Origin of the sequence: Leptospira semungkisensis, assembly GCF_004770055.1 — a bacterium.
Taxonomy (GTDB): Bacteria; Spirochaetota; Leptospiria; order Leptospirales; family Leptospiraceae; genus Leptospira_B; species Leptospira_B semungkisensis.
This window is the reverse complement of sequence record NZ_RQEP01000005.1, coordinates 687,418-918,103: the sequence shown is the minus strand read 5'-3', so window position 1 is coordinate 918,103 and position 230,686 is coordinate 687,418. Positions and strand designations below refer to the sequence as shown.

The 230,686-nt window shown below is 41.9% G+C and carries 198 protein-coding genes, 2 tRNA genes and 1 pseudogene (2 of these 201 running past the window's edge); 95 read left to right on the top strand and 106 right to left on the bottom strand.

Annotation, left to right across the window (positions count from 1 at the left end):
* The 4 genes from EHO59_RS04365 to EHO59_RS04350 form a co-directional block, all read left to right on the top strand.
* On the top strand, positions 1 to 866 hold the 3' portion of the coding sequence (locus EHO59_RS04365; RefSeq protein WP_135585102.1) for an RNA polymerase sigma factor. It extends 40 nt beyond the left edge of the window; 866 of the gene's 906 nt are visible here — the last part of the coding sequence; the start codon falls outside the window, past its left edge; the stop codon is at positions 864 to 866.
* A gap of 39 nt (positions 867 to 905) precedes the next feature.
* Positions 906 to 1,649, top strand: a complete 744-nt coding sequence (locus EHO59_RS04360) for a hypothetical protein (protein ID WP_135585100.1) — start codon at positions 906 to 908, stop codon at positions 1,647 to 1,649.
* 77 nt (positions 1,650 to 1,726) lie between these two features.
* Positions 1,727 to 3,565, top strand: a complete 1,839-nt coding sequence (locus EHO59_RS04355) for a CHAT domain-containing protein (RefSeq protein WP_135585098.1) — start codon at positions 1,727 to 1,729, stop codon at positions 3,563 to 3,565.
* Entirely contained in the window at positions 3,566 to 4,282 is a 717-nt protein-coding gene (locus EHO59_RS04350; RefSeq protein ID WP_135585096.1) for a hypothetical protein, read from the top strand.
* Positions 4,283 to 4,351: 69 nt separating this feature from the next.
* Here the strand turns inward: EHO59_RS04350 and EHO59_RS04345 are convergent, their stop codons facing one another.
* The 11 genes from EHO59_RS04345 to EHO59_RS18165 all read right to left on the bottom strand — a co-directional run bounded on the left by EHO59_RS04345 (position 4,352) and on the right by EHO59_RS18165 (position 15,407).
* A complete protein-coding gene (locus EHO59_RS04345) occupies positions 4,352 to 4,627 on the bottom strand; it encodes a phasin-related domain-containing protein (protein ID WP_135585094.1) in 276 nt (91 codons plus the stop codon).
* A gap of 135 nt (positions 4,628 to 4,762) precedes the next feature.
* Complete coding sequence (gene pckA, locus EHO59_RS04340) at positions 4,763 to 6,361, bottom strand: phosphoenolpyruvate carboxykinase (ATP) (protein ID WP_135585092.1); 1,599 nt, start codon at positions 6,359 to 6,361, stop codon at positions 4,763 to 4,765.
* A 135-nt stretch (positions 6,362 to 6,496) separates the two neighbouring features.
* On the bottom strand, positions 6,497 to 7,744 hold the full coding sequence (locus EHO59_RS04335) for a PIN/TRAM domain-containing protein (RefSeq protein WP_135585089.1): 1,248 nt from the start codon (positions 7,742 to 7,744) through the stop codon (positions 6,497 to 6,499).
* Positions 7,745 to 7,784: 40 nt separating this feature from the next.
* Positions 7,785 to 8,348 carry a CarD family transcriptional regulator gene (locus tag EHO59_RS04330; protein WP_008593510.1) on the bottom strand — a complete coding sequence of 188 codons (564 nt, stop codon included), beginning with the start codon at positions 8,346 to 8,348 and terminating at the stop codon, positions 7,785 to 7,787.
* Between the two features lie 110 nt (positions 8,349 to 8,458).
* A complete protein-coding gene (locus EHO59_RS04325; protein ID WP_135585087.1) occupies positions 8,459 to 9,130 on the bottom strand; it encodes a hypothetical protein in 672 nt (223 codons plus the stop codon).
* Positions 9,131 to 9,283: 153 nt separating this feature from the next.
* Positions 9,284 to 10,762 (bottom strand): cbb3-type cytochrome c oxidase subunit I, encoded by a 1,479-nt coding sequence (locus EHO59_RS04320; protein WP_135585085.1) that lies wholly within the window; start codon positions 10,760 to 10,762, stop codon positions 9,284 to 9,286.
* A gap of 197 nt (positions 10,763 to 10,959) precedes the next feature.
* The gene (locus tag EHO59_RS04315) at positions 10,960 to 11,742 is read right to left on the bottom strand and encodes a cytochrome c oxidase subunit 3 family protein (RefSeq protein ID WP_135585084.1); all 783 of its coding nucleotides are present in this window, start codon (positions 11,740 to 11,742) and stop codon (positions 10,960 to 10,962) included.
* The gene (gene ctaD / locus EHO59_RS04310) at positions 11,729 to 13,312 is read right to left on the bottom strand and encodes a cytochrome c oxidase subunit I (RefSeq protein WP_135585082.1); all 1,584 of its coding nucleotides are present in this window, start codon (positions 13,310 to 13,312) and stop codon (positions 11,729 to 11,731) included. The genes EHO59_RS04315 and ctaD overlap by 14 nt, the downstream gene beginning before the upstream one ends.
* Positions 13,313 to 13,324: 12 nt before the next feature.
* Entirely contained in the window at positions 13,325 to 14,350 is a 1,026-nt protein-coding gene (gene coxB / locus EHO59_RS04305) for a cytochrome c oxidase subunit II (protein ID WP_210413022.1), read from the bottom strand.
* A 26-nt stretch (positions 14,351 to 14,376) separates the two neighbouring features.
* Positions 14,377 to 15,222, bottom strand: coding sequence for an SCO family protein (locus EHO59_RS04300; protein ID WP_135585080.1), 846 nt, complete (start codon positions 15,220 to 15,222; stop codon positions 14,377 to 14,379).
* A gap of 23 nt (positions 15,223 to 15,245) precedes the next feature.
* On the bottom strand, positions 15,246 to 15,407 hold the full coding sequence (locus EHO59_RS18165) for a hypothetical protein (protein ID WP_167882060.1): 162 nt from the start codon (positions 15,405 to 15,407) through the stop codon (positions 15,246 to 15,248).
* A 258-nt stretch (positions 15,408 to 15,665) separates the two neighbouring features.
* On the opposite strand from EHO59_RS18165, the gene EHO59_RS04295 reads away from it, so the two are divergent.
* Entirely contained in the window at positions 15,666 to 16,604 is a 939-nt protein-coding gene (locus EHO59_RS04295) for a COX15/CtaA family protein (protein ID WP_135585078.1), read from the top strand.
* A gap of 1 nt (position 16,605) precedes the next feature.
* Positions 16,606 to 17,475 (top strand): heme o synthase, encoded by an 870-nt coding sequence (cyoE, locus tag EHO59_RS04290; protein ID WP_135585076.1) that lies wholly within the window; start codon positions 16,606 to 16,608, stop codon positions 17,473 to 17,475.
* Here cyoE and EHO59_RS04285 read toward each other — a convergent pair.
* From EHO59_RS04285 to amt, 3 genes are all read right to left on the bottom strand, one after another.
* On the bottom strand, positions 17,472 to 18,587 hold the full coding sequence (locus tag EHO59_RS04285; protein ID WP_246052651.1) for an RlpA-like double-psi beta-barrel domain-containing protein: 1,116 nt from the start codon (positions 18,585 to 18,587) through the stop codon (positions 17,472 to 17,474). The two genes, cyoE and EHO59_RS04285, sit on opposite strands and share 4 nt — an antisense overlap.
* Before the next feature lie 52 nt (positions 18,588 to 18,639).
* A complete protein-coding gene (locus EHO59_RS18230; RefSeq protein ID WP_210413021.1) occupies positions 18,640 to 18,915 on the bottom strand; it encodes a hypothetical protein in 276 nt (91 codons plus the stop codon).
* Positions 18,916 to 19,064: 149 nt separating this feature from the next.
* On the bottom strand, positions 19,065 to 21,164 hold the full coding sequence (amt, locus tag EHO59_RS04275) for an ammonium transporter (protein WP_135585072.1): 2,100 nt from the start codon (positions 21,162 to 21,164) through the stop codon (positions 19,065 to 19,067).
* A gap of 457 nt (positions 21,165 to 21,621) precedes the next feature.
* Between amt and EHO59_RS04270 the strand changes: the two genes are divergently transcribed.
* The 6 genes from EHO59_RS04270 to EHO59_RS04245 all read left to right on the top strand — a co-directional run bounded on the left by EHO59_RS04270 (position 21,622) and on the right by EHO59_RS04245 (position 28,933).
* The gene (locus EHO59_RS04270; protein WP_135585070.1) at positions 21,622 to 22,932 is read left to right on the top strand and encodes a 3-hydroxyacyl-CoA dehydrogenase family protein; all 1,311 of its coding nucleotides are present in this window, start codon (positions 21,622 to 21,624) and stop codon (positions 22,930 to 22,932) included.
* A gap of 18 nt (positions 22,933 to 22,950) precedes the next feature.
* Positions 22,951 to 24,216 carry an acetyl-CoA acetyltransferase gene (locus EHO59_RS04265; protein WP_135585068.1) on the top strand — a complete coding sequence of 422 codons (1,266 nt, stop codon included), beginning with the start codon at positions 22,951 to 22,953 and terminating at the stop codon, positions 24,214 to 24,216.
* A gap of 118 nt (positions 24,217 to 24,334) precedes the next feature.
* On the top strand, positions 24,335 to 24,769 hold the full coding sequence (locus EHO59_RS04260) for a hypothetical protein (RefSeq protein WP_167882059.1): 435 nt from the start codon (positions 24,335 to 24,337) through the stop codon (positions 24,767 to 24,769).
* 115 nt (positions 24,770 to 24,884) lie between these two features.
* Positions 24,885 to 25,391 (top strand): TlpA family protein disulfide reductase, encoded by a 507-nt coding sequence (locus EHO59_RS04255; protein ID WP_135585066.1) that lies wholly within the window; start codon positions 24,885 to 24,887, stop codon positions 25,389 to 25,391.
* A 3-nt stretch (positions 25,392 to 25,394) separates the two neighbouring features.
* The gene (locus tag EHO59_RS04250) at positions 25,395 to 26,651 is read left to right on the top strand and encodes a hypothetical protein (protein ID WP_135585064.1); all 1,257 of its coding nucleotides are present in this window, start codon (positions 25,395 to 25,397) and stop codon (positions 26,649 to 26,651) included.
* On the top strand, positions 26,648 to 28,933 hold the full coding sequence (locus tag EHO59_RS04245) for an ankyrin repeat domain-containing protein (RefSeq protein WP_135585062.1): 2,286 nt from the start codon (positions 26,648 to 26,650) through the stop codon (positions 28,931 to 28,933). The genes EHO59_RS04250 and EHO59_RS04245 overlap by 4 nt, the downstream gene beginning before the upstream one ends.
* Here EHO59_RS04245 and EHO59_RS04240 read toward each other — a convergent pair.
* Positions 28,912 to 29,721 (bottom strand): helix-turn-helix domain-containing protein, encoded by an 810-nt coding sequence (locus tag EHO59_RS04240; protein ID WP_135585060.1) that lies wholly within the window; start codon positions 29,719 to 29,721, stop codon positions 28,912 to 28,914. The genes EHO59_RS04245 and EHO59_RS04240 overlap by 22 nt on opposite strands.
* A 129-nt stretch (positions 29,722 to 29,850) precedes the next feature.
* Here EHO59_RS04240 and EHO59_RS04235 point away from each other — a divergent pair, with 129 nt between their 5' ends.
* Positions 29,851 to 30,306 (top strand): SRPBCC domain-containing protein, encoded by a 456-nt coding sequence (locus EHO59_RS04235; RefSeq protein WP_246052649.1) that lies wholly within the window; start codon positions 29,851 to 29,853, stop codon positions 30,304 to 30,306.
* A 40-nt stretch (positions 30,307 to 30,346) separates the two neighbouring features.
* Here the strand turns inward: EHO59_RS04235 and EHO59_RS04230 are convergent, their stop codons facing one another.
* The 9 genes from EHO59_RS04230 to EHO59_RS04190 form a co-directional block, all read right to left on the bottom strand.
* Entirely contained in the window at positions 30,347 to 30,820 is a 474-nt protein-coding gene (locus EHO59_RS04230; RefSeq protein WP_135585058.1) for a hypothetical protein, read from the bottom strand.
* A 185-nt stretch (positions 30,821 to 31,005) separates the two neighbouring features.
* Positions 31,006 to 31,425, bottom strand: a complete 420-nt coding sequence (locus tag EHO59_RS04225; RefSeq protein WP_135585056.1) for an acyl-CoA thioesterase — start codon at positions 31,423 to 31,425, stop codon at positions 31,006 to 31,008.
* A gap of 1 nt (position 31,426) precedes the next feature.
* Entirely contained in the window at positions 31,427 to 32,452 is a 1,026-nt protein-coding gene (gene pheS, locus EHO59_RS04220; RefSeq protein ID WP_135585054.1) for a phenylalanine--tRNA ligase subunit alpha, read from the bottom strand.
* Positions 32,449 to 33,849, bottom strand: coding sequence for a UDP-N-acetylmuramate--L-alanine ligase (locus EHO59_RS04215; protein WP_135585052.1), 1,401 nt, complete (start codon positions 33,847 to 33,849; stop codon positions 32,449 to 32,451). Before EHO59_RS04215 ends, pheS begins: the two co-directional genes overlap by 4 nt.
* On the bottom strand, positions 33,846 to 34,475 hold the full coding sequence (locus tag EHO59_RS04210) for a hypothetical protein (RefSeq protein ID WP_135585050.1): 630 nt from the start codon (positions 34,473 to 34,475) through the stop codon (positions 33,846 to 33,848). Before EHO59_RS04210 ends, EHO59_RS04215 begins: the two co-directional genes overlap by 4 nt.
* Positions 34,472 to 35,587: a DUF4340 domain-containing protein gene (locus EHO59_RS04205; RefSeq protein ID WP_135585048.1), complete on the bottom strand. Its 1,116-nt coding sequence runs from the start codon at positions 35,585 to 35,587 to the stop codon at positions 34,472 to 34,474. The genes EHO59_RS04210 and EHO59_RS04205 overlap by 4 nt, the downstream gene beginning before the upstream one ends.
* The gene (locus EHO59_RS04200) at positions 35,577 to 37,511 is read right to left on the bottom strand and encodes a motility-associated ABC transporter substrate-binding family protein (RefSeq protein ID WP_135585046.1); all 1,935 of its coding nucleotides are present in this window, start codon (positions 37,509 to 37,511) and stop codon (positions 35,577 to 35,579) included. The genes EHO59_RS04205 and EHO59_RS04200 overlap by 11 nt, the downstream gene beginning before the upstream one ends.
* Positions 37,508 to 38,236, bottom strand: coding sequence for an ABC transporter permease (locus EHO59_RS04195; protein WP_135585044.1), 729 nt, complete (start codon positions 38,234 to 38,236; stop codon positions 37,508 to 37,510). The genes EHO59_RS04200 and EHO59_RS04195 overlap by 4 nt, the downstream gene beginning before the upstream one ends.
* A gap of 4 nt (positions 38,237 to 38,240) precedes the next feature.
* Positions 38,241 to 39,173 carry an ABC transporter ATP-binding protein gene (locus EHO59_RS04190; protein ID WP_135585042.1) on the bottom strand — a complete coding sequence of 311 codons (933 nt, stop codon included), beginning with the start codon at positions 39,171 to 39,173 and terminating at the stop codon, positions 38,241 to 38,243.
* Between the two features lie 278 nt (positions 39,174 to 39,451).
* On the opposite strand from EHO59_RS04190, the gene EHO59_RS04185 reads away from it, so the two are divergent.
* From EHO59_RS04185 to EHO59_RS18160, 6 genes are all read left to right on the top strand, one after another.
* Positions 39,452 to 40,609 carry an ACP S-malonyltransferase gene (locus EHO59_RS04185; protein WP_135585040.1) on the top strand — a complete coding sequence of 386 codons (1,158 nt, stop codon included), beginning with the start codon at positions 39,452 to 39,454 and terminating at the stop codon, positions 40,607 to 40,609.
* A 49-nt stretch (positions 40,610 to 40,658) separates the two neighbouring features.
* Positions 40,659 to 42,236, top strand: a complete 1,578-nt coding sequence (locus tag EHO59_RS04180) for a DUF2779 domain-containing protein (RefSeq protein WP_135585038.1) — start codon at positions 40,659 to 40,661, stop codon at positions 42,234 to 42,236.
* 91 nt (positions 42,237 to 42,327) lie between these two features.
* On the top strand, positions 42,328 to 43,539 hold the full coding sequence (locus EHO59_RS04175) for an argininosuccinate synthase (protein ID WP_135585036.1): 1,212 nt from the start codon (positions 42,328 to 42,330) through the stop codon (positions 43,537 to 43,539).
* Positions 43,536 to 44,024, top strand: a complete 489-nt coding sequence (gene coaD, locus EHO59_RS04170) for a pantetheine-phosphate adenylyltransferase (RefSeq protein ID WP_135585034.1) — start codon at positions 43,536 to 43,538, stop codon at positions 44,022 to 44,024. Before EHO59_RS04175 ends, coaD begins: the two co-directional genes overlap by 4 nt.
* A 9-nt stretch (positions 44,025 to 44,033) precedes the next feature.
* Complete coding sequence (locus tag EHO59_RS04165; protein WP_108929128.1) at positions 44,034 to 44,447, top strand: nucleoside-diphosphate kinase; 414 nt, start codon at positions 44,034 to 44,036, stop codon at positions 44,445 to 44,447.
* Between the two features lie 268 nt (positions 44,448 to 44,715).
* A complete protein-coding gene (locus tag EHO59_RS18160) occupies positions 44,716 to 44,889 on the top strand; it encodes a hypothetical protein (RefSeq protein WP_167882058.1) in 174 nt (57 codons plus the stop codon).
* 12 nt (positions 44,890 to 44,901) lie between these two features.
* On the opposite strand, the gene EHO59_RS04160 is transcribed toward EHO59_RS18160, so the two are convergent.
* Entirely contained in the window at positions 44,902 to 48,414 is a 3,513-nt protein-coding gene (locus EHO59_RS04160) for a nitrate reductase (protein ID WP_135585032.1), read from the bottom strand.
* Positions 48,415 to 48,779: 365 nt separating this feature from the next.
* On the opposite strand from EHO59_RS04160, the gene EHO59_RS04155 reads away from it, so the two are divergent.
* The 7 genes and pseudogenes from EHO59_RS04155 to EHO59_RS04125 all read left to right on the top strand — a co-directional run bounded on the left by EHO59_RS04155 (position 48,780) and on the right by EHO59_RS04125 (position 57,400).
* Positions 48,780 to 49,994 (top strand): MFS transporter, encoded by a 1,215-nt coding sequence (locus tag EHO59_RS04155; protein WP_135585030.1) that lies wholly within the window; start codon positions 48,780 to 48,782, stop codon positions 49,992 to 49,994.
* A 35-nt stretch (positions 49,995 to 50,029) separates the two neighbouring features.
* On the top strand, positions 50,030 to 52,540 hold the full coding sequence (gene nirB, locus EHO59_RS04150; RefSeq protein WP_135585028.1) for a nitrite reductase large subunit NirB: 2,511 nt from the start codon (positions 50,030 to 50,032) through the stop codon (positions 52,538 to 52,540).
* A gap of 9 nt (positions 52,541 to 52,549) precedes the next feature.
* A complete protein-coding gene (gene nirD, locus EHO59_RS04145) occupies positions 52,550 to 52,903 on the top strand; it encodes a nitrite reductase small subunit NirD (RefSeq protein WP_135585026.1) in 354 nt (117 codons plus the stop codon).
* An 11-nt stretch (positions 52,904 to 52,914) separates the two neighbouring features.
* Positions 52,915 to 53,700: a uroporphyrinogen-III C-methyltransferase gene (gene cobA, locus EHO59_RS04140; protein WP_135585024.1), complete on the top strand. Its 786-nt coding sequence runs from the start codon at positions 52,915 to 52,917 to the stop codon at positions 53,698 to 53,700.
* Positions 53,701 to 53,765: 65 nt separating this feature from the next.
* A pseudogene (gene moaCB, locus EHO59_RS04135) lies at positions 53,766 to 54,683 on the top strand (bifunctional molybdenum cofactor biosynthesis protein MoaC/MoaB); the annotation flags it as partial.
* Positions 54,680 to 55,876, top strand: a complete 1,197-nt coding sequence (locus EHO59_RS04130; RefSeq protein WP_135585020.1) for a molybdopterin molybdotransferase MoeA — start codon at positions 54,680 to 54,682, stop codon at positions 55,874 to 55,876. The pseudogene moaCB and the gene EHO59_RS04130, both read left to right, overlap by 4 nt.
* A gap of 57 nt (positions 55,877 to 55,933) precedes the next feature.
* Positions 55,934 to 57,400: an NADP-dependent isocitrate dehydrogenase gene (locus tag EHO59_RS04125; RefSeq protein ID WP_135585018.1), complete on the top strand. Its 1,467-nt coding sequence runs from the start codon at positions 55,934 to 55,936 to the stop codon at positions 57,398 to 57,400.
* Between the two features lies 1 nt (position 57,401).
* Here the strand turns inward: EHO59_RS04125 and EHO59_RS04120 are convergent, their stop codons facing one another.
* From EHO59_RS04120 to EHO59_RS04110, 3 genes are all read right to left on the bottom strand, one after another.
* Positions 57,402 to 57,815: a response regulator gene (locus EHO59_RS04120; protein WP_135585016.1), complete on the bottom strand. Its 414-nt coding sequence runs from the start codon at positions 57,813 to 57,815 to the stop codon at positions 57,402 to 57,404.
* The gene (locus EHO59_RS04115; protein ID WP_135585014.1) at positions 57,799 to 59,712 is read right to left on the bottom strand and encodes a PAS domain-containing sensor histidine kinase; all 1,914 of its coding nucleotides are present in this window, start codon (positions 59,710 to 59,712) and stop codon (positions 57,799 to 57,801) included. Before EHO59_RS04115 ends, EHO59_RS04120 begins: the two co-directional genes overlap by 17 nt.
* Before the next feature lie 375 nt (positions 59,713 to 60,087).
* Entirely contained in the window at positions 60,088 to 60,321 is a 234-nt protein-coding gene (locus EHO59_RS04110; RefSeq protein ID WP_135585012.1) for a ferredoxin, read from the bottom strand.
* A 104-nt stretch (positions 60,322 to 60,425) separates the two neighbouring features.
* Here EHO59_RS04110 and EHO59_RS04105 point away from each other — a divergent pair, with 104 nt between their 5' ends.
* From EHO59_RS04105 to EHO59_RS04085, 5 genes are all read left to right on the top strand, one after another.
* Positions 60,426 to 61,007, top strand: coding sequence for a hypothetical protein (locus EHO59_RS04105; RefSeq protein ID WP_135585011.1), 582 nt, complete (start codon positions 60,426 to 60,428; stop codon positions 61,005 to 61,007).
* Positions 60,997 to 62,550, top strand: coding sequence for an FAD-dependent oxidoreductase (locus EHO59_RS04100; RefSeq protein WP_135585009.1), 1,554 nt, complete (start codon positions 60,997 to 60,999; stop codon positions 62,548 to 62,550). The genes EHO59_RS04105 and EHO59_RS04100 overlap by 11 nt, the downstream gene beginning before the upstream one ends.
* A 78-nt stretch (positions 62,551 to 62,628) precedes the next feature.
* Positions 62,629 to 62,718 (top strand) — tRNA-Ser (locus EHO59_RS04095).
* Between the two features lie 22 nt (positions 62,719 to 62,740).
* Complete coding sequence (locus tag EHO59_RS04090) at positions 62,741 to 62,971, top strand: DUF2905 domain-containing protein (RefSeq protein WP_135585008.1); 231 nt, start codon at positions 62,741 to 62,743, stop codon at positions 62,969 to 62,971.
* Between the two features lie 9 nt (positions 62,972 to 62,980).
* Positions 62,981 to 64,174, top strand: a complete 1,194-nt coding sequence (locus tag EHO59_RS04085; RefSeq protein ID WP_135585006.1) for a pyridoxal phosphate-dependent aminotransferase — start codon at positions 62,981 to 62,983, stop codon at positions 64,172 to 64,174.
* Positions 64,175 to 64,269: 95 nt separating this feature from the next.
* On the opposite strand, the gene EHO59_RS04080 is transcribed toward EHO59_RS04085, so the two are convergent.
* On the bottom strand, positions 64,270 to 65,820 hold the full coding sequence (locus tag EHO59_RS04080; protein ID WP_246052717.1) for a 7TM diverse intracellular signaling domain-containing protein: 1,551 nt from the start codon (positions 65,818 to 65,820) through the stop codon (positions 64,270 to 64,272).
* A gap of 471 nt (positions 65,821 to 66,291) precedes the next feature.
* Here EHO59_RS04080 and EHO59_RS04075 point away from each other — a divergent pair, with 471 nt between their 5' ends.
* From EHO59_RS04075 to EHO59_RS04065, 3 genes are all read left to right on the top strand, one after another.
* Positions 66,292 to 67,110 carry an RNA polymerase sigma factor gene (locus tag EHO59_RS04075; protein ID WP_135585002.1) on the top strand — a complete coding sequence of 273 codons (819 nt, stop codon included), beginning with the start codon at positions 66,292 to 66,294 and terminating at the stop codon, positions 67,108 to 67,110.
* Positions 67,111 to 67,227: 117 nt separating this feature from the next.
* Complete coding sequence (locus EHO59_RS18255) at positions 67,228 to 67,410, top strand: Bor family protein (RefSeq protein ID WP_246052646.1); 183 nt, start codon at positions 67,228 to 67,230, stop codon at positions 67,408 to 67,410.
* Positions 67,398 to 67,706: a hypothetical protein gene (locus tag EHO59_RS04065; RefSeq protein ID WP_135584998.1), complete on the top strand. Its 309-nt coding sequence runs from the start codon at positions 67,398 to 67,400 to the stop codon at positions 67,704 to 67,706. The genes EHO59_RS18255 and EHO59_RS04065 overlap by 13 nt, the downstream gene beginning before the upstream one ends.
* Here the strand turns inward: EHO59_RS04065 and EHO59_RS04060 are convergent.
* The 9 genes from EHO59_RS04060 to EHO59_RS04020 form a co-directional block, all read right to left on the bottom strand.
* Positions 67,690 to 68,676: a M14 family zinc carboxypeptidase gene (locus EHO59_RS04060; protein WP_135584996.1), complete on the bottom strand. Its 987-nt coding sequence runs from the start codon at positions 68,674 to 68,676 to the stop codon at positions 67,690 to 67,692. The genes EHO59_RS04065 and EHO59_RS04060 overlap by 17 nt on opposite strands.
* 95 nt (positions 68,677 to 68,771) lie before the next feature.
* A complete protein-coding gene (locus EHO59_RS04055; RefSeq protein WP_135584990.1) occupies positions 68,772 to 69,233 on the bottom strand; it encodes an LA_2478/LA_2722/LA_4182 family protein in 462 nt (153 codons plus the stop codon).
* Between the two features lies 1 nt (position 69,234).
* Positions 69,235 to 69,963, bottom strand: a complete 729-nt coding sequence (locus EHO59_RS04050; RefSeq protein WP_135584988.1) for a flagellar motor protein MotB — start codon at positions 69,961 to 69,963, stop codon at positions 69,235 to 69,237.
* On the bottom strand, positions 69,960 to 70,622 hold the full coding sequence (locus EHO59_RS04045; protein WP_135584986.1) for an FFLEELY motif protein: 663 nt from the start codon (positions 70,620 to 70,622) through the stop codon (positions 69,960 to 69,962). The genes EHO59_RS04050 and EHO59_RS04045 overlap by 4 nt, the downstream gene beginning before the upstream one ends.
* A gap of 14 nt (positions 70,623 to 70,636) precedes the next feature.
* On the bottom strand, positions 70,637 to 71,779 hold the full coding sequence (locus tag EHO59_RS04040; protein WP_135584984.1) for an LIC13341 family surface-exposed protein: 1,143 nt from the start codon (positions 71,777 to 71,779) through the stop codon (positions 70,637 to 70,639).
* A gap of 54 nt (positions 71,780 to 71,833) precedes the next feature.
* Positions 71,834 to 72,676 carry a DUF455 family protein gene (locus EHO59_RS04035; RefSeq protein WP_135584982.1) on the bottom strand — a complete coding sequence of 281 codons (843 nt, stop codon included), beginning with the start codon at positions 72,674 to 72,676 and terminating at the stop codon, positions 71,834 to 71,836.
* A 12-nt stretch (positions 72,677 to 72,688) separates the two neighbouring features.
* Positions 72,689 to 73,276, bottom strand: coding sequence for an ATP-binding protein (locus EHO59_RS04030; RefSeq protein ID WP_210413020.1), 588 nt, complete (start codon positions 73,274 to 73,276; stop codon positions 72,689 to 72,691).
* A 75-nt stretch (positions 73,277 to 73,351) separates the two neighbouring features.
* Positions 73,352 to 74,911, bottom strand: coding sequence for a glutamate--tRNA ligase (gene gltX / locus EHO59_RS04025; protein ID WP_135584978.1), 1,560 nt, complete (start codon positions 74,909 to 74,911; stop codon positions 73,352 to 73,354).
* Positions 74,898 to 75,800 (bottom strand): LIC_13346 family putative lipoprotein, encoded by a 903-nt coding sequence (locus tag EHO59_RS04020; protein ID WP_246052645.1) that lies wholly within the window; start codon positions 75,798 to 75,800, stop codon positions 74,898 to 74,900. Before EHO59_RS04020 ends, gltX begins: the two co-directional genes overlap by 14 nt.
* Before the next feature lie 276 nt (positions 75,801 to 76,076).
* Here EHO59_RS04020 and EHO59_RS04015 point away from each other — a divergent pair, with 276 nt between their 5' ends.
* Complete coding sequence (locus EHO59_RS04015) at positions 76,077 to 77,462, top strand: DNA gyrase subunit A (RefSeq protein WP_135584974.1); 1,386 nt, start codon at positions 76,077 to 76,079, stop codon at positions 77,460 to 77,462.
* Positions 77,459 to 79,603: a toprim domain-containing protein gene (locus EHO59_RS04010; protein WP_135584972.1), complete on the top strand. Its 2,145-nt coding sequence runs from the start codon at positions 77,459 to 77,461 to the stop codon at positions 79,601 to 79,603. The genes EHO59_RS04015 and EHO59_RS04010 overlap by 4 nt, the downstream gene beginning before the upstream one ends.
* 55 nt (positions 79,604 to 79,658) lie before the next feature.
* Here EHO59_RS04010 and EHO59_RS04005 read toward each other — a convergent pair whose 3' ends face one another.
* Positions 79,659 to 80,999 carry a flavin monoamine oxidase family protein gene (locus EHO59_RS04005; protein ID WP_135584970.1) on the bottom strand — a complete coding sequence of 447 codons (1,341 nt, stop codon included), beginning with the start codon at positions 80,997 to 80,999 and terminating at the stop codon, positions 79,659 to 79,661.
* Positions 81,000 to 81,480: 481 nt separating this feature from the next.
* On the opposite strand from EHO59_RS04005, the gene EHO59_RS04000 reads away from it, so the two are divergent.
* The 6 genes from EHO59_RS04000 to EHO59_RS03975 all read left to right on the top strand — a co-directional run bounded on the left by EHO59_RS04000 (position 81,481) and on the right by EHO59_RS03975 (position 86,710).
* Positions 81,481 to 82,062 (top strand): LIC13354 family exoprotein, encoded by a 582-nt coding sequence (locus EHO59_RS04000; protein WP_210413019.1) that lies wholly within the window; start codon positions 81,481 to 81,483, stop codon positions 82,060 to 82,062.
* Positions 82,063 to 82,089: 27 nt separating this feature from the next.
* On the top strand, positions 82,090 to 82,956 hold the full coding sequence (locus EHO59_RS03995; protein WP_135584968.1) for an LIC_13355 family lipoprotein: 867 nt from the start codon (positions 82,090 to 82,092) through the stop codon (positions 82,954 to 82,956).
* Between the two features lie 27 nt (positions 82,957 to 82,983).
* Positions 82,984 to 84,027 (top strand): nicotinate-nucleotide--dimethylbenzimidazole phosphoribosyltransferase, encoded by a 1,044-nt coding sequence (gene cobT / locus EHO59_RS03990; RefSeq protein WP_135584966.1) that lies wholly within the window; start codon positions 82,984 to 82,986, stop codon positions 84,025 to 84,027.
* Between the two features lie 55 nt (positions 84,028 to 84,082).
* Positions 84,083 to 84,895 carry an adenosylcobinamide-GDP ribazoletransferase gene (locus tag EHO59_RS03985; protein WP_135584964.1) on the top strand — a complete coding sequence of 271 codons (813 nt, stop codon included), beginning with the start codon at positions 84,083 to 84,085 and terminating at the stop codon, positions 84,893 to 84,895.
* Complete coding sequence (locus EHO59_RS03980; RefSeq protein ID WP_135584962.1) at positions 84,880 to 85,527, top strand: histidine phosphatase family protein; 648 nt, start codon at positions 84,880 to 84,882, stop codon at positions 85,525 to 85,527. The genes EHO59_RS03985 and EHO59_RS03980 overlap by 16 nt, the downstream gene beginning before the upstream one ends.
* An 88-nt stretch (positions 85,528 to 85,615) precedes the next feature.
* Positions 85,616 to 86,710 (top strand): vWA domain-containing protein, encoded by a 1,095-nt coding sequence (locus tag EHO59_RS03975; protein WP_135584960.1) that lies wholly within the window; start codon positions 85,616 to 85,618, stop codon positions 86,708 to 86,710.
* Between the two features lie 27 nt (positions 86,711 to 86,737).
* Here EHO59_RS03975 and EHO59_RS03970 read toward each other — a convergent pair whose 3' ends face one another.
* The 7 genes from EHO59_RS03970 to EHO59_RS03940 form a co-directional block, all read right to left on the bottom strand.
* On the bottom strand, positions 86,738 to 88,393 hold the full coding sequence (locus EHO59_RS03970) for a mucoidy inhibitor MuiA family protein (RefSeq protein ID WP_135584958.1): 1,656 nt from the start codon (positions 88,391 to 88,393) through the stop codon (positions 86,738 to 86,740).
* A 9-nt stretch (positions 88,394 to 88,402) separates the two neighbouring features.
* Complete coding sequence (locus tag EHO59_RS03965) at positions 88,403 to 90,508, bottom strand: DUF4139 domain-containing protein (RefSeq protein ID WP_135584956.1); 2,106 nt, start codon at positions 90,506 to 90,508, stop codon at positions 88,403 to 88,405.
* Positions 90,509 to 90,623: 115 nt separating this feature from the next.
* Positions 90,624 to 91,916 (bottom strand): sterol desaturase family protein, encoded by a 1,293-nt coding sequence (locus EHO59_RS03960; protein WP_135584954.1) that lies wholly within the window; start codon positions 91,914 to 91,916, stop codon positions 90,624 to 90,626.
* Between the two features lie 133 nt (positions 91,917 to 92,049).
* Entirely contained in the window at positions 92,050 to 93,600 is a 1,551-nt protein-coding gene (locus tag EHO59_RS03955; RefSeq protein WP_135584952.1) for an OmpP1/FadL family transporter, read from the bottom strand.
* 274 nt (positions 93,601 to 93,874) lie between these two features.
* Entirely contained in the window at positions 93,875 to 95,803 is a 1,929-nt protein-coding gene (locus EHO59_RS03950; RefSeq protein ID WP_135584950.1) for a chloride channel protein, read from the bottom strand.
* A gap of 8 nt (positions 95,804 to 95,811) precedes the next feature.
* Positions 95,812 to 96,606, bottom strand: coding sequence for a hypothetical protein (locus tag EHO59_RS03945; protein ID WP_135584947.1), 795 nt, complete (start codon positions 96,604 to 96,606; stop codon positions 95,812 to 95,814).
* Positions 96,606 to 97,469 carry a CPBP family intramembrane glutamic endopeptidase gene (locus EHO59_RS03940; protein WP_135584945.1) on the bottom strand — a complete coding sequence of 288 codons (864 nt, stop codon included), beginning with the start codon at positions 97,467 to 97,469 and terminating at the stop codon, positions 96,606 to 96,608. The genes EHO59_RS03945 and EHO59_RS03940 overlap by 1 nt, the downstream gene beginning before the upstream one ends.
* Positions 97,470 to 97,547: 78 nt before the next feature.
* Here EHO59_RS03940 and EHO59_RS03935 point away from each other — a divergent pair, with 78 nt between their 5' ends.
* Positions 97,548 to 98,477 (top strand): M23 family metallopeptidase, encoded by a 930-nt coding sequence (locus EHO59_RS03935; RefSeq protein WP_135584943.1) that lies wholly within the window; start codon positions 97,548 to 97,550, stop codon positions 98,475 to 98,477.
* Positions 98,477 to 99,577 carry an SMP-30/gluconolactonase/LRE family protein gene (locus EHO59_RS03930; protein WP_135584942.1) on the top strand — a complete coding sequence of 367 codons (1,101 nt, stop codon included), beginning with the start codon at positions 98,477 to 98,479 and terminating at the stop codon, positions 99,575 to 99,577. Before EHO59_RS03935 ends, EHO59_RS03930 begins: the two co-directional genes overlap by 1 nt.
* 44 nt (positions 99,578 to 99,621) lie before the next feature.
* Here EHO59_RS03930 and EHO59_RS03925 read toward each other — a convergent pair whose 3' ends face one another.
* From EHO59_RS03925 to EHO59_RS03900, 6 genes are read right to left on the bottom strand one after another with little or no spacing between them, the layout of a single operon-like run.
* On the bottom strand, positions 99,622 to 101,304 hold the full coding sequence (locus EHO59_RS03925) for an NADPH-dependent assimilatory sulfite reductase hemoprotein subunit (RefSeq protein WP_135584940.1): 1,683 nt from the start codon (positions 101,302 to 101,304) through the stop codon (positions 99,622 to 99,624).
* A 28-nt stretch (positions 101,305 to 101,332) separates the two neighbouring features.
* The gene (locus tag EHO59_RS03920) at positions 101,333 to 101,932 is read right to left on the bottom strand and encodes a precorrin-2 dehydrogenase/sirohydrochlorin ferrochelatase family protein (protein ID WP_135584938.1); all 600 of its coding nucleotides are present in this window, start codon (positions 101,930 to 101,932) and stop codon (positions 101,333 to 101,335) included.
* Positions 101,929 to 102,705, bottom strand: coding sequence for a uroporphyrinogen-III C-methyltransferase (cobA, locus tag EHO59_RS03915; protein ID WP_135584936.1), 777 nt, complete (start codon positions 102,703 to 102,705; stop codon positions 101,929 to 101,931). Before cobA (EHO59_RS03915) ends, EHO59_RS03920 begins: the two co-directional genes overlap by 4 nt.
* Before the next feature lie 11 nt (positions 102,706 to 102,716).
* A complete protein-coding gene (locus tag EHO59_RS03910) occupies positions 102,717 to 103,958 on the bottom strand; it encodes a sulfate adenylyltransferase subunit 1 (RefSeq protein ID WP_135584934.1) in 1,242 nt (413 codons plus the stop codon).
* Positions 103,958 to 104,866: a sulfate adenylyltransferase subunit CysD gene (gene cysD / locus EHO59_RS03905; protein ID WP_135584932.1), complete on the bottom strand. Its 909-nt coding sequence runs from the start codon at positions 104,864 to 104,866 to the stop codon at positions 103,958 to 103,960. Before cysD ends, EHO59_RS03910 begins: the two co-directional genes overlap by 1 nt.
* Positions 104,863 to 105,594, bottom strand: a complete 732-nt coding sequence (locus EHO59_RS03900; RefSeq protein WP_135584930.1) for a phosphoadenylyl-sulfate reductase — start codon at positions 105,592 to 105,594, stop codon at positions 104,863 to 104,865. The genes cysD and EHO59_RS03900 overlap by 4 nt, the downstream gene beginning before the upstream one ends.
* 517 nt (positions 105,595 to 106,111) lie before the next feature.
* Here EHO59_RS03900 and EHO59_RS03895 point away from each other — a divergent pair.
* Complete coding sequence (locus EHO59_RS03895) at positions 106,112 to 108,079, top strand: sulfatase (protein ID WP_135584928.1); 1,968 nt, start codon at positions 106,112 to 106,114, stop codon at positions 108,077 to 108,079.
* 24 nt (positions 108,080 to 108,103) lie between these two features.
* On the opposite strand, the gene EHO59_RS03890 is transcribed toward EHO59_RS03895, so the two are convergent.
* Entirely contained in the window at positions 108,104 to 109,105 is a 1,002-nt protein-coding gene (locus EHO59_RS03890) for a lysophospholipid acyltransferase family protein (RefSeq protein ID WP_135584926.1), read from the bottom strand.
* 172 nt (positions 109,106 to 109,277) lie between these two features.
* On the opposite strand from EHO59_RS03890, the gene EHO59_RS03885 reads away from it, so the two are divergent.
* From EHO59_RS03885 to EHO59_RS03860, 6 genes are all read left to right on the top strand, one after another.
* Complete coding sequence (locus tag EHO59_RS03885; protein WP_135584924.1) at positions 109,278 to 110,426, top strand: lipocalin-like domain-containing protein; 1,149 nt, start codon at positions 109,278 to 109,280, stop codon at positions 110,424 to 110,426.
* Between the two features lie 111 nt (positions 110,427 to 110,537).
* Positions 110,538 to 111,551, top strand: coding sequence for an ABC transporter permease subunit (locus tag EHO59_RS03880; protein WP_135584922.1), 1,014 nt, complete (start codon positions 110,538 to 110,540; stop codon positions 111,549 to 111,551).
* Positions 111,548 to 112,585, top strand: coding sequence for an ABC transporter permease subunit (locus EHO59_RS03875; protein WP_135584920.1), 1,038 nt, complete (start codon positions 111,548 to 111,550; stop codon positions 112,583 to 112,585). Before EHO59_RS03880 ends, EHO59_RS03875 begins: the two co-directional genes overlap by 4 nt.
* Positions 112,582 to 113,574, top strand: coding sequence for an ABC transporter ATP-binding protein (locus tag EHO59_RS03870; RefSeq protein ID WP_135584918.1), 993 nt, complete (start codon positions 112,582 to 112,584; stop codon positions 113,572 to 113,574). The genes EHO59_RS03875 and EHO59_RS03870 overlap by 4 nt, the downstream gene beginning before the upstream one ends.
* Positions 113,571 to 114,533, top strand: coding sequence for an ABC transporter ATP-binding protein (locus EHO59_RS03865; RefSeq protein ID WP_135584916.1), 963 nt, complete (start codon positions 113,571 to 113,573; stop codon positions 114,531 to 114,533). The genes EHO59_RS03870 and EHO59_RS03865 overlap by 4 nt, the downstream gene beginning before the upstream one ends.
* Before the next feature lie 3 nt (positions 114,534 to 114,536).
* Complete coding sequence (locus EHO59_RS03860; protein WP_135584914.1) at positions 114,537 to 116,600, top strand: AsmA family protein; 2,064 nt, start codon at positions 114,537 to 114,539, stop codon at positions 116,598 to 116,600.
* Here the strand turns inward: EHO59_RS03860 and EHO59_RS03855 are convergent, their stop codons facing one another.
* The 3 genes from EHO59_RS03855 to EHO59_RS03845 all read right to left on the bottom strand — a co-directional run bounded on the left by EHO59_RS03855 (position 116,601) and on the right by EHO59_RS03845 (position 120,876).
* Positions 116,601 to 118,571: an LTA synthase family protein gene (locus EHO59_RS03855; RefSeq protein ID WP_135584912.1), complete on the bottom strand. Its 1,971-nt coding sequence runs from the start codon at positions 118,569 to 118,571 to the stop codon at positions 116,601 to 116,603.
* A gap of 155 nt (positions 118,572 to 118,726) precedes the next feature.
* Positions 118,727 to 120,646: a MutS-related protein gene (locus EHO59_RS03850; protein ID WP_135584910.1), complete on the bottom strand. Its 1,920-nt coding sequence runs from the start codon at positions 120,644 to 120,646 to the stop codon at positions 118,727 to 118,729.
* Complete coding sequence (locus tag EHO59_RS03845; protein WP_135584908.1) at positions 120,643 to 120,876, bottom strand: hypothetical protein; 234 nt, start codon at positions 120,874 to 120,876, stop codon at positions 120,643 to 120,645. The genes EHO59_RS03850 and EHO59_RS03845 overlap by 4 nt, the downstream gene beginning before the upstream one ends.
* Before the next feature lie 164 nt (positions 120,877 to 121,040).
* Between EHO59_RS03845 and EHO59_RS03840 the strand changes: the two genes are divergently transcribed.
* Positions 121,041 to 121,247, top strand: coding sequence for a hypothetical protein (locus EHO59_RS03840; protein ID WP_135584906.1), 207 nt, complete (start codon positions 121,041 to 121,043; stop codon positions 121,245 to 121,247).
* A gap of 274 nt (positions 121,248 to 121,521) precedes the next feature.
* Here EHO59_RS03840 and EHO59_RS03835 read toward each other — a convergent pair whose 3' ends face one another.
* The 6 genes from EHO59_RS03835 to EHO59_RS03810 form a co-directional block, all read right to left on the bottom strand.
* On the bottom strand, positions 121,522 to 123,144 hold the full coding sequence (locus EHO59_RS03835) for a caspase family protein (RefSeq protein WP_135584904.1): 1,623 nt from the start codon (positions 123,142 to 123,144) through the stop codon (positions 121,522 to 121,524).
* Between the two features lie 312 nt (positions 123,145 to 123,456).
* A complete protein-coding gene (gene ilvC, locus EHO59_RS03830; RefSeq protein WP_135584902.1) occupies positions 123,457 to 124,458 on the bottom strand; it encodes a ketol-acid reductoisomerase in 1,002 nt (333 codons plus the stop codon).
* Positions 124,459 to 124,661: 203 nt separating this feature from the next.
* A complete protein-coding gene (locus EHO59_RS03825; RefSeq protein WP_135584900.1) occupies positions 124,662 to 127,433 on the bottom strand; it encodes a PP2C family protein-serine/threonine phosphatase in 2,772 nt (923 codons plus the stop codon).
* Positions 127,434 to 127,515: 82 nt separating this feature from the next.
* Positions 127,516 to 129,084: a methyl-accepting chemotaxis protein gene (locus EHO59_RS03820; RefSeq protein ID WP_135584898.1), complete on the bottom strand. Its 1,569-nt coding sequence runs from the start codon at positions 129,082 to 129,084 to the stop codon at positions 127,516 to 127,518.
* Positions 129,085 to 129,226: 142 nt separating this feature from the next.
* Positions 129,227 to 132,388, bottom strand: coding sequence for a SpoIIE family protein phosphatase (locus EHO59_RS03815; protein ID WP_135584896.1), 3,162 nt, complete (start codon positions 132,386 to 132,388; stop codon positions 129,227 to 129,229).
* A gap of 137 nt (positions 132,389 to 132,525) precedes the next feature.
* Positions 132,526 to 133,983, bottom strand: coding sequence for an NAD-dependent succinate-semialdehyde dehydrogenase (locus EHO59_RS03810; protein ID WP_135584894.1), 1,458 nt, complete (start codon positions 133,981 to 133,983; stop codon positions 132,526 to 132,528).
* 242 nt (positions 133,984 to 134,225) lie between these two features.
* On the opposite strand from EHO59_RS03810, the gene EHO59_RS03805 reads away from it, so the two are divergent.
* Positions 134,226 to 135,530: a hypothetical protein gene (locus EHO59_RS03805; RefSeq protein WP_135586473.1), complete on the top strand. Its 1,305-nt coding sequence runs from the start codon at positions 134,226 to 134,228 to the stop codon at positions 135,528 to 135,530.
* 7 nt (positions 135,531 to 135,537) lie between these two features.
* Here EHO59_RS03805 and EHO59_RS03800 read toward each other — a convergent pair whose 3' ends face one another.
* Together EHO59_RS03800 and EHO59_RS03795 are read right to left on the bottom strand one after the other, a co-directional pair.
* Positions 135,538 to 136,473, bottom strand: coding sequence for a CPBP family intramembrane glutamic endopeptidase (locus EHO59_RS03800; RefSeq protein ID WP_135584891.1), 936 nt, complete (start codon positions 136,471 to 136,473; stop codon positions 135,538 to 135,540).
* An 80-nt stretch (positions 136,474 to 136,553) separates the two neighbouring features.
* Positions 136,554 to 138,272, bottom strand: a complete 1,719-nt coding sequence (locus EHO59_RS03795) for a GMC family oxidoreductase (protein ID WP_135584889.1) — start codon at positions 138,270 to 138,272, stop codon at positions 136,554 to 136,556.
* Positions 138,273 to 138,390: 118 nt separating this feature from the next.
* Here EHO59_RS03795 and EHO59_RS03790 point away from each other — a divergent pair, with 118 nt between their 5' ends.
* On the top strand, positions 138,391 to 139,833 hold the full coding sequence (locus EHO59_RS03790; RefSeq protein ID WP_135584887.1) for a flavin-containing monooxygenase: 1,443 nt from the start codon (positions 138,391 to 138,393) through the stop codon (positions 139,831 to 139,833).
* Positions 139,814 to 140,845, top strand: coding sequence for an alpha/beta hydrolase (locus tag EHO59_RS03785; protein ID WP_135584886.1), 1,032 nt, complete (start codon positions 139,814 to 139,816; stop codon positions 140,843 to 140,845). Before EHO59_RS03790 ends, EHO59_RS03785 begins: the two co-directional genes overlap by 20 nt.
* Position 140,846: 1 nt before the next feature.
* Here EHO59_RS03785 and EHO59_RS03780 read toward each other — a convergent pair whose 3' ends face one another.
* Complete coding sequence (locus EHO59_RS03780) at positions 140,847 to 141,203, bottom strand: hypothetical protein (protein WP_135584884.1); 357 nt, start codon at positions 141,201 to 141,203, stop codon at positions 140,847 to 140,849.
* Positions 141,204 to 141,504: 301 nt separating this feature from the next.
* Between EHO59_RS03780 and lsa26 the strand changes: the two genes are divergently transcribed.
* The 5 genes from lsa26 to EHO59_RS03755 all read left to right on the top strand — a co-directional run bounded on the left by lsa26 (position 141,505) and on the right by EHO59_RS03755 (position 145,049).
* Positions 141,505 to 142,290 carry a surface adhesion protein Lsa26 gene (lsa26, locus tag EHO59_RS03775; RefSeq protein WP_135584882.1) on the top strand — a complete coding sequence of 262 codons (786 nt, stop codon included), beginning with the start codon at positions 141,505 to 141,507 and terminating at the stop codon, positions 142,288 to 142,290.
* A gap of 75 nt (positions 142,291 to 142,365) precedes the next feature.
* On the top strand, positions 142,366 to 142,791 hold the full coding sequence (locus tag EHO59_RS03770) for a MarR family winged helix-turn-helix transcriptional regulator (RefSeq protein WP_135584880.1): 426 nt from the start codon (positions 142,366 to 142,368) through the stop codon (positions 142,789 to 142,791).
* A 69-nt stretch (positions 142,792 to 142,860) separates the two neighbouring features.
* The gene (locus tag EHO59_RS03765) at positions 142,861 to 143,610 is read left to right on the top strand and encodes a glucose 1-dehydrogenase (protein WP_135584878.1); all 750 of its coding nucleotides are present in this window, start codon (positions 142,861 to 142,863) and stop codon (positions 143,608 to 143,610) included.
* A gap of 124 nt (positions 143,611 to 143,734) precedes the next feature.
* On the top strand, positions 143,735 to 144,295 hold the full coding sequence (locus EHO59_RS03760; RefSeq protein WP_135584876.1) for a DNA-3-methyladenine glycosylase I: 561 nt from the start codon (positions 143,735 to 143,737) through the stop codon (positions 144,293 to 144,295).
* A 151-nt stretch (positions 144,296 to 144,446) separates the two neighbouring features.
* Positions 144,447 to 145,049, top strand: coding sequence for a hypothetical protein (locus EHO59_RS03755; protein ID WP_135584875.1), 603 nt, complete (start codon positions 144,447 to 144,449; stop codon positions 145,047 to 145,049).
* Between the two features lie 13 nt (positions 145,050 to 145,062).
* Here EHO59_RS03755 and EHO59_RS03750 read toward each other — a convergent pair whose 3' ends face one another.
* The gene (locus EHO59_RS03750; RefSeq protein ID WP_135584873.1) at positions 145,063 to 145,665 is read right to left on the bottom strand and encodes a TetR/AcrR family transcriptional regulator; all 603 of its coding nucleotides are present in this window, start codon (positions 145,663 to 145,665) and stop codon (positions 145,063 to 145,065) included.
* A gap of 115 nt (positions 145,666 to 145,780) precedes the next feature.
* Between EHO59_RS03750 and EHO59_RS03745 the strand changes: the two genes are divergently transcribed.
* Both EHO59_RS03745 and EHO59_RS03740 read left to right on the top strand, forming a co-directional pair.
* Positions 145,781 to 146,596 (top strand): acyl-CoA thioesterase, encoded by an 816-nt coding sequence (locus EHO59_RS03745; protein WP_246052640.1) that lies wholly within the window; start codon positions 145,781 to 145,783, stop codon positions 146,594 to 146,596.
* Positions 146,597 to 146,645: 49 nt separating this feature from the next.
* Positions 146,646 to 147,329, top strand: coding sequence for a YwaF family protein (locus EHO59_RS03740; protein WP_135584869.1), 684 nt, complete (start codon positions 146,646 to 146,648; stop codon positions 147,327 to 147,329).
* Here EHO59_RS03740 and rsx read toward each other — a convergent pair.
* The 3 genes from rsx to EHO59_RS03725 all read right to left on the bottom strand — a co-directional run bounded on the left by rsx (position 147,326) and on the right by EHO59_RS03725 (position 149,753).
* Positions 147,326 to 148,666, bottom strand: coding sequence for an LIMLP_03685 family anti-sigma factor (gene rsx, locus EHO59_RS03735; protein WP_135584867.1), 1,341 nt, complete (start codon positions 148,664 to 148,666; stop codon positions 147,326 to 147,328). The genes EHO59_RS03740 and rsx overlap by 4 nt on opposite strands.
* A gap of 1 nt (position 148,667) precedes the next feature.
* On the bottom strand, positions 148,668 to 149,198 hold the full coding sequence (locus tag EHO59_RS03730; RefSeq protein WP_135584865.1) for an RNA polymerase sigma factor: 531 nt from the start codon (positions 149,196 to 149,198) through the stop codon (positions 148,668 to 148,670).
* 87 nt (positions 149,199 to 149,285) lie between these two features.
* Positions 149,286 to 149,753, bottom strand: a complete 468-nt coding sequence (locus tag EHO59_RS03725; RefSeq protein ID WP_135584863.1) for a helix-turn-helix domain-containing protein — start codon at positions 149,751 to 149,753, stop codon at positions 149,286 to 149,288.
* A 288-nt stretch (positions 149,754 to 150,041) separates the two neighbouring features.
* Between EHO59_RS03725 and EHO59_RS03720 the strand changes: the two genes are divergently transcribed.
* Complete coding sequence (locus EHO59_RS03720; RefSeq protein WP_135584861.1) at positions 150,042 to 150,329, top strand: DUF433 domain-containing protein; 288 nt, start codon at positions 150,042 to 150,044, stop codon at positions 150,327 to 150,329.
* 20 nt (positions 150,330 to 150,349) lie between these two features.
* Here EHO59_RS03720 and EHO59_RS03715 read toward each other — a convergent pair whose 3' ends face one another.
* The 6 genes from EHO59_RS03715 to EHO59_RS03690 form a co-directional block, all read right to left on the bottom strand.
* On the bottom strand, positions 150,350 to 150,877 hold the full coding sequence (locus EHO59_RS03715; protein WP_135584859.1) for a NuoI/complex I 23 kDa subunit family protein: 528 nt from the start codon (positions 150,875 to 150,877) through the stop codon (positions 150,350 to 150,352).
* Positions 150,864 to 152,318: an NADH-quinone oxidoreductase subunit G gene (locus EHO59_RS03710; protein ID WP_135584857.1), complete on the bottom strand. Its 1,455-nt coding sequence runs from the start codon at positions 152,316 to 152,318 to the stop codon at positions 150,864 to 150,866. The genes EHO59_RS03715 and EHO59_RS03710 overlap by 14 nt, the downstream gene beginning before the upstream one ends.
* Before the next feature lie 104 nt (positions 152,319 to 152,422).
* Positions 152,423 to 153,568: a chorismate synthase gene (gene aroC, locus EHO59_RS03705; RefSeq protein WP_135584855.1), complete on the bottom strand. Its 1,146-nt coding sequence runs from the start codon at positions 153,566 to 153,568 to the stop codon at positions 152,423 to 152,425.
* A gap of 73 nt (positions 153,569 to 153,641) precedes the next feature.
* A complete protein-coding gene (locus tag EHO59_RS03700; protein WP_135584853.1) occupies positions 153,642 to 155,126 on the bottom strand; it encodes an HD domain-containing phosphohydrolase in 1,485 nt (494 codons plus the stop codon).
* Between the two features lie 141 nt (positions 155,127 to 155,267).
* A complete protein-coding gene (locus tag EHO59_RS03695; protein ID WP_135584851.1) occupies positions 155,268 to 156,764 on the bottom strand; it encodes an HD-GYP domain-containing protein in 1,497 nt (498 codons plus the stop codon).
* A gap of 124 nt (positions 156,765 to 156,888) precedes the next feature.
* Complete coding sequence (locus tag EHO59_RS03690; protein WP_135584850.1) at positions 156,889 to 157,500, bottom strand: ACT domain-containing protein; 612 nt, start codon at positions 157,498 to 157,500, stop codon at positions 156,889 to 156,891.
* A gap of 277 nt (positions 157,501 to 157,777) precedes the next feature.
* Between EHO59_RS03690 and EHO59_RS03685 the strand changes: the two genes are divergently transcribed.
* The gene (locus EHO59_RS03685) at positions 157,778 to 159,652 is read left to right on the top strand and encodes an ABC transporter ATP-binding protein (protein ID WP_135584847.1); all 1,875 of its coding nucleotides are present in this window, start codon (positions 157,778 to 157,780) and stop codon (positions 159,650 to 159,652) included.
* Positions 159,653 to 159,714: 62 nt separating this feature from the next.
* Complete coding sequence (locus EHO59_RS03680) at positions 159,715 to 160,110, top strand: SET domain-containing protein (RefSeq protein WP_135584845.1); 396 nt, start codon at positions 159,715 to 159,717, stop codon at positions 160,108 to 160,110.
* Here EHO59_RS03680 and EHO59_RS03675 read toward each other — a convergent pair.
* Positions 160,107 to 162,152 (bottom strand): sigma-54-dependent Fis family transcriptional regulator, encoded by a 2,046-nt coding sequence (locus EHO59_RS03675; RefSeq protein ID WP_135584843.1) that lies wholly within the window; start codon positions 162,150 to 162,152, stop codon positions 160,107 to 160,109. The genes EHO59_RS03680 and EHO59_RS03675 overlap by 4 nt on opposite strands.
* A 339-nt stretch (positions 162,153 to 162,491) precedes the next feature.
* On the opposite strand from EHO59_RS03675, the gene EHO59_RS03670 reads away from it, so the two are divergent.
* From EHO59_RS03670 to yihA, 4 genes are read left to right on the top strand one after another with little or no spacing between them, the layout of a single operon-like run.
* On the top strand, positions 162,492 to 164,420 hold the full coding sequence (locus EHO59_RS03670) for a GAF domain-containing SpoIIE family protein phosphatase (RefSeq protein ID WP_135584841.1): 1,929 nt from the start codon (positions 162,492 to 162,494) through the stop codon (positions 164,418 to 164,420).
* Positions 164,417 to 164,734 carry a PP-loop family protein gene (locus EHO59_RS18335; protein ID WP_135584839.1) on the top strand — a complete coding sequence of 106 codons (318 nt, stop codon included), beginning with the start codon at positions 164,417 to 164,419 and terminating at the stop codon, positions 164,732 to 164,734. Before EHO59_RS03670 ends, EHO59_RS18335 begins: the two co-directional genes overlap by 4 nt.
* 14 nt (positions 164,735 to 164,748) lie before the next feature.
* On the top strand, positions 164,749 to 165,672 hold the full coding sequence (tilS, locus tag EHO59_RS18330; RefSeq protein ID WP_281275710.1) for a tRNA lysidine(34) synthetase TilS: 924 nt from the start codon (positions 164,749 to 164,751) through the stop codon (positions 165,670 to 165,672).
* Positions 165,673 to 165,684: 12 nt separating this feature from the next.
* On the top strand, positions 165,685 to 166,359 hold the full coding sequence (yihA, locus tag EHO59_RS03655; RefSeq protein ID WP_135584835.1) for a ribosome biogenesis GTP-binding protein YihA/YsxC: 675 nt from the start codon (positions 165,685 to 165,687) through the stop codon (positions 166,357 to 166,359).
* Here yihA and EHO59_RS03650 read toward each other — a convergent pair.
* The 3 genes from EHO59_RS03650 to EHO59_RS03640 form a co-directional block, all read right to left on the bottom strand.
* Positions 166,356 to 167,051 (bottom strand): hypothetical protein, encoded by a 696-nt coding sequence (locus EHO59_RS03650; protein WP_135584833.1) that lies wholly within the window; start codon positions 167,049 to 167,051, stop codon positions 166,356 to 166,358. The two genes, yihA and EHO59_RS03650, sit on opposite strands and share 4 nt — an antisense overlap.
* A 77-nt stretch (positions 167,052 to 167,128) precedes the next feature.
* Positions 167,129 to 167,491, bottom strand: a complete 363-nt coding sequence (locus EHO59_RS03645) for a PilZ domain-containing protein (protein ID WP_135584831.1) — start codon at positions 167,489 to 167,491, stop codon at positions 167,129 to 167,131.
* 130 nt (positions 167,492 to 167,621) lie between these two features.
* Complete coding sequence (locus tag EHO59_RS03640) at positions 167,622 to 168,560, bottom strand: MBL fold metallo-hydrolase (RefSeq protein WP_135584829.1); 939 nt, start codon at positions 168,558 to 168,560, stop codon at positions 167,622 to 167,624.
* Positions 168,561 to 168,611: 51 nt separating this feature from the next.
* Here EHO59_RS03640 and trmB point away from each other — a divergent pair, with 51 nt between their 5' ends.
* Entirely contained in the window at positions 168,612 to 169,259 is a 648-nt protein-coding gene (trmB, locus tag EHO59_RS03635; RefSeq protein WP_135584827.1) for a tRNA (guanine(46)-N(7))-methyltransferase TrmB, read from the top strand.
* Between the two features lie 11 nt (positions 169,260 to 169,270).
* On the opposite strand, the gene EHO59_RS03630 is transcribed toward trmB, so the two are convergent.
* The 5 genes from EHO59_RS03630 to rsgA all read right to left on the bottom strand — a co-directional run bounded on the left by EHO59_RS03630 (position 169,271) and on the right by rsgA (position 178,098).
* Positions 169,271 to 172,843, bottom strand: coding sequence for a tetratricopeptide repeat protein (locus EHO59_RS03630; RefSeq protein ID WP_135584825.1), 3,573 nt, complete (start codon positions 172,841 to 172,843; stop codon positions 169,271 to 169,273).
* Entirely contained in the window at positions 172,843 to 174,462 is a 1,620-nt protein-coding gene (locus EHO59_RS03625) for an LIC10124 family lipoprotein (RefSeq protein WP_246052638.1), read from the bottom strand. Before EHO59_RS03625 ends, EHO59_RS03630 begins: the two co-directional genes overlap by 1 nt.
* Positions 174,463 to 174,690: 228 nt before the next feature.
* A complete protein-coding gene (locus EHO59_RS03620; RefSeq protein ID WP_135584823.1) occupies positions 174,691 to 175,620 on the bottom strand; it encodes a FecR family protein in 930 nt (309 codons plus the stop codon).
* Positions 175,621 to 175,823: 203 nt separating this feature from the next.
* Entirely contained in the window at positions 175,824 to 177,146 is a 1,323-nt protein-coding gene (locus tag EHO59_RS03615; protein ID WP_135584821.1) for a hypothetical protein, read from the bottom strand.
* Positions 177,130 to 178,098, bottom strand: a complete 969-nt coding sequence (gene rsgA, locus EHO59_RS03610) for a ribosome small subunit-dependent GTPase A (RefSeq protein WP_135584819.1) — start codon at positions 178,096 to 178,098, stop codon at positions 177,130 to 177,132. Before rsgA ends, EHO59_RS03615 begins: the two co-directional genes overlap by 17 nt.
* 27 nt (positions 178,099 to 178,125) lie before the next feature.
* Between rsgA and EHO59_RS03605 the strand changes: the two genes are divergently transcribed.
* From EHO59_RS03605 to thiD, 3 genes are read left to right on the top strand one after another with little or no spacing between them, the layout of a single operon-like run.
* A complete protein-coding gene (locus tag EHO59_RS03605; RefSeq protein ID WP_135584817.1) occupies positions 178,126 to 179,955 on the top strand; it encodes a sensor histidine kinase in 1,830 nt (609 codons plus the stop codon).
* Positions 179,952 to 180,302: an MGMT family protein gene (locus EHO59_RS03600; protein WP_135584815.1), complete on the top strand. Its 351-nt coding sequence runs from the start codon at positions 179,952 to 179,954 to the stop codon at positions 180,300 to 180,302. Before EHO59_RS03605 ends, EHO59_RS03600 begins: the two co-directional genes overlap by 4 nt.
* A gap of 14 nt (positions 180,303 to 180,316) precedes the next feature.
* Positions 180,317 to 181,117, top strand: coding sequence for a bifunctional hydroxymethylpyrimidine kinase/phosphomethylpyrimidine kinase (gene thiD / locus EHO59_RS03595; RefSeq protein ID WP_135584813.1), 801 nt, complete (start codon positions 180,317 to 180,319; stop codon positions 181,115 to 181,117).
* On the opposite strand, the gene EHO59_RS03590 is transcribed toward thiD, so the two are convergent.
* From EHO59_RS03590 to hisB, 6 genes are all read right to left on the bottom strand, one after another.
* Positions 181,118 to 182,938, bottom strand: a complete 1,821-nt coding sequence (locus tag EHO59_RS03590) for a DUF885 domain-containing protein (RefSeq protein ID WP_135584811.1) — start codon at positions 182,936 to 182,938, stop codon at positions 181,118 to 181,120.
* 18 nt (positions 182,939 to 182,956) lie between these two features.
* The gene (locus EHO59_RS03585; RefSeq protein WP_135584809.1) at positions 182,957 to 183,499 is read right to left on the bottom strand and encodes a hypothetical protein; all 543 of its coding nucleotides are present in this window, start codon (positions 183,497 to 183,499) and stop codon (positions 182,957 to 182,959) included.
* 9 nt (positions 183,500 to 183,508) lie between these two features.
* Positions 183,509 to 184,726: a vitamin K epoxide reductase/DsbA family protein gene (locus EHO59_RS03580; RefSeq protein WP_135584807.1), complete on the bottom strand. Its 1,218-nt coding sequence runs from the start codon at positions 184,724 to 184,726 to the stop codon at positions 183,509 to 183,511.
* A gap of 94 nt (positions 184,727 to 184,820) precedes the next feature.
* Positions 184,821 to 185,555, bottom strand: a complete 735-nt coding sequence (gene hisA, locus EHO59_RS03575; protein ID WP_135584804.1) for a 1-(5-phosphoribosyl)-5-[(5-phosphoribosylamino)methylideneamino]imidazole-4-carboxamide isomerase — start codon at positions 185,553 to 185,555, stop codon at positions 184,821 to 184,823.
* Positions 185,552 to 186,184: an imidazole glycerol phosphate synthase subunit HisH gene (gene hisH, locus EHO59_RS03570; protein ID WP_135584802.1), complete on the bottom strand. Its 633-nt coding sequence runs from the start codon at positions 186,182 to 186,184 to the stop codon at positions 185,552 to 185,554. The genes hisA and hisH overlap by 4 nt, the downstream gene beginning before the upstream one ends.
* Complete coding sequence (gene hisB, locus EHO59_RS03565) at positions 186,181 to 186,762, bottom strand: imidazoleglycerol-phosphate dehydratase HisB (RefSeq protein ID WP_135584800.1); 582 nt, start codon at positions 186,760 to 186,762, stop codon at positions 186,181 to 186,183. The genes hisH and hisB overlap by 4 nt, the downstream gene beginning before the upstream one ends.
* A gap of 115 nt (positions 186,763 to 186,877) precedes the next feature.
* On the opposite strand from hisB, the gene EHO59_RS03560 reads away from it, so the two are divergent.
* Positions 186,878 to 186,959, top strand: a tRNA-Leu gene (locus tag EHO59_RS03560).
* A 50-nt stretch (positions 186,960 to 187,009) separates the two neighbouring features.
* On the opposite strand, the gene EHO59_RS03555 is transcribed toward EHO59_RS03560, so the two are convergent.
* The 3 genes from EHO59_RS03555 to EHO59_RS03540 form a co-directional block, all read right to left on the bottom strand.
* Entirely contained in the window at positions 187,010 to 190,153 is a 3,144-nt protein-coding gene (locus EHO59_RS03555; protein WP_135584798.1) for an efflux RND transporter permease subunit, read from the bottom strand.
* Positions 190,137 to 191,585, bottom strand: a complete 1,449-nt coding sequence (locus EHO59_RS03550) for a TolC family protein (RefSeq protein ID WP_246052636.1) — start codon at positions 191,583 to 191,585, stop codon at positions 190,137 to 190,139. The genes EHO59_RS03555 and EHO59_RS03550 overlap by 17 nt, the downstream gene beginning before the upstream one ends.
* A gap of 372 nt (positions 191,586 to 191,957) precedes the next feature.
* Complete coding sequence (locus EHO59_RS03540) at positions 191,958 to 192,224, bottom strand: metal-sensitive transcriptional regulator (RefSeq protein ID WP_135584794.1); 267 nt, start codon at positions 192,222 to 192,224, stop codon at positions 191,958 to 191,960.
* 59 nt (positions 192,225 to 192,283) lie between these two features.
* Between EHO59_RS03540 and EHO59_RS03535 the strand changes: the two genes are divergently transcribed.
* The 3 genes from EHO59_RS03535 to EHO59_RS03525 all read left to right on the top strand — a co-directional run bounded on the left by EHO59_RS03535 (position 192,284) and on the right by EHO59_RS03525 (position 196,030).
* On the top strand, positions 192,284 to 193,027 hold the full coding sequence (locus tag EHO59_RS03535) for a hypothetical protein (protein WP_246052634.1): 744 nt from the start codon (positions 192,284 to 192,286) through the stop codon (positions 193,025 to 193,027).
* Between the two features lie 161 nt (positions 193,028 to 193,188).
* A complete protein-coding gene (locus EHO59_RS03530) occupies positions 193,189 to 194,802 on the top strand; it encodes a long-chain fatty acid--CoA ligase (RefSeq protein ID WP_135584792.1) in 1,614 nt (537 codons plus the stop codon).
* A gap of 31 nt (positions 194,803 to 194,833) precedes the next feature.
* Positions 194,834 to 196,030 carry a multidrug effflux MFS transporter gene (locus tag EHO59_RS03525; RefSeq protein WP_135584790.1) on the top strand — a complete coding sequence of 399 codons (1,197 nt, stop codon included), beginning with the start codon at positions 194,834 to 194,836 and terminating at the stop codon, positions 196,028 to 196,030.
* A 354-nt stretch (positions 196,031 to 196,384) separates the two neighbouring features.
* Here EHO59_RS03525 and lpxD read toward each other — a convergent pair whose 3' ends face one another.
* Positions 196,385 to 197,437 (bottom strand): UDP-3-O-(3-hydroxymyristoyl)glucosamine N-acyltransferase, encoded by a 1,053-nt coding sequence (gene lpxD, locus EHO59_RS03520; protein ID WP_135584789.1) that lies wholly within the window; start codon positions 197,435 to 197,437, stop codon positions 196,385 to 196,387.
* A gap of 220 nt (positions 197,438 to 197,657) precedes the next feature.
* Here lpxD and EHO59_RS03515 point away from each other — a divergent pair, with 220 nt between their 5' ends.
* Entirely contained in the window at positions 197,658 to 198,590 is a 933-nt protein-coding gene (locus tag EHO59_RS03515; RefSeq protein ID WP_135584787.1) for a ferredoxin reductase domain-containing protein, read from the top strand.
* A gap of 122 nt (positions 198,591 to 198,712) precedes the next feature.
* Positions 198,713 to 198,925 (top strand): transcriptional coactivator p15/PC4 family protein, encoded by a 213-nt coding sequence (locus EHO59_RS03510; protein ID WP_135586465.1) that lies wholly within the window; start codon positions 198,713 to 198,715, stop codon positions 198,923 to 198,925.
* Here the strand turns inward: EHO59_RS03510 and EHO59_RS03505 are convergent.
* Positions 198,922 to 200,523, bottom strand: coding sequence for an anti-sigma factor antagonist (locus EHO59_RS03505; RefSeq protein WP_135584785.1), 1,602 nt, complete (start codon positions 200,521 to 200,523; stop codon positions 198,922 to 198,924). The two genes, EHO59_RS03510 and EHO59_RS03505, sit on opposite strands and share 4 nt — an antisense overlap.
* 61 nt (positions 200,524 to 200,584) lie before the next feature.
* Here EHO59_RS03505 and EHO59_RS03500 point away from each other — a divergent pair, with 61 nt between their 5' ends.
* The 4 genes from EHO59_RS03500 to recR are packed head-to-tail and all read left to right on the top strand — an operon-like array spanning position 200,585 to position 203,495.
* Positions 200,585 to 201,043 (top strand): deaminase, encoded by a 459-nt coding sequence (locus EHO59_RS03500; RefSeq protein ID WP_135584783.1) that lies wholly within the window; start codon positions 200,585 to 200,587, stop codon positions 201,041 to 201,043.
* A 60-nt stretch (positions 201,044 to 201,103) separates the two neighbouring features.
* Positions 201,104 to 202,552 (top strand): DNA polymerase III subunit gamma/tau, encoded by a 1,449-nt coding sequence (dnaX, locus tag EHO59_RS03495; RefSeq protein WP_135584781.1) that lies wholly within the window; start codon positions 201,104 to 201,106, stop codon positions 202,550 to 202,552.
* A gap of 9 nt (positions 202,553 to 202,561) precedes the next feature.
* On the top strand, positions 202,562 to 202,909 hold the full coding sequence (locus EHO59_RS03490; protein ID WP_135584779.1) for a YbaB/EbfC family nucleoid-associated protein: 348 nt from the start codon (positions 202,562 to 202,564) through the stop codon (positions 202,907 to 202,909).
* Positions 202,902 to 203,495, top strand: coding sequence for a recombination mediator RecR (recR, locus tag EHO59_RS03485; protein WP_135584777.1), 594 nt, complete (start codon positions 202,902 to 202,904; stop codon positions 203,493 to 203,495). The genes EHO59_RS03490 and recR overlap by 8 nt, the downstream gene beginning before the upstream one ends.
* Here the strand turns inward: recR and EHO59_RS03480 are convergent.
* The 5 genes from EHO59_RS03480 to EHO59_RS03460 are packed head-to-tail and all read right to left on the bottom strand — an operon-like array spanning position 203,492 to position 209,381.
* Positions 203,492 to 205,039, bottom strand: a complete 1,548-nt coding sequence (locus EHO59_RS03480; RefSeq protein WP_167882074.1) for a hypothetical protein — start codon at positions 205,037 to 205,039, stop codon at positions 203,492 to 203,494. The genes recR and EHO59_RS03480 overlap by 4 nt on opposite strands.
* A gap of 27 nt (positions 205,040 to 205,066) precedes the next feature.
* On the bottom strand, positions 205,067 to 205,924 hold the full coding sequence (locus tag EHO59_RS03475; RefSeq protein ID WP_135584774.1) for a substrate-binding periplasmic protein: 858 nt from the start codon (positions 205,922 to 205,924) through the stop codon (positions 205,067 to 205,069).
* 47 nt (positions 205,925 to 205,971) lie between these two features.
* Positions 205,972 to 207,276 (bottom strand): OmpA family protein, encoded by a 1,305-nt coding sequence (locus EHO59_RS03470; protein ID WP_135584772.1) that lies wholly within the window; start codon positions 207,274 to 207,276, stop codon positions 205,972 to 205,974.
* A 52-nt stretch (positions 207,277 to 207,328) separates the two neighbouring features.
* Entirely contained in the window at positions 207,329 to 208,582 is a 1,254-nt protein-coding gene (gene serS, locus EHO59_RS03465) for a serine--tRNA ligase (RefSeq protein WP_135584770.1), read from the bottom strand.
* Entirely contained in the window at positions 208,575 to 209,381 is an 807-nt protein-coding gene (locus EHO59_RS03460) for a TatD family hydrolase (RefSeq protein ID WP_135584768.1), read from the bottom strand. The genes serS and EHO59_RS03460 overlap by 8 nt, the downstream gene beginning before the upstream one ends.
* Before the next feature lie 192 nt (positions 209,382 to 209,573).
* Between EHO59_RS03460 and EHO59_RS03455 the strand changes: the two genes are divergently transcribed.
* From EHO59_RS03455 to EHO59_RS03445, 3 genes are read left to right on the top strand one after another with little or no spacing between them, the layout of a single operon-like run.
* Positions 209,574 to 210,557, top strand: coding sequence for a M23 family metallopeptidase (locus tag EHO59_RS03455; RefSeq protein WP_135584766.1), 984 nt, complete (start codon positions 209,574 to 209,576; stop codon positions 210,555 to 210,557).
* Positions 210,557 to 210,904 (top strand): bactofilin family protein, encoded by a 348-nt coding sequence (locus EHO59_RS03450; protein WP_135584764.1) that lies wholly within the window; start codon positions 210,557 to 210,559, stop codon positions 210,902 to 210,904. Before EHO59_RS03455 ends, EHO59_RS03450 begins: the two co-directional genes overlap by 1 nt.
* On the top strand, positions 210,901 to 211,401 hold the full coding sequence (locus tag EHO59_RS03445; protein ID WP_135584762.1) for a YaaR family protein: 501 nt from the start codon (positions 210,901 to 210,903) through the stop codon (positions 211,399 to 211,401). Before EHO59_RS03450 ends, EHO59_RS03445 begins: the two co-directional genes overlap by 4 nt.
* Here the strand turns inward: EHO59_RS03445 and EHO59_RS03440 are convergent.
* From EHO59_RS03440 to EHO59_RS03420, 5 genes are all read right to left on the bottom strand, one after another.
* Positions 211,398 to 211,823: an acyl-CoA thioesterase gene (locus EHO59_RS03440; protein ID WP_135584760.1), complete on the bottom strand. Its 426-nt coding sequence runs from the start codon at positions 211,821 to 211,823 to the stop codon at positions 211,398 to 211,400. The genes EHO59_RS03445 and EHO59_RS03440 overlap by 4 nt on opposite strands.
* A 68-nt stretch (positions 211,824 to 211,891) precedes the next feature.
* Positions 211,892 to 212,767, bottom strand: a complete 876-nt coding sequence (locus EHO59_RS03435) for a ParB/RepB/Spo0J family partition protein (RefSeq protein ID WP_135584758.1) — start codon at positions 212,765 to 212,767, stop codon at positions 211,892 to 211,894.
* 3 nt (positions 212,768 to 212,770) lie between these two features.
* Positions 212,771 to 213,532 (bottom strand): ParA family protein, encoded by a 762-nt coding sequence (locus EHO59_RS03430; RefSeq protein ID WP_135584756.1) that lies wholly within the window; start codon positions 213,530 to 213,532, stop codon positions 212,771 to 212,773.
* Positions 213,507 to 214,298 carry an RsmG family class I SAM-dependent methyltransferase gene (locus EHO59_RS03425; RefSeq protein WP_135584754.1) on the bottom strand — a complete coding sequence of 264 codons (792 nt, stop codon included), beginning with the start codon at positions 214,296 to 214,298 and terminating at the stop codon, positions 213,507 to 213,509. Before EHO59_RS03425 ends, EHO59_RS03430 begins: the two co-directional genes overlap by 26 nt.
* Position 214,299: 1 nt before the next feature.
* Positions 214,300 to 215,760, bottom strand: coding sequence for a M20/M25/M40 family metallo-hydrolase (locus tag EHO59_RS03420; protein WP_135584752.1), 1,461 nt, complete (start codon positions 215,758 to 215,760; stop codon positions 214,300 to 214,302).
* A 434-nt stretch (positions 215,761 to 216,194) separates the two neighbouring features.
* Between EHO59_RS03420 and EHO59_RS03415 the strand changes: the two genes are divergently transcribed.
* Positions 216,195 to 216,854 carry a hypothetical protein gene (locus EHO59_RS03415; protein WP_246052633.1) on the top strand — a complete coding sequence of 220 codons (660 nt, stop codon included), beginning with the start codon at positions 216,195 to 216,197 and terminating at the stop codon, positions 216,852 to 216,854.
* Positions 216,855 to 217,645: 791 nt separating this feature from the next.
* Here the strand turns inward: EHO59_RS03415 and mnmG are convergent.
* On the bottom strand, positions 217,646 to 219,532 hold the full coding sequence (mnmG, locus tag EHO59_RS03410) for a tRNA uridine-5-carboxymethylaminomethyl(34) synthesis enzyme MnmG (protein WP_135584748.1): 1,887 nt from the start codon (positions 219,530 to 219,532) through the stop codon (positions 217,646 to 217,648).
* A 112-nt stretch (positions 219,533 to 219,644) separates the two neighbouring features.
* Here mnmG and EHO59_RS03405 point away from each other — a divergent pair, with 112 nt between their 5' ends.
* The 8 genes from EHO59_RS03405 to gyrA form a co-directional block, all read left to right on the top strand.
* On the top strand, positions 219,645 to 220,568 hold the full coding sequence (locus EHO59_RS03405; RefSeq protein ID WP_135584746.1) for a branched-chain amino acid transaminase: 924 nt from the start codon (positions 219,645 to 219,647) through the stop codon (positions 220,566 to 220,568).
* Positions 220,569 to 220,586: 18 nt separating this feature from the next.
* Positions 220,587 to 221,534, top strand: a complete 948-nt coding sequence (locus tag EHO59_RS03400; RefSeq protein WP_135584744.1) for a hypothetical protein — start codon at positions 220,587 to 220,589, stop codon at positions 221,532 to 221,534.
* Between the two features lie 316 nt (positions 221,535 to 221,850).
* Positions 221,851 to 223,158 (top strand): chromosomal replication initiator protein DnaA, encoded by a 1,308-nt coding sequence (gene dnaA, locus EHO59_RS03395; RefSeq protein WP_135584742.1) that lies wholly within the window; start codon positions 221,851 to 221,853, stop codon positions 223,156 to 223,158.
* Positions 223,159 to 223,485: 327 nt separating this feature from the next.
* Positions 223,486 to 224,607 (top strand): DNA polymerase III subunit beta, encoded by a 1,122-nt coding sequence (gene dnaN / locus EHO59_RS03390; RefSeq protein WP_135584740.1) that lies wholly within the window; start codon positions 223,486 to 223,488, stop codon positions 224,605 to 224,607.
* 11 nt (positions 224,608 to 224,618) lie between these two features.
* Entirely contained in the window at positions 224,619 to 225,716 is a 1,098-nt protein-coding gene (gene recF / locus EHO59_RS03385) for a DNA replication/repair protein RecF (protein ID WP_135584738.1), read from the top strand.
* Positions 225,713 to 226,174 carry a DciA family protein gene (locus EHO59_RS03380; RefSeq protein ID WP_135584736.1) on the top strand — a complete coding sequence of 154 codons (462 nt, stop codon included), beginning with the start codon at positions 225,713 to 225,715 and terminating at the stop codon, positions 226,172 to 226,174. Before recF ends, EHO59_RS03380 begins: the two co-directional genes overlap by 4 nt.
* 88 nt (positions 226,175 to 226,262) lie before the next feature.
* Positions 226,263 to 228,173, top strand: a complete 1,911-nt coding sequence (gene gyrB / locus EHO59_RS03375; protein WP_135584734.1) for a DNA topoisomerase (ATP-hydrolyzing) subunit B — start codon at positions 226,263 to 226,265, stop codon at positions 228,171 to 228,173.
* 29 nt (positions 228,174 to 228,202) lie between these two features.
* Positions 228,203 to 230,686: the 5' portion of a DNA gyrase subunit A gene (gyrA, locus tag EHO59_RS03370; protein WP_135584732.1), read on the top strand. It continues 30 nt past the right edge of the window; the window shows 2,484 of its 2,514 coding nt (coding positions 1-2,484); the start codon lies at positions 228,203 to 228,205; the stop codon falls past the right edge of the window.

Genomic DNA, 230,686 nt, shown 5'->3' with positions numbered 1-230,686 from the left:
GCTGCGGGGAAGGAGACGAGGCCGCACTCAAATTATTCTTCGAGTCCTATTCCGAAGATATATACAACTTCCCGATGAAAATTTTTCATCTGAGCGAAGATGATGCCGGTGACTTCTTCTTGTACGCGTTCGAAAGATTGAAAACCGGTGCAAGGTTCTCCAGCTTTAAAGGAAAGTCCAGCTTCCGCACTTGGTTCTATTCCGTTTTACGTAATATGCTCATTGATTGGCAAAGAACCAAGAGAGAGCTCAAGATCACCAACCTCGGAAAGATCAATAAAGAAGGAAAAGAATACGCTACTATCGAAGACGAACCCGATCTAAGACCTGAGTTGGTCGAAGAAGCTCAGGAGCTCACCAAACTTTTTCACCAAGTTTTGGGAGAGATCGGAGTAGAGAAACGAGTCATTTTCAAATTATCTTATATTTACTATCTCAATCTGGACGAAGAAGAGATCCAATTCTTGGTCAGTAAAACGAATCTAGGTCTGGATGATCTCAAAAAGAAGATCCTGGAGCTAAGATCCGAACTTTCCAAAAGAGAAGAGGAGAATATTCGTATGGAAGACAAGATTACGTCTCTGTATCTGAATATTCTGGAGCTAAAGGAAAAGCAAACTGCTACAGTGAAAAAGGCTCCTATCCTCCCTCAAGAGATAGATAAAACCTCTCAGGCATTAAAAAAGAAATACGAACAGAGAAAGAAACTGCTAGAAAAGCGAAAGAAAGGCCATTTCTTAGCCCGTACTCCCTATCGTGAGGTTGCGGATCTATTGGGAATTACGGAAGGAAATGTTAGCGTTACTTTGTTGCGTCTGATCGAAAAAATACAAAAAAAACTCAAATTCTCGGAATTGTCTGAGTAGAAAGAATCGTCATAAAAGCTATTGGAGCGTCGCACTCAAATGGAATCCAACCGCGAACAAAACTCGGTGCCAGAAATAATCCAATCTCTCTTTGAGGGAAAGACGGACGTATTGTCCGGCCTGGATAAAAACACCGATCTACAGAATGAACTCATTCAAATGGAGGAAGCCCTCCAGGCGAGTTTGAAAGCTGCAGGAGAATCCTATTTCGAATCGGCAGCCCGCCAACACCAATTCCAATCTTTCCAAGAGGAGTTGGACCTCAGCAAGGCCGAACTTAATGAGGGCTGGCAGGTAAAACCGTTTCCTGAATATCTGAAAAGATATGTGGAGATAGAACTGTCCCGTAAGGCACAGGGCAAAGAATCTATCGTAGTGAAATTAGGAAAATCCGGAGCACAACTTTTCGGAAGTCTGATCGAAACCTTACAAATCAATACTCGCGTGGATTACGCGCCTGCTATGCGTTCTGCAGTAGCAAAAGCACCTTCCGCATCCGAGTTTATTGTATTCGAAGAGAAGGTAGATAAAGACTGCAAGTTCACTTACCAAGTCGTACAAGAAACTGACGAAACTGCTTACTTAAGTGTCAAAATCGAATGTCCTAGACCGGAAGATTTCCAAAGAGTAAATCTTTCTAAGGACGGAAGATTCATCCTTTCTAACCAATTCAATTCCGAAGGGATCACAAACTTCTCCGGATTGAGAGAAGGAAAGTACACAGTCGAGTTTCAGGGAAAAGACTTGTCTAAATCGATCGACCTCTTTATCCTTTTGGATTAAGGGCGAGCTAACCGGTTTCCTCTATCGGATTTTATGTCCGATCGGAGGAAAACACTTAGGCGCAGTTTTCGATTCAAATGCTGAACCTAATTATAGACAGAGTCGGTGCGGTAAACGTATTCAACGTATTGGATAGCTCAGGCAGCGGGTCCGAATCTCACCTTCAATCTACCATGGACGAGGACCTTATCCTCGAGTATATTAAGGAAATCGAAAATTTAGTTCGGGTTTCCGTCGCAATTCATCAGAAATCAGTCCAAACTCCTACTCTTGAAACGGATATTCTTCACGATCTCAAGATCTTGGGAGAAACATTCTACGATCAATTCTTTCCATCTGCGATCCAAGAGAAGCTTAGACTTACTACTGAAAAATTCCTGCACTTTAATATTGATCCTAAGTTAGGAGTGATCCCGTGGGAACTCCTGCACGACGGCACTTGCTTTCTCTCCGACAAATTCTTCATAGGGAAGACCGTACGAGGAGAATCCAATAGCGCTGCATTCAAAGAAAAAGAAAAGCTTAGAATGCTGATCATCGCAGATCCAACCGAGGATCTGGAATGGGCGCAAAAAGAGGGAGAGCAACTCTTTAGAGTATTGAGTGAAAAGGTCCCAAGCTCGCGCTTAGAAATAGAATTCATAGGCGGACGCCAGGTTACCAAATTGAAACTTCTCTCCTTGATCAAAGGAAAGAATATCATTCACTACTCAGGACATTTGTATTTCTCGGACGATCCTTTAGAAAACGGATGGCTGATCTCCGAAGGAAAGATCCTAAAAGCAAGGGAGATCAAAAACTCCGGCTTCAATACAGACATGGTTTTTTCTAACTCTTGCCAATCGAACAAGAGTACGACTCGAAACCTGAATTCTGACCTGATGAATAATTTCGCAGGATCATTTTTGATGTCAGGCATCAAAAGTTTTATTGGGACAAATTGGGAGATCGCGGATAACCAGAACACCATCGACTTCACGATCCAATTCTATACGAACTTATTTGCAGATAAGAGCATCGGCGAGTCCTTATATCTCGCAAAAGAACATGCTAGAAGAAATTATGATCCTAGCGATCTGACTTGGACGAATTATAGCCTGCATGGCCAGCCGATCATTCGAGTAGTCTCCGATCCTACCAAAGGAAAACCGGTCCATAAGATCATTAATCCTTCTTTAATATTCAAATTCTATCCTAGCGCGATCGCTTCTTCTTATTATCAATTCACTGAAAGACAGAAAGAAGAATCACTGACTTCCTTCCAATTGATGGAATATCTGATCCGTTCATTTGAAGAATTCTCCAAGATACTTGGCGGGATCTTATTTAGTGATCACCAGAACCATTCCTTAGGAAAGTACATCCCGAATAATCCGGATGATGCTTATAATATTGAAAGATGGTGGGAACTGATCTTTCAATGCCTACATGATTTCAGAAAATTAGAGATCACTCCTGTGGTCACCGATCTTGCGGAGATACTCTTCGCGAATAAGGATACCATTCAGAAAATGATCCAATGGATGGATCTTTATTCTAAAGGACAGATCCAACCTGAATCCGCGGACGGATATCTGATCACCTTTCAATATTATTTCGAAAATCTTCTTACGGAGTTGGAGGAATTAGAGAGGATCAGCATCTTCTTAGTATCTACCAATTCCAACACACACTTGTTCTTCCGAGGCTTAAAGCCTGAGTCCTCTTTGGTAGCAGCCCCAATGATCAAACAGGACTTTATAGGAGAGCAAATCGAGAAGTATCGAGGTAAGGTAATTGTATTCCATGAAGATAGGCTGCAGATCTTTCCTTTAAATTGCAGTATTGTTGAAAATCCGGAGACCAAAGATCTAGAGTTGGCCTTTTTAGGATTCTTATCCTCCAAATCGGGAAATCTGCCTCACGGCGGTATGTGAGTGGGACTTTGCCAGCCTTCCGCTAATGTTCCGTTTTCTTGCGGAGCATGTTGCGGGCTCTTCAATCTAGAACTTCCTGCAGATAAATTAAGAAACGTTTTAAAAGAAAGGACCGAAACCTTTCAGCAAACTGTAGACTTTGCAAAGCCATATACAATGGCTGAGTTCCGCAAAGTTAGAGAAGACGCAGAAAAAAATTTCGTAAAGAAGGACCCGTTAACTTATAACTGTCCTTTTCTAGGTATGCTTACGGAAGAAATTCCTTCTGATCATTCTGAAACTAAGGTGAGAAGCAGGATAGGATGCATGATCCATCCGGTGTATTCCGGAGATGCTCGCAGTCAGAATTATTCCTTTTATGGAGCTTCCATTTGCCAAGCGTACGATTGTAGAAACAAAGAAAGAAATCGTGCAGAAGAATGGGAAGAGATCTTCTCAGAATTCGCAGACGATTCTTTCTCTTATTCTGCGCTCGCTTCCGATTATAGGACGATTGATCTATTAGAAGGTTATTTGACTGAGGAAGGATTCGAACCTTCTACTTGGTTTAGCACTCACAGAGAAAAGATCTTTGAAATCTTAAGCATCAAATTTGAGAGAGGAGTTTCTCTCTGGAATACTTCTTTCGAGCTGGAGATGGAAAGTCCTCCGCCGATATCCTATAGAGAAAGATTAGCGAAATGGTTATGCCTAGGATCGGACGATCCCAGGCTTTGAAATGATTAGATTAGGAGAATGATACGCGAAAGTATGGATCCGATCCGGATCTTAAGGTTCGAATAGGGATCAGCCGGCAGAACCGTTAGAATTTTTCTTTCCGAAATCTTTTTTCACTTCTTCTACTTTGGTATTTACCTGACCAGCAAGACCTTCAACGGAGCGTAACGCGTCTTCGATATATTTACGAAGATTATTAGCGACTTCACTTTGATCCTGGGAACCTTTTGCGGAGAGTTCCTTAAATTCTTTTTCCACTTTCAAAAGAATACTATCAGCTTGTTCTCTCAGAGTCTTAGCAGCTCCGATCGCGAAATTCAATGCTTCTTTGATTTCCTTTTCCATGCGTCTGTCCTTTCTTTATATATTAATTATTTATGCGGCGCACAACACCTTGTCAAGAACTTACGATCCTATAAGGCATAAAAAAAGGAGTAAGAGGAAAACCCCCTACTCCTTTTGTATTCAAAGCGGTTTCGATTAACCTAATTGAGGTCCGAAAGCGGTGAAATCGTAGTCTTTGGAACCTTCGGCATATTTCTTGAAGTTCTCAATGAACATGCCTGCCAGTTTCTTAGAAGACTCATCGTAAGCTGCTTTATCAGCCCAAGCCTCGCGAGGATCCAAAATGGAGCTATCCACACCTTCTACAGTTTTAGGATATTCAACTTGGAAGATCGGGTGCTTGGTAAATTGAGCCTTGTCGATGTTTCCGTTCATGATCTCGTCGATGATCTTACGAGTCGCTGGAAGATTCATTCTCTTACCAGTTCCATAAGCTCCACCAACCAGTCCAGTGTTCATCAGATACGCGCGAACGTTATGCTTGCGCATCTTCTCTCCCAAGAGTTTAGCATAAACAGTTGGGTGAAGTGTCATGAACGCTGCTCCGAAACAAGCGGAGAAAGTAGCGGTAGGTTCTTTCACTCCTCTTTCAGTTCCGGCAACTTTCGCAGTATATCCGGAAAGGAAGTGATACATCGCTTGTTCGATAGACAGACGAGAAACAGGAGGAAGAACTCCGAATGCATCGTAAGTCAAGAAGATGATCACTTTAGGATGATCGCCTTTGGAAGGAACTTGGATGTTTTTGATATGGTAGATAGGATAAGAAACGCGTGTGTTTTCAGTTTTTGCTGCAGAAGAATAGTCAACGACCTTTGTCTTCTCATCATAAACCACGTTCTCAAGAAGAGCGTCTCTCTTGATTGCTTCGAAGATCTCAGGCTCGGTCTTAGGATCGAGGTTGATAACCTTAGCGTAGCAACCGCCTTCGATATTGAAGATACCGTTATCGTCCCAACCGTGCTCATCGTCTCCAATCAGTTTGCGGTTCGGGTCGGTAGAAAGAGTAGTCTTGCCTGTTCCAGAAAGTCCAAAGAAGAGAGCAGTGTCTCCGTCTTTGTTTCCGATATTTGCAGAGCAGTGCATAGAAACGATCCCTTCTAACGGTAACTTATAATTCATTACCGAGAAGATACCTTTCTTCATTTCTCCGCCGTATTCGGTTCCACCGATGATGCAAAGTTTTTTGCCAAGGTGGAAGATTACGAATACGTCCGAGTTCAGACCGTGCTCTTTGTATTTCTCGTTCTTAACGCCGCAAGCGTTGATGATTGTGAACTCAGGAAGAAGGTTCGCCAATTCATCCTTGCTAGGGCGAAGGAACATGTTAGTACAGAAATGGTGCTGCCATGCTTTCTCAGAAACGACTCTCAGACCGATCCTGGTTTCAGGGTTCGCGCCAGCGTATCCGTCAAAAACATAAAGTTTTTTACCGCTAAGGTAATTTACACATTTCTCATAAAGCTCATCGAAGACTTGCTCCGACGCTTTGAAATTGATATGAGACCACCAAATATTTTTGTTAGAAGTAGGTTCATCTACAAAATATTTGTCTTTAGGGGAACGGCCGGTGAAAATCCCGGTATCAACCATCATGGTTCCGTTGGAAGAAAGGACCGTTTCTCCGTTATTCTTCTCGTGTTCGAAAATTTCGTCGTATGAAAGGTTATGGAAGACTTCGGAGGGCTCGATTCCGAGCTCCTTCAGTCCCTTCACTTGCGTCTGGGCCTGCATTGGGCTCTCCTTATTGAGATCGTATTTCAATTTTTTTTTGCTACAAGATACCGTCAATTCGGAACCGGGTCGGACTTAGAAGCAAGTCGTAAATCCAACCCGTATTTTGTCTCTTTAGGAACAAATCTCCGAAGACTATTGTTGCTGTTGTTGGTCTTGGAAATCCTTACGATTTCCGAAATCGTCCCCTCTGTCGCTTCTATCTTGGTAGTTTCCGCGATTTTGGTTCTTATTTTGGAAATCCTTACGGTTTCCTCTATCCTCTCCGCCTCTGTCTTGGCGGTCATAGCGATTGCGATCTTCTCTATCACCACCCTTGTTGCCGCGGTTTTCTTTTTCATTACTACGGTCTCCCTTCTCGGAGCCGCCACCACCGTTTCCGTTGGCCTTAGTAAAGATCATCTTACCGGCAGCAGTTTGGATGATAGAAGTCACAGTAACCTTAACTTCTTTACCGACCAAATGTCCGCCGTTCTCGATCACTACCATGGTTCCATCTTCTAGATAGCCGATGCCTTGGTTTTCGTCCTTACCTTCTTTGATAACTTGGATGCCAAGCTCTTCGCCAGGAAGAACAACAGGTTTAAGAGCATTAGCGAGAGTATTCAGGTTCAGCACCTTCACGCCTTGGAGTTCCGCTACCTTGTTCAAATTAAAATCGTTGGTTACGATCTTACCGCCGGTGTCCCTAGCGAGTTTGATCAATTTCGCGTCCACTTCTCTCGTGTCGGAATAGTCTTTATAAGTGATCTTTACTTCGATAGAGCCTTTTCTTTGGAGCTTGTTCAACATCTCCAAACCTCTGCGGCCCCTTGCTCTCTTGATCGGATCAGAAGAATCGCTGATCAACTGGATCTCTCTCAACACGAAGTTGGGAAGAATGAGAGGACCATCGATAAAATGCGTATCAGCAATATCTAATATTCTTCCATCGATAACCACAGAAGTGTCTAGGATCTTGTCCCTAACTTCGTCTTTGTTGATAGAAGCGACGCCAAATGGATCGACTAACGAAGTAGGACCTCCACCGCCTCCGCCAAAAACAGAAAGGCCGGGATCCTTTGCGAATGACTTTCCGGCGCGTGCGCCAAAGAGTCCCAAGATCAAATACAATGCTAGGTTTAGTTCTTCAAAACGGATCACAGTTCCTAAAAACCATGCAACTCCGAAACCGATCAGGGTCCCAACGCCTACGCAGAAAATAACATCTCCACGAAGCTTAGGGAATAGTTTGCTTTCACCGAACAAAAGTACGAGAGAAATTACGAGTACAAGCCCCGCACTAGAGCCTGCAAATACTAGCTCCTGAGTTTGTTTCTGCGTTACAAAGAACGACACCGAGGAGAGTACGATGGCTGTTAAGCCTTTATAGAAATATGCCATAACTCAAATCCTTCGAATATAGATTCGAGTTTTACCGGATTTATTCTTCGTCTATATCTACTGCGGCTACGGGAACTCTTTCTCCCGGAGCAAATGTACTAGCTAAAACATCTGAAACTAGGTTTCCCGCTTCTTCTTGAGAAACACCTTTGCTTAGGGCGACTTCCATCTTTACGAGATTGTATGCACTCTCGTAGAGCTTACGCTCCATGATGGACAGTTCTTTACCGTTTGCCCTACGGAATAAATTCCTGCACACATCCGCCACTTCGAAGATCGATCCGGACTTAATTTTGTTCAGGTTATTTTGGTACCTGATCTTCCAGTCCTCTTCAGTATCGACCTCATCCTTTTTGAGCAGATTGATTACTTTCTTAATGTCCTTCTTGTCGATAATAGGTCGTATTCCAACCTGTTTAGCCTTATCGACCGGGATCATAACCTTCATCTTGCTACCCTGGATTTCCATTACGTAGCACTCTTTTTTCTTTCCCAGGATAACTTTTTTAGCGATTTCGGTGATTTCACCTACTCCGTGGATCGGATAGACGACGTAGTCACCTACGCCATGATCGTAGCCAGATTGTTTCTTTTTGCCAGCCAATTAGTATTAAGACTTCCGTTAAAACTCTGCCCAAAAATATAGCAAATTTTGGGGCAAAGTCAAGGAAAAAATGAATTTGAGTCTCTAAGCGAAGAAGATGCTAGATTTTCTTAGAACTGTTGTTTATGAACCGCGGTGCGATGGAAGATTGGATCGTTCAAAGGACGAATTAGGTCTAAAGCTTTCATTGCTTCTTCTTTTCCGTAGAAGTAGCCGACGTACAACTCTCCCTGCTTCGATCGGAAGAATCTTCCTTGGAACTCAGGTCTTGCTCTCAGCAATTTTTTTCCAATCTCCATGGCTTCCAGCGAGTCTCCTGTGGGAATGGATAGGAAATAATTTTCCTTATCGGAACGGGCTGGATATTTGAGACCGTTAGAAGGTGCCGGTGCATTTGAGTTGGAAACGGAAACATTTTCCGCAGGATCCGAATTGCTCGAAGAGGCAGAAGAGCCGGACGAAGAATTTTCTCTTTCTTCCACAGACTGCTCCACTCTCTGAGAGGATTTTCCTGCATTATAAAAGGACTGGGTCTCGTTCTGAGCGAATGCCTGCTCCTTTTGGTCCAGCCGCAAACCCACGACGACTCCTCCGGTAAAGATGGAGATCGCGCCCACTAAAACCAGAAAGATCGAACGAGAACTCGGAAAAGAGCGAATGGGAGAAGAGGCTCCTCGAACATGCTGGATGGTTTGCACGGTAGGAAAGGACTCTCCAGGACGAGAGGTTTGGCCTCTATTCCCGGTTTGTTTGAGTCTTCTCGAATAATCTATGTTTTGCATGGATGATACCAAAAGCACGGACAGTACGGTGCTCTCTTTAAATATCGGCAAGAATCGCCGTTTCTCCACGGTTTTTTAAGGGATTTTAAATTCTTGCCCGATTGAAATTTTACAAAATACGAATTCAAAAGAGATCCAGTTTGCCGGAAACGTTTAAAGATTCGTTTCAGCCTGTTTTCCAGCCAGTAGAGCTTGCATTGCACCGATTAAACTTACCAAAAGTCCAATGCCAATTAGCCAAAATCCAAAAGCAGATACTTGATCCAATTCCATAAATCGGGGCTGATAATTGTGGTTTGTACCAGGGGTTTCCAGATTCGAAATGAATTGAGAGAAGAAGTTAATATTGAACCCGGAAAAGATAAACAGCCACGAAATCTTTCCTAAAAGATCGCTGTAAATTTTGTGAGTAACCTCCTGGAAGTAATAAACAAAACTTCCCATCAAAGCCATTACAGTCCCGCCTATCACGATATAAAAGGAATGGTTTGCTACAATATATGTATCATGCAAATGAACTTCAGTTTGTATCGATATGAAGTAGTTATAAATTTCTACCAAACCTCCGATAACGCACAAGAATATGAATCCATTTGCAAATAATACAGGAGAATCGAATCGCATATTCTTTCTAAATCTTAAAACAATCCGTTGAAATAACCAGATCGCTATCACGATTCCGACGAAGATAAAAATTAAAGAAAAAAGAATATTCGTAAAATCTGATTTACCAGATCCAAATTTGTAACGAATCCAAACAAAGACGAGAGTTCCAACAATCACCGAAAAAGAATACGCAGTAGCAATGAATCCAAAAATCAACTTGCGAGAATAAGCTAGTATCAACTCGGAAATCAAACAGACTGCCGGCAAAAGCATCGAATATAAAACAAAGGGAGAAAAATTGAGTGTGAACGCATATTCTATTGGCTTTGGATCTCCCACCAATCCTGAGGCAAACATTCCTACTAACGAATTTTTATCAGAAAGAAACAAGGAAGCTATACTCACTAAAGAAAAAATTGCTATACCTTGAAAAATTACGCTGAGATAAAGCGCCCAAGCTCTCCAAGGAATTTTACTTAGTCCAACATTAGGTGCTTTTGAAATATGAAAGGTTATTATAAAGTTTAAACTATTCAAGAAGGAAGAAAAACAGAGAATAAATATCCCCGAAGCTAGGTAAATCATTCTCATATCAGTGCCGGCTTCACTGTACCGAGTATACAATGTCGAATAATAATCCGCATTTCGTGAAACGAGGGCAAAAACGATCGCGGTCAACCCGATCGCAAATAAACACCAACTCAATAAGTTTAATTTCGGAAAAATTAAGTTCTTAGCTCCAATCGCTGTTGGTAGAATAAAATTTCCAAAAATTCCTGGAATGGTCGTCGCAATCAGTATAACAATTCCATAATAGAACAATATTCTATTATAAAAACCAGCGTAGTTCTGAGCATCCGTACTTGATAATTTTAAGCGAGAGGAAAGATCATAAACTCCGACCAATACGAAGAAACTTATGATCGTAATAAAATAGAGAAATCCAATATGCTTATGATCTGAAGTTTTAAGCCAGGACAAAGTTCTTTTAAAGTACTGTAGGTAATTACCGTTTCGCTCGCTCATAAACTTCCCTCTACATGAGTCGTACGTCTCAACGAATAACGAATCGCGATGAGTTGAGATTAGTTATTCAACTAAAGTTAGGATGAATTTTTGAGCGAAAATAGAATGAAATAAGCCAAATAAAAAGAAAAAGCCGAAACAATGTTTCGGCTTTCAAACGAAGCGGAGAATTTCTCCGCTCTATGTTTCTTCTGAACTTATCCCACTAAATAGAGTAGAGGGAAGAGGTAAATCCAGATCAAGTCGACTACGTGCCAGAAAAGGCCCACGCCTTCTACCGGAGTGTAGTATTCAGGACCTACTTTATTTCGGATTACTTTCAAAAGCACCCAGAAGATCAAGAAGGCTCCTGCAAGAACGTGCAAACCGTGAATACCGGACATTACGAAATAGAATCCGAAGAACAAAGGCCAATTCTTGGTATTGTTCAAAAGAGTTAAATGCTCGTATTCGGTCTCATCGAGATGCAATTTATGCTCTCTTTCTTCTACGCTAAGCTTAGAAGCTTCTGCAAGAAGAGCGCCTACTCGAGTGACTTTCTCACCAGAAGGACTGAGTTCTTCTTCGTATGCGTATTTGCCAGGAACAGTTCCTACGTGGAATTTGTGAGTGTACTCGAAGTATTTCACAACCATGAAGATACCGGCACAAGCAATCGTTACCGCTAATGCGATGATTGCCTTGTTTCTGAGTCCTCTTTGCACATAGTTAATTCCCAACGCCATGGTAAAGGAACTAAAGAGAAGAACAACTGTGTTCAAAGCTCCCAGAGTAACGGAAAGCTGCTTACTTCCCGCATGGAAAATCTGAGGATACAATGAATGGTAGATTGAATATCCGACAAACAGTCCCCCGAACATCAGGATCTCTGTTACTAGGAATAACCAAATCCCTTGTTTAGAAGATTCGTATTGGTGCTCCGCGCTATCGAAGTGATGAGCGTGGTGGAAACCCGCACCCGCGTGATTAGCGGTACTCATATGGCCCTCCGGTCAGTACTGGGGTCTTATCAAAGTTTTCGTGTGGAGGAGGAGAAGGAATAGTCCACTCCAAAGTTTTTCCTCCGAAAGGATTCATTCCTGCTTCTTTCCCTTTCAGGAGAGCAAAGATTACTCCAAAGAATCCAACCAAGAATCCGGTTCCAATCAACCAAGATCCGAAAGTAGACATTTGGTTCAACTCGGTGAATGTAGGAAGATAATCGTAGTATCTACGAGGCATTCCCATATTTCCCAAAATAAATTGAGGGAAGAAAGTTACGTTAAATCCGGAGAAGATGAATACCCAGGAAATTCTTCCGATTGTGTCGTTATAAAGCTTACCGGTAACCTTAGGGAACCAGTAGATCAAGGCTCCCATAAGAGCCATCAAAGTTCCTCCAACCATCACGTAATGGAAGTGAGCAACCACGAAGTAAGTATCGTGGAAGTGAATGTCAATACCGGTAGAAGCCAGATACACTCCGGTCAAACCGCCGATGGTGAATAGGAACATGAACCCGATCGCAAACAACATCGGAGAATCCAAGCGAATGCTTCCCTTATACATGGTTGCAATCCAGTTGAACAACTTGATCGCAGTAGGAACACCTACAAGCATCGTGATGAAAGAGAACAGAACTCCCGCAAACTCGGATTGTCCAGACACGAACATGTGGTGTCCCCAAACCAAGAAGGAAACTCCTGCGATCGCTAAGGAAGAGTAAGCGATTGCGGTATATCCGAAGATCGTCTTACGAGAGAATGTAGCAACCAACTCGGAAACCACTCCCATCGCAGGCAAGATCATGATGTAAACCGCAGGGTGAGAATAGAACCAGAAGAAGTGCTGGAACAGAACCGGATCTCCACCCAATTGAGGATCGAAGATACCAACACCCAAAGTCTTTTCTGCAATCAAAAGAAGCAGAGTGATCGCGAGTACTGGAGTTGCGAGAACCTGTAGAATAGCAGTGGAATACAATGCCCAAACCATCAGAGGAATTCTCGTCATCGTCATTCCAGGAGCGCGAAGCTTGTGGGTAGTAACGATGAAGTTCAGACCTGTTAGAATGGAGGAGAATCCAATGATGAATACTCCCAAAACCATCGGAATCACACCCATTCCCGTCTTGATAGAAGAGTATGGAGTGTAGAAAGTCCAACCGGTATCTACGTTTTGCATGAACAGAGTAGAACCGGTGATCGCAGCTCCGATCATCAGCATGTACCAGCTCATTAAGTTCAATCTTGGGAAGGCAACGTCTTTCGCTCCGATCATGATCGGTAGAACGAAGTTTCCGAAGATTGCAGGAATCCCTGGAACGATTACCATGAACACCATAATGGCTCCATGGTAAGTCATCATTCTATTGTAAACGTCTGCAGAGAAAAGAGTTTTCCCCGGTGTAAATAATTCAGCGCGAACCAAAAGTGCAAAGACCCCTCCTAAAAAGAAGAAGCTCATGATTGCGATAAAATACATGATCCCGATACGCTTATGATCTAAAGTCGTAAGCCAGGACCAAATCCCCTTTTGGTGATTCAGGTAGTTATGTTGATCGTGGGCCATTTGTCCGTAATCCTATTTAAGGGTCTTAATGAATTCGATGATATCCTTGATCTCGTCCTCTTTGATCCTTCCTTGAAAGGAAGACATCGCAGGAGGAAATCCAGCCACGACTTTCGCGGTAGGAACAAGGATTGATTGTTTGATATAAGCATCGTCGGCAACTACGGAAGATCCGTCGGCAAAGTCTCGTTTATTGCCGTAAAGTCCCTTGAAGCTCGGACCAACAATTCTGGAACCGTCGAGAGAGTGACATCCGCTGCAACCAAGGCTTCCTTTAAACAAGGCCTCTCCTCTTTGCGCAGGACCAGCATCCGCAGCTCCGGCTTTTTTACCGATCTCGGCAGCTTGCCATGCTGTGAATTGCTCTGAATCAACCACTCGAATCGTAGCCATCATGTTAGAGTGCTTAGTTCCGCAGTACTCAGTACAGAATACAGTGAAGTCCCCTTTCTCAATCGGAGTGAAAGTGAAAGTAGTTCTTCTACCAGGAACCGCATCCATTTTGTTTCGGAATGCAGGAACATAGAAGCTATGAAGAACGTCATCGGAAGTTAAGATAAAACGGATGGTTTTGCCTACCGGAACCACTACGATCTCAGGTTTTAAGAGAGTGGATTCAGGAATGTTCGGCTCCAGTTTATCGCCTGTAGGGCTGTTTACCTCGATACCATTCGCATATTTGAAAGTCCAAGCCCACTGACGAGCTGTTACGTGAACTTCAACGTCGCCTTTTACGCCGACTTTGCGAAGATCGTGAAACACATTCCATCCCCAAGCAAAAATGACCATCATGATCACAAAAGGAATAAAAGACCAAAGAAACTCAGCTAGAGTATTGTGCGTAATGTACGCGCTTTTTTGGTCCTCAGTTTTCCTTCTATACTTGAAAATGAATATTACCATCCCCCCGATGAGAATGATAAAAGAGATAAGGCCCGAAACAAGAAGAAAGATGTAAAGATTATCCACATCTCCCGATTCTTTAGTCGCTGGAACCGGCATAAAGCTTGTCGCCGGAATAAAAGAGAACCAGTTCATCGGATCGAAATCACTCCTTCCTTTTTTTATACTGTACTAGACGAGTTTTGTTTCTTCCAAAAGAGGAATAAGAACGCTGCAAGAACGAGGACGGTGAGAAAACCGCCGACTCGCATGATATTGAACGCGTATAATGTATACCTATTTTTGGATGGATCAAATTGGAAGCAAAAAAGGGCAACACGGTCGGTCAAATCGCCGATTTTGCCATCTCCAGCCTCCACAAGAGACAAACGAAGCGTGCGCTCCTCCACAGGAATTCCTTTCAAATATCGTGAAATCTTTCCTTCGGGAGTAATGACATACGCAACGGATACGTGAACCCATTGATCGTTATAAGGATTCCATTTATAAGTGAAACCAAGACTGGATGCAAGTGTCTTGATCTCGGGATCGTTTCCTGTTAGAAAGCTCCAACCGCTTCCGTTCCCTCTACCGTAATCCTTGACATAAACCTCTTTTTTTTGTTTTGCGAGGTCCGGTTTTTCTTTCGGGTCAAAGCTTACGGCCACATAGTTGAATTCTTTACCAACTTCCCAACTTAATTCTTTAAGAGCGTTAGAAAGTTCGTTTAGATAAAGATTACAAAGAGTAGGACATCTATAATAAACTAAGGTGAGAAGAAGAGGCTTGCCTTCTTTCAGATAATCTCCGATCCGAACTTGCTTTCCTTCGTCGTCAATGAAGGTTAAATTCGTATCGATTGAGTTACCTAGCTTTTCTTCTAAGCCTACTCCTTCTAACTCGGGAGGAACAGCATGAGCTGGTAGAACTCTTTCCGAATCATAAGATAAAAGGGAGAAGAAAGGTAGGAAGAATATTAGAACCGCAGCAACTTTTTGAAACCGCTGCGGTGTATTGCGAGAGACCAAGTTCTTAGTCCTTGCGATCTTCCTTATTTCGCCGGCGCCGAAGTGTTAGAAGGAGCTACTTGGTTGTAGTCTTTCACTCCGTGATGGAATGCGCTAAGATATACAAAATAAAGAATGTTTGCGGCCAACACGACCACGAATGTCCAAAAACCTGCCTTATTGTAATGGTCGTTGTTTTGGCTCATGGGAAATGACTCCTAAATATAAGAAAAAAGCGATTCGCTTAGTTGAAAAGCGAAGATGCAACCAGTCTCGAAGACCTATACTTTTTTTGGAAGCCTTTTTGTTTTTAAGCTTTCATGAAGAATCATATTCGACATAAAATCCGTGAGAATCAGTCTCAGAGCAAACTACGGTTCAAATCACTAGTTACCAAATCTCTTGCTCCAAATGCCGCCCGTTCAAGTATGGTAACAAAGCTCGGATCTTCCGAGAGAAACAGAATGACCGCATCGAATTATTCTCATTTCGGAAAGTTTTCTCGCTTTCTTGTTATATATACAGTACTTATCTTTTTAAATCTTTTATACGGACCATTAGTAAGAGCAACTGATTCAGGTCTTGCTTGTCCTGATTGGCCTTTCTGCTTCGGAAAAGTTTTCCCGGATTTTGATTTCAAAATCTTTATGGAAGTCGGTCATAGATTTTATTCTATGTTCTTAGGTTTCATTCTGATAGGCGGGACTGTTTGGACTGCGTCTGTAAAAGAGTTACGCAAACCTTTCCTACCATATTTCATCGTTGGGATCTTATTGATCCTATCTCAAGCGACCTTAGGAGGACTTACTGTTCTTTGGTCCTTGGATCCTGCGACTGTGAATCTTCACTTGCTTAACGCGATCTTATTCTTACTCTGTATTTTTACCGCTACTTTGAAATCGATTCATTTAAGAAATGAGAATCGAACAAACGAATTCGTTTCCGGCAATTCTCTTCTGAAGAAAGAGCAGATCCCTCTTCTTGTGGGAGTTCTCTTGGTCTTCTTTCAAATCATCTTAGGAGGAAGAGTGAGTTCCAATTATGCAGGCCTTGCTTGTTTGGAATTTCCTACCTGCAACGGAGAATGGATCCCTTCCGTCCCAGAGCCTAAGATACAAATCCAAGTGCAACACAGACTCGGAGCTTATCTGGTAGCATTTTATCTTTTAATAATAAACCTTTATGGAATATTGAGAGAATTCTCTCCGAAGGCCAAAAAATACGTTCGGATCGCGATCGTTCTTCTTTTAATTCAAATCGGATTGGGAGTTGTGAACGTTTATATGAAGCTTCCGAAGCTGATTACTGCGGCCCATACTGGAATTGCTGTGCTTTTATTCTTATCTGTGTATGCAATTTGGTTGCAAAGGGCTTCCGAACTGCCCAAGGAAAAGGTAGCGTAAGATGAAAGATTTCCTTTCCGACTGGAACCAGATGATCAAGCCGAGAGTGAGTTCTCTCGTTTTAGCTACTGCAATTCCAGGAATGTATTTGGGAGCGCCTAGTTCTCCCAGCGCACTTCTTCTTTTCATGACCTTGTTCGGAACATTCTTGATGTCTTCTGCTTCCTTCATCTTCAACCAAGCTTTGGAGAAGGATAGAGACGCAAAGATGAAACGCACTGCGAATCGCCCAATCCCCGCAGGAAGGATCAGCATCACTACTGCAGTGATCGTAGGATTCTTGATGACCGGACTCGCATTTGGGATCCTGTATTATTTTGCAAATCTACTGACTGCGATCTGTGCGTTTGCAGCATTGCTCGCTTATGTTTTTCTTTATACGATCTTACTGAAACCTAGAACTCACCAGAACATCGTAATTGGCGGTGTCGCAGGCTGTGTAGGACCTTTAATCGGGTATGCCGCTGTTTGCAATGATCTTCCTTTGCCTGCTTGGATTCTGTTCTTAATGATTTTCTTATGGACTCCGGCTCACTTCTGGGCACTTGCAATTTTCTTAAAAGAAGATTACAGCGACGCAAACTTTCCTATGCTCCCGGTAGTTAAGGGTGTAAAGGAAACTGGACGCTCTATTCTATTTTATACTGTTCTCTATGTAGGTTCCGTATTCGCTTTCTATTGGGCCGAGCCTTCGATGGGTGTGCTTTATATGGCGGCTTCTGTGATTTTAAGTATCTCTATCATTTATCTTTCGATAAAGCTTTTGAGAAATCCGGAGCCTAAGTTTGCGAGAGGATTCTTCTTCTTTAGTATATTGCATCTTTTCCTGATCAATATACTGATCTTAGTGGATCACGCGATCTCTTCCTAAGGTTTGCAGCGGACTAAACTTCCGTCCTTTCTAAAGAAAATTCGCATTTCCATTCCCTTCTCCGGAGCAATTGCATGATAATCCAATTTGCATTCCGTTTCGGAAGGCGAATACGGGTTGCGGGGAAGTTTCTCTTGAGGACACCAAAATCTTTCCTTTTCGGATGTGTACATTCGCCAATCCGAAGGGTATAAGGGAAAAATCCCTGCATCCAAGAATGTATTTCTAGAAAGTTCTGCAGGCTGATAGGGACTTCCTCCGCCGTGAACTCCTACAAAGATATCCATTCGATCGTCTCGGATGTATAGAGGCGATCCGGTATCATTCAGACAAAAGTATCCGTCGTGAACCTTTCCGTCCTGCATTCGGATCCTCTTCTCTTTGATTTTAGGTATGTAGGCAAGTGCACCGATCACCTTGGACTTACTGCAAGAAGAGATCTTTGAGCGAAGCTTCTCGCATAGATCCTTAAAACTGATCGCAATCGTTCGATACGGATATACTTGGTATCCATATCCGGCTCCCCAACCCCATTCCAGATCGTAGAGCTCGTATTTTCCTTCTCCAGCAAAATGGTACTTCTTTCCATCCTTGGCGATTCCGCTTCCTTCCCAACGAACCTGCTCTAGGAATGTTGCAGAAGCTCTACCGATTTCTTTTCCAGAAGGGGAATACGCTGCGATCTCTGTTCCGGGAAACGCTTCTTCTAAAGCGAGATGATAATAGGTAGGATAATAGATTCCTAAACTTTGAGACTCTGTCTTTTCTAATCGATCTGCATCTTCTTGTTGGAGCAATTGATACAAAGATTTTGGGGAATGGTCCCGACTCGTTTGCATCGGACGAAATGAACTTTGGTATCCGAGTGCCTTTAAATTCTTACGAGGATACTGACAAATTTGCTTTGAAGTTCGTATCTTCCAGTATTCGGTGTTCTGTGGGAACTCTTCTAGAACGGCAGCTTCTCCGTGAAAGATGCGAGCGCTCTTATTCTCCGAGATCTTGCATTCGCATCCTTCTGGAGAATTTAGGCATAGGACCTTCGCGTATATAGGCGAATGGCTTTGGCTATATATGATATTGGGGAGAAGTAATAGAAGGGAGACGAGCAATATCCCGCTCCCCAAAGGGAGCGGGACCAGTTTTATCCGAGAAAAAGCAAACTTAGTCGTTGCTTTCTCCTTCGCTTGAACCACCGAATCCTCCGGAAGGAAACAGGCTTGGTGCAGGCGTAGGCTCGGGGGTTGCAACTGGAGCTGCAGGACGAGCCACCGGTTTAGAAGCAGTTTTCTTTTTAGCCGCTGCTTTCTTCTTAGGAGCGACCTTTTTCTTTGCTGCTTTCTTTTTTGGGGCTTTGACTAGCTTTTTCTTAGCTACTTTCTTTTTGGCCGCCTTTTTCTTAGGTGCGGCTTTCTTCTTTGCTTTCTTCTTAGCTACCATGGTAGATACTCCTTGTATCTGGGGGAAATCTTTCCGTTATTTCTAGAGTAAATTTCCACTCGTAAGACTTGGAGCAAAAAGAGTAAAATCTTTTTTCATTTTCTTTCATTAAACAAGTTAAAACGATTCATTATACTTAGATTAAATCGTTAACTCGCACTGAATGAGTATCCTAGATTGCCGAAGCTCTCTTCTGGAGAGCGAAGTCTATGACTGATTAAGAAGGTTTTGACTAAACCCTTACCTTTTACTTTGATTTCTCCCCTTTCAGTTAAAGCAAAATCGGATCTGATTAGATCTGCAGTCGATTCCGTTACCTGAATTTCACCTGCAACTCCATGAGATTCCATTCTACTAGCTAGATTGACCGCATCTCCCCAGATATCGTAGATGAATTTCTTAGTTCCAATCACTCCTGCGACAACTGGACCAGTGTTGATCCCTATCCTCATGCGAAGTTTCGTACCCATTCTCTTCAATCGGAACCTAGAAAGTATCTCCTTCATGTCCCAAGCCATGTGAGCAACTAACAGAGGATGCATTTGATTCGGCACTGGAAGGCCTCCTACGGCCATATATGCGTCTCCGATGGTCTTGATCTTCTCCAGTCCGTATTTTTCTGCTAATACATCGAAATGAGAGAAAACTTCGTTTAAGATACGAACCACTGATTCAGGCTTCATTGAGGCCGAGATCTTGGTAAACCCGACTATATCGGCGAAAAGGATTGATACATTCGGATGACTGTCCGCAATCAAACCTACGTTGGACTTTAATTCCTCCGCAATGCTTCCCGGAAGAATATTGAGAAGCAACTTCTCCGCTTTATCTTGCTCTATTTGTACCTTTTCATAAGCGTTAGCGATCTCAATTCTCGCCTTTTCATTCTCCGCAAGAGTGGTCCTCACTGTATCTAAGACCAAATTGTAACGTTCTGCGATCTGACCGACTTCGGTAAAAGGTTCCACGGGAACATCTACAGCAAGATCACCGGTTTTTCTTTGGTAGTCCATCGCTAAGAAGAGATCTATAAGCTCGGTAGTTGCCTTGTGCTCGGAAATATTCAGTCCCATTCTTTCCTCGTCCCCATCGACTCGGAGAGAAGAGAATTTATTCAGAAGCTGAAAGATGCACCAAGACAAACCGAATGCGAATCCTCCCACGGAAACTATGCCGATTACTTGGGTGAGTAAGAGAGAAGACCTTTCTATATTGGGATCGATTAATTTCAGATTTCCGAAGAGGCCTACTGCGATGGTTCCCCAGATACCGCCGATCAAATGGACCGGTATAGCTCCGACTGCATCGTCTATCTTAAATCTTTCTAAGAGTTTTTCGGAAGGAAGTACCATTGCACCTGCAATGCTTCCGATAATCGCGGCCTGGATCGGAGTAAAGCAGTCGGCTCCCGCGGTAATCGCAACGAGTCCTGCAAGAGAACCATTCAAAGGAGCAGTCGCTTCTGGAAATCCTTTGATCAACCAAGCAGATAGCATGGCTACCATCAAAGAAAATCCTGAAGAAATGATCGTGTTCAAGATGATGCCGGGGACTTTTTCATTAAATCCTAATGTACTTCCTCCGTTAAAGCCCATCCATCCAAACCAAAGAAGAATTCCTCCGAGCATTGCCATCGGTAAGTTGCTTCCTGTAACCGTCTTGGCTTCTCCGCCTTCTGGAAATCTTCCGATCCGAGGTCCTACTACGAGAAGAAGGGCGAGAGAAACCCAACCTCCCACACTGTGCACTAGAGTAGAACCTGCGAAATCATGAAAGCCTCTGGACGCGAGCCATCCATGCTCTTCTCCAGTTAAACTTCCTCCCCAACACCAATGTCCTGCGATCGGATAGATCACTCCGGAAATAAGAGCCGTCGCTAAAAGATACGAATGAAATTTTAATCTTTCTGCAACTGCTCCAGAGACTATAGTCGCCGAAGTTCCGCAGAACACGAGTTGGAATAAGAAGAATGTAGGAGGCCACGCCTTTCCTTCCGGAAAGACTGGCGAGAATAAAGAAGTTCCTATGATCCCGTTCCAAGATGCTCCGAACATGAGCCCGAAACCGAATGTGTAAAAGAGAAGAGTGGCGACTCCGAAATCGGCAACGTTCTTGATCGCTACGTTGATGGAATTCTTTGCTCGTGTCAGTCCTGACTCTAAGACCAGAAATCCTCCCTGCATGATCAAAACCAAGCCGGAACAAACTAAAACCCAGAGAATGTCTATTAAGCTCTTCTCTATATTCATAAAAGCGAATCCCTCCGAAAAAGATCCCAACTAATAGTTCTTCGCTTATTAATCTAAATTATCGGAAGCATTATATTCGCGTCTGAGTGGAGGCAAGCGGGAAACCTAATCCGCCTATAACAAAGAAACGTGATAAATAGCTATATCCCTAGAACGAGTTATCCTTTGCGGGGAATATTCTCCCCTTCCGTTAGTGCTTATTTAAAAGCGCCCAAGACAAAATCAGATCTCCAGAAAGCGCTGACCATGCTCTAATTAGGCGCAAACTGTGATTCAATACAGGAAAAACGAAAAATTTTTCGCAAACAGTGTTTATTTCGAACGTAACGTCCGTTCTACAAAGTCTTATAGAAAACGGCTAAAGCAGGCATTTGGGGGTCGAAAAAAGCCTTTCCCTCCCAAAGTCCTGTTTTAAACAGGGATTAACTCTAAAAAACCTATAGATGTTGGTATATTCATGAGGGAAATCAAAACCGTAACCGTCCTTGGCGCTAATGGGACTATGGGCGCCGGATCCGCAGCTATTGTGGCAGCCTTTGGAAAGGCAAAAGTTCACATGCTGGCTCGGGACGTAAATAAAGCTAAAGAAGGGATCGAGAAAGCAATTTCTTCCATCAAAACGGATACGATCCGTCCTAGATTAATTCCCGGTTCTTATGACCAAGATTTGGAAAAAGCTGTTTCTGAATCCGATTGGGTTTTCGAACTCGTCGCCGAAAGCTATGAAGTAAAAGAGCCGATCAATAAGAGGATCGCTAAGGCTCGTAAACCCGGCACAATCGTTTCCACGGTTTCTTCCGGACTTTCTATCGCTCGTCTGGCTGATGCTTTTGACGAAGACGGAAAGAAACACTATTACGGAACTCACTTCTTCAACCCTCCGTACAAAATGATCCTTTGCGAATTAGTGACTCACGCAGGGAACGATAAAAAAGTTACCAAGAAATTAGGAGAATATCTCGCTAAGACCCTTGGACGCGCAGTCGTTTATACGAACGATACTCCTGCGTTTGCCGGTAACAGAATCGGATTCCAGCTTATTAACGAGGCTGCCATCAAAGCGGAAGAATATTCCGACAAAGGTGGTATCGCGCTAATCGATGCAATCATGAGCGGTTACACCGGAAGAGCAATGGCTCCTCTGGACACTGCTGACTTCGTTGGTTTGGACGTGCACAAAGCAATCGTAGACAACCTCTATGAGATGACTAAGGACGCGGCTCATTCTACATTCAAACTTCCTGGTTATTTCCAGAAGCTGATCGATCGCGGAGACTTAGGAAGAAAATCGGGACAAGGTCTTTACAAAATGACCAAGACTCCTGAAGGAAAAAAAGAGAAGCTTTACTACGATATCAAAGGCGATCTTTTTGTTCCGGTTCCTAAATTCGATATTCCTTTCATCAAAGAAGCAAACCGCAGAATGGGTGAGGCAGATTATATCGGTGCTATGAACATAGTGAAAGAAGCAAAAGGACTCGAAGCGGATATCGCTCGTTACTTCATCGCTCGCTATGTAAGCTACTCTCTTTCTCTCGTAGGAGAAGTTGTAGAGACAAAGGAAATGACTGACCTTGCAATGGGAACAGGATTTAATTGGGCTCCAGCATCTGCATTCGTAGACTTCTTAGGCGGACCTAAGGAAGCAATCAGTCTAATCACTAAGGCTAAACTTCCGGTACCGGAAATATTGGCAAAGGCGAAAGCAGGAAAACCTTTCTATCAACTGAAAGACATCCTGGATGCTCGTTCTCTTTTTAAAGGATAACAAGGGAGGAAAGAATCAATGAAAGACGCAGTTTACGTACTCGGCGGAGAACAAACAGACTTTCAGCGTAACTGGACCAAAGAAGGAAAAACCTTCATGTCCTTATTCCGCGAAGCCGTGCAAGACGGATTAGAAAAAGTCGGTCTTACTCCTGACGAAATCAAAAAATTGAATAAGCAAAATCGTATCGGAGTATTCGTAGGAAACTTCGACGGAGAGCAATATGCTGTCCAAGGACATTTGGGTGCTTTCTTAACAGAAGTTGATCCTTGTTTCTACGGAGTTCCTGGAGCTCGTTATGAAGCAGCTTGTGCTTCCGGCTCTGTCGCTCTGGACGCTGCTCAAACCAAACTTCGTTCCAAAGACTATGATGTTGCAATCGTAGTGGGAATGGAAATCATGAAGACTGTTTCTTCTTCTGTAGGTGGTGACTTCTTAGGAACTGCAGCTTACTACGAAAAAGAAGCAAAGGGAGTTCAATTCCCTTTCCCTAAACTTTTCGGAAAACTCGCAGACGTTCTCTTAGAGCGTTACAAGTTGGATGAGAAGCGTTATATGGGAGCTCTTGCTGAAATTTCTCGTATCAATTACGCTAACGCAAAACGTAACCCGAAAGCACAGACACGTTCTTGGTTCATGAACAAAGAACATGCGAACACTCGTGGCGGAGAATTCAATATGGCAGTGGGTGGACGCCTTGCGATCACCGACTGTTCTCAGGTAACCGACGGTGCTGCTCTCGTAGTTCTCGCAAACAAAAACTACGCCGAAGAATTCGCTAAGAAGAAAGGAACTAAACTTTCCGCTTATCCTAAGATCAAAGGTTGGGGACACAGAGTGGCTCCGATCACTTTCGAAGCAAAGGTTGCTGAATCTAAAGGAGACAAATGGGTTCTCCCTTGGACTCGTCAAACTGTGAAAGATGCATACGATCGTTCCGGTCTGAACACTAAGGACATCGATGTGTTTGAAACTCATGACTGCTTCACTTCTTCCGAGTATGCTGCAATCTCTGCATTCGGTATCACTCAACCTGGTAAAGAACACGAAGCGATCGAAGATGGCGTTATCGACTTTACTGGTAAGAAACCAATCAATCCTTCCGGAGGACTGATCGGAGCGGGACACCCAGTGGGCGCTTCCGGTGTGAGAATGATGTTAGACATCTACAAACAAGTCACTGGAACTGCTGGCGACTACCAAGTAGAAGGAGCTAAAAACGGACTGATGCTCAATATCGGAGGATCAGCAACCACCAACTACGTGTTCGTAGTAGGAAAATAAGTTCTTTCTTAAAAAAAGGATGGAAAAGCCCGGCAACCCCGGGCTTTTTTATTTTAGCAAGCTCTTGTAGGAACTCCTACAAGAGATCGTTTTATAAACCGAAGTATAGGAACAACGAATGGGTTTACGCACGACAAAAGATTGGAATCAATTCTTACTCAGATTTTTTGTAGCCCTTGGAGTTTGGGAAATAGCGTCCGTTACATTAAGGACTCTTTTGTTTTCCGTTTTCTATTATGATCCTAACTTGAAAAACTTCTTCACTCCGATCTCTCAGATCGTTTGGGTCGGCCCGATCGTAGCCGATCTAATCCAAGTTTTCTTTTTGGGAATCTTAGTGACCCTTGCCAGACCCGCTCTTCCTTTCGGGCTCTTGGGTGGATTAGTTGCGGGATTCTCTTTTTCCATCGCGGCGTATGCGGCTCCGGCGTTAGCGATCTCCCAATTTACGGGAGTCTTTCCGATCAAACTACTTTGGTTATGGGTCTTTTACCAGTCCGTACTCACTTTCATCGGATCCTTTATTTTCTCTTTTTCGTCAGAAGAAGACTAAGACCCATTTTCTTCCGATTCCGGTAGCTTTCATCCTAAAATACGGAATATCGGGAGGAAATCCATTGCGGATCGGGTCCTAATCATAAGAAGTTCGATTTCATTCTTCTTTTATTATGAAGATCCTCGCGCAAATTCTGATCTATCTACTTCTAAGCGTAAGTGTCTATGCACAGAGCACGAAAGAGATCCCGAATATTCCTCTCTATACTCTGGACATGGAGAGAAAAACTCTCTATCAGGAACTAGAAACTTTGAAAGAAGGAGATCTTGTAATCATCAATTTCACGAGCTCGAACTGTCCTCCTTGCAAAGAAGAAGTCCCGAATCTATTAGATTATTCTAAAAAATGGAATTCTTCGAACTCTAAGCCTAGACTGCATCTTTGGATCGTATTTTTAGGCGACGACGCGATCTCTGCTTCCGAATTTGCAAAGAATCTAGGAGTAAGAAAGCCTGCCTTGGTTTATTATGATAGTTTCCAGACCAGTATGAGGATCTTGGATTTTCCCGGAACTCCAACTACATTCGTGCTCAAAAAGAAAGAGATCCTATTCAAAGAATTCGGTTATACGGAAGCGAATTGGTCCAAAATGATTTCCGTCATCGAGAATAGGAGATAAGTCTTGGAAATTTACTTCTACCATTCTTTATTTGCAGACCGAGAAAATATCCAAAGAGTAAAAAGCATCTTCTCATTCTCAGTTTTCTTAATGCTTTGTAGTCTTACCTTTGGAGCCTGCGTCAGTGCGGATAAAAAATCTGCTATTGACCCTGGTTACGTAGAAGTAGAAGCCGATGGTCAAAATCAAATCGACGCAGAGAGAAATGCAAAGCTTCTCATGTTGGATAAAGTACTCGGAGAATTTATAGAATCGAATTCAATTCTCTTGGATTCGGGTACAAAAGAATTTTTAATACAATCTTCAAGAGAAGGCTTCGTGAGAGATTTCAAGATCCTCAAGAAAAACGAGGCCCAAGGAAAGACGAACATTCTTGCCTCCGGTTTTGTAAATGCAAAGGCAGCAGGGAATGCTCTCGAAGAAAGATATAAGATTTTAGGAAAACCTAAAATACTGATCTTCGTAAGTGAGAAGATAGGAAACTCTGCTTTGCAGACTTCAAACACTCAGAGCGAGATCAAACTTCTTTCTCTGTTGCAGGAATTCGATCTTTCTGATGGAAATTCTAAATCTAGAAATTCATCTGCTACAAAAACGGATCCTAAGTCCAAAAACTCATCGAACGCAAAAGTAGATCCTGCATCTAAAAATCCGCCGAATTCCGAAACGGATCTATTCGAATTCGCCAAAAATCTTTCTCAAAAAGAGAATTGCGAGCTCTTGCTTTTCGGAAACTTTTCCGTTAGAGAGGGAGATCGGGTCTTGGAGGCATCTTCTCTCCGATCTATTTATGCCAGTTTTCAATACAAATTGGTAGAAGCCCAAACCTCCAGAGTTCTTGTATCGGATACTGCGTATGGCGGAAGTCCTGCAATTGATCTGCAATACGGAACAGAAAAAGCGAGAGAGCAAATCTTCTCCCAATTAGTTCCTACGTTGAAAAAGAAATTATCGGAGGAATGGAAAAGAGGACATTCTATTCGGATTGAGATAGAAAAGATCTCTTATGATCAATTTGTAGATTCGGATCTAGCTTCTAGGATCCGTTCCCTGAAAGGAGTTAATTCCGTTTTAGAAAGAGGAAAAACAGAAAACGGAAGGATTTTGGTAGAAGTTGAGGCATTGTTCGACGCGGGAAGATTGTATTCTCTCTTACGAGAGTTCCAACAAGATTTAGGGTTAGATTTTCGTAATAAAGAAATCAACGGGAACTATCTTCTTATAGAAGCAAGGCCCTTGTCCGGAAGGATAGAAAAATGAATCGCAGGAATAAGAATAAACAATCTTGGAACCTTTTGCGAATTCTTTCGAGATCTATTGCGATTTGCATTCTATTCTTTTCTCTTTCCGTTTTTGAAAGATCTCTTATTTCAAAAGAAAATTCTATACCAAAAATCTATGTGCACAATTTCAAATTAGAGTCCGGAGTACCAAAAGCTTTAGAGAATCGGTTTAGGAATGGAGTAATCAATTCTATCCTGCATAATTTCGAAGGAAAATACAATATTGCGGATGATGATTCTTTAGCGGCTCTTCTCAAACAAGCAGAGTTGAAACAAAGGCAAAATTGCAGCGATGAGATTTGTATGAAGCAGATCGCGGACGCGATAGACGCAGATGAATTGATCTCAGGAACCATATTCCCATCGGACAAAGGGTATAAAATTAATTTACGTTCTCAAAAAAGAGATTCTTTCGCGCTAACCTATACCATCAAAACTTCTTTCGATCTAGAGTTTCCTGAATATCAGATCGATTACTATTCTTCGGAGGCAGGACGTAAACTCATAGATCCAAAGTATACGATCAATTTCGCGGCTGCTTATCCGGGACCTAGCGATAAGGTGGAGTTCTCTCATTTCAAGATACAAACCGATAAAAACGGCGAGATCAATGCCTTAGATTTCAAAACGGAAGATGTAAATGCAAAAGGTCTCTTGGATGCGATACGACCCAAGCTTTCCAATGCGGACGAACTCGTTAAGGAAAAGAAATACGATCGATCCGTTTCTGAATATACTCAGATCTTAGCTGCTTTAGAAGAAAGATTATCTGAAAAATCAAAGAAGGAAATTTCAGATTACTTGAAGGCGATTCGTTCCAAGATCTCTACTTCTTATTTCTTATCTTACAAAGATTCTTTGACCGATCTGGATTCCAAGGCAACGCAAGGAGGAGAAGCCTCGGCCTTAAAGAGCCTAAATTCGGATTACAAAAAGCTAAAGCATTCTTATCTAAATAAAGCCCCGGAACCATATCGTTTAAAGGAATTCGAAAAAGCGTTAGATGATCGGATCGAGAAAATGAATTTTGCAATTTTCGGTTTGGAGGAGAAGGAAGGAGACCGCAAATACTCTGACTTCGACTTTACTGGAGCCATCCAGAGTTACAGATCTATTCGAAACGAACTCTCGAAACTGAAAAACAATCTAGACTTCACTGCTTTGAAAGCGAGAATTGAAAGAAAGATAGTTACCTCCGAGATCACCGGACGTTCTTATCTGCAAAGTAAACTCTCCGGATATTATCAAAGTTTGGAGAAGTCTTTCTTAGCAGAAGGATTAGAATCCGATCCTGAACAAAAAAGGATCTACACTGAAAAGATACGAGACGGTTTCAGAGCAGTGTTGGAGACTCTTGGTAGATCTGAGTTCGTTTCGGAGGAACAGATTAAATATTTTAATCAGTTCCGAAATAAGACCGCCTCAAAGGTGGGAGAGAATTTATTCGATCAATCTAAAGCAGACATTCTTCTCTTGGAAGCCATCGATAAAAAATCCAAGATCGAAATAGATGCCTGTATTAAACTCGGGGCAAATCCAAATACCATCGATTCCAATTCAAATAAGACTGCAGCTGAGAAATTGGCGAGCAATGATACAATTCTGATCGGTGCGGATTCTTTAAAGACACTTAGAAATTCCTTAAAGGCAAATTCAGATCTGGATCTGCAATTCTTTGAATCCATTCGCCAAAGAAATCTAGATGAGATAGTTCGCTTCGTATTGAGAGGTTCTGATCCAAATACAAAAGACTATTTGGGAAACACTCCTCTTCATAAGGCAGCAGGTTTCGGTTACTATGAGGTCTCCAGTTTTCTTTTACAAATCGGTGCTGAATTGAATTCAAAGAACGGAGATGGAGAAACTCCCCTTCACAGAGCGGTTGCTCATGGCTTCTATGAACTTGCAGGTTTGTTCTTGAGATCTGGCGCGAATCCAAATGTCACTCGTAACGATGGAATGACTCCTTTACATCTCTCCGTAAATTATCCGGAGATAATTGTGATGCTGCTTCAAAGAGGCGCTGACGTAAACATGAAGAATGACGACGGATGGACGCCTTTGCATAAGGCTGCAGAAAGCGGTGATCAGGAAGCCTTGAAACTTCTTCTTAGAGCTGGTGCCAGAGTCAATGAGAAGGACAATAACGGTTGGACCCCTATGGACTGGGCCGTTCAGAAAGATAGATACGAAAATCCTAATATAGTAAAGATCTTAAAGACTGCGGGAGCAGAATGTCAGGTCAACTGTGTGGAGTGAGCACTCTTGGAATATTCTTCAGGACTCTTGCCCACCATTCTTTTAAAGTCTTTGATGAAATGAGCCTGGTCAAAATATCCCAGGTCCATAGCAAGCCGGACCCAATCCGTATTCTCCGTAATCCTTTCTAAGATCTCATGCATACGGTATCGATTGATCACCCACTTAGGACTGACTCCCACATACTGATTGAATATCCTCTGCAGATTGCGTATCCCTTGTCCCGAGATCTCCGAAAGATCTTCGACCTTTAGAATGGAACGATCAGCAATCACTCTTTCTACAAGTTGATTGATCAGAGCTATATTTTCGTCTTTTTCCTCAGGCAGTCTTTCGTATAAAAAATCTTCTGCGGAATGAACTAGATCCGATTCAGACTCTAAACTGAAAACCTCGTCCTCGAGCGGTTTTGTAGAAACCCCGAAAACTTGCTCAATCGTGATCTCTTTGTCCGTAAAATCGGATACTGGCTTTTTATAGAATGGATAGAAGGCTCCGGGACGAAATTTGATACCGAAGACTCTGTTCTTTCCCTCAAGCGATTTTGTAAATCTACCGCTCACGACTCCGAAGATCTTAGTATTATCTTTTTCGAATACTAAATGAACTGTCGGATGAGGAAGATTCTCTTGCACCATCGGCCCTGATTCACTCATGTCCCATCGAACAGACCAATAATGCTCTACATAAAAGCTGAGAGAATCGGAAGGTGCACTTAAGGTAAGATTCCAATTTTCTCCGGCCATGGATCGAATGATCCCTCTAGGTTTTCTCAAATCGGTTTTCAAAATCGCCTTCTTGATTTGCTAAAATTACGGTACTTGTCGCGTTTTTACAATCTTTTTGTTTAGTAGATTGGTATTCTACTTCTATCAATTGCAAAGCGAATCGCATTGCATATTTCCAAGGAGACTGAAATGGAAATCAAATATGAGATCTATATAGCTGCGAAGCCTGAAGAAGTTTGGAAGATTCTAGTATCTAAAGAAGAAAGCGGTAAGATCTTTCATGGCTGCGGAATAGAATCCGATTTTAAAATAGGAAGCAAGTACGCCTACATCGGTCCTGGAATTGCAGGAGACAGAACCTCTCACGTAGAAGGAAAGATCTTGGAGATCATTCCAAACCAACTCTTATCCACAAGTATGGTGGTAGGCTCAGTATATGGAGCTCATTATGCTGATTTCGAATCCAGAACTATCTATAAACTGGAGGCCTTTGGAAAATTGACCCGCTTGATCTTGATCAATGATCAGATCAAAGAAGGCGATCCTTCTTACCAACGCTCTGCAGACGGGGGATGGGCAAGAGTGCTTTCGTCCATCAAAAGTTTAGCAGAAACAGGAAAGCCTCTAGAACTTCCGATGGATTAAGAACATTTCATTTGAACCGAGATGGAAGTTCTATGACAGGTCAATTTCCATCGAGTCTATAAAAGATTTTAAGAACTTCGTTTTCGCGAACGACATGCAATAAGAAGACAGACTGCGGATCATCCTTGAAATGATAGCGAAATTGGATGCAACCAGGTTGATCCGCAACTGTAGATAGTATATGTTGATCACAACCTTCTTTATCGTACTTCCATCCGTTTGAAACGGCTTTATTTTTAAAAATCGAAAGAATCTGTTCTGAATTTTTTTGATCTTTCAAACTTATAGAGAATGTTCCCCATTCCGAAAAAATATCTGATTCTCTTTCGTAATAAGTAATCTCTCCTTTCGCTATCTGAAAGATGAAGTTATGTTTTGGGCCGAGAATATTGTGATTCAATTCTTCGCGACTCGGAAGATGCTTTCCTTTCTCACTGCAACCTAAAGCGAGTCCGAATAGAAGTAGGAGATAAAAAATCCAATGATGTATCTTAGTTAATCTAGCTCGGATCATAGGTTTTCGTAAAGATTCCTTTCATACTAAATACAGCTCTACATGACATTCTTTGATCTAAAAAAGGATTCGTATACATTCTTCAGTATAAATCGACCACGGTAAGAAACCAAATATCGATGATTTTGATAGGGCAATGAAAAAGGTTTAGTTAAAGGCGAGATGCTTCGGCTAGCAAATTGAATTCAGGCTAAGGAAAATTCTTCGAACTTCTTTTGATCTTCTTCTAAGATCTTACGGATCCAATCAGGAATAATGACTGAAGCCTTATTGCGATGATCATAGGAAACCTGAACAGTCTTCGCTTTCGCAAATGTTTCCTTGGTTTCTACATGACGAATGATAGAAGTAAACTCCCAGGACTTGTTCCCTATTTTAGAAACACAAGTGCAGACCTCAATCGGATCCATCAACTCTACTGCTTTAATCAGATCCACTTCTATCCTTGCGAGTAAGAAAGGAACATCGTAGATATCCTTGATTGAAAATCTTTTTGAGCAATAGTCCACTCTTCCTATCTCGAGATAGGACATGTATCTTGCATTATTGACGTGAGCAAAGGGATCCAAATCGTTCCATCGAGTTTGGATCGGAGTGATTACCATATTAGAATTGCTTTAAGAACCTTAGATTTCCGGAATGAAGATAGCGGATATCGTGGATCCCGTATCGCATCATGACTAGACGATCTAGTCCGAGCCCGAAAGCGAATCCGGTCCATTCTTTCGGATCTAATCCATTCAGTTTAAAAACGTTCGGATGTACGAGTCCACAAGGCATGAGCTCTAACCAGCCGGAGTGTTTGCATACGGAGCAGCCACTTCCACCACAAACCTGGCAATTGATATCTAATTCGAATGCAGGTTCTACGAAAGGAAAGAATCCTGGACGGAGACGTGTCTTGACTTCTTTTTCAAAAACTTTGGAGAGTAAGACTTCCATGGTATAGAGCATATTTCCCGCAGAAATATCCTTACCTACTACCATTCCTTCTATCTGATAAAAGCTGGTCTCGTGAGAAGCATCCACTTCTTCATAACGAAAGACTCGACCAGGACCTATGATCTTAAAAGGAGGTTTCAGTTTTCGTAATGCTCTTACTTGAATTGCAGAAGTATGAGTCCTAAGCAGATTTCCGTCTTCTAGATAGAATGTGTCCTGCATGTCTCTTGCAGGGTGATCATCCGTAAAATTTAAGGCGCCGAAATTATTGAAATCAGTCTCTACTTCCGGACCATCCCAAACTTCGAATCCCATAGAGGTGAAAATGTCCTCTATTTCATATTGGATTTTTGTAATTGGATGAAGTGTTCCTGGTTCCGCTTCTCCCAAAGGTCTAAGCGCGTCGAACCATTCCTTCTCGGACTGCTCTCTGAAACTTTTTACTTTCAGGTCTTCTCTGGTCTTTGCTACGATATCTTCTAAATTGCGAGAAAGATCATTTGCCTTTTGGCCTACAGTCTTCTTCTCCTCGATGGAAAGAGCAGCGAGATTCTTTAGAACGGAGGTAAGCTTGCCCTTCTTGCCAAGATACTCGTTCTTGTTTTTGTCCAGATCCGCCTCATCTACGGAAGATCCGATCAAACGATTGGCTTCTTCAAAGATCTTATCTAATTCTTCCGATAGATTCATTTTCTGGACCCGACCAATTCCTTTAAGGAAGGATAAATACCGCCGAATGCCCCATTGGACATCGCTAAGATCAGGATTTTATCCTTCTCGAATTGGGGAAGGATTTTCCTAAGTTTATGTACTAGATCTTTGGGGTCTTTGCAGTAAAAAGGAAGAGTTCCTGAATGCTTGGGAAGTTTCAAGATCAGCTTTTTAACGTCCAAGCGATTGTCCTTGGAGACCTTTTTCAGATTGAAGATCTCAGTGATCATAGTCACAGCAGAGCCTTTGAATGCAAAAGAGTACTCTTTTTGAAAAACATTCCTATGAGAAGTTGCACTGCGAGGTTCGAATAAGCTGATGATCTTAAATCCAGGAAATCTTTGTTTCACTGATTTGATCGTCTCTTCGACAGCCACAGGATGATGTGCAAAGTCTTCGATCAAAATACTACGAGGAGACTCGAATAATATCTCCTGTCTTCTCTTGACTCCAGCAAAAGTCTCGAGAGCATCCAAGAGTTTTTCTTTTGCGTTCTGGATTTTTTCTTCTTTGAGAATATCCTCGCAAACTCTTAGCGCAACCTCTGCATTTCTATAGTTATGATTTCCGAAGAATCTGGGACGAAGCACTCTAGATCCGGAGAATAGATCACCCTTCTTCCAAACGAGCTTAGAGTCTTTTTTATTGAATTCGAATGCTTCTGATTTTACGAACTTGGAAGCTTCTGCGCAGATTCTTTTTAAGTTAGAAGCGCCTGACCAATAATATACTTTTCCGTTTCCTGGAACTAATCTAAGCAAACGAGAGAACATCGTCTCTATCTCGCCTATATCTTTGAAAATATCCGCATGATCAAAATCTAATGCGTTCATGATCGTGTAAGTAGGACGATAATGTAAGAACTTAGAGGCCTTATCGAAGAACGCGGTATCGTATTCGTCTCCTTCGATCACAAAGTATTTTCCATCTGTGAATTCGAATCCCGGAAATCCATCCTTGCGGATTCCTCCCACAAACAAACCTGGCCTTAATCCTACTTCCTTCAAAAGATGATGGATCATAAAGGTAGTCGTGGTTTTTCCATGAGTTCCGGTAACGACTACTACCTTCTTGCCTGCGAGAATATATTTCTCTAAAGCGGAGGACATAGACGCGTATTCCAAGCCGGAGTTTAAAACTTCTTCGACCTCAGGATTTCCTCTAGAGATCGCATTACCGATTACGATTAGATCCTTTCCTTTAACTCTCTCTGCATCGAATCCTTCGGCGTATGGAATTCCCCATTCTTTTAACTTGTCGGACATGGGAGGATAAACTCCCGCGTCGGAGCCAGAGACCTCGTGGCCCAAACTTCTCAACATAGAAGCCAAATTTCCCATGGCGATCCCGCCAATACCGACAAGATGGATTTTCAATTCAATAAGGTCCTTATAATATTATAAACAAAGGTGAACGCTAAAGAAATACTTAATAGATACGCAATGCCCACAAGAAAAAACAAAAGTGTTTCTTTAGATTCGGAACCGCTGACCCGCTTCATCCCTACAAAGCAAAGATATAAAGAGTATAAGAAAGAAACCCCGATCAATCCTAAGTTTAATGGACTAGGCAGGATCCAAAACACTGCAGATGCGGAGAATGGCAAGAAGGCAACAGTCAATACATCAGCGGGAGGATAATTTTCCCCTTTGACGCGATCGACTTTCTTGTAGAACACTCGAACCACGTCCAGTTGAGATACCACGATCAATATTAGAGGATACAATAAGAAAGAAGTAAAAACTCCTGAGAATAGAGTGAATTCAACCTCATCCGAAAATAGCCAATCCAGAATGATCTTGATTACGTTTCCGGAAATCTTAGAGATGGGAGCGAGGATCCAAAGTGCATAATGCAAACGTAATAGTTCTTTTCTTCCCAATAAGGAATCTCTTAGATAAAGATCAAAGGCTTCCTGAGGAGCCTTGAATATCTTCTCCAAAAGAGAAAGCTTGGACTTCTCAGTTTCCGTAAGAGGATTTTGCGAATTGATAAGTATCATTGCTTTTTAGGAGTCGCTTTCTTCGGATTCGTTTTTGCAGGTTTCACGATAGCCTTTGCATTTTGTATTTTTGAAACCGCATGTTGGATTTTTAAAAGGCTTTCTTCTGAAACATAGAAAGGAGGCTCTTTAAAGTTTCCATTTACTATGCGAATGACAGGATTCAGTTTCTTATCGCCGATCGTAGTAGGCATATGAAAACGATAGATGATCTCATTTCCGTCTGAAAGTAACACTTTCAGACTGGCTAAAGAGAATTCATTTTGATTGGAATTGGGAGCAAGAACAGTTCCCACGCCAAAGCCGGCCCCATTCGGTTCATCCGGAAAAAGCTCTACTTTTAGACTGGTAACGGATCTATATAATTCCTCTCCAATTCTAGGTTCGAGTAGAATGATCGTACCAGACAGCCTACGCCAAAAATTCTTTTTGTTATTCTTTTCTTCGTAAGGCGTATTATCTACTCGAACTGCCTTGCCGCCTTCGTCTATATATGAAATTTCTTTAATATATTCCTTATTCAGACTGAGCAATGCCTTTAGACGAAAATCCTCCGGCCCTTTTTGGAATCTATCAAACAAATAAGAAGATACAGTAAGTAAAACAGGAGAAGACTCCGAATCCAAAATGATCCTGGTCGAATTGGAAAAATGCTTTCTTCCGATTCTCAAAGTCCTGGAATTATTTCCTGAATAGATTATTAACTTAGGAGAACCTTCTCCTACATATAATGAATCTTTAATAGGAATTCCGGCCGTCACAGGCTCTGTACTCTTGACGCGAAAGACACTGAAATCTCGGACAGTATTTTCGGCATTGTATCCGCCTTCGAACTCTATGCTTTTTCCGGTTTCTTTATCCAGATTCGAAACTAGAAAAAACTTTCCACCTTTCTTGATTCCTTCCTTAACGGAGATAGTAAACGCGTTCTTGTGGAATTTCTCGTCCGCTTTTTCCAACCATTCTTCACTAGGTGGAAGATATTCGATCCGATCGATCGGAAATTTCCAATATTGGATCTCGGTTAAATCTTCCTTATTCTCTTCAATTAAGAAGAAGGCGATAAAGAGAAGTACTGCCGCCGCTCCGAGAAGATAAAGTTTATTTCTCATCCGATTGTCCGACCCTTCTTCTTCGTACGACATAGATGGATCCAAGTCCCGCAATCAAGCCTGGGAACAAGAACATTCCTAGGATCCAAACCGCACGCTTCTGTCCGTCAGTTAAGGATACCGTTTCAATCTCTTCCTTCTTAGGGGGAATTGCAGGTAAACTGATATCTTGGTACATCCAGGTAGCAGTAGCGCCAGCTAACTCATAATTGGCAGCATAAGGGAGATATTGATCGGTGATCCAAGAGGTTCCCGAGAAGATAACAGCTCGTCCTTCTTCCTCTGATTTTGTTTCAGGAATAGAAGGAGGCGAGTTCGGATCCTGGCTATTTACAGGAGGAAGTCCGACTTGATTTGCGGATCTCAGAATGAGCGCGATCGGAACATTCTTCTTGTCATCGTTCGCATCCTGCTTTCCATTCGAGTTCACATCTAGATAAGAATCGCCACCTGTCTCCAAAAGAATATAGGAGTCCAGATCCTTATTTTGAGGATCCTTCGGAGCCTTAGGTTCGAAATATCCTCCGTAAGGAAATACAACTCCATTATCTTTCTTTGATAAAGATTCTTCGATTGCATGTTTGCGAAATGATTTTGCGACTACCAATCCAGGTTGGGAAGGGATCTGAGAGAGAGTGGCTTTTACAAAAGCATAACCTGCACCTTCTAATAACCAATCGAAGTTCTCTCCACCTTTAGGCTCGACTGTAATGAGAAGCTTTCCCTTCTTCTTTTTAAAGAATTCTAATATGGCTAGGCGAGCCTCAGGACCGAACGGAACTGTAGGACCGGCGATCACTAAGAATTCAGCATCGTCTGGGACCTTAGGAGGCCAATTATTTTGAAAACCGAGACCATCTACCTTAAAATTCAAAAAAGATAGCCCGGCAGTTAAGCGTGTTAATTTCTCATTCGGAAGATTTTGAAAAACCTGCGAATATCTTTCCCCATTGGATTGGGTGAAATATACTTTTCTTTCCTTGGTGGTCACATTGGTGAAAGATTGGACCAATTTTCTTTCTAAGTCTTCTAACTCGGACTTATCTTTTACACTTACCTTTTGCTCAGGATAAGGTCCTTTGATACTTCCGCTCTTACGATAGCGAAGCAAAATATTTCCGTTCGAAACCTGTCCGAATTCAGCGAGCTCATCCAACTCCACGTCCGCATTGATGAATTTTACCTTAAATCCGGGATGAATGGATGCCAATTGACCAAGTAAGATCTCTAGATCGGGACGGATCCTTCTAAGAGCTAGAGCGGCAGATTTGTCGGAACTAGGAGCATTCTCTAAAGGTCTTGGATAAAATGCGACTACGTCCACTTCCCCGCCTTCAGGAATTTGCTTCAGGATCTTTTTAGCTTCTGCAGAGAAGGAATAAACTCCCTTGGAGCTTAGATCGAAGTTATGGTTTCGTATTACGGAAATATAATTTGCTACTATTAATATAAGAAGAAGGATCCCGGTTCCTAAGAAGAAGTCCCTGACTAGACTTTGTTTTCTTCCTTTCAGACTGGACTGGTTTTCGAAACTGCTTCTTTCCCATTCCCTTAAGATACCCAAGAATGCGCTTCCTAAAACGGAAAGGACCAAGAAGACTAAAAGAAATTCTCTGAGACTATCTATCCAAACAGGAGCAGTACCAGCCTTTTGTAAGGTCATGTCTTCTAAATAGATTCTTAGGAAATAGATCGCAAGAGAGAAGATCCCCAGGCCGGCAGAGATCAGAAGATTGATCTCCTTCTCTCCTTTCTTAAATCCCAAATAAGACAACGCAGCAGAAGCAAGTATCGTAGTCAGGACTGTCAAAGAGATCAGCCAACGAACTCCTGCTCCGTTAAACGAATCGTAGATCGGAAAAAAGAGTAATAGAAAGGCGATGGATGCCCAAGAAAGGATCCTATGAGTTAGTTGATTCTTCATCCTCTCCATCTCCTAGATTCCAGAACTTTTACGGTCAGATATAAAAAGAAGATCGTTCCGCTGATAAAGAACACTATGCTGTTCAATGGTAAAACGCCTTTTGAGAAGCTGATAAAATGAGAGAATATATGAAGGTGAAACAAGACCTTACGTGTAACCGCATCGAATAAGTGAGAGAAGTATCCGATCACCCAAAGAGTCAACAGAATGGAAATAGAGATGAGCATGGAGATCATCTGGTTCTTTCCTAAGCTTGATCCGAACAAACCTACTGCAAATGTAAACAAACCCAGGAGAAATACTCCGATTGTCCCTGATGCAACGATATAAAAGGGAGCCTTCCAGAAGAAGTATAGGAACACAGGAAACAGTCCATCTACAACCACTGAAACAATTGCACACACGAACGCGCCGAATAGAAACTTGCCGACGATGATCTCCAGATCGGAAATAGGAGCAGTGAACAAGAACTCCAAAGTACCTCTATTCCTTTCCTCTGTGATAGAACCCATTGCAACGATAAGCATCGCAATGAGCATAGTGCTCATAAAGGAAATAAAAGTGATTACCGTGGTCTCAGTATAATTCGTTCCAGAGTTAAAATTCAAAATAAGAACGAACAATGAATTTAAGAAGGCAGTGCCTCCCAATACCAAAGGAGCCAAGTACGTGCCGAAAAACACTCTGACTTCTTTCCAGAAGATCCATTTAATATTTCGAAACATTCGATTAAACCTTGTTCATGAATATTTGTTCTAAGGTCACATCCTGCTTACGGATGAACTCAGGCAAGATTCCGGAAGAAGAAATCCCGGAATATAATTCTTCCTTAAACTTTCTTTCGGAAGAAGTGTTTACTAAGAAGGTAGAACCAACCGCATCCTCGCTAACGAACTTAAGAGTCGCTCCGGATCTACTAGCAATCCCGTTTAGATACGTTTCCGTTTCCGATTTGGACTTTCCGGAAAGTGTAACTTCTAACCCGGAAAGATTTTCCATTTCCTTTTCCAGTTCTTGACGATCACATTGGTATACGATCCTTCCCTTATGAAGAAAGAGGAAACGATTACAGGTTTTAAAAACCTCAGGAAGGATATGGCTGGAGAGAAGGATCGTATGATGCTCCCTCAGACTTCCGATCAGATTTCGGATCTCCACGATCTGCTTCGGATCTAACCCAGAGATCGGTTCATCCATGATAATAATTTCAGGATTTCCTAATATAGCCTGAGCGATTCCCACTCTTTTTCGGAACCCGAGTGAAAGTGTCTCGATCACTTTATCCTTTACGGAGACCAGATCTGTCAGTCCGAGAACTCGATCCAATTCGGTACCCAAATCCTCTTCGGCAACTTGTTTGATCCTTGCCGCGAAGGTCAGATACTCTCCCACGGTAAGTTCCGCATAAAGAGGAGGAGTCTCCGGTAAATAACCGATCTTCTTTTTAACTTCCAAAGGATGTTCAAAGGTATTTAATCCGTTTAACTCGCATAACCCGTCAGTGGCCATCAAGTAACCGGTAAGTATTCGGATCGTTGTTGTCTTTCCGGCGCCGTTTAATCCGAGAAGTCCTACAATCTCTCCCTCTTTGAGTTCGAAATTGAGTCGATCAATTGCTAATTTCTTTCCGTAGAATTTGGAAAGGTTCCTTACTTTTATCATATTGCTTTCGTGTCCCGACAAGCCGGGGATTGGGGATATTTCTAGTTAGAAGGGTTTTGGAAAGAATAAGCTCATGCGGTCCCGAACGGGTCAATCATTTTCCCGTAAAGAAAGGGATCCTAGTATGTATCCTCTTCTCAAAGTGGGTATTCCTATAATCGAATGTAACACTCGTTCTTTATGAACGCCATTTACTGGCCAAAAGGCTAATAAAAAAGAATTGCGAGCCCAAGGCATCGGAGAAAAGCATCTTCTAACGACTTAGAACAAGGCATTGTATGACAGTGGCAAACTTTTTAAACGAAGCGAAAGCTCAGGGCAATAAACTATTTCTGCAATTCGGCGGCCAAGGATCGCCTTGGTTGAAAGAACTCTCGAAAATCTACGAATCAGAACCTTCTTTAAAAGAATTATTTGATACTGCCTTCACAGCTCTGAAAGAAGAGCTCCCTGGATTGGATAAGAACATCATTTCCCAAGGTTACGATTTCGAATCCTGGATCAAAAACCCTGAATCCGCTCCGGATGAAAATTATCTGAGCAGTGCTACGGTTTCCATCGTTGGTATCTTTCTCACGCAGACGGCAAATTACGTCTCTTTAACTCACAAAGGTTTTACTACATCCGAATTACTTGCAAACTCGATAGGCGCTTCCGGCCATAGCCAAGGAATCGTTCCTGCTGTACTGGTTTCTTTAGGAAAAGAAGGCGCAGATTTCTACAAAGAATATGCAAAATTCGTAAAATTCATCCTTTATTTAGGCTATAGAGCTCAACAACTTTACGGTATCTTCAATCCTTCCGAAGAAGTACTAAAAGGAAACGAGGAAATCGGAGACAAGCAACCGGCTCCTATGGTTGCAGTCATCGGTTATAGCGCTGCTGAACTTTCCGAAAGAGTAGAAAAGATAAACTCAGAGCTCGGACTCTCCGGAGACAAAGCGATCTATGTTTCTCTCTTCAATACTCCTGACTCCAATATCATATCCGGAAATCCGGAAGTTCTTCTTTCATTCCGTAAGAAGTTCAAAGCTGAGATGGATGAGAAGAAAGTAAAATTCGTTTATCTTAGAACCACTGCTCCTTTCCACTGCCCTGTTATGGACGGAGCGGAGAACACAGTTCCAAAAGACATGGAAAGAATCGGATTCAGCTATAAAGGTTCCGATCTGAAGATCCCTGTTTATTCTATCTTTGATGGAAGAAACTATCAGAACGAATCCGACGTTAGCCTTCCATTATTCAGAGAAGTTCTGATCAAGGCTCTGCATTGGAACAAGGCAACCGCAGCCTTCGTTAACACTCCTAAAGTAGTAGGCATAGATTTCGGACCGAGCGTAGTTTCTCAGAAACTCACTCAGGCAAACCTGGGAACTTCCGAAAATAAGATCTACAGCACTTCCAGTCCAAAAGACATCAAAGTCCTTTTGGCTTAAGTAAATTAGGCTCGGAGCAATCCGAGTTAGAAAAGAGAAAGACTCCGCTATGGATTCGGTTCAAAAATTCTTAAGAACCTCCGTCCGGCGGTTGTCTTTCCTCTTTCCGGAACATTTCCGTAGAAAACTTCTATTCGAAGTATTCGCTCCCTATCGGGAAAAAGAACTCCCCTTCTTAGGCAAGTCCGCATTCCAAACTGGACAACATTGCGAATTGCAATTATGGAAATCAGTAAAGGACCCTTCTTCCGATCCTGATTTCAGTAATCAGTATATTTCCCCTAAGCAAAAATCCTTATTGAGAGAGATTGCAAACCGACTCTATCCGGAAGCGAAGCATGCAGGTTATAAAAATTCGATTACGCGAGAAATGCTTTCTAAAGGACTTCCTGTTAGAGGAGCTTGCATTCGAACAGATTTCTTTGATGTTCGAGCCGACTTCATATTACCGAATGAAGGCGGTTGGGAAATACTGATCGTAAAGGCTTCTTCTTCTGCTAAGAGATCTCATGTTTCAGAACTTTCCTTCATTCGAATGGTCTTAGAAGAAGCAGGATTTAAGATCGTTAAGACCGGATATTTTATCATTAACTCCGGTTATTATTTCGTAGAAGGCGAAGTAGATCCGAATCGCTTGTTTCATCATAAGGATTGCAGTGTTGAAACCGAAGCCTCCTTAGGACAAACGAAAGAAAAAGCATACAGACTACTGGAAATATTAGAAAAAGAGAAACTTCCTTCCAGATCTTCCGTAAAACATTGTGATCATCCTAGAAATTGTTCCTTTCCGAATGCATGCTATGCGGACGATCCACCGGGAGATCTATTTACTCTAAGGGAAGGAAAAGAGATCACATATCAACTTTGGAACCAAGGAATTCGCAATCTCTCCGAAGCTGAGATTAATAAGGATTTCACCGGAAGGCAAAAGATCCAAATAGAAGCTGTGAGGAGTGGCAAAGAATACTTAAACTCGGAAGCGTTAAACGCTTTCCTGAATAAATTAAGATTTCCTTTATACTTTCTAGACTTCGAAACGATCAATCCTCCGGTCCCAGTATACTCAAGAACCAATCCGTTCCAACACGTTCCCTTCTTATATTCCCTACATGTTCTTCAAGAAAATCTAATAGAAGAACCGAAAGAATATCATTATTTGGATGAAAATGTAAAAGATCCTAGGCTTGGAATATTAGAATCTTTATCTTCTCAGATCCAGCCAGGCGGGACCGTCATTGCGTTTAACGATAATTTCGAAAAGAGATGTCTGAAAGAAGCCTCCGATGCATTTCCGGAGTATAAGAAATGGTATCAATCCATTGAACCAGATTTTATAGATCTAGCGAAACCCTTCTGGGACTACGATTATTATCATCCCGATCAAAAAGGAACGACCTCTTTAAAGACGGTCTTACCGGTTTTGACAGGAGCAGATTATAAGGATCTATCCATTCATGCGGGACATACTGCAAACGCTGAGTTCCTAAGAATTAAGACCGAGCCCGTAAACCCAGAAGAAAGAAGCAAGGTCGAAGCGGATCTGATTGCCTATTGTAAGATGGATACATTCGCTTTGATTTTAATCTTAAGAAAGCTTGCAGAGAAGCTAGATTGGCATCCGAAATAAGAAGATAACTAGTGAGGAATCGAATGTATGCAGGAATTCCTACCAAAATCCGGCTTGTCGGGAGGGGTCCTGCGATTTCCCTATCCTTAGAATGGCGACTCAAAAGAGCATAAAGAAAATCGTATTAGCATATTCGGGCGGATTGGATACCTCCGTAATTCTCACTTGGTTAAAAGAGACCTACGGTTGCGAAGTAGTCGCCTTTACGGCCGATGTGGGCCAAAAAGAAGAGCTTACCGGCCTGGAAGAAAAAGGCATCAAGACCGGTGCTTCTAAAGTTTATATCGAAGACCTTCGTCTTGAATTCGCCAGAGATTTTATCTACCCTGCCATCCAAGGAAATGCGATCTATGAGATGAGATACTTGCTCGGGACCTCTCTTGCCAGACCCTTGATTGCAAAAGCAATGGTAGAAGTCGGTAAGAAAGAAGGAGCCGACGCATTCGCTCATGGCGCGACCGGCAAAGGAAACGACCAAGTCCGGTTCGAGTTGGCCTTTAAATCCTTGGCTCCTGAAAAAGAGATCATCGCTCCATGGAGAACCTGGAACTTCGGAGGAAGAGCGGACCTGATCGAGTATGCCAAATCAAAAGGCATCCCTGTTCCGGTCACTGCATCCAAACCTTACTCGATGGATAGAAACCTAATGCATATCTCTTATGAGGGTGGAATTTTAGAAGATCCTTATAGAGAGCCGAACGAAGATATGTTCCTTCTTACTGTTTCTCCGGAGAAGGCTCCGGATGCTCCTGAATACCTTGAGCTGGATTTTATAGAAGGAAATTGCGTCGCAGTCAACGGAAAGAAACTGGATCCATACGAAGTTGTAGACACGTTAAACACCATAGGTGGCAAGCACGGGATCGGAAGAGTTGATATAGTGGAGAACCGTTTGGTCGGGATCAAATCCAGAGGAGTTTATGAAACTCCTGGTGGCACAATTCTTTTCCACGCTCATAGAGATCTCGAATCCATCACAATTGACAGAGATACTCAGCATCATAAGGACAAATTGTCTGCTGAGTTTGCAGAATTGATCTATAACGGACATTGGTTCTCTCCTAGAATGGCTGCGGTGCGCGCATTCATTTCAGAAACACAAAGGTACGTAACAGGAACTGTAAAAGTAAAACTATATAAAGGAAACTGCATCGTAGTAGGAAGAAAATCCCAAGTTTCCCTTTACAATCCGGAAATGGCTACCTTCGAAAAAGAAGAACTATATAACCAGAAAGACGCGGAAGGTTTCATTAATCTTTACGGGCTTCCGGCCAAAGAAGCGGCGAGGTTACGAAAAAAATGACTAGGATTGCAGTATATCCCGGGTCCTTCGATCCGTTGACAAGAGGACATTTGGACATTCTCCAAAGGTCTCTCGGACTTTTCGATAAGGTCATCATCGGAGTAGCAGTGAACTCTAATAAAGCCCTTCTCTTTTCCATCGAAGAGAGAATAGACTTTATCAGAGAAGCGACCGAGGGATGGGCCAATCTAGAAATAGATACATTCGAAGGCCTGACTGTGGACTACTGCAAAAAAAGAGGAGCAAAAAGCATTATTCGAGGATTGAGAGCCGTTACGGATTTCGACTATGAATATGCAATTTCTCTAATGAATCGCAAATTGGCGCCCGAAGTAGAGACCATCTTCTTGATGTCCTCCAACGATTATTCTTTCGTGTCTTCTACAATCGTAAAAGAGGTCGCTCGCCACGGAAGGGACGTGTCCGCGCAAGTTCCGGAACACGTAAGCAAGGCTTTATTGAACAAATTATCCAAAGGCAAATAAGGAAAACAAATGGCTAGAACATTTATCATGATCAAACCCGACGGAGTAAAAAACAAACATGTCGGTGATATTCTGCAAAGAATCGAAAAAGAAGGATTCAAGATCTTAGGACTTAGATATCTCAAACTTTCTTTAGAAGATGCAAAGCAATTCTATAAAGTGCATTCTGCTCGCCCTTTCTATAACGACCTTTGCAGCTATATGTCCTCCGGACCTATCGTTGCAGCGGCATTAGAAAGAGACAACGCTGTTCAACATTGGAGAGACGTGATCGGAGCTACCGATCCTAAAGAAGCTGCAGCAGGCACTATCCGCGCTCTATTTGCAGAAAGCAAAGAAGCAAATGCTGTACACGGCTCCGATTCCGATGACAACGCAGCACTAGAGATCAGCTTCTTCTTTAAAGGAAACGAATTGTTCTAATAGAACAAAGCCTTCCTTTTAATTAGCCCGGGGAATCCGAAAGGACCACCGGGCTTTTTATTATCATCTTATAATATGTATCACCTAACAATTGTTCTTTAAAAAGCCTTCCCGCCCATAGCAAGATAGTCCCACTTCCGATACGGAAAGCAGAGTCGGAAAAAACTACCGATACATTACAAAAAATTCTTGTACTTTTTGGAAATATCTTTCTCAATTTTCCCCACGTAGGCGAAATAAAACCCGAGTTTCGGCCGAAGCTAATAATATGAACGCAGTTACCAAAGAGCAGATTTTAAAGCACAGTCGTATCATTGGAAAATATAGAAAAGATACTTTGTTCGACGGCGCTCCGGATTGGATGGACGATGTTCTGGAAGTGATCTATTCCCAGGATGAATTCATGGCGGAAAGGCCTGATATCGATCTGGATATAGAATAAGATCGAAAGATCTTAAGTTCCTGAAAGAACCCCAGATTCTTTCAATATTTTCGAGATCTCTGGACGACAACTACCGCATCCTGTTCCCGCACCCGTGCTTGCACCGATTGCTTGGACAGTATGGACTCCGTTTTGAATCTCCTGTTCTATATTTCCTCTTCCTACTCCATTGCAAGAACAGACGAGCGCACCTATCGGAGGCTTGAGTGGAGAAGATCCCGACAAGAGCCGATCTCTTTTATCCCCTAACTCTATGCCGGAAGATATCATTCCTTTAAACTCGGCGAACTCTGATTTATCTCCTACAAGAATTGCGCCGACCAATCGATCTCCCTTCAAGATACATTTCTTATAACGGCCCCTTCTTCTATCTAAGAAAGTGATCTCTTCATAATCCGCAGTTAACTCGTCCATAGGAGTATCCGGCAACCGCAAGGACACCAACTCCAATCCAGGAATCTTTAATAAGTTCGAATGCATGGATCCTGAATAAGAACCGAATTTGTATCCATATATATGCCATGCCGCGATCTCAGCCTGCTCTTCTGTGGCAGCCACTGTTCCATACATTCCGCTGGAATGCTCGGCTACTTCTCCAATCGCATAAATGTCCGGATCACTCGATTGAAGAAAATCGTTCACAAGAATTCCCGACTTGCAATTCAAGTTTGCATCCTTTGCCAATTCAAAATTCGTAACGGTTCCCATCGCATAAACGATTCCATCAGGGTGCAGGACGGTTCCGTCCTTAAATTTCACCGTCTCCAATCTTTCTGTACCGGATACCTTAGAAATCTCCGTGTTGAATAAAACTCGAATCCCTCTCTTTTCGATCTCTTCTTTTAATATTTCTCCTGAAATAGGATCAAGCTGCTTGGACATTAATCTGTCCGTTCTTACGACCACAGTTACATCTACATTCAAAGATTTTAATGCAGCTGCCAATTCCAATCCTAGCAAACCACCGCCTACGATCAAAGCATGAGTGTTCGGCACAAAGAATCCTTTGATTCTGTCTGCGTCATTCTTGGATCTAAGACTAAAAATTCCGATCATCTGATCCGGAATATATTTTGGAATAGAAGGACGACTTCCAGTGGCAACGATCAATTTATTATAAGAATATAAATTACCTTCTACATCCTTCACTTTCTTGCCTTCCGGAAAGATTTGAGCGACGCTGGTAGAAGATTTTACATCCACGTTCCAAGAAGAGATCTCTTCTTCGCTTACACCGGACAACTGGGAGAAATCCTTTTCGCCACTGATTAGATCCGGCAATAAGATACGATTGTAAAACGGATATTCTTCCTTACATAAAACTGTAATCTCATCGTCCGGAGCGAGAGCCCTATACTTACGTAAAAAGGCAAGAGTCCCATTTCCCCCGCCGATGATCAGGATCTTTTCTTTTTGCTTCTTGTAGATAGAAACCTGAACCGCAGAAATTTTGAATCCTGGCTGCTTAGATAGAGGATCGAAACGAGAACTAGTTAAGTTATTCGCTCTTGCTTCGTCGTTTCCGTTATTTCTGCCCCAATGCATAGGGAGAAATACTGTCCCTAATCGTATCGTATCAGTGAGAGTAGCCTTAACTCGAACATTGCCTCTCTCATTTTTGATCTCTACTATATCTCCTTCTGAGATACCTCTAGACTTCGCATCTGTCGGATGGATCTCTAAATAAGGCTCTTTTTTATGCTCCTTTAATTTACGCACCTTTCCTGTTCGGGTCATCGTATGCCATTGATCACGGATCCTTCCAGTAGTTAGGATCAAAGGAAATTCAGGACTCGTCTTTTCGGATTGATCCTGTGGTTCGACTGAATGCAACTTTGCCTTTCCATTCGGACGATAAAATCTTCCGTCGGCAAATAATCTAGGAGTTCCTCCATGGCCCTTATCAGGAAAAGGCCATTGCACAGATCTTCTCTCTTTCAGAATGGAATAGTCCAAACCACCAATATCTATATTAGTGCCTCGAGTTAATCTGCAATGCTCTAGAAAGACATCTTCTTCATCCTTATAATCGAAAGAAGGAGCAAATCCCATTTTCTTTGCAAAGTCCACGATGATCCAAGTATCTGCCCTAGCTTCTTCAGGAGGATCAAAGACCTTAGGCAAATACGTTATGCGTCTATCTGAGTTCGTCATCGTACCTTGTTTTTCAGACCAACCGGCCGCCGGAAGAACGTAATGAGCAAACGGAATGGATTCATGTTTTGCAGATATATCTTGCACTACGACTAACTCTGCATTTCTAAGTCCAGCTTCTACTGTACGTGCATCAGGTAGACTGACAGTTGGATTCGTGCATACAATCCAAACTGCCTTCATCTTGCCAGTACTAAGATGTTCAAACATCTCAGTGGCGGAATATCCTGGTTTGTCTCGAACGGAATCTACTCCCCAAAAATCCGCGACTTCCTTACGATGATTTTCATCCGCCAGATTTCGATGCGCAGGCAAAAGATTGCAGAGTCCTCCGACTTCCCTTCCACCCATCGCATTTGGTTGGCCTGTTAAGGAGAAGGGACCGGAACCGGGCTTACCGATCTTGCCCGTAATTAAATTCAAATTTATTAATGCGAGATTCTTATTCACTCCTACTACGCTTTGATTCAAGCCCATGGCCCAGAGAGTTAAAAATCCTTTTGAATTCGCGATCATCCCCGCAGCTGATTCTATCTTATTGATGGGGACTCCACATGCTTCCGAATATTCTTCCATTGTAATGGAGAGAACTCTTTCCTTCAGTTCGTTGAATCCTTCTGTATGAGCCTCGATAAATGGAATATCGATCGAGTCGGTTTCGATCAATCTTCTGGCAATTGCATTGAATAAGGCAACATCAGTTCCGGGAATGATTTGAAGATGAAGATCTGCATCTTCGCAGCTCTCCGTTTTTCTTGGATCCACTACGATCAGCTTCACATTAGGATCGGAATTTTTTCGGGCCTCTATTCTTCTGAAGAGGATCGGATGACACCAAGCAGGATTTGCTCCAGCGATCAAAAAACAATCCGCGAGCTCTATATCTTCGTATGAGATAGGAACACTGTCCTCACCCAAAGACAATTTATAACCGACCACTGCGGAGCTCATGCAGAGTCTGGAGTTTGTATCTATATTATTTGTTCCTAAAAATCCTTTCGTGAGTTTATTGATTACATAATATTCTTCGGTTAGAAGTTGTCCCGAAACATAAAACCCTACCGAGTCAGGACCGTGATCACGGATCAGTTGTTGGAAACGAATCGCGATCTCGCTTAAAGCCTTGTCCCAATTTGTTCTTTCTAGTTGCCCTGTTTTAAGATTTCTTGATAAAGGAAATTGAATTCGGTCGCTTCGATCCATCACCGTATGATGGAGATTCATTCCTTTGGAACAAAGCATTCCCTTATTAGCAGGATGGTTTGGGTCCCCTTCTACTAAGAAACTCTTTTCAGTCTCCCTATGGATCAATACGCCGCAGCCGACTCCACAATAAGAGCAAGTGGTAGCAAAGCTGGTCTTTGGATTCACATAGAATCATTAGCAATTAACGTACCAGAAGAACCTATTTTTCCGAACCTTCTCAAAAGCGGAAATATATACCTAAAATGAGTACAGTGCCAAGCTGATAAAATAGTAAAATGATAAATATCATGCTTATTTATTATACAGTACGTTAAAAATCCGTATAAATTCTAGGAAAAATACTCTTCTTTTTAGAACAAACAATATCAAAAAGCGAAAAAATATAAGATAGGTATAAGCTGTCCGATCCTGTTTTGAACCCAAAGTGAAGAGCGACCTACTCATTTTAGTAATATTGTAACTGTCTTGGCACACATTTTGCTCTTCTACAGATGAGAGCAATTATCGAGCTCCGTTGGAGACTTACTTAAATGAAAAAATTTCGCGAGTTCCTTGCGGTCGGACATTTTCCGTCCCTTCTCAGTTCCTTTCTATATTTTGATTTCAGCTTTATGGTTTGGATGCTTCTTGCCGCGTTAAGCGTGTTTATCACAGAAGAATTCGGATTAGGTCCTGCTCAAAAGGGGATGCTGGTTTCCATTCCTTTACTGGGAGGAACATTGCTGAGGATCCCAATGGGACTGCTGTCGGATCGATTCGGATCTAGGATCGTTGGTTTGTGCGGAATGGCAGTGACAATGGTCACCTTAGTCTTGGGTTGGCAATTTGCGAACACCCTCCCCTTAGTCTTACTGATCGGACTTCTTTTAGGAAGCGCCGGTGCGAGTTTTGCAGTCGCACTTCCTCTTGCGAGCAGATGGTATCCTAAAGAATATCAAGGTTTAGTAATGGGTATTGCGGGAGCGGGCAATAGCGGCTCCGTATTAGCAACCTTATTCGCTCCAGATCTAGCAAGATCTTTCGGTTGGCATTTTGTATTCGCCTTAGCTCTGATCCCGATGAGCTTTGCTTTCGTTTTCTTTTTAACGTTTGCCAAAGATTGTCCGGGAACTACTTCAAAAAAACCTTTATTACAATATCTTGCACCGATTCGCTCTAGAGATGCTCTTCTGTTTTGCCTTCTCTATAGCGTAACATTCGGAGGCTTCGTAGGCCTAACAAGTTTTCTTCCAATCTTCTTCCATGATCAGTATTATGTGGATAAGGTAACTACCGGACTCTATACTTCTTATTGCATCTTTGGAGCAAGCTTAGTCAGACCGGTCGGTGGATACTTAGCGGACCAGTTCGGAGGAGTTCCCATTCTTCTCTTTGTATTTGGCGGAGTAGCTACTTGCCTACTAGCAATCTCTTGGCTGCCTGGTATAGTTTTCATTCTTCCGATCTTCATCATTCTTATGGTCTTCTTAGGAATAGGTAACGGTTCCGTATTTCAATTGGTCCCTATGAGATTCCGCAAAGAGATCGGTATCATCACAGGCTTTATCGGAGCGTTCGGTGGCTTGGGCGGGTTCCTAGTTCCGAATCTTCTTGGAGGAATGAAAGCAGTCTCCGGAAGCTTCTCCTTCGGATTCGTCGTTCTTGCTATAGTTGTAACGATTGCTGCTCTTCTTCTATTCGTCATGAATACTTTCGTATGGGAGAAGGCAGAAGATTCAAGGCTACTGGAACTTGAGTCGGCATAGCCGCATTACTGTTCACTGCATAAAGGATATATAAAATGAAACGGAAGTTAGTCGTAATTGGAAATGGTATGGTAGGCCATAGGTTCGCGGAAAAGATCGTGGAATTCGGTGGTACTGAAAAATTCGAGGTTACAATCTTAGGAGAGGAACCTCGAAGAGCTTATGATAGAGTTCATCTCTCTGAGTATTTCACAAATAGATCCGTAGATTCACTATATCTATCCGGATCCGATTGGTATAGAACGAACGGGATCCGATTGCTTCTTTCTCAACCCGCTATCTCTTTGGATACAGTTTCCAGAAAGATCGTAACTTCTGCGGGAACCGAGCTCGAATTTGATGAATTGGTATTTGCCACAGGTTCATCTCCTTTTATTCCAAGCTTCGAAGGCTTAGATAAGGAAGGTGTATTTGTCTATAGAACAATAGAAGATCTTGAGAAGATGATGAGCTATGCGAAAGGAATTTCCAAAGTAGCAGTTCTAGGAGGAGGACTCTTAGGATTAGAAGCTGCAAAGGCAGTTCTGGACATGGGAAAGGAAAGCCATGTTGTTGAATTCGCATCCAGACTCATGCCGAGACAATTGGACGAAGCTGCGTCGGCCATTCTAAAATCCAAAATAGAATCATTAGGTGTTCGGATCCATCTTCAGAAAGAAACAAAGAGAGCCTTAGGTGAGTCTTCTTTCCAAGGTTTGGAATTTGTAGATGGTTCCATTCTAGATGTAGACATGTTAGTTATCTCTGCGGGAATCCGTCCTAGAGATGAATTGGCAAAGAATTTCGGTATCGAGGTCGGGCCAAGAGGAGGAATCCAAGTAGACGACGAGCTCAGGACAAATGTGTACGGAGTCTATGCAATCGGAGAAGTTGCACTTCATAAAAATATGATATACGGATTGGTCGCACCCGGCTATGAGATGGCTGAGGTTTTGGCATACAATCTTTGCAGTCCTGGAAAATCCAAACAATACCTGGGCTCAGACCTTTCTACGAAACTCAAATTGATCGGAGTCGATGTTGCTTCTTTCGGAGACGCATTAGGACAAGAAGAACATCTTCCAATCGCTTATACAAATCCTAGAACAGGGGTTTATAAGAAGCTGGTTCTTTCTCCGGACGGCAAAAAGCTAAGAGGAGGAATTCTCGTCGGAGACGCAGACGCTTATTCCAATCTACTTACATTATATTTAAATAATGTGGATCTTCCTTCCGAGCCGGAAAGACTGATCGTAGGATCTCCTTCGGAAGAAAATTCCGCACTTGGTTCTCTTCCTGACGATGCAAAGATCTGCTCTTGCAATAATGTTTCGAAAGGAGATCTACTGAATGCAATCCGTTCAGGAGCATGTTCCGACTTAGGCGGCTTGAAAGATTGCACTAAGGCAGGAACAGGTTGCGGTGGTTGTGTTCCTCAAATGAACTCTCTCTTAAAAGAAGAATTGAGAGCACAAGGCAAGGTAGTCACCGAGCATGTTTGCGAGCACTTCAAATATTCAAGACAGGAATTATTCCAGATCGCGAAAGTAAAAGGGATCAAGACCTTCGATGAAATGGTTCGTTCTCATGGAATGGGAAATGGTTGCGAGGTTTGCAAGCCTGCAGTCGCCTCTATTCTAGCGAGTATCTATAACGAACCGATCCAAAAGCATAGAGAGATCCAAGATACGAACGATAAGTATCTCGCGAATATACAGAGAGGCGGAACATATTCCGTTGTGCCTCGTATTCCTGGAGGAGAAATCACTCCTGAGAAATTGATCGTAATCGGACAGATCGCAAAGAAGTACGAACTCTATTGTAAGATCACCGGCGGACAGAGAATCGATTTGCTGGGAGCTAAAATGGATCAGCTTCCGGACATTTGGAGAGATTTGGTAGAAGAAGGTTTCGAAAGCGGACATGCGTACGGTAAAGCGATGCGAACAGTGAAAAGTTGCGTCGGTTCCACCTGGTGCAGATACGGAGTGCAAGATAGTACTGCCTTTGCCATCCGCATAGAAGAAAGATACAGAGGGATCAGAGCTCCTCATAAACTCAAGTCCGCAGTATCCGGTTGCATCAGAGAATGCGCTGAAGCTAGAGGAAAAGACTTCGGGATCATTGCTACCGAAAAAGGTTGGAACCTTTATGTCGGAGGAAATGGAGGAGTGAATCCGAAGCACGCAGTTCTCTTAGCGGCCGATCTGGATGAAGAAACCTGTGTTAAGTACATGGATCGTTTCATTATGTTCTATGTTCGCACAGCGGATAAGCTCACTCGCACTTCTGCTTGGTTAGAGCAATTGGAAGGTGGGATCGATTATCTAAAAGATGTAATCATCAACGACAGGCTTGGGATCAACAAAGACTTAGAAGCAGAAATGGAATCTCTTGTAGGAAGCTATGTCTGTGAATGGAAAGACGTGATAGAAGATCCTGAGAAACAAAAGAAATATAAACATTTTATAAACAGCGGAGATACAGATCCTACCGTTCTATTTATAAATGAAAGAGGACAAAAACGTCCCGTCGACTGGCCAAAAAAAGAAGCAGTCGTGAACTAGGAGATAAAAATGAATTCTATAGCAAAAGAACCTGTCTGGATACCAGTGGCTCCTGTTTCCGAATTTCCGGAAGAAGGTGGGGCTTGCGCAAAAGTAAACGGAACTCAGATCGCTGTCTTTCGTTTTAGCTCTAGGAACGAATGGTTTGCATGTGATAATAAATGTCCTCACACAGGGGACATGGTCCTTTCGAGAGGAATGATAGGAGATTCCAAAGGAGAACCGAAAGTCGCTTGTCCAATGCATAAGAAATCATTCTCTCTTCGTACGGGAGAGTGTATTAGCGGAGAAGAATACTCGATAAAAACATATCCAGTCCACATTGAGGACGGAACAGTTTATATCGGAATCGAAAAACCTTAAGAGAACAACCAATGAAATCCTCTTTGGGAAAGGTTTATTTAGTAGGAGCTGGTCCGGGAAATCCGGATCTTCTTACTATACGCGCGGTAAAATTACTTCGAAAGGCAGACGTGATACTGTACGATGATCTAGTCTCAGGCGAAGTTTTGAAGTATTGCAGAAAATCCGCAATCTTAGAATACGTAGGTAAACGGATTGGACAGCATAGCTGCCAACAAGACGAAATCAACCGAAAGCTTTCAGGGTTTGCACAAGAATATTCTAATATAGTAAGACTGAAAGGCGGAGATCCTTCGATCTACGGAAGAGCGGGAGAAGAGGTGGAACATCTCGCCTCTCTCGGCATTGAATGCGAGATGGTGGCGGGAGTCACTACTGCCTCCGGTGCTGCTTCTAGTTTGGGAATTCCATTAACTCATCGGGACTATGCGAGGGAGATCCTATTCTTATCCGGTCACAAGAAAACCGGAAAGAATTCCGAGAGTTTTGAAGACCTGAATCTAGAAGGCAAAACCGCTCTCGTTTACATGGGATTGAACAGTCTGGAAGATATTCGAGAAAAGCTTCTTTCCTCCGGGAATTCTGAATCTACTCCGATCGCATTTATCGAAAATGCAACGACTCCCAAACAGAGGGTCATTCTCGCGACCTTAGGAGATTGCACGGTCAAAGCCAAGGATTTTGATATAAAAACGCCTTCTCTATTGATTTTGGGCGAAATCGTCCGCTTTTATATCGAGCTCGAAAGGATCAAGGAAGAGGGAAAGAACCTTCTTCTATCCGATCTCAAGACTTAAAATTTCTGGCGATTTTCCTCGGTATGCGATTCTCTTGATCCGATGCGGATCTTCGCAAAAGAGGAACCATGAACGATATCACAGGAAAGAAGACGACCCTTCGCACGGCTCAGGCGGAAGGATTCGTCTTCTGCAAACCGGAAACTTTAAAGAGAATCAAAGAAAATACTCTTCCTAAAGGCGACTTATTCGGCGTCGCCAAGGCAGCGGCCCTACTCGGTTCCAAAAAAACAGCCGAGCTCATTCCTCATTGCCATCCGGTTTCTATTGATGCATTCCAAGTCGAATTCGAAGTCTTAGATGACAAGAATGCGGTACGGATCCAAACAACGGCCAAGTCCATCGGAAAAACCGGCATTGAGATGGAAGCTCTCACAGGAGTCTCCGTTGCCGCATTAGTAATTTATGATTTATTGAAACCTATAGATAAAGAGCTATCCATCTCCGAGATCAAACTCTTAGAAAAGAAAGGAGGAAAAACGGACGCTCAGATCACCAAATTTGCTGCGGGTTCCAAGGCAGCGATCCTAGTCTGTTCCGATTCTACTTTTGCAGGCAAGAGAGAAGATGGATCCGGAAAAGCAATATTAGAACTTCTGAATGAACATGGGGTCGAGACCCTTCATTCAGAAATTGTTCCGGACGAACCGGAGACAATCCAGAAAAAAGTAACAGAGTGGGTCAAGGAAGGATTAGATCTGATCGTTACAACCGGAGGGACCGGTCTTGGCCCGAGAGATAATACCACAGAGGCTATCAAAGAAATCTTAGATCAGGAAATTCCTGGAATCGCAGAAGCGATGCGTTCCTTCGGACAAGATAGAACTCCATTCGCAATGCTCTCCCGTTCTCTTGCAGGGCGGATCGGCAAGACCTTGATCGTATGTGTTCCAGGTAGCACGAATGGAGCGACTGAAAGTATGCAGGCAATTCTACCCGCTATCTTTCATGCAAAAAAGATGATGAGAGGAGAAGGACATTGATCTCCTCACAAGAAGCAATCAAACTAATAGAATCTTCCGCAGCTAAGAGCGAGATCATTTCAGTTCCATTGGAACATTCTTCCGGCAAAGTATTAAGAGAGAAGATACTTGCGGACCGCGATTACCCTCCTTTCAACAGAGCAACCATGGATGGATTCGCACTTCGTTCCCAAGGATTTTCCAAAGAAAGAATCTATTCGTACGAAAGAGAATTGCATGCAGGCGAATCCTTCTCCTTGAAAGAAGGAGAAGAAGCGATCCGTATCATGACAGGAGCCCCTGTTCCGAGCGGATTCGATCTAGTGATTAAGGTAGAAGATTCTGTGGATCAGGGAATCTCCGAAGGAAAAAAGCAGGTTCGTTTCGAAACAGATAAGACTTCTTCTTTCGCAAATATAGCGATCCAAGGAGAAGATCTAAAAACCGGAGAAGAAATCCTTCTCGAAGGAACAGAGATCAATACTGCTATTTTTTCTCTTCTCGCTTCTTTAGGAAGAAGCCAGGTACAAATATCAAAACTTCCTAAAGTACGGATCATCTCTACCGGAAACGAAATCGTAGGGATCGAAGAAATCCCGAAACCTTGGCAGATCAGAGATTCCAATTCATATTCTATACGGTCCCTTCTTCAAAAATATGGAATCGTCCCTGAGTCGATCGTTAGGGTTGGCGATGATATTTCACTCTTAGAAAATGCAGTACAACAAGGTCTAGACTCCGACATACTTATTCTGTCCGGTGGAGTCTCCATGGGAAATCTAGACTTGGTTCCTAAAGTTCTACAAAGTAAAGGAGTACAAGAGATCTTTCACAAGGTTAGGATCAAACCTGGCAAACCGGTCTGGTTTGGAATGAAAGGTAAGCAAGCAGTCTTTGGTCTTCCAGGCAATCCATTTAGCGTGCAAGTTTGCTTTCGTATTTTCGTAGAATCGTATATTCGAAAATTTCTATGTCTCCCGACAGAGTCTCCCCTTCTTCTTCCATTCTTAGGAGAAAGAAAGAAGAAGAATCAGCTCACCGAATTCTTTCCCGTTCGACTAGAAAGAAAACAAACCACGGTCTTAACTGAAAACAAAACCAATGGCAGTGGAGATATTCGTGCTGGAATTTTCTCCGATGGTCTTGCGGTCCAATTTTCGGACAAAGAAAAAATCCAAGATGGAGAACTTTTAGAATTCTATCCGTGGAATTAATCCAGATTGACCCGGTCATACAGAATACTGAAATAAGACTGACGACCGGAGGAAATCATGACCGCTAAAAAGAAAATCGCAGTAGCGAAAGGGGACGGCATCGGTCCCGAAATAATGGACTCTACTCTGCGAATTCTCGAAGCTGCCGGCGCAAAAATAGAACCTGTCTTTATCGATATCGGAGAACAAGTCTATAAAAAAGGCCATAGCGCCGGAATAGAACCTTCTGCCTGGGATATATTAAGAGAAACGAAAGTATTCTTTAAGGCTCCGATCACTACTCCTCAAGGTGGAGGTTACAAGAGTTTAAACGTAACAGTGAGAACCACATTAGGTCTATTTGCCAATGTTCGCCCATGTATTTCCCTTTATCCTTATGTTGATACCAAGCATCCAAAACTCGATGTGGTAATCGTAAGAGAGAATGAAGAAGATCTTTATACCGGGATCGAGCACAAGCAAACCTCCGATACTGTTCAATGTCTCAAATTAATCTCTCGACCTGGCTCTGAAAAGATCATCCGTTATGCGTTCGAGTATGCTAAGGCGTATGGTAGAAAGAAAGTAACCGCCATGGTCAAAGACAATATCATGAAGCAGTCTGACGGATTATTTCACGAGGTATTCAAAGAGATCGCGAAAGATTATCCCGATTTAGAAGCTGCTAGTGAGATCATCGATATAGGCGCAGCTCACCTTGCGGAAAGACCTCAGACTTACGACGTGGTTGTGACCTTGAATTTATACGGAGATATCATTTCAGATATCGTCGCTCAAGTTGCAGGTTCAGTAGGAATGGCAGGCTCTGCAAATATTGGCGAAGTAGTTTCTATGTTTGAAGCCATTCATGGATCCGCTCCCGACATCGCAGGAAAGAATATGGCAAACCCAAGCGGTCTATTGAACGCAGCAGTCATGATGCTAGTTCATATTGGTCAACCTGACATAGCAGCCAAGGTCCAAAATGCTTGGCTTTTAACAATTGAAGAAGGGATCCATACAGGAGATATTTTCAAGGCGGGAGTCAGCCGGATCAAAGTAGGAACTAAGGAATTCGCAGATGCAGTCATCGGAAACCTAGGACACCTACCCGAGAAATTTAAACCTGTTTCTTTCGGAAAAGCAAAAGCCATCCACATTCCGGAATACAAAAGAGTCGCTCTGCAAAAAGAATTAGTAGGAGTAGATGTGTTCTTGGACTGGGCTCCTGGAACTCCTGACGAGCTAGGCAAAAAACTGGGCACGATCTCAGGAGATTTAAAACTAAGAATGATCACAAATCGAGGAGTGAAGGTATATCCGAACGGAGCGCCGGAAACTTTCCTTACGGATCATTGGAGATGTAGGTTTGTGAGTTCCAACACTGCAGACGGAGAAATAGGGGATAATTATGCCGGCATCCAAGCGGAGCAGGTAGCCAAATTATTATTAAGAATCGCAGAAGCAGGACTAGATAGTGTGCAGACAGAAAATCTGTACAAATTCCAAGGCAAGAGAGCCTTCTCCTTGGGTGGTGGTGAATAACTTAAATGGCTTCGTTATTTAAGATTTTCTTAAACGAATCCAGAGAGACAGGCTTAATAATATAATCCCTGACCAAAGGAATCTCTTTTGCTCTTCTTAGATCCGAATCATCTACTGAAGAACTGACCATATAAATTGCGGGCTTTTTGATAAGCGAATTCACGAAGTTTGCATATTCGTCCAAGAATTGCCAGCCATCCATGAAAGGCATATTGATATCCAAGAATATAAAATCTGGGATGATATCCGGCTCGCTCTTATGTTCCTTTAAGAAACTGATGGCACCTTCTCCATCCGGAAATACTTGCAAGCTTTCGACTGCTCCAGTCTTTTCGATCGTTCTCTTGGCGATCTCAACAAAGATTGCATCGTCATCTACGAGCAAGAGTTTTTGTTTCTTAGATAGTAAATTCATTTGCTCTCGATAAATGGATTATGAACTTAGCGCCCTTTCCGGGAATACTTTCTACATGGATTTCTCCGCCCAAGGATTCGATTTGATTTTTTGTCATAAACAAACCGACCCCTCTACCTTCAGTATCGCGGTGAAATCTCTTATGTAATTTAAATATCTGATCCCCATGTTTTTTTAAGTCAATTCCTAATCCGTTATCCTCCACTTCTAAAATATGATTTCCGTTCAGCCAATATGTCCTGAAACGGATTTTCGGGCTTTCGGTCTCGGATCTATACTTCAAAGAATTAGAAAGCATATTCAAGAATATGCTCTCCAAGTATACCGAAGGATAAATGATAGAAGGCGATTCGGAGAAATCGGCGATCACTTCTGCTCCATATTCCACGATTTGTCCGAAAAACATGGACTTAACTCTAGAAAATACGGACTCGAAAGACAATTCTTCCGAAGTGACCTTAGGACTCTGACGGATCTTGATTACTTCTACGATTTCGTTTAATGTTGTAAGTAATTGGTCTGAAGTCTTCTTCAGATAATCCATGTATTCCTGTTTTTCTACTTCGGTCTGGGACTCTTCTAAAAATTTAACTAGAGTAGAAATATTCCCTATCGGGGATCTCATATTATGAGATACGATCTGATTGAATTCCTCTAACTGAGAGATTCTTTCTTTCAAATGATTCCCAATAGATCTAAGACGAGCGTTCTTTTCTCTTAGGACGTTTTCTAGAATGCGCTTACGAGAAATATCTTGGATTTGAGAAACGATAAACATCAATTCTCCCGAGTCCTTTCTTACCGCAACCCCGGTGATGAATACCCAAACTATATGACCTTTTTTATGTACATAACGTTTTGCGAATTGAGCAGTATTTTTTTCTCCGGTGATAATTTTCTGAAAGGCACTCGCGCCAATATTGATATCTTCGTGATACGTCACATCTTGAAAGCCCTTGAACAAAAGTTCTTCGGGTTGATAACCAAGCATCTTTGCAAAGGACTGATTGACCTCTAAGAAGAAACCGCTTTTGTCCAAGAGTATGATCCCATTCCCGGAACTGTGAAACGCTTCGGAGAATTTCTTCTCACTCAATCGGATTTCTTCTTCTACAAGCTTGGAGAGAGTGATGTCTTGCATCGCTCCGTAAACTCCAACGATGCGTCCGTCCACGTACGTAGGTTTTCCTTGAGTGCGAACCCATATTACTCTTCCCGATTCAGTAAGCATTCGATGCTCCACAGAATAGGATTCACCTTGTAGATAGGCGCGCATATTTTGTTCTCTTAAACGTTCTCTATCTTCAGGATAACTGTATTTATGATAAACGGTTTCTCTATCTATGCCTAAACTCGGATCTCTTTCTAAGATCTTATAAATCTCTGTGGACCAGTAAACTGTTCCTGTTTCTACATTGGATTCCCAGGCCCCGACTTTTGCAAGTTCCGCCATGAGAGACGAAAACTTCTTTTCTTGCTGGAGATTCTCCGTTAGATGCACTTGAGAAGTTACATCTCTTGAAGCAGTATTCAGATAAATGATCTCGCCTTTTTCGTTCTCTATCGGTTGGGTAAGTGTCTGAAACCAAACATAAGTTCCATCCTTTCTCAAAAAGCGATACTGAGTTGCGATGGTCGGGCGTCCTGATTTTGCGGGCTCATGAGCTTCTAGTCTGATTCTTTCTTTATCATCCGGATGAATAAACTCGTAAGGACTACGACCAATCAGATCTTCCGGTTTAAAACCGGTAAGGTCTTCGATCGCAGGATTAACATAGAGATAGATCCCTTCTTTATCATGAAGGCAAATCAATTCACGACTCTTCTCTACGAGGGTTTTATATAAATCCGTACCTTGGCTAAGGCGAATTTCTTCTTGTTGCGGAATTTGATCCATAGGTCGCGAAATCGAATTCAAGTACTAATACATAAAATGACGAGTTAGACGAGAACATTGCGAGTATAAAAGGATGAAAAGTTGAGAATCTGCTAAAAAGACCGAAAAAATCCGAGAAACCAGAGGATCTTTGCAAAACACTTATAATTACTAGATAAAACAGTCTAGTCGATAAACCGACGTTCAATTTCGTTTAATAGAATGATGGAGAAACTGATCCGTTTAAAGCAAAACGGTCTTAAAAAGGACCAAAATATAGAAAAGATCCTATATGAAATGAATTCGGTTCAAAAAGAACCAATATTATAAAAATTTGATGGAATAGAGAATAGAAGCGATCCTTTCGGCCACAAGAGTGACCGAAAGTGAAGAGTATTATTCTCCGTCGCTGCCTATTGCTTCTACCGGACAGATTTCCATTGCCTTACGAGCGGCAATCGCCTCTTCAGGGGAGGCAGGTTGTCTATGAAAGAAAACCTTGGACTCATCGTCGGTATATTTAAGAAGGGTCGGAGCTTCTTCTAAGCAATCGTTGCAAGGAACGCAGCTATTATCGATATAATATTTTCCCGGTGCGTTTTCCGGAACCTTGTCGTTCTTATCTGCCATATTGATACCAGGGATTATCGAATAATTGGAACGTCAAGTTGGTTTTCCTAAATGAGAGGTATGTAAAGATTGACAGTGCTTAGGATCTAGACAAAAACACTGCAATGGCAAATTCAGCCCCTAGATTCTCTCGTAAAACTTTCCTGAGACTGGGAATCGCCGGATCGGGAGCCTTGGTCTTAGGAAGTTCAATTTGTATCCTAAACCGATCGGGACGGGTCCTTCCTAAGTCTCTCTTCTTCTCCGAATCTGAATTAGAAACTCTTGCTGCACTCTCCGAAGCAATCTTACCAGAAGGCCCGAATATTCCCACATACAAGGACGCAAAAGTTTTAGAAAGATTGGATGAAGAGTTCTTCTTTGTAGATCCTTTTTTGAGTGATGACTTTAAGACTTTGGTTTTGGTCATGGAGTATCTTCCCCTATTCCATTGGAAGTTCTCCCGATTCTCTAAAATGTCTTTGGAGTCGCGTAGAAAATTCCTCTCAGAACTAAACGACTCCGATTCGGATCTGATTCGTGCAGTATGGTCCAATTTGAGAATGCCTATATTTTTGATGTATTACGGGCATGAATCTACATTTAAGATGATTTCATACGACGGTCCGTTCGGAAATCCTCCAGAAAAATTAAGCGAGTCTAGAATATATTATAATAAACTAATAGGTGGCTCCGATGTCGGGTAAGATTTTCGAATGGAAAAATCTAGGAGAATCCAAGGAGATCCGCACCGAAGTGCTAGTTATCGGAACAGGCTGCGGGGGCGCTACGATTGCCTATGAGCTCGCAAAGGCAGGAAAGAAAGTCACTCTCGTAGAAGAAGGCGGTTATTATCATACAGGCACCTTCGACAATCATGAATTGAATATGGCGGGGAAGGTCTCTGCCGAACGGAATATGGGCACCACCGCCGACGGTACGATCAATATCGTTTACGGAAAAAACGTAGGAGGAGCCTCGGTCCACTATTGGGCGGACAGTTATAGAACGCCTAAAGATAGATTGGAATTATGGAAGGACAAATTCGGAGTCTTAGGACATGGTCCTGAAGACTTGGAGCCTTTCTGGAAAGAGTTAGACGAAACACTGAACGTTCATCCTGCCAAAGAAGAAAATTTCAATAGAATGAGCCAGTTAGTCCGCAAGGCTTCTAAAGAATTAGGATGGGAAGGAAGTCCTGTTCCCCAAGCCAGAAAGAATTGCCAGAAGTCTGGACATTGCATGCAAGGATGCATGTTTGGAGCGAAACAAAGTCAACTCATCACTCATATTCCGATGGCGATCGCTTTAGGTGCTGACCTATTTGCGGATACCAAAGCACTCGAATTAGAAATGCAAGGTGATAAAGTCGTAGGATTGCAAGCTGCAGTGATCGACAGACCTTCTCAAAAAGAATCCGAAGTGAGACTGAACTTTAAGGCGGACACAGTAATAGTCGCAGCCGGTGGATTCGGAAGTTCTACCTTCCTTCTTCGTAACGGATTTAAGAAGAAGTTACCCGCGCTGGGAGAATTTCTTGCGATCAATCCTTCTCCTTTCGTTCATGCATTGTACAAGGAACCGATCATACAATGGAGAAATATTCCCTCAGCATACGGAGTAGAAGAATTCAGATTAGCTCGCTTCAACGGGGGAATATACAAAGAAGGCGGATACTTGCTTATGGCAAATCAGCTCCAACCGGGAGCGATAGGCGCGCTTGTTCCCAGCTTCGGAAAAGAACATTTCGAAGTAATGAAGGAGCTCCCACGTTTAGGAGGAACCATCGGTTGGATAGATGATCCTGAGTCCGAGCTTGGAAGAATAGAAATCAAGTCCGGAGGAAAACGAGAAGTCCAATATGATTTTGGAACTCTTACCAAAGAGATCCTAAGGGATTGCATTCGTAAACAAGTGCTTTTGAATTTCAAAGCAGGCGCGGAGAAGGTAATTCTTCCCGATCTAAAACGGACCACATTAAACAAGGTCGAAGAAATCTCTGCAGTGGATTCACTTCCATTGAGTCCTGCATCCATGGCGATGGCAGCTCCTCACCCGGCAGGAGGATGCAGAATGGGACTCGATCCTAAGAATTCTGTGGTGGACTGGAAACATAAGGTCCATGGGATCTCAAATTTATTCGTAAGCGATTCGAGCGTTTTCCCCACTGCCGTTTCGGTGGATCCAAGCTATACGATTATGGCATTCTCAAAGCGAGCCGCTCAGTTCATTGCGGAGAAGAAAGCGTGATTTCAATGCAAAGCTTTTGGATCGAATCTCCTTGACCGAACAGGTCTTTCGAAAATCATCGTAATCGCAACCAGAACCGGAGAGGTGTCCGAGCGGTTTATGGTACTTGCTTGGAAAGCAAGCGTAGGGTAACACCTACCGGGGGTTCGAATCCCCCCCTCTCCGCCATGGCTTCCCCTAGGATCGCGCAATGGAACCGCTTGGTAAAACATTCCTTTGGATCGGCGCTCTCTTTCTGATACTCGGAGCATTCTTCGTTTTCGGCTCCAAAATCCCATTCATATCTTCTCTCGGAAATCTACCCGGTGATCTCAAAATAGAGAAAGAAAATTTCAGATTCTATTTCCCTTTTGCCACTTCTATTCTGATCAGCATCGTGCTTTCCTTTCTTCTTTATATCTGGAACCGTCTGGTTCATTAAGAAAATATTATGAATCAGGAAGAAGTTCCTCCTTTTAGTAAAAGATTCGAATTTCATTCCGGAGAAAATGAGCTCTACTCTCTTGTAAAAAAATACAAGGAAGCAAAAGAAGATTGGATCGATCTTACTGTTTCCAATCCTACCAAAGCTAGGATGATTTATCCTTCCGAGGCAATCCTTCATTCTCTTAGCAAACCGGGAGGAATGGAATATGATCCGGATCCGAAAGGAATTCTATCCGCAAGAGAAGCTGTCTCTTTGTACTACGAAGAGAGAGGCCTAGATTTTTCACCAGATGATCTATTCTTAACATCTTCTTCTTCGGAAGCATATTCTTATTTGATCAAATTGCTTTGCGATCCGGGAGATCAGGTATTGATCCCGAGTCCAGGTTATCCATTATTCGAATTCATCTCCATGATGGATTCTGCAGAATTCGATTCTTATGAATTGGAAGAAGGTTCCGATTGGAAGATCAACTTTGCCGATCTTGAGTCAAAGATCTCTACCAAGACAAAGATCTTATTTGTTGTTTCTCCTAATAATCCGACTGGAAACATTCTCTCTATAGATGAATTCAAAAAGCTGAAATCTTTGGCCAAAAAGAATCAATTTGCGATTGTGATCGATGAAGTATTCATAGATTATACTGAAGATTCTTCTCTGCAAAAGATAGATCCGAGTGACTCTGATATTCCCATCTTTATTGTGAATGGGATCTCTAAGATACTTGCTCTTCCTCAAATGAAACTCTCCTGGATCCATGTATCCGGCCCTTCTCGCTGGAAATCGGAATGCAAAGAAAGATTAGAGATCATTTCTGATACCTATCTTTCAGTAGGAACTCCTATCCAATTGGCTCTATCTGAATTGTTGCAATGGAGAAAAATGATCCAAGGTCAGGTCCAGAGAAGGATCCAAAGAAATCTACAAATCTTAGAGACTCATCTTAAAGATCATCATAACATCAAATTCCAAAGCCCGCAAGGAGGATGGTATTCCATCTTACAATCGGATCTATGGAACCAAGACGAAGACTTTTGTTTACAACTTCTAAAAGAAGAAAAGGTATTAATTCATTCCGGCTCTATGTTCGGCTTTAAAGAAGGATCCGGATTTATCGTGCTCAGCTTAATCGTTGAAAACGAAATATTAGAAGAAGGTTTGGATCGACTGGTCCGATTTTCACAAAAACTGAAATAATCCTTTGCTCTTACAGTCTCTCGTTTTAATCTGTTTTGCCATTTGCTTAGATCCGAACGTAACGATCCAAACATTTCGTTCTAAAAGTTTTGAAATTATATCGATTTCTGCATTACGGTTTTGTATTGTTTCGGAGTAAGTCCTGTAGACTTCTTAAATTCCACATTGAAAGAAGTCTTGGATCCAAATCCCACAATAAATGCGATATTTAGAATATTATCTTCTCCGGTATGCAGAAGACGTTTTGCCTCTTCTATCCTCTTTGAATTGATATAGGCAGCAAATCCCATCCCTAATCTAGAATTCAAAAGTTCCGAAAGTTGATGAGTACTAAGTCTGATTCGATTCGCCACAAGCTGGATCGTAATCTCCTCTTGCTGAAAGAGTTTTTCCTGATTCATCAAGGATTCCAAGGCATTCAGAGATTCGTCCACGTCCAATCCGGAGATCTTAGAGCGAACATATCTGGGTTTATTAATGAACTCGCTCAAAGCCTCTAAAAGGCTATTCTTCTCCTCAATATTCTTAGAATACTTCTGCACTATATTATAGAGAAGGATCAGCAAATCCGCAGGAAAAAAAAGAGGCACTGAATAGACAGTAAAGAAACCGTATTCTAAATACCCCATATAGTAGAAAATACTAATATATCCGAGGGTCATATACAATCCCCAAGAAACCAAAAAGAGATTGAGTTTCTTATTGCCCCTTCCCCGCAAATAGATCCCGGAAATCATGATCATAGGGATTGAGATCACATAAATGACTTCATTGATCCTAGTCAGATACGCAATCGTATCCATAGTAAATATCAAAGGAAGTGTAATCGCAAGTACTGTTGAAAATAAAAGAAGAGCTCTGTCCACCCAAGGCAAGAATGTCTTCATATCTAAAAATCTTCTGATAAAATAGAATCCGAAGGCTCCACCCAAGTTAAAGAAAAAGTAATTTATCTTTTCTGCCCAAAGCGGGCTATCTTCCCAAAATATCTCTATCGCATTTCCATAATTTACATCGTAGGATGCGCCCATGCAAAACGCATAGCCGGTGTATAACAAAAATTCCTTATATCCTGTGGCCCTATAATAAAGAAGTGCCACAAAGATCAACATTCCATACAAACATGCAGATAAAGAAAAAAGTCCTGTCTCTATCGCCAGATTGGATCGGACACCGGCCTCATCCATGATCTCGATCGGAAAAGACATGATGGATTCGGATTTCAGTCGGACCAGATATTCCTTTTCTTCTCCTGGATCCCCCTGCAATAGCAAGGTCGGATAGAGAACAGTTTTTACAGGCCAATTAGATTTAGATAATGAATCACCGACTCTTTGGATAGGTGCTATCCCATTTGGGGTATACAATTCGGCTAAATCATGAGCCTTCCAACGTAGGACGAAATAAATATTTTCCCGAATTTCAGTCCGAAACTTAATTCTGAATTTTATCCAATATGCTCTTTTAGAAAAATTGAAATTTAAGGCGTTTAAACCCAGCTTCTTCCAACCTTTGGAAGAATTAACTGAAGGCGGAAATTGATTTGTGTCTTGCTTCTCCCAAACAAATAATTCGGGCGTTATGTTTTTAATATGCTCGTTCGCTCCTAGACTGAACGAGAGTTCCTTTCCTGAAATGGAAATCATCCCGGATAAGAAAATTAGAATATATATCCAAGCCCGAACCATGCGGTTAAAAAACAATTTTTCGTAATTCCATCCGAAGCAAACAAAAAACGTTCATGTCTATAATCCCGAACGACCAACGACTTTTTTTCGTGTATGATGTATTTGTAACTAAGGGTTTCAACCTATTACTTGATTCATATCCAGTAAGAAGAATTTACGAACCTTTACGACGTCATTGAGACGTTTCACTATTCGCCTTGCCTCGGACGAGTTTATCCGCTTGTCCGAATCATTTTCAAGCCCGCGGTTCAGCGGGCTTTTTTTTATACTTCTATTATTAAGATTATTCACTTCTATTTTAGCGAATTCCCTTTGAATTTCGAGCTTGCTTTTTCTTTTTTTTCGAAGAATGTATGCCGACCTGTCACACAGACCCTTCCAAATCGATCCTATTATACGAAAGGACGAAATTAGCAAGGATCCTCAAGAATGGAAAGAGCCGTATCAATCAAAGATGAATTCACGGATACGATCCTTTTTGCTTTAGAAGGAAAGCCTAGAGCAATGGAAGATCTTCTCGAAAAGATCCAAGATTATATTTTCAATCTATCTCTTAGAATGCTCTGGGATCCTCATGAGGCAGAAGATGCTACGCAAGAGATTCTTTTGAAAATCTCAAACAAACTCGCCGGTTTCCGTTTCGAGAGTAAATTTACTACCTGGGTATATTCCATTGCAAGCCATCATCTTCTTTCGTTAAAAAGACCGAAGAACATAGTCTATCTAGGACGAATGAGAGACAGCCTGTCTTTAAAAGCTTCCTCAGAAAGAATAGAAGAACAGATCGAAGAGAAGATCTTAGAAGAAGAGATTCGCTTCGGTTGCGTTCATGCCGTTTTATTAAAATTAAATTCAGTCGATCGACTCGTATACGTTCTATCTACGGTTTACGGAATGGCTAGCGAAGAAGGCGCAGAAATCGTAGGAATTACTGCCGAAAATTTTAGACAAAAGCTTTCTCGTTCCAAAAGAAAGCTTTCCGATTTTCTCTCCAAAGAATGCGGCCTATGGATCGATCAAAAGACTGCTTGTCCATGCATCGGGATCTCGAAACATCTATTGCATCAGAACAAAGAGAACGGAAAGTTTTTTATGGAATTGAAAAATCTGAAAAGAAAAAATCCTTCTCTCGAACATACTAAGGTTTTAGAAGATCTTAAGAAATTGGACAGACTCGCTTGGATCTATCAGAGCCAAGGAGTTTACGAGGCCCCTTCTGAAATTTTGGAAAATCTAGGCTCTATTTAAATGAAATTCCTTCAGAAACTTTCAATTTTCCTAATATTTATCTCCTTTTTGTCCTGTGCGAATTTCAGATATATCGTTTCAAAATCAGATAAGCCTAGGACGAGCGAATCAATCCATGTGAGGCTGTTTACAATCTGGTACATTGTACCTGTATACAATGATCTGGACCAAAAGACGGTTTGTCCTAATGGAAGGATCCGAACCGTCAATATGCAGTTTTCGATCCTGAACGCAGCAGTCTGCGGCTCTACATTATTCTTACTCTGTCCTCATACAGTTGGTGTGGAATGTTTAGAATAAACATAAAGCCTGATCAATTCAGGATCCTGATACTTATTCTTCCGTTCTTATTTTTGCAGGACTGCAGAACATACGAGATCCGTTTAAAGGAAGGGGTCGACGAAAGCAAAGTGGAGAAATTCAAGGTCCCAAGAAAACCAAGATTTCCTTTCTTTCATGAAGAAGAGGACCTAACGTATCTTTGTGGAAAGGGAGAGTTGGTCTTCGTAAAATTCAGAGGCAACGTCCCTAGGGAAGTCTGGTGTGAAGGAATGGCTCCTTCCTTACCAAAAGAACCGATTAAATCCAATCCTTAGGTTTGGTCAGACCAAGTCTCACAAAATCCCTTAAGAACCCACGATAACGAGTAAGTATTTCGTTTTTGTTATGTTCTGCCGGACGAAAAATTCCCTTCTTCGAAAATAACTTCATAGGTTCTTCTTTAATATCCGACCAGGTACCTACCTCAAGAGTTAAGGGAAGAAATTTAGAACCCCAATCCGATTGCTCTGAATAAAGATCCTGGTAATGATCATAGAATTTATCCCAAAGATCTCCATGAGTCGTATAACTAGCACTCTGAGGACCATAAGCGAAATTGATATGACCGCAATGTTCCTTAAAATAAGAAGAGATCTTTTCGTAAACTGCAGTATCGGGACAAGGCTTATGAGTATAAGCATAAGGCCACCAGACATTGTCCACTGTTCCGAAGCCGGAATGAAGATCCAGCACCGGCAATAAAGCATCCTCTATCTTGAAGAATTTTTCAAAGATGGTCCTTGCTAAAGTACGAGACTCCGGCTCTAGTCCATGCCCTCTAAAATACGGAAGCTTATTGGAGAATTTTTGGCCTCCAAAAAACGGAAGAGGCTTCTCGGCATCGATCCCTGAGTTTCTCATCAAGTCCACGCCGCCAGGATTGGATCTGGTTTTGGCCGCAACACCACCAGGGTTCACGATAGGAATCACTACAAGGCCAAGTTTTCCTTTTTTAAGTTCAGGAAGGTAGCCTGTAGATTTCGGATTGATAATGTATTCTAAGAAATCGATCAGGATTTGGATGCCAATGGTTTCTAATCCATGGACTCCTGCTGTAATCCCAATAGGATGATCCTTCAGACCTTCCTTAGTACCGATTTCTAAACTGTAGATCGGAAAGCGAAAGCCTTCCTTTGTTCTCCGAGAAAATCCAGCCTGTTGGATCTTGACCAGCTTGCCGCCTAATTTTGCGATCCTAAGCAATCGCTTTTCATATCGGTTGAGTCGTTTGATTCCTCTGAGCAAGGGCTTGCCCTCCAAACACTTCGATTCTATTTTCCTCGGAAAGGGCAGAGCCCAAGAGTCCGGTTTCTTTGTTTGGCCGGACTTAAAATCTATGTTTATCCGTTAGAGTTTTGTAATTGGTCCAGCCATTTACAATCTTCGGATAAATTTGCGACTCCCTTTTTGATCTCAGAACATTGCGCTTCTGTTGCCGTTTTGAAACAGGAAATCGTTCTCTCCAAAGTTATTCTAGGATCTTGGGAAGGATAGGCATATACTTTCGTTTCCTTAAATCTTTCTAAACAAAAATCCTTTCTAAGTCTTTTTTCTAGAATGGCTGCAGCATCCGCATTCAACGATTTCAGATCGTCTTGAGCGCAATCCCTGATCTTTTCGCAATATCTGGAAACCCAAGCGAGCCCGCTAGAATCAGGAATCCCATCCCTATCCAGTTTCCAAATCGCTTCTGCAGCGGCTGATGGCTTCTTTTTCTTGGCGCAACCGGCACCGAAGGAAGCAACAAATGATACGAGGATAAGACTTATCAGTGCCGTTCTTTTTGTATGTACGGAGATCATTCTATTCTTCCTTTCCTCGCTTGCGTATGATGATTTCTATTCTTTCTTGAGAAGCTTTTACTTCAGGACTCGGACCTTCTTCTTGTCCGATTTTTCTAAACCCGCTATAAGCTTGGACCGAGAGTCTGTCCTTAGAGATCCCATATTTTTCTGAAAGCGTCTCCGCGATCAAACTAGCACGGTGAGCATTGTACTCCCAAATATTTCGAAAGCCTTGTCCAGCTTGCTCTGCATAAGGAACCTGCACTCTGAGAGTGATGTCCACATCCATACCTTGTGCTACTTCCGCCACTTTCTTAAAAGTAAAGTCTGTATCCTCATCAGGCTGAAATTCACCTTCTCCTAAAGAAGGCGCAAAGATCTGGATTCGTATTTCTTCGGCCTCATTGATACCGATGAATAACTTGGTCTTCTCCTTCATCTTTTTCAATGCGTAGGAGATCCTTTCCCAGAATCTATATAACTGAGTTCTAGGTTGGAGTAAGGGATCGTCTTCAATGCTGATATTGGATCCTTCGAAGAAAGATTCTCCTAGACCGAATCCTCCTCGAACTAGGTCGGCCACCTGTTTGAGTTTGTTTTGATCCACTTGCGAAATAGAATATAGAATAATAAAAAGTCCAAGAAGAAGTGTGATCATATCGGCATAGGTCAATAGCCAACGATCCCGATTTTCTTCTCCCGAGCTTTCGGATTTTTTATATCTAGAGAATCTGGTCCTTCCGTTCAAGATTCAGACTCCTTTGCAGAAGTTTCGCTGGGGAATGCAGCATTTAAATATTCCCATTCTCTCTGTTCAACTTGCTCGATAAAGGAAACAAAAATCTCAGGGGATACAGGAAGAACTGCGTTATACGCCTTTTCAACAGAATCAAATAAAAGAGAAACTCCCAATAGGGACGCCATGAATCTTGCAGGTCGAATCAGGTACGCAGCGATCGGCTTATGAGCCAACTCGTAAAAAGTCCTTAGATTATGAAGAACGATCTCAAGCTGTTTCTCTCTTTCTTCTCTATGACCGTATGCACGATATAATTCGTCGTATTCTTCTCGAGCGAGTTTGCGTCCGTCCCAATCTCTTTCGATCAAAAGCTTGGCCATCTCACCATCGAGTTGGTCAGTAAGATTATTCAATTCGATCAGAGTTTCAAGATTGGCTCTAGTCGTCTCCTTCATCATTCCTTTTACTCTTTGGTACGTATCTAAAGCCAAATGCATCCAGGCTTCTTTTCCGTCCAAATTGTAGATCGTCTCGAAGAAATACTCAACCATAGAAATCGTTTCTTCTAAATGAAAATAATCCGCATAGAATTTGCGAAATCTCTCCACTTGAGCGCGTACAACTTCTATCTTTGCTTGCTTGAGTTTATGTTCTTCGAAACTGCTCACGATGACCCGATCTATTACTTGGATTTTCCCCGACTTACGAGAGAAAGAGGATAACTGCGGAACCCTTGTTGGTCAACTTCCGTTTTTACGGAACTGAAATCTGTAGGAAGATTTACCTTGTCCCTATATGATTTAGAAGTCGACCTTACTAAGATATAAGGAAGCTCATCCGTATCGGGAGTATACTTAAATCTGACTCCGTACTTATGATTTCGAGCCCAACCTTCTTTAGTGATTTCTAATAGAGGCACGGTAGAATTAATATACTTTTGGCTAGAAGAAAAAATAGAAGATCCGGAAGAATAGGCTTTCAATCCTTCTTTGCCAGCATCAATTTCCAATTTTCCACCTTGAGGAAAAGAAAGACTGATGTACGTAGTTCCGGAGAAAGAGCCTCTGTTCTTGAACCAGATCACCACTTCTTCAGGTTTACCCTTGGTCCAAGAGTCAGGAGCCTCCACAGTCATCAGGCCGGGAGCGGCAACATTCGGAACATCAGGAACTAATTCCCATCCGTTAAAATTAAAGTTCTGAGCGTAGGTTCTATTATTCGGAAAGATCGTTAGATTCTTCTCTTCCTTATTATAAGAGAAATCAATTCGTTTGGATTTAGGAAGGAATTGGTGATCCTTTAGAACAGCAAGACCGTTCAGGATCTTTTCTCCTTTGCGCAATACATAAGGCACCGAAAAAAGTCCGATCGGCGGCTCTTCACTTAGGACTTCTAAGAACAAGCTGTTAAAGGAATCTCCAGGCAGTTCTTCCATTAGAATTCTTTTAACTACATAACCTGCTTTTTCGGATTTTTCATCCTCACCAGGTTTCCAAGAAGAAGACTTGTTATCGTAATGAAAAGGACCTATATTCAAAAGATTGAATTGTATCTTGGACTGGAGCGCCCATTCATCGTCCTTTTTCTTGAAGACAGCCAAGATTTCTTCGGTACCGTTTCGGACCAGAGCGAAAGATTCGAGAGCCGGATCCTCATCCAGATTTCCCAATTTCTTTAATACCACGTCGGGACTTTTCTCTTCAGACGGAGGAATGGTTAGAGAAATGATCTTTGAATCGGATGGGGTTTTGGAATTGCAGGCAGTTAAAATGCCTATAAATAGAACTGAAATAAATACTTTTAAGATAGATAAGGATCGGGACATATTCTTACGTAACAGCTTCTTTCTAAGAAAAGCTTATGTCCATCTATTTCCAACCTAGGACTCAGTCCTTAAGCCGAGCACCGACTGAGCAATCCTGGCATTCGTAGTACCCTCGTAATCGTCTTGGTACGAGCCCAATCGATCGGCAAACTCTATCGAAAGCCCCGCTCTAGTCCTAAGTTCAGGAAAATAAAAGAAACCCTTTGCTCTCCTAGGAGTGAACGGATGAGCCAACAGTTCTTTGTATTTTTCCCACTGGTCCTCATCGGAAACTCCTTCCGAAAATACCACCTTGGCTCCTCTCTTTACATGGCGGATCTCGTCCTTATGAACGATCTCCATGATCTCAGATCGTTGGATATCTTCGAATTTTTCAAAAGCCTTTTGATAGATCAGAGAAAAATCCAGATTTGCTCCTTCGAAGGTAAGAGCCATAATCGCATAGAATTTCTGAAGACTCTGCATGTTCGGGATCTGCTTCCAAAAAATATAATTCAAAGGGCGATCACCAAGATCCATTCCCCAAGCTCGGATCGAATCCAGATACAACCGAAGATGTTTTTGTTCTTCTAAGATCGTTTTGTACAGACTCTTTCGAACGGAAGCAGGAGCATCTTGGAATCTCAAAATTCCCCAAGCAAATAACTCCACTGCCATTAACTCATGATTCGCAAAATGATGAAGGGAAAGAACTCGATTCTCTTCTAGATTCAGATGCTCTACTCGAGGCATCTTAGACTTCTTATCCGAAAAAGAGATCTTAGTAGAACGTTCCGGCTTAATAGGAGGAATATAATTCGGCCAAATAATATCCTCAGGCATTCTTTCAGGAGAATAGAGTTTATCTTCCAGTTTCCCGGAACCGATCAGAAAGGCAGCAAATTCGTTTAGAGTCACAAGAGGAGAAGATTAGACTGGATGCTTTTTAGAATCGAAGGCGAGTTCAATGATGGATCCTCGGATACTTTTATCATTTGGGTCGGAGGAAATTCTTCCTTCCTTACAATGATACATGATCTTGACCGAGTCCATCAGAGATTGCATGATGAGTAGTCCCTTACCCAAGTTCCTATGTTGCGTAGGAGTTCCTCTCAATGGAAGAAGTTCACACTTTGCATCTTGGTAAGTCTTCACCTTCTTTAAGAAATCCTGCAATGTAGAAGGTTTGGTCTCCGTTATTTGCGCTTCAATCTTCTCCTTCTTAAGTCCGGAGCCGTAATCCACGATCCAAAGAGTAAACTTGGATCCTTTTACGACCCATCTGCAGATGATAGTCTCATCGGAGCTAGAGTTAAAGTTAGCCGAAATTGAATTAGTGAGGGCCTCGTCTGCGGCCAATTCGATTTGCTGAATGTCCTTAGAAAGAAACGTATTCTCTTCCAGCGATTGACGAAGAGCTTTTCGGAAGTCTCTTATGCTGGCCAGATCAGGGGGAAGGAACATAACGTACGAACCCGAATGTTGCCTAACCAAAAGTGAATCGGCGGTTTCCCTCATGTCTGTCGGACTGTCCCTGTACTAGTAATACAGACTGGAAGGGGGGTTTTGCAACAAAAAACCCCCAAAAAAACTTCAGGGTAGGGAAATTCCTACTTGTACTGATGTTTTCTCTATTCGTTTGAGTAGCTTTTCCTTCCCTAAGAGAGGGAAAAGGATCGGTAGTTCCAGTCCATGAGCCTTACCGGTAGCTGACACTCGTATTGGCATGAAAAGAGTCTTTCCTTTCTGCCCGGTTGTCTCTCCCGTTTGGGCCATCAAACCTTTATAATCTTCATCGGTTTTTGGTTCCGATTTCTGTAATAAGCTATAAAAAGTTTCGATCACTTTCGGAGAAGATTCTTGGCCTAGAATTTCTTTTGCTTCTCCATCTTCTACTTTTAGTTCGGAGACAAAAAATTCTGCGATATAATCGGGAGCTTGTCTGAGATTATCTAGATACACTCTTACGCTATCCACTATAGAGCGTAGCTCAGCGCTCTTAGGATCCCTGTATTCTGCAGGAATATCGTTTCGATTTACTATAAAGGGAGCTAACGCTTCTGCTACCGTCTCGATAGGAAGTTCTCGAATGTATTTGTTTGATAGCCAATTTAATTTGGACTTAGGATTCATTGCTTCCGCAATCTGATCCAAGCTGGAGAAATTGGTTGCGACCTCTTCGTCTCCTTTCGGTTTTTTGAATACGTCGAAAGTAGAAGGAGACTTGGAACAACGATGCACATCGAATGTCTTTTTCAGAATATCACCTGGCAAGAACTCTTGTCCATCAGGTGAGGTCCATCCAAGCAATGCCATATAATTCAAGAATGTTTCCGGCAAGTACCCAAGATCACGGAACGCTAGAATAGAAGTAGCCCCTGCCCGCTTGGATAATTTTTTTCCGTCCATTCCCACGATCTCAGAAGCGTGAGCAAACTCTGGAACAGGAAAGCCTAATGCTTCATAGATTAGGATCTGACGAGGAGTATTGGAAAGATGTCCTACACCTCGGATCACGTGAGAGATCTTCATCAGTCCGTCATCCACAACTACTGCATAATTATAAGAAGGAAATCCGTCCGACTTAACGATGATGAAATCGCCGATCAACTTCGTCTCGAATTTTACTTTTCCTTGGATGATATCATCAAAGATGAGAGTTTTAGATGGAGTTTTGAAACGAACAGAATAAGGAGTTCCTGCTTTCAGTTTTTCCTGAACTTCTGCTTCGCTCATGTTTGCGTGCAATCCATCGTAAACATAAGGCACACCCATTGCCTCGGCTTGCTTCTTCTTAGCCTCTAACTCTTCTTGAGTGCAGAAACAACGGTATGCTTTTCCTTCTGAGATAAGCTTCTCCGTGTATTCCTTATAAATGGAGATCCTTTCGGATTGAATATATGGACCATGTGGACCGCCAGCTCCAGGACCCTCGTCCCATTCTATCCCCAACCATTTCAAGGATTCGAGAATAGTCTTAAAAGACTCTTCGGTGGATCTAGTTTGATCGGTATCTTCTATTCTTAATAAAAACTTTCCGCCTTGGGCTTTTGCGTATAAGTAATTGAAAAGAGCGGTTCTTGCGCCGCCCACATGAAGGAAACCCGTAGGAGAAGGTGCGAACCTGGTTCTAACTTCCTTATTTTCTGGCATTGTCGTAATCTTTCAAGAGGATGATTGGATAGTTCCTCAGATCGGCTCTTGCGGTAAACGGATTATTGGCGTTTGCATCGTAAAAATGGGTCGATAGCAATTCTTCCTTATCTGTCCGTTTGCGGTTCAATATATTCTTAGAAGCGAGAAGATCTTCTGGAAGGATTCCCCAGGCCCAGCGAACATCCCCTTCCTCCTTAAAGATCCACACGGGCAATCCATCTTGGGTAAATGGAAGATAACGAAAGATCTGATTTCTATAATCGTAATCCGCATAAGGGAAACTGAGCCCGAGAGGATGAGTATAATCTGTAGAAAGACTACTTCTTCTATTTCTAATATTCTCCCAGCTCAAAGTGAAATCTTTTCCGAGAGAACGATACTCTCGAGCAACCCAAGCAATCCCTTCCGGAAGAAAATCAAATACGATTCCCCAATCAGAAACGGTAAGATACTTAGGAGAATAAGCTGCTATCCCATGATTCATCGAATCACCTTCCCAACTCCAACTGGAAACAGATTGAGGAAGAAAAGAAACTGTCTTAGGATTCTCCGCATCTCCTTGTTCTAAGCGAGTCGATCCAGTATAGATGGATGCCTTGAAGCTAAGTTTAGGAAAATACATCCCTTTAGGAAGAGCGCCTTGGAATTCTTCCTTGGTTTCCCAGAGATCTACTTCTCCGTTCCAAACTTTTTCCCGATTCGGAAGAGTTTGAATCACTAGATAGCGCAGATGACCAGGTTGATTTCTATACGACTCGGAATTCTGAGGAACAGAACTTAGGTTCCAAAAGATCCGAGTGCTAGGCAGATCCTTAGGAGATAAGGTTTTATTTCCTCCCAATCCGGAAAGAAGAGTACAAGACTCTAACTGAAGAAGGCAGAGCAAGATCCCTATTGAAGAGCTTGCTGAAAAATGAAAACGAGACTTTAGTTCCAAGAATACACAGCCGGAAAAGGGGATTTCTTGAAAAACTCTACGTTTTCGGTCGAATCTTCAAGGAAAAACCGGGAAATTTTCTTTCCTTATCGGCGTTTCCCAATGAGAAAGTAAGAAAGACTGTGATTTGGTCTGTCACATCATAAAAAGAATGTACAGATTCGACCAATACTTTAAAAGGTTGACAGTAAAACCGTCCTAAAATCCTTTGGCAATAAAAGTCCTATGAAAGATTCCAATAAATCAGGCAAAGAGAACTTCCCAAAAGTAGCTTTTGAGGATCAGGTCAACGACGATCAGAGGAAATATTCCCGCTACGTCTGCGATTCTAGAGCAATTCCTCACGAAATCGACGGCCTGAAGCCTGTTCAAAGACGAATTCTTTGGGCAATGTGGAATTCAGACGCGAGAAACAGATATACTAAGACCGTAAAAGTCGCCGGTCTCGCGATGGGATATCACCCTCACGGAGACCGTTCCATCCAAGATGCCCTTTCCCAGATGGCTCAGGACTTTACGTTCGCAAACAATCATCCTTTAGTTGCTGGCGAAGGAACCTTCGGAGACGTTTTGGATCCGAGTGCGATCGCTTCTCCTCGTTATACAGAGGTAAAACTTTCGGACTTCGTAAAGGATCTGGGATTTTTTGAAAGTTTGCCTGATATCGATTACGTAAAAAATTACGACGAGACTGAAGACGAACCGATTCACTTCGTAGGAAAAGTACCTATCGTTCTATTGAACAATATTATGGGAATTGCAACAGGTTTCCGCTGTTTCATTCCGGGCCATAAACTTTCCGCAATCATCAATTCGCAAGTCAACTATCTCAAGACTAAGAAACCTCTTCCTTTAAAGCCTTGGTATAAGGATTATAAAGGCGAAGTGAAGATGGCCAAAACCGAAGCGGGCAATATCACCATGACCACAACCTTCGGTTTCACTTGGGAAGGCGATACTCTGTATCTTACAGACTCACCTATGAACTGGAATAGAGAGAAGGTGATCAATCTTCTAGATGATATTCTGGAAAGAAAGGATTCTTGGTTGAAAGACTATGTGGATCATTCTAGCCAAACCTTCCGTATAGAATTGAATTATAAGAAGGGAGAAAAACCTAGCGCGAAAGAAATCGCGGCGGTGATCTCTAAAGAAGATACTCAAACTCTCGCAAATAACGTAATCACTTTTGACGGACGTTTAAAGAACTTCGGTCCCGAAGAGATCATCAAACGATTCTGCGATTTTCGTAAAACACACTTGATCCGTAGATTCAAACGTCTTGCAGGTCTGGAAGAAGAAAAGATCGCAAGAAACTCCGAATTGATTCGCTTCATCAAAGAAAAGTGGAACGAAAAAGTGATCGGTATCAAGTCCAAGAAGGATTTTGAAGAAAAACTTCAAAAGGCAAAATTCGTCTATTATGAATGGCTCGCTTCCATCCCGATCTATCGGATGACCTTGGACGAAGTCCGCAAATGTGAAGAAGCCATCGTTGAAGCTAAGACTGCGCTTGCGAGATACCAAGGCTTAGTCAAAGAAGATAAAAAATTAACCGAATTCATGATCGGGGAATTAACCGAACTCAAGGATAAATGGGATAAGGAATGAGTACTGCCAAAACCAAGACCGAAAAGAAGCCCGCAGCATCTAGCGAGCGGAACTTCAAAAAACTCTCCAACGTTGAACACGTAAGGATGAGGACCGGAATGTGGTTGGGACAAAACTCTGCATCCACATTCGAGCAGCATTTTTTCCGTAAGAATAGCGACTCAATGTACGAGATCGTACACGAAGAATTGGAAGATGTTCCTGCAAAGTTAAAGTGTTTGGACGAGGCTTGCATGAACGCGGTTGACGAATACCGCAAGAACCAAAAGGACAAATCCATTCCTGAAAAGGATAAGATGTCCAAGCTGATCATACAGCTTTCTTCCGATAAAAAAACGGTTACTGTTGCAGATAACGGACGTGGGATCCCTGCAAAGAACGCAGAAGGTGTTTATCTCCATTTGATGTATGGAGAAAACTTTGACGATCACGTCAAACAAGATCATGTGGCGGGACAAAACGGAGTCGGTATCTCTCTCGTAAGAATGGTTTCTTCCTATTTCAAGGTTAAGACTACCAACGACGGAGTTACTTTCAAAAAGCTATTCTCTCTTCACGAAGACGCAAAGAAACAAATACGTTCTTATAAGCTCTCTAAAGAAGATACTGAAAGAGTTTTCTTATACTTCGACGAGCACGGAAAATTCGAGGACTGTCCTATTCTTACAAAAGATCAAATCGATAAACTTCAACCTATTTGCAAAAAAACGAATATGATCGAAGCGATCGAAAAAGGAACTAAAGAAGATCACGGAACTTCTGTCGAGTTCGAGCTGAGTCCGAAATATTTCAATAATCTGGATGTTTCCTTCAACGTAGACTTGATGAAGCAATATTTACAAGATATCGCTATGACTAACCCAGGTCTCGAAGTGCAATTCGTACATAAGGGTAAAAAAGATAAGTACAAGTTCAAGAAAGGATTAGAAGAAATTTTTTCTCACTCCGAACTTACCTATTATAAAATGGATTACCATGCTCCGGCCGCAGGAACTCAGCTTCACTTAGAAGCGTATTTGGTGATCGGTCAGAACAAAAACCTTACCTGGGTAAACTCCATCTTTGCTCCTCAAGGTGGCTCAGCGATCGAGTATCTGGAAAATAGACTCTGCGACGAGATCCGTAAAAAAAGCCAGATCGTTTCCTTAGAGAAAAAACTCAAGACCAGCTGTACTCGTAACGACGTGAGGAACTGCTTCCACATGTATGTGAACATGAGGCTCTTGAATCCTCGTTTTAAGTCTCAGGATAAATCCTATCTCATCAATGACTTGAACGAAGACATTCGAAACGCAGTCGACAAGCATCTGGATAAATTCATCAAGAAAACAGGTCTCTTAGAAGAAGTAAAACTTCAGATGGAAAAGAGAACTCAGCTTAAAGCATTCGAAGACGCGCAACGTGGTCTGAAAAAAGCAAGTAAGATGAATATTCCTAAACTCATGCCTCCGACCGGAAAATCGGGAGATGCTGGTAGAGTATTATTCGTGGCTGAGGGAGATTCGGCGATTGCGGGTCTTCGTCCTGCTCGAAATCCTAAATTGCACGGTTTGTTTCCTTTGAGAGGAAAGCCTATGAACTGCAAAGGGGTTTCTCTTGCAAAGGCAATCGCTAACGAAGAGTTAAAGAATATCGTTGCGATCCTTGGGCTTCCTTTGGACCAAAAAGTAAAATCCATCGAAGAACTGAATTATGAAAAAGTAAGTATCATCACAGATGCAGATTTTGATGGATATGCGATCCGATCCTTGATGCTTTCTTTCTTTTATGAGTATTGGCCTGAATTATTCGAGCTTGGACTAATCCATATTTCCAGCGCACCTCTTTACGAAGTGGATGTGAAAATGGGAGATGCAAAGAAAGCCGAGACGATCTTCTGCATCGACGACAAAGACTATGATGTATTGATCAAGAGGGTCGAAAAATCAGGCGGTCAGGTGCTTCGTAAGAAACGTAACAAGGGTCTCGGAGAAACCGGCAAAGAAGCCATGAAGTTCGCGGTGGATGAATGTATGACCAAGATCACCATCGGGAATAAGAAAGAGGCTTCTAAGATCCAAAATCTTTGGTTCCACAAAGACTTTGCAGAACAAAGAAGAGATGCGATCTCTGAATACGCAATGAGCGTGATCGAAGATTAAGATCTATCTTACGATTTCTTGAATAAAAAAGCCCGGACTTCCGGGCTTTTTTATTTTAAACTAAATTTACCGCTCGGATCGCGGAGCTCAGAGCAGCTTCAATTGTTCCGGTAATTTCGCCAGTATGCTCTCCTGCAAAGAGGATACGATCGAATGGCTTTCTCAAAATGATTTCAGATCCGAAACTTCCCGGAGGAAAGATAGCAATTCCATTAGGAATGAATTCTCCCCTGAATTCTGTGGAGTAGATCTTTTGGATCTGTAGATCATTTTTTAGTCCCAATCTACTTAAGGTTAATCGAATATACTCTACCTTTTGGTCTTGGTTAGCGGAATCAAATACGGAAAATCTGTCTCCGTTCGCTATGATCCCAAGCACTTTATCAGAAGAGTCTTGCTTACTGCCTGCATCATATAAGAACTGAGCGGCAGCATCCGAGTGAACTGAAAACGGAGTGGATTCCCAAGGAGCTTCTTTTAAAACCAAGAACGTCTTGAAGATCTGAGAATATCTTACCCTAAGAGCAGCCAGTAATTTTTCTTTATCCAGACCCGGATTCCATTTTACCTTCGAGATCTGGTTCACAGGCAATGTACAAATGCAATTAGATCCTGTAATCTTTCTTCCAGAAGATGTAGTCACAGTAACTCCATTTGCATCCTGGTCCACGGAAACTACCGGATCCGAAAATACAAATTCAGTATTCTCGATACGTAATACTAGATTCTTAGCCAAGTTCTCCATTCCACCTTCCAAACGACTATTTCGTTTCGGAAATTGGGCGAGATCCCCCAGCACCTTCTCCGCAGAAAGAACGCGAATACTATCTCCATAATGTAAAGATAATTTATGACCTAATAATACTAGATCTTCTGGAGAAATTCCTTGGTATAAAAGATAGTTATATATGCTAATGCGGTCTAGTTCCTGCTGCTGGGTAGTATTCAGTTTTGAATTTTGAGCGACTAATTTATTCAATGTTTCTTGGGATTCAGCGCTCATATCCCAGGTTCCTGCTTTCTTATAAGTTCCGAGAAATAAATCCGGTTGTAAAGGAGCAGATTGTAGTTTCAATCCGAGTTCTCTCACAAGACTGCGAACCGTTTTATCTTCTGAAGAAACCCATTCTCCTCCAAGGTCTACCACGTTGCCGGATGGATCGGTTACGGATCGAACTCTTCCTCCCACTCTATCAGTGGCTTCGATCAAAGTTACTTTGCTTCCTGTCTTACCTAATAAATAAGCAGAGTATAAACCAGCGAGACCTCCGCCTAAAACGATGACTCGTTTTCCGCTGTTAGCAACTTGTGATTTTAATTCTCCCTTTCGAGTTCCTAGTAGTGCTGCTGCCGTTAAGACTCCGGCTTTTAAAAAAGTAGATCGACTGAATTTCATCTTATGTCCTCAGGAGAGTCTTTCAAAATGAATCCTCTACTTCTATTTTCGGTCATTTGGAAAGATCTTTCTCTCACTTTTTAGGAAACCTTTCTGTTAGAAAACGGTCCAGGTTTTTGCCTTGCCAAGGAAAGTGTGAAACCAAAACCTGGTAATACGCTTTCAGGGAGGAAGTCGGGTGTAAAAATCCCGCGCTGACCCGCAACTGTGATGTCCATCGTAGATGGAATGAGCCAGATCTTCCCCGCGATACAATAAACCTCGAGGTTGGGGAGTATCGTAAATCTCGCCTATCAGCGCATTCGCGCTTCTGCGAGGGGGCCCCGAAAGCGAATGTCGGGGCTCTCGAACGGAAAAAGTAGATATCTCGCTCAAAAAACGATTCGATCAAAAGGCTTTTATATAGCCGATGTCGGATAACGTGTGCTATATTGCGAATCTCACTTTTCTCCCGGATTCCGACAGAAATCAGGAGAATCAAATGAAAAAAATCACTAACTCATTCAAGATGATATCGATCTTGATTGTTCTTTCCCTTTTCAATGCAGGATGTTTTGAACCTAATAGTTCGGACAATTCAAGTGAAAACGTTCTTGGATTAGTTGCCTTAAGCACAATGAATCCGATCTCAGGAAATTATTCCGCTTATAACGGAACTCCTGATTTTCCTGGAGATTCGTACAGTGCAGACGGATCTCAAATCACAGGCGAATTGGCAATGTCGAATACGCTAGTCGCACAAACATTTATCGATGCGACTTATGGAAACAGTTATCTCTACGGGATCATCAAAGAGATCAACGTTGCTAAACAAGTTGTATATGTTCAGTTCAGAGCGGACTCAAGTTATTCGCAAGGCGACTTTGCTTGGTATAGATGGACGAATAACGGTGGTTATTTGTATCTTTGTCCGGATCTTTCGGGAGTCTCTTCTCAAACGACTTTAGCTTCTGCCAAGGCGGACGATTTAGATACGTATTCAGATCCTACGAATATCAATGCCGGATGCGGATTGAATAGCGGCTTTAGTCCGACCTTCTGGACCAGATTGCAGAAAAACTAATACGAATCAAGAGAACGAGGAGTAGATATGAAGAGTCTTAGAATCATTGTTTCCTGTGTTTCCCTGACTTTGGTCCTGCAAAATTGCGGAGGCTCAAGTGGTGGTGGAGATGCAGAAGCGGCGGCGTTCGCCCTTATCGGAAACATATCCGGATCTTCATATATCAGTCCTTGTGATACTTTAACTCCGGAAACAGGTAGAGGCGTTTTTGTCGCAGACGAACTCGTCTCTGCTCCCGGAAGTACTGGAATCGGATATAAGAATGCGAATTGTGCCAAGGATGGAATCCGCGGACAAGGAGAGTTCAACGGTTCTTTGGATGTTTATACCATGGGTGCTTCTGGATCAGGGGCTTCGATTATTCTTGGTTGGTCTGGTGGGAAGGTGCAGCCTTCTACCGGGATCGACTTTATCGTGTATGAGAATCCTTTCTTTATCGGAGTTCAAAACAATTCGAATCCGTTCAATGCCGTTTTTATGGAGCCATTGATCATTGAAGTCGGGAACGATCAGACAAATTGGTGTGGTTGGAACCCAGCGTATACCAACGCCGATCCGAATACATTCGTCAATAATCCTACCTATTGGAATCGCTTTGCAGGAATCACTCCTGTGGCCTATAACCAAGATACAAATCCTATGACAGTTGCTGAGGTCTTCGATACCGATATCGTAAACGGTGGTGGCGGTGGGGACGGTTTTGATCTGGCTGATTCGAACTTCGGATCTAGCGGAACCGGTTGCGATAGCACTTTAAAGAATGATATCCAGGCTAACGGTTTTACTTATATCAAGATTTCCGCAGCTAAGACGATTCTTTCCACTCTTCCTATAGATAGCGCCCATTCGAATCCGGACATAGATGGAGTCGTAGCAAAATCAGTAAGTCCTTAATTAAAAAATCTTAATATGTGAAAAAATGTGATTAGACCAAAAGAAGTACGCCAATTGAATTTAGACAAAACATTACGCCATAAAATCGATACAAAAACGAAACCTCTCGGTGCCTTAGGCAAGTTAGAAGACATTGCTTACAGAATCGGGACAATTCAAAATACCATAGAACCCGTCTTGCAAGACCCTCACCTTTTAGTCTTTGCAGGAGATCATGGCTTAGCAGATTCGGGAGTTTCTGCCTATCCTAAGGAAGTTACCTATCAAATGGTATTGAACTTTCTTTACGGTGGAGCCGCAATCAACGTATTTTGCAAACAGCATGATATTCGTTTGCTCGTAGTAGACGCCGGAGTAGCCGGAAATTTCGAGCAAACTCATCCTAATTTTATTCCCGCAAAAATTGCATCAGGAACTCGTAATATTCTAAACGAACCTGCAATGACAAGAGAAGAATGCGAAGAAGCTATCCGAATCGGTGGTGAGATCGCAAAGACCAAGGTCCCTTCTTCTTGCAATGTGATCGGTTTCGGTGAAATGGGAATCGGTAACACTTCTAGTGCTTCCTTGCTTGCATCCGTATTCTTGGATCGCAGTGCGGAGGAATTGGCGGGAAGAGGAACCGGCTTGGACGACCAAGCGCTTTCTCGCAAGAAACTGATCTTAAGCCAATGCAGAGAAAAACATCCGGTCAACGCAAAGGACCCGATCGAAGTGCTTTCCAAATTTGGAGGTTTCGAAATTGCAATGATGTGCGGAGCTATGTTGGCTTCTTACAAGGAAAACCGTTTGATACTAGTAGATGGTTTTATTGCAAGCTCCGCATTCTTAACCGCTTTCATGATCGATCCTAAGATCGTTCGCAACGCAGTCTTCGCTCATCGTTCTTCCGAACAAGGTCATAGACTGATCTTAGAATTCTTTGACGCCGATCCAATACTGGATTTAGGTCTTCGCTTGGGAGAAGGAACCGGATGCGCTTTAGCCTATCCGATCTTAGCGTCTTCCTTAGCGTTTTTGAGAGAGATGGCGAGTTTCGAATCAGCGGGAGTTTCCGAGAAAAAGGAGTGATGCGAGAAGAAATTCTCGCTGCCTGAATCTCCGGGAAGTTTAATCTCGGATCTGCATGCTCGGACTCATTCGAAAAGAACTGATTATTTTCCTTTCTTCGGTAAGATACAATACTCGAATCGTTGTGCCCGGTTGGGTGGAACATTCCGAAGAATATCTTGCTTCTTCTTCCCGGTACTTTCCGTTCGTAGGATGGATCGTTGCTTTTCTCTCGAGCCTGGTTCTTTGGTTCGCAAATCTTTCTTTGCCTTGGGAAGTAAGTGTCGTACTATCTATGGCCGCTTCCGTTTTAATCACGGGAGCGTTCCACGAAGACGGATTCACCGATGTATGTGATGGGTTCGGTGGAGGATGGACCAAGACTAAGATCTTAGATATTATGAAGGATAGTAGGATCGGCGCGTTCGGTACGATCGGGATTATTCTAGTCCTTCTTCTGAAATTCACCTGCTATAGATCGATGAGCGGACTCTCCATTGAGATCTTGTTCATTACAATTTTTGCATCTCATTCTTCTAGTAGATTCTGGGCACTTTTGATGACTAAGGCCATTCCTTACGCAAGGGAAGATGAACTTTCCAAGGCAAAGCCTATAGTAAAGAATATGAAGACTTCGAACGTGCTCATCGGGGCGGTATGGGGATTTCTACCGTGGTTCGGATTCTTTTATCTTTCCAGCTTGCCTTCTAAATTAGTGCTGGGATTTATCCTATTTCCATTCTTACTCCAATCCTTCGGGTTCTTATATCTTCGCAACTTCTACAAGAGATGGTTAGAAGGTTATACAGGAGATTGTCTGGGAGCTGTGCAACAGGTAACTGAAATCCTTTATCTGATCGGAATCCTTTCGGCATGGAAATCATTTTAGTACGTCATACGACACCGGAAGTCGAACCTGGTACTTGCTATGGAAAAACGGATCTTGGCCTCCCTTCTAGCTTTGAGAAGGAAGCGGAGGACGTCCTAAGACTGTTGCCTTCTCAAGTTCATTCCATCCGTACGAGCCCATTGTTTCGTTGCTATAGCCTTGCCGAATTCATCAGCAAGAGAATGGAATCTTCTTCCTTTTCTCCTGCTTGGAAGGTAGACGAAAGAATCCAAGAACTCAATTTCGGAGATTGGGAAGGACGCTTGTGGGAAGAAATTCCAAGATCCGAAACGGAACCTTGGATGGAAGATTACGTAAATCGAAGACCTCCCTCAGGAGAAACATACCAAGAACTCCAAACGAGAATCTTAGGATCCTGGTCCGATTCCTTGCAAGAAGGAAGAAGCTGGGAGAAACTCAAAAAAGAAGAAGGAGAGGCCTCCGAATACAAGGAAATCTGGGTCAGTCATGGAGGCCCAATACGATGTGCAGCGGCGTCTGCCTTAGGACTTCCTTTAGAGAACTCATTTCGATTAGTCTTGGAGTATGGCTCGGTTTCTTGCGTGCGAGTTCGCTTCGGAGAAGATGGATCTTATCCTCAGCTTTCGTATTGGAATCGAAAGACAACATAAGAACCCCGAACCCGACATAACTAGAATCCAGAGTTTAGACTAAGGAAATATTTTGCGCCGCCGATAAGAGGATTAACCGGCTCGTACTATGCTTTCCCTTTTTCAGCTTTCCGATGATCAGAAGAATATAAAGCCGAGTTCTTTTCAGATCTCAGCGATTTTGTTCGTACTATGTTCTTTCTTTCAAATCTCCTCCTTGTCTTCTGCGCCGGAACTAGCTGCTCCTTCTCCTACTGAATCTGCAAAGTTATTCATTTTAGATGCTAGCGGTTCCATGAACGAGTATTTAGGGATCTACCAAAAGATCCATCTCGCCAAGAAATATGTAAGACACTATGCGGACCAATTGCCTGAGGAAACTGAGATCGGATTTATCGCTTATGGAAATCGTCTTCCCGGATGCCAGTCATCGAGACTGTATCAACCATTAGAAAAAGGAAATAAACCTCAATTCAGGAACAAGCTCTTCGGTCTGACACCTTCTGGAGCGACTCCTTTAGCAGAATCTATTCGCATCGCGGGAGATTATATTAGCAAAAGAAAGATCCCAACAGAGTTAATCCTCGTGACCGACGGAGTAGAAAGTTGTTATGGAGATCCTGAAAAAGAACTTAAGATCTTAAAGCAAAAGGGAATCGATTTCAAAATGCACGTACTCGGTCTTGGACTTAAGCCGGATGAAAAAAAGATCATGGAGTCATTGGCAAAAAGTGGAAACGGTAAGTATTATAACGTGGATGGAGACAGCGATTTTTATTCTGCAGTGGATGATCTATTAAAACAAGAGTCTGTTGCTAAACGCGCGAAAACAAATACAGACCGAAAAACTCCTAAGGTGAGAATCATTCAAATAGACAAGCTTCCCACTGATCGCGAGGAAAATCTGTACGGGGTAAGATTTGAATTCGAAAATGCGAATTCTAACAACCAATGCGTACTATTAAATTTAAAACAGGTCGTCTCCCCTTCTTCCGATCCAAAGGACTGGAATGTGCATCGGGCATCTCATCCGGAAAATGTCATCCGAACAGATCAGGCTTGCTTTGTTGATCAGAAAGGAGACGGAATCTTCAAAATCCATCTCCCGAAAAATCTTTCTTTAAATTTAGAATTAGAACTTTGGGACATGCAAGGCATCCCGAACCCAGTAGACAAAAGCGGAGAAAGATCAGTCAAAGACTGATCTTTTACTTTAATATTTTATAATTCTCTACTGCAAGAAATTCAGATCGAATTCGCTCGGACAGGTTACCCTGTATTCCAATTTAATCTCTTTCTTTCCGGATGGAGGAATTTCCAAATTCCATTCGTAGATGCCTGAATTCGTCCGATATTCCTTAGAGCCGGAAGTAGTAGAGTCTCGATTCACTTCCACTTTCACGCTAGCTACTTCTGAGATCGGGATCTGATCCCTGATGATCACAGTCTTACTTTCCTTTCCGAAATTTTCCAAACTAAGATATACCCTTCTTTCGAAGACTTTTTGGCTGGAGATAATCCCTTCTCTAGTTTGATTCGTTTCCTTACGGTAAGATAATCTAAGACTTCCTTCCGTTCCTAAAGAAACGGTTAACGTGTCTTTCGGACTCACATATCCGATCTTGGTTCTTCCTACAAGACCTGAACTTCTGAACAAGGAAACTTCTCCAGGTAGGATCGGAAAATCTCCTATATTCTGCAAATCCGCTTCCAAAAGAGGAAACGGCTTATACCGAGGTGCTGCGACAGTTCTCACCTTGATCGGAGCAGTAAATGCAAGCATCTCGAACTTTCTGGACTCTTTCTGAGAAGCCAATGAAATCGCTTTGGGTAATCTAAACAAGAAACCGCTTCCTCTTTCGCTGGAAGAACCAGCATCGTTCGAAGCAGGAAGATTGGATTCTTCGTCGGCAACCTGAGCGGCCCCTACTGCTTGCGATTGATTTACTAGAACCTCTTGCTTCGATTGAGTTTCTATATCGAATAGTCTTTGTGGACGAAGACGATTCCTTCTCAAAGAAAGATCAGGACGAGTGGTGGATAAAAGAAGAAGAACTCCCTTCCAATCTTCTCCTGTTTCTTGGCGGATCTCCGCAATATACTCCAAGCGAGCCTTGCTCAATGAATCCTCTGCAGTAAGAATATACGCGGGTCTCCAGTCAGCATTTGATACGAGATAACTAAGACGAAGATCGACTGTCTTATTTTCAGAACTAGTGTTTACGATCTGAACCCAAGTGATACGAGTACTCTTCTCGGCTTGGGAAAGTAAAATAGTCAGTTGAGCTCGTGCCTCTTCTAAATCGGTTTGCAATCTTTGTTTTGCTTTCTCTATCTTTTCCCAAGCAGCAAATAGACTGACTGCGTCGTCTCTGGTCCTTTTCAAATAGTTTCCCCATTGCTTTCCGTCCTCTTCTACTCTTCCATACAAGAGATTGCGGCCTACCGATTCGGAAACCTTTGTCCTGAACTCCTCTAAAAGCTCTTTCTCCGCTTTTATATCATTCTCTTTTGCTAATATACTTTCGAGTTCCTTTTCCATCCCTTGGACTTTCTTTTGCAACTGAGCTACTTCCGGATTAGAAGATGCTGTCCCTTCTTCTTTCCATGTTCTGGAACCTGTGACCTCTACCTGAGGAGCACTTACGCTCGCAGTCAATGTTTCTTCTAAAAGAGAAACAGGAAGATAAGAGATCTCTATTTTATTTGCCCCAGGTTCCAATTGGACCTTTCCGGTCCTTAAGATCTGTGCGGTTCCTTGATGGACGGTAACCTCTTTAATAGGCAATACCGTTTCCTTGGCGAGAATCGGAACAGATATCAATGTAAGAAATGCGATCGAGAATCTGTATATATTTTGGTTCATTATATTTATTGAATGTTTCATTTTCTTACCTCAGTAGGATCCGTTTCCGAAAGAATCTCTTAATACGTTATCAGCAGGATAAGAGACGGTATATTCGAATTCGACTTTCTTACTCGCTCCGGCTCCCAACTCGAATTCATAAGTCAAGATCCCTTCTTCGGATTTACTTAAAGGCTTATCTGCACCTTGGGTCCACTTGATCTCCACACTATCATCCACAGTATACGGGACCCGATCGATCAAACGAATAGGAACTGACCTTCTCTTGTTGTTCTTCACATTGACCGAGACTTTATAGCGGACCGTTTTTCTGCGAGAGATAATCCCGGACTTATCTTCCAATTTCTCTTCTCTTCGAACCACTTTGATATCTTTATCAGGACCGAGTTCCATTCGAATGGTCTCTCCCGGTTTTAAGGTAGAAACAGAAGTGGTCCCGAGTAGATTTTCACCCGAATAAATTTCTAGAGGTCCAGCTAAGAGAGGTTCATTCTCCGAATTCGAAGATACAATATTTAGAAAAACATCTTCACTTGTTAAAGGAGAAGTCTCGTAGCCAGGCTGAACCGAAACCATCCTCTTTCTCAAGAATACTCGGTTCAAAGTTCGATCCGATGGAATTCTCTCTCTGGATTGAGCTACATATCTGAAATCAAAACCTTCTGAAGAAACTCCTGGAGCAATCAGATGATTTGAATATTTCTTATCCGAATTCAGTTGAGAAGATCTGTTTAAGAGATTCTGCACTTCATTTTCCAATTCTTTCAGTTCTTTTCGAGAGCTTTCTCTCAAACTGGAAAATCTTCTGAGAGCTTCTTTGCCATAACGAATCGACTCTTCGTACGAGCCACGATCAAAACTATGTTTCTGATTTACCAACTCACCTTGGAGTTGGTTCATATTCTCTTCCACTCGAAGAGAATTGGATCTGTCTTTATAATTTCCCTCGATAAGAGCTCTGGATTGTTGCAAAGGACTTTGCGCTTCCAATCGATCCTGCGCATATACTTCCTTCGCAGAATCTGCCTTTGCCTTTTGAGCCATCGGTTTTGCAGGAGCCATTCTCTTCGATTCTTTCTTAGGTGAAGCAGCAGCACCTGCGCTAGGAGAAGGAGCTACATCTCTGTTATACATATTCTCCGCAGAAGGATAATATTCATTCGCTGGGACATAGGTTTGCACTGTACTGATTCTTTGCTCTTTGTACTCGGGCAAATCAATATCTTGGTTCGGGTTAGCAGTGGAAAATTCTAACCTTACATTCTTCCAATCTTCTCCAGTCTCGTTGCGGACTAATGCATGCCAACCAAGCTCCGCCTCTTGTCCATTCGGTTGAAGCTCCAACGTATAGCGAGGATACCAGATCGCACCTCGGATCAAATATTTATATTCAAAAGGAAAGGTAGAAGCTGCATCTGATTCGACATCGATCCTAATCTCCTTTCTGCGAAGTGTATCTCCTTCTGCAAGATGAGAGAGTTTAGTTGTTACGATATAGAATTCTTCTCGAATACGATCCAATTCTTCAAGTTTTGTTAAACGAAGTTTGGTATTTCCTTCTACAAGATCCGCATAGGTCTTGCGAAAGCCGGAAAAATTTTCGGAGTCTATCTTCTCCACTGCGCCTTGCTCTTCTCTAATCGTTGGCTTGATGGACTTTAACGAAGTCTCCCAGTCTAAAAGATCCTGCACTTCCCTCGACTTGGTAGACATGGTAAGCAGTAAGGCATCCTTTCTCTTTTCTAGGTCTTCCGCTTCTTGCGATTTCTTTCTGCGAGAAGCCTTCTCCAAGACTCGGATCCCTTTGATCTTGAATTTCTTACTTGGATCGGTAAAAGTTACGATCACACTCTTATCTAAGGAAGAGATAGGAACTTCTCCCAAAAGAACTTCAGAAGAACCGGCGGGAAGTTTAACTTCTGTTTGTCGAGTTACATAAACCAAGTCCGAATACAATAGAACGGAATCGATCCTGGCGTAGGAGACTTGGATCGGATTCTTAGAGCCTTTCTCTTCGCCGGTAATTGCAACTGGAGCATCGCCTTCGGCAGGACCCGATTCTTGGGCTTGGGAACCAAAACCGGATAAAAGCAGTAGAACAAGAAGGAAGATCGAGCGATAGAACCGAGAAATCATAGGTTCTAAGTGGATACTCTCCTTAGAGAGTCTCGTCAATTTATTTTCTAAGAATAAAAAAGCGCCTTAGGACTAAGGCGCTTCTCAAAAGAAACTCAGTGATACAATTTAGGACCTAAACCGTCTTAGGAGAATAACCTTTGATGCTAAAGAATCTTTTCTGAGAGATCAGGAATCCTCCCAATACACAGAAAGAGATCAACGCAATCTGTTGCATCAGAGTCGGAAGATATTGCAAGGTCTGCAAAGGTAGGATCTTTAACAACTTCTCCACATGAGTGAAGTCGAAAGGATACACATAAGTCAAAGCAGCTATCGAAGCCAAACGGATCAGCTCAGAAACCATTCCGGAAGTCTTTAATTCAAAGATTGCTCCGATATTCCAAAGAGTCCAAAGAACATAGAATCCCAGAACAATCATCTCTAAGAGAGGAAGTTCCTTCTTAAATTCGATGTACACCATAGCGGCACCCAATCCAAAGAAGAATTGAGTAATGCTATAAAGAGTAAGAGTATAAGGGATCTCAGTATTGAATTTTTTATAATTCACTCTATCGATCTCAGGAGGAACCACTGACTCTCCCAGATCGGCAGGCTTCCATCCTGGAGGCATGATCCAAACCTTAAACTTATCCTTCCAGTTCTTGGTTTTCAATGAGAGAAGAAGAAGTTCTTCGAAGTAATGAAATTGCGCCCAAATAGGACTCCAAGTCTGCATAGGTTTAACGATCCCAAAGATAGGCTCTTCCTCTTCTTCTTTAAAAGAACTGAACATTCTATCCCAGATCGCGAAAGTTCCCGCATAATTCTTATCAATATATTTAGGATCTCTTCCGTGATGCACTCTGTGTTGAGAAGGTGTATTGAAAACCCACTCAAAGATCCCAAGCTTGGGAATAGCGCGAGTATGCAGCCAGAACTGATACGCAAAATTGATCTGAATACATAGAATGAACATGACTGGAGGAAATCCCATCACCGCTAAAGGAAGATAGAAAGGGAGAGAGAATGTATTCTGAAGAACTCCCTGACGTAAAGCGACGGTGAAATTATAATCCTCACTTTGGTGGTGAGCCACATGAGAAGCCCAGAAAATATTAATCTCATGTCCGAATCTATGATACCAATAATAGAAAAAATCCGCCAATACATAGCAGAGAACCCAAGCTATCCAGGATCCATTAGAAATATTGAAAATTCCAAATTTTGCATATACCCAGGAATAGACCGCCATCAAGCCCAGGGTAATGAACACTGTGAACACTTGCATGAATATCCCAGCGGATAGATTGTTCACGGAATCTTTAAATCTATAAAAGGGTTTGGATCCGAATAAGGACCAAAGCACTTCAACAGCAGCTAATACGAAGAAAACGGGAGTGATTAACTCTATGATATTCTTTTCCATCTCTAAACCGTCTTCGAATTTCTCTATAGCGTTCGGTCGGTCAAGAAAAAGAATCGAGGCGGATGAATTTCCGCCTCGCATAAGGGGCTATCGGATAACGAACGTTATTTAATTAAGCCCGAATCGGGAAGGTTTAGAAGAATAAACTCACTGAAAAGTTGAAGGACCAAATATATCCACCATAGCTATAGCTAGGATTTCTATCCGTAGGATTATATTTTGTAACTCCAACGCTGGACAATTGTTGGTTCATGATCGCAAAGTCGAAGATCACAGGATTTCTGAGCCTGTCTTTTAAGAAGGCATAGTTCCTTCCACTAAACAGATAAGAGAACCCTACGCTATAAATGATACGATCATTATCCATCCAGTTATTCGCTCCATGATATATAGGAACAGGACTAGGTCTCTTACCTATACCAGCTCTAAACTTAACGGAAGGACGGAAAGCATACTCAGCTCCCAAACGATAGTTCGTAGTATCATGAAAATTAAGAGGCTCGGAATATTTTTCTTTGATACGAGAAAGCTGATAAAGACTCCACTGCTCTCTGTTGATATCGAAGTTGATTAGGATCTTTTGGAATGGTCTGAAACCGACTCCATAAGAATAAACTCTAGGGTTGTACTGGTCCAAAAGAGCAAGATCGAAATCCAATTGGATCCCTAAGAGAGTGGTTTGTGCTCTTGCAGGAATCGGATCCGCAGATAAATAAGTTTCTCTCTTGTAAGAGACCCCCATATTCCATTTACCATAAGTAAACTGAAGACCGTATGTAGGATTGATCATTGGCTTTAATGTCAATACTACTTGAGAGTTTGCCTGCACTGGATCCGGAGAAATCGGAACGTCTTTCAATAAGATAGCACCGGAACCTCCTGCTAACGCAGTCATACCGATACCCGCAAAGAGACGATCCTTCCAAAGCTCGACTCCCACACCCGCCATGATGGTAGGACGTTCATCGCTCTTTCCTGACTGCAAGTATCTAGGAACAGTTGGGTTCTGGTCGTTCACTACCATCAAGTTTCCGGTAGCAGGAAGAATTGCGTTCAAACCGAAACGGATCGTTCTACCTACATCGAAGATCTCATTCAAGTTCATAGTGAAACCCAAACCGACAAAGCTATCGTCAGGGTTCTTTGTGTTCTCGTTCTTAGGAGCGTTGTTCTTTAGAGTCGGATTTGCGTACGTTCCTAAGAATGTAACTTCATGCAAAGGGCGAGTCGGGCGAGGAAGAGGTCTGTAAGTAAACATTCCATCTTTTAAGTTATACCAAGCTCTCTTGTACCAAGGACCAGTTGTTCCTGGTGTATCTTGGACATCACTTGCTAGAACCGGACCTCCATCCTGAGGAATTGGATTGCCTTGTGCATCCTTAGGAGCATCCGGAGCATTTGCTGCCGCTTCTTTATCCTTATCTCTTTGGTCTAAATATGCGGAGAATAGGTCCGCCTCATTCATTCTTCCGAGTCCCGCAACGTTATAAAAAACTGCGGACGAGTTGTTTACGGTAGCAGTTTGAGCGCCCGCCATTCCGGCTGCGGTCGGGTGAGCACCGTAGATGTCCCCATAGCTCCCGGCAGCAAGTTCGGAAGAACCGGCTCCCAGAATCCCCAATAGAAACGCGAAGGTAAGTCTCGCATTGGAGATAATTTCTTTACTAAATAGCTTGTTTCGCATTGTCCCTTCCTGATTGAACCAAGTCTTACTTTAATTCCTAACAGTTAGAAATGGCTGATCTCTTTATTACACATCAGTTATTTTTTAAAAATTTTCCGTATCTTAGTCCAAAGGCCAAAATTGTCGAGTAAAATCAAAAAAAGAGCCCTAAGCTGATTTAGGGTGAAATTTAATGAAATATTAAGAATTTTTATGATAATATGCTATTTTCATAAAAGAATGAACGCTACATATATTTTTCTGAAAGAGCTCAAATCGGCAAAAGAAGGGAGTTTTAAGAAGAAACTGGGCGAGAAGTCCTGGTTCTCTCGAAATAAATCGCAATTATATCCGCGTATCTTAGGTAACCTAGATAATTTCCCTGATCTTCTACCGGGATTTTATCCATGCTATTCTCCAAAAGAGTTTTGAAGGCATTAGCAAGGCTCGTAGAAGTAGAAATCGGGCGAATGGAGACGTCAGCCACATCCCCCACAAGGACTAAGTTTTTTGTGAGCGCCCGGCCCTCGGAATGTAATCTGATGTTTCTAAGAGAAAGCATCCCGAAATATTTCCCCTCCGGGTCCAGAACGATATAATCGCTGGCATTGATCTTGATTGAATCTTCTTCCAAACTCGAGAGAAGAGAAGAAGAGCGGATCACCGCAATATTCCTAAGTTTGTCCGCAATGTCTGAAATACGGATCTCTTCTAAAAGATCCCGATTCATATCCCAGTAATGGGCAGGCGATTGAAAACGGGTCCCTTTTTGGCTTTTATACAAATGCAATTTATGAGAAAGCACAAATGTGGTGATGGATACGATCATCAATGGGGGAAGAAGATAGTAACTACCGATAATTTCGCAGATCATCACCATGCCCGCAATGGGAGCACTTGCAATCCCCGCATAGAATGCGCCCATACCCACAAGTACAAAGGAAGCGATCGAAACCTTGTATCCAAGGATCAATTTAGCGAGAGTGCCTACTGCACCTCCTAACATTCCTCCTATAAATAAGGAAGGTCCGAACATTCCCGCAGAACCGCCGGTCCCGATCGTAAATGACGTGGTCATAATTTTCAGAAGAGCAAATAGAAGAAAGCAAAGCACGATAAACACGTCTACATGCACACTCAAATCGTTTGCAAAAAATTGAATATGATCCGCTTCGATGTTCTTAGCGAGACCGATCGCTTGGAAGAAGGAACCGATCGTATTCTCGAATTGATACGTTCCTTCTAAAATATTTTGCAAAAAGCCGGCACCTGTTCCGATTACTTCCGGCAAGAAATAACCGATGATACCAACTGGAATTCCTCCAATCGCAGGTTTAAGCCAGATCGGAAATGCCCAGGTCTTAGACCAATCTTGCATGAATTGAAAGCTTCGGATGAGAAATGCTCCGCTTAGATAGCAAACGATTCCTAGGATTAGATAAAAGACTAGTTCCTTATACGCTTCGAATCCTATCTCCGGAACCTTATATACTGCACCAAAACCGTTTAAGGAGGAGTAGATCAAAAATGCAGTTACGGAAGATATAATACAAGGTACCAAGGAATCACTTTCAATGTCTTCGCGATAGACCATCTCTACTGAGGTTAAAGCACCGCCTAACGGAGCATGGAATATGGCGCCCAATCCTCCTGCAGTTCCCGCAAGTAGCAATGTCCTTCTCGCTCTTGCCCCTGCTTTAGTAAGATTTGCAACTAAGGAACCGAAACCCGCGCCTATTAAAGAAATAGGGCCTTCTTTACCTCCACTTCCTCCAGAAGAGAGAGTAAATACTGTCGCAATAGATTTTATGATAGGGACCTTGGGATCTACCTTTCCTTCTTTATTATGAAAGGAATCTATCAATGAATCGGTTCCTGTCCCAGAAGAATCCGGCGAGAATTTCCAAACGATCCAACCGGTGATCAAACCACCGATCACCGGTAAAAACAAAAGTGCCCATCTTCCCAATAGAAGAGAAGACATGGGCTGTAAAGAAACGTAGTATTCTCCTCCGGAATGAGTTTCTTGCAAGCCTGCTATGGATTCTAAAGAAATATATTCTGCCCAAGCAAGAGCTCTAGAAAATAAGAAGGCGCCGAGACCGGATACGATCCCGGTAATCACACAATAAAGATAAAGAGATCTTCTTCCTTTGATCCGGAAATAGGAGGAAAACGAAAAGCTTCCGTCAGGAAGTAAACTAGAGAAAAGATTTCTAAGCATGATCTTTCTTAGAAGGATTTAGACGCAGAGATCTCCATGATCCGATTATGAGTATATGTATCTTGCATTCCACCGATCAATCTATAGATCCTAGGAATGATCAACAAGCCCAGAAACACTCCTCCTCCTGGAGAATCCAAAACATTTCCGGAAGGCGAAGGCTTATGCATGAAATTATCCAATGCACTGTTCTTTTCCATCGTAGTGGTTGCATAATAGTAACCGAGTCCGGCAAGTAAAAGATCCAACATGATATAGCCGAACATTCCTTTCAAACGATCGGATCCGCCATATACAGGAGATCTATTTGCATTGTAGTAAACCGAAGCCGCAGGTTGGATCAATGCCAGAGAACCGCTATAGAGATAGTTTTTATTATAAGGTTCTAATTTTCCATCCGCGTAGTCGTCTAAGTTCCTGGAGTTGGCTCCAAAGCCTCCCGTAATTTCCTTCTTAGTCAATTCTTCCATTAGAAAATTACGAAATACTCTTTCTGCTCCTTTTTTAGGAGACTCTACCCGGATTATACTCATCTTATCTCTTTTTGCTAGCCCTAAAACGTAGACATCCAACACAAGAGGAGAATACCATTTAGTAACGTATCTATAAGCGAATCCTTTCGTATTCTTGTCAGAGACAACACGATCATAAGTGAGTCTGTTTAATGCCGAAATGATCCGAGTATCGTTCTCTCCAGGATCTCCTTCTAGCTCGAATACTTCTCCTGCAAATACAGAAGAAGAAATAGAAAGAAATGAGATAAAGACAGCGGTATATTTTATAGATTTATAATTTACTTTCATTAAGACACCCGATTTCCCAAGAAGAATGCTGCTAATAGCATAGAACTATTGTACGTAATATGAGCCGTGATCGGGACCCATATATTAGCCGTTTTTAAATATGAAAGACCGAAAGAAAGACCTACAAAAATAAGCAAGAATGGTCCGACTAAGGAACCTCCTGCGCTATAGTGCACGACTCCGAAAATCACTGAAGTAATGAATAAGCCTATATTGGGCATATCCTTTTCTATGAAATGTTTGAGAAGGAATCCTCTAAAGAATGTTTCTTCTAAGATCCCGGCCCCGAAGCTGATTGCAAGCATGGCCCAGGTCAACAATCTCCAGTTACCTTGTAGATTTTGAGAAAGAATAAGTTCCAGATGATTGGATTGAGGTTTGCCTATAAAAAAGAAGATCAGTCCGCTAAATACATTCACAAAACAGAATGTAGCAAAACCGGTTACGATTCCTGCAAGAAATCCCCTTCCCCCCAAACTGTCGCTGAAATCAGCGACCTCTACATTTGCGATCTTTCGAATGAATAAGTAAGCAGGGACGAGGAAGCAAAGTCCCCAGATAATACGGTCCACAGAGAGGAACCAAGGCCTCTTGGTGATCACAAACTCAGTGTAATCCCTTAGAGCTCTTTCGACAGAAGCTGGTTCTTTCCAAGCGATCGTCTGGGGAACCGTTTCTGAAACCTCTTTTGTCTTATAGAAGCTTTGTTTGGGAGTCTTGAAGGAGAGAGCAGTCTCTATCTGTAATTTTGTGATCTCTTGGTATAGAAGCATCCCTAAGAATAGTACAAAAACTTGAATCAGTCCTAGGACAAATATATCTTTGCCTTTATTCCGCTTTTGGTCTTCGATTTCCAAATCCATTCCGGGAGCCCCTCCAATCATTTACCGGGGATTTTTTGCGTCATTGTTTTTTTAATTTCTGCCGAATAGATTGATGATATGCCTTCTTTTGAAAGACATTCCTTTCGATTCGCGAAAGCTTCTCTTATTTTCATTTTATCATTCATCCTAGATGCAGATCTTTTGGCCGTATATGATCTAGTTCCTCTGCGAAGCTTAGAATATTCCGATTCTAAGATCATTCGAGTCCGAGAAGAAGTGAAATACAACCTGCAAGTATCCGTTTCTAATCTGGAGAAGAAGAATCTTGTCCCTCTCCGTTTCCTGAGTTACAAGGTCGGAAAGCAAGACACATTCTTTAAGATCATGGCCAGAACCGGAATGGATCTGGACACTCTCTCTTCCGTGAATCAGTTGGCTTCACCCCAAGATATTTATCCTGGCATGGAGTTATTGATCCCGAATATGCGCGGAGTATACGATTCCGAGGAAACCTCTTCGGATGATTCGAATAGAAGAAAGGTCGCATCCCGCTTTCACATCTCTCCCAAGTTCTTATATTATGATGACCAGAGAAAGTCCTGGTTCGTTCCAGGAAGAGGTCTACCTAAAGAAGAGAAAAACTTTTTTTACGGTTTGGTTTTTTCGAACCCTTTAGCGGAAGAAGGTCGCGTCAGTTCACGTTATGGAAAGAGGAAGGACCCATTCACCAAGAAAGATACATTTCATGGTGGAATCGATCTAGCGGCAGAAGAAGGAACCCCAGTTTATGCTTCGGCAGACGGAGTCGTTTCCTTCTCCGGATCAAAGGGAGGCTATGGAAGTTTAATCGTACTAAAGCATCCTCTCGGTTATGAGACTAAGTACGGACATCTTAGCAAATTATTGGTGCCTCCCGGAACCAAAGTAAAGAAGGGACAACTCATCGGAGAGGTGGGAATGACCGGAAGAGCAACCGGTTTTCATTTACATTTTGAAGTGCTGAGAAATAGTTTGAGGCAAAGACCCGTTTTTCACGGTCATGTTTAATGCTCAAATTTCTTTCCACCAGGCATATACTTAGAGGACTTTTCTCTATTCTTTTCGTTTTATTCGCCCTAGGAGTCACGTTACTCATAGGATGGAATAAGACGGATCCAATCCCATACTCCGTAAATTCGCCGATCTCTCAAGGTGAGAGAGATATATTACTTTTTTCTAAACCTGTTAATGTGGATTCTCCTATTAAACAGCCTTTCGGATTGGCAGTGGATGCAAAAGGATCCATCTATACTGGTTCTTCGGATGGGAATATCTATAGGATCAAGACGGACAGTGTCCCTGAAGTATTCGCAAAAACTTCGGGACGTCCTCTCGGGCTTGCCTTCGACGGAAAAGGAAATCTAGTCGCCTGCGTCTCCGGACTCGGACTTGCCTTTTACGACAGCGCTGGAAAGGAGAATGTTCTAGTAAGAGAAGACTCCGAAGGAAATCCATTAAAAAATCTTTATGGTCTTGTGATCGGTTTCGACGGAACGGTCTATTTTACCGAAGTGAGTAGAAAATTCTCCTACGAAGATTCCTATCTAGAAGAATTAGAATCCCAAGCAAACGGAAGAATCTTATCCTACAATCCAAGAACCCAAGAAGTCACTGCGATTTTGGACGGAGCCTATCATCCGACCGGGATCGGGCTTTCTTCTTCGGGTGCATTTTTGATCTACGCCGAAAAATACAGACATAGAATCTCTCGCCTTTGGTTAAAAGGTAAGAATGCAGGTAAAGACGAATTCATGATCACCAATTTGCCAGGAAGTCCAGCATTGATCAGCTCGGACGAAGAGAATCATTTTTGGATCGCTCTTTCTTCTCCCAGACATTTAGGAATGGATAAGATCCAAGATTATCCTGTGGTCAAGAAAGCTATAGCTGCACTTCCTTCTATCCTTCGGCCCCAGGAAGGAGAACTCGCATACGCATTATCAATAAGCGAAGAAGGCGACGTACTTCTCGCATTGGCGAATTATTCTACTGATATTTTAGGATCCGTGACCTCTATACTTCAGTATGGAGGAGGATTGATCTTGGCGGGAAATTCTTCCGAGAAGATCTGGAAGTGGAAATTCCAAACCTTAGAAATGTTCTTTTGAAAAAGCGCCCGACACCGAGCGCTCATTCATTACGAAATTTTAAATTACATCGCTCCGAGCAATTCTCTAAACTTGTCTAGAGAATATCTTTCTACGAATTCACCGAAACTTTCGTTTGCCTTTCCGTCTTGTTTCCAAACCGAAAACGCTTTTTCAAGCTGAACCGGGATATCTGCAAAGGCTACCTTCTTAGCAACATAGTCCCCAACTTTGGTACCTTCTGGATTTCCACCAAAGAAGAGAGCATACTTTCCACCGGCTTGTTGTCCCACGATCCCGATCTCTGCTGAGTAAGGTCTTGCACAACCGTTAGGGCAACCGGTCATTCTTACGATAGGAGCCCTATCATTCAGATCCAATTTATCGATTACCTTTTGGATAGAATCCAAGAGTTGAGGAAAAGTCCTTTCTGATTCGGTCAAAGCCAGTCCGCAAGTAGGAAGAGCGGGACAAGCAAGGGCGCGATCATACAAAGGCTTAGGAGAGGCCGGATCAATATTAAATTCCTTTAATTTAGATTCCAGCTTAGGACGATCTTCCTTACGGATCCCCATTAATACTAGGTCTTGATCCGCGGTGACTTGAACGTTCAAGTTGAATTCGTCTATGATCTTTCTTAGAGCTGTCTTCAAAGGCCTGTCCGAAAAATCTTTGATCCTTCCGGAAAGTGTATGGAATCCTAACGCAAGAGTTCCGTCCGCTCTTTCTGTCCAGCCTAAGTATTTAGGAGTTTCCCATTTAGGAAGTTGACGGTCAGTATCGAATTTTGCACCGGATCTACGTTCTACTTCGGAGCGGAACCATTCTGCTCCCTTATCCGCAAGAACGTATTTCAAACGAGCATGCTTACGATTCGTACGATCTCCGAAATCTCTATGAGAAGTTACGATACCTTCTGCAACGGAGATCAGATCTTTTTCAGGAACCCATCCGAGTAAGTCAGCAGCTCTAGGATATGTTTCCGGTTTATTATGAGTCATTCCAAGTCCGCCACCTGCGAAAACGAAATAACCGTCGATCTTTCCGTTTGCATCCAGAGTAGCTGCAAATCCCATATCGTTTGTATAAATATCTACCGAGTTATCGCCCGCAAGAGTAATTGCTATCTTGAACTTTCTAGGAAGATAGGTCTTTCCGTAGATCGGATCCTCGATTTCTTTGTTCAGTTGAGTTTCGCCCAACCAAAGCTCTGCGTATGCAGAACTTTTATATTTAAAATGATCGGAGATCAATTGAGCTACTGGATCCAATTGACCGAGTTCTTTTGTTCCCCAAGGATTCAATGCCTGAGTCACGTTACGCACAACATCTCCGCAAGCTCCCATAGTGGAAAGATTCACCTTATGGACTGCTTGCATAATAGGCTTCAGATCCTTGAGAAGGATGGTATGCATTTGAATAGACTGACGAGTGGTTAAGCGAAGCGCTCCTCCTCCGAATTCATCGGCTAGATCATCCCAAACAGCATACTGCTGAGCTGTTAATCTTCCGCCGGGAATTCTTCCTCGGATCATAAAGGATGTAGGATTTTCGATGAAGTCACCGTTCTCATCCTTACGACGATCCCTGTCCTTTTGCTGATACATTCCGTGGAATTTAATTAGCTGTTTATCGTCTTCTTCGAATCCGTCTGCACCGGTCTCTATAGCTACACCGATCTTTCCTCTGAGTCCTTGAGAGGCCGTTTTTATATGTTCGACTTCGCTGAGTTCTTTTTGCTCTGACATTGATCTAATTCGTCCTTCTGTTAGCTTCTTATAACTTCTTGTTTAGCGAGAGATATTTTTCTTTAAATTCGTTCAGTAGAAATTTCAAGGCGGCTTTTCTTTCATTTGCATCGCCTAATTTTTGTTTGCTGAGGCTTCTGATCTGGACCAGATCCTCCAAGTCCGCATCATGTTCAGGGGGAAGGATCTCTTCTAAGATCGTGCGAACACTTCCTGCTAACCCTGCAAATTCTCCTTGGGTGGAGACTGCTACGCGGATCGGCCCTCTATCAAAATATGCCGAAGAATAAAAATCACAGTGAGAGGGATCATCCGCGCAATTGATCCAAATCCTCTTTTGCTTCGCATACTCTACTAGCTTGCGATTCGTTTCTCTATCATTTGTGGCGGAATAAACCAGATCGAAGCCGTCCAAGTCCGAGACATTTACTTCTCTAATTTCGATCTTAGCCTTAGAGACAGAAGATAGCAATTGCGATACTTCTGATTTGCATTCCTTCGCAATTACAGTCAACTCGCAGCCAGTTTGGGACAAGTGTTGCAATTTTTCGAGAGCAACATTCCCACCGCCTACTACTAGGACCTTCTTTTCATCCAGCTTTAAGAATACAGGAAGAAGTTTGTTCATGTTTCTTCTCCCAAGGATCTTTGTTCAGGTATCTGAAACTCGGACCCTTCTTCTCTTAAATTAACGACCGCGCCGATATATATAATTCCTGGTCCGGGAGTAAACTTGGAGATCCCTTCTTCAGAAATCTTGCCTAATGTAGTTACCGTTGTTCTTTGCGTTTGTAGACTGGCATTCTCTACCAATGCGACTGGAAGAAGAACAGATGCACCATGTTGTATCAATCTAGTTGCAATTTTTTGAATGGAAGAAGTTCCCATAAAAAGAGCGATTGTGCCTTTGAACTGAGCAAACCAGGTCCAATCTGTTTCTTCTTCTAAGACAGTGTGACCATCCATGATCAGTACCTGTCTAGACAATCCTCTATGAGTCAGAGGAAAGCCGGCTCCAGAAGAACCTGCACTCAAAGCGCTTACGCCTGGAACAATCTCGTACGGGATCTGTTCTTTTTTGATGGCGATCAGTTCTTCTCCGCCTCGTCCGAATAAGAATGGATCTCCGCCCTTTAAGCGGACTACAATCTTGTTCTGAAGTGCGTAGCGTACTATCAGATCTTGGATCTCTACTTGGGTAGCAGAATGCTGACCAGCTCTCTTTCCCACATAATGAACGATCGCAGACTCAGGAAAGTATTCCAAAAAAGAAGGATCCAGCAAAGCATCGTATAAAACTACTTCAGCTTTCTTTAATATATTTAAGGCGCGCAGAGTCATTAGTTCCGGATTTCCGGGACCTGCTCCTACTAAATATACTTTTCCTTTTCCTTCCTGCATAAGAATTAGAATTAATTCGATCCAGTGATCATTCCGGCGCCGACCGTATTATTTGTTCCTTCATCAACCAGAACAAAACTTCCAGTGCCTCGATTCTCAGAGTAATTGTCGAATGCGATCGGCTTTGCAGTACGGATCTTGATCCTTCCGATCTCGTTCAATGCGAGTTGTGACGCATCCAGTCTATGATGAGTTTGAATATCTATCCTAAAAGTAATCTCTCTCACTGCGGCCTTGACAGAGCCTGTAGTCTGTCTAAACAGATATTTATTTCCAGGAACGAGAGCCCTCGCGTCCATCCAGCAAAGATCCGCGTCGATATCCTGAGAAACATTCGGAACATGTTTCTCTGTTACGATCATGTCTCCACGACTGATATCAATCTCGTCTTCCAATAGAATGGTCACGGACATAGGAGCGAATGCTTCTTCTACCTCGCCTTCGTGAGTGAGAATGGATTTGATCTTGGAACGGTGACCGTTCGGAAGGACGACTATATCATCTCCCTTCTTAAATACACCGCTTCGAACCTGTCCTGCGTATCCTCTGAAATCATGGTGTTCTTCCGTTTGAGGACGGATCACATATTGCACAGGAAATCTTGCATCGTGCTTGTTCTCGTCTTCTTCCAACTCTAAGTCTTCTAAATAACCTAAGAGTGTTTTTCCTTTCCACCAAGGCATATTTGGAGAAGCGTCCACAACATTGTCTCCGTTCAATGCGGAGATAGGAATAAATTCCAATCCTTTGAAATCCAAGTCGGAAGCAAAATTGATATAATCCTTTTTGATCTCTTCAAAACGTTCTTGGGAGAATTCCACCAAGTCCATCTTATTTACACAGATGATCACATGAGGAATTCTTAATAAAGAAGCGATATAAGAATGTCTATAAGTCTGCTCGATCACTCCTTTGCGAGAATCGATCAGAATGATTGCTAAATCCGAGTTAGATGCCCCGGTCACCATGTTCCTAGTATACTGGATATGGCCAGGTGCATCTGCGATGATAAACTTTCTCTTTGGAGTAGAGAAATACTTATAAGCTACGTCGATCGTAATCCCTTGCTCTCTTTCTGCCTTAAGTCCGTCAGTAAGAAGTGCTAAGTTGATCTGGCCGTTTACCTGATCTCTTTTTTCGATCGCTTCCAATTGATCTTGGAATACGGACTTGCTATCATAAAGAAGTCGTCCGATAAGAGTCGACTTTCCGTCGTCTACACTTCCTGCAGTGATAAAACGCAATAAATCCATCAGAAATAACCGCCTCTTTTACGCTCTTCCATCGCAGCTTCGGATCTTTTATCATCCAATCTGGATCCTCTCTCCGTAGTTCTGGAAGTTTGGATCTCTCGGATAATATCATCCAGAGAGTTTGCTTCCGATTCTACGGCAGCAGTACAAGTCATGTCTCCCACCGTCCTAAATCGTACCGTTTTCTCTTCTACCTTATCGGAAGAATCCAAGGTAACGAATTCAGAAACCGGGAAGACCACGTTCTCTCTCCACACGATCTGACGTTTATGAGAAAAATATAATGAAGGAAGAGGGATGTTCTCGCTACGGATATATTCCCACACATCTAATTCAGTCCAGTTGCTAATCGGGAAAACTCGCACGTTCTCGCCCACATGGATCTTTCCGTTATAGATATTCCAGAGTTCAGGTCTTTGAAGTTTAGGATCCCAACTGCCGAATTCGTCTCTTACGGAGAATACTCTTTCTTTCGCACGAGCCTTTTCTTCGTCTCTTCTCGCGCCGCCAATGCATGCATCGAATTTAAACTCTGCGATCGTATCTAAGAGTGTTACGGTTTGGATTGCATTCCTACTTGGGAATTTTCCCTTCTCCTCGACTGCCTTTCCTTGGTCGATGGAATCCTGTACGTATCTTACGATTAATTTTTCTCCGATACGATTTGCAAGATCATCACGAAATTGTAATGCTTCCGGAAAATTATGACCGGTATCTATATGAACCAAAGGAAAAGGAAACTTGCCCGGACGAAATGCCTTCAGAGCAAGGTGGACTAATGTGATCGAATCCTTCCCCCCAGAGAATAGAAGCGCTGGCCTTTCGAATTGGGCAGCCACTTCTCTCAAAATATAAATAGATTCCGCCTCTAGTTGTTGGAGATGCGACAAACGAGTTCGAGTCGTCATTCTTGTGATCCTTTCTTTCTTACCAGTTTTCCGTCGACCCAATGCAATCCGCATTCTTTGGTGGCTTCATTTTCCCACCACCAGCGTCCGGCTCTGAAATCTTCTCCAGGCTGGATAGAGCGAGTGCAAGGAGCACATCCTATACTAGGATAGCCTTTATCATGCAAAGGGTTATAAGGAATGCGATTGTCTTGGACATATTGTTGGACCCTTTCCCAGGACCAATCTAGGATGGGATGGAATTTTAAGATCCCTCTTGCTCCATCCAATTCAACAGAGGGAAGTCCTTCTCTTGAGCCGGACTGATCGTTTCTGATCCCGGTGATCCAAACCTTTGCGCCGTTTAAGGCACGGTTCAAAGGAACCACCTTACGAATATGGCAGCATTCTTTTCGATTTTCAATCGAATCGTAGAAAGAATCGGGACCTTTTTCATTCACCAAATCTTCTACCGCTTGCGCGTCGGGAAAGAATGTCTGGATCTTCTTTCCGTACATCCCGTTGGTTCTCTTATGGAGCTCATACGTTTCGCTAAATAAGCGGCCGGTATCCAATGTAAAGATACGAATATCCAGGTTCTGGGAATAGATCGCGTGAGTAATTACCTGATCTTCTAAACCGAAACTAGTGGAGAAAACTGCTTCTCCTGGGAATTCCTTAGCGATCTTGGCAAGGGATTCTTCCAAACCTAAGCCTTGTATTTTTGCTTCCAGCTCGGAGGGACTCATAAAAATCGAACCTTCATGACTCTCAAATTCTGAATGGGACCTAGTCAATATAATGTACCAAAGTTTTATATATTGGACTTTCCGTAAAGTATAGTTGAGGGATTAATACAAGGATTCTAGGGCAATTCTAGGAGAACAGTGAATTTTTCCGAAACTGACAGGTTCTTATGTCCCAATCGAACTAAAGTACATCTGCCCGGATTCTGGCTTTTTAGTTTCGAATTGGATCAGCATCTATTTGCAAGAGATAAGAATTTAAACTACATAGCCTCATGTATTTTTCTCTCTTCCTGACATTATAAAAAGCAATTAGAGCAAATGATCTAAGAACATTCTTTTATTTTTATAGTTTGTTCTATTTCCGATCGAAGTACTTCGCCAAACATACCGTTAGTGCATCTTTCAAACTTAAACACCGGTCGGAAATTTTTTATAAAATTATTCCAATTCTTCGGCTCTTTGTGTTATAAACGGATGTAATTGACGACTTACTTCTTGTCTAAAAACTTGGAAATAGATGGGATCATATAAAAAAAATATTCTGGGGATGGTTTCAAAACATTCTATCTGGGTTGTGCCGGCTGTTATTCTTCTTACTGATATCATCGTAAGAGATGAGATCTTGCCTGGCTTTAAACCTTTGCAATGGGCTTTCTATTTTCTTTCTTTCGTTTATTCAATAATTCTATATTCTGCAGTGATCATTCTATTAAGATTATTGCATCAACTTAAGTCCAAGGCTCTTTATTATTTCGTTCTCTTTCTTGCTGTGACCTTCTACACATTTGCGATCATCGGTTCGTACGGATATTATTCTTATACCGGGATCATGCCGAACTTTTTCGTGTTCTCTTTTATATTCAACGAGCCTTTAAACAGTTGGACTATTCTCGCTGGAGGAGTAACCAAGGGAGCGGCTCTTGGCGGAATTGCGTTATTTGTCGTTTTAGGTATTTCTCTCTGGCAGGCAACAATCAAGGAGCCTTTGAAATACAAGTATCAGATCCCCGTTCGGATCTCAGTAGTTGTTCTCTTCTTAGCAATCAGCGGCTTCTTACATAATAATACTCGCTTTAACGATCAGGTTTATGTTTCGGATACGAATACAATCGCTTTCGTTTGGAGAAATTTATACAACCATCTCACTGGAGATAGCTTAGGTTCCGCCGGACTTCAATCCAGGAATAAGCCTAAACTCGGAAGAATAAATTCGAATCCGAATTTCAACGTACTATTGATCGTTACCGAGAGTCTTAGAAAATTAAATCTGAATATTTACGGGTATGATAAGAGAACTACGACTCCGTTCTTATCTAAACTAGTTACAAGTGCAGATCCAAATCGTTATTTCTTATTTAAGAAGGCGTATTCAAATTCCAGTTCTACTCTATTATCTTTTCCGAGTATTCTAACTGGAGTTTCTCCCTCTCAGCCGGTTCCTATGACCCATACCTATCCTTTGTTTTGGGAATACGGAAAAGCAGCGAATTACTCTACATTCTATATCACCAGTCACAATCTGCAGTGGAATAATTTCGAAGGATTCTTTAAGAATTCAGGAATAGATACTCTTTGGGACAAAGAGAAGAGTGGACTCAAAGTATTCAATGATATCGGGATCGATGATAGAGAGACGGTAAAGGAATTCAAACGCCAACTTTCCGAATTAAAAACGGATAAGAAGAAATTCGCAGGAGTTCTTCATTTCAATACGAATCATTTTCCGTATCTTGTTCCCGAAGAGTCACGGGTCTTTGCAGTCGATACTCCTGTAGATCAGTATGATAACTCCGTCCGTCACATGGACAAACTCTTGGAAGAAGTTTACGGCTTCTTAAAAGAAGATGGATTCTTGGAGAATACTGTAGTCGTCTTCACTTCGGATCATGGGGAAGCATTATTCGAACATGAGTATCTGGGCCATATAGATAGCAATTATATAGAGACTGTTTCTATCCCGATGCTTTTATACATTCCTCCCGTCTTAAAAGATTCGATCAATCTGCAGGCAATCAGAAGGAATACTGAAAAATCCGTAGCAAATACGGATCTGATCCCGACCATCATAGATATTCTCAACCTAGAGAATAATTCGAATGTGAGAAGCTACACTTCTCATCTTGAAGGAAAATCTTTGATCAAGGACATTAGTGATGATAGAAAGATCATTATCACTAACAATAACGAGATCTCTCTTTATAAGGTGGGAATCAGTTATATCAAAGGAAATTATCATTATATCATGAATATGACCTCCAGCCCTGCCCAGGAGCGTCTATTCGATCTTTCGACAGATCCTCTGGAATTAAAGGATCTCTGGGCGAATTTTAGCGAAGATTCTAAGATCCGCTATAGAGAAGAAGTCAAGGATTGCAATGTCTGCACAGACCTTTTCACTTCGCAAGGGATCTCATATAAAAGATCCGAAAACAGTGATACAGTGAACTTAAAAGGAGGAAACCTGGTCCAGCCGGCTTCCTTCTAATATATTATAAAATCAGAATATAATTTATACGGACGCGTTCGAGTTTTGTTTCTTTAAGGGAGAATTCGCCTCGTATTCCTTCCAAAAACGATCTAGCTCTTCTTTATTTTCCGGCTTCGTATGCCAACGTCTATGCAGCCAAAAATAATCTGCAGGATGAGCGTGCACTTCCTTCTCCAGACGTTTGACCCATCTATATGTAAATTCTCTTTCCCAAAGCTCGGCGTCTTTTCTTGGATCCAGATCCGGTCTTTCAAATTCTTCTACATAGAAATATAATTTGCCTTTTTCGTCGTACCAACTACTGCAAAAGATGATCGGTGCATCCGTCATTCTTGCAAATGTAGCGGGACCCATGAACGTAGAAGCTAGATTTCCTAAGAAAGGAAAAAAGGTACCCGTCTTTCCAGCATCCTGGTCTGAGATAAAGGCGACTAATTTCTTTTGCTTCAATAAGGTGAGAGCTTTTCTCGGGCTTTCATCCGTATAGATCAAACTGATCCTTTGGCTTGCCCTATTCTTTTCGATCCAAGCATTGGACCAAGGATTACTTTGTCTTTTTGCAAATACATATAGATCCGCATTGGGAGCCGTATAACATAAGCTAACTCCCATGGTTTCCCAATTTCCCAAATGACCTAAGACCAAGATCCCGCCTTGTTTCAAGATCCGTTCGTGAGTTTCTTTATTTGGTAGAAGTTCAACCCACTTGTCTATATAGGCTTGATTCATTCTAGGCTCTTCGCAGAACTCATTGGCCATGTGAGAGAGAACCCTAAGATTATGCTTTATGTAACCCTGAATCTCTGATTCCTTCTTATCCGGAAAAGCCATTCGAATATGCTTCTCCATCCGTTTCCTAACTGCACCAGTTAGTTTTGCTAATCCAAGTATGACGTAATAAAGGATCTTTCCTCTCAAAACATACGGAAAGAAAGAAAAGCTGCCTACGAGTATTCTAGCGAAAACATACTGAAAGAATTTCTTTACTTTCTTTCTTTCACTTCTTGGGACCGGGTTGGACATGTTAACTACTTCATTATTTCAAACGCGCATAACAAGAAGAATTTCGTGAGTTTTTATGCCGAATTCCGCCGAATAGGTTGAATATACTTATTCAAAACGAAACCTTGGTTGGGTCTTACCTTCGTAGAATTTTACCAAGATTATGACGTTGCCTAGAGGTACGCGCATTTATATGCTCCTTAGTATTCTAAATATAAAAACAAAAATCCGGAGAAAGTCTCTCACTTCCACTCTTCTCATCCTAATCCTTTCCATTTTATTTTTTACTGCAAACCAAGACAGATTTGCAGCCGATCCAGGAAAGGCAGAGCACAAGGAAAAAACGGCCACCTTCAAAAGCTTTAAGTTTCCGCAAGATCATTTGTTTCATAAAGGTTATAGAGTAGAATGGTGTTATTTTATCGGGATCTTAAACACAGAGCAAGGAAAGGAATTGGGTTACGAACTCAGTTTCTTTAGAGCTTATCTAGGACCCAAGGTAGCGTTGTATCCTGTTCATTTTGCTATCTCCGATATGGAAGAAGAGAAACATAAGACCTCTCAAACCTTAGAGAGAGAACTTGGAGATGTTGCAGGACAAAACAGCACTTCTCTTTGGAGCGGAGACTATCGAATGGAAGTCACCGACCAAGGAAACATTACTATCTCAGCATTTCCTAGAACAGAAGCAGGTTTCGGTTTAGAATTGGAACTTTCTTCTAAGCCTAAGGATGTTTTGGTTCACGGTAAGAATGGAAAATCCTTAAAGAGCAGAACGAATCCAAAATTCTACTCTCACTATTATAGCGTTCCCAGAATGGAAACTAAAGGCTCTCTCTACCTTGAAGGAAAGGAATACAATGTAAAATCCGGAACAAGCTGGATGGATCATGAATGGAGTAGCCCAGAAGGAGCCGAGCCCGCATTCGATCTTTCTTCCAAGGATATTTCTTGGGACTGGATCTGTATTCAAATGGAAGACGGTTCCGATATCATGGCTTTCAATTTCAGAAGCAAATCCTCTCCAGCCTCAGAAACTTTCGGAAGCTTTAGAGGACCGGACGGCAAGGTTGTAACCTTTGAAAAGGAGAACGAACTCAACTTTCAGCCGGAAGACAAATCCTGGAAAAGCAATGCCACGGATATTTCCTACAAATTGAAATGGAAATTAATTTCCGAACGATTTAAACTGAATATCTCTCCCAAGTTTGAGGAGCAAGAATTCGATGCTCGAAGTAGTACCGGCCTGGCTTATTGGGAAGGCGGAGTGAATGTGGCAGGGGAAATAGACGGAAAAACCGTGAAAGGCAAAGGCTATTTAGAGTTAAAACCTTCTCGTTGAAAATTTCATCGACCGAATCCTAAGAAAAAATCTTTATCCGTAAATGCGGACGGAGAAGATTGTTGGATTCTGTAGGACCTCCTACACCCGCAAAGCAGGGCCCGAATAAAGATGAGAAATTACTTTCTAAAAAGAATGATCCTGATCCTTCCCACGATCCTTGGGATTACCTTCATAGTGTTCATACTTTCTCATCTCGCTCCTGGAGGTCCCCTAGAAAGGGAGATCGCAAAACTTAGAGGCTATGGCAGCGCAGAAGGCGCCCAGGCAAAAAGGATCAGCACCGAAGAGATCGATCTTCTCAAAAAGAAGCTCCATCTGGACAAGCCTCTCCCTGTCGCTTATCTCTATTGGCTATCCGAAGTAGCTCAATTAGACTTGGGAGAATCCAGACTTCATTCTCGTCCAGTAGACGAACTGATCTTTGAAAAGATCCCGGTATCTCTCACGTTCGGACTTTCAGGATTCCTGATCTCGTATTTAATCTGCATACCTCTCGGCATTACGAAAGCGATCCGAAGCGGAGAGAGTTTTGATAATAGCACGAGCATTATTATTTTGATCGCTTACTCAATCCCGGTATTCGCGTTATCCATGCTTTTACTCTTTGTGTTTGCCTCGGGAGAAGTTTTCTCCTGGTTTCCATTGGGACACGAGATCTCCGACGAATATGAAAGCTTAGGCTTCTTCGAACAAATAGCAGACCGGTTGGAGCACATGTTCCTTCCGGTAATCTGCTATGTTGCGAGTTCTTTTGCGGTTCTTACTTTACTGATGAAAAATTCTCTCTTGGATCAGATCTCCAAAGAATATGTTCGAACTGCAATGTCAAAAGGACTCTCCTTTAAGGATGCGATCTATAAGCATGCATTCAGAAACAGCTTGATCCCGATTGCGACAGGGTTCGGTTCCAATTTAAGTCTGATACTCGCGGGCTCATTGATCATAGAACTTGTGTTTAGTATCGACGGGATCGGACTTCTTAGCTTTCAGGCAGTGACAGAAAGAGATACGGATCTGATGATGGGACTTCTTCTCATACAAAGTCTTCTTTCTTTAGTCGGGAATATTCTCTCGGATCTTTGTTACGTACTCATCGATCCAAGGATCAATTTCGAAGCATGAATTCCTTATTCAAAAGAAGATTCGAAAAATTTAAAGCGAATAGAAAGGCTTGGATCTCTCTTTGGGTCTTAGGAATTTCTTACGGAGTTTCTTTATTTGCTCCTATCCTAGTTAATAATCAACCTTGGATTGTTTCCTATTCGCATTCCTGGAAATTTCCGATCTTTTTCTATTATACCGACAAGGATTTCGGAGGCACGGAGCTTTCTCCTACAAATTATAAAAGGCTCTCTAGTAGAGAAGATTTCCTGAATGGAAACAATTGGATCCTTTTTCCTCCGGTATCCTACGGATACAACGAAGACAGCTTAGAAACTATGGAGAAGGATGATAATCCTCCTTCTGCTCCGAACACAAAGCATTGGTTGGGAACCGATGATAGAGGAAGAGACGTATTCACTCGCATCTTTTATGCATATAGGAATTCGCTTAGTTTCGGACTGATTTTAGTTTTTATAGAATTCCTTTTCGGCACTATGATCGGAGGGATCCAAGGTTATTACGGAAAAAGAACGGATATCATCATACAGAGATTTATCGAAATACTCTCTGCAATTCCATTCTTATATTTGATCCTGATCATGGGTTCCTTTTTCGGAAGAGGATTCGTCGTATTGGGAGTTACGTACTCCGCATTGAGTTGGATCGGAATTAGCATGTACATGCGCGGAGAATTTTATAGATCCAAAACGCTTACATATGTGGATGCTGCAAGGGCCTTAGGTGTCAGCTCTTGGAAGATCATGAGAAATCATATTCTACCGAACGCGCTTACTCCTTTGGTTACATTTCTACCATTCACATTGATCGGAGCGATTTCCATCCTAAGCGCGTTAGACTTCTTGGGTTATGGAATCCCTGCGCCGAATCCTTCTTGGGGAGAAATGATCAGCCAAGGAAGAGAAAATATCAGAGCCTGGTGGCTGATTGGATTCCCTTCTATCGCTCTTGCACTTACGATTTTACTATCTTCTTTCGTAGGAGAAGGGATCCGAGATTCTTTTGATTCTAAGGATAAGGTCGTATACGAATGAATCGAGAAAACATTCTAACAGTAAACGATCTTAATCTAGAACTCCTAAAAGAAGGACAGTACGTTCCTCTATTGGAGAATATCTCTTTTGATATTAAGAAGGGAGAGACGCTTGCTTTGGTCGGCGAGTCAGGTTGTGGTAAATCGGTTTGTTCCGTTGCATTAACCAAACTTCTTCCATTGAATCTTTTCCGTTATTCCAAAGGAGAAGTGCTATTCGAGGATAAGGATCTATTGAAAGCAAGCTCAGATACCTTGAGGAATATTCGAGGAAATAAGATCGCGTATATTTTTCAAGAGCCCTTCTCCGCATTAAATCCTTTGCTAAAGATCAAGGAGCAAATGTGCGAAGCATTTCTATCTCATGAATTAGGAAGCCGTAAAGAAGCGGAAGAAAAAGCCGAATATCTTTTAGCTTCTGTGGGAATCACTGATATAAAGATGCGGATGAACTGCTATCCACATCAATTGAGTGGTGGGATCCTACAGAGAGTTGGAATCGGTATGTCTCTCATGTGCGATCCTGAATTGCTGATTGCTGACGAACCTACTTCGGCCTTGGATGTTACTGTCCAAGCTCAACTTGTGGATCTTCTTTTGAGATTGAAAGAGAAACTAAGTCTTTCCGTGCTATTTATCTCTCATGATTTCGGTTTGGTCAGTCATATTGCAGATAGGATCTGCGTTCTTTATGCGGGAAGAATTGCTGAGATCGGAACTGTAGATGACGTGCTCGATCATCCTTCTCACCCTTATACGAAAGACCTATTGAATTCTCTACCGTCTCAATTTGCAAAAACAGGTGTCTTCAAGCCTATAGAAGGCAGGGTCCCTTCTCCCGGAAATTATCCTAAGGGATGTCATTATTCGAATCGCTGCAGATATACCTTCGGGGAATGCGAGAACTCGAAACCTATATTAAAAGATCGGAATGCACATAAGCATCTCTCTGCTTGCTTCTTAGATGATAAGAAGGAGGCCGCGGTATGAGCCTCTTAGAGATCAAAGATCTTCATGTAAGCTACGGAAAAGAAACCTTTTTCGGAAGAGAAAAGTCTAGGCTCAAAGCGGTCGAGAATGTAAGCTTAGAACTAGAGCAGGGTGAGACCTTCAGTCTCGTGGGAGAATCCGGCTGCGGCAAATCCACTTTGGGTAGAGCAGTGCTTCGCTTATTAAAACCTGATTCGGGCTCCATCTTCTTTCAAGGACAAGAAATACTTAGCCTCAAAGAAAAGGACTTCTTACCTCTTAGAAAAAAAATACAGATCGTATTCCAAGATCCGTACGCTTCTTTGAATCCACGCAGAAATATTAAGGATATTTTAACTGAGGGACTTTTCATTCACGGAAAATACACCGACTCAGAAGCGGAAAAAGAAGCCTCAACTATTTTAGAGAAAGTAGGACTTTCTCCGGAGATCTTGAGCAGATATCCTCACGAATTTTCCGGAGGGCAAAGACAAAGGATAGCGATCGCGAGAGCATTGATCTTGAAACCAGAATTTGTTCTCTTGGACGAGGCAGTTTCCGCGTTGGATGTTTCCAATCAAGCTCAGGTTCTTTCACTCTTGGATCAGCTCAAAGAAGAGTTCGGACTTTCCTATTTATTCGTTTCTCACGATCTAGGAATCGTAAAATCCATCTCTAACAAGATCGCAGTCATGTATTTAGGAAGGATCGTTGAGATCGGACCGAAAGATAAGATCGTAGAAAGGCCTTCTCATCCTTATACAAAGGCTTTGTTCGGAGCCGTATTCGAAGTAGAAAATCGAAAGATGAAAAAGTCACCTTTGCAAGGAGAAGTTCCAAGCATTCTCGACAAACCGAAAGGTTGCCATTTCCATACCCGATGCCCTATTGCTCAATCGATCTGCTCCCAAGAGACCCCAAAATGGAAAGAGATCGGTAACGGACAGAAATCTTTTTGTCACTTTCCTGATGGAAACTAAATCATGCGCTCCTGGGATGTAATCAACGGCTATCTCGAAGAAAAGAAAATCCGTTATGTTACGCTCATTGCATTCTTCTTCGTAATATTTTCTCTGATCATATATATTCCCTTCGTTGAAAAGAAAGAAGTATATAAGGAATTCATACTAAACCAACTTAGAAGTTCTACTGGACTCGATATCCAAGTAGCTCAATCCGATCTCTACATTTTTCCTTTTCCTGGTATAGAATTGAATCAGATCGAGATCCGAAAGAATTCTGTACTTATCGCAGTCAGCGACAAAGTTGATATTGATATTTCATGGTTCGGACTTTTAAAAAGAAAAATAGAGATCAGAGATATATCGATCAACGGAGGATCTCTTTATCTTCAAAGAAGAAAAGACGGCTCCTTTGACCTTCAAGAATATTTAAAAGACAAAGAGAAGGAAAAAGAAGTCAGGACCAATGTCAAGATACTTCTAGACGATGTGAATTCGAAAATAGGTCTGAGTGCCAGCGATTTTATTTCCGCAGCTTTAAAGAATCTTGAAGTCAATAATTTCACTTTCGAATACAGAGAAGACAATCACGATCGGAATTATAAGGTCTATTTCAGTAAGTCTAAGGCATCCGTTTCTTTTTACGAAACTGATCTGGACATAGTATTCAACGGATCTATCGATGATCAACCTATAGACCTAGAATTTTCCGGAGCTCTTCTTAAGTTTCCTTGGGATTTAGAAAAGGCAAAGTTCTCTGCCGTTCTAAAAATCGACGATCTATCTCTTTCACTTCTGAGAGATCTATTCTTTGTATTTCCATTGGCCGACTTTTCCAAAACCAAGGTTTCGGGACGAATAGAGGTCTATAAAGAAGAAGGAAATATATTTAGTTTTAGAGTAAGAAACCAAATCAAAGATCTGGCCTATAAAGGCGGTCTCCCTTTTGGAAATATAAAATTAAATGCCGATTTCGATCTGGATCCTCTGCAACAGAAAATCGCATTTCCTTTCATAGAAGGTCTATGGGAGGGAGTAGCTAAGATAAGCGCGAAAGGAAGCGTAAACTGGAAGAACAGAAGCCTTGGCCAATTTTATATTAAATCCGAATACGGAGATTATCATAATATTCTAAAGCTTGGAAAACTATTCCAAGTAAAGGACGATCTATTCGACCCTAACTCACCGCCAGGAATCTTTTACTTTACCGGTGAGCTGAATAATTTCTTCGCATTCAAACATAGATTTCCTTATATCAGCTTAGAAGCGAAATATGTGGATCCATTGCTTTCCATTCCCAAATTCCATGCATACATCTATAATGGAGAAATTTTAGGAAAGGCAAAGATCTATCCTAAGATCCCTCGCATGGAAGTAGAAGGAGATGCACATAGATTGCAGGTGGATCGTGTCCTTCTTCCGTACGTATCGGAAAGAGTGATGATCGGAGAATTATCCAGTTGGTTCTCTTTTGAAACTTCTATTCGAGATCACTCCAAGGATTCGGTCACTGAATTATTCTCCAACATGAAAGGCAATGGCAGCATTACTGTGCAAAACGGAGAGCTTCTCGGTTATGCGAACTTCATGATCCCGGTCTTGAATACTGTCGGAAAGCTGATAGCTTTAAAAGGAGTCGATGGAAGAAAACTGCAATTCACTTCTCTCAAGTCGGATGTAAAAGTATCCGGCAATCAGATGTTCTTTCCTAATTTGAAACTAGAGATCTCTGACAGTGGAATGGACGTAGATGGAAGAGGAAGTCTAGGTTTCGATAAGAAGATAGATATGAGATTGCATCTTCGGCTCGGTGGAAAGTATCTAGGTAAAGGACTTCACGTTCCTATTATATATGCTGGAACTTTCGGCAAAAGCATTCCTTATGTAGACCCAATCTGGTTAGGAAGTATTTATACTGGGATGACTTTGCTCGGCCCCTATCTCATTCCTTTAGGCGGACCTTATGCAGGTGGAGTCGCAGGCTCCGTCATCGGGGAATATGTAAGAGATCTTTGGGACGGAGTTACAAGCTTATTTGGCGGAGGCAGCTCCGAACCTGATCCTAAAAAACCGAAAGAGAAATGATTAGAACTCTTTCTTTTGGAGTTCTTCTTTCGTAGGAAAGATCTGATTCTGATTCATCAATTCATGGCTCAAATTCAAGAAGGCACTCGCCTTACGAAAATGCGATTCGCAGACCTTAGGATCCGTTTCGCAAAGAGTCACTTCTCCTCTTGGTCCGATTGCAGAGTACTTTAGATTTCGATTTCCATCTACGAAATGAATATAGAATAAACTAGATTCGATCCAGCCGATTAGATTTCCATAAGCAAAGTATGCAGACTCTGTTCTCTGAGGTGAAAGAAGGTTACGGCCCATTGCGGAGAAGTAAGTCTCTTTTCCTACTAAACCTAAAATTGTAGGGATCACATCTAACTGAGAAGCATTTCGATTGTCTATGGCCGGCTTGATCTTACCTGGCGCATAGATCAAGAACGGAATATTTCTATCTTCATAGTAATCCAAGTATCTATGATGAGTGTGATCTGCCACGAAAACAAAGATCGTATTATCGAAATACTTGGACTTCTCCGCTCGATTCATAAAGTCCTGAATCGCCCAATCCGCATAATGATAAACATTCAGATATTCAAAATCCCTTTCATCTTCACCAAAGATTCTGAACTTAGAATCGGGAGCTCTATAGGGATAGTGAGTAGAAAGTGTAAGAGATACACCTAAGAAAGGTTTCTTGGACTGAGAGATCTTTTCATGCAAGACCTCCAGAACGTCTGCATCATCGTAGCCCCAGGCACCTATTTTAAATTTATTGAATGCAGCTATTTCTTTTTTTCCAAGTACAGTGTCAAAACCCCAGTGAGGCATGAGAGTCGCCTTATTATCGAAACTCAGATCCCCTCCAGTTACGAAGAAAGTCTCATAGCCCAAGTCCTTGAAGATATTTCCGATACCCGAAAAATTTCCCAATACTTGGTGAGTTCTGACCACAGTCAATCCTGGACGATCCGGAAATCCAGTAAGGACTGACATCATTCCGTTAGTCGTCCTTCCTCCTGAAGCAAAGAAACGAGTATAAAATCTTCCTTTACGAAGAAGACGATTGAAATTCGGAGTCAGCTCTTTTCCGGAAATTTTTCCGTCACTGATCGGATCGATAAACTTACCTGTCCAATTCTCCAAAAGAATGAGAACAATATTAGGAGGCTTGCCTGGATTCGTTTCCTTTTGCTTTCTAAGCAAAGGATATTTTTTTCCTACAAACTCGGCACCTTCGTAAGAAACATCTTCCTTTACGATTCGGATCGCCTCTTCTCTCTCGAACTTAAGATAGTTCGGGATGGATTGGCTCTTCAAATCCATGATCGAAGTGAACACGCCGTTCAAAGCGATATTGTTTACGAAAGAATGTCCCGAAACGATCGCGTTACTCGCTCTCAAAGGAGTTTCTTGTATTCCTCCTCGAATCGCGAAGATAACAACAACTAAGATAACAGCTGATAAGAACGTATCTCGTTTCCAATTCTCAGGGTTATATCTATAAGGATTGTATCTTAAGAATAAAACTGTAGATAGCGGTAAGAAAACTAAGAGAAGAAGACAAGCAACGACAGCCAAGAGAGGATTATTCTCAAAGGCGGATTTTAGGATCACTCCCATGTCCTTGCCTATAAATACAAAACCTTCATATCCGATATGCTTGTTTGCATTCTCAAAATAAACGATATCAGCAATCAAATGCGAGATAAGCCAGATCCCAATCAGGATCGGAAAGTAGCCCCAGATGAAATGAAAGAATTTATAACGATTCAAATAAGGAAGGCTTGATAGAAACGCAAACAGCCCTAAAAGCATTGCGATCACGGAAATATCAAAACGAAAACCGACTAGAATCGCAAGAAGCACCTCGCTGACGGATGCGCCTTCTAAGCGATAAGCATAGACCCAAAGAAAAGCTATCTTATATATAATTAGAATCAGTTCGAAATAGATCGCGTAACCGCCGATCAGCTTTAGATTCGTTGGTAATCTTTTCATTCTTATCTAATTTATTAGTTTTCATTCTCAGTCTCGGGGGCAAGACAAAAATAGAAACGGACTTGGATGAAAACTTGTTAATCGAAACAAGCAGATGGACTTAAGTATCGCGACCAGGGTCCGATTTTGATAAGAAAAGAAAAACTTAGATTGAGCTAGCTTATATCTAAGCCTTCTAAACGTAAAACTTCCAATGCATTGCTGGATTGGACTACACCGGCTCGGATCTTATAGTCAAAGGTCATTTTTCCGTCTTTTATCTCTTCTCTAAAATGAAAGAGGGATAGGTCGGCCAAATCGGCCAGTTCTAGATCATGAGTAGTGATCATTCCGAATACATTATATTCCCTTAATTTATTCAGAATTCCTTTGCAGGCTATCGTCCGTTCTCTCGAATTGGTTCCTTTTAAAATTTCGTCCAACAAAACCAAACTAGCATTTTCTCTTTTAGAAACTTCTTGTAGAATATTTCCTAAACGACGAACTTCCGCATAAAAGAAAGAGATTCCTTCGTCGACAGAGTCTTCGTTTCGAATACTAGAATACACTTCTAATATCGGTGTCTTGAATTCTAAAGCAGGAACCGGTCCTCCTGCCATGGCAAAGATTCCGCAAATTCCTAATGCTCTTAGGTATGTAGTCTTACCCGACATATTGGAACCAGTCAGGAGTAGAAGTTTTCCGGGGATTATAGGGTCTAGACTGTTAGAGATCCTTTTATCAAAAGGGATCAGTGGATGGACTAAACTCTTTGCGCTGATATTAGAAGTGGATCCATTTTCTTTTTCTAATATAGGAAAATTGAAATCAGTATCTATCCATTTCAAATTGGCTAAGGGCAGCAAGGAATCCAGTTCTGCCAAATCTTCAAAAGCAGAAAGAACGGATTCTCCTCTTTCCTTCCACCAATTCGCATATCTTCTCCAGACCCAAAGATCAAAAAGAAAAAGAACATTTAAGAGACTATGAGCCAAAGGAGATTGAGTATAAGCGGCTAAGTTCGCAATCTTTTTCAATCTTTTCCAATACGTATGAAAATCCTTTCGAGTCCAGTCCGCTAAATATGTTTGCCCCTGGACAGAACTCATTTGTACAGAGCGAAGATATGAAAGAAGCTTTCCCAATTCGTCCAAGGTCTCCCAATCTTCCGCGAGAGGTTGAATCATTTTGAGGGAAGCACCTCTATAGAATCCAAAGAAGGACAGATTCAATAAGAAGAATCCAAAACCCCAAGTCTGACCGAAGAGAAAGCTTCCGATCACTAAGATCCAAACAAGGATCACCCAAACCGGAAATAGAAAGCGGATCACACTTCCGATTCCTCCAAGCGCTAAGGTCCAAAAACCAGAAGGCTTATCTGCGAATAAATGAAATGGAAAGTCCTGTTTTTCCTGACCTGATCTTTCAGAGGAAATGCTTTTGAATTTAGGAATGTAAGAAGGAAGTTTCTCTTCTTCTCCATCTTTGCGAGCGGGAAAAGAGGCCTCATAGAGTCTCAATTGCCTTAAGAGTTTTTGCAGGGTCTTTTGCTTGGAGGAAAGATTTTGGACAGCGGATTGTCGGGCTCGGATCTTACCTTCTTCTTTCTTCTCTAAAAAGTATTTCAAGAATCCTGAGTTGGATTTAGGAAGCACCGTAGTATCGATCCGAGAGAATATTCCCTTTTCTCCAAGGAAATCCAGATCTTTCGTCCAAGGAGGAAGATCGGATTCTAATAATAGATTTTTATAATATTCCTTCTTTACTTTGGGGTAAGATTTTGCATCCAAAAGAATCCGAGCCTTTTGGGTCTTTAGAAAATCCATCCAAACTTTTAATCTTCGAATCCTATCCTTATGGTCCTGATAAAGAGATAGAAGTTTATAGAAACCTGCGAGTATCAAGATCGAAGGTAAATAGTATAACTCCGAGTCTAGTCGAAGTAGATATACACCTATGATCCAAGAAGCAAAGCTAAAGAATGCAAGAAGACGAAATGCGGAGAGATAGGATAAGTTGGATTCTTCTTTACGAATGATCCGGTCTAGGCGGGAAATATTTCGATCGAGCCGATCAACCCTTTCGAGGGCCTTCATACTGCTAAGGTGACGTTCTCGTAGTTTTCGGATTCTCTTTTATAGATCTCATGGTCGAGAAGTCGAACGAGAGAGCCCAAATCCTGCATCAACCATCTAGAAACCACTTTGCCTCTGTCCCGACCGCGGAATTTATCCACGTAGACGTAGCCAAATAGGTCCGTTCCGTACTCGTATACGACGAAACGACCGGATCTTTTACCGGTTCTATTTTCCAAACGGATCTGCATTATAACCGAATTTACCCCGTACTTTCTTTTCGTACAAGAAAAAAATATCTCAAGTATTTTCGCAAGTTCCCGAAGTACAGTTTGGGAGAAAGCTTCCTTCCAAGGATGGAAAACGGAACCTTCTTCCTCTTTTTACCCCTGAATGGGTCGCACGGAGGCGATTTATGATGTATCCCGAAATGGATCCGGACTTACGGAGTTCCTTCTCAAAAATCGGAAAAACCTTTGCCAATCTCACGAACGATACAGTTCTACCTGAGTTCGGCTTAAATGCAAGAAACCTTCTAAACAGAAAACAAATGAGAATCTTAGTAGAGATTCGAAAAAAAAGGATCAATTCCACACAGTGGAAAAATTTTCAAAAAGACTAATACCAAACCAGAGCTCTTCTCTACCTTCTAGCCGAGGGTAGAGCGGAAATCCCACCCCGCATTCTTCTTATCTTTCTTCTTCAAATATATTAACCAATTTTCTAAGCATTGAGATGGCTCTGTCGAATTCAGTCTAAGACAGCCTGAATGTATTGGAATAAAAGAGAGCCAAAACCGATCTTCTTTCGAAGGCAAAACTCATTGCTCAGTGCCTAAAAACAAAAAGGCCCCTCGTGTTATCGAGAGGCCTCACAAAGATCAGCTAGTTTCGATCTTAGTATTTTGTTTTAGTGGAAGGAAGTTTTACGTTCAGGATCACATCCACTTCCGTAACTTCTCCTTCACGGACCACAATATTGGAGTTATTCAAATTCAAATCTTCCGCAAAAGAAGCTTTGATCTCGTACTCTCCCGGTTTCAGGTTCGTAAACCAGAAATTCCCGTTTTGATCCGTATTCAGCTTTTGGATACCGGTTACACTGGTAACAGTCGGCATGTAGATAGGTTGGTTCAACACAGGGTTGTCTAATGTGCGATAGAACACCTTTCCACGGATTGCTCCGAAGCCACTCATAGAAGTTACTACTTCCAATTCGTTCTTCTTATTTGGGATCACTGCTTGTGTCTTTTGAATCTCCGGATAATCATCCGCTTGGATGGTCACCTTATGAACACCTGCAGGTACTCCTTTTACAGTGAGAGTATAAGTCGCACCAGGGACAAGTTTTCCCATCTTTTTAACTGCTCCCCAGTAATTAGAAACTTCAGAAGAGATTGTCTTATCTACTTCTTTATCGTCGATCAGTACTCGAATAGAACGATTGCCCACTCTCTTCTTGCCTGTTGTTAAACGAATATCAGGAGGAAGATCGGAGACTCCGTACGCTCTGTCTTGAATAATGGTGGTCTTGATCACCAAATCACCTTTCTGATTTGTAGGAACAACAGGAGGTTCTTGGTTCGTAACAACAGGAGTTTCCGGTTGAGGCTTAGGTGGATCCACATCCGGGACCGGAGTAGGATTCACAGGAGGTTTAACAGGCTCGACAGGTTTAGGAGGATCCGGCTTCTTCTCTCCCGCGAGGAAGATACCGGACGCGTTACCCGAAATCTGAGGCACTTGCTCATGATCGAATTTCTTTGCCATCGCTACAGTTTCATCTCTAGAAGAGAAGAATGCTTCGAGAGCTGTAACTACATCGTCCTGATTTAAGTCCGCGCTAGATAATGCTCTTCCGAAATTGTATGTAAAGATTCCATGATTGATGGTACCTCCTACTTCGATGGCAGTTTGGTTATCATCCGCGCTGGAAATAATCGCCTTATCTTGGAAATAGAAGTCTTGAGAATCTTGCTTAACCGTTCCATCGCTTCCTTGCGGGATCGGTACTGGAGTAGAACCTCTAGTCGCTTTTCCTTTCTTGGCTATCCCTCCGGAGAAGCAACAGTCAAAAACGAAAACCGTCTTTGGAGATTTGATCCCAGCCAAATAATCGTTTAACTCATCATCGGACAAGTGAGGACGATCATAGCAAATGATCAGGTTTCTCATTCCGTTCTTTGCCTTTTCATCTCTTTGAAAGGCTCCATGTCCGGAGAAATATAAGAATACTGTATCATCAGACTTAGCCTTGGACGCGATCGCTTTGATCTCGCGTTGGATATTATCCTTGGTTACGTCTTTACCTAAAACAATCTTGATATCGTCGAATTTCCCCACACGTCTGATCTCATCGTGTAAGTACTTTGCATCCGCTTCACAAAGATTTAACTCGGGAATTCCTGCCTTGTTTCCTTGGTAATTGGATCCGAAGATTAGGCCTAGCCTCTTCTGTGCGAAAACATCACTGGAAAACAAAAAGATAGAAATTCCGATTATGGAAAATAAGGATTTCAATCAGAGCCTCCTGGCTTGGGTGTCTCAAGGTAGCAAAAACAAAAGCTTTGTCATTATTTTTTTGCCCGATCTAGCGAACGAAGATGCCGCTTTAGAACCGTTTTTAAGACCGAAGAAGTATAGGTTTACTTTCCTGAAAATGCTGTAAAATCGGAGCTTGGGAAAGAAATTTCCAAATTATGTCCGAGCTTGGGGAACTTTTATACGAAGAAGTGGCCGAAATGAAACTCGAAAATCATAAGGCTTCGATCCAAATAAAAAAGGCCGGAAAATTCCGGCCTTTTCATTCACTCGTTTAAGAAGAGGTAGATCTTATTTACCCAGCCATTTCATCATGCCGCGTAATTTTTTGCCGACCGCTTCGATCGGGTGACCCGCATTCTTTTCTCTCATCTTATTGAACTCAGGATATCCAGCTTTGGTTTCTGCGATCCAAGCTTTTGCAAACTTGGAACCATTTGCCTTTTGAATATCGTTCAAAACATCTTTCATGCGAGCTTTCACACCTGCATCGATGATCCGAGGACCGGAAACATAGTCGCCGTACTCAGCAGTTCCAGAGATAGAATAACGCATACGATCTAATCCACCTTCGTAAATCAAATCAGTGATGAGTTTTACTTCATGCAGACACTCGAAGTAAGCGATCTCAGGATCGTATCCTGCTTCGGTCAGAGTCTCGAATCCAGCCATGATCAAGTTAGAAAGACCACCGCAAAGAACGACTTGCTCTCCGAAAAGATCAGTCTCAGTTTCTTCTCTAAAAGAAGTTTCTAATATACCTGCTCTTCCTCCGCCTACTCCGGACGCGTGAGCGAGAGCTCTTTGTTTTGCAGTTCCGGTTGCATCTTGGTTGATTGCGATCAAGCAAGGAACACCGCCGCCTTCTACATATACTCTGCGAACCAAATGTCCTGGTCCTTTAGGAGCGACCATATAAACGTCTACGTTCTTAGGAGGTTGGATGAATTCGAAGTGGATATTGAATCCATGAGAGAAGACGAGAGCATCTCCTTCTTTCAAATTAGGCTCGATATCTGCCTTATAGATGTCTGCTTGGATCTCGTCCGGAGCAAGGATCTGAATGATATCTGCTTTCTTTGCAGCTTCAGAAACGGAATAAACTTCGAAGCCTGCTTCTTCCGCATCCTTTTTGGATTTGGATCCGTCTTTCAAACCGATGATGACCTTCAGCCCTGAATCTTTCATGTTCTGAGCTTGTGCGTGACCTTGGCTTCCGTATCCGATTACGGCAATGGTCTTTCCTTTTAATACGTTAAGATCCGTATCTTTATCGTAGTATAAATTGGCCATGGTATTGGTACCTCTGATTCTACCTTTGGAACCTTTAGATCGCCCTATGATTTGAAATGAGACTTAATGCTGAAAGGCTCTATCTCGAACTTCTTAAAGTTCCGGAGGACGGGCAACGATCTGAAAACGGGAGTCGAACCGATTTCTAAAGGGTCGTTTTTACAAAACATTGTGAAATGGCCGATTCCACAATCTAAATTTACTTAGTAGCCCTTTGATTTCAGTAACTCGTCGAGCTTTCGTACTCCCGGACTTTCTCCATCGATAGATTGAGCCGAATCCAGAATAGAACGAGCCTGAGAGAAACGACCCAATAGCCTATAGTTATCGCTTAGATTGATCAGGTTTGCCAAGCGATGAGGTTGAGAGATACGAACCTTCTCCGCTGCCACTCCTGCCTTATCGTATTCTTTCATGTGCTTGTAGCAAACGGATAATAAAAACCAAATATTGGGAGAATCTGAATCCAGCTCTAGATACTTCTCGAACCAACCAGATGCAGGCGAATATTCCTTTCGATCATAATGTACTTGGCCGAGCAATCTAGGAGCGGCTTTGAAATTAGGAGAAGCTTCGATAGTCTCCTCTAAGAGTACGATAGCTGTTCCGATCTCTCTTTGTTGGAGCAGCGCTTTTGCTTCGGCGTATTTGCGGAGAATGGATTCGGAAACTTCTATCTTTGTTTCTCCAAGACTCGGAGATAATTGTTCTTGGAAACCGATTCGTATCAGAGATAAGTCATCGGAAAGAGCGCCTAACCCATGGATCCGATCTACTAAATTGTCCAAGTCTCCCTTAGAATCCTCTACCGTTTTTAAGAATAGATTCTCGTCCGAGTTCATTACCCAAGAGATCCCGTCTTCGGTGAGATTGATATCATCCCTTCCATCAGAACCTATGTACAAAACATCTCCAGGAGCAAGCTGGAATTCCAAGATCTTAAAGCTCATCTCGGAAGGAGAACCTAGTTTACGTAAAGTTAATTCTCTTTCTAAAAAAGAAGCCTTTGCATCTCTCAGTAGAACGGCCCAAGGATGTTCCGCGTTAAAGTAGTACATCTTTCCGGTTTTCTCATTGATCAAACCCAAGATCACCGAAGCCATCATCACTCCGTCAAATGTGCGAAAGATATCGTCTAACTCTCTATACGTTTCCTGGATCCAATCTTCGGGAGTGACACTAAGTACCTTTCCCTGACTTGCGGACCTTGCCATGATATTATTCATAGCCGTCCCGAGAACGATCGCTCCCCCGGCTCCCTGCATGGACTTGCCCATCGCGTCCCCGTTCAGGAATACCGTCCATTTTTCTTTCTCTGATCCGAATAGAAGATTACCGCTGATGCAAATATCTCCGCCTATCTCGGACTCTTTATTCTTAAATATAAATTTCTTCTTTTGTTCAATATAGAAGTTTGTAGTAACCTGCGAAGAACGATTCCAATTCGTCATGAGCGGTTTACTCAAGAGAGAAGTAAGAAAGTAATCTCCATCCTGCTGCACTTTCAAGGTATGGATCTCTTCCATCTTCTCCGTAACTTCTTTGGTTCTTGCTTCTACCTTTTCTTCCAGAGTATCCGCATATTCCTCTAACTTAGTCCTTCCTTCCAAAATGCTATCCACCATTTTGTTAAAGGAACCAGTTAGATATCCAATCTCATCCTGCACAAGGACTGGAATCTGAACGGTTAGATTTCCTAAATTTACTTCGCCAACTCCTTGGATCAAAGTATTCAAAGGACGGACTAGACTTCGATTAAAGAAGAATGGAAATAGAACCAATACCACGAATACCAATGCCATAGTCAAAAGCGCGATCCAGCTATTGGTATCATCCAAAAATTTTCTATAATAAAGATAAGGAAAAGCGACCTGCAATGTCCTTTCTCCCGCCTCATCTCTCAAATAGTAGGAATAAAATAGATCGGAAGAAGGAGGAACATATCCTTCTGGCAAGATCTTTGGCGAATTAACGGAAGAAGTTCTCTTTGAGAAATTTCCTAGTTTACGATTTTCTAAAATATCTTTTTGAGAGGCAGTCAAATTCGGCTCTATTCCGGAAGACTTGGTCAATAATTTCGGCTTATTAGAAGAATCGGAAACGGATACTGCGTATGCGATCGAAGATCCTTCTGCCTTTCCTGTTTTTAGAAAATTGATCGCCTCTTTTAGACTAATCTCGTCGAAAGAACTTTCATTCTTGAGATTTACCACAGTAGAAAATGCTTGGGCAAAAACCAAACAAGTGGCTACCGTGATGCCTACAATCTTCGTCATAAACGAAGTCTTATCTACTGTATTATTAATAAATAATATGATAAGAGAGAAATATCCCAAGATCATAAAACCAACGTACAGTTGCTGGAATAAGTTGAAGGTAATCACTCCTTCTCTTAGAAGAAGATTCGAAACCACCGGCACTAGATACGTGATATCCATTCCCAAAGACATTTGGAATATGGATTTTCTTTCTTCCTTATCCGCTTGGATGATCTTTCTCACCTGTATAAAAATCATTACTAGCAAGAATGCCAATAATGAGATTGCTAATAGATTTCCTACCTTAGGATGATAATTATAGATCTGTCCCTTGAAATCAAATACAGGCCTACTTCCGAATATTTGAAAATACGAATATAAGATCGTTATCGAGGAAATTCCGAGCAAAGAAGCGATCACATACTTGGCTTCCTTTGGTCTATCGTTGCGAGGATAAAGATAAGCAAAAATGCACAAGAAAATCGTTCCGAAAACAGCAGCTGGCCCGGTCACCAAACGATGATAAGAAGCACTCGGCTGAGGAAAGATCGCTGAGATAAAGAATCCGAAATTAATTAAGAATACGAATAAGAACAGAAGAGAAAATGCACTAGTATAATTCGCCTTTCTCTTGAGACTTGCCAAGAATGCGAAAATAATAAAAGTGAATATGGAACAGATGAGCGTTGAGATCGCCCATGAGTTAAAATAAACCATGGAGCGACTTTTCTAATCTCTTATCATTAGAATTCAAGAGTTTTACGTACGATCTATATCAGATTTTTATAGATCATTACAATCAATCTTTAGATGCTAAGACTTGAGCTTCTGTCTCTAAGATCGTAATGGTTTCAGACAATAGTTCACTCTTATGTAAAAGTGATTCCATAGAGCTTTGCAAAGAAGATACGGAAGTCATGATTGCATTTGCACCTAAGGATTGTTCCTTCGAAGCAGTTTCAATATCCGAAGAGAGATTTCTAAGAGAAGTCAGACTGTTCAGAAAACGTTCGTTCACTGTTTTTTGCTCACTTAAAAGCTGATTCAATTGCTTAAAGCTGTCCAAAAAATTCTCAAAGAGAGTGTCCTGCTCTTTTACTTTCTCACTAGCAGTGTGAGCCGACTTCTGTCCATCTTGAACGTATTTAGTACTCTCATTGATGATCTTAGAAATTCTGTCCGCATTCTCGGAGCTGCTCTCTGCAAGTTTAGATACTTCAGTTGCGACCACCGCAAATCCACGACCGGCGACTCCTGCTCTAGCCGCTTCAATAGATGCATTCAACGAAAGTAAATTCGTTCTATCGGCAACGTCCGACATGATCTGATTCACTTCTCCCACTGAGCGAAATGAACTTCCTAAAGATTCCAAAGAATTTCTGAGCCCGTCTACGAATCTGCTAACCGCTTTTCCCGCATCCAAAACGATATCCATATTCTTATCCAGATCGGAAGAATGTCCCGAAATACGATCGATCAATGTATTTAAATTGCGGCTCTCTCCCAATAAGTTCTCTATCTTTCCGAACTGATCGTTTACAGTACTGGCGGATTGTTCCGTTTGTGCTAAAAATTCTTCCATAGTAGAACTAATCTGCTCGAAGGAAGCGGCGTGATTGCTCACAACTTCCGAAAAGTCATCGGAGAAGTCCTTTAGCTTTTTGGAATTTTCTTTTAAAGAGACAGCGGACTCGGTCATTCGAACTTTCCCTTCTTCCAAGTCTGTTCTGGACTTTTCCATTGCTGCTGATTTTTCCTCTTCGACAGATTTCAATCGGATAAAGATCTTAATAACTGCGACGACGATAAAAGCAACGGTCAGCAAGAATAACATTTTAGTAATCTGTTCTGACATGGAAGCGTAACCTGGAGTGATCGAAAGCTGACTATCTTCCGAAAAGGCAACGCCTGTATTCGCTGCATTGATCACCACCAATGTTTGAGCGATGATAGTAGAAACTCCAACCGCATAAACAAACCCTGGAGACAAGAGTAAGCCTGCATAAATAATATAAATTACGTTAATCGTAAATAAGACCACTTGCTTGATCACATTAGAAGAAAGTTTTGCGTCCTCGGAAGTGGCCCCAACCATCACTAGACAAAGAACAAACACATCCGCTATGATGAATACTTTTGCAAGAAAAGGAGAAACTCCTGTACCAAATCGATTCTTTAAGAAAGAATAGGTCACATACAGGACCATTATGCTTGTCCCAGCAATATATAACGAATTTTGCAAGAGAGTACTTCTCTTGTAACCCATTGCAATAGACAAGAAATACAAGATGGTAAGTCCAAATCGGATTCGGTTGATTGTGATAGGCCCTTGGCCTAGGATTTTATCTGTTTCGGAACGTGTTTCCATCTAATAAGAGCCCGCTTGGAAATTATTTATGGTCTCAGTATTGAAGACGGATAAAGGGGGAATAAATCGATCCTTTTTCAATCCTTAAATCATGGAAAATTTATAGCAAAAGAAAGGTAACGTGACCTTTATCAATCTTTAATTAACTGATTTCATCTTTCGGGTTCCAGTTCTTTCTAAGAACGTCCCGTATACGCAATACAGCCTCGTTATTAGGTTCCATGTGTAAGGCTGCTTGGACCATACTCATCGCTCTTTCATAATTTTTTAATGCGATATAGACCTGAGCCAGGTTCATTAGGTTTTTGAAATGATCCGGTTCTCTTAGTCGAAGCCTTTCCCCGAAATCCAATGCCTTTCTAAGCTGACCTGCCTTTCTGGCCGCAAAAGAAGCCACATACAGGATTTCCTTATCAACAGGTTTGATATTCAAATAATCTTCGGCATAATGAGCTGCCTTGGAGTAGTCCTTGAGCTTCAAGAACAACTTTATGAAGTTCTTCTTTACTTCAGGAATGCGGCTATCTAAATTCTCAGCTTCTTCCAAGTATGAAATTGCTTCTTCTACATCCTTGCTTTGAGAAGTTTCCTTTGCTCGACGAAGCAGATCTTTAATCTTCTGTTTTTGTTCGTCTTGGTGTTTAAATTCGGAAGTGTCTTCTTTGAAAGAAAGTCGGATCAAAGACAAATCATCTGTAAGCGGTCCCTTGGACAGAATTGCATCATAGATCCCTTGCAAATCGGAGCGACCTTCTTCTACAATAGATAAGAACAATCTTTCGTCATCGTTGATGATCCTTCCGCCTTCAGAGTCGGTTCCGATCAGAATATCGTCACGTCCGTCCGATCCGGCAATGATCACATCTCCAGGCTCTAGTTGGAAGGTTTTGATATAGATCCTTCCTTCCATGCCTGTTGTACCCAGTTTTCGGAACATCAACTCGTCTTCTATGAAGCTTGCGATCCCGTCCCTATAAAGTACCGTCCAAGGATGCTCTGCATTAATGAAATATAATATACCTACTTCGTCGTCTACGAGACCCATTACGGAGGAAACAAGCATGGATCCGTCAAAGCTCTCGAATACTTTATGCAATTCTGTGAATGCATTTTTTAACCATCTCTCCGGAGATTGGTTCTTCATCGCTTCGGCAAGTCTGGTCCTTTCTATAATGGATTCAAAGACTGCTCCCAATACCAACGCGCCACCAGCGCCTTGCATTGATTTTCCCATCGCATCCGCATTTAAGAAAACAGTATAAGATCTATCCTTCAGCTCGATATGATTAGAAATATTTAAATCCCCACCGATCTCGTCGTGGTATCTTCTGAAAGTGAATTTCTTTTTTTGCTCCATTAAGAAATCTACTTTTACGTTTTCTTGAATTGCTTTGTTTGCTCCTAACGGCTTGATCAAAAGAGAAGTTAAGAAATAGTCTCCGTCCTGTTGTTGCTTGAGCTCCTGCACTTCTCCAAGGGTTTGTTCCAATTCCTTGGTTCTTTCCTTTACCTTTTCCTCCAACTCGTTTGCATATTGCTCGAGTTGTTTACGTGCTGCCTGTATCGAGCGAGCCATTCTATTGAAGGAACGAGCAATAAATCCAATCTCGTCTTCTACACGAGGCTTCAATCTGTATTCCAAGTTGCCGGAATTGACTTCTGTGAGTCCAACGACTACTTCGTCCATTGGTTTCACTAAAGCATTTTGGAAGAAGAATCTAAATCCAAAGATGATCACGAGCATCACCGCAAGCAAACAACCTACAAGAACTAGAGAAGGATCATGTATAAATGCTCTATAGGATTTGTAAGTGAACCCTACCTCGTAGATCTTTCCGTTCTCAGGATGAACAACCAAATAAGAAACGTAGTATTGGGGTTTTTCGTCACCGACCGTATAGAACTTGGTTCCTCTATAAATTCTCTCACCTACTTCTAAGAGCGGAGACAAAGGAGGTAATACTGCCTTATTGATCTCAGATCCAGATGTTCCTGCTTTTAATTCGGTATCTACCTTGTTCTTTACCTTCTCCAATATTCCGGAGAGTCCGACCTCATTCGCTACTAAAAGTTTATCAACTGCAGCTGTATCGGACTTAGTAGGTAAGTGAGCGAATTTACTTTTCACTACTTTCAGTTTTTTATTTAAGAAACGGAAGAAATCTAAAACCTCCGCATCGGAAACTACCACATCTCCCTTTGATTCCAAAAACTGGCGAAGCCCTTCTTGGTACGCGTAAAATTCCTTAGGAGATTCCGCCAAAACTTCTTTGGATCTTTCCCATCTTTGCTTTGCGGGAAGATTTCCCAATCGAGTCAAATTACGAGAGATATAAAAGAATCTAAGCTCTAATCTATCTTCTATATCAGATCTAAGATCCTTGAATCCTCTCTCGGTTTGAAAGCGGTTCTCTTTCGGATCATAAGATATCAAGTACGCAAAACCGGGAGGCTCTTCTCCATTGAAGACAGTAAGTTTAGCTTCTTCTTTCTTGATCAGATCGAAAGAAGAATCATATCCGTTCAAAATAGTAAAACCGACCAATTGAAATGCCAAGAGGAAAGTTGCCATACTGACTCCTACGATCCTACTTAGGATGGTAGTTCTTTCCTTGGTTGCATTCACGTAGATGATCAAGATGAGGAATAATCCTGCTACGAGAAGAATGTCCGCTGTCTGTTGATATACCGCTCTCGACACGGTACCTTCCCTGCTTAACGCGTTCGTAATCCCAGGAAAGAGAGTGATCGTAATGTAAGCGAGAGTGATGTATATGACCGATCTTCTCTCTGCTCCTTTTTCAACTACCGATCTCCAAATTGCAGCAACTAAGAAAATCGCATTGTAGATAAGAACGAGTAGGGAAAATATCTTATAGAACAAATGGGTTTCGAAGTCCCAGTAATGGCTGCCCATCACGAAGGTTCTTGTGGACTTTAAGGAAAGTATAATATAGAAAATCGCGAGCGCGATCACTCCTACGTAGAGAAGTGAATAAAGTAGCAATCCGAGCTTGACTCTTTTCGGATTCGGAAAGTAAAAGAAGAAGATGAATAGCTGAGTGTATCCGACCATCGGAAATGGGATCACGATCCATCTATGAAAGATGGTCCAATCTTCCGCGGAACAAAATGCTATCGCATATCCGAGATGAAAGATTGTAGTAGATAAGCTGGAGATCCCCAAATGAAAGGCAGCCTTACTCCTATCTTTGATCGTCAAAAAGAAGAAGGCTACATAAAGAGAAAATAAAGAGGCGAGTAAGGATCCGAAGAAGTAAAAATTAAAATAAAGAGGGTCCATAAAAAAGGCAGCCTATGAAGATTATCGGAGAGATCCACTCGTCAAGGAAAAATGTAATTTCCTAAAATCCAGCTAGGGAGAAGACGAAATCTTTCCTTAAAAGCTAACAAAAGAAAACGAATCCCAAATTCTTATTATTAACTTTGGCCTCCCCAGCATATATATTTTATTTCCTGATATTCCTCTATTCCGTATTTAGAACCTTCTCTACCAATACCTGATTCTTTTACCCCGCCAAATGGAACTTGTTCGGTAGACAAAATACCTTCATTCACTGCCACCATTCCGGCTTCTATGGATTCGGTCATTCTCCAGATACGAGCGGGATCGTTCGTATACATATAAGATGCCAATCCTACAGATGTAGCATTTGCTATTCTAAGAGCTTCTTCTTCTGTTTTGAAGGAATGAATCGGAGCAAGAGGACCAAATGTTTCTTCTTGAAAACAAAGGGAATCTTCTGTAACATTAGTGAGAACCGTTGGCTCATAAAAACTTCCTCCAAGAGAATGAGGTTTTCCACCGATCCGAAGCTTTCCTCCTTTTTGCAATGCGTCCTTCACATGAGAATCCACTTTATGAAGCGCAGCAGAATGGATTAAGGGTCCCTGATTTACTCCTTCCTCAAAACCATTTCCTACCTTGAATTTGGAGACTTCTTCTGCGAGCATAGTTGCGAATTCGTCAGCGACCTTTTCTTCTACCAAGAATCTGTTTGCACATACACAGGTCTGTCCTGTATTACGAAATTTTGATGCGATTGCTCCCTTTACTGCTTCTTTTAGGTTCGCATCGGCAAAAACGATAAAAGGCGCATTCCCTCCCAACTCTAAAGAAATTCTTTTGATCTGCTTTGCGGATTTCTCTAAGAGAATTTTTCCTACTCGAGTGGAACCGGTAAAACTGATCTTCTTCACTCCTGGATTATCTAAGAATTCATCTGCAATAGTTTCGGGCCTTCCCGTCACTACTTGAAATACTCCGGGTGGTAAACCTGCTTCTTGTGCAAGCACCGCCAAAGCAATCGCGGAGTACGGTGTAAGTTCAGAAGGTTTAGAGATCACAACGCATCCAGCTGCTAAGGCAGGCCCAACTTTTCGAGTGATCATCGAAGAAGGAAAATTCCAAGGAGTCAAGATCCCGGTGACTCCGATCGGCTCTTTCCAAGATAAAAGTCTAAGCTCCTTTCTATGTGTGGGAATGATATCTCCATAGGTACGTTTCGCTTCTTCTGCAAACCATTCTAAATAAGAAGCAGCATAATCGATCTCTCCTCTGGATTCTGCCAAAGGCTTACCTTGCTCCCAAGTCATGATCTTTGCCAAGTCTTCTCTGTTTTGGATCATTAAATTTGCCCAATTACGTAAGTACTTTGCTCTCTCTTTTGGAAGAGTTTTTGCCCATGATCTTTGTTCTTTCTCTGCAAATAAAATGGCAGCTCGGATCTCTTCTGCAGGAAGATCCGGAACAGATCCGATCTCTTGATTGGAAGAAGGATCATATACAGGAATCATCTTGGAAAAATCTTTCCAATGTCCTAGATAAAAATTACAATTTCGAAATAAGGAAGCTTGGGCTAAATTCGGAGGATTCATTTTAAACTATCCTAATCCATTCTATATTTCTGAAGAAGAAGAAGAGGTTTTTAAATTTCGTCCAGTCTTTTCATAAGTAAAATTTGCTGACTAACATACGTTCATCCCAATTGCATATTCCTCCGAATTTCTTGCACATTACTCTCTAAAGACATAGTAATCAGGAATTTTATTTTTTCTAGAAAATTAATAATTCGTGTATGTGTATTGAATTTACGGATCCTCCCAAAAATACTGGTTATATGAGAAGAAGTATAGGTACGTTAACGTTTATCCTCTTCGTCTCTACAAGCGGTTTAGGAGAACTCTTAGGAGTTACCATCCGCACCGCCTCAGGTAGAGTTTTCGAAAAAGTCACCATCCAAAAAGAAACCGAAACAGAAATAGAATTCGTAAGTGCGGATGGAGTCATTATTCGAGTTCGAAAAGATAAAATCAAACAGATCACCGAAGATCGTCCGGACACAACTCCAGAGTTGACCACCGACGAAAGTGTTCCCACGGGAGCGGTAAAGCCACAAGTGCCAGCGGATGCCTTGCCGGAACATTCCATTTTGCTTTCCCAATCAGTTTCCAATGATGGTGCCTTCCAAGGTTCCGATCTATTCGGAGAACGTCAGGCAAGGCGTAATGGAACTTCTTACAAGGATTTCTACCAGGCATACTTCCTAACCACCAACGTGGAACTATTAGGATTACCTAAAGGGTTTAAACTAGGACTAACCATGATGAACCCAATGGTGGACAGAAGCAATACTGACTCTGATCTAAGAATGCAATCCACACCTGGCGGACCGGATCAGACGAGCTTGGTGGATAAATCTCTGGCAGCAGGTCAGTTGCTATATGATCCGAACCAGGTTAAGACTCGAAAAGAACAGAACGGTCTCTACGATTATCTATTCACCAGAGCGATGTACGATCATGAGACAAGACTTGGAACCTTTACTGCTGGATTCTTATTCATCAACCAAAACCAGCCTGGCTACGCAATGAGAGGCTATTGGGTCATCGGTTGGAAGGCTCCCTTCTGGGAATGGTTGAGTCCAACGATTTCAATTAACAACAAAATGTTAAACGATTTCGGTGGTGTATTCCAAGGAACTCACAACTATCGTTTAAGCTTGAGTCATGAGTTCTTCAAAGGAGAGACTTTCAGGATCACTCCTAGCTTGGTCGTCGGTTACGCAGAAGTGAATGATAATATTGATCGCAAGAAAGGGATCAGTGATATCAGCCCTAGGCTACAGTTCGATTATGGAAAATTCTTCTTTGCAGCGAACATGATGTATAGAGCGACTCCAGCTCTGGTTGATAACGGCACATATACTCCGAATATTGGAGTATATGCGGATAATAATCCGAACGATGGAATGACTGTGGATCCTGCGAAAGCTTTCGGGTACAAGAACGAACTGATCGTCAACTATCTGAGTTCTTTATCCACAAGTCCTGCGGTGCAGAGGAGCTTAGTAGAGCATTATCAACAACAGCATATCGTGCATATGATATTCTTCTATAATATAGGGTACACGATCCGTATCTGAAATAAGATCACATCAAGTACAAGAATTGAAGGGTGGCAGCAAGCTCCATGGCCCAAGCCACCCCGATATTAATTATAATTCCTGCATATACTGACTTTGTTCTGTGAGAGATCATTCCCAGAATAAAACCCCCGAAGAACGAACCCAAGGCCTCGAAAGATGGCTTGGTAAAATGCAAAAGCCCGTACATAAATGCCATTGCTAAAACTGCAGGTTTGCTTCCGAACCTTGTAGCCAAAGGCAAAACCATAAATCCTCGAAAGAAAGTCTCAAGCGCAACGAAACCGAAAGCGTAAGCGATCTCGAAAACTAAGATCCAAGCCCAAGGTGGATAATCTATATAACCGTCAGGAAATCGATTCGCAAAGCGAGGATAATATGCAAGAAAGGAAATCGAAAAGGATGCGATCGCTATCACCGGCAGCATCAATCCAAGAAGAAGTGTCACTTCTCTCCATTTAGAACCTGCGTTGAGTCCCAAGAATCTATCATTCGAATCCTTTTGTTTCCAAATCCAATAGAGTGGAATAGCCGCGTAGATACATATATTACTGAAATAATTCAAAGACATCATTCCGATCCGAACAGAAGAAGTATCTAAGAAAGATAATAAACTCGTATCTTTCAGTCTTGCCGAACTCACCAAAGTAAGAACGACCACGATTCCAATTACAAAAGGAAGAAGTCGTTTCCATTCTCCGGATTTTCTATACAAAGCCAAAGCGATCGGATATATGAGCAAAGCTCCAAAGGAATAAAACAAAAAGAAGAAGAGAAGAAGAGCCTCTTGTTGGTCCTTTAAAGTTACGAAGATGGTTTGAACGAAAATAAATTTATAATTCAAGGCCCAAACGGCGAGAAAAATAAACAGGACAGCAGCGAAAGAAAACCAATCCTTCTTAGTTTGAAAAAAATCCTTTAAGCTTTCTTTGAATAAAGACAAGACCTATCTCCGAAACTCTTTCGAGCTTTATTCGGAGATATTTCCTTTGTCGAATCTACAGTCTATCGTTTTAGAAGATGCTACTTGGCAGCCTTCGTTTTTTCAGGAAATACTACAGAGCTGATCCCAAACGTATCCTCAAATTGAAAAGAACGAGCGGATCCCGATTTCGTTGGGATCATGGACATCGCCCTTTCCGTCATTGCGGTGATAGAAAGAGAAGGATTCACTCCCAGATTCACAGGGATCATTGAGCTATCACAAACTCTTAGATTCTTATAACCAAAGACCTTGTTCTCGAAATCGATAACTCCTTCTTCCGGATCAGAACCCATAACACAACCGCCCATAATATGACCAGTGATCGGCGCATTCAAAAGGACATCATTTAAAGAACTACGAGGAAAGCCTCCGATCTTCTTTGCAATCTTTCGTGCAGTTTGATTTGCGATCGGAATATAAGAAGGTGTCTTTTCTCCTTCCGTTAATGCCGAGGTCATAGACTTCTCAAAAGGCCAAACAGTTCTTCTCTCACGAACCAACTTCACTTTGTTGTCCAAGGTTTGCATCACAAGAAGGATCAAAGAATTTTTTGCAAACCCGAACGGCCAAGATGCCTTTAAGAAATATAAAGGATGCGTAAACATCGTGAAGAAATACTTCAAAGGTCGGGGAAATTTTCCTCCTCCATCGGTGAGAACACTCGCCAAAGTTCCGAAGAAATCCGAACCTCTGGAGTATCGCACTGGCTCGATATGAGTATGATCATCCGGATGAATGGAAGAAGTGATCGCCACTCCTCTAGAAAAATCCACGTCTTTCCCAAACTTAGAAACAGCAAGAACTGTCTCACTATTCGTACGAACATTATCACCCAAGCGAGGAGAAAGCCTCGTCATACTTCCATTTTCTCTGGCACGAAGAAGAAGACCTACAGTTCCCATCACTGCTGCGGACAAAATCACATTCTTTGCTCTAAAGGTTCTCTTGGGAGATCCGAACCATCCTGTTGTGGATCTAGTCTTTAATTCGTATCCGAATTCTCCGCTTGCATTCGAATCCCTTTCTCCTTTTTCATTTAAAGGAATTAAGTCCGTTGCTTTCGTTTCGGGAAGTATTTTGGTTCCTAACTTCTCCGCGAAGAATAAATAATTTTTATCTAATGTGTTTTTAGAATTAAAACGACATCCCACCATGCAACCTCCGCAGAAATTACAAGTAGTTCGATCAGGACCTTCTCCTAAAAAGTAAGGATCTCTTACTGTCTGGCCACTCTTCTCTCCAAAGAAAACTCCAACAGGTGTAGGAGTGAATGTTTCTCCTCTCCCCATATCGTCTGCGATCTCTTTTAAGATTTGATCTGACTCATCCAACTTTGGATTTTTAGTTACACCAAGCATACGAGACGCAACTTCATAGAAGGGAATCATTCCATTCTTCCCTCCGATCTTCTGATAGGTAGGATGATTTAAGGTCTTGTCGGAAGGAACATAGAGAGTGTTTGCATAAACTAGAGAACCTCCACCTACACCGGCGCCACTGACTAGAAAAAAATCTTTCAATAGATTTAATCTTTGTATGCCATAAAAACCAAGTCTAGGCATCCAAAGATATTTGTGAACGGACCAATTCGTTTTAGGAAAATCTTTTGCAGCCCATCTCTTTCCTGACTCGATTACTAATACAGAATAACCTTTTTGACTCAGGCGCATCGCTGAAACACTACCGCCAAACCCTGAACCTACTATAATATAATCGTAATCAAAGTGAACATTTGTTCTTCCATTCTCGTTTGCCATAGGCAGACCTAAACATATTGATTTATTCCCTCAATCCATTTTCGGACTTGACTCATGTCAGATCCGCTCTTCTACTAAGAATGCATTTTATAACGATCATTATGATTAGGAGACATCCATGCAAGAGTTACCAAGAGTATGCGTGATCGGCGCAGGCTCGAGCGGAATCACTGTTTGTAAATCTTTGCAGGACAAGGGCATCCCTTACGACTGTTACGAGAAAGGAAGTGATGTAGGCGGGAATTGGAGATATAAAAACGATAACGGTCTAAGCAATATATACAAGTCCTTACATATCAATACTCATAGAGATAGAATGGAATATAAGGATTATCCGATGCCGACTTGGTATGCGGATTATCCAAACCATGAGCCGATCCAAAAATATTTCACGGATTACACGGAACATTTTGGACTTCGAAAAAATATCAAATTCAAGAACGGTGTCGCAAAAGTAGAACCTCAAGAAGATGGAACTTATCTAGTGATCAGCGAGAAAGGAGAAAAAAACTTCTACGATGCTGTGATCGTAGCGAATGGACACCATTGGTCTCCTCGTTGGCCTGAACCTGATTTTCCAGGTAAATTTAACGGAAAGATAATACACTCACACGACTATGTGGACCCGCAACATCCAATCGATTTAGTAGGAAAGAAAGTCGTAGTACTCGGAATGGGAAACAGCGCCATGGATATTTCCGTGGAGCTTAGTCGTCCGGGAGTCGCAAAGAAAGTTATCTTAAGTTCCAGAAGAGGAGCTTGGGTGATCCCGAATTATCTTTTCGGAAAGCCTCTCGACAAATCTACTGAGATGATCCCTCCAGGAACTCCATTCTGGATCAAACAACTTCTATTCGGAATCATGCTGAAGATAGGAGTGGGCAAGATGGAAGATTTCGGACTGCCAAAGCCTGATCATAAGCCTGGAGAGGCACATCCTACAATCTCTCAAGATATCTTGGTTCGTTTGGGAAGGGGAGATATCAAATACAAACCGGTCATCCAGGAATATAATGGAAGCAAGGTCAAGTTCTCTGACGGTTCCGAAGAAGAGATCGATGCGATCATCTATTGCACAGGATACAATGTAAAATTTCCTTTCTTTCATTCTGATTTCATTTCAGCACCGGATAATTATCTGCCTTTATTCCATAGGACTTTCAAACCAGGATTAAAGAATCTTTTCTTTGTTGGGTTGTATCAACCTCTGGGGGCAATCATGCCTCTTGCAGAATTCCAGGGCAAATGGCTGGCAGAATATCTTACTGGGAACTATTTACTTCCTAATAATTCCGAGATGCAAACGCAGATCAAAGATTATGAAACGAAAATGAAGAAACGTTATGTGGCTTCTGCAAGACATACGATGCAAGTCGACTACGAAGACTTTTTGTATTATATGCAAAAAGAATTAAAAGCAGGAAAGAAACGAGCATCTAAAACTTCTAATTCTCTACCGATCGAGGCAAAGGCAAAGTACAAGCAAACCTCTAAGTCGGGTTCCAATGGACACAAGAATGAAGTAAGGAAAACCAAGAAGCGTGCTCTGGCAAAAGTTTGAAGGAGTAGCAGCGAGGGCATTACTTTCTTTACCGAACCCGATACTTAGAGTTTTCGGAAAGGATATAAAACGCGGCAGGACCTTGGATCCCAAGATCCGCGCCGCATTGGTCCTGGCAAAGATCAAACCGAAACCGGAGCATCTTCCTCCATTAAAGGCGAGAGCTCTCTTTAGGGACATCATGACTCTATTCGACTTGGAGAAGATCGAACTTCCCCGAGTAGAGGACTTTACCATTCCTGGAACAAAAGGACGTATTAGAGTAAGATTATATTCCTCCAACCAAGGTTCAACCTTAGAACCATGCCTTCTTTATTTTCATGGAGGAGGTTTTGTAATCGGGGATCTGGACTCTCATGATCCTCCTCTCAGATTTCTTGCAAAGACCTCCGGTCATGCAATACTCGCAGTGGATTACGGATTAGCACCCGAATCGCAATATCCTTCTTCTTGGGAAGACGCTTTCTCGGCATACAAATGGATCAAGGAAAATGGAAAGGCACTCGGGCTCGATCCAAAAAAGATCGCAGTCGGAGGAGACTCTGCCGGAGGAAATTTAGCGATCTCCATTTCGACCCAAGCCAAAAAAGAAAAACTTCCCCTTCCTCTATTCCAAATTTTGATCTATCCTTGGATCGATCTAACACAAGAAAGAAAAAGTGTGGAAGAGTTTGCCGACGGTTATGCTCTCACTAGAGATCTATTACGTTATTTTAAAAAACATAGTTTGCCGAATTCCAAGGATTGGAAGGATCCGAGGGTCACACCATTTCTGCAGGCTTCCTTGGCTCATTCCCCCCAAACCTATATGGTGATCGCAGGTTTCGATCCTTTACAGGACGAAGGCCTTGCTTATGCAGATCTATTAAAGAAGGCAAAAATTCCCTTAGAATTGAAGGTTTATGAAAACTTAATACATGGGTTCTTTAATCTTGGGAGAGGAATTCCAAAAGCTAAAGAAGCGCTGTATGATATTGCAGGCTGGATAGAGAAGGGATTCTCTAAAAAATAGATTAAAACGCTTTGTAGATCCGATTCGGTTGGGCAAAAATAACGATCCCAGATCTCTTGCCTGCTTCTACAAGATTCTCTAAGCCTGGGTCCTTCTCATAAACCACACGATACGTGTCATCCGAAAGCTCTTCGATTTTTAGGATCGAGAATCCTGGCATTAGATCCTTGATCTTAGAGCTGCTGTTTCCTGCTACTAACTTGATAATATATTCGTTCGGCACCACCTGCCTCTTTTCTTGAGGGGGCTTCTTCTTACCAAAGGGAGACTTACGATATTCTTGAGCACTTGTTACAAATGGAAAAAGAAATGTAATGAAGATAAAACCGGCCAACAAAGATCGCAAAAAAGAACTCATATCTAACCTCATCCAAAGAACCAAATGAAACGAGCCGCGGTCCTTCCGGCGCTTTTGACATTCTTTGACCTTTAAACGATCTACAAAAGTTCTTTTGGAAAAGTATCTGAAGAAAGAAAAGCGAACCTTAGATTGAAAATCTCACAGAAAATTCCCGGATTTATACCCAACGGAAAACAATAGGATCGACAAAAGAGGCTTTCTAATCTCAAATCACCAAATAAATATCGAAATTTCTTTCCCGGGAATCCGACATAGAAGATAGAACGGAAGGACTGAAAATCTCGTCAGATTGAGACTTATGAGCCCAAGAAAGTTTTTTGCATTTGTAATCTTTACACAGCTTTTCTTTTTTTCGACTTCCCTGTTTTCCTTGGGCACATATTCGGAAGGATGGACTGTCGCTAAACTAACCCAGTTTGAGAGTAGTGGGATCATCTACGAATCTTACGAAGGGGTCATAGAAGTGACTGTTTACGACCCTGCGGAAGAATGTGACATGGCCAGGGACGAGTGCTTTGCTCCAGTGCGAAAGAAAGTGCAGGTCAGCGTTCGGCCAGAAAACGCGGATGTGGTAAATTTCTTAAGCAAGAACCTGAACCAAACTATTTTAATACAATTTAATATACATAGGATCAAACCTGTGGCGCTTTCTACGAGTATTGAGATCGTAGACGCTCAATACCAAGATAGCAAACTCCCGCATACATCACCCGTAAAAGATCCGAGTGGTAGGATCACAGTCTGGGTAACGGCCCACGATACTGCGACACCGATCGACAAAATGACCAGCCGTAAAACTGGAGGAAAACGAAACTTTTCCGTCACCGGTAGAATTCTCAGCTTAGAATACAAAGGCACAATGGTCGGAACGTACGAAGGCATCTACTTGGACGAATCCAGAGGAAAAGTACATCCCTTTTCTATTACATCCGAAGAAATGGCTGAATTCGCCTGGAAAGCAATGAAATACAGTGGAAGATACTTTCTAGGGGTTTCCGTTGCATTCGTAGTCGGAGTTCGAGAATCCAACTACGATATCTTTGAGATCAATTTCAGAGAACCTGCGGGAACTCAGTCGAAGTAGAATCATTTTAACCGATTTACCCCCATCTTTTTCAACTTGACAAAACTTTCCAACTATTTCGATGTCTAAATATATATGAAACCCGAGTTCATCATCCATTTGCTGTCCAGGACCAGAGACCGGATCCAAAAGCATTTATCTGCCGAGTTTCAGAAGCAGGGGATTCAGGATCTTGTCCCTGCACATGGAGGAGTTCTGTTCGCCTTAGGAAAAGACGGTCCTCTTACTATGAGTGAACTTGCAAAATGGCTCGATAGAACCAATTCCACAATCACAGCCTTGTTAGATAAGATGGAAGAAACAGGCTATATTAAGCGATCCAAGCCTTATGAAGATGAAAGAGTTACTTCCGCGGAGCTAACCGAAAAGGGAAAGGGAGCCTTGGATCTAGTCCAAAAAGCCTCTAGAGCTACACTTCTTCGAATTAACAAAGACTTGGATCAGAAAGAAAGAGACGAGTTCTTTCGTATTCTAACCAAAATCTATTCCAACTTCGAGTAATCATGAGAAAGCGAAAGTTTCATAAATACACCCATTTATTTCGATATCGAAATAATAAAGGAGATTGATATGTTTCAAGGAAAGACAGCCGTGATCACAGGCTCGGCAAGGGGTATAGGAAAAGCCATCGCAAGATCGTTATCAAAAAGAGGATGCAAAGTCGTTCTCTCTGATCTAAACGAAGCGAATTGCGAGGCGACTGCAAAGGAGCTGGCTCAAGATGGTGGCGCGAATCTTCTTTGGAAGGTTTGCGATGTAACCTCGAAGGCCCAGAACAAGGAACTCGCGGACTTCGCCTTAGAGAAAACCGGATCCTTGGATATCTGGATTAATAATGCAGGCGTAGTTGAAGACGATCTTTTCCTAAGAATGAGTGAAGAGAAATGGGACAAGGTTCACTCCGTCAACTTAAAGGCTGCATTCTTCGGAACCCAAGCTGCGGCTAAGTTGATGTTAAAGAATAGGAAGGGAAGGATTATCAATATAGGTTCTGTATCCGGCTTCTATGGAAATGGTGGTCAGGCAAACTACTCCTCCGCGAAGGCAGGATTGATGGCTCTCACCAAATCGGCAGCAAGAGAATTTGCATCCAGAAACATTACTGTGAACTGCGTTGCTTCTGGATTCATTGCAAACGATTTCGTAACCAATGTTCCAGAAGAAATCGTAAAGTCCATTCTGGAGTCCATTCCTCTTAAGATCGATCGAAATCCAGAAGACTCTGTAGCTTCTGCGGTAGCTTTTCTTGCTTCGGATGAGGCGGACTGGATTACCGGTGCTACATTAAGAGTGGATGGAGGAATGATGATCGGATTCTAAAACCATTGCACTCGATTTGCGAACCTAGGAACTGCGTATTCCTGGGTTCGCAAAATTTACTTGCACTACTCAACACTTGCATAGATATAAAGATCTTACTTCTCCTCTTGGAATTTTAACAACCATGCAAGCCAGAAATAAATACTGCGTTTATATTGAATCGCTCGGCCCCAAAGATTCTTCCGAAAACAAAATCTATCATGACAACGAGTATGGTTTTCCTCTTAACTCAGATGATGAGTTATTCGGCAGACTGATCCTAGAAATTAATCAAGCAGGACTTTCCTGGACAACGATCTTAAAGAAGAAGGATTCTTTCCGTAAAGCTTACAGAAACTTCTCGATATCCAAGGTGGCAAAGTTTAAGGAAAAAGATTTCGAAAGGCTGATGAATGATGCGGGAATCATTCGAAACAAGCTCAAGATCAATGCAGCCATTCATAACGCAAACGTAATACTATCTATCCAAAAAGAATTCGGCAGCTTTCAGAAATGGATCGATTCACATCATCCTAAGACTAAGGACGAATGGGTAAAGATCTTCAAAAAGACTTTTGTATTCGTAGGAGGAGAGATCGTGAACGAATTCCTGATGAGCACCGGCTATCTAAAAGGATCTCACGACCCCTTATGCCCGATCCATAAAAAGGTTCTAAAAGCAAAGCCTGCATGGGATCGAAAATAATTTACTAAAATCCTTGAAAAGCCCTCCGGAAATTAGAACGCAATAGCCAAAGCTAAAGTATTCGGAACGAACGAATAAATTTCCGGCTTGAAAACGTTATTTTTCTGCTGGATGCTTCCTTATCCGAGTAATATAATCGATTTTCGAACGAATGAAAGCAAAGGTCTCCATACTCTTTCTCTGCTTACTAGCCATTGTCTCGCCTTTTCTTCTGAAAGCACAAGCGAGCAAGGAGTCCTGTTTGAACTGGGAGAATATCTTTCCCAAGGTCGAATCCAGAATGTACTTAGAGATTAGCGATTTGGATCTGATTTTAGATCCTCCTTCCTCCGCGTATATGCGAAGCACTCGCGCAGGAGAAAGGGTGCCAATCACGAAAGGCTCTTTTAATATCGAGAACAACAAAGAAGTTCACGTTGCATTCACTTACGATTCTGGAGATCCGGACGAATGCACCGTTATCTGCAAAGAACAATCCAGATTCATACATACTTCTAGAGACGCAAACGAGGTCTATGATTCCTGCGTTAAATCATGCAAAGACAATACCAATTCTAAATATGGAAAGGATCAGTTCCAACTTCCAATCTGGTTTAAGATCTATCGGGACGAATCCGATCAGATCCGAGTGGATTCCATTTTATATAAGGATCCAAATCCTGTTTTAGGAAGATTCGCGTATGCATTCCCTCATTACTTTGCAGGAGATCTGGTGAAGTGCTCTGCCCATGTTTGGGACTTCGGCTCTAATTGATAAAAGTTGATCCTTATACGAAAGGGTCTAAAGAGAGTAATTCCTTTTCCAAGCGATAAAGGTACTTCATGTCCCCCGACATACCGAAAAGCTGCAAGGCTCCTTGGTAGTAGAACAATAACCTTTCTGAAATTTCTCGAGCCTCTTCTGCGCTTAACTTCTTCTTAGAATTCATCTCTGCATTCTGTATATAATTTTCGAATTCAAAGACCCATCGATCCAAGGCTAACTTTACGAATTCTGAAAGTTCAGGCTCATCATGAGTTTGATTGGAAAGATTTGCATAAGGACAACCGTACTGATAGGAACTTCGCAATCCCCTACGTAGCACCTTCATCCAAGCCTTTATAAAATTGGAATATTTCTTTTCGCGGACCATCACCCTCTTGGCGAGGCCCAGGATAGAATCTTCTTGGTCCTTCAGGTAAGCCTTACCCAAATCCTTCTTAGAAGGAAAATGAATATACAGACTTTTCTTAAAAGCTCCTGCCTCTTCTAAGATCTCATTGATTCCAGTATTGGGATAACCCTTGGAGTAAAAGAGTTTGGAGGCGGCCTTCAATATCCGTTCTTTTGCAGAATCTTCCGGCTGGATGGTATCCTTCTTCACTAACATACGCTTAATCTTTTTTCTAATTCGATCTTAATTGTGGTAGACAGATCTGTCTACCACAATTTATTCTGAGCCAGAGGGTAGACCAACTGGTCCACCGGAGGATTTTATGAGGCTTATGGAACAAACCCAAAAGACAATAAGCTCCCTTTCCCTACCAGTCCGCAGGGCGGATTTGGATGTGAACGGCCATGTGAATAATGGAACCTACCAAAGTTATCTTGAAGAAGCCCGTCTCAAGGCTTTCGCAGAATTAAAGGCCCAAAACGAGTCTCAAATCCTCGAGTTGGATCGCCTTTCTATCCGTCGTTGCGAATTGGAATATAAGGGAGAGTTGAAATATCCCGAAGAGGCTCGGATCACCACCGAGATCTTAAGTTCCAATCCGGAATCCACGGAGATTGTCCAAGAAATGTTTCGTGCCTCTGATTCGGCTCTTGTTACCAAGGCCAGTTTCACCCTGGGCTTTCCAGGAGAAGAAAAGGAAGTCTTCTTTAATGAAGAAAATTATCCGTACTCCTTTTATCATCAGATCGGAGTCGGTTGGGCAGAATTAAATCCGGAAGGGGTTGTAGATCTCGATGTCATCCAATACTATTTGGACGACGCAAGGATCCGTTCTTCTTATCAATCAGGTTTGGACATTGACGACCTGAGAGAAAGAGGAATAGGACCGGTAATTTATAAGTTAGAATTGAATTACTTCGATACTATGACATTTCCGAACGACTATGTGATCGTTACTTCCTATCTAAGGACTGACAAGAATAGATTAGCGTTCACACATGATGTGTTTTCCAAATCTACAAAGAAATTGATCCTTTCTTGTCTGGCACATGGACTTTTTATGGATCTAAAAAGAAAGAGACCTTATCAATTTACAGAAGCAGAAATGGAGAAGGTGTTTCGCACAAAAACCACCCCGATTTTTTGAAAGAATAAGTATTTGAAATTTTTCTTATATTCGGAGAGGGTTCTCGTCCATGAGATTCGAGCATTGGAGCCCTCTCCATTTTGTTATTCTATTTCTCACATTCTTTCTAAGTGCAGCCCTTCCTTTTTATGCTCGAAGATCCGCTTCTTTAAAGACTAGAAATTATATCGGATTTTCTTTAGGCGCAGTACTCATCCTAAACTATATCGTGTATATTATATACAGGGCCAATTCAGGATTCTGGCATTGGCGCTACGATCTGCCCATGGAATTTTGCAATTGGTCTGCAATCGTAACTTCTCTTGCATTATTTTCTAGAAACAGGACTCTCGCTGAGCTATCTTATTTCTGGGTTATGGCAGGATCTTTCCAAGGAGTCTTGACTCCGGATCTTTCGGTCGGATTTCCTCATATTTATTTTTTTATCTTCTTTATCGCGCATTCCGGACTCGTGATCTCTGCATTATATGCGGTGTTTGGTCTAGGTTTGATTCCACGAAAAGGTGCGATCCTGCGATCCGTCTTGTACAGTCAGATCTACGTGCTTGCTGCCATGAGCGTGGACTTTCTATTGGATGCGAATTACGGCTATATGCGATATAAGCCGACTTCCGGTTCAGCCTTAGATTTTTTAGGACCCTGGCCCATTTATATTCTTTGGATGGAAGCGATCGGGATCGTTTTGTTTACTCTGCTCTACCTTCCTTTCTGGAGAAGGAATCGAGAGAATTAATACTCGTATTCTATCTTTTCGACAGCTTCGACCGGAATGATCAGATTTCCTTCAGGTTTTAGGATAATATAGAAATTGTCCTGTTGGTAGATATAACCTGTTTCGGATGTGCCATCTTTCATATGAAGCACCCGAATTTCTTGAGGCTGATTTCTTTCCTTTAATAATTCTATCGTAGAGCTCTTATCGATCTTCTTAACTAGATTCATCAGAAGTTCTCTTTCTTTCAAATCCTTAGGAGGAAAGCGAACCATGGTCGCAAACTTTTTCTCCAGTTCCGCTTTTTCATTCGGAAGGATTTGTTTAAGAGAATTCTTCAATTCGACAGGAACGATTTGGATTCCCGCCTTAGGAAGCGCGTCTACCTGAGACTTGATGCTCTTAATCAATATCTCATCAACCTCGACGTCAGGATTTACTCTCTTTCCTACGCGGATTGTTTCTTCGATCTTCTTAAGCCCTTCTATCCTTGCACTTGCAAGACCCTGCCAAGCGATCTGCTGTCCTGCTTCGATTGTAACCTGTTGTTTATCGAATAGATTCGGATATTCTTGTTGGAGAAGTTCCATCTCTCCCTTGCTAACAACAGAAGAAATAGAATCCCAAAACAATGCGACTCCTGATTCGAGTCTAACTCTTCCTTCCAAGACTTGAACAGAGACTGAGTTATTAGAGCGGCCCCGGTGTAGAGAAACCTTAGTACCTTCTAAAGTTAATTTAAAATCTTTAGCTGTGATATAAACATTCTCAGAGTTCTTAGGACCCTGGCTGTCCAAAAGAAGTCTTCCGTAACCGATACTGAGATGAACTTCTTTATCACTATGGTTCGCAACAAAATCCGTTTCAGGCAATGCTCTGATAGTGATGCTCTTTCTTCCTTCTAATTGGATATCACAGACTGAGAATTTTCCGGATTGAATTTCTTTGCCGGAAATATCCTCTCCTGCTTCTAGTTTTTTTCCATCAGAAGTACAATTGCCATAAGACTGAGTGAATATATTTGCAGGCTCTTGGTTACCGAAAGGATTTCTGGCAATATAGAAGCCTATGGATAATAAGATTAATGCTGCAGCGCTAACAATCAGCACTGACTTAGGTAAGAATATAACCTTTTTCGGAGATGTATAATGAGGTTGAAGGTCTTGATCCGAAGCCTGCACGATAGAGTTTCGGATCTGCGCTTGGATACGAGTAATCTGACGATATTCATCGGCCTTATCAGGATCTTGGAGTACGTACTCCAATAGCTTCTTCTTTCCAGCTGAATCGATCTCGCCGGAAATATAAGATTCCAGAAGTTCTTCGAAATTTTTCGCCTGTTCTGTATTCAACGACATCTTACAGTCCAATCCCTTCCGACTCAAGATAAGTGCGCAGTATCCTAAACGCACTTAATAAGCGACGGCTTACTGTCCTTTCCGAAATGCCAAGCGCCTCGGCCGTCTCTCTTAAGGTCTTCTTTTGGATCTCTTTCAATATTATTATGCTTTTTTCCGGCTCAGGTAGACTTGAAACTCCCTCTCTTAATGCCGAACTGATAGAATTTTTTTCTAAATCCAGGGGATCGTCATGGTTCCCGTCGGATAATTCCGGAAAATTCTCGATATTGATCGAAACATTTCCGGATTCTTTCTTTGTACGATTAAAATGTTTAAAGTAAAGATTTTTACCGATTGTACAGGACCAAGAAGAGAAACTTCCTCGGTTCGGATCGAACCTGTCCATAACTTCAAATGCCTTTAAGAAGGTTTCCTGAGTTAGATCCTCGGCAATTTCGGGATTTCCGGAGAGTTTTAAGAGGAAGTGATATACGGTATTCCGACAAGACTCATAGAGTGTGGAAAATTCCTGTTGCGAAAGACCTTGCATTTTCCTCAGATGCGGGTAAAAAGCCCCGTTTCTGACTAAACTCTATCGCATATTAGTTCTAAGGAAGCAAAATTCCGTTAACTGCAGTTAAGGCTTCTTTGACTTTTTCTTTGGTGAAGCAACCTTTAAGCTCTTGCCATCTGAACCTTTGATCGTATTCAAAATCGGCAAAGTCAGCGCTCTCAAAAATTCTTCGACCAAACTCATGAATTGAGGCAAATCTTTATATGGATACAAATAGACGACGATCCTTTGCATGCTAGAAGATTCGATTAGGTCTTCAAACATATTTTCCTGCACTGGCTTCTTCGTATCTTTTAGAAAGAATTGCTTTATATCGATTCGATAGAATTCGCAGATTAGGATCAGATCTCCCGCCAATAATCTAGACTCTGCTCTCTCTACTTTTCCCAAAAGATTAGGATTAAAAGGGACCTTAAATTCTTTCTCGAGTTTAGCCGCGAGTTGCTGTAGAGAGAGGCCGCTTTGCTTTCGATGATAACGAAGCACCTGGCCTATCTTTTTATATATTTCTTCCTCGGGTCCTTTTTCCATAAGTAAGACACTGATAAGTGTCTAGAATGGAATAAGATCTCCCGAGCAAATCCGCTTCGAATCGAATTCAGACAGAATGAAGTTCTAAGAGGACATTTGAAAGATTTTTCAAACGATTAAGGTAATATAATTACTAATTTATTTTTAAAAGTACTACTGGGAACTTTAGTTTTTTTCAAAAAACGTCCGTTCCCAAAACAAAGGAACTCATTCCTTTATGATGAAAATTTCTGCCAAATTTCGTTTCCGATTCAAAATTCCCATCTCAGAATTGTTATATAGTTTAGAATGGAAATAAATACGGAACTAGTCGATCGAATAACGGCTCATCCTTCCGTCTGCGGAGGAAAACCGGTTATCCGTGGGACCTCGATTCGAGTTTTAGAAATATTGGATATGATCTTCTTAGGATTTGGATGTCCGGAGATCATTAGAGAATATCCAGAGCTCACTGTAACAGATATTCAGGCCTGTTTGGAATATGCCACTCAGCGCTTGCATTCTCCGATCTTGGATCGGGCTACAAAAGAGTTAGAGGATATAGAAAAGGAAAATTCTAAACTGAAAGCTTCTTAAAGAAGAATGGTGGGCGGGTTTTAAACCCGCTCGCCTAAGATAGGGCCACCGGCCTTTTGCATCATTCTTTCTTTCGTGAGGATCAAGTCCTCTCGATTGTCTGCGGCCATCTCAGCCGGCCCGTCCAAGTAAATCGCTCCCTTTGGACAAGCTTCCTCGCACATTCCGCAAAATATGCAACGGAGAAGATCTATCTCGAATTTCTTTGCATACTTATCTTCCGGATGAAGATGCTGGATCTCAGGAGTCACATGACCCGCTTCGATCTTGATTGCATCAGCAGGACAGATCCACATACAGCAAAAACAGCTAGTGCATCTTTCTCTCCCCTGCTCATCCCTTTTCATGGTATGCATTCCGCGGAAACGAGTGGAGTATTTTCTTCTCTTTTCAGGAAACTCTAGAGTCACTGCTCCCCTCAAGAATGCAGCTTTTATAAAGTGCTTCAGAGTGATCCAAAGACCCTTTCCGATAGAATAAGAATATAATTTTTGATACCAAGCCAGCTTATGCTTTTTGGCTACGTTGATTACGTTAACGGTTCCCAATTGCTGCCTCTCTCGGATTGGAACGAAGTTCTCCAATCTTCTTCGCTAATGTTTGGAAGATCTCTCCGGAACTCAATAAGCCTTTCGGTGCTTCCATTGAACGATTAAAATTCTGTACCCAACCCTTCTTATTCGTAAAGCTTCCGCTTTGCTCGGAATATGCTTTGATAGGCAGGGAATATTTCATCTTTGAAACTTCTTCCGTTTTGTTCGTTTCTAATAATACCACGGATTCTGAACGAATACCGGAAACTATTTCTCCAGCTTTTTCTTTTATCACAAAGACTAGATCATAATCACCTTTTGCGATAGAAGAACGCAGAGACTCGATCCCTTCGCCCGAAACAAAGCCAGAATCTACTACGCCCCTTGTGTTCGGTCTCTTATCTGTGGTAAGTTGGAAATCGATCTGTTCCGGCTCTTTGTATTGCTCCGAAGAAACTCTTCCTTCGATCACGAAAGGAACTCCGAATTGCGTCAGAGATTCATGAATCGATTTTAGATTTTCGTTAGATTCATGAGCTCCACCGATCACTGCGATCTTTTTCGCGCTAAGAATCCTATCGGAGATCTCATCCAGAACCAGAGAACTCACACTCGCCTCTCCATCTTTATGATAGGCGAAGAGCCTGTTTGTATTCAACCAATCGACTTCGAATCTACCTTGATCACAAAGGAAATATTGATCCTTCTCCTCGTCGATACGAGGCATATAGCGATACATCTTGTTGTCTCTTACGTTTGTGAATGTCTTACATCCGTTGCTACAACCTGGACAAACGGATTCTTCGGACTTGTACCACCAAACCCTGGACTTAAAGAGAGTTTTATTATTTAATAATGCTCCTACTGGACAGATATCTGCGAGAGCACCTTGGTAATTATGCTGGATCGGTTGGTCTTTTGCGAGACCGATAATGGAATGATATCCTCTTTCAAAGAGACCCAGGTTGGATTCTCCCACCATCTCTTCTTCGAAACGAACGCATCTATAACAAACAATACATCGATTGTGATTGATGATCAGATTTGTTCCGATCTCTTCCTGAGGAATATTTCGTTTCTCTAATGTGAATCTGGAATTGCCTTTTCCTTCTTTGAAGGAATTGTCTTGGAGCTGGCATTCTCCCGCCTTATCGCAGACAGGGCAGTCCAGAGGGTGATTTGCAAGAAGGAACTCCATTGTTCCCTCTCGAGCTTCTTTGACTCGATCGCTCTTAGTTACGATAGAAAGTCCTTCCGTAACCTTAGTATTGCAGGCTACCTGCAAACGAGGTACGCCTTCTATTTCGATAAGGCACATGCGACACATGCCGACTACTGATAATTTTGGATGATAGCAGAAGAAGGGAATATCTACACCCGCATCTTTGGCTGCGGATATTAAATTCTTCTTCTCGTCGACCTCGTATTCGATCCCGTCTATCTTTATCTTGACCACTCGAACCTCCGTTTTCTCAAAAAGAGCCAGGCGCGTAATCTCAATTGAAACGTACTATTCCAAGTTGGCAACCCGTTTCTAGATCGGCAGGGTTTTGCGGAATGTCAGAGTTTTAAATCCCGGTAATAGTCCGGAACCTTGGCCCATTTTTGGAACCAGAGAGGATTCATAGCTCTTTGGTAGAGATATGCGTCTACTAGAATCAAGTTCACAGCGGCTTCCACAATGGGAACTGCTCGGGGAAGTACACAAGGATCGTGACGACCCTTTGCTTCCAGGACGGTGTCTTTTCCGTCGATACTGACCGTATTCTGTTTCTTGAAAATGGTAGAAGTAGGTTTGAAAGCGGCTCGGACCGTCAGAGTTTCTCCGTTGGAGATCCCTCCTTGCAATCCTCCGGAATGATTCGTTTTCGTACGCACCCTTCCGGTTCCTTCTTCCATATAAAATTCGTCGTTATGAGAGCTTCCGGTCAAAAGAGTTCCGGAAAATCCGGAGCCCACTTCGAAACCTTTGCAAGCTGGGATAGAAAGGATCGCCTTAGCCAAATCCCCATCCAATTTATCATACACAGGATCGCCGAGTCCAGGAGGAAGATTGTAGGAAGCGCAGCGGATAATTCCCCCAACGCTATCTCCTGCTTCTTTCATTTCTAGAATCAGGGCTCTCATTTTTTCCGCAGCGGCGATATCCGGGCAACGGACTTCGTTTACATCGACTTCTTCTCTAGTGCGGGGAAACTTACTTTCAGGTAAGTCCGAAGCGATCTTTCCGATCGTGTCGACCCAAGCTACGGTCTTGATCCCGAAATCATCTTCTAAGATCATTCTTGCAATTGCGCCGGCAGCGACACGAGCAATCGTCTCTCGAACGGAGGACCTTCCCCCACCTACGTGAGCGCGAAAACCGTACTTGGCTTGGTATGTATAATCTGCATGAGAAGGACGAAAGGTTTCTCTTAGATTTTCGTAATCTTTGGAAATCGTGTTCTGGTTATGAACCACGAGAGCAATCGGGCTACCGATCGTCTTGCCTTCGAATACTCCGGAGAGGACTTGGACTGTATCCGATTCGTCTCTGGGAGTGGTAAGTTTACTTTGGCCTGGTCTTCTTCGGCTTAGATCCTTTTGGATCTCCTCCAAACGGATGGGAATTCCTGCAGGAACTCCTTCGACCACAACGCCCACGGCTTCACCGTGAGATTCTCCAAACGTACTGACTTTGAATATTTTACCCCAGCTGGAAGGCATACAGTACCAGAAAACAGGACACTAGCAGGGGAAGAAAGTAGGATTCGTCTTGAAAGAAGGAAAAGCCGAAAGCTTACGCGACAGATTTCGGAGCCGTCTGACGATGATTCTTGTCGATCAAGTCGAATAAAGGCGGATCCAATTCAGGATCGATCGCATAGATCACTCTTCGCGGATCCACTGTATTGGAGAGATTGAATACAGCCTTTCTTCTATCTGGACGGAATGTCTTACGATCATAACCCGCAATTTTGATCTTTCCGGAATTGGAGAAGATTGGTCGAATCGTTCCCACTCTCTCCAGAAGAGGACGGGTCTGATTGCGATTGATCTCTCGAATAATGCAGGTCTCGAAGTGGATCTTATGTTGAGAATCCGTAGAAACCACAATCACATAATCTCCCACGTTCAACACGCTCTTGTTCTCACAAAGACTCAATGCCATGAAGTCGAAGAATTCCTTAACCACTCTCTCATTGTAAGAGAAGAAGCTATTGTTTAAGATCAGCTTCATTGCAGTGATCGGCGAATATGCAGGTCTCCAATGTTGAGCAGAACTCAAAGATGCAAACTCTCCGGAAATGGAAATAATTGCAGGATCATCTTCGCTATAAGAATTGCTTTGCAGAATATGAAGCTGCTTTTGCAGATCATCAACTAGAACAGTTCGGGTAGGATCATCCTTGTACTTTTCATAATATTCGTTCAGTCTTTGGGTTAAAAACGTAGTAGAAGGATAATTATTATTCAGTCCTTCTCCTCGATAGGGTCTATGACTGTTCAGAACCGAAGTCTTTACTTGAGTTTGGATAGAAGGAAGATTTCCGATCATCAAGTAGCTGATAACTGGATGATTCTTGACATATTCGAATTCTTCTTTGCTCAAATTTCCATGAGCAGGGAATTTCATTCTAGCCTTGCCTATATCTACCATATAAGCAGCCATCATCAAATTCAGTTGTTGCGCCTTAGAGCTCTCGGCATCCTTAAGAGAAATCGCCTTCAAACTTCTCAACTTCATTGCCATTGAGATAACAGTGCGTTTTGTCAATATTTCGGAGTCAGTTTCTACACCTGCAGACTTCATGACTTCGATCACATTCACGAGCCCAAGCTCTACATCCTGACTGTTTGCAAAATCATCCAGGATGGAATCGATCGCTTTTGCAACATTCTTCACATGATTTCCGTTCAAAGGATAATCACGAAGATCTTTTAGTAATTCGGAAGCCTGTTTTGCCATCTGGATCGTAAGATCCGGATTCACTAACTTAATATAAGAAACCTTGCGACCATTCACCGCATCCGGGTGCTCTACATTTACGGTTACTTTATGTCTTTCTGAGAGAAGGAAATAAATCCCTTGCAATTCGAATTTCTGAAGCTTGCTGATATCAGCGTCAGTGGCGTTATCTTTTCTATGAATTAAGATCTGCCCGTTCTTATTATAGAAATCCACGGGTATCATTTGGCTTTCTTTGAATTGGCGAATAACGTCTGCATTGAACTCGAAACGCTCGAGCTTTAATGGATCTTGTGGTCCTGAGTTACTTGCCATAGAAAATCCGCACGTATTACCATGGGGCCAGAGAAGTAAGCCCTAAGTATATAACGTTTAAGTAAGATATAGGTATGAGACTAAGAAAAGGAGAATGCCAAAGTACCGGCAAGAATAAATTTCCTTAATTGTGGCAAACCGTCAAGAAACTCCCGCTTTCGAGGGAGAATCCGAATCAGAGGAAGTCCTAGAGGGATAGGTTTCTCTAACGACTCGATCCAAAGAATCGTAAAATTCAGGATCCAAACCTTCGTCTACCAGATAAATAATTCGTCGAGGGTCTGCGTTCCTTTCTAAGTTGAAAACTGCTCTTCTTCTATCTATGTTCAGACTGTCCATTTCGAAGCCGGAGATCCGGATCTTACCGTTATTTGCAAACTTAGGTCTAACGGTTCCTATCCTTTCTAGCATAGGTCGGATGGAATTCTTATGTGACTCTTTGATTACACAAATCTCGAAGAATACTTTTCGGTTCGAATCCTGAGACGCCACGATCACATAATCCCCAACTTTGATAAAAGGTTGGTTATCGCAGAGAGATAGCCCTACGTGATCGAAGAAGTCCTTCAACGTTTTTTCATTATATGCAAAAAAGCTGTTATTTAAGATAAGCTTCATTGCCTTAAGGGCTTCCATCGGTTCCCTCCAAGGCTGAGGAGTAGTGAGAGAAGCAAATTCTCCCGCAATTGAAAGTATTCCGATGTCCTCGTAAGAGATCGAGTTAGTGAGAATACTCTTAACCTGTTTTTGGATATCAGTAGCTAACAGGTTCTTACGGAAATCATCCTTGTATTTCTCTCTATAACTTTGAAGCTTTTGCACCAATGGCTTAGTTTGCGGATAGTTATTATTCATTCCTTCTCCGCGATGAGGCCTATGGTGGTTGAGCACTACAGATTTAACCGGATCCTCGATCTCAGGAATGTTTGCGATCATCAGATAACTGATAATAGGATGGTTCTTGATATATTCCAACTCTTCGGGCCTTAGATTCGCATGAGTCGGGATCTTCATCTGAGTATAGCCTATATCCGCAAGATAAGAAGCCATCATCAGATTCATCTGCTCCGCTTTCTTCTGTTCCATGTCCACTTTGGTGAACACTTTAGCGGCCCGAACCTTGAGAGCCATTGCGATCACAGTTCTCTTAGTTAGCACTTCGGAGTCTACGGGCATTCCCGCATTCTTCATGACCTCGATAATATTCACTAAACCGGTCTCCATGTTTGGAGAAGATTTAAAATCGTCTAGTACTGCGTTAATGGATTTGTTGATCTCTTTTACATGATCTCCATTCAAAGGGAACTTTTTGATCTCGGAAAGAATATCCGCAGCCCCTTTGGATAGATCCAAAGTCAATGTAGGGTTGATCAGTTTATCGAAAGAAGGATCTAAGGAAGAATTCTTTTTTCCGCTGCCCGGATGTATCTTTGCTATCTCAGCGCTTAGAAAATAGATACCTTGCTTCTCAAATTTTTGGAGACGATTGATATCGTCGCCAGTCGCCATATCTTTTTTATGAATGAGGATCTGTCCGTGCTTATTATAAAAGTCTACCGGAATGATTCGGTTCTCACGGAAATGTTGGATCACTTCTTCCGTAAAATCGAATTTCTGTAAATCTCTGGCTGCGTCCATCGTTAGGCGGAAGGATCTCCTACTATATTATCGGCCTGTAATTCTCAAATCATACTCGATTCGAGCAGCCGATAAATCGATTTTTATCGATTAATAATACTTTGGACGTAGTAAATCGATTCGATCAAACTTGGTTCAAACTGCTTTGCAGAATATATCTTCGGATCCTTTCTTCGACTGAACTTCCTGCAAATCCGGCGCCTGTACGGGAGTCGGTTAGAAGAAAAGTGTCTTGAGCCTTTAAGGATTTTCCGTCAGTTCGGACTTCACCGGAGAGGATATTGATCCCCAAATCTTTGAGAACTCCGGTTACGAAGTAGAGTAGTCCCTTTCTGTCGGGAGCTTCGAGATAAAATTTTGTAGCCGAACTTTCCGGCACGTCCTCGAACTCCAGTTGAGAATCCTGTCCTAAGTAAAATGTGTTTCGAATATCTATTTCACTTGAGGTTTGGATCATTTCTTCTAATGCATTCTCATCGGAGAAGACCGAAGACATAAGGACACCCAATTTAGAAGCTTTGATCTTGGAATCCGTCTCGGAAGATCTGAGCAGAAACTCGTCGTAACTCACCAAAGAATCACCTTCTTTGATCGTACGGATATCGCCTGAAAGGATCTCGAAGCCCATAAAGAACATTGCCTTTACCATTTTATGCAAGGTTCCTGGAGCAGTTTCGGAGGTCTTTAAGGTGACCCTATAAATCCCGTATTCTTCTTTGTAGTTAAATTCAATCATGGTTCCGCTTTCCTACAAAGCCTACAATAAGACCGGATATAAGCATCCAAAAACAAGCATTCTAAGCAAATGTTTTTGCGAGTCTAAAAGAGTAGTAGCTCCTTTTTCCGTATTCTGTCTCCTAAAATTTTTCCTCAATGAGACAGAAGTTTAAGTAAAATCGCCCACTACCGGATATACGCGGGAAGGGGTGTCGGATATATTGGGAAATAACGGAAAAATCTTTCCTAAAAAACAGAGCTCCCTCTCCCGCAAGGGATTCAAATGGGAAACATGTATGACAAATAAACAGAAATTCACCGAAGGCTTTAAACTCGGTAAAAATCAAGCGACCTATTCAAACGCAAAAGCTTCCGGGCCTAAGGTGCCACCCGGTAGCCAAGCAGCCAGAGGATCCTATTCCTCCTCTTTAGGGACAGGTTTAGTGGGTTCTGAACCTTCTTCGGAGTCGCCTTTCCTCATTTTACTTGGTTTAGCCAGATACTTCAAAAATTATAAGGGCCGCGTCAGCATTATCATTGGCCTACTTTTAACCGAAATCATCGTTTATTCTGCGATTCCTTTCTCTTTTAAGTTTTTGATCGATGAAGCATTGATCGGCAAGAATGAGGCTGTTCTCTACATTACTGGTGCCCTCTTGATCGCTGGAACCATCCTGATCACTATTGCAGGAACAATTAGAGATTATTTATACAATTGGGTCTCTGCTCGAGCCGTTCGTGATATGAGAGAAGAACTCTTTATCCATCTCCAAAGAGTGAATCTGGACTTTTATGCAAATACTAGAATGGGAGATATACTCTCTCGCTTCTCTACCGATCTGACTGCTCTCGAAAACGCAGTACTTGCCTCTATTCCCTGGGGAATCTCTCCTCTACTCGAAGCGATTTTTGGAACCGCCTTATTATTTGCATTGGACTGGAAGTTAGGCGCCATTGCCACTCTGATCTGGCCGATCACATTCTTGGGACCGGTCTTCTTTTCTAAGAGATCAACGACTGCAAGTTATGAGAGAAAGATAGAAGAAGCCAAAGTTCTAAATGCTGTAGAAGAATCTGTTTCCGCGCAAAATCTGATCCGAGTCTACGATCTGGACCAAGCATTCTGGGAAAAATTCAAAGGCAATTGCGAGAAGCTATTTCATGTTTCCATGAGATTGGGGTTAACAAACTCTTATTTGGAACGTTCTGCTTCCGGGGGAATCCTATTGCTCCAAGCGGTACTTCTGATCGCAGGAGCTTGGTTTGCATTCCATGGAATGGTGAGCGTGGGAGCCTTGGCGGCATTTCTTCCTCCATTCTTGAATTTATCCTACTCTCTACTTTATGTTTCTCAGTATTTTCCTACAATGAACCAGGCAAGCGGTTCAGCGAAACGTATTTTGGAAATCTTAAGAACTCCCGCTTTCGAAACGGATAGTGAGAGACCGTACGCTCCTTCAGAACTTATGGGTTCTATTCGCTTAGAAGATTTACATTTCCGTTATAAAGGTAGAAATAAGAATCTAAACGGAGTCAATCTAGAGATCAAAAAGGGAAGCTATACTGTCATATTGGGTTCTAGCGGATCCGGAAAGAGTACCATCTTCAAATTGATCTTAGGAATGGTAGAACCAAACCAAGGAAAGATCAGCTTCGACGGGATCGATCTAGAGAAGATCAGATTGCAAGCATTGCATTCTATGATAGGAATCGTATTCCAAGATACTTTCTTATTCCATACTAGCATTTTAGAAAATATTCGCATGGGCCGCCCGGATGCAACTCCAGAAGAAGCGATCGAAGCAGCGAAATTGGCGGAGATCCACGAATTCATTTCCGGACTTCCTGATGGTTATGAAACTGTCGTTGGGGACAAAGGCTCCAAACTTTCCGGCGGAGAAAAACAAAGGATAGCTCTCGCAAGAGCATTGGTGCGCAATCCTCAGATTCTTCTTTTGGATGAGGCTACATCGGCTCTGGATCCGATCACTGAGGCTCGGATCTTGAAAACACTTCAAAAGTTAAGAGAAGGAAGAACGATAGTATCTGTTACACATAGACTGACAGGATTGCATGCCGCAGACCAAGTCCTCGTGTTAAAGAATGGGAATTTAGAACCTCACCATTCTCCTGAAAACGATTCCTACAATCCTCCGGCAATCGCTCTATAAAATCAAAAGGATCGGAATCAAATTCTTGCAATTTGGATTCCCTCCCTTTTTTTTCGTTTAGTATGCTGAAAGTACCAACTTACGTAGCCGACTCTCCTATCGGAGGCTTAGGCGTTTTTGCCGGAAGAGATATAGAAGAAGGAGAACTGATTTGGGAGTTTCATCCTAAAACGGTTTGGATCCTTACCCAGCAAGAAGTAGAAGCGTTGCCTGAACGTTTGCGAGTTCTAATCCACACGTATTCTTATCTATTTGAAGAACAATGGTACTTCTGCGTAGATAATTCCCGCTTTATGAACCATAGCGACCATGCAAACACTCTCGAAGATAAAACGGGAGTTAGCGGTTCCAGTAATCCTGCAGGAAGAGACAGAGCAGTCCGCAAGATCCTAAAGGACGAAGAGCTAACCTGCAATTATAAAGAATTCGACCAGCACTGGCAGACGAAACTCTCTTAATAATCTATCTTTAGATCCTTGATCTTCTTATCGAGAGTGTTCCGGTTGATTCCCAAGAACTTGGCGACTCTGGTCTTGGTATACTTGAATTTCTTCATAGCGTACTTGATAAGCCTTGCTTCGACTTCTCCTACGACCACTTCCATCGCTCTTCCGTCTAACGCGTCCAAATGAGCAGGAGAGAATCTAGAGCTCGCCACTTCGGAACCTGCTTCCGGATCTGCACCGACCTCGACATCTTCTCCCTCGTCTCCGTAGAGAATTCTTCCGCTGATATCGGAGAAGTCTTGGATGTCCAACATTTCCGATTGGGACAATACTACTGCTCTTTCGATCACGTTCTCTAATTCTCGAACGTTACCTGGCCAAGTATAACTCATCAGAAGTTTGTGAGCCTCTCGAGTGATTCCCTTGATCTTCTTTACATTTTCATTGGAGTATTTTGAAATGAAGTGATTGATGAGCAATGGAACATCTTCCAGTCGATCTCTTAATGGAGGAGTTTCCATGTTTACTACATTCAATCTATAATATAGATCCGCTCTGAATAGTTTTTGAGAAATCAGATCCTCTAACTCTGCATTTGTAGCAGCGATAATTCGAACATCAATCTTCTTAGGTTTTACCGAACCGACTGCTTCAATCTCTTTCTCTTGCAGAACTCGAAGAAGTTTGGATTGTAAGTTGAGATCCATCTCTCCGATCTCATCCAAGAAGATGGTACCCGTATCGGCCATCTCGAATTTTCCCTTCTTATCCGCAACTGCTCCGGTAAACGATCCTTTCTTATGACCAAATAACTCGGACTCTAACAGATTCTCAGGAATAGCGGCACAGTTGATCTTGATAAAAGGTTTATCAGAACGAGAAGAGTTGTAATGGATCGCAGATGCGATCATTTCCTTACCGGTTCCTGATTCTCCAGTGATCAAGACAGAAGCTCTGGAATCCGAAACCAATTGGATCATCTCAAAGAGCTTCTCCATAGACTTGGACTTACCGATCAAAGAACCGAATTTGTACTTATTCTTGAGTTCTCGTTTTAAGAGAACGTTCTCTCTCGAGATCTCTCTCTTCTCTTCATCGATCAGCTTTTGGATACGGATCGCTTGATAAATAACGGAAGCGACTACTTGCAAAAAGTCTAAATACGTTTTTAAGTCTACGTACTTCTTATGCACAAAGAATACGCTGACCACGCCTAGCACGTCTGTGTCGGATTTAATCGGAGCGGCAAGAAAACTAACGTTCTCAGGATTATTCTTGAAGTGGCTGGCATTGTCCAAGCGATTCAAAAAATTCTCATCGCTTACGATTGATTCTACGATGACTGCTTCTCCATTTTCGTAGACTCGACCTGTAACTCCTTCTCCAGGAAGATAAACCCCTTTCTCCATTTCTTCGGCAGTAAGACCGGAAGCTGCTTGGAGTTTGAGTATATTCCTTTCAGGTTCGAATAGAACAATAGAACCTCTTTCTAGGTTCAGAGACTTGTCAAGTCTCTCCATAATATCATCAAAGATCTCTTGGAGGATCAGAGTAGAAGTTACAGTCCTAGATATATCAATGAGTACTTGTTGGATCTTGTTCTTTTGCTCCAACTGACGGAAGGTCTGGAGGTTCTTGAAGATCTGAGCCGCCATATTGGCCAGAGTAGAAACGAGTTCCAGATGCTCTTCGGAGAATGCTTGCTTTCTGCTAGAATCCAAAGAGATAACACCGATCACCTCGTCTTCCACGATCATTGGAACCGCTAGCTCGGAAAGTATATCGTCTTTGATGGAAATATAATGAGGGTTCTGGGTTACGTCGTTGACGATCATCCCTTCGCCGGAAGCGGCCACGATCCCGGTAATCCCTTCTCCCACCCTAAGTTTCACTTTGGTACGAACAGAAGGGTTCATTCCACGGAATGTGACAATGTCCAAAACTTCGTCTGCCCGACTGATTAACATGAGAGATCCGGAACCGACCTCACAAATTTGGATACATCTCTCCAAGATAAGATCCAAAAGGCGATCCGGATCAAGAGTTGAATTCATTGCCGTCGCCACTTCTTGGATATGGCGTAATGGGCTGGGCTTTATATAACCTGACATCTGCTTAAAAAAAATGCTAATTGATGATTTTGCGGTCAAGGAAAAAACCTAAAATTCGAGCACTTAGCTTTCTTTTCAGCGAGAGAAGCAAATCTTGATAATTCTGCTTAATCAGACAATAACAGGCTTCGAAATTCTATACATGAATTTTTCTAGAATATGATTTAGAAGAGATTCCAGCTTCGAAATGGTTCGGAAACTCGCGAGAATTTACTGATTTGTGAAAGAAAGAGAGAAAAACATCTTTCCTAGTTTCAGAATATCCGTATCCTTTCTCTCCGGATGTCCTGCGTATTTTGCGGAGAATCTTATAAGCCTGAGGGCAAGTACGGACAAGGTAAATTCCTTTGTAACTCGTGCGGCCGCGAATGGATCCTGGAAAAAAGAAAAAGAAACCGGGCCAAACCTCCTGAAGCTCCTAGTCTTTCCAATGAGATCTTGTTGGAATTCCTATCCTTATTCAATACAAGTCCCAACCTAGATGACCTGTTGCAGGACTTTACGAATCTAGCCTTTAGAAAACTGAATCTGCCTGGGATCTCAGTGATGGTTTATGAACCTAGATTAGATCGGATCTTAGTGAAATCATGTAAGAATAAGAAAGGGCCCGCCTTAGAAAAACTTGCCTTCCGAATGGAAATCAAAAAGGGAGAAGATAACGGACCTCTCGGTCAAAGCATAGAGACCTGCAAATCAGTTTATTATAGATTCAAGGACCAACCTCACAAACAGATCAGACAATACGGAAGAGTGAATCAGGTAGAATCGGAGCTCAGCGTTCCAATCCACCTCAAGAAGGAAGTATTAGGACTTATTAATGTAGATTACGAAAAGGACGATCCAATCCAAGCGGAGAAGGATAGATACTTTTTAGAACTGATAGCGAGTCAATTTGCAACAACACTAAAGAACAGGATTCTATTCGAAGTATCTCAGACCCAATCTAGGAATTTTCGTAATCTTCATTCTGCCGCTTTAAAATTGAGCAGCTTAGGATTCAAATATAGAACGGAGATCTTTCGGGTCATTCTTCTCTCCTTAACTGAATTTTCGGAAAGCGATTTGTTTGCTCTTCTCGAGAGAAAAACGGACGAAACAGGAAAGAATCAGATTATCGAAGGACATCTGTTAACAGGAAGCCCAAGAGCTCCTGAGATAAAATTAAATGTGCATTTAAAGGGAGAATGGTCCGTATTAAAACAAACGGGCGATTCAGCAATCCAGATAGATTCCGCAAATTTAAAAGAGTGGAAGACTCTCGGAAATGGTAAGAAACATTTAGCGATCCTTCCTGTACTTAGATCCGATAATTCTGAGATTTGGATCCTTCTTGCAAAAGATGAATCACTTCATTGGAGCACAGAAGAGATAGATGTATTGAACGCATTTGCGATCCAAGCCGGCATATCTATTCAGAACTTTCATTTATTCCACCAAAGAGCCGAAAAAGAAAGGCTAGATAAGGAAATTGAAATTGCAAGAGACCTGCAAAGATCTCTGCTGCCTAGAAAAATGCCGATGCAACCTGGATACGAATTTGGCGGGCTCATGATTCCCGCGATCGGAGTGGGAGGAGACTATTATGATTTTATAACAGACCCTTCCAACAAGGAAACCTATATCTGTATCGGAGATGTGAGCGGCAAAGGAGTTCCGGCAGGAATAGTGATGGCTACCGTCCGAACCGTAATCCATTCTCTCGTAAGAAAGAATCCTTCTCCTTGGGAGATACTAGTAACTGTTAATACGTATCTATATCAGAATTATTTTAAGGACTCCGTGTCTCCTCGTTTCATGTCTCTAACCATTATCCATTGGGATCGAAATGAAAACCGTTTCGTATTCAGTGGAGGAGGGCAAGGAAGCATTCTCATTTACAGAAAGAAAGAAGATAGGATTCAAGAAATCCAAACCGGTGGAGTAGTCCTAGGAATTGAAGCGGAGATAGACGGCTTTGAGAATAAGGGAGAATTCTCTTTAGAACCAGGAGATTTCTTTTTAATGTTCACCGATGGGGTTTGGGAAGCCATGGATCCGGAAGAAAGATTATTTGAAATGGATCGACTGAATGACTGCATTTATTCCGCAAAGAAAGAAAGCTTTCCGAGCATGCTAGATACGATCGTAAAAGAGATAAAAAACTTTACCGGGGAGAGGGAGCAGACGGACGATATAACTCTGATAGGAATGAAGCGACTGATCTCCAAATGAAAGAACCAATCCAAAACATTTTCCAAACTGCCTGGGAAAGGCTCGGAGTTTATCATTCCTTGATGAGGGAAAAAACCGCAGTCCTAGCGTATTCCGGAGGAAAAGACTCCTCTCTGCTACTTCATTTCTATCTTTGGCTGTTAGAAAAAGAACTTATCTTAAAACCACCTGTTCTTTATCATCTGGACCATTCTATTCGAATGAATCAGGAGCAAGAATCAGAGATCAAAAAATTTGCGAAGTCTCTCGACATTTTATTGGTCTTTAAAAAAAAAACGTCCCGAAATTCTCTCAACGAACTAAATTTGGCTTAGAAGAATCCGGAAGAATATTACGCTTTCATGATCTAGAAAAGCTAGTTCGAAAGTTCGATGCTTATATAGCAACCGGACATCATTCCGAAGATTATATAGAAACCCTTATCGTTCAACTAATCCGGGGAGGAGGGTGGAATTCACTCAAAACCCTAGGAATCTTTGAGAACAATCGATTGCGTCCTCTCCTATTATTTTCTGAAGAAGATCGCAAGGTCGCTTTACAATTATCCGACTGGCCGATCTTCGAAGATGAATCCAATGCTTCCGACAAATATTTACGAAACAGGATCCGCTCCGAAGTTCTTCCTATTTTGTTAAGAGAAGGGATCGATCCAGAAAAGGTATACAGAAACTTCCATGATTTAGAAGCACCCAGACTTTTAGCGAAAGATGGAAAGGAAGAAGCGCCTGAATTGCAGATCGTATCCCGACGTATTCTAGAAAAAGAATCCGTTACTGTCTGTAAACAAATCCTGGACTTACATCTCAAAAGCTTGGAGCTACATCCTTTAAACTCTGCGTTTTTAAACGATCTATTAAACAAACTGGACTCTAAGGTTTCCTTCTCTTTGGAAAATAGAGAAGCTTGGTTTTGGAAAAGTGTTTCGTCAGATCTATATATACTTCCCAAGAAAGCGAATTATTTGAGTAACTTCCAGTTTGATGCGGAAAAATCTTTTTTACGATGGAACGGAAAAACCAAAAGAATTCCAAAAGATTGTCTCCCGTCAGAAGATGGAGACGGAGAGAGAATTTTGCTTGGAGGAATTCACCGGGATGTTTCCGAAATTCTGAGAGAGAAAGAGATTCCTCTTCCGGTCAGAAAAATGCTACCCATTCTAAAACGGGAAGGGAAAACTGTATTGGTTTGTCTACGTATGTGGGACTCCTGTTTGGATGATATCCGATCGGATGATTTCCAACAAGATCACTGAGATTGAAGGTATATGGAAGAAGTCCAAGAACTAAAGCCGGACCCATTCTTTAGAGAAGTTAGGTTTTATTCCTCTTATGCCGACGCTTCTAAGGTTCCCGTCAAAGGGATTCCTCATATTGCGTTCGCCGGCCGTTCTAACTCCGGTAAATCCAGATTATTAAACGCAATCGTAGAGAGAAAGTCCCTCGCAAAAGTTTCTGCCCAGCCAGGAAAGACTAAGTTACTTAACTTCTTCTTAGTCTCAAAGTCTTTGTTCCTAGTAGATACTCCTGGATTCGGATATTCCGCAAATTCCCATAAAGATCATGAGCAAATGATGAATCTATTGATGAATTATTTGAACTCTGCTAAAGATCTAAAATGCCTTTTTCTATTATCCGATGCGCAAAGAGAACTTCCTGACGAAGAGCTCGAGTTGATCGGGACTTGCTTCGAGAAAGGTACTAAACCTGTACTCATTCGAACTAAGATCGACAAGCTGAATCAATCAGAACTTTCCAAACTAAGAAAGAAGATGAAGAACATTCAGGGACTCTACCCGATGTTAGAAATCGTTTTAGTCTCCCCTAAGTACGGAAAAGGATTACCTGAACTTAGAAAGATCATTGAAAACATGATGAAGAATCTGATTATTCCTCCGATCGAAGAGGACGGAATGCCCGATGAGGTTCACGAGCAAGCTTAGGCTTGTGCTTCTATCAAATTACCGGCAGCGTTGATCGCATCCCCGTAATATACTTTTCCAGCAAATTGGATCTGCTTTTCGTTCAGTTCCTGGATTGTCTTTAGAGTTTCTTCCAGAAGAGCTTTCAATTTCTCCTGACTGAGAGCCATCTCTAATTTTCTTTTTCTCTCAACGAGCTCCATGTGACGGCGAGCATCGTCTTCATTCTTCTTCTCAGGATCTTGGTTCGTTGCCTGTCCTTTATCCAAACGATTCAATTCCAGATCAATATCTCTGAGTTCGGACATAAGTTCCCACTCTTTGTCAGTGATCAAACTGGAACGATTGTCAGCTTCCTTATCTTTAGAAGATTCGGCTTTCTTATCGGAAGATTGGCTTTGCTCAGCTAATTCCCAACCCTTGGAGGATTCTTTCTCGGCTTTCTTAACTGTAGTAGCCTTGGTCTCGCCTGCAACGGCTACTAACTTTCCGTCTCTCATCTCGTAGTGGATAGAAACTTCTAAGGACCTAAGCTCTGCGTTATCACGAATTGCCTCGTTCCTAAATTCGGCAACGTGACCTAATTCATGGGAAATAACGTGTAGGATAGACGTAGACTGAGGCGAGCTTTCTAGCTGCCCATGTCCGATATACTGAACCGATGTATCTCTCGGTCTTTCTATCATGGAAGATTGTATTGCTCCCAGGTTCATCCTATTATAAATGTCGGCCTGGGGGCCTTTGAGTTTAGAGCTTTGAAAAAAAATTCCAAGCCCATATAAAAAAAGCGTTAACTACAGTATGCTATCTTGTTCAGGATCTCGAGTATACTATCTTCACATAGATCATGAAATACTAAAGCGTATCTATAACCGTTTGCCGATCTTGATCTACGTATTATCTCGCCTTCTATCTCACAAGTGAACATTGGCGACATAATGGTTATCTTGGAACCTGCCTCCCACTCTTGGTCTGAATGAATGGAAGCTCCCATCATCGAAATATCTAATAGTGTACCTTCGCTCCACTGCCCCTTATCAAATAGTCGAACCCGATTGTCTTTTCGGAACCTTATATAAAATCTTTTATCCGCGAAAAAACCGGGCCCTTCCTTATGGGAAGAAGGTTCTGTCCCGATCTCTAGTCTTTGCATGGCCGAGAAAGAATACATCGATGTAGAAAATTTAAAAGGAGATTTCTTATTTTTATAAGAAAACTTTTAGAAAGACATTGGAACAGTTATAAACTACTTCTTGAGTACTAAGATCTTTAACTCGATCGGATTATAGAACGAATGTATCCGACTCTCTTGCAAGAAGGATCTCTTCTAAGTCAGCAGATTTCTTTTCTTCATTGAACATTCGTATGATTTCTTCATCGGGATGATCCGGCTCATGATGAGTTAAAACCAGTTTATGCACACCTAAGATCTCTCCGCATTTCACAGCCATCTTACCCGAAGTATGACCCCATCCGATCTTTCGATCTGCTTCTTCTGAACTATATTGAGCGTCTATGATAAGCATATCCGGTTTGCCGAAATTTTGCCTAAGGTAATTGAATTCCTCTAGATCCTCGTCCCTCACTTCCACATCCGTGCAGAATAAGAAACTCTTACCATTCTCTTCTATATGATAACCTGTACAATTTCCAGGATGCTTGAGCAAGAAAGGAGTTACTTTGAAATCTCCGAGTTGAACCGTTTTCTGTCTTTTTAACAGATTAAAAGTCTTCTTGGACATCATTTCATCCAAGGTAATCGGAAAGTTCTCCGGATTCTGTTGGCGATCGAACCTTTCCTTTAAATTATCAATTGTGGAATAGAAATCTATCTCAACGGAAGGAATATAGCCTGGCTTGAAGAATGGCCAGCCCTGTATATGATCCCAATGAGTATGAGTGACTAGGATCTTAATCTTGCCACCCTGAGCGATCCCTTCTTTAAGCAGATCGTTTCCGAGTTCCCTCATACCGGAACCGCAATCGATGATCAGCTTTTCTCCTTTTTGTGATTCCACATAAACACAAGTGGTATTTCCACCGACAGGACGTAGAAGACTAGGATCCAGAGTTTGTAAGAAATGCCGCACCGAGAAGGAACCGTTCTTGGTCTTGAAGTCCAGATGTGCAGTTTCCAGGATCTTCTCTAGTTTTTCTCTGTATTCAGAACCGGAAAGCGGAGTAGGGAGAGATCCTCTCACTCCGTATAATTTTATTTTCACTGTATTAAATTAGACAACTTAGAGATTTGGTATTTTCAAAGGCGAGGAGCGATGACATCTGATTTTCGGGAAAAACAATGGAAAATCGCAACGAGATTGCCCTTTACCTCGGAATATTTCTTAAAGATCAAGTCCGGAAGTAAATTAAAAAAAAGCGATTTATTTCCAAAGGAATTCGGGACATATTACCTAGAGCTAGGCTCAGGTTGGGGAGAAGTTGCTGTAGCCCTTGCCAAGGCTAACCCAAACACGGGATATATTCTCATGGAGAAGAAGGCGGATCGTATTCGCAAGACTTTCCGAGATCTTTCTCAGCAAGGAATCGAGAACGTTAGACTTCTTTCCGTCAATTTTAATTGGTTTTTAGAAGAAATCTTTGAAGAGGGAATCTTTGATGAGATACTTCTCAACTTTCCGGATCCTTGGCCAAAGCGAAGACACCATAAGCATAGAACCCTCAATCCAAGATTCTTAGATACAGTCCATTTCCTTCTCCGACAAGGAGGAAAATTCCATTTTGCAACGGATTATGGCCCGTATGCTCGCAGAGGAATTCGATTTTTTAGAGATGATTCTAGATTTAAGCAAGAAGATCATGAATTCTCTTTAACCAGAGAAGGTTTTCCGATCTCGTATTTCGAAGAAGAGAAGCGGGAGGCAGGCTCCCGCATTTATTATTTAGATCGGACCAAGATCTGATCCTTGTTCTATCAATGATAGAGTAGGGAGTAAACGTTGTCGTTATCCTGGGCCAGTTTATAGGTCCAGACTACTTCTCCCTTTTCTCCATACCTAACTGCAGTATTATCTTTATATAATACTATCACATCCTTCTTCTTACCAGGCAAAAGACCTTCTACAGATTTATCTTCGATCTTGAGTTCCGCAACCGAAGAAGAACCTGCGTCGATCCTATAGACTTTATCACTTCCGGTAAACCAAAGAGAGTTTCCTCGAACACTAAAGAGAGATGCAGACCTATCCTTAAGATCCGACTTGGTGACTTTACCATTTGCGGAAACGTAAAGGATCTCCTTATCAGTTCTATAGAAAGCACCTTCGTCAGTTCCCCCTAGTAATTTCGGATCGGTTTTGCCGGTCCAAGCTTGCTCTGGATCTCTTGAGAACTTAGAATCGGTATATAAGATCTTATCTTCCTTCTGTCCGGAAGATACCAAGAAGATCTGACCTTTCTTAGAAGCGGACCAAGTCTTTGAATCCAAGGAGAAAGATTTACTTTCTTCGAAAGCATCCGAATAGCTAGTCAAAGTTCTTTTGCCAGCCGATTCTGTTTCTACCAAGATACGATCTCCTGCAACTGCAGCTTTCTTAAATGTTCCTGTTAGATTGATCGTGTTGAAAACGGATCCTGAGTTTTGATCTCGTACCTCTAGAGTCTTATCTGTAAATGCATAAACTCTACGATCTGCTAAGACATTTTTGAAAGGCTTCCCGCTAGTGATCCTCCAAAGTCGAATGGCTCTATTCTTGTCCAACGCTTCGATAGAAGATCCATAATTCATCAGAAGCAAATCGTTTACGATAACTGGAACTCCTACTAGAGATCCTCTGTTCGGGAAAGGTTGTACGATAACCGGAGTATCTGAATCGGAAAGAACCAGCTTCTCAGCAGTGCTGGAATAAGGAGAATTCGGATACTTCTCCGCAAGCTCTCTTCCTAATTCTAAAGACAGACGTTTGTAATCAGGGTTGCTCGGGTTCTTAAGTCTAAGCTCGGATAAAATACGGATCCTTGCGTGTAAGAACTTTTCATCCCTTTCTAAATCGATCGCTTTCACGATCTCCGCATCCGCTGCTTCCAAGTCTCCTTTCTTAAAGTAAATATAAGAAAGTTGAAAGTACGCATCCGGGAAGTCAGGATTCTTTTTAATGATGTCCTTGAATATGTTTACAGACTGATCCAAAAGATTATCGTTAAAGAGCACAATTCCGATATTATACGGAGCCAGCTCATTTTCCGTATCCGCCTTCATTGCACTTTCAAATTCTTCTTTTGCTTCTTTGCCCTTGCCTTGGTTATAGAATGCGATTCCTTTTCCTATTCTGGAGGCAGTGAACTCGGAATTCAATAGCCATGAGCGATTAAAGGATTCGATTGCAGAGTCATAGTTTTTCTTCTGAAGAGAGATAATTCCCAACTGATAATGACTATAATACGAATCAGGCTTCTTTTCTAGGATCTTATGGAAGCCCTTCTCTGCATTCTCTATCTCACCCTTTCTTAAGAGGAACGCATTGATCGCTTCCTGAGCCGCTAGATTTTTGGAAGCATCAGGAGAGTTTTCCAATAAATGGATTCCCTTCTCCTCCATTCCCATAGCGAGATAACATTCAGCCATCTTAATGTATAAGGTCAGCTTTTTCGTTTTATCATACGCGGATTGATATAGCGGAAGAGCCTTTTCATACGCCTTTGAATCAAAGAACCTGTTTGCCTTCTGGATCGTAGGGACCACCTCTGCAAACTTTCGGTTTTGCTCGATGGTTTGTCTAGCTTCCGCTATTTCTGGTAGATCCTTTGTTAGTTTTTCTGCTTTGGCCAACCAGGAAGTAGCAGAATCATAATTTGCCTTTTCATTCTCTTCTAACGCGATCTTATAGTAGAGATAAGCCAATCTGAAATGTACGGACTCGTTATCAGGATACTTTTTGAGTAAGCCTTTATAAACATTCTCCGCCTTTTCAAATTCCTTTTTGTCCTCGTAGGTTCTTGCGATTATAATTCCAGAAATAGGATCATTGCCGGTAACTGCCTCGAGTTCTTTGGTATATTGATTCACTTTAGTTTGGTTTTTCTGTGCGGAATACAGACGGATCAGTCCTTGCAAAGCGAGAAGATTCCCTTTTTGCAAAGTAAGAGCCTTTAAATAGTTCTGTTCCGATTGCTTAGAATCGCCGGAGATCTGATACAAACGTCCGTACGCAGTATAAACGCTTGGGTCATCACTGTCCTTAGCTTTTGCCTTATCAAAAGACGCCTTGGCTGATTTAGTATCTCCTTTACGAAGACGTAAATCTCCTTCATTGATTAGTTCTGAAACATCCAAGAAGACTTGGACTTTTTTTATCTCGTCATCTTGTTTCAGTTTTTCTAATTCATTTCTGGCAGTCTTGTATCGATTCTCGGAGGCAAGAAGATATACTAGATTCAAAACAGGCTCTTTATAATTCGGATCCAATTCCCTCGCCTTTGTAAAGGAAACCATTGCCTTTGCATTTTCTCCCAAAGACTTTTGGTTCAAACCGATCTGGTTGTAGATCGCCGCATTTTTAGGAAAGAATGGGATCGCTTTTTCTAAAACTGCGATCGCTTTAGGATGATTTCCTGACTTGCTGTAAGCTGAGGCTAATCCAGAATAGCCTTCCCAATAATCCGCCTTGAGCTTAAGGGAAGTTTCAAATGCTTTGATAGCTCCGTCACTGTCTCCGGATAAAATTTTAGCGTTCCCTAAAAAGACATACGGAGAAGGATTCTTTGGATCCAATTGAGTCGCAAAGGTAAAATGTTGAACTGCCTCTTTGTAATTCTTTGCCTTCAAAGCAGCATTCCCTTTTTCTAATGAAGAAGCAACCTTAGTCGCAGAAGCGGATTGTTTTGCAGAAGCTAGCTCAGGATCGACATTTCTAGCCTTTTCGAAATAAGATTCTGCGGCTTCATATTCTTTCAGCTGGACTGCAGTGTCCCCTAATTGCATATAAAGCTGGGCTTTGAATTTGAACTTATCTTCCGGGATCGATTTTAAAGAAGAATAGGCATCTGCGTATTTACCAATCGTCTTGAGTAATACAGCCTTCTTAAATGTATAAGAAGATCCATCTACCTTGGGGAGCTTTTCTAATTTAGAGTACGCATCGATCGCTTCGTTGTTCGCTCCCTGCGAAGTATAAATAATTCCCAGTGTTAGGAGGATTTGCTCGTTCTCAGGATCGAGTTCTGTTCCCTTTTTAAGAGAACCAATCGCTTCTTCCGGTTTGCCTAAACGATATTGCGAAGAACCGATCAAATAATATCCTTCTGCAGTTGGATACGTGTTTACCGCATCTTTTCCTTTAGATAAGGCTAACTCGAATTTTTCCTTTTGGAAGGCAGAGTTTCCTTCATTGATGAGCTTAGATGCTTGCTTCAGTTTTTGGCGTGAAATTATATCCTTTTCTAAGATTGCATCCTGCGCGTTGGATTTGCGAAAATCCTTAGAAGCACAGTTGATCCCAAAAAGAATTACGAATAAAAATGAGATAAGATAGATTAGCTTGCGATTCATCACTTGTATCCTTTATAAAGAATCTTTAAATCTTTCAATGGAGCTTTTTCTCTGAACTCTTCTCCTCGAGTTAATACGGAAATTGTCCAGAGTCCTCCTACAGGAAGATTTCCTTCCCAGACCTTGTCTTGGCCGAGATAGAGAGAGAGTTTTTTCGTTTTCGGATCGGCTTTAAAGGAGAAGGGACGGCCCACATCCTTATCCACGTCTTTGTATTTATAAGTTCCTAATGTTTTTCCGTCGGAAGGAAATTGAAAGATGGAGACTTTTTCCTTACCGGCTTCTATTCCCAGAGAGAGTCCCTGGAAATGAAAGGTCACTGCAACAGAACCCTCTTTATGATCTACAGGAAGAAGAAAGTATCCTTCTAGATCCATTTCTTCAGGAATGAAAGGCAAAGAATAAGCGCCATTCCATCCATTCGGAAGATTTTTCTTTTTTGCGAATTCCAATCCTTTCGGACCGATAGCAGAGAAGCCAATTTCGCCAGATGGTTTCCAAAACTCAGATTCGGAGAGAAGATCTTGACCAGTATAAGGAAGAGCAAGTTCTGCGACCTTGTCCGGTTTTACATCCAAGACTCCTTCATAATACACATAAGCTCCGTCCGCATTTTCTTTTAGAAGTTCTAATTGATATGCACCTGGAGTCAGATTGCTTCGGTAGAAGGGAGTTTCTCCTTGTTTGTATCCATCTATAGAAACCGACAATCCGTTCGGCACACTGATCACTTTCGCAGCGCCGAGAGTTTTGTCTTCTTCCCACTCATGGAATAAATAATTTTTCTTTCCTGCTCGGACTTGAATTGTCTTAGTGATCGGCTTCTTGCCTTTTAGAACGAGCTGGATCTCTTGGATACCTTCCGAAACTGGAATATCCAGAAGAGGAGCGGAACCCAAGGATTTTCCTTTCCAAAGGATCTCTGTGTCGCTAGAGGACGCACGAACATTCAGAAGACCTTTTACGGAAGAATTTACGATCTCTTTGATTCGAGAAAGATCCGGTTTGCGATCCCAGACTGGCACTGTGGTTTGCTTTGTTTCGAGAGAAATAATTCTATCGGAAGCCTTCCAGAAGATTGCTTGGGTCCAGTTGCCCACTTCTTCCGTTGAGACCGGCTTCTTAAAGCTAAGTTCGAAATCTCCAAACTTTGAGTCGTCGACTGAATCTTTGATTTCAAATTTAAAAGACCAACCCGAATTTGATTCGGAGATCGTACCAAATACGATGATGTCCGCTTCCTTCTTCTTTAATTCGTCTGTTAGAGTTTCTTTGTTCTTCCAAGCATCTTTGGAAATTCTTGCGTTTGCATACTTGATATCCTTCCATATCAAACCGATTTCTTGCTCAAAGTAAGAAGCCAGTTTATTGTCCACAGACTTAGGATATTCAATAGGGCTGAATGCCACCACAGGGATCTCATGTCCCGATTTGCGAACCCTAAAATCCGTTTCGGACTCGCGGTAGATAAACACATTGGCAGCCTCTCCGATCGGTTTGTAATAAGGCTCTTGTATCAGCTTAGAAGGCTCGTCCAATTTCTGAACGGAAGAACAAGCGCTTCCTAATATTACAATTAAGGAGAGTAAATTAAGATTACGAAAAGAAGATGTCCCCATCTAGTAAAAAAATTTCCAGAGGACGGATTTAGCAAATCTTTTCCTAATTCCGTACTTAAGGATTCGATTTAAAGAAGATGAATTTTTCGGTCTGCAGTCGGGTCAAGTCGATCCAACCTAACTGAGTTAGTACTGTTAAGAAATCTAAAGAGAGAAACCCCGCTGTGATGCGGGGCTTACAATTTCAAGGAAAGGGTAAAAGCGAAGAAAATAAGAAGAAAACTTCGATTAGAAGGTTTCTTTCGCGTTTAATTTCAGTTTTTCCTTGTGAACATCTTGTTGAACGTATTTAGTCTCGTTCACTTCTTTCGCAGTTTTGGTCACCTCATCGGCATTCGCCTTGGAGATCTCACGTTTCTGCAATTGAGTGCGAGCCTCTTCAACAGTAGAAGCTTGGCTTAAAATGCGAAGCTCTTCGCTGGAAGCTTTCAGTTCGTCCACAAGATTATTATATTCTAAAACATCATTCTTTTTCAGAACGATCAGTCCTTTGAGTTGTTTTACTGACTCAGGACGAAGAGAAAGAATCATCTTGTCAGTCAATTTCTGGTTCTTTTTCAGAGTGATCTCTCTGTTTCTCTCCAGAATGACTTCTCCGTCTTCTCCCACTTTAGAAACAGCAACAGAACCTTCTAAGACTGCGAATTTAACGTCGCAATGCTCTTCAGCACAATTCGGTTTTCCACCGGATGGGTTCTCTACAGAGGTTAAGAAGGTGGTTCCACGAACCCCAGCTAATGCTGTTGGAGTTACTACGCGGAAATCAGAGTTCTTGTTCTCTTTGCGAACCATGGTAACGATCTTTCCATAGTTCAGATTCACCTTAACGTTAGCTCCTTCTTCGCTAGTAAGTGCAGCGACGGATAACTCGGTGTCTTTGGAAACTTTTACGATACCGCTATTAGCTACCATAATCTCTACAGAGCCGTTTTTACCGGTAATGATCGTGTCGGCCGGAGAAACAGATTGTCCGAACTCGGCTTTTCTTTCTCCTTCAGCAGATTGGATTTTAACATCGCCAGTGATCCAAACGATCTTGGCGTTCGCATCGGTTGCTTCCGACTTTACATGGTCGCTGCTAGTCTTAGGACTGCAAGCAATCAGGTAAGCGATCGAAAGGAACGATATAATGATTAGGGTATTCTTTGATTTTAACATACTATCTCCCCCGCTTTTAAGCTTAAGAATGCTTTATATACAACAAACGAACAAGGACTTTTTTACGAATCCTTTGTATAATGCCGTTTTCTAAAATTACTTAGATTTATGTAAGAAAAAAATTTCCAAAAAATGACCGTTTGGCAGTTTTCAATCGGGACTAACTTACTAATCCTTTAGGATTAGTTTAAATCGAACGGATTCTACTTCTTCTCTGCCTTTTTCACCGTCTCTATTTCAGGCAATGAATCCAGCTCTTCTTCTAATTTACATTTTGGATAATGATCTGCAGGTAAACTGGATCCAACCCAACCAAACGCTTCTTGTGAAGAGATCACATGTATGTCCCATCCCTGAACGATATTCGGACAGTCCCAGACCTTGTTCTTACAGAGAACTTGGCTAGCTTTTGGCTTAGGATAAGCCCAAGCAGCGGGAGGATGAAGGCATTGCATTTCTACTTCTGCGAGCTTACGCATACGCTTTACGTTTTCTTCAAATTGTTTGAAGAGATTAACGAGTGGGTTAGCGAGTAATTCGTTAAAGTATCCTCGAGTAGTATTATAAGCGAGGAAGTATACTAACTCTTCCATTACATATTCTTTATCATGTGTAAAGGAACTGACGGTATGAATATAACGAGCAATCTTTAATGAGTCTGTAAGAAGCTCTCTTAGGAAATCTTCAGATTTATCCGGAAGACCAGCTTCTTCTTCGTCCGCAGCATCAGGAGCAGAATCACTTTCGCCATCTTCTACCATTAACTCGGAGAAGAAGGTCTCATCAGGATTCTCTCTATCTCCCTTCTTGGCGGGAATGGCACTAACATCGGTGTTATCTTGCAATCCTAAGGGAACGTGATTAGAAGCGGCAGAACACACGAACTCAGGAAGATCCAACTTCTGCATGAAATTTGCACATTGTTTTGCGATCCTAGTTTTCTCGGTATCATCCGGAAACGGTCGATTCCAATTGTCTCCGGTAACTCGAGCGATGTCCATAAACACGCCGCCTAGAAAAGAATAACGGCGAAGCATTTTATATTTCAACGCATCCGGAATGAGTACGATCCCAAGAGCGAGAAGTCCTAATTCACATATATGTTTGAAGAAGTTTGGATTTACTTCGTAGACCTTGAATAATGATAGAAGATGCTTTTTATTGGATAATGCGTTTCGTATGATACCTTTGTAATTGAAGGTATTTTCTTCATACATGAACTTTAGGAATTTCTTATCCGTAGTTCTGAGTTGTAGGACGATCTTTTCGCAGAGTTTATCCTGGATCTGGCCGATAAGTTCTCTGGTTAGTTTGATCTTGAATTCAGGGTTGTATTGGCCTTTGATTTCTTTCAGTCTTGCTAAAGCAGACTCTTTGACTTGGACCTCTTCCTTTACGAGTACGTTGCCGCTATTATCTTCGATAGCATTCAGGAAACGTAACATATTTCCCGTACCGTAATCCCTCACGAAGTTCATTACTTCTTCGATCGAATTGTACTCTAAGGATTTAGGGCTTACTTTCATTTTTTAAGTGGTCCCTACGTGTAATTCTAAACGGGTTTTCCAAGCTGGCAAGCATAGATTCCAAGCTTTTCTTCCTTTCAATCGTAATATCGGCTTCTTGGTTTAAAGAAAGCAACATTTTGCACCCAGGCCCTGCATCACAACAATCGGAAATGTCGCATAACTCTTTATGCTTCCTTAATTCCGGAAAGCTATCCAAAATTTCCCCTTTGGAAAGATGGAGAATACCCCACTCTTTGATCCCGGGAGAGTCGATTAATATTATATTATTATCGAGCACCAAAAAATTGGAATTCGTGGTCGTATGCTTACCTTTCTTCGTGGAAAGACTGATTTGGGAGGTCTTTTGCAACTCTCTATCCGATAAGACGTTTACTAAGCTAGATTTTCCTACGCCCGAATTTCCCACCAAGTAAGTAGTTTTAGACGAAAACCTGGAATGCAATTCGTCTAGACCTTGGCCGGTCTGACAGGAAACTGTTAAGACTTCATAACCTAAATTTTGATAGACGGAGGCTCTATGCGCCACCGTTTCCTGATCCACCAAATCGGATTTCGTAAATACGATGAGAGGAATAACTCCTGCAAGATGGACCGCAGCAAGACATCTATCTAAGAATCCGTCCTTGGTTTCCGGATTTTTCAAAGAGGCTAGGACCGCGACCTGATCCACGTTCGCACAGAGAACTTGAGCGTCCCCTTCCTTGCTCTTTCGAAGAAGTTCATTCTTACGAGGTAATCTCTCCTCTATGGCCCATTCACCTCCGGATTCCATGGCTTGGACCCGATCACCGACTACGAAAGGATGCCTTTCCTTTGCGGCAAAATTTCTGAGCCTTCCTCTTAAAACAGCTCGAACCCTTCCTCTTTCGAGAGAATACAAATCGTAGAACGCGCCGAAGACCCGCGCGATCGTAAAAAACTCCTTTACTGGAATTGTGGAAGTTGACATTCTTAAGCCTAATTTTACGGGCAAGCGATGAAAATCATACGCAAATTCGGACCCATAGTAGGTCTCGTTTTAGCCGCATTCCTTTTGCAATCGGCATTAATTATCGCTTTGGATTTCAGTTCGCTGGATGCGAATCGAACCACGGCCCTTCTGATCAGCCTTCCATTCACAACCTTAGGAGCTGTTTTTGTCTGGGTCTGGTTCAATGAATTCAGCACGAATTGGAATTTATCTTCGGCTCTTTCCAAATTAAACATAAAGGACCAGGAATACGTAAAATACCTTTCTTCGTTAGATAAATTCAAGAGCGATTTGATTGCAACCAACATCACCGAAAGCGTTTGCGAGAAAATCCTGAAATTCTTGCCCAGTATCATCAATACTACCAGATGCAAGATATATCTTTGGAAAGAGGACCTTGGAAAATTCTCACCTTATCCGAACCAAGAGGGAGAGGATCATTTTTATATCTTCGATCCTTTTCTACTCTGGATCACCGAACACGATAAGATCTTTTATTCTGAGGAATTCATCGAGAATGCTAAGTTCCTCCAGATCAAAGAGCATGCACTCGCTTTCTCCGCAAAAACAAAAGCAGATCTATTAGTACCATTTATCTTAAACAAAAGCCTTTTAGGAATGCTTGTTCTAGGCCCAAGATCTGACGGACGAAGATATACTAGTTCCGAATTAGAAAAGCTGAATGAGATGCGCTCCGTTTCTGTGATGTCTTTATCCAATTCTATTTTTTATGAAAGATTAATAGAGCTAACCGAAACCTTAGAAGAGAAAGTCCGTCATAGAACACAAGAATTAGAAAGCGCACAATCCCAGTTGATCATGTCCGAGAAGATGGCTTCTTTAGGAACCATGGTTGCAGGGATCGCTCATGAGATCAATACTCCCGCCGGAGTGATCAACGGTTCTGCGGACAATCTAGAATCGAATATGAACTATATAGTGAAAAACGTATTCGAGATCGTTAAATTTGCTCGGAATAAAAAGCTACGTAAATCCTTCGAAGTTGCTCTTCTTCATATCCTGAGAGACAGAAAGAAAAATCAACCTATGGAATCCAAAGATAAGTTCCGGGTGAAAAAGGAAGTGAAAGAAGAGATGGTTCAGATCGGAGTCGATCCTTCTTTTGCCGGCGAAGTTTCTTCTTTCATTATCGAAAATGATATTATGGAAGTGCGCAAGTATATCTATGAGGTATTGATCCAGGGAGAAAGCGCTAAATCCGGATATGAAATGCTCAAGCATGCTTCTAATACGAATCGAAATATTAAGAACATCAAATATTCAATCCGGAACATCGTTCGTATCGTCAAAGCCTTGAAATACTATTCTCACTTGGATCAGAGCAAATCATTTACCAATGCCGATCTGATCGAAGGGATTGAGAATACTTTAGTGATCATGAACAACCAGTTGAAGTACGGAGTAGAAGTGAAAAAGAACTTCTCTCCGATCCCTAGAGTTGTCTGTAATCCGGATGAGTTGAATCAAGTCTGGACCAATCTGATCCAAAACGCAAACCAGGCGATACGAGGACAGGGAGTGATTGAGCTCTCAGTTTATTCTTCCGGAGAGACTGTAACTATAGAAGTCCAGGATGACGGCCCGGGGATCGATTCTTCTATCAAAGATAGGATCTGGGATCCATTCTTTACCACTAAGGACCAAGGAGAAGGATCCGGACTAGGCCTTGGGATCGTAAAAGGAATCGTAGAAAAACATAAGGGCAAGATTACTGTGGATTCTTCGCCAGGACGAACCGTCTTCAAAGTGGAATTGCCTCTAAGACCTCCACAGCCTAGCAATGACGCAAGTCCGATGGAAAGATCTGCAGTATGAGATCGAAGCCAACTAAGAAGGCTGTACAAGAAAAGATCCCGAACTTTTACGAACAAGTTTATAAAATCGTAAAGAAGGTGCCTAAGGGAAGAGTCACTAGTTATGGACGGATCGCAGTCTTGGCAGGTAAACCTAGAGCTGCCAGAGCGGTTGGCTATGCATTGAATTCCCTCAAGAAAGGGCAGGAGCAAAAGATCCCGTGGCAAAGAGTCATCAATAGCCAGGGAAAAATTTCCTTTAGAGGCGATGCTCCTAGAGCAATTTTACAAAAAAAACTTTTAGAATCCGAAGGAATCAAATTCTCTAGAGAAGAAACAGTCGATTGGGATCTATTCGGCTGGCCTTGAACGTAAGAGAACTCATGTCAAAACCGGTAGTATTAACGATCGCAGGCTCCGACTCAGGAGGAGGCGCAGGAATCCAAGCGGATCTGAAAACATTCAATAGCACGGGAAGTTTCGGTACCTCCGTGATTACCTGTCTTACTGCTCAAAATCCAGATGGAGTCACTGGCATCTTAGAAGTGGACGCAGGCTTTCTTGAAAAACAAATGCGTGCAGTCTTTTCTTATTTTCCTGTGAAAGCTGTGAAAACAGGAATGCTATTCTCAGAGAGCCTGATCCGAACGGTTTCGAGAATCCTAAAAGAGTATAGAGCGAAAGGCCAAGACTTTCATTTAGTCGTGGATCCGGTCATGGTTGCGACTAGTGGAGCCAAACTTCTACAAGACGAAGCAATCTCTTCACTCATCCAAGAATTATTGCCGATGGCTGGAATAGTTACTCCAAATCTAGATGAAGCAAAAATCCTAGGATCAGGAGAAATTCAAACTTCCCAAGAGATGAAACCAGAGGCAATATCCCTTTCTAAAAAATTAGGAGTGCCTGTCTTATTGAAAGGCGGTCATCTTAAACATTCTGCCGAGGCCTTAGATATATTAAGTTTTCCGAATGGAGAAAGTCTTTCTTATTCTAAGCCTTTTGTTCAGGATTTTAATCCTCATGGAACAGGATGCACTTATTCTTCGGCGATTGCTTCTTATCTTGGGCAAGGAGAATCTATTTCTTCTGCTGTAGGAAAGGCTAGAGATTTCTTACATTCTGCGATTGTACAATCCTTTCCCGCAGGAAAGTCTAAGACCTTGAATCACAATCCAGACTAATCAGTTCTTAGAGGTAAGTCCTAGTTCTTCTTTAGAAGTTAGCTCTAAGATCTCTAAAGGAAGTGAACCTTTTCCGAGAACGAAGCCATGATATTCTTTGATATCAAAGTCCTTGCCCTTAGCAGTCTTCCATTCTTCTCTCATTTTTAAGAAGGACATCATTCCGATCTTGTACGCACATGCTTGTCCAGGATAAACGATGTATCTTTCAATCTCAGAAGTAACTTCTGTCGGCCCCATGCCTGTATTATCGGACATGTACCGAATGGCTTCTTCTCTACTCCAACGTTTATAGTGAATCCCTGTATCTACAACCAAGCGAACCGCACGGAATAGTTCTCCCTGTAATCTTCCAAGATCGATATATGGATCTGAATAAAATTCATAATCTTTAGCAAGACGCTCCGCATAAAGAGCCCAACCTTCCACAAAAGCAGTGAAGTGAGTAGTCCTAAGCTTGCGAGGTGCTGACGTTAATTCTTGAGACCAAGCTATCTGTAAATGATGTCCTGGAACAGCCTCGTGATAGGTTAAGGTATTCATTCCGAATTTAGGGATTTCTTTTATATTCCTTAAATTTGCATAGAATACACCGGGACGTTTTCCATCCAGACTAGGCTCTTCGTAATAAGCTCCGGCTGCTCCCGCCTCTTTGAACTGCGGGATTCTTTCTACCAAAACCTTGGCTTTTGGCCATTTCGGAAATATGGTTTTGGATTTTCGGATCGAATCCTCCAAAATAGTTTTATAAGATTCCAGAACCTTTTCCTTACTCGTTGGTTCATCCGGAAATTGAAACTCAGGCTTTTCTCTTAACTCCTTCATTGCAGTTTGGATATTTTTGCCTTTCATTCCGACCGACTCCAAAATGGTTTTCATTTCTGTTTGGATACGGTTAACCTCAGAGAGACCTATCTGGTGAACTTCTTGAGGAGTTAAATTGGTAGTAGTATGATTCTTTAATGTATGAGCATAAAATTGCTCACCATTCGGAAGTTTCCAGGCTCCTGCCTTATTGTTTGCGGATCTCAATTGTCTTTCTAAGAAAGTCTGTAATTTGGAATAAGAAGGATACACCGAATCAAGGAGTACCTTTTTAGTTTCAGTCAGAGAAGAAGCCTTTCTTTCTGGTGTTATTTCATTCGATTTCTCTAATTTAGATTTCAGACTTGAATAAAGAATATTCGATTCCACATCTTTTATGCGAAATGTTTCGATCTCATGAATGACTCTCTTTAAAATGAAATCCGGCGGAATGACTCCATTCGACTCTCTAAGTTCCAAGCCTCGAATCACTTGCTCCATTTTCTCCGAAATTCCTTTGAGCCTATCTAGATAGGCGCTCAGATCCTCTTCATCTTCCACGATATGCGAAGTGGCCAAAAAGGAAGGAATATGATTTTGAATTCCGAATAATTGGTTCACCGGATAATAGTTATAGATATAGTGCTCTCGATCGGATTCCAACTGTAGATTCCATTCCAAAGCTTTATAGTAAGTACGATCTTCTCTATTCAAACCGGCAGGATTGTACGTTCTGAGGATCTCGAGATTTCGTTTGGCTTTGTCGGCCAATTCCATCTCCTTCTCCGGAGAAGAATCGGACCATTTGTGATTATGAGATCGAATTCCCCAAGAGTCCAATATCCTAAGAGAAGTTAAAGTCTCTGGATCATCCAACACATCTTCCCAAAAGATCTTTTCATAATACAATCCTAATGTAAGAGGACGGAAATTGATCGTATGCCAGGTGATAAGCGAAGCAAAAACGATCATTAGAATAAGAAATAGGATAAGTATCCTTACGGCCTTTTGAACCATGGGTTAGGTCTCCGTAGTTTAGAAAAGAGGGATCAGTATCTTAAGCAAAAATACAAGCAAAGCGGTCCAAATGAAAGAAGAAGATGCCGAAAAAGCGATCGGACCTTCCCAATCCAGCAAGGGAACGCACACAAATAAGAACATTCCAAGAAAAGAAAGATACGGAGTCTTGAGATACAAGTTCTTCTGCCATTCAAAGAATCCTTCTCTAAAATCCTTAGCATCTCCCTTTACCTTATTTAGGAAAATTCTCTCCGAGATAAAACCGAAGATTGTAAACGCGATCAGAAAGAACGAAAGAATAAAGATCCAAGACCAATCTGCATAAGGGATTGGATGAAATAGATTAAATATCGGAACGGAGATCGCAATCAGAGAAGAGAATGGAAATAGAAAACCCATCCTGAAAATCCTACTTTCCGAAAGATATTTCAAGAAAGGAAGACGACCAGGTTGCTGATAAGAACCACAGAACAAACATTTTTCCGAGTCGGAAAGAATGCTCGAACCGCAATTCCTACAAAGTATCTGTTTTTTCTGTTCCTCGGCCGTATCCGACACAAGAGATCCTTAAACTTTCTTGATCAAGCTCTCGATCAAAGCGCGAAGGAACTGCTCGTTTGGAGTTCCGCTTTGAATGGCTTTATTATTAATAAATAAACTAGGTGTACTGTGAATTTGCAGTTTGTCGGCCTCATCCACTTCTTTATTGATCTGATCTCTTACAGTTGGAGAAGAAAGACAAGATCTAAACTGATTCATGTCCAATCCTTCTTGTTGTGCCAGGCTAAGCACTGTAGAAGGAGTGTGCATTACTTGATTCTCCGTATTCTTGTATAGATCATCATACATCACTGTGAACTTTTTCTGCTTATCCGCGCAGATCGCTGCAGAAGCAGCTACGCAGGAACTTGCTTCTGGACGAGGAGATTGCACCAATCGATTGCAAGAAGCATCTAAAGGAAAATTCTTATACACTACTTTTACGATACCATCGTAGTCTCTCAGAACCTTCTTCAAAATATGAGAAGTATGCATGCAATGTCCGCAGTTGAAGTCCGCAAATTTTACGATCGTGATCGGTGCATTTGGATCGCCCTGGAAAGATGAACCTTTGATATCGATAGATAGAAGAGGAGCCTTTTCGTAATCGGTAAGTTGTTTTTGGATTTGAGAAAGTCCAGTATGCTCTCCATCAACGAGAGAATTGTTTAGAGACTTTCCTCCAATCTGACCGACCACCAGAAGAGCCAAGAGCACGATATAAGTATTAAGACCTTCCGTTTTTAAGATACCAGGAATGATCTTAGGAGATTTGTCTCCGAAGTCTCTGATCTGCAAAAAAGTTCCCGCAGTCAGTAAAACTGTGCAAGTCCAGGTTACCGCACAAAGTCCGCAAATCGCATCTATATAAAATACAGAAACGGAGAAGAGAGCGATATCTACGACGAGAGCAAGGACTAAAGTATAAAAGCTGAAAAGAAGATATCCTTTAGAAGCATCCTTATTCAATTCGGATCGAACGAAAAGATATGTAATAAAACCGTAAAATACAAATCCGAAGAGAGCGATCGGAATATCACCAAAAACAGGAACTCCACGGATTGCTGAGATGCTGCTTTCGGAAACCTTATCACAAGAACCTGAATCGCTAAGAGCATCGCAAATTGCCTGAGCTACTCCGTCTCCTGCCTGCCCACCGAAGAATTTGCGGATCAAAAGAAAAGAAATGAAAGCGGCAACGGCGGAAACAACGGCGAGAATATAATTAGATGGCAGTTTTTTCATTCGGAACTCCGATTATAAATAACCTTTTTACGTATTAGGAAGGCATAAGGAAAGAAAAATATATCCAAAAGCCAAACGACTAGAATGAATTAGATCAGTCAGCGCCTAGACTTGTAATCGCTTCTGCAAGATCTATCTTACCTTCGTACAAAGCCTTGCCAGTGATCACACCGAACATAGGGATCGGAGTACCAAGAGAAGATAAGGCCATGATGTCTCGAAGAGAAGAAATCCCACCAGAGGCAATTACTTGAAAATTATATTTACTTAGGATTTCCTTATATGCTTTGAGGTTTGGACCTGCCAAAGTTCCGTCTTGTGCGATATCGGTAAAAATAATGTTCCGAATCCCAGCCTTTTGCATCTTATCCATCAGATCCAAATAATGAACTCCTGAATCGACTTCCCAGCCTGCAATTTTGACTATTCCGTCTCTTGCATCGATTGCGACTACGATCCGATTCTCACCGTATTTATTCAGAGCAAATTCTAAAAGAGCTGGATCCTTTACGGCAGCAGTCCCCAAAATAAAACGGTCGATCCCGATAGAGTCGTAGTATTCTAGTTTTTCTTTATCTCGAATACCTCCTCCAAGCTGGATCTTGAGGTTCGTCGATTTACGGATTTTTGAAATAGATTCGCTGTTCACACCGATCTGATTTCTTGCTCCGTTCAAATCCACTAAGTGAAGAAGAGTCGCACCGTTTCTTTCAAAACCTTCGGCCAATTTCCAAGGCTCGGTAGAATAAACGGTTTTTTCGTCGTAGTTTCCTTTGAACAAACGAACAGCAGTGTTATCCAACAAATCAACGGCAGGAATTAATATCATAAAGATTTAATAAAGTTCTCCAGGATCTTTAAACCGAAAGAATGAGACTTCTCCGGATGGAATTGGGTTCCGCAAATGTTTTCTTTCTCGACAACTGCGGGGAATCTTTCTCCATAATAATCGCAAACACCGCTCACTGCTTTGGACTCCACATCCACTGGGCGATAAGAATGGATAAAATAAGCAAAGGATTCGTCTTCCACATTCTTTAACAAATTACTTTTGGAAGGATTTCGTTTATACAGTTTATTCCAACCGATATGAGGCACCTTGTAATTCTTGCCTTTGAATTTTCGGACCTTTCCCTTTATGTATCCTAAGCCAGGAACAATCTGCTTTTGGTTTCCAGAAATGGTCTCGTCTGAATCTTCGAATAGGATTTGAAAACCGATACAAATCCCGAAGAGAGGTTTACCTTTCGTAACATGATCATCTACGAATTGTCGAAGGCCGGACTCATTCAGATTGAACATTGCCTTATCGAAATGACCATCACCAGGCAAAATAAGTGCCTGAGCCGATCTAAGAGTTTCAGGATCTTTGGTATAAGCGAAGTCGCTAGTAAATAAAGAGATTGCCTTCAAGCAAGAATGAATATTGCCCATTCCATAATCAAGAACGGCAATCATTCCAAAACGCCTTTCGTAGAAGGAATAGCTCCGCCGGCGGCCGGATCGATCTCGATAGCCATACGCAGAGCCTTACCCAAAGCCTTGAAAATAGATTCGTGAATATGATGTCTATTATCGCCATAGTGAACGACCACGTGAAGATTCATCTTGGCATTCAAGGCAAGCTTCTGTAGGAATTCCAAAGAAAGTTCCGCATCATAAATACCAAACTTGCCTGTGAGCTCCGGCCCGGTATATTTATAAAAATATCTGCCACCTAAATCCACAGCTACTGTGGTCAGTACTTCATCCATGGTCAGGGTATAATGGCCGTATCTTCTAATCCCAGCCTTGTCGCCGAGCTGCTTATGGATAGAAGCACCTAGAAGAATGGCTGTATCTTCGACACTATGATGACAGTCGATTTCTATGTCGCCTCGCAGCCAAAGATCCAAATCGATCAACCCGTGCTTGGAAACATGCGAGAGCATATGCTCGAAAAACGGGATCTGAGTATCGAACTGATACTTTCCCGTGCCTCGAATATTTAGGGCCAACTTAATGTCCGTCTCTGAAGTCTTGCGCTCTTCTTTCATTTTATCCTGACCCTACTTTCCTCTCAATTATCGTGTCAATGAATTCCAAAAATAAGCTGACGGAAAGTCCCAAGACGCAAAATTATCCAAAGGGAGAAAATCCCTCCAACCACTAGTCGAAGTGGCGGAATTGGTAGACGCACTGGTTTCAGGTACCAGCGGGTAACACCGTGGGGGTTCGAGTCCCTTCTTCGGCAAAATATTAGGGACTCGAACGGTCGAGCTTGAGAGCGAAAATAGCGACCCCTTACTTTCTACCCGAAAACCAATAGTAAAACGCAGGGACCGCGAATCTACTCAGCACAGTCGCCGCAATCTCACCAAAAATCAAAGAAACCGCAAGTCCTTGGAAAATCGGATCAAAGAGCATGACCGAACTTCCCACAATTACTGCTGCCGCAGTCAAGAACATGGGACGAAATCTCACTACTCCTGCATCTAAAACTGCTTGGCGTACCGATTTTCCCGACTCGATCTCCGCTTCTATAAAATCTACGAGTATAATGGAGTTTCTTACGATGATTCCCGCTCCAGCAATAAAGCCGACCATTGAAGTTGCCGTGAAGTAAGCTCCGGTAATCCAATGACCTGGGATAATTCCGATCAAGGAAATCGGAATGGGGGCCATGATGATGATTGGCAATCTATAATTTTGAAACCAACCTAATACCAGAATATAGATCAAGACCATAACAACAGCAAAGGCTCCGCCTAGATCACGAAAGACTTCATACGTAATGTACCATTCTCCATCCCATTTTAGTTTTGGAGTTTCGGTATTCCAAGGGACCTCAGCAGTCGAAGTCGGATATGAGATTTTGGAAGAAAGCGAAAGAATTCCGTATACGGGAGCTTCTTCCTTGCCGGAAAATTCTCCTGTTATATATTCTACAGGCTTCAAGTTCTTTCTGTGTAAAACTCTAGAACTCGAAATTCTCTCAGGACCAACCAATGCATTCGTAATGACAGAGCCGGAGACGTTAGATGAAATTCCCCAAGAAGAAAGCGACTGTTTAGAAGAACGGATCTGATTCGGAACAGAAAGATCTACGGAAACATCTTCCGGATTTCTATCGTTTGAAAGAAGGAAGAGAGATCTTTCGTTAAAGAACAAATCCATATTCCCCGCAAGCCTAGCAGAAGGAATTCCTACGATACCACCTTTCTGAAAATCGAAAGGATAATGTATCTTCGGACGAAGTTCTCTTAAGCTAGAATCAATATCAACTACATCACCTTGGTTTTTTACTATTGATAGAATTTCATCCGCTACATTCTTTCTGCCTTCTTCAGAAGGACCATAGATCTCAATCACTAATGTAGAAAGCACGGGCGGCCCAGGAGGAATCTCTAGAACCTTAGTCAGAACTTCATTCTTCTTTTCAAAATCATGGAGAGTAGGCCTAAGAGACTCAATGATCTCATGACTCTTCTTCTTTCTTTTTCCCTTATCTCTTAGAAGAATATGTAGATCCGATTTCCAATCGTCTCTGCGTAGAAATGTATGTTTTACCATTCCTGAAAAAGAGAAGGGAGCAGGTTCCCCTGCAAATATCTGAACTGTTTGGATCTCCTGGTTTTGCAGAAGAAGATTAGCTAACTCTTTACTTTGAAAAACTGTCTGCTCCAAAGGAGTAGTCGGATCAAAATCCAATGTGATCTGAAATTCATCCTTGTCATCGAAAGGAAGCATCTTTACTTTTACTGCCTTCAAGACTACCATACCAACCGCGATGGAGAAAAGGAACAGGATCAACAAAACCATTTTTGCTAGATTGAGCTTCGATTCTAAAAGCCAAGATGCAATCCTTAGATAAGCCCGATCTAATTTAGAAATGTTCTCAGAAGATCCGGATTCTTTTTTCTGATGCAAAACTCTCGAAGCAACCCAAGGGATCACGGAGAATGCAACAAGGAGAGACAGGATCATCGCAAGACTCGCACCCACAGGGATCGGTTTCATATAAGGACCCATGAGTCCTCTTACGAATGCCATCGGAAGGATCGCAGCAATCACTGTAAAAGTAGCCAGAATTGTAGGGTTTCCTACTTCCGATACTGCGGAAAGGATGGCCTTAATCTTATCCTTTCCTTTCGAATCTTTTAGGTGCCTTTCAATATTTTCCACCACTACAATCGCATCATCCACAAGGATCCCAATGGAAAAGATGAGAGCGAACAGGGTCACTCGATTCAAAGTATACCCTAGAAAGTAATATACGAATAACGTGAGAGCTAAGGTAACCGGTATCGCAATAAATACTACAAAGGAAGCCCTGAGTCCCATCCATATAGCGATCAATACTGAGACTGAGATAGTGGCTATGATTAGATGCTCGATAAGCTCTTTTGACTTTGCACCTGCTGTCAGTCCGTAATCCCGAATGACCGTGAATTGAATATCATTCGGAAGAGTAGTTCTGTATGTCTGTGCTCTCTCTCGAATGATCTTAGAAAGAGTTTCTATATCTGTTCCCTTTCTTTTGGAGAAGACTACTGTAACTGCATTCTCGCCTTCTATAGCGCCTTTCTTTTGGAATAGAATGGATTGACGTTGTCTTTCTTGTGGACCTTCTTGAACTTCTGCTACGTCTCCGACAAGAATGGTTCGTCCCCAGCTTTGTTTGATCGGAACGGATCTCAGTTGCGAAACGGTTCTGAGAGAAGAGTCAATTTCAATGTCGTACGTCTTCTCTTTTCCCCAATTCTTTCCTGCAGGAAAAGAAGAAGAATTAGCCTTCAAACCTTCTGCAAGTTCCAAGAAATCTATCCCGAACTCCTTCATTCTGACAGGATTTGCAATGACGCGTAACGCTTTTTTTCTTCCGCCCAAAACCTCTACTTTAGAGAGATCAGGCGTAGAGGATAATTCCTTAGCGAGAGGAGTAACCAAACTTCTTAAAGAATAATCATCTCTCTCGGTTGAACTGAATGTAAGTGCAAGAAAAGGAACGTCATCTATCGTATAGGAATTAATAGAAGGTGACGAGATGTTTTGAGGAAGAATTCCTTTTATCTCCATCATCTTATGATGGATCTTAACCAAGGAAGGCTCTAACGGTTCTCCTACATTAAACCGAACAGTAATCATAGCTTGGTGATCGCTACTCGCAGAATATACATATTCCACTCCTTCCAATCCCCAAACCGCTTTCTCTATCACCTCGGTGATCTTTCTTTCCATTTCCTTCGCGGAAAACTCAGGAGAAAAAACCGAGATATCAACCATAGGAACAGAGATCTGAGGTTCTTCTTCCTTAGGAGTGAGATATACTGCAAAGACTCCAACTAGGATACTTACAATTGCGAAAATTGGAGTTAGTTTAGATGCGACAAAGATATTTGCAAGCTTGCCGGCAAATCCTTTGGATAGTTCAGTTTCGGTTTTCATCGATATCTCCCGAATAAAGGATTAGTTCAGCTCTGGTTTTCAGATATTCTAGGTCCGATTGGCTTTTCTTTCGTAAAGCGTCAGCCGTTCTAGAAAAACTCTCTGCAAGTGTGATAATGGGAATATTCCCTTTTTTGAATAAACCTTGAGAGATCCTTAGTTGCTCCGACTGGATCTGATATGCTTTTTCAGCATCTACTCTCGTTTCGGCTAAAGACTTTTCTTTTCTCAGTAATATTAAGAAATTTGAATTCTCCTTAATCTTAACCTCCGTAGCCTTTGCCTGCGCGGCTTCGGATCTCATAATCGCTTCTTTTCTGGAACCGATATCCGTGGGATTTAGCAAATTCATTTGGAGATAGATTCCTGCGTTATACGCATTCGCAAAATTTCGATCTCCTTGGTATCCGTATGCTTCCGCATAAACTCCTACCTTCGGGAGAAATTTGGCGTTCTCCATTTTTACTTTTTGCTTACTTGCATTTGAGTAAGAGTCAAATACCTTAGAAAGAACAGTGTTGCTCTGTGATAGATCAGAAGAGAAGGGAAGATAGTTTTCCGAAAATCGGATCAATGAATTTTCTTCCGCACGAAATTCTTCTATAGAACCGCCAGAAAGAATTTTAAGTGATTCCAGAGTCTCAGTCCGGGACAGTTCGTTCTCTCTTTTCTCAGCCCCAAGTCTCAGCTTGATCGATTTCAAGGATAGTGAACCAGCATGACCGAGCGGATTCAGACTAGAGTCCAAGCGATACGAAGAAAGATAAATCTCAAGTTGGTTAAGCAATCTATCTTGTTCTCTTATCGAATCTTCGAATATAACGGAAGACTGATAAGCAAGCGCTGTTTGAAGATACAGAGTTCTCTTGAAGTATTCTCTTTCTAATCGAGTGCCTTCCAATTCTTTATCTCTAACTTCTTTTAATGCAGATTGCGAGCCTCCTTCATATAGAGAAAGATCCATGCCTAGAGTTCCTCTAGAGTATGTATTGCTGCCAGGACGATTTAAGGTATCTTTCGCGAATAAATTTGCAGTATTTGGGTTTAGATTTTGATACGGATGATTGTTAGAATCTAGATAATTTGCAGGATTACTTCTAACACTCATGGTTGAAAAGTCAGATTGGGTCGCTGCTCTCTGTCCCAACTTACCCATGAAATTTAGAGTCGGATCATTCGTATTATAAGTTCTTAAATCAGTATAAAGCCTCGGAAACCAGTGAAGTCCAGCTCTCTCGCTGGCAGATTTCGCCGCTTCGACCTCCATCGTTTTTGCTTTCAAAGAAGGAGAATTCTCAAGCACCTTCTTCCAAACTGATTCAAAATCGTAAAGAGGAGCCGCGGAGATCCACGCCGGAAAAAGAAACAACCCTCCGATCATAGAACGGAGAGTCTGCTTACCTACAATATTCAATCTTTCTGTAATTCGCATTTGTAAGGCACTCCCAACTTGTTTAAAACATAAGAAGCAGGACAAAAATGTACGGAAGCAAAGAGAAGAAGGTTGAACGAGACCATCCCATTGAACAAGAAGCCCCAGGGTGAAATAAAAAACCCCACGCAAAGCCCTATTGTGGAGACTGTTCCGGCTAGCGCAAAGAGCACCCGTTCCAGATACCAATTTGTTAGATCTATTTGGGTCATATATACCCTCCTGGGTATATAGACTTATAATACCCCATGGGGTATACAAAAAATTTTAATATTAAGCCAGCTAAAGACCAATAAAGTATTCCAGTAGAAGCGTTGAGCTCTCCTGGAATGCGTCTATTTATGTATAAGGGGATAAGAGAAGGGAGAAAAGTTAGAGTGAGAAGGCGGCTTTGATCGCTTTCTTGACGTTCTTTTGGACGACCGCACCGGATTTCTTATCAGAAAAGCAGCGATCCATATATTCCTGCACATAAGCCTCGCCGAACTTTTTTAATGCTTGGCTGGAGGCCTTTAGAAGAAGTAGGGTTTTTTCACAATCTTCATCTTCGTTATAAAGGCCTCTTTCAATAGCGTCCAATTGTCCTTTAATCCTGTGAATTCGATTGCTGAGTTGTTTTCTGATTTCTTCTGCGTCCATAGATTATACCCTATACGGTATTTTAGACTGAGGTTCGTCAAGGAAAAACCAAATACTTTATGATAAACTTTCCTCGTAATAGTTCTATTCTTTGCGTTTTCGCTTTTTCTTTTCTGTGCTCGGGCTGCTTAGTCACCCCGCAAGCAATGTACGGCAACTATTATGATAAAGAAGAGGCTTATGAAGCCTGCTTTGCTTATCTTACTGGTAACACTGGACCTTCTCTTACTCCAGCAGGAATCTCGATCTTGGAGAGCTTTCAGTCTGCCACCCACTCGCAAAAGGTACAAACCTACTATACTGGAGAGATCGTTTACGATCTAGAAACAAAGGAAGGAAAGCATCTTCGTATCAGTCGCTGGGGAAAGATTGAATATTATAGAAGTAAGTACGAGACTCTCAATCCAAAAGAAGGTATGGACTTCTTATGTGCGGAGAAGATACGTTGGGAACTCGAAAAAAGGTTCACCGCGACCGCAACAAAAATGAAAGCAGATCCGATCTCGACAGCCAATCGAAGAGAGACTGTTGAAAATTTAAAAGAGTACATTCGATTTTCTAAAGCAATTCATTCCAAGTCCCAGTTAGTTCGGAATTTCCTATTTCTTTCTCTAGCTAAATATATGGAAGGGGACCAAGGTCTTCCTATCTCTCCTTGCGGACTGACTATCGCTGCAAAAAATATTATAGAAATCGCTGTCCGAGATCTAAAAGATCCGGAAGCACGAAATGCTTGGGCAGCTGCCATTCCTGTCTTCTCCGGTTATGAGCTAGGATTCACGATGGCAGGTTATTGCGAATAGAGTCCTCTTTTTTAGCAAACTACGTTTGGTTTTTTTTCGAACAAGATTCACATTACATCCTTAATTTTCAAACCTAACCGAAAACATTCGATTCTTCTTGACCTTTAGAAGATAAATAGATTAGATTTTTGCGAAATTCTTTTTCTTAAGCGGAGAATCATATGCGTTCCACAATGATGGATTATCCTTTAGTACTTCCTTCCATTCTTAAAAGAGCGAAGGATGCACATCCACATAAAGAAATCGTAACTAAATGGCATGATAATTCCATTCAGCGTTATACATACGGAGAATTCTATAAAAGAACAATCCGATTGATGAATGCTCTCAGAAAGGCAGGAGTAAAACCGGAAGAAGCGATTGCCACTTTCTGCTTAAATCATTCCGCGCATTTAGAATTATATTTTGCGATCCCTTCCATCCGAGCAGTTCTACATACGATCAATGTTCGATTGTTCCCGGAACAACTGGTTTATATCATCAACGAGGCAAAGGACAAATTTATATTCGTAGATAAGTCTTTAGCTCCCGCTTTGGAAAAGAATCTGGATCAGATCAAGGGAGTGCAGAAGTTCATCATCATTGATGATAAGGAGAATATGCCTTTTCCGAATCTTCCTAACTCGATCTCTTACGAAGATTTTTTAGCAACTGGGGATGAGACAGAGCATTTCGAACCGATTGATGAGTTTGAAGCTGCATGCATCTGCTATACATCAGGAACTACAGGAAATCCGAAAGGTGTCGTCTACTCTCACAGATCTACGTATCTTCATTCTATGTCGGTTTGTATGGGAGACGCCTTGGCATTGTGTGAAAAGGAAACTGTTCTTCCCGTTGTGCCAATGTTCCATGTTAACTCATGGGGAATTCCTTTCGCTTCTGTAATGACAGGCTGCAAATTAGTATTTCCAGGAAAGCATCTATTAGGAGCAGGCTTAGCAGAATTATTGGAATCTGAAGGAGTCACACTTACCGCAGGAGTTCCTACAGTCTGGAATGTACTCTATCAACACTTAAAGAAAACAAAATATAATCTGAAACTACATACTATGGTCGTAGGCGGATCTGCAGCTCCAAAAGGGTTGATAGAAGGATTCGAAAAGGATTTTGGGATCTCTATTCTTCATGCTTGGGGAATGACGGAGACTTCTCCTGTGGGAACTGTTTCTCGTCCTAGAAGTTTTATGAATGATTGGAAAGACGAAGAACGTTATGCGTATCGCGCTAAGCAAGGAGTAGCGATGGCAGGCGTTGAGATCCGCGCGGTAGACGACGATGGAAAAGACGTACCTAAAGACGGACACACTCCCGGAGAACTTCTTGTAAGAGGACCTTGGATCACAGGTTCCTATCGAAGTGGAGTCTCTCCTGAGTCATTTACACCCGATGGATGGTTCCGGACGGGAGATGTCGTTGTTCTAGACCAGTATGGTTACATGCAAATTACGGATCGAAAAAAGGACCTCATTAAGACAAGAGGGGAATGGATCTCCAGTGTTGATATGGAAAATCTCGTGATGGCAGATCCAGACGTACTGGAAGCAGCAGTTGTAGGAAGAAAAGATCCAGTCAGAGATGAAGCTCCTGTCGTCTTCGTTGTTCCTGTAGAAGGAAAGTCTGTTGATCCGAAAAAGATCTTAGAGAGACTCAAAGAGCATTTCGCTCACTGGCAACTTCCTAAATTAGATGATATCCGGTCGGTTCCTTCGGTCCCTAAGACTAGCGTTGGTAAATTCGATAAGAAAATTTTGAGAAAACAACTAGAAGAATAGACCGGATGATCAACGACTCGATCCTAGGATCGTGAGTAAATCATCTAATACTATTCTTATTATACTACTAGGCATCCTAACCGCGGTAGGTCCTTTCTCTATCGATATGTACCTTCCTGGTATGGATGCAATTGCAAAAGATTTTGGGACTCCAATTTCGAATGTGCAACTAACGTTAACTAGTTTCTTTTTCGGAATTTCTTTCGGACAATTATTCTACGGCCCGATAATAGATAGATTCGGTCGTAAGACTCCTCTAATTTATGGACTCATTTTGTACATAGTGAGCTCTCTTGCTTGCGCATTGTCCGATTCAGTTTGGTCATTAGTCTTCTTTAGATTTCTCCAATCTTTAGGTGCTTGCGCAGGAATGGTAATCCCAAGAGCCGTGGTTCGAGATGTTTTCTCTCCACACGAAGGAGCAAAGGTATTCTCTCAGATCCTTTTAGTCATGGGCGTTGCTCCCATAGTGGCACCCTCCGTCGGCGGAATTCTTTTGAATTACGCGAATTGGAATATGATCTTCTACGCTTTAGCGCTCATCTCTGCCTTAACTCTTCTTCTCTCCATTTATATTTTTGATGATAAGAAAGGTGCAGATCATTCTATTTCCTTAAAACTAGGCCCGGTTTTAAAAGAATATGCCGAGGTCTTTAAGAATCCTATATTCAGGGTCTATGTTCTAACTTCCGGATTTGCTGCTTCCGTAATGTTCGCCTATATCGGAGGTTCTCCCTTCGTATTTATGGTTTTAAACGGCTTAACAAAAACTGAATATAGTTTAGTATTCAGCTTCAATGCATTCGGTTTGATCTTGTTCAGTCAGATCAATCGACTTCTCTTGAAAAAATTCGAAGCGGCCACGATCGTAAGGGTAGTGGTGTTTTCGTTCATCGGACTTTCTGTTTGCTTGGTCGCATCCAGTTTGCTCGGATTCGGATTTATTCCTATGCTCTTCTTTATTTTCTTATTAGTAAGTGCATTCGGTTTGATCGTACCAAACTGCTCAGCATTGGCCATGGCACCATTCTCTAAAAACGCAGGAAGCGCTTCCGCTTTGATGGGAGCATTGCAAATGGTATTCGGAGCAGTAGCTACTGCTGCTGTAAGTATTCTGCACGATGGAACGGAATATCCGATGCTCGTAGTGATGGGGACTTCAGGACTTCTCGCCCTGGCTTGCTTTTACTTCTTAGGAAGAAAGACCCACAAAATTAAAGAATCTTAATACTGCTCTATCACACTTGCGGGAGCAGATAGACCGGCCTCGGAGAATTCTCGAGGCCGAACAAATCTGTTCTGAAAAGAGTTTTATCTTTATTTGCGGATAGAACGCAACTCGCTAAGAAGAACCACTTTTTCAAAGGGTGGTTCTAGCAAATTGTCCGCGTAGGAATCCAACAACCTTCCCAATCTTTGTTTATGGGAAAAGTCCGGCCGAAACTGCTGGGAGTCCGGATATTCGTCCGAGATCTCAGTATTTAGTCGGCTACTCACGGGGTCCTCCGGAACTTTGGGATAAGGCGAAGAATGGCCAGTGCTTGAACCTCTGTCAAGCTGAAAGGACATAATTCGTCCAATTTCAGTCTTCGGAGCTTATGCCCAGTTTTGACTCAATCCCTTTGATCCTACGGGCCCATTTCTGGAAATTCACCACATTCTTAATATTCACACGAAGCTTTTGGAATTCAGGAAAAGTAAGACCGTAATCCCAACCTACATAAATATCCGGCTTGGTGATGGTATTCCTAACGGAAGTTCCACCTCCAACAATTGTTCCACTTGGAATGCTGATATGATCTGCGAGACCACAGCCTCCTCCGATGGTAACATTGTCTCCGATCGTGGTAGAGCCCGCGACACCTGTGTAACCGGCAATCACTACATTCTTACCTAGCACGCAGTTGTGACCAATATGCACCAGGTTATCGAATTTACATCCGTCTCCGATGACTGTATTTTCCAAACCGCCTCTATCGATTGCGCTATTGGAACCTATCTCAACATCATCGCCAACGATCACTGTTCCTACCTGAGGGATCTTGTTATGTTTTCCATTTGCGAATACGAAACGGAATCCATCTCCACCTATGGTAGCGTTTCCATGAGAACGAAATCTTTTTCCTATAATAACTTCGTGATGAATGACGGTGTTCGGTCCCAGATGAGAACCTTCGCCAATCTTAGTTCCTCTACCGATCCTAACTCCGTCTTCTAAGATCGTATTGTCTCCGATCACCGCATTCTCGCTGACTGAAGCAAAATTTCCGATATAGCAATTCTTTCCTATCTTGGCAGAAGGATGAACGTAAGCGTTCTCTTCTATCTTGGATCCGAATTGATGAGGAGGATAGATCAGATCCAAAACTTGAGCAAGGATCAAGTCAGGCTTATCAACGACCAAGCAAGGAACTTCCAATTCTTTGGAAAATTCGGAAGTAGTAAGCACAATACTGGATGCAGTCTTTTTCGCATCGGACAACATCTTCTTATTTGCAAGAAAACTAATACTGTTAGGAGTTCCGGGACTCACCGGAGATACGGACTCCGCGAATACTTTCTTAGGGTCCGCACAATTTTCAATCTTCGCTCCAGAGATCTTAGAAGCGAGTTCGTCTAGAGTATATCTAGCCATTGAGATCCTCTCTCTGCATTTCTATAATCTACCAAGCTAATCTTAGTTCGAATTCGGATCTATCTCAAATTTATATCTATTTGAACAGGCGATCAGGCATAAAGAGGACATAATATAGCTTATAAAGCCTTCTTATATAGCAAATATCCCGTTTGACGAATTAGCTTCCGAAAAAAATCTGTAATCCAATAGAAATCGAATTCAGGACCCATCCCCGAGTATGAAGCCAGTTAGAGAGCCGCAAATCAATATATTCAAAAAATCGAGCCCGCTGAAGGCGAGAGTGATCAGCAATGAACTTCTTACGCCTGAACCTGGCAAAGGCAAACGCCCTAAGAAAGAAGGCGAATCACTGATCCATAGGATCACATTAGCGATCGATCACGGACAATATCCTTATGTGATCGGTCAATCTGGCGGTATTATTCCTCCTGGGGAAGATCCTGAGAAAAAAGCGAAAGGCCTTGCTGATGCAAGCTTTACAGTTCGTTTATATTCGATTGCTTCTCCTAGCTATTCTTTCGGAATGAAAGAAGACACAATCGAATTCGTTATCAAAAGAGATAACGTGTATGATGCAGATGGCAATGTTCAGTTCAAAGGAGTTTGCTCCAACTACGTTTGCGATCTGAAAGAAGGCGACGAGGTTATCATGACCGGTCCTTCTGGAAAGAAATTCCTTCTTCCTACTGCTGACTTTAGCGGAGACATCATGTTCCTTGCTACAGGAACTGGAATCGCTCCTTTCATCGGAATGAGTGAAGAGCTCTTAGAACACAAACTTATCAACTTCACAGGTAATATCATTCTTGTATATGGAGCTCCTTATTCAGACGAGCTCGTACTCATGGAATATCTAAAAGGACTGGAGCAGAAGTTTCCTAACTTCAAACTAGTGACTGCAATTTCAAGAGAGGAAAAAAATCCTTTCGATGGCGGCAGAATGTATATCTCTCACCGAGTCAAAATGTTAGAAGCAGAAGTGAAGAAGGTTCTTTCTTCCGGTGGACGTTTCTATATTTGCGGTGGTCCGAAAGGAATGGAAAAAGGAGTGATCGAAGAGATCCAAAAGATCGATGGAAATTCTTCTACTTACGAAGAATTCAAACATCATTTGGAAGGAGCTCACCAGCTCTTCGTTGAAACCTACTAATCGGTTTCGGATCCATTCTATTTTTATAAAGGGCTCCCTTTCGGGGGCCTTTTTTTATGAAAACGGCTGGAAATCCAAAACCAAGAATTTACTCTCGTGCAGTCAAAGGAGTCGAGGCATTCATGAGTGTAGTTCGAGATATAGACAAAGGCAAAGGTGAAATCATCCGAGTTGAGATTTCCGAATTCAAAGGAAACAAGTATCTAAACCTAAGAGTTTGGTACACAGACAGCGAAGGGGAATACAAACCTACTCAAAAAGGTATCGCTATTCCGGTTGGTTTGTACTCGGAAGTAAAGGACGCTATTCTCGCTGCGGAAAGTTTGCTAAGCTAAACCTTGCTCTCGATCCAGGCCTGTAACAGGCTCTGCGCTTCTTCTTCTGTTTCTGCGGAACGTATATGAGATTCTAATCTTGTAATGGAGAACACTTTCTTTACGGAAGCTCGTAAATTACTTACGATCAATTCTCCTCCTCTCTTTCTTAGCCAGCCCGCAATCTGGATCAACATCCCAATGGCAGAGGAATCTATATAAGAAGATTTTGATAGATTGAATACGATATATCTGTATCCTTCCTTCATCTTCTCTTGGATAGAGCCCTTGATCTCAGGACATCTATACAAATCTATATCCTCTGCGGATCGGAAGCAGTAGATCTGATCGTGATATTCCACACCGTCATCCGGAAAGGATTCCTGCGTTCCATATTGCAATTCGGAGGCAGAAGCAACCAAATGTTTGGCAGCACTCGGTGAGTTTTCGAGGATCCGATTCTTTAAAGAGCTTACTCGGAAACCCAATGTTTGTAATACTTCAGGAGCCAACTCTTCCTTCTCGTTGATCTCTTTGATCAAATCATTGAGTAGTCCGATTGACTCTTCCGTATAACCTTCTTTTAAGAGTGTTCCGGCTTTTCGTAATCCTTTGCCTGTCTTAGCAATCGTAGCCTCGACAACTACGTCTGCGTCTTCTTTCCCGGATTCGTCTTTCCAATCCAAAGCAAGATCAAAACTCTTTTGCTCCAGCTTAGCGCCTTCGCTCAGCTCGTAGTAACTTGCAGAAATTTTAATATTCTCAGGAGTATCTTTTTTAGTCGGACGCATTTGGACTACGATGCTTTTCACATCATCTGCTCTCATGTCTCCGACTTCGATGACTAAGGATTTGGATCTTCCCGCTTCTTCTGGATCCGGTTCCAAGTAGGAAGAAACTTCAGAAACTACGTCGTGATAGTCCATTCCCTTCGGAAATTCAACTCTCAACTCTATCGATTGAGCGTACAGTGTACCTATATCTCCGAATTCCTTAAAGAAAATATCGCCAGTCTCTTCGGGAGTTTCCACATAATAGAAATTTCCTCCGCCGGATTCGGCGATCTCTTTCAGAAGAATCTCGTTAAAATCATTTCCGAAACCAATGACAGTTGTACTGATTCCTTTCTTATACGCGTCTGAAGCGATTTGAATCAGTTGGACAGGATCCTTGATGCCCAGGGTAGGATTTCCATCCGTTAAAAGTATGACTCTCTTATAACCGTCTGCGAGTGGATGAAGTTCTAAAGTTCTTAGAACATGCAACCAACCACCGCTTAAATTGGTAGAAGTTCCCACTTGTATGGAATTCAAACGATGTATGACAGAATTTTTTTCGGCAAGAGGAACTAAGGGTTGAATGACCTGAACATCCTCTGCATAAGCAACTGCAGTTAGAAAATCTCTTCGGGTTAGCCAATTCACAAGAGAAGAAGAGGCCTGTACTACTGCATCCATCTTACTTCCTTTCATGGACCAACTTCTATCCAAGGCCAAGCCAAGAACGAGAGGTTGCCTCTGAGAATTTGCAGGCCCAGTAGGAGAGTTCAATCGTATAAGAAGGGTATTGGTCTTTGCGGGAGAACCGGCCGGTCTCAGAAGTTTGGCCGAAAGAATCATGCGCTAAAAAAAACCATTTGCTTCCGTTAAGAGCAAGTAGAATTTAAAAGAGAACACGAAAATGAAGGCTGAAATAATACAATCTGTTCTCTCTTCCTTTCTAGAACGTTTTGCCGAAATACGTTCGGAAAATTTACACGAGATCCCGAGTTTCACACAGATTTACAAAGAGAAAGACTTAATTTGCGAAGCCTTTAATTCTGTGGAAACTTCTGAAGATTCAGCCTTACATAGCGAAGTCATTGCCATCACTAAGGCCAAAGAGATCCGTAAAGAAAGATATCTAAACGAATGTTTTTTAATCACTACTTTAGAGCCATGCTTAATGTGTGGAGGCTCCATTCTACTTTCCAGAATACCTCATGTGGCTTATCTCGTGCCGGCAAAGCAAGGAGAAGGGATCTCTTCTATTCCTGTAGAGACAATCTATAGTCGTAATTTTTTTCCGGAGCTTCTTCTTCTTAAATCAGAAGAGATAACCGAGATCTTCAAAACTTTCTTCAAGGATAAGAGAAATTAACCGAGCTTTTCGGCTTTTCCTCCTTTCTCCTATTAGGCTATTTGGTAAAATAAGAAGTATATGGCCGGAAATCACGAAGTTCTCTCACGTAAGTACCGCCCTCAAAGATTTCGAGATGTAATTCACCAGAACCTCGCAATCGGAGCCTTGCAGAATGCGGTTAAGTCCGGCAAGATAGGTCACGCCTATATTTTTTTCGGGCCAAGAGGAGTGGGCAAGACCACGATCGCCCGTATCTTTGCAAAGAGACTGAACTGTCAAAACCCGATAGATAATGAGCCTTGCAATGAATGCGATTCTTGCATGGAAATTACAAAAGGAATTTCAGGAGATGTGCTTGAGATAGATGCAGCGAGCAATCGAGGTATCGAGAATATCAGAGAGCTAAGAGATAACGTAAAGTTCACTCCGATGGGCGGTAAGTATAAAGTGTACATCATAGATGAGGTACACATGCTAACCGACCAATCTTTCAATGCATTACTAAAGACGTTAGAAGAGCCACCGGCCCACGTTGTGTTCGTGCTCGCTACTACCGAATATCATAAGATCCCTGAAACCATTCTATCCCGTTGTCAGGATTTTATTTTTAAGAAGGTTCCTCTTTCAGTTCTCCAAGACTATGCAGAGAATCTATGTAAAGAAGAGAACACCAAGTACGACTCCGAAGGATTATTTTGGGTCGCAAAGAAGGGAGACGGTTCTGTTCGAGACATGCTCTCTTTTATGGAGCAAGCATTAGTTTTTACTGATAATCGTTTGCTCGGTTCAGAAATCAGAAAAATGATCGGATACCACGGTATCGATTTTCTTTCCGATTTTATTAAAAGTCTTTTAGCTTCTGACAATCATTCCAAGTCGTTAGAAATCATCGAAGGTCTTTACCAAGAAGGCCAAGACATCTTTAAATTTCTTTGGGATTCGATCGAATTCACTCATACACTTTGTCTTCTCAAAGACTCCGTTGCGGATTCAGAATCTGCAAATTATCCTAGAGAAGATCTACAAAAGATGAGAAAAGATTTCGAATCCTTCGATCTCGTTTCTTTGAATAAACTTTCTTTCCGCTTATTCGAGCTGTTTGAGAAAGCAAAAAACTTACGTCTTCGCAATTCATTCGAGATCAAGATCTTCATAGAAATCCAAATCAAAAAACTGACGGAAGATTTAGCGAAACCTAGTCTTTCCGGTTTGGTCGATCGGATCAATCATCTCATTCTGATGATCCAAGAACCTGATTCTGGATCTTCTATTTTGTCCGACTCTTTGCAAAAATCGGTTTCTACTCCACCTAAAGAAGCTCCTAACCCAAAGCCGGTTCAGGTTCAGGCGGAGTCTAAAACTCAGGCTGAACCTGCTAAAGCAAAACCGGAAACGCTAGGAATTTCTGCTCTAGAAGATATGGCTAAAGAAGTTTCTTCTGAAGACGCAGAATGGGAAAAGTCCTTTAAGAATGAATTTCTTGGCACGGATGTAGATCCGTCCAAGGTTCCCAAGATAGGACTCTGAGGAGAGACAATGTTCGAAAATCTTAAGAATGCTTCCGAGATCTTTTCCAAGATGGGCGAGATGCGCGGAAAGATGGAAGAGATTAAAAAGAGAATCTCGAACCTGAGAGTCGTTGGTGACGCAGGTGCGGGAATGGTCCAGGTTACTTCTACAGGAGATGGGACCATTGTGGACGTAAAGATCAATCGTACTCTATTTGATTCAGAAGACAATAAGATGATGGAAGACCTAGTCCTCGCCGCGACGAACGATGCGCTCAACAAAGCGAAACAAGCTGCGGAATATGAACTCAAATCCGTAACTGGCGGCCTAGACTTATCGGAGATTTCCAAATTATTCGGCGGTAACTTTGGCTGAGCATTTAATCGAAGGAATGGTAAATGCACTCTCTTCTCTACCTGGTATTGGTAGAAAGAGCGCATATCGTATTAGTTTTCATTTACTGCGTCAGGATCCGGCAGTATTTAACGGATTCATCCAAAGCATTTCGGATGTAAAAGGAAGAATACGATTTTGCGCTCGTTGTGGTTCCTATTCGGAAGAAGAGATCTGTAATCTTTGTAGTTCAGATAAAAGAGAAAGCCATACAGTTTGTGTGGTAGAACAACCCGAAGATGTATTCTTCATCGAAAATACCGGCGAATTCAAGGGTAGATACCATGTACTCAACGGAGTCATCTCCCCTTTAGAAGGTATTGGTCCACAAGATCTCAGAATCAGGGAATTATTGGAAAGAATCCAACCGGAAGAAATCAAAGAAGTCCTAGTCGCTACTAACCCTACTTTAGAAGGCGATGCCACCGCCGATTATATTCATCATCAATTAAAAAATTATAATGTAACAGTAACAAGGATCGCTTACGGGATCACCGTGGGAGGATCGATAGAATTGGCCGACCAATACACTTTGGGCCGAGCTATCCGTTCTCGTTTGAAACTTTAGAATCTGTGCTCGGCAGTAACGAACAATTCATGTAGAACTGTTCCGTGAGTGGTATCCAAGAATGCTTTCAGTCCATTCCCCGCTATGAAATAACCGGAACGAAGAAGGATCTGCATATCTCGGAACGCACTGTACCTAAGGTTCAAGTTATATTCCTGACCGAAATATGCGGATGTTTGATAAAAGTTATCCGCATTATAAAAACGATTATTATCCATCAACGGGGACTTGGTTCCGTAAAGACGATAATAACCCACAGTTAAAACCAAGGGACCCGAGAGAACAATATCAGAATACAATCCATATTCATAGAGGCCGCTCATATCCTTACCTGAGAATAATGCGTAACCTCCCGTAAAGTCGTTCGCAATGTTCGAGAGTGAGTAACCAGGAAGTAAGGTTCGATAACCGTTCCCATGCAAATTGGACTTGGTCCCGTCTTTCTCATAGCCAGGCCTTCCCGTAGAACCAGAACCCATCATAGTAAAACTTAAAGACTCATTATACCGATATGAGAGCTGGGTATCAAAGAAACCACCTTTGATATTGTATAGATCGTATTTATCTTGGACCACATTCCCGCTTGCATCTCTGTATGGATTCAGGGATTTCACTCTTCCGTGATTATAGATCCCGTGAACTACGAGTGTAAAATCGGAGAAATTGAATTCATTAAACAGACCGTGCCAAAACAAATCGCTCGAATCACTTGTCTGCGAAACTGTTCCATAAACTCCAGTAACGGTTTGTAGATCTCTTAGGTTATCATCCAAATAAAAAGTATAAAGCTCATGCTTCGCATTGTTAAAGAAGCTAGTCTTTATCTTATAAAAATAAATATTCGAGCCTTGGTAATTTTTATCCGAGTACGCATTCTGATCTAGATCGGTGAAATTATTCTGCTGAGCGACAAACCAACCACCTTCCAGAGTTGTATTCCAATCTCGAATGTCCTTGGTCAAGTTCACCCCTGTTCCCGGAATAAATACAACTCTACCTTGCGCAGAAGTAAATAGCTGAAGACCTACTCTTGCTGAAAAACCTTTCTCAGGTAATTTGAAATTCAAATACAAGAAGTTTGTTTGTATGTTCACGGCTGAGCTAAAAGTAGCCTGTCCGCCTTGTCCTGGGCCAACTGTCGAAGACTGAGTGACCCCTCTTCCTCCGAAAATAATATCACCGATCTGAACACCTACCAAAGCTTCGAAATATTTCGAAGTGGAGAAGTTCATGTTCAAGGTCATCCTAGTGTCGTAGTAGGTTTGGTCTTCTTTCTGAGGACTCGTAGTAGTCGGAAGCCCTTTCTCTCTAGCAGTTAGTTCGTCTTGAAATGACTGAGCGACTTGCTGGTTGTACTGATTCAAAAAAGTCTGACGGTTATAAGGCGTCACTGGAGTTTGACGAGTGGTATAAATATCTCTTCCTAAGTTGAATGCGCGAACCCTGTAGTTTCCTTGAAAATCGATCTTTGTTTTTTCTTCCACCTCTTGTGCCGACAGAGAAACGCCCGCAAAAAAGAATATAGAGAGAATGCAAAATCTGATCTTTGAAAACGAAAGTCTTAACACGGATTATTTAACCCATCCGCTTCCGAGAAAATATTTAGATCTAAGTCCTTCGATCACTGCAGTGCGCTTCAATTCTTTAATGAAGAAGTTGAAATTATCAGCAAAGACAAGATCGTTCATAGGCATAGCCGCACTTATGTACTCGTCCATAACAGGATTCACAAGCGCAACATAACTAGCCCTTAAACTCGGTTGTCGTTGCAGAAGAGAAAGAATATACAAACTATCCGCTACGAAGCAAGTAACATTCCCCTTAACCAAAGAATCGAGAGCGACTGAATCTGAAAGGTAACTATAGATTAGGTTCTTACTGAATCTTCTTAAAAGATAATTATGATTAGTAGTATTCGATCTTACTGAAAAAGACAAAGCGTTGATCACTGCCAAGTCTTCGATAGATTTAAAAGTACGAGTGGTTACGATACTTCCTTCCGGCTCCGGAGGAAGTGAACGCTTATAAACCAAGCCGGCAGGTGTGGTAAGAAGATAAGGATCCGAAAAGGTTACCGACTTTCCACGAGTCAGGTCCGTAGACATTCCGGCAAGAGCCATGTCGATTGTACCGGCCGCAATCTCATCCGAAAATTGGCGAAATGTCTTGAGAGGTTTTACCTTGAGAGCAACTCCAAGATAATCCGCATAAAGTTTTGCGAGCTCCATATCAAAGCCTGGAAAACCGTCTTTAGGATCTTGGATATAAAAAGGCTCATATACTCTGTTTACTCCGACGACCAATTCTTTCTTTGCAAGAATCTGATCCAGTCTGGACGAAAGTATTTTATTCTGCGCGAACGCAGAGGATGAAATGAAAATGATAAGAGCCGATAAGAAGGCCGGCCGAATGCTTCTCGGCTTCTTCATGATACCTAAGTTATCGGCATCTTTTGTATATAAAAGGAGTTTTTACTTTATTCTATAATCTGAAATTCGGTGCGGCGATTCTTGCCATCCGTTTCTGGGTTTTTCTCAGAATAGAGAGGCTCCTGGCTTCCTTTTCCATCTGTGGAAAGTCGGGTCCCAGCAATTCCCTTTTTCTGTAAATAATCCCGAACCGCAGACGATCTTTGGCGACTTAATTCCAAATTGTCCTTAGGATCTCCATGAAGATCTGTATGCCCAGTAATCTTGAGTTTTATATTCGGATTTTCTTTTAAAAAGTCCGCTAAACGGTCCAAGATCGGTAGAGATTCTTCTTCGATCTCAAAAGATGCGGTTCTAAAGTGGATGGACTCTAAAGAGATTTTCTTACTCTTCTTCAGATCTTCCCATTCATTTTGCGGAGAAAATTCGTAGATATCATAGTTCCCTCCTTCATTTGCTAGCCTGCAAAAGTACGCATTTTTACCGTCCGACGCTTCTAAGAAGAAGGCTTCGTCACCCTTCGAATTAACTATCGGTCCAAGATTCACTGGAGTAGTAAAACTTCCATCTGCCTTGATCTCAGATTTATAAATATCTAATCCACCAAAGCCACCAGGACGGTTGGAAGAAAAATACAAATACTTTCCATCACGACTCACTGTTGCGCCTAGCTCAGCGTATTCAGTGTTGATAGGTTTATCTAAGGCGAATGCTTCCTTCCAGGCCTCATTCTTAAATTCGGAAATATAAATATCGGACTCGGAAACTTTACCAAAAGGATATCTGGTAAATAATAAGAAGGTTCCATATAAGAAAGGATTCTCCTCAATCTCGGGAGTATTCACTTCTTGTGGAAGAGGCATGGGTCTCTCCCAGCGGCCATTTGCAAAATTAGAATAATATAAATCTCTAGAGACCCCGATCCTTCCGCTAGACAATTGGAACTCAATGCTTCCGTCTCGATTGGAAGAAAAGATAATCTCCTTCTCATCTCCCGTTATGAAAGGACTCTGATCATCAAAGTTAGAGTTTAATTCTCTGATCTCGATTCCTTTGCTCCAAGAATCGCCTTTCTTGATCGACTTATATAGATCAGAATAATTCGAGTTCTGCCTTTTCGAATAATAATACAATGTCTTTCCATCTTGAGAAAGACTAATGCCGAATTCGTTCAATCCAGTATTGATCTCTCCTTTCAGAGGAGAGACTTTGCCTTGAGAAACTTGATCAGCGGTAAAGATAGAAGTCCCGCTTAGAAGAAGTAGTAATAGTATAAAGATCAGATTAGAAACGGATGCACCGCTTTTTATTCGAGACTTTTTAGACAGAAGAGTACGGTAAAAGGAAACCATACTCTAACTATCTGCTTTTTAAAGGAAAACCTAAGCGCTTTCCTTTAAAAAATTAAAGATACTGTTTCAATACTTCCGGAAATTCGATGCTACCGTCTTCTTTTTGGTATGTTTCCATGACTGCGGCAAGAGTTCTACCTATTGCTAAGCCGGAACCATTCAAAGTATGAACGAGTTGATTCTTACCATCTTTGGATTTATAGCGGATCTTTCCTCGTCTGGCTTGAAAATCTTTGAAATTTGAAACCGAAGAAATTTCCATCCAGCGATTCAAACCAGGCATCCAGACTTCCAAATCATAAGTCTTGGAAGAAGCAGCCGAAATATCTCCGCTGCATAACAGCATCACTCTATAACGGATTCCTAATTTCTTAAGGATATTCTCCGCATGAGAGAGCATTTTCTTATGTTCTTCTTCTGAATCTTCCGGTTTTGCGAATTTAACTAGTTCCACTTTTTGGAATTGATGCACTCGCACCAAACCTCTAGTGTCCTTTCCGTAAGAACCGGCTTCTCTTCTGAAACAAGAAGTATGAGCAGTAATCGATATAGGAAGTTGTGCTTCCGGAATAATCTCATCTCTATATAAATTCGTGAGAGGTACTTCAGCAGTAGGAATTAAATTCAGATCATCCCGATCTAGGCGATAGTATTCGTCCTTGAACTTAGGATACTGGCCAGTAGTGAGCATACAATCGTCGTTCACCATTACAGGAACCCAAACTTCTGTATATCCGTGCTCTTTAGTATGAGTCTCTAACATAAAATTGGCAAGGGCTCTTTCTAACTTAGCTCCCAGACCGAAATAGGTATAAGCCCTCGCGCCGGCTAGCTTTGTGCCCTTCTCAAAATTAAACCAACCTAAAGCTTCTCCCAATTCGAAGTGAGGCTTAGGTTGAAACTTGTAATCCCGATTATCTCCTACTTCATACAGAACCTTATTATCATGCTCGTTCTTTCCTGTAGGAACATCTTGATCCAATATATTCGGTAGACCTAAATTGATATCGGTAAGCTTTGTCTCTTCGACTTCTAGAGAATCTTCGATTTTTTTGATTTTATCTCCAATCTCTTTTACTGCAGCAGACGCCGCCGCAATATCTCCGCCTGCTTGCTTTACTTTTCCGATTTCTTTGCTTGCCTTATTTCTTTCTTCTCTAAGAACATCAGCCTCTTTCTGAAGATCTTTCCTTTTTAAAATGATAGAAGCAAGTTCATCAAGGACCGCAAGATCCTTGAATCCTCTTCTCTCTAAGTTAGCTTTTAATTCTTCAGTGTTTTCGGTAATATATTTCAGATCAATCATGATGGTACGCCTTCCTTTGCGTGAATTTTAAGGAATTATTATATAGAATCTTTTCTACTTCTGCGTTCGGTTCTTTTCGAAGAGAGAACATCTTCTCCAAGACAAACTTAGTATAAGCGGGTTCGTTTCTCTTTCCTCTAAAAGGAGGAGGAGCCAAAAAAGGAGCATCTGTCTCAATCAACATGCTTTCTAATGGTAATTTTTCGGCTGCTTCTTGGATATCTCTAGCATTCTTAAAAGCAAGAATTCCCGAAAAAGAAATATAGTATCCTAGATCCACAAGCTTCTTCGCAGTCGGATAATCATACGTGAAACAATGGATCACTCCGAATGCTTTGTCTCTATGCTCTTTTAAAAGAGATACTGTATCTTCTGCGGCATCTCTTGAATGGATCACCACCGGCAAAGAAAGTTTGCCTGACGCATCTAAGAATGAATGCAACACATCCGCCTGATACGCTTTAGTCGAGTCGTCGTGATAATAATCCAAACCGATCTCTCCGATCGCGCATAACCTTTTATCTAAAATGTTTTCGCGGATCAATGTCAGAATTTCTTCTTTTTTGGGAAATTCATGAGTCTCGGTTGGGTGACAACCTATCGAATAAAATACCTCAAGCTCTTCGTCTGAATATTTTTCGGATAGACCTTTCGCTCTAATTGAACTCTCAAGATCGATTCCAATCTGGACGATCTTTTTTATACCGAATTCTTTAGCGTTTCGCAGTGATTGTGCAACTTCCAGGCCTTGCTCTTGTATTATATCTAAGTGGCAATGCGTATCGATGATCGAGTACATGTGAAATGTCTTTTAAAAGGCAGTTTTCATGATTTGTATTGACTGGAAAGAGAATTTTTTAGAATCCTTACAGCATAACAAAAGAACGAGGAAATTCGATAATTCGGGACATAATAACTTGGATCAAAAGATCCAGGCAATTGAAGTCCGATCCGCATATCGACCACCTCACTTTGAAACGGACTATAAGTAGTGAATCTTAAATCCTATCTTGCATTACTGTATTATCGCCTCAGATATAAATACCAAGATCTGAAGTTGAAACTTGATATTAAGATCGCTAATTGGAATAAGAAAGGCAAAGAACGCCTAACTGTGATGGTGATTCCTCACTCGGAACAGAAGACCATCAATTTCCATATCTCTTACAGAGCCATTACTATCTTTATCGGAACCATTCTGGTTCTTCTTTTAATCAGCTCAATCAATGTGTTGAGCCATTCAGGATCTATTCACCAGCTTACTGAGTTAAACCTTTCCAACCAGGACTTCATTCGTCAGTCTGCAAAGATGAAAGAAGAGATCAACGGTCTACATGAGCACGTTGAATATTATCACAATCATGTTGGTGCTCTTTACGGAAGACTTACAGGTGATAATTCCAAGGTAGCAAAAGGAATCGGCGGAGCGGAGAAGTTGAATACCGAGCCCGGCAAAGCACTTCCACCAGGAGCTGAAGTCTTCCGATTGAAGGAAGATGTTCACAACCTAAAGGTAGCGAACGAACTTACCCAAGAAATCATTAGTATATTAAAGAAACGTAAAAATCTTATTCGCCAGACTCCATCTATTTGGCCTGTGAAAGGTTATGTTCTGTATCCTTATGGCGAATACCTAAACCCTGTAACTGCAAGAAGAGACTTTAACAACGGACTTGATATCGGAGCCTTTGCTGGTTCTGAAGTTGTTGCAACGGCACCAGGAACTGTGTATGAGATCGGATATACTCGTAATACTGGCTACTTTGTAAAAGTGGCTCATAAATTCGGTTGGAAAACGATCTACTCTAACTTAGATCGCGTGAAGGTAAAAGCCAACCAACAAGTCTCCAAATCGGAAGTGTTAGGATTTGTAGGTAAATCTGAGAACAGTCCGCAATACAGTCTTCATTATGAAATTCATGTGGGCACAAGAGCAATCGATCCGTTTGCATTCTTAAACCAGATCCAAGACTGATGGCCCATACCGAAGAGCAATTAGCAGTAAATAGCATCATCGGCGAAGGAGCCGAATTCAACGGAGAGTTCAAACTTTCCGGACTCCTTCGTATAGACGGGATTTTTCGAGGTACTATAAAAACCGACGGAAAAGTCCTAATCGGAAAGACCGGAATCGTCGATACGGATATTAAAGCTCGTATTGTCGTCGCCGGCGGTGAGATTAATGGGAATATTTTCGCGTCGGAACGAGTGACTCTGCTCGCCAGTTGCCGCATGAAAGGTGATATCATCACTCCCAAAGTGGTTATGGAAGAAGGAGTGCAATTCGAGGGAAATTGTAAGATTAACCCGACTTCGCATTGAAAATCCAATCACAAGATCCTCGCAGAGAATCACGCAGAAAGAGAGACTTTGGTCTTTCTCTATCTTCTTCTTTATACCAGCCAGTTCCTAGTCCGGTTTCAGATGCGCAGATCCCGGATTCAAAGAGTGAGTTCTTTGATCTTGTAGAGCATTTACTTCCATACAATCAAGAAAGAACGAGAGACCTGAATTCTCTACTAAGAGATTTACCGGATGCAGAACGTAATTTTCTGAAGTCTCCGAGCTATGCGAATCTCGAAGTTTACAAAAGAATCGTACAAGGGATCTTGAAAGAAGTCTTAGAAAGAAATACGAGTCTAGAGACTTTGAGAACAAGAGCCAGAGGCGGTTCGGAAAAAGTATACCAAGTAGTTCAAATCGTTGATGATAAGATCCAAACACTTGCCGACTTTATAGTTCATCCTGAGAATTCTACGTTTGATCTCATGAAGAGAATGGAAGATATTCGCGGTCTCTTAGTAGATTTGATGAATTAAACTTGGGTCTTAGATCCTAAGTTCTTAAACACATCCGGAAGTCTTGCGGGCTTTCTGGATTCTAAAACTAAAAACGCCCAAGTCAATTCTCCAGTACAAATTAAAGTATCATCTGATACTTTTCGAATTTGTAAATCCCATCGGATACTCGCAGGCTTAATCTCTCCCGCTTTGATATAAACTTTCAGTTCTTCGTCAAATCTCGCAGGCGATTTGTATTCAATCAAAGAGCGAGTTACGACAAAATCCAGACCATTCTTTTCTAACTCGTACTTGTAGTCATACTCCAAGTATCTCATGTATTCGTTGAGAGCCGTATCGAAGTAGGTAAGATAATGCGCGTTGAATACTACAGCCTGGACATCGATCTCGGAATAACGGACTCTAAGAGTGTAATAAAATTCCTGATCTGCTGAGCTCATGCATTATACTTGCTTCGCTCAGAAAGCTCGTCATCGATAATTTTGAAAGGATCGGAGTTTTTAAAGGACTATAAGCCCAATGCATCTAGGACTTTTTGTAGGGCATCCAAACTTGGATAGGCAATGCTAAGCTTTCCTTTTCCGGAAGAAGAATTATGAGAGATATCCACTTTCATAGAATACTTTCTGCGAAACTTATTCTCCAACTCTACTATATCCACTTCTTTACGTTTGGATTTTTTCTTCTCTTTTACAGGAGCATCTTCGGTAAGATTCGCTACAATATCTTCGACCTGACGAACAGTTAATCCCTTCTCCGCAATTTGATATGCGAGTTGTTCGGATTTTTTTCGATCAGCAATCGCAAGAAGAGGACGTGCATGTCCCTCTGAGATCCTTCCATTCTTAACCAAGTCCATTACGGAATCAGGCAATTGCAAAAGACGGATCAAATTGGAAACAGTGGCTCGATTCTTTCCGACTCGAGCGGCAATATCAGTGATCTTCAGTCCTGATTTTTCAGAAAGAGTTTTGTAAGCTAAAGCTTCCTCAATCGGATTCAAATTCTCTCTTTGGATATTCTCGATGAGAGCCATTTCCAAAGTTTGATTTGCATTCGCTTTCTTAACTACGACAGGGATCTTTACAAAGCCCGCAATTTTACAGGCTCTATATCTTCTCTCTCCGGCAATGATCTCATAACCGGAACCAGTATCTTTTACGACGATAGGTTGGATTACACCGTGAGCCTTAATGGTCTCTGCAAGCTCGCGCAAAGATTCTTCGTTAAATGTTCTACGAGGTTGATCAGGGTTCGGACGAATCTCAGAGAGTTTGATCTCTCTAAGGGAACCTTCCCCACCTGCTTCTTTGAATGACTTGTCTTCGGAAACGGGGATTAAATTCCCCAGCCCTCTACCGAGAGCCTTAGGCTTCGCACTCATAAATTAATTCTTCCCGGCGACTTCTAGAGCCAGGCTTCTATAACTCTGAGCGCCAATCCCTTCCGGATCATAGGAAAGAATGGACTTACCGAAAGAAGGAGCTTCCGAAAGTTTGATGTTTCTAGGAATAACAGTAGTATATACTTTTTCTTTAAAATAAGACTTCACGTCTTCGGCGACTTGCTGAGCCAGATTCGTTCTCTTATCGAACATAGTAAGAAGAACTCCTTCCAGCTCAAGAGCAGGATTCAATTTCTCCTGAACTAAGGAAATGATCTTCATCAATTGAGTCAGACCTTCGAGCGCAAAGTATTCTGTTTGCAATGTGATCATCACACTGTCTGCAGCAGACAAAGCGTTGATCGTGAGTATTCCAAGAGAAGGGGGACAGTCGATCAGTATATAATCGTATTCGGTTCTTAGTTCACCGATAGCCGATTTCAATCTGAACTCACGATTCTCTTCTCCCAAAAGGTCAGCTTCTGCACCGGACAAGTTGATATTGGAAGGAATGATATGTAGATTTTCAACTTCCGTTCTTTTGATGCATTCAGCAGCGGAAGATTCTCCGATCAAAAGTTCGTAGGAAGTGTTCTGGATGGTATTGATCTCGAGACCTAAACCGGAGCCTGAGTTTCCTTGCGGGTCAAAATCCACGATCAGTACTTTCTTACCGATCGCAGCTAGGTTTGCCGCGAGGTTAATGGACGTTGTTGTTTTGCCTACACCGCCCTTTTGGTTACTGATGGATACGATCTTTCCCATAGAATTCTTTGCTCTCCTTTTCGAGGAGCTTCCAAGCTCTAGGGATACCTTGCCTTGTCGATCCGGCCTTTTTCAAGAACTTAATATGTCGCATGCCTAAAAATTCAAGTTCAGACAAGAAGATGGTCTTTTCAACTTTGAAGCCACTATCACTTAAGATCTTTCTCTCAATCTTTGCATTGAATTCGTCTTTGCCAATGAATGGGACATAATAACCATCTTTAACAATGCATCTAGATAAGACTTCAGCACTCCAAGGATAAGGCACAAACCCTCTAGAAACACCCAAATCCCAGTTTGTTTTCCAGTCCTCTGCACGGGAAAATTGAAATTCAACGCCATCAATCCCATTCTCTTTTGCAAACGATTCAGTATGAGAGAGCTTTCTTCTTTGCGAATCTAATAGAACCACCTTAGGTCTTTCTGATTCAATCAAACAACGAAAGAAGAAGCCGGGAATACCAGGTCCTGTTCCTGCGTCTCCCACCTTCATCTTGTTAAACGATCCAATCTCTTTATGAATTCGATAAATATGAAAGACAGACTCAAGAATATGACGATCTAAGATCTCGTTTGTGTCTCTTTTGGAGAAGAAGCCGCCCGCCTCGTTCTTCTCCTTTAAAAAAGATAGAAACAAAGAGACCAACTCCCAATCGAACAATGAAAGAATACTATTCGCATCTTTCGGAAACCTAAATCGAACTGCGGATTGTATCCCATCTTTATCATGATCGAATATAGGAAGATTGGTCTCTGTTTCTTTCATTCTACTTTTGGATTTGATGATTGTATTCTATGACAGACTTGAATATGATTTCTATTCCAGTCTTCAACTGACCGACAGTCATACTCTCATTCTTACCATGAATCCCATCTATCTCTTCCGAGGAAAGTAAAGCTGGGATCAGTCCATAGCATTTCAAACCGATCTGTCTCATGTAGGAACTGTCTGTAGTTCCTGGAGAAAGAAAAGGAGCCGCGATCGATCCTGGCTCAACTGCAGTCGCAACTCCAGCGAGTACTCGGAAGAGTAATCCATCCATTGGAGAGATGGTTCCTGATTCTAAATGTCTCGCGCTTACTTCTACTCCGTGCTTAGCACCTATAGCCTTTACTTCTTCTAAGATCTTTTTCTCATCCTGACCAGGTAAGATCCTAATATCAAGTGAAGCAGAAGTTTCAGATGTGATCACGTTAATGCCTACTGGATGACTATCAACTCCTGTGATGCTTACTGTATTGCGAGTCATAGCACGTAGATGTCTGTTGGAATTGATCACACCTTTTAAGATCAGGAACAACAAAGGATTTCTAGATCTCTTCAACACAAACGAATTCGGAAAAGGACTGATGCCACCTAAAGCGTAAAAGAAAGCTGCAGTCTCATCCTTGATCATCGTTTTGTTTCCAAGGCTTTGTACATCTTGCAAAAAATCCACCATCGACTTTGCAGCGTAAGATACAGGAGGAGTACTACCATGACCTGAATTTGCCTTCGCCTTAATGTCCAACCACACGGCTCCCTTCTCCGCATGTTGAATATTGAATACTTTAGAACCTTGGATCGCAATGTCTCGTGAACCTGTACCACCTTCGTTCAAAACATATTCATATCCGTTAAATATCTCTCTATGCTTCTCCAGCAAGAAGCGAGTTCCATGAATGGATCTACTCTCTTCATCAGCGACTGCTAGAAACATAAGATTTCTTTCTAATGGTATCTTCTTCTCATGAACTAAAAGAAAAGCGTACAACTCCATGATGCCAAGACCCTTAACATCGACCGCGCCTCTTCCATAGATACGATCTCCTTTTCTAATTCCAGCGAAAGGAGGTTGTTCCCACTCTTTTGCATCCGCCTCGACAACATCGATATGATTCGTAAGTATTAATCCTTCTTTGCTTGGATCCTTACCTTTCATCTCCGCAAGAATGGAAACTCGATCAGGCTTGCCTGGGTATTCAAACAATTTAGAAGGAATGCCTCTCTTATCTAAGATAGATTTCAAGAAGAGAGCTCCTTCTCTTTCTCTATTTCTTACTGTCGCGATGCGAATGTAAGCTTGCAGATCTTTTGCAGCTTCTTCACTCAATGCAGAGTAATCAATATCAGGAGCTTTGCTAGTAGGAGTGATTGGATTGATCCCTCTTTCGGTAAAGCCAATCGTATATAGAATGAAAATCGCAAGAAGGGCAGCCAGAGCGATTCCTATTTTTTTGAGGGACATAGTTCCTCTCCACGTATCTATTTTTTATAATCGGATTTCAAATCGTTACTCGTATCGTAGTTCGAACGAGCTAAGGCATTCGGCTTAGAGGTCCGTTGAAAATTATTCTCTCTTTTAACTTCGGCAAGGAGTTTTCCTTTTCGATAAGATTACTCGTGATATAATTTATATAGACCAGTTGGGATTCGGCTCTCTTAAAGATGAAGTTCCAAGAATCGTTCAGATATCTAAAAAGAATTAAAAGGAAATCCCTTACTATAGTTCCCACTAACTCAAGAGAATACGGTCCTAAATTCCGCAAAAAGACTCTTAACATTTTCTGCAAATAGTCGATGTCTAGTATGAGGTCCTTCATGTTTAGGCTAGTTTTTCTTATTTCACTTTTACTTTCCGTTACCTCCATTCACTCATTCACTCCTGGAAAGTGGTCACATATGGATCGAGTAGTTCTCGGCTTTGAAAAAGGCGGCCCATCTCAAGAGGTCGTGAAAGATTCTAAAGGAAAGATCATTTATTCAGCTAAGTATGAGTATGATGAATCTGGAAAATTAGTAAGAGAGAATTACACAGGCTCCGACGGGAAGCCGGATGGTTATACCAAGTTTACTTATAAAGATGGAAGAGTTGCTAGAGAAGAACTCTATAATAAAGAAGGAATCAATCTAGAAGTAAAAGTATTTCAATACGATAATTCTGGAACCTTATCTGTAGTTGAGTTATTAGATCAGACAGGAAAGCTCATCTTAAAGTGCAACATCTCTTCTTGGGGAGAGAATGGACTCATCAAAGAAGCGCATACAGAATGGGCTGACACAAAGCTCACTGAAAGATTTCATATAGTAAAAGACCCGAACAAGCCGGGGCTCTTTCAACAGAATATATACAACGAAGATAAACAACAAGCTGCCTCTACCGTCCTAACTTTTGATGAGAAAGGAAAACTTCTAAGTAGAATGAATGTGCAAGGGGCCAACGAGAGAATGAACCGACTTCTTTGGGATAAGAACAATCGACTTCAACAATTCACTTACTTGATCAAGCAAGGAGATACTTGGGCAGTTGAAAAGACCCACGAGTTAGTCTACGGAAAATAGTCTAGCGTTTCATGTGAAACGTCGGGAGAAGATCCTAGCTCTCGGCGTTTCAAAGCAAAAGCTCTTTCGATTTTATTTATCTTCTCCCTTCCCCACTTCAATTTCACACTTCAAGCGTAGAGCTCTTGCTCTCTTCTAAAAGATCGCAATATTATTAGTTGAATAAGCTTACATCTAGGAGTCTTCCTATGACTCCCGCTCATACAATTGAACTCTTCTAGCTCAGCTTCTTCTGTTCGTAGTAAGATAACAACAGCATCGTTCCGAGCGAGGCGAGTTCTAAGAGTGTGGATGTGCTACTATTCTTCGCAACACTCAAATCTTTCTTACTAAGGCAGTAGCGTTTCATGTGAAACGTTCAGATCTAGATTTGCGCCTAATTATCCGGAGTAGCTCTTGTGCTTTTCTATTCTGTAAGAAGTTTTCTCAACTTAGAATGCACAGATATTCCAGAACGTTTCACGTGAAACGGAACGATGAATTGTTTGATTTTAGTTATTTTAGATGTAGGAACTTTTGCTTTGTGGGAACTTAAGAGTTCCCACATGGATCTTGTGATTTTTTGGAGCTTGTGTGATCGGGAATTTTATGATAGAGAGCTACGGGTACCACCGCACCGGCCCCTTTCGCAGCGACAACAGGAGCGAGAAAACGACCTCCAAAGGAGAGTCGGTGATCGAGCATAAGCGAGATCAAACGAGTGATAAGCTTCAATAATCAAACTCAGTTAAAATCGAAAACTTAAAATAAACTTACACATGTAGCCTGGCCCAATGAGGGCGGGGCTCACCTCAAACTGGGCTTGGCTTTCTTCCCTTAATATAAAAAAGCAACATATCAATATCACTCGGATCAACACCTGAGATTTGAGATGCCTTCTCTAAATTTAAAGGGCGATGCTTCGTTAATTTTTGGATCGCTTCCTTCTTAATACCTGGGACAAGCGCGTAGTCAATGGACTCAGGAATTGGAGTAGTAAGATAACGATTTTTCCAATCGATCGTATCTTGCTCTCTCTTAATATAGCCTTCGTACTTGATCTCCATCTCGATCACTTTGCAATCTTGCTCGCTCAGACTTTCCGATTCAGGAAGAAGGAAACGAATATCTTGGAAAGTTATCTCTGGTCTTTTCAAGAAGGAGTCAAGCTTGGCTCCGTACTTCAAAGATTGAATTCCTTTTCTTTCAAGTAGTGCTTCGAACTCGGGAAGAGGTTTGAGAGGAACAGATTGGATCTTCTCTTTTACTTCCGAGATCTTGCGATAGCGATTCGTCATCTCGGAGAATGTTTCTTCTGAGATGAGACCCATTTTATATCCGTACTTCATTAATCTTTGGTCCGCGTTATCTTGGCGAAGAAGAAGACGATGTTCTGCACGAGAGGTAAACATTCTATATGGATCCTCTACCCCTTTGTGCACTAGATCATCTACTAGAACTCCGATATAAGATTCACCGCGAGAGAACAACATCGGCTCCTCGCCTCGCAAAGAAGAAAGAACACTATAAGCAGCAACCAAACCTTGGGCTGCAGCTTCTTCATAACCAGTTGTTCCATTGATCTGGCCTGCATGATACAGACCTTTGATCTTCTTAGTTTCCAGAGTCGGCTTTAACTCTGTCGGATCTACATAGTCGTACTCAATTGCATAACCTGGTCTTAGTATCTCTGCATTTTCAAGACCAGCAATAGAACGAACTAATCTCCATTGCACTTCTTCAGGTAAGCTAGTAGAGACTCCATTCAAATAGACCTCTTGCGTTTCGTAACCTTCCGGCTCTAAGAAAATCTGATGTCTTTCTCTATCAGCAAAGCGAACAATCTTATCTTCAATAGAAGGACAATAACGAGGACCGGTGGACTTGATCTGACCGGAATACATCGGAGAAAGATGAATGTTCTCATTGATGATCTGATGAGTTTTTTCATTTGTATAAGTGATGTAGCAAGGGATCTGCTTTCGAGTGATCTTCTTAGTTGAAAAAGAGAAAGGAGAAGGATCCGAATCACCCTCCTGCAAACTCATCACAGATATATCGACGGAGTTCATGTGAATACGAGGAGGTGTTCCTGTTTTCAACCTTCCTAATTTCAAATTATATTTTGCTAAGGAATGAGAGAGACCTTTCACAGTCGGCTCGCCAAAGCGTCCGTTCTCTTTCTGAAAAGTTCCTATATGAACAATGGAAGATAAAAATGTGCCGGTAGTTAGGATCACATGGTTCGTGAAGATTTCAAATCCTCTGCCAGTGCGAATTCCTACTATCTTATCATCTTCAATGATCAGATCTTCCACAGTATCTTGTCTGATAGAAAGATTCTGTATGGACTCCAAGGTATGTTTTACTTTGAGCTGGTATTCTTTCTTCTCCGCTTGTGCGCGAGGGGCCCAGACACTAGGACCTTTGGATGTATTCAACATTTTGAATTGAATACCTGTTGCATCGATGACCTTACCCATAAGTCCACCAAGTGCATCGACTTCTCGGACCATATGTCCTTTTGCAATTCCTCCGATAGCCGGGTTGCAAGACATTTGCCCGATCGTATCTAGGTTCATTGTGATCAGAAGAGTTTTCGCACCGCCGATAGATGAGACATAGGCTGCTTCGGAGCCTGCATGACCCGCACCAACTACAACACAATCAAAGCGATTCGGAAAAAAAGAAGAGCTCATTACATCCTTTCGACTCTTGGACAAGCTCGAATGATTAGTCGATCATTAGTCGACAATAGAGCCTATCCTTAGAATCATGTAATACATAGTATCACTTTCAGGTTCCCTGTACATGCCCGAATCCATCAAGAAACTCTCTTACTTCGAAGGAAAAATAGTCCCAGAGTCAGAAGCGAATATCAATATCAAAACTCATGCTCTTCAATACGGAACAACCGTCTTCGGTGGTATTCGTGGTTACTACGATGACAAGAGTGATAACCTCTATGTCTTTCGCATCTTAGATCATTATAAAAGATTAGTGAACTCTACTCGAATCATGCAGTTGCAATTCACAAAATCTCCAGAAGAACTCAGAGACATAACGATCGAACTTCTTAAGCAATCAGGTTATAAAAGGAATGTTTATCTCAGACCATTTATTTATACCTCTGCTCTTCAATTGTCTCCGAGGTTCCACGATGTTCCTACTGAACTTGCTATCTATGTTCTTGAGTTGGATGATTACTTAGACACAAAGCGTGGTCTTACCACTATGGTTTCAAGTTGGAGAAGGTTCGACGATACTGTCATCCCTACTCTTTCTAAAGTTTCCGGCGGTTATGTGAACTCAGCTCTCGCAAAATCCGAAGCAGTTCAAAACGGATATGACGAAGCAATCTTTCTAGATGGAAGAGGTTTCGTAAGTGAAGGCTCTGCCGAAAATATTTTCTTAGTGAGAGATGGTAAGATCATCACTCCTTCTATCTCTTCTTCTTTGTTGGAAGGAATTACTAGACGTTCCGTTCTCCAACTTGCAAAAGACTTCGGATACGAAGTCATCGAAAGAGATATTACTCGAAGCGAACTTTATATCGCGGATGAGATCTTTTTCTCGGGAACGGGAGTGCAGATCGCTTGGGTAAGTGAAGTAGATAGGAGAAAAATCGGAACCGGAGAAATGGGACCGATCACAAAGAAACTACAATCAACTTTCTTTGATCTGGTGGTCGGAAAGAATCCGAATTATAAACACTGGTTGACTCCTATTTATTAATCTCTAATAAAAGAGACTATGTCTTCCGCATTCGGGATCGATGAAATCCAAGGACAAGAGAGAGCTTTAGTATTCTTAAAAAAATACAGCTCTCAACCGGAGCTATTGCCTCCCCTTCTTATCTTTCACGGTCCCGAAGGAACAGGAAAAGAATCAGCAGTCGAAAGATTTATCCGACATGTTCTCTGCATCGAAGGGACTTCCTGTGGGCATTGCGTTTCCTGTCGTGCATTCATGCATCAATCCCATCCTGATATCGTTTGGTTTCCTTTAGAAAAGAATAAACAGATCTCAATAGGTAAAGAGGATAACCCAGAGGAGTTCACGATCCGATGGTTGATACGCACCAGGCTCTATTATAGACCTCATCTCTCTAAAGTAAGATTCATAGTCATACCTGATGCTTCCCTCATAGGCAATGAAGCAGAGACCGCATTATTAAAATCCTTAGAAGAAGCTCCGGCTTTTACAAGATTCATCTTTATAGTAACCAATTTGGATCAGCTTAAGGAAACAATCATCAGCCGAGCAGTATGCATTCCTTTCGGATACTTACCTCAATCCATCATCAAAGATTTGCATTATAAGAATTCCTTAACATACTTACCTGCTCAGGGAGGAAGTATGGATCCTTTTGATTGTCCTCCCCAAGTCCTAGAACAAATCTCACAAAGAATTGGCGGAAACCTTCGGCAACCATTGGATTATCTTCGTTTGGAAGAATGGATCCTTGGCTACAAAGAAGAACATGCAGATTGGAAAGAAGATTTTTCCTTCAAAGATTTTCTGGACCTAGTCGGTTTGCTTCTATTACAAGAGTATTCGCGATCTGATTTCGAAGCTAATCTTCCTAAAATGGAAGCAGTCTTTCGATTCAAAGAGAAATTGCACGAAAAGATACATGGACAAGAGAACATCTCGCTCTCTTTACTGATTCACGAGCTTTCCTTGCTCGAGCAGAAGTAATAACTTTTGTCAGATTTAGTTTATATTCCTTCACTTAACTTCGCATAACAATCGTTAATCATTATAAAAACTTACTAAAATAAGTAAGAGACATAATGATTTATCTATCACCAATCCTATTTGTTTTTCCTCATGTTTCTTCTTTGATTTCCGAATTTTCATTTGTAGGTGACCGACTGAAGAAAAATAGTGTAATCTCGTCGAACGGTCTTCCGGATCGTTTTCCTATTCAGTTCTATCTATCTTCCGAGACAAAATGGTAATCGATTATCGATTTGTCATCGTTGCGTTTTGAATTTTTTATTTGGAGTGTTCCTTGGACCCTAGCTGGCAACGTGTATTAGAGGAAGTCTCCAAAGAAATTCCTCCTACTTACTTTGATAAGTTTATACATACATTGCAATTAGAGAGTCTTACGGACGATCGTTGTATACTTATAGCTCCTTCTTCAAATATCAAAACACATGTAGAGAAGAAGTACCAAAATTATATCGAAGAAGCTATCTTTCGCGCGAGTGGAAATAGAATACCAGTAGAGATTGTCTTAGAATCTCCTTCTAATTTAAATCAAGTCTTGAAGGAAAACTTCAAGGATCGTTCTTATTCTTTTAATCAAGATTATACTTTTGATAATTTCATAGTCGGAAGCACGAATCGGTTAGCCTTTAGTGCCGCTACAGAGTGTGTAAAAAATCCTGCAGAGATCAATCCTCTCTATCTATTCGGAAAAGTAGGTGTGGGTAAGACACATCTCCTTCATGCAATCGGTGCAGAGATTCTAAAGAGAGAGCCTTGGAAAACAGTCCATTATGTGGACATTAAATCATTTATGAGCGAGTTCTTATTCGCTCTTCAGTCCAGGGACTCTATCGAGTCTTTCAAAATTAAGTACCAATCTTATAACTGTCTTTTAATCGATGATATTCAGCTCTTAAACACTGGAGCGGAGAAAACCCAAGAGGAATTCTTCACTATTTTTAATTTCTTATTCGAGAGAAAGAGACAGATCGTCATCGCTTCGGATCGTCCCAGCTCTGAACTTCCTCTACATGACCGTTTGAAATCTCGCTTTGTAACCGGAGTCCAGGCAGATATCCAAGCTCCAGATAAAGAAACTCGTATTGGAATCCTGGAAAAAAACTGCCAAATCCTGAATCTAGGTCTTTCTACAGAACATATCGCTTTAATTGCCGACCTGATCGAAGATGATACCAGGGCATTGCTTGGAGCTTTGAACGATCTTGCTCTTCATAAGAGAGCGTTTTCTCATCTATTCTTCACAAGCTCAATGATAGAAGAGATCTTAAAGAACAGGATCTTTCGTAAAAAGAACTTCCAACTCAGCCAAGACAAGGTCATCGAACATATCTCTTCTCTATACCAATTGGATCCGAAAGAGGTCATGGGAAAAAGTCGCAAACCTGAATACGTTATTCCTCGCCATCTCTGCATGTATGTTTTGCATATTGGCTTTCGACTGAATAAAAGTCAGGTGGGCCGCATGTTCAGTAGCGAGCATACTACGGTAATTCATGGCGTTCGCAACATAGAGAAAAAGATCAAAGAAGATAAAGATTTTTCCATTAAAGTAGAAGAAATTCTAAATCGATTCCGCTTCCAATAAAAAACCCAATCTACAAGCCTCTAGTTTATACGACATAGAGCTGAATATAAGATGTAAATATCTAGTTCATTTTATATTCATAACATCTCAATAAGACATAACCCATAATTATTGTCCCTTATAATCAGCGAATTATGTTGTTAAGATAACAGATATACAGGAGTTTTTTCCGGTCCCTGGAAATTGTACTTTTCAATATAAATGCGACATATTTCCCTTATCTAAAGGATTATGCCTCTTATCTACATACTTACAGGTACAAGTACAACGACAGTACATATAAGAAATATATATCTATAACCATTCATTAATAATGGAGAAAGTAAATTGAAGATCAAAGTGAACACATCTGAATTTCTAAAAGCGATCCACGCTGTAGAAGGAGTTATCTCTGCTAGAGAAATTCGGTCCGTTCTTTCCAACTTAAAATTGGAGGCGGAAGATTCTTCCGTATCTATTTCTGCGACGGACCTAGAGATATCTATTAAAACATCATTAAATGCTGATATTGATAAACCGGGAAATATTTCCTTACCTGCAAAACAACTTTCCAGTATCTTCAAGACGATTCACTTCGAAGAAGCTTTGCTGTCTACCGAGAACTCTGATTCAGATTCCAGCATCACTTATATTACTGATGCTACAAAGAAGAACGACTATAAGAACAAACTGAATGGAATGGACGCAGAAGAGATTAAAACCATTCCTAAAGTGGATCCTTCTCTCATTTCTGATTTTCCTACTTCTATGTTTGCTGAGATGATCCGCAAGACTTCTTATGCGATCGCTCATGAGGATCAAAGATATATCTTTAACGGGCTTTTTATGGTTCCGAAAGGAGATAAGCTTGTCTTCGCAGTTACTGATGGAAGAAGACTTTGTAAGATTGAAAGACCTCTTGCTTCTTCTTTGAAATTCAAGGATTCGGTGATCATTCCTGCTAAGGCGATTAGAGAGATCTCTAAAATGATTGGAACTGCAGAAACCGGAAAGATCGGGATCATTGATAATCAAATCTACGTGAACGCGAATCAAATAGAGTTACTCTGTAAATTGATCGAAGGAAACTTCCCGAACTATGAACAGGTGATTCCTAAGAGTTCTAAATATAGTGCAGTGATTCCTAAAGAAGGATTCCAAATCTATTTGCGCCAAGCATTGATCGCTGCCGAAGAGCCTACTCGTCAGATTAGATTAACTTTTGCTAAAGGAAATCTGAACTTCTATGCGCAAACTCAAGGAGTGAACGAAGTCAGCATCAATATGCCGATCGAATACTCCGGCGAAGAGATTACTGTGGCGTTCAAAGGCGAATATCTTTCTGACGTATTTAAGTCTATCGATGATAATGAATTTAGAATAGAGTTTAGCGATTCTAGTTCTCCGGTAGTGTTTAAGGATCCTTCCGATCCTGACTTTATATCGGTCATCATGCCGATGAAAATATAAAAGAGAAAATCGTGTTTTTACGAAGCCTGAAGCTTCTCAACTTCAGAAACCACGAACAGATAAGCCTGGAGTTCCATTCCAGGCTTATTTTCTTTGTGGGTGAAAATGGAGAAGGTAAGACCAATCTTTTAGAAGCTATCTCTATGATCTCTTGGCTTAAAAGTTTTAGAGAATCAGAAGAGGCTAATTTAATCCGCTGGAACTCCGATGGATATTATATCAAAGGTGAAGCCGAAAGAGATCATAAGAAAGAGATCTACGAATTAGGTTTTTCTAAAAAACCGGTCAGTCGTCGAAAATTAAAATTCAATCAAGAAGAAGTAAAGAAAAGATCCGATTTAGTCGGAAAGTTCCTCAGCGTTTTGATGACTCCTTTGGACCTGATCATTGTAGAAGGTGGCCCGGTTGAAAGACGTAGGTTCTTGGATAGTTTGCTTTCTTCTTTAGATCCTTCTTATCTTGCGGATCTGATTGAATATAATAGAATTCTAAAGCAGCGAAACGCTCTTCTGAAAACAGGTTCTTCGGATGCAGGCTTATACGAGGTTTGGAATCAAAGATTGATCGATAAAGGAATTCTTCTCTTTCAAAAAAGAAAAGAATTCATTCTGGAATTCGATCCTATTTACCAAGAAAATCTAAAGAAACTAAGCGGTGGTAGGGATCAACTCATCTTGGAATATAAACCTAGCTTTCAAGACTTAGATGATTTCAAACAGACTCTTTCTCGGAATTTAGCCAGAGATAGAAAGCTAGGATATACTTCCGTTGGGATCCATAGAGATGACCTCTTTGTTGGAGAGAATGGTCGGGATATTATGGATTTTGCTTCCCAAGGCCAAAAAAGAAGCACGGTAATTTCTTTAAAGGCTGCGGCTTTCGAGTATTATCGAAGAAAATTGGGAAGAACTCCCATTCTTCTAATCGATGACGTGATCCGAGAATTGGATGTGAAAAGACGTGAATATTTTGTGGAACTCGTATTAAATTCAGGCCAAGCTTTTTTTACAACCACTGACTTAGAGGGAATTTCTGACTACGTCGGAAGATTGGAAGATGAGAAACAGATTTTCCTGGTTAAAAACGGTTTAGTGACGCCTCACCAATGAAGGAAGAATCCGGTTTAAATAAGATCAATACAGGAGAATTTAAGAAAGTCCTAGAAGAGTTAGGACTCTCTGAGGAAAATCTCTCTAACCGGATTGCAGTCCAAACCTTGAGTAAACGTTGGGCAGACATAATCGGTCCTATTTACGCAAATCATTCCGAGCCTTATTCCATACAAGGGGATGCACTCGTGATAGTAACTTCCCACACTGCATATAAACAAGAGATCTTATTCATGAGAAAAAGGATCTTAAGTTATTCTATACGTTATTTGGGAAAAGACATCATTCGAAAGATAGAAGTTCGGATCGGAAACCTCTCTCCTAAACAGGCAAAGCAACCCATTAAACCGGTCGATAAAACCGGGCTAGACGGCAAACAAGATCTAATCTCTCTCATCGAAAAAGAGACAGATCCTATCGCTAAAAAAAGACTTTTAGAACTGATTGAATTTCTTTAGCGAGGGTTATTCTTTCCGAAACTCTCACCGAATTTCCTTGCCTCCCTAGGGATTTCAGGAAAACTATTCCTAGATTCCGGAGGACTGGATGAGCCAACCAGACAGTAGTTATAGCGCAGGTCAGATCAAGATCCTAGAGGGTTTAGAGGCCGTACGCAAGCGTCCCGGAATGTATATCGGAACCCAGGATGAGAGCGGGCTTCATAAAATGGTATACGAGGTTGTGGACAACTCGGTGGACGAGGCCATGGCCGGTCACTGTACCGAGATCTCTATCTCTATTCTTCCTGATAATATAATTGAAGTGAAAGATAATGGTAGGGGAATTCCAACTGCCATTCACCCTGAGAAAAATATTTCTACGATCGAAGTCGTTATGACCATTTTGCACGCAGGTGGTAAGTTTGAGAACGACGCTTATAAGGTTTCCGGAGGTCTTCACGGGGTTGGGGTTTCTGTAGTAAACGCTCTTTCTGAATGGTTGGAGGTAGAAGTTTACCAAAGCGGCAAGGTTCACCAACAAAAGTATTCCAGAGGAGTTCCTCAGGGACCTGTCCAAGTAATTGGAGAGTCTTCAGATCGAGGAACAGTAGTTCGTTTTAAGCCGGATGCTGGTATCTTTACCACAACCGAATTCCAATATGACGTTCTTACTTCTCGCTTTAGAGAACTTGCCTTCTTAAATAAAGGCTTAAAACTGATTGTTCAGGATAAGAGAAAAGCCGAGTCCGAAAAGCATGAGTTCCTTTTCGATGGAGGTATCGTTTCCTTCGTAGAATATCTAAACGAGAACAAACATCCTCTTCACAAGACGATCCATTTCGAGAGAAATAAAGACGATGTAGTCGCTGAGATCGCGATCCAATATTCGGATACTTACTCCGAGAATATATTCTGTTTTACGAATAATATTAATAACAACCTGGGTGGAACTCACTTAGAAGGTTTTCGTGCAGCTCTGACGAGAACGTTAAACGATTTCTTGAAGAAGGACCAGCAACTTTCCAAGAAGCAAGCCGCACTTTCCGGAGAGGATCTTAAAGAAGGAATCACTGCAGTTATCTCGGTAAAAATTCCTCAGCCTCAGTTCAACTCTCAGACAAAAGAGAAGTTGGTAAACGCAGAGATCAAAGGGATCATGCAGACGCTTACTGGAGAAGGTTTGTCTCTTTTCTTTGAAGAGAACCCTACAGTTACTAAGAAGATATTAGAAAAATGTATATTAGCCGCTAAAGCAAGAGAGGCGGCACGTAAGGCAAGAGATCTTACTCGTAGAAAGACAGTTCTTGAAGGAGGCGGTCTTCCTGGTAAACTTGCAGACTGTTCCGAAAAAGATCCTGCCGCTTCTGAACTCTATATTGTTGAGGGAGATTCCGCCGGTGGATCCGCTAAGCAAGGTAGGGACAGAAATTACCAAGCAATTCTTCCGTTGAAAGGAAAGATTCTGAACGTAGAGAAATCTCGCTTGGACAAGATCTTAGGCAACGAAGAAATCCGAACCTTGGTTTCTGCACTTGGAACCGGGATCGGTGAAGATGAATTCAACGTGGATAAGATCCGTTATCATAAGATCTTTATTATGACGGATGCGGACATCGACGGATCACATATTAGAACTTTATTATTAACCTTCTTCTTCCGTTATATGAAATCGGTGATCGAAAGAGGATTCTTATATGTGGCTCAACCTCCATTGTATTTGATCCGTCACGGAAAGACAGCAACGTATTTATACTCGGATAAAGAGAAAGACGAATACATGAAAGAGTTGGGAACTGAAAAAGCGGTTATCCAACGTTATAAAGGTCTTGGGGAAATGAATCCGGAACAATTATGGGAGACCACGATGGATCCGGAGAAACGAGTCGTTCTGAAAGTGAAATTAGACGACTATGTAGAAGCCGAAGACACATTTAATATATTGATGGGAGATGAAGTCGTCCCTAGACGTAGATTCATCGAAATTAATGCGGCGAAAGTCGCAAACCTGGATCTTTGAAAGATAGAAATAGGGAGCTCTAAAATAGAATGAGCCAAGAGATGGAGAATGAGACAAAGACCCTAGGGTTTAGCCCTGCTTCTCGCCCGGATATAGGCGAGGCGCTTAAGAACGGTGTCAGAGTCATTCCGGTTGAAATAGAAGATCAAATGAAAGAAGCCTACTTAGGTTACGCGATGAGCGTTATCGTAGGTAGAGCTCTTCCGGATGTGAGAGACGGTTTGAAACCGGTCCACAGAAGGATCCTTCATGCTATGAATGAAAGAGCATGGAGAAGTGATCGTCCTTATGTAAAATGCGCTAAGATCGTCGGAGAGGTGATCGGTAACTATCACCCGCACGGAGATAGCGCAGTATACGATGCGTTAGTCCGCATGGTTCAGGATTTTTCTCTTAGAGTTCCTCTCATTGATGGACAAGGGAACTTCGGATCCGTGGACGGCGATAATCCGGCGGCGTATCGATACACAGAAGCTCGTCTCGAAAAAATCGCCGAAGAACTTCTGAGAGATATCGAAAAAGAAACAGTCAATTTCTCTCCCAACTTCGATGATACCAAAGAGCAACCTGATGTTCTTCCTGCAAATTTTCCGAACCTACTTGTAAACGGTTCCTCCGGGATTGCAGTCGGGATGGCGACGAATATTCCTCCACACAACTTGGCGGAATGTATCGAAGCAGTTATCGCAGTCATTAGAAATCCTGATATTACGATTCCTGAATTATTGAAGATCGTTCCTGGTCCTGACTTCCCAACCGGTGGTATTATTATCGGCGGAGAAGGTTTACTCTCTGCGTATCATACAGGCCGCGGTTCCATTCGAATCCGCTCCAAAGTCGAGATAGAAGAGACCAAGAAAGGAAGAGAAGTAATCGTAATAACCGAAATCCCTTACCAAGTCAATAAACGAACTCTACTTGAAAAGATAGGAGAGTTGGTCAATGAGAAGCAGGTAGAAGGTGTTTCGGAAATCTTAGATCTTTCTAACCGAAAAGGGATCAGAGTCGAGATCCATATTAAAAAAGATGCAAATGCTCAGGTAATCTTGAACCAGCTTCTGAAGCTGACTCAGTTGCAGGTTAGTTATGGAATTACCATGCTTGCTATCTTGGATAATAAACCTAAGATCTTTAATATAAAAGAGATCCTGGTTTCTTATTCCATTCATAGAAAAGAAGTCATTGTTCGTAGAACTCAATTCGATCTAGATAAGGCAGAAAAACGTGCTCATATTTTAGAAGGATTGAAGATCGCTTTAGAGAATATCGAAGAAGTGATCAAGGTCATTCGCGCTTCCAAAAATGCTGCAGAAGCAAAAGAGCAATTGATGGCGCGCTTTGTTCTTTCGGATGTTCAGGCAGACGCAATCTTAGAAATGAGATTGCAGAGACTGACTTCTTTAGAAGTACAAAAAGTCATCGATGAGTTAGCAGAAGTCAGACTCATGATCTTGGATTACAAGGATATCTTGGCTAAACCGGAAAGAGTTGCCGACATCGTTTGCACGGAACTTTCTGAAGTTTCCGATAAGTTTGGAAATAAGAGAAAGACTGAGATCAGCCTAGAAAGCGTAGAATCTTCCTCCTTTAATGCGGAAGACTTGATCGCAGATGAAGAAATGGTCATTCAGATTACTTATGATCAATTCGTTAAACGTCTACCTCTAGATACATTCAAGAGACAGCGCAGAGGCGGTAAAGGGATCCAGGGACTTTCTCAAAAACGAGATGATATCGTTAAGATCATGAAGTCTGCAATGACTCACGATAACGTAATGTTCTTCTCGAATATCGGAAAAGTCTATATGATGAAAGCCTACGAGCTTCCGCAAGCTTCCAAAGAGGCTCGAGGAAAATCCTTAAAAGCAATCATTGGTTTAAGCGAAGGAGAGAATGTTTCCGCAGTCTTCACTTTTAGAGCGGAAGATAAACAAAAAGATCTTCTACTTGTAACCAAGAAAGGTTTCATCAAACGGGTTGAATTATCAGAATTTTCTAATGTAAAAAAATCTGGAATTATCGCTATCGGCTTGAGAGAAGGCGACGAGCTCATCGCAGTTGTTTCCGTAGAGAAAGGCGATGATTTCATGATCTTCTCCGCAAATGGCCAGGCACTTCGAATCGAAATGGATTTAATTCGAGCTCAAGGGAGAACGGCCCAAGGTGTCACCGGAATGCGTTTATCCTCCGATGATTCTATCGTAGGACTTTCTAAAGTGGTAGAAGGCGACGATATCTTTGTGATTTCCGAGAATGGCTACGGCAAACGCTTAGGTTTCGAAGAGTTCGGAACAAAAGGCCGAGGCGGAAAAGGAATGACCTTCTTGAAAATCGGAGAAAAGAACGGCGCAGCAGTCGGAGTCGGTTCCGTCGGTGGAGAAGATGAGATCATTCTAGTCACTCAACAAGGAATGGTAATCCGAACCGAAGCAAGCCAGATCTCGAAAATGGGGAGAACTGCTGTCGGTGTTCGAGTAGTAGATATCAAAGACAACGATAAAGTCCAAGACTTT

What these genes read in the sequence shown, in the direction of transcription:
- EHO59_RS04360 (WP_135585100.1), top strand. Translation starts at nt 906, where the DNA reads ATGGAATCCAACCGCGAACAAAACTCGGTGCCAGAAATAATCCAATCT.
- EHO59_RS04355 (WP_135585098.1), top strand. Translation starts at nt 1,727, where the DNA reads ATGCTGAACCTAATTATAGACAGAGTCGGTGCGGTAAACGTATTCAAC.
- EHO59_RS04345 (WP_135585094.1), bottom strand. Translation starts at nt 4,627, where the DNA reads ATGGAAAAGGAAATCAAAGAAGCATTGAATTTCGCGATCGGAGCTGCT.
- pckA (WP_135585092.1), bottom strand. Translation starts at nt 6,361, where the DNA reads ATGCAGGCCCAGACGCAAGTGAAGGGACTGAAGGAGCTCGGAATCGAG.
- EHO59_RS04335 (WP_135585089.1), bottom strand. Translation starts at nt 7,744, where the DNA reads ATGGCATATTTCTATAAAGGCTTAACAGCCATCGTACTCTCCTCGGTG.
- EHO59_RS04325 (WP_135585087.1), bottom strand. Translation starts at nt 9,130, where the DNA reads ATGCAAAACATAGATTATTCGAGAAGACTCAAACAAACCGGGAATAGA.
- EHO59_RS04320 (WP_135585085.1), bottom strand. Translation starts at nt 10,762, where the DNA reads ATGAGCGAGCGAAACGGTAATTACCTACAGTACTTTAAAAGAACTTTG.
- EHO59_RS04315 (WP_135585084.1), bottom strand. Translation starts at nt 11,742, where the DNA reads ATGAGTACCGCTAATCACGCGGGTGCGGGTTTCCACCACGCTCATCAC.
- ctaD (WP_135585082.1), bottom strand. Translation starts at nt 13,312, where the DNA reads ATGGCCCACGATCAACATAACTACCTGAATCACCAAAAGGGGATTTGG.
- coxB (WP_210413022.1), bottom strand. Translation starts at nt 14,350, where the DNA reads ATGAACTGGTTCTCTTTTATTCCGGCGACAAGCTTTATGCCGGTTCCA.
- EHO59_RS18165 (WP_167882060.1), bottom strand. Translation starts at nt 15,407, where the DNA reads ATGAGCCAAAACAACGACCATTACAATAAGGCAGGTTTTTGGACATTC.
- EHO59_RS04295 (WP_135585078.1), top strand. Translation starts at nt 15,666, where the DNA reads ATGACCGCATCGAATTATTCTCATTTCGGAAAGTTTTCTCGCTTTCTT.
- cyoE (WP_135585076.1), top strand. Translation starts at nt 16,606, where the DNA reads ATGAAAGATTTCCTTTCCGACTGGAACCAGATGATCAAGCCGAGAGTG.
- EHO59_RS18230 (WP_210413021.1), bottom strand. Translation starts at nt 18,915, where the DNA reads ATGGTAGCTAAGAAGAAAGCAAAGAAGAAAGCCGCACCTAAGAAAAAG.
- amt (WP_135585072.1), bottom strand. Translation starts at nt 21,164, where the DNA reads ATGAATATAGAGAAGAGCTTAATAGACATTCTCTGGGTTTTAGTTTGT.
- EHO59_RS04270 (WP_135585070.1), top strand. Translation starts at nt 21,622, where the DNA reads ATGAGGGAAATCAAAACCGTAACCGTCCTTGGCGCTAATGGGACTATG.
- EHO59_RS04265 (WP_135585068.1), top strand. Translation starts at nt 22,951, where the DNA reads ATGAAAGACGCAGTTTACGTACTCGGCGGAGAACAAACAGACTTTCAG.
- EHO59_RS04260 (WP_167882059.1), top strand. Translation starts at nt 24,335, where the DNA reads ATGGGTTTACGCACGACAAAAGATTGGAATCAATTCTTACTCAGATTT.
- EHO59_RS04255 (WP_135585066.1), top strand. Translation starts at nt 24,885, where the DNA reads ATGAAGATCCTCGCGCAAATTCTGATCTATCTACTTCTAAGCGTAAGT.
- EHO59_RS04245 (WP_135585062.1), top strand. Translation starts at nt 26,648, where the DNA reads ATGAATCGCAGGAATAAGAATAAACAATCTTGGAACCTTTTGCGAATT.
- EHO59_RS04235 (WP_246052649.1), top strand. Translation starts at nt 29,851, where the DNA reads ATGGAAATCAAATATGAGATCTATATAGCTGCGAAGCCTGAAGAAGTT.
- EHO59_RS04230 (WP_135585058.1), bottom strand. Translation starts at nt 30,820, where the DNA reads ATGATCCGAGCTAGATTAACTAAGATACATCATTGGATTTTTTATCTC.
- EHO59_RS04225 (WP_135585056.1), bottom strand. Translation starts at nt 31,425, where the DNA reads ATGGTAATCACTCCGATCCAAACTCGATGGAACGATTTGGATCCCTTT.
- pheS (WP_135585054.1), bottom strand. Translation starts at nt 32,452, where the DNA reads ATGAATCTATCGGAAGAATTAGATAAGATCTTTGAAGAAGCCAATCGT.
- EHO59_RS04210 (WP_135585050.1), bottom strand. Translation starts at nt 34,475, where the DNA reads ATGATACTTATCAATTCGCAAAATCCTCTTACGGAAACTGAGAAGTCC.
- EHO59_RS04205 (WP_135585048.1), bottom strand. Translation starts at nt 35,587, where the DNA reads ATGAGAAATAAACTTTATCTTCTCGGAGCGGCGGCAGTACTTCTCTTT.
- EHO59_RS04200 (WP_135585046.1), bottom strand. Translation starts at nt 37,511, where the DNA reads ATGAAGAATCAACTAACTCATAGGATCCTTTCTTGGGCATCCATCGCC.
- EHO59_RS04195 (WP_135585044.1), bottom strand. Translation starts at nt 38,236, where the DNA reads ATGTTTCGAAATATTAAATGGATCTTCTGGAAAGAAGTCAGAGTGTTT.
- EHO59_RS04190 (WP_135585042.1), bottom strand. Translation starts at nt 39,173, where the DNA reads ATGATAAAAGTAAGGAACCTTTCCAAATTCTACGGAAAGAAATTAGCA.
- EHO59_RS04185 (WP_135585040.1), top strand. Translation starts at nt 39,452, where the DNA reads ATGACAGTGGCAAACTTTTTAAACGAAGCGAAAGCTCAGGGCAATAAA.
- EHO59_RS04180 (WP_135585038.1), top strand. Translation starts at nt 40,659, where the DNA reads ATGGATTCGGTTCAAAAATTCTTAAGAACCTCCGTCCGGCGGTTGTCT.
- EHO59_RS04175 (WP_135585036.1), top strand. Translation starts at nt 42,328, where the DNA reads ATGGCGACTCAAAAGAGCATAAAGAAAATCGTATTAGCATATTCGGGC.
- coaD (WP_135585034.1), top strand. Translation starts at nt 43,536, where the DNA reads ATGACTAGGATTGCAGTATATCCCGGGTCCTTCGATCCGTTGACAAGA.
- EHO59_RS04165 (WP_108929128.1), top strand. Translation starts at nt 44,034, where the DNA reads ATGGCTAGAACATTTATCATGATCAAACCCGACGGAGTAAAAAACAAA.
- EHO59_RS18160 (WP_167882058.1), top strand. Translation starts at nt 44,716, where the DNA reads ATGAACGCAGTTACCAAAGAGCAGATTTTAAAGCACAGTCGTATCATT.
- EHO59_RS04155 (WP_135585030.1), top strand. Translation starts at nt 48,780, where the DNA reads ATGAAAAAATTTCGCGAGTTCCTTGCGGTCGGACATTTTCCGTCCCTT.
- nirB (WP_135585028.1), top strand. Translation starts at nt 50,030, where the DNA reads ATGAAACGGAAGTTAGTCGTAATTGGAAATGGTATGGTAGGCCATAGG.
- nirD (WP_135585026.1), top strand. Translation starts at nt 52,550, where the DNA reads ATGAATTCTATAGCAAAAGAACCTGTCTGGATACCAGTGGCTCCTGTT.
- cobA (WP_135585024.1), top strand. Translation starts at nt 52,915, where the DNA reads ATGAAATCCTCTTTGGGAAAGGTTTATTTAGTAGGAGCTGGTCCGGGA.
- EHO59_RS04125 (WP_135585018.1), top strand. Translation starts at nt 55,934, where the DNA reads ATGACCGCTAAAAAGAAAATCGCAGTAGCGAAAGGGGACGGCATCGGT.
- EHO59_RS04120 (WP_135585016.1), bottom strand. Translation starts at nt 57,815, where the DNA reads ATGAATTTACTATCTAAGAAACAAAAACTCTTGCTCGTAGATGACGAT.
- EHO59_RS04115 (WP_135585014.1), bottom strand. Translation starts at nt 59,712, where the DNA reads ATGGATCAAATTCCGCAACAAGAAGAAATTCGCCTTAGCCAAGGTACG.
- EHO59_RS04110 (WP_135585012.1), bottom strand. Translation starts at nt 60,321, where the DNA reads ATGGCAGATAAGAACGACAAGGTTCCGGAAAACGCACCGGGAAAATAT.
- EHO59_RS04105 (WP_135585011.1), top strand. Translation starts at nt 60,426, where the DNA reads ATGGCAAATTCAGCCCCTAGATTCTCTCGTAAAACTTTCCTGAGACTG.
- EHO59_RS04100 (WP_135585009.1), top strand. Translation starts at nt 60,997, where the DNA reads ATGTCGGGTAAGATTTTCGAATGGAAAAATCTAGGAGAATCCAAGGAG.
- EHO59_RS04090 (WP_135585008.1), top strand. Translation starts at nt 62,741, where the DNA reads ATGGAACCGCTTGGTAAAACATTCCTTTGGATCGGCGCTCTCTTTCTG.
- EHO59_RS04085 (WP_135585006.1), top strand. Translation starts at nt 62,981, where the DNA reads ATGAATCAGGAAGAAGTTCCTCCTTTTAGTAAAAGATTCGAATTTCAT.
- EHO59_RS04080 (WP_246052717.1), bottom strand. Translation starts at nt 65,820, where the DNA reads ATGATTTCCATTTCAGGAAAGGAACTCTCGTTCAGTCTAGGAGCGAAC.
- EHO59_RS04075 (WP_135585002.1), top strand. Translation starts at nt 66,292, where the DNA reads ATGGAAAGAGCCGTATCAATCAAAGATGAATTCACGGATACGATCCTT.
- EHO59_RS04065 (WP_135584998.1), top strand. Translation starts at nt 67,398, where the DNA reads ATGTTTAGAATAAACATAAAGCCTGATCAATTCAGGATCCTGATACTT.
- EHO59_RS04055 (WP_135584990.1), bottom strand. Translation starts at nt 69,233, where the DNA reads ATGATCTCCGTACATACAAAAAGAACGGCACTGATAAGTCTTATCCTC.
- EHO59_RS04040 (WP_135584984.1), bottom strand. Translation starts at nt 71,779, where the DNA reads ATGTCCCGATCCTTATCTATCTTAAAAGTATTTATTTCAGTTCTATTT.
- EHO59_RS04030 (WP_210413020.1), bottom strand. Translation starts at nt 73,276, where the DNA reads ATGAGGGAAACCGCCGATTCACTTTTGGTTAGGCAACATTCGGGTTCG.
- gltX (WP_135584978.1), bottom strand. Translation starts at nt 74,911, where the DNA reads ATGCCAGAAAATAAGGAAGTTAGAACCAGGTTCGCACCTTCTCCTACG.
- EHO59_RS04015 (WP_135584974.1), top strand. Translation starts at nt 76,077, where the DNA reads ATGAAAGATTCCAATAAATCAGGCAAAGAGAACTTCCCAAAAGTAGCT.
- EHO59_RS04010 (WP_135584972.1), top strand. Translation starts at nt 77,459, where the DNA reads ATGAGTACTGCCAAAACCAAGACCGAAAAGAAGCCCGCAGCATCTAGC.
- EHO59_RS04005 (WP_135584970.1), bottom strand. Translation starts at nt 80,999, where the DNA reads ATGAAATTCAGTCGATCTACTTTTTTAAAAGCCGGAGTCTTAACGGCA.
- EHO59_RS04000 (WP_210413019.1), top strand. Translation starts at nt 81,481, where the DNA reads ATGAAAAAAATCACTAACTCATTCAAGATGATATCGATCTTGATTGTT.
- EHO59_RS03995 (WP_135584968.1), top strand. Translation starts at nt 82,090, where the DNA reads ATGAAGAGTCTTAGAATCATTGTTTCCTGTGTTTCCCTGACTTTGGTC.
- EHO59_RS03985 (WP_135584964.1), top strand. Translation starts at nt 84,083, where the DNA reads ATGCTCGGACTCATTCGAAAAGAACTGATTATTTTCCTTTCTTCGGTA.
- EHO59_RS03980 (WP_135584962.1), top strand. Translation starts at nt 84,880, where the DNA reads ATGGAAATCATTTTAGTACGTCATACGACACCGGAAGTCGAACCTGGT.
- EHO59_RS03975 (WP_135584960.1), top strand. Translation starts at nt 85,616, where the DNA reads ATGCTTTCCCTTTTTCAGCTTTCCGATGATCAGAAGAATATAAAGCCG.
- EHO59_RS03970 (WP_135584958.1), bottom strand. Translation starts at nt 88,393, where the DNA reads ATGAAACATTCAATAAATATAATGAACCAAAATATATACAGATTCTCG.
- EHO59_RS03965 (WP_135584956.1), bottom strand. Translation starts at nt 90,508, where the DNA reads ATGATTTCTCGGTTCTATCGCTCGATCTTCCTTCTTGTTCTACTGCTT.
- EHO59_RS03960 (WP_135584954.1), bottom strand. Translation starts at nt 91,916, where the DNA reads ATGGAAAAGAATATCATAGAGTTAATCACTCCCGTTTTCTTCGTATTA.
- EHO59_RS03955 (WP_135584952.1), bottom strand. Translation starts at nt 93,600, where the DNA reads ATGCGAAACAAGCTATTTAGTAAAGAAATTATCTCCAATGCGAGACTT.
- EHO59_RS03950 (WP_135584950.1), bottom strand. Translation starts at nt 95,803, where the DNA reads ATGCTTAGAAATCTTTTCTCTAGTTTACTTCCTGACGGAAGCTTTTCG.
- EHO59_RS03945 (WP_135584947.1), bottom strand. Translation starts at nt 96,606, where the DNA reads ATGAAAGTAAATTATAAATCTATAAAATATACCGCTGTCTTTATCTCA.
- EHO59_RS03940 (WP_135584945.1), bottom strand. Translation starts at nt 97,469, where the DNA reads ATGGATTTGGAAATCGAAGACCAAAAGCGGAATAAAGGCAAAGATATA.
- EHO59_RS03935 (WP_135584943.1), top strand. Translation starts at nt 97,548, where the DNA reads ATGCCTTCTTTTGAAAGACATTCCTTTCGATTCGCGAAAGCTTCTCTT.
- EHO59_RS03930 (WP_135584942.1), top strand. Translation starts at nt 98,477, where the DNA reads ATGCTCAAATTTCTTTCCACCAGGCATATACTTAGAGGACTTTTCTCT.
- EHO59_RS03925 (WP_135584940.1), bottom strand. Translation starts at nt 101,304, where the DNA reads ATGTCAGAGCAAAAAGAACTCAGCGAAGTCGAACATATAAAAACGGCC.
- EHO59_RS03920 (WP_135584938.1), bottom strand. Translation starts at nt 101,932, where the DNA reads ATGAACAAACTTCTTCCTGTATTCTTAAAGCTGGATGAAAAGAAGGTC.
- cobA (WP_135584936.1), bottom strand. Translation starts at nt 102,705, where the DNA reads ATGCAGGAAGGAAAAGGAAAAGTATATTTAGTAGGAGCAGGTCCCGGA.
- EHO59_RS03910 (WP_135584934.1), bottom strand. Translation starts at nt 103,958, where the DNA reads ATGGATTTATTGCGTTTTATCACTGCAGGAAGTGTAGACGACGGAAAG.
- cysD (WP_135584932.1), bottom strand. Translation starts at nt 104,866, where the DNA reads ATGACGACTCGAACTCGTTTGTCGCATCTCCAACAACTAGAGGCGGAA.
- EHO59_RS03900 (WP_135584930.1), bottom strand. Translation starts at nt 105,594, where the DNA reads ATGAGTCCCTCCGAGCTGGAAGCAAAAATACAAGGCTTAGGTTTGGAA.
- EHO59_RS03895 (WP_135584928.1), top strand. Translation starts at nt 106,112, where the DNA reads ATGGGATCATATAAAAAAAATATTCTGGGGATGGTTTCAAAACATTCT.
- EHO59_RS03890 (WP_135584926.1), bottom strand. Translation starts at nt 109,105, where the DNA reads ATGTCCAACCCGGTCCCAAGAAGTGAAAGAAAGAAAGTAAAGAAATTC.
- EHO59_RS03885 (WP_135584924.1), top strand. Translation starts at nt 109,278, where the DNA reads ATGCTCCTTAGTATTCTAAATATAAAAACAAAAATCCGGAGAAAGTCT.
- EHO59_RS03880 (WP_135584922.1), top strand. Translation starts at nt 110,538, where the DNA reads ATGAGAAATTACTTTCTAAAAAGAATGATCCTGATCCTTCCCACGATC.
- EHO59_RS03875 (WP_135584920.1), top strand. Translation starts at nt 111,548, where the DNA reads ATGAATTCCTTATTCAAAAGAAGATTCGAAAAATTTAAAGCGAATAGA.
- EHO59_RS03870 (WP_135584918.1), top strand. Translation starts at nt 112,582, where the DNA reads ATGAATCGAGAAAACATTCTAACAGTAAACGATCTTAATCTAGAACTC.
- EHO59_RS03865 (WP_135584916.1), top strand. Translation starts at nt 113,571, where the DNA reads ATGAGCCTCTTAGAGATCAAAGATCTTCATGTAAGCTACGGAAAAGAA.
- EHO59_RS03860 (WP_135584914.1), top strand. Translation starts at nt 114,537, where the DNA reads ATGCGCTCCTGGGATGTAATCAACGGCTATCTCGAAGAAAAGAAAATC.
- EHO59_RS03855 (WP_135584912.1), bottom strand. Translation starts at nt 118,571, where the DNA reads ATGAAAAGATTACCAACGAATCTAAAGCTGATCGGCGGTTACGCGATC.
- EHO59_RS03850 (WP_135584910.1), bottom strand. Translation starts at nt 120,646, where the DNA reads ATGAAGGCCCTCGAAAGGGTTGATCGGCTCGATCGAAATATTTCCCGC.
- EHO59_RS03845 (WP_135584908.1), bottom strand. Translation starts at nt 120,876, where the DNA reads ATGCAGATCCGTTTGGAAAATAGAACCGGTAAAAGATCCGGTCGTTTC.
- EHO59_RS03840 (WP_135584906.1), top strand. Translation starts at nt 121,041, where the DNA reads ATGATGTATCCCGAAATGGATCCGGACTTACGGAGTTCCTTCTCAAAA.
- ilvC (WP_135584902.1), bottom strand. Translation starts at nt 124,458, where the DNA reads ATGGCCAATTTATACTACGATAAAGATACGGATCTTAACGTATTAAAA.
- EHO59_RS03825 (WP_135584900.1), bottom strand. Translation starts at nt 127,433, where the DNA reads ATGGTTTATTTTAACTCATGGGCGATCTCAACGCTCATCTGTTCCATA.
- EHO59_RS03820 (WP_135584898.1), bottom strand. Translation starts at nt 129,084, where the DNA reads ATGGAAACACGTTCCGAAACAGATAAAATCCTAGGCCAAGGGCCTATC.
- EHO59_RS03815 (WP_135584896.1), bottom strand. Translation starts at nt 132,388, where the DNA reads ATGGACCCTCTTTATTTTAATTTTTACTTCTTCGGATCCTTACTCGCC.
- EHO59_RS03810 (WP_135584894.1), bottom strand. Translation starts at nt 133,983, where the DNA reads ATGAATCCTCCGAATTTAGCCCAAGCTTCCTTATTTCGAAATTGTAAT.
- EHO59_RS03805 (WP_135586473.1), top strand. Translation starts at nt 134,226, where the DNA reads ATGAGAAGAAGTATAGGTACGTTAACGTTTATCCTCTTCGTCTCTACA.
- EHO59_RS03795 (WP_135584889.1), bottom strand. Translation starts at nt 138,272, where the DNA reads ATGGCAAACGAGAATGGAAGAACAAATGTTCACTTTGATTACGATTAT.
- EHO59_RS03790 (WP_135584887.1), top strand. Translation starts at nt 138,391, where the DNA reads ATGCAAGAGTTACCAAGAGTATGCGTGATCGGCGCAGGCTCGAGCGGA.
- EHO59_RS03780 (WP_135584884.1), bottom strand. Translation starts at nt 141,203, where the DNA reads ATGAGTTCTTTTTTGCGATCTTTGTTGGCCGGTTTTATCTTCATTACA.
- lsa26 (WP_135584882.1), top strand. Translation starts at nt 141,505, where the DNA reads ATGAGCCCAAGAAAGTTTTTTGCATTTGTAATCTTTACACAGCTTTTC.
- EHO59_RS03770 (WP_135584880.1), top strand. Translation starts at nt 142,366, where the DNA reads ATGAAACCCGAGTTCATCATCCATTTGCTGTCCAGGACCAGAGACCGG.
- EHO59_RS03765 (WP_135584878.1), top strand. Translation starts at nt 142,861, where the DNA reads ATGTTTCAAGGAAAGACAGCCGTGATCACAGGCTCGGCAAGGGGTATA.
- EHO59_RS03760 (WP_135584876.1), top strand. Translation starts at nt 143,735, where the DNA reads ATGCAAGCCAGAAATAAATACTGCGTTTATATTGAATCGCTCGGCCCC.
- EHO59_RS03755 (WP_135584875.1), top strand. Translation starts at nt 144,447, where the DNA reads ATGAAAGCAAAGGTCTCCATACTCTTTCTCTGCTTACTAGCCATTGTC.
- EHO59_RS03750 (WP_135584873.1), bottom strand. Translation starts at nt 145,665, where the DNA reads ATGTTAGTGAAGAAGGATACCATCCAGCCGGAAGATTCTGCAAAAGAA.
- EHO59_RS03745 (WP_246052640.1), top strand. Translation starts at nt 145,781, where the DNA reads ATGGAACAAACCCAAAAGACAATAAGCTCCCTTTCCCTACCAGTCCGC.
- EHO59_RS03740 (WP_135584869.1), top strand. Translation starts at nt 146,646, where the DNA reads ATGAGATTCGAGCATTGGAGCCCTCTCCATTTTGTTATTCTATTTCTC.
- rsx (WP_135584867.1), bottom strand. Translation starts at nt 148,666, where the DNA reads ATGTCGTTGAATACAGAACAGGCGAAAAATTTCGAAGAACTTCTGGAA.
- EHO59_RS03730 (WP_135584865.1), bottom strand. Translation starts at nt 149,198, where the DNA reads ATGCAAGGTCTTTCGCAACAGGAATTTTCCACACTCTATGAGTCTTGT.
- EHO59_RS03725 (WP_135584863.1), bottom strand. Translation starts at nt 149,753, where the DNA reads ATGGAAAAAGGACCCGAGGAAGAAATATATAAAAAGATAGGCCAGGTG.
- EHO59_RS03720 (WP_135584861.1), top strand. Translation starts at nt 150,042, where the DNA reads ATGGAAATAAATACGGAACTAGTCGATCGAATAACGGCTCATCCTTCC.
- aroC (WP_135584855.1), bottom strand. Translation starts at nt 153,568, where the DNA reads ATGCCTTCCAGCTGGGGTAAAATATTCAAAGTCAGTACGTTTGGAGAA.
- EHO59_RS03700 (WP_135584853.1), bottom strand. Translation starts at nt 155,126, where the DNA reads ATGGCAAGTAACTCAGGACCACAAGATCCATTAAAGCTCGAGCGTTTC.
- EHO59_RS03695 (WP_135584851.1), bottom strand. Translation starts at nt 156,764, where the DNA reads ATGGACGCAGCCAGAGATTTACAGAAATTCGATTTTACGGAAGAAGTG.
- EHO59_RS03690 (WP_135584850.1), bottom strand. Translation starts at nt 157,500, where the DNA reads ATGATTGAATTTAACTACAAAGAAGAATACGGGATTTATAGGGTCACC.
- EHO59_RS03685 (WP_135584847.1), top strand. Translation starts at nt 157,778, where the DNA reads ATGACAAATAAACAGAAATTCACCGAAGGCTTTAAACTCGGTAAAAAT.
- EHO59_RS03680 (WP_135584845.1), top strand. Translation starts at nt 159,715, where the DNA reads ATGCTGAAAGTACCAACTTACGTAGCCGACTCTCCTATCGGAGGCTTA.
- EHO59_RS03675 (WP_135584843.1), bottom strand. Translation starts at nt 162,152, where the DNA reads ATGAATTCAACTCTTGATCCGGATCGCCTTTTGGATCTTATCTTGGAG.
- EHO59_RS03670 (WP_135584841.1), top strand. Translation starts at nt 162,492, where the DNA reads ATGTCCTGCGTATTTTGCGGAGAATCTTATAAGCCTGAGGGCAAGTAC.
- EHO59_RS18335 (WP_135584839.1), top strand. Translation starts at nt 164,417, where the DNA reads ATGAAAGAACCAATCCAAAACATTTTCCAAACTGCCTGGGAAAGGCTC.
- yihA (WP_135584835.1), top strand. Translation starts at nt 165,685, where the DNA reads ATGGAAGAAGTCCAAGAACTAAAGCCGGACCCATTCTTTAGAGAAGTT.
- EHO59_RS03650 (WP_135584833.1), bottom strand. Translation starts at nt 167,051, where the DNA reads ATGAACCTGGGAGCAATACAATCTTCCATGATAGAAAGACCGAGAGAT.
- EHO59_RS03645 (WP_135584831.1), bottom strand. Translation starts at nt 167,491, where the DNA reads ATGCAAAGACTAGAGATCGGGACAGAACCTTCTTCCCATAAGGAAGGG.
- trmB (WP_135584827.1), top strand. Translation starts at nt 168,612, where the DNA reads ATGACATCTGATTTTCGGGAAAAACAATGGAAAATCGCAACGAGATTG.
- EHO59_RS03630 (WP_135584825.1), bottom strand. Translation starts at nt 172,843, where the DNA reads ATGAATCGCAAGCTAATCTATCTTATCTCATTTTTATTCGTAATTCTT.
- EHO59_RS03625 (WP_246052638.1), bottom strand. Translation starts at nt 174,462, where the DNA reads ATGGGGACATCTTCTTTTCGTAATCTTAATTTACTCTCCTTAATTGTA.
- EHO59_RS03620 (WP_135584823.1), bottom strand. Translation starts at nt 175,620, where the DNA reads ATGTTAAAATCAAAGAATACCCTAATCATTATATCGTTCCTTTCGATC.
- EHO59_RS03615 (WP_135584821.1), bottom strand. Translation starts at nt 177,146, where the DNA reads ATGAAAGTAAGCCCTAAATCCTTAGAGTACAATTCGATCGAAGAAGTA.
- rsgA (WP_135584819.1), bottom strand. Translation starts at nt 178,098, where the DNA reads ATGTCAACTTCCACAATTCCAGTAAAGGAGTTTTTTACGATCGCGCGG.
- EHO59_RS03605 (WP_135584817.1), top strand. Translation starts at nt 178,126, where the DNA reads ATGAAAATCATACGCAAATTCGGACCCATAGTAGGTCTCGTTTTAGCC.
- EHO59_RS03600 (WP_135584815.1), top strand. Translation starts at nt 179,952, where the DNA reads ATGAGATCGAAGCCAACTAAGAAGGCTGTACAAGAAAAGATCCCGAAC.
- thiD (WP_135584813.1), top strand. Translation starts at nt 180,317, where the DNA reads ATGTCAAAACCGGTAGTATTAACGATCGCAGGCTCCGACTCAGGAGGA.
- EHO59_RS03590 (WP_135584811.1), bottom strand. Translation starts at nt 182,938, where the DNA reads ATGGTTCAAAAGGCCGTAAGGATACTTATCCTATTTCTTATTCTAATG.
- EHO59_RS03580 (WP_135584807.1), bottom strand. Translation starts at nt 184,726, where the DNA reads ATGAAAAAACTGCCATCTAATTATATTCTCGCCGTTGTTTCCGCCGTT.
- hisA (WP_135584804.1), bottom strand. Translation starts at nt 185,555, where the DNA reads ATGATATTAATTCCTGCCGTTGATTTGTTGGATAACACTGCTGTTCGT.
- hisH (WP_135584802.1), bottom strand. Translation starts at nt 186,184, where the DNA reads ATGATTGCCGTTCTTGATTATGGAATGGGCAATATTCATTCTTGCTTG.
- hisB (WP_135584800.1), bottom strand. Translation starts at nt 186,762, where the DNA reads ATGAAAGAAGAGCGCAAGACTTCAGAGACGGACATTAAGTTGGCCCTA.
- EHO59_RS03555 (WP_135584798.1), bottom strand. Translation starts at nt 190,153, where the DNA reads ATGAAAACCGAAACTGAACTATCCAAAGGATTTGCCGGCAAGCTTGCA.
- EHO59_RS03550 (WP_246052636.1), bottom strand. Translation starts at nt 191,585, where the DNA reads ATGCGAATTACAGAAAGATTGAATATTGTAGGTAAGCAGACTCTCCGT.
- EHO59_RS03540 (WP_135584794.1), bottom strand. Translation starts at nt 192,224, where the DNA reads ATGGACGCAGAAGAAATCAGAAAACAACTCAGCAATCGAATTCACAGG.
- EHO59_RS03535 (WP_246052634.1), top strand. Translation starts at nt 192,284, where the DNA reads ATGATAAACTTTCCTCGTAATAGTTCTATTCTTTGCGTTTTCGCTTTT.
- EHO59_RS03530 (WP_135584792.1), top strand. Translation starts at nt 193,189, where the DNA reads ATGCGTTCCACAATGATGGATTATCCTTTAGTACTTCCTTCCATTCTT.
- lpxD (WP_135584789.1), bottom strand. Translation starts at nt 197,437, where the DNA reads ATGGCTAGATATACTCTAGACGAACTCGCTTCTAAGATCTCTGGAGCG.
- EHO59_RS03515 (WP_135584787.1), top strand. Translation starts at nt 197,658, where the DNA reads ATGAAGCCAGTTAGAGAGCCGCAAATCAATATATTCAAAAAATCGAGC.
- EHO59_RS03510 (WP_135586465.1), top strand. Translation starts at nt 198,713, where the DNA reads ATGAGTGTAGTTCGAGATATAGACAAAGGCAAAGGTGAAATCATCCGA.
- EHO59_RS03505 (WP_135584785.1), bottom strand. Translation starts at nt 200,523, where the DNA reads ATGATTCTTTCGGCCAAACTTCTGAGACCGGCCGGTTCTCCCGCAAAG.
- EHO59_RS03500 (WP_135584783.1), top strand. Translation starts at nt 200,585, where the DNA reads ATGAAGGCTGAAATAATACAATCTGTTCTCTCTTCCTTTCTAGAACGT.
- dnaX (WP_135584781.1), top strand. Translation starts at nt 201,104, where the DNA reads ATGGCCGGAAATCACGAAGTTCTCTCACGTAAGTACCGCCCTCAAAGA.
- EHO59_RS03490 (WP_135584779.1), top strand. Translation starts at nt 202,562, where the DNA reads ATGTTCGAAAATCTTAAGAATGCTTCCGAGATCTTTTCCAAGATGGGC.
- EHO59_RS03475 (WP_135584774.1), bottom strand. Translation starts at nt 205,924, where the DNA reads ATGAAGAAGCCGAGAAGCATTCGGCCGGCCTTCTTATCGGCTCTTATC.
- EHO59_RS03470 (WP_135584772.1), bottom strand. Translation starts at nt 207,276, where the DNA reads ATGGTTTCCTTTTACCGTACTCTTCTGTCTAAAAAGTCTCGAATAAAA.
- serS (WP_135584770.1), bottom strand. Translation starts at nt 208,582, where the DNA reads ATGATTGATCTGAAATATATTACCGAAAACACTGAAGAATTAAAAGCT.
- EHO59_RS03460 (WP_135584768.1), bottom strand. Translation starts at nt 209,381, where the DNA reads ATGTACTCGATCATCGATACGCATTGCCACTTAGATATAATACAAGAG.
- EHO59_RS03450 (WP_135584764.1), top strand. Translation starts at nt 210,557, where the DNA reads ATGGCCCATACCGAAGAGCAATTAGCAGTAAATAGCATCATCGGCGAA.
- EHO59_RS03440 (WP_135584760.1), bottom strand. Translation starts at nt 211,823, where the DNA reads ATGAGCTCAGCAGATCAGGAATTTTATTACACTCTTAGAGTCCGTTAT.
- EHO59_RS03435 (WP_135584758.1), bottom strand. Translation starts at nt 212,767, where the DNA reads ATGAGTGCGAAGCCTAAGGCTCTCGGTAGAGGGCTGGGGAATTTAATC.
- EHO59_RS03430 (WP_135584756.1), bottom strand. Translation starts at nt 213,532, where the DNA reads ATGGGAAAGATCGTATCCATCAGTAACCAAAAGGGCGGTGTAGGCAAA.
- EHO59_RS03425 (WP_135584754.1), bottom strand. Translation starts at nt 214,298, where the DNA reads ATGAAAGAAACAGAGACCAATCTTCCTATATTCGATCATGATAAAGAT.
- EHO59_RS03420 (WP_135584752.1), bottom strand. Translation starts at nt 215,760, where the DNA reads ATGTCCCTCAAAAAAATAGGAATCGCTCTGGCTGCCCTTCTTGCGATT.
- EHO59_RS03415 (WP_246052633.1), top strand. Translation starts at nt 216,195, where the DNA reads ATGGATCGAGTAGTTCTCGGCTTTGAAAAAGGCGGCCCATCTCAAGAG.
- mnmG (WP_135584748.1), bottom strand. Translation starts at nt 219,532, where the DNA reads ATGAGCTCTTCTTTTTTTCCGAATCGCTTTGATTGTGTTGTAGTTGGT.
- EHO59_RS03405 (WP_135584746.1), top strand. Translation starts at nt 219,645, where the DNA reads ATGCCCGAATCCATCAAGAAACTCTCTTACTTCGAAGGAAAAATAGTC.
- EHO59_RS03400 (WP_135584744.1), top strand. Translation starts at nt 220,587, where the DNA reads ATGTCTTCCGCATTCGGGATCGATGAAATCCAAGGACAAGAGAGAGCT.
- EHO59_RS03380 (WP_135584736.1), top strand. Translation starts at nt 225,713, where the DNA reads ATGAAGGAAGAATCCGGTTTAAATAAGATCAATACAGGAGAATTTAAG.
- gyrB (WP_135584734.1), top strand. Translation starts at nt 226,263, where the DNA reads ATGAGCCAACCAGACAGTAGTTATAGCGCAGGTCAGATCAAGATCCTA.